This is a genomic window from Sphaerisporangium sp. NPDC005289 (assembly GCF_040607455.1).
Lineage (GTDB): Bacteria > Actinomycetota > Actinomycetes > Streptosporangiales > Streptosporangiaceae > Sphaerisporangium > Sphaerisporangium rhizosphaerae.
This window is the reverse complement of sequence record NZ_JBEXGS010000003.1, coordinates 401,905-606,163: the sequence shown is the minus strand read 5'-3', so window position 1 is coordinate 606,163 and position 204,259 is coordinate 401,905. Positions and strand designations below refer to the sequence as shown.

Annotated in this window: 197 protein-coding genes (1 of these 197 cut by a window edge); 131 read left to right on the top strand and 66 right to left on the bottom strand. The window is 71.4% G+C overall.

Going from position 1 to position 204,259, the window contains the following annotated elements; genetic code table 11:
• Positions 1 to 133: 133 nt before the first annotated feature.
• The 39 genes from ABZT47_RS08355 to truA all read left to right on the top strand — a co-directional run bounded on the left by ABZT47_RS08355 (position 134) and on the right by truA (position 29,032).
• Positions 134 to 4,009, top strand: a complete 3,876-nt coding sequence (locus ABZT47_RS08355; RefSeq protein ID WP_354837595.1) for a DNA-directed RNA polymerase subunit beta' — start codon at positions 134 to 136, stop codon at positions 4,007 to 4,009.
• Between the two features lie 539 nt (positions 4,010 to 4,548).
• A complete protein-coding gene (rpsL, locus tag ABZT47_RS08350) occupies positions 4,549 to 4,923 on the top strand; it encodes a 30S ribosomal protein S12 (protein ID WP_061253213.1) in 375 nt (124 codons plus the stop codon).
• Between the two features lies 1 nt (position 4,924).
• Positions 4,925 to 5,395, top strand: coding sequence for a 30S ribosomal protein S7 (rpsG, locus tag ABZT47_RS08345; RefSeq protein WP_248964948.1), 471 nt, complete (start codon positions 4,925 to 4,927; stop codon positions 5,393 to 5,395).
• A gap of 39 nt (positions 5,396 to 5,434) precedes the next feature.
• A complete protein-coding gene (gene fusA, locus ABZT47_RS08340; protein ID WP_354837592.1) occupies positions 5,435 to 7,534 on the top strand; it encodes an elongation factor G in 2,100 nt (699 codons plus the stop codon).
• Positions 7,535 to 7,710: 176 nt separating this feature from the next.
• Positions 7,711 to 8,904, top strand: coding sequence for an elongation factor Tu (gene tuf, locus ABZT47_RS08335; protein ID WP_354837590.1), 1,194 nt, complete (start codon positions 7,711 to 7,713; stop codon positions 8,902 to 8,904).
• A gap of 268 nt (positions 8,905 to 9,172) precedes the next feature.
• Positions 9,173 to 9,481, top strand: a complete 309-nt coding sequence (rpsJ, locus tag ABZT47_RS08330; RefSeq protein WP_012887830.1) for a 30S ribosomal protein S10 — start codon at positions 9,173 to 9,175, stop codon at positions 9,479 to 9,481.
• 14 nt (positions 9,482 to 9,495) lie between these two features.
• Positions 9,496 to 10,149 carry a 50S ribosomal protein L3 gene (gene rplC, locus ABZT47_RS08325; RefSeq protein ID WP_354837587.1) on the top strand — a complete coding sequence of 218 codons (654 nt, stop codon included), beginning with the start codon at positions 9,496 to 9,498 and terminating at the stop codon, positions 10,147 to 10,149.
• Positions 10,146 to 10,796, top strand: a complete 651-nt coding sequence (gene rplD / locus ABZT47_RS08320) for a 50S ribosomal protein L4 (RefSeq protein ID WP_354837585.1) — start codon at positions 10,146 to 10,148, stop codon at positions 10,794 to 10,796. The genes rplC and rplD overlap by 4 nt, the downstream gene beginning before the upstream one ends.
• Positions 10,796 to 11,098 carry a 50S ribosomal protein L23 gene (gene rplW / locus ABZT47_RS08315; RefSeq protein ID WP_248964952.1) on the top strand — a complete coding sequence of 101 codons (303 nt, stop codon included), beginning with the start codon at positions 10,796 to 10,798 and terminating at the stop codon, positions 11,096 to 11,098. The genes rplD and rplW overlap by 1 nt, the downstream gene beginning before the upstream one ends.
• Before the next feature lie 50 nt (positions 11,099 to 11,148).
• Positions 11,149 to 11,985, top strand: a complete 837-nt coding sequence (gene rplB / locus ABZT47_RS08310) for a 50S ribosomal protein L2 (protein WP_214414915.1) — start codon at positions 11,149 to 11,151, stop codon at positions 11,983 to 11,985.
• 11 nt (positions 11,986 to 11,996) lie between these two features.
• Positions 11,997 to 12,275 carry a 30S ribosomal protein S19 gene (rpsS, locus tag ABZT47_RS08305; protein WP_262849229.1) on the top strand — a complete coding sequence of 93 codons (279 nt, stop codon included), beginning with the start codon at positions 11,997 to 11,999 and terminating at the stop codon, positions 12,273 to 12,275.
• Between the two features lie 26 nt (positions 12,276 to 12,301).
• Entirely contained in the window at positions 12,302 to 12,670 is a 369-nt protein-coding gene (gene rplV, locus ABZT47_RS08300) for a 50S ribosomal protein L22 (protein ID WP_354837581.1), read from the top strand.
• On the top strand, positions 12,670 to 13,521 hold the full coding sequence (gene rpsC, locus ABZT47_RS08295; protein WP_354837579.1) for a 30S ribosomal protein S3: 852 nt from the start codon (positions 12,670 to 12,672) through the stop codon (positions 13,519 to 13,521). The genes rplV and rpsC overlap by 1 nt, the downstream gene beginning before the upstream one ends.
• 2 nt (positions 13,522 to 13,523) lie before the next feature.
• Positions 13,524 to 13,943 carry a 50S ribosomal protein L16 gene (gene rplP / locus ABZT47_RS08290; RefSeq protein WP_184608221.1) on the top strand — a complete coding sequence of 140 codons (420 nt, stop codon included), beginning with the start codon at positions 13,524 to 13,526 and terminating at the stop codon, positions 13,941 to 13,943.
• The gene (rpmC, locus tag ABZT47_RS08285) at positions 13,943 to 14,179 is read left to right on the top strand and encodes a 50S ribosomal protein L29 (RefSeq protein ID WP_354837577.1); all 237 of its coding nucleotides are present in this window, start codon (positions 13,943 to 13,945) and stop codon (positions 14,177 to 14,179) included. Before rplP ends, rpmC begins: the two co-directional genes overlap by 1 nt.
• The gene (gene rpsQ / locus ABZT47_RS08280) at positions 14,172 to 14,456 is read left to right on the top strand and encodes a 30S ribosomal protein S17 (RefSeq protein WP_354837575.1); all 285 of its coding nucleotides are present in this window, start codon (positions 14,172 to 14,174) and stop codon (positions 14,454 to 14,456) included. The genes rpmC and rpsQ overlap by 8 nt, the downstream gene beginning before the upstream one ends.
• Positions 14,457 to 14,605: 149 nt before the next feature.
• Positions 14,606 to 14,974: a 50S ribosomal protein L14 gene (gene rplN / locus ABZT47_RS08275; protein ID WP_189162756.1), complete on the top strand. Its 369-nt coding sequence runs from the start codon at positions 14,606 to 14,608 to the stop codon at positions 14,972 to 14,974.
• 9 nt (positions 14,975 to 14,983) lie between these two features.
• Positions 14,984 to 15,283 (top strand): 50S ribosomal protein L24, encoded by a 300-nt coding sequence (gene rplX, locus ABZT47_RS08270; RefSeq protein ID WP_354837627.1) that lies wholly within the window; start codon positions 14,984 to 14,986, stop codon positions 15,281 to 15,283.
• Positions 15,283 to 15,858: a 50S ribosomal protein L5 gene (rplE, locus tag ABZT47_RS08265; protein ID WP_354837572.1), complete on the top strand. Its 576-nt coding sequence runs from the start codon at positions 15,283 to 15,285 to the stop codon at positions 15,856 to 15,858. The genes rplX and rplE overlap by 1 nt, the downstream gene beginning before the upstream one ends.
• Entirely contained in the window at positions 15,858 to 16,043 is a 186-nt protein-coding gene (locus ABZT47_RS08260) for a type Z 30S ribosomal protein S14 (protein WP_114032742.1), read from the top strand. Before rplE ends, ABZT47_RS08260 begins: the two co-directional genes overlap by 1 nt.
• Before the next feature lie 172 nt (positions 16,044 to 16,215).
• Positions 16,216 to 16,614, top strand: a complete 399-nt coding sequence (gene rpsH / locus ABZT47_RS08255) for a 30S ribosomal protein S8 (protein WP_354837570.1) — start codon at positions 16,216 to 16,218, stop codon at positions 16,612 to 16,614.
• Positions 16,615 to 16,631: 17 nt separating this feature from the next.
• The gene (rplF, locus tag ABZT47_RS08250) at positions 16,632 to 17,174 is read left to right on the top strand and encodes a 50S ribosomal protein L6 (RefSeq protein ID WP_354837569.1); all 543 of its coding nucleotides are present in this window, start codon (positions 16,632 to 16,634) and stop codon (positions 17,172 to 17,174) included.
• 2 nt (positions 17,175 to 17,176) lie between these two features.
• Positions 17,177 to 17,557, top strand: a complete 381-nt coding sequence (rplR, locus tag ABZT47_RS08245; protein WP_354837567.1) for a 50S ribosomal protein L18 — start codon at positions 17,177 to 17,179, stop codon at positions 17,555 to 17,557.
• Between the two features lie 70 nt (positions 17,558 to 17,627).
• Entirely contained in the window at positions 17,628 to 18,260 is a 633-nt protein-coding gene (gene rpsE, locus ABZT47_RS08240; protein WP_347632437.1) for a 30S ribosomal protein S5, read from the top strand.
• Between the two features lie 3 nt (positions 18,261 to 18,263).
• On the top strand, positions 18,264 to 18,446 hold the full coding sequence (gene rpmD / locus ABZT47_RS08235; protein ID WP_030451484.1) for a 50S ribosomal protein L30: 183 nt from the start codon (positions 18,264 to 18,266) through the stop codon (positions 18,444 to 18,446).
• A 2-nt stretch (positions 18,447 to 18,448) separates the two neighbouring features.
• Positions 18,449 to 18,922, top strand: a complete 474-nt coding sequence (rplO, locus tag ABZT47_RS08230) for a 50S ribosomal protein L15 (RefSeq protein WP_354837564.1) — start codon at positions 18,449 to 18,451, stop codon at positions 18,920 to 18,922.
• A 166-nt stretch (positions 18,923 to 19,088) separates the two neighbouring features.
• On the top strand, positions 19,089 to 20,396 hold the full coding sequence (gene secY, locus ABZT47_RS08225) for a preprotein translocase subunit SecY (protein WP_354837562.1): 1,308 nt from the start codon (positions 19,089 to 19,091) through the stop codon (positions 20,394 to 20,396).
• On the top strand, positions 20,396 to 21,049 hold the full coding sequence (locus ABZT47_RS08220; RefSeq protein WP_354837560.1) for an adenylate kinase: 654 nt from the start codon (positions 20,396 to 20,398) through the stop codon (positions 21,047 to 21,049). The genes secY and ABZT47_RS08220 overlap by 1 nt, the downstream gene beginning before the upstream one ends.
• Before the next feature lie 138 nt (positions 21,050 to 21,187).
• On the top strand, positions 21,188 to 22,027 hold the full coding sequence (gene map / locus ABZT47_RS08215; RefSeq protein WP_354837558.1) for a type I methionyl aminopeptidase: 840 nt from the start codon (positions 21,188 to 21,190) through the stop codon (positions 22,025 to 22,027).
• A gap of 64 nt (positions 22,028 to 22,091) precedes the next feature.
• The gene (locus tag ABZT47_RS08210) at positions 22,092 to 22,550 is read left to right on the top strand and encodes a DUF1707 domain-containing protein (protein WP_354837556.1); all 459 of its coding nucleotides are present in this window, start codon (positions 22,092 to 22,094) and stop codon (positions 22,548 to 22,550) included.
• Between the two features lie 184 nt (positions 22,551 to 22,734).
• Complete coding sequence (locus ABZT47_RS08205) at positions 22,735 to 23,193, top strand: hypothetical protein (RefSeq protein WP_354837554.1); 459 nt, start codon at positions 22,735 to 22,737, stop codon at positions 23,191 to 23,193.
• 616 nt (positions 23,194 to 23,809) lie between these two features.
• Positions 23,810 to 24,031, top strand: coding sequence for a translation initiation factor IF-1 (gene infA, locus ABZT47_RS08200; RefSeq protein WP_012887858.1), 222 nt, complete (start codon positions 23,810 to 23,812; stop codon positions 24,029 to 24,031).
• A 112-nt stretch (positions 24,032 to 24,143) separates the two neighbouring features.
• Positions 24,144 to 24,257, top strand: coding sequence for a 50S ribosomal protein L36 (gene rpmJ / locus ABZT47_RS08195; protein WP_003956441.1), 114 nt, complete (start codon positions 24,144 to 24,146; stop codon positions 24,255 to 24,257).
• Positions 24,258 to 24,457: 200 nt separating this feature from the next.
• The gene (gene rpsM, locus ABZT47_RS08190) at positions 24,458 to 24,838 is read left to right on the top strand and encodes a 30S ribosomal protein S13 (RefSeq protein WP_354837548.1); all 381 of its coding nucleotides are present in this window, start codon (positions 24,458 to 24,460) and stop codon (positions 24,836 to 24,838) included.
• A gap of 93 nt (positions 24,839 to 24,931) precedes the next feature.
• A complete protein-coding gene (gene rpsK, locus ABZT47_RS08185) occupies positions 24,932 to 25,336 on the top strand; it encodes a 30S ribosomal protein S11 (protein WP_012887860.1) in 405 nt (134 codons plus the stop codon).
• Between the two features lie 20 nt (positions 25,337 to 25,356).
• The gene (gene rpsD / locus ABZT47_RS08180) at positions 25,357 to 25,983 is read left to right on the top strand and encodes a 30S ribosomal protein S4 (RefSeq protein ID WP_354837545.1); all 627 of its coding nucleotides are present in this window, start codon (positions 25,357 to 25,359) and stop codon (positions 25,981 to 25,983) included.
• Positions 25,984 to 26,103: 120 nt separating this feature from the next.
• Complete coding sequence (locus tag ABZT47_RS08175; RefSeq protein WP_354837543.1) at positions 26,104 to 27,120, top strand: DNA-directed RNA polymerase subunit alpha; 1,017 nt, start codon at positions 26,104 to 26,106, stop codon at positions 27,118 to 27,120.
• Positions 27,121 to 27,276: 156 nt separating this feature from the next.
• On the top strand, positions 27,277 to 27,822 hold the full coding sequence (rplQ, locus tag ABZT47_RS08170; RefSeq protein ID WP_354837541.1) for a 50S ribosomal protein L17: 546 nt from the start codon (positions 27,277 to 27,279) through the stop codon (positions 27,820 to 27,822).
• A 313-nt stretch (positions 27,823 to 28,135) separates the two neighbouring features.
• Positions 28,136 to 29,032 (top strand): tRNA pseudouridine(38-40) synthase TruA, encoded by an 897-nt coding sequence (gene truA / locus ABZT47_RS08165; protein ID WP_354837539.1) that lies wholly within the window; start codon positions 28,136 to 28,138, stop codon positions 29,030 to 29,032.
• Positions 29,033 to 29,397: 365 nt separating this feature from the next.
• On the opposite strand, the gene ABZT47_RS08160 is transcribed toward truA, so the two are convergent.
• Positions 29,398 to 30,345: a hypothetical protein gene (locus ABZT47_RS08160; RefSeq protein ID WP_354837537.1), complete on the bottom strand. Its 948-nt coding sequence runs from the start codon at positions 30,343 to 30,345 to the stop codon at positions 29,398 to 29,400.
• 1,189 nt (positions 30,346 to 31,534) lie between these two features.
• On the opposite strand from ABZT47_RS08160, the gene ABZT47_RS08155 reads away from it, so the two are divergent.
• On the top strand, positions 31,535 to 31,954 hold the full coding sequence (locus ABZT47_RS08155) for a hypothetical protein (protein ID WP_354837535.1): 420 nt from the start codon (positions 31,535 to 31,537) through the stop codon (positions 31,952 to 31,954).
• A gap of 2,305 nt (positions 31,955 to 34,259) precedes the next feature.
• Here the strand turns inward: ABZT47_RS08155 and ABZT47_RS08150 are convergent.
• Both ABZT47_RS08150 and ABZT47_RS08145 read right to left on the bottom strand, forming a co-directional pair.
• Positions 34,260 to 36,044, bottom strand: coding sequence for a hypothetical protein (locus ABZT47_RS08150; protein WP_354837533.1), 1,785 nt, complete (start codon positions 36,042 to 36,044; stop codon positions 34,260 to 34,262).
• 35 nt (positions 36,045 to 36,079) lie between these two features.
• The gene (locus tag ABZT47_RS08145) at positions 36,080 to 36,823 is read right to left on the bottom strand and encodes a CAP domain-containing protein (RefSeq protein ID WP_354837531.1); all 744 of its coding nucleotides are present in this window, start codon (positions 36,821 to 36,823) and stop codon (positions 36,080 to 36,082) included.
• A gap of 378 nt (positions 36,824 to 37,201) precedes the next feature.
• On the opposite strand from ABZT47_RS08145, the gene rplM reads away from it, so the two are divergent.
• From rplM to glmM, 3 genes are read left to right on the top strand one after another with little or no spacing between them, the layout of a single operon-like run.
• Positions 37,202 to 37,645 carry a 50S ribosomal protein L13 gene (gene rplM / locus ABZT47_RS08140; RefSeq protein WP_354837529.1) on the top strand — a complete coding sequence of 148 codons (444 nt, stop codon included), beginning with the start codon at positions 37,202 to 37,204 and terminating at the stop codon, positions 37,643 to 37,645.
• Between the two features lie 53 nt (positions 37,646 to 37,698).
• Entirely contained in the window at positions 37,699 to 38,223 is a 525-nt protein-coding gene (gene rpsI / locus ABZT47_RS08135) for a 30S ribosomal protein S9 (RefSeq protein ID WP_354837527.1), read from the top strand.
• A complete protein-coding gene (gene glmM / locus ABZT47_RS08130) occupies positions 38,220 to 39,581 on the top strand; it encodes a phosphoglucosamine mutase (protein WP_354837525.1) in 1,362 nt (453 codons plus the stop codon). Before rpsI ends, glmM begins: the two co-directional genes overlap by 4 nt.
• 188 nt (positions 39,582 to 39,769) lie before the next feature.
• Here glmM and ABZT47_RS08125 read toward each other — a convergent pair whose 3' ends face one another.
• The gene (locus ABZT47_RS08125) at positions 39,770 to 40,318 is read right to left on the bottom strand and encodes a hypothetical protein (protein WP_354837523.1); all 549 of its coding nucleotides are present in this window, start codon (positions 40,316 to 40,318) and stop codon (positions 39,770 to 39,772) included.
• A 131-nt stretch (positions 40,319 to 40,449) separates the two neighbouring features.
• Between ABZT47_RS08125 and ABZT47_RS08120 the strand changes: the two genes are divergently transcribed.
• A complete protein-coding gene (locus ABZT47_RS08120; RefSeq protein WP_354837521.1) occupies positions 40,450 to 40,824 on the top strand; it encodes a hypothetical protein in 375 nt (124 codons plus the stop codon).
• 269 nt (positions 40,825 to 41,093) lie between these two features.
• Positions 41,094 to 44,651 carry an NACHT domain-containing protein gene (locus ABZT47_RS08115; RefSeq protein WP_354837519.1) on the top strand — a complete coding sequence of 1,186 codons (3,558 nt, stop codon included), beginning with the start codon at positions 41,094 to 41,096 and terminating at the stop codon, positions 44,649 to 44,651.
• 10 nt (positions 44,652 to 44,661) lie between these two features.
• Here the strand turns inward: ABZT47_RS08115 and ABZT47_RS08110 are convergent, their stop codons facing one another.
• The 6 genes from ABZT47_RS08110 to coaA all read right to left on the bottom strand — a co-directional run bounded on the left by ABZT47_RS08110 (position 44,662) and on the right by coaA (position 50,246).
• Entirely contained in the window at positions 44,662 to 45,378 is a 717-nt protein-coding gene (locus ABZT47_RS08110; protein WP_354837517.1) for an ABC transporter permease subunit, read from the bottom strand.
• A gap of 118 nt (positions 45,379 to 45,496) precedes the next feature.
• On the bottom strand, positions 45,497 to 46,414 hold the full coding sequence (locus ABZT47_RS08105; protein ID WP_354837515.1) for an ABC transporter ATP-binding protein: 918 nt from the start codon (positions 46,412 to 46,414) through the stop codon (positions 45,497 to 45,499).
• Positions 46,411 to 47,310, bottom strand: coding sequence for an ABC transporter permease (locus tag ABZT47_RS08100; RefSeq protein ID WP_354837513.1), 900 nt, complete (start codon positions 47,308 to 47,310; stop codon positions 46,411 to 46,413). The genes ABZT47_RS08105 and ABZT47_RS08100 overlap by 4 nt, the downstream gene beginning before the upstream one ends.
• Positions 47,303 to 48,211 carry an ABC transporter ATP-binding protein gene (locus tag ABZT47_RS08095; RefSeq protein ID WP_354837511.1) on the bottom strand — a complete coding sequence of 303 codons (909 nt, stop codon included), beginning with the start codon at positions 48,209 to 48,211 and terminating at the stop codon, positions 47,303 to 47,305. Before ABZT47_RS08095 ends, ABZT47_RS08100 begins: the two co-directional genes overlap by 8 nt.
• A gap of 151 nt (positions 48,212 to 48,362) precedes the next feature.
• Positions 48,363 to 49,334, bottom strand: coding sequence for a DUF389 domain-containing protein (locus ABZT47_RS08090; protein WP_354837509.1), 972 nt, complete (start codon positions 49,332 to 49,334; stop codon positions 48,363 to 48,365).
• Positions 49,335 to 49,343: 9 nt separating this feature from the next.
• Positions 49,344 to 50,246 carry a type I pantothenate kinase gene (gene coaA / locus ABZT47_RS08085; protein ID WP_354837625.1) on the bottom strand — a complete coding sequence of 301 codons (903 nt, stop codon included), beginning with the start codon at positions 50,244 to 50,246 and terminating at the stop codon, positions 49,344 to 49,346.
• 88 nt (positions 50,247 to 50,334) lie between these two features.
• On the opposite strand from coaA, the gene ABZT47_RS08080 reads away from it, so the two are divergent.
• The 7 genes from ABZT47_RS08080 to ABZT47_RS08050 all read left to right on the top strand — a co-directional run bounded on the left by ABZT47_RS08080 (position 50,335) and on the right by ABZT47_RS08050 (position 56,786).
• A complete protein-coding gene (locus ABZT47_RS08080; protein ID WP_354837507.1) occupies positions 50,335 to 50,685 on the top strand; it encodes a holo-ACP synthase in 351 nt (116 codons plus the stop codon).
• A gap of 161 nt (positions 50,686 to 50,846) precedes the next feature.
• Positions 50,847 to 52,349: an NAD(P)H-hydrate dehydratase gene (locus tag ABZT47_RS08075; protein WP_354837505.1), complete on the top strand. Its 1,503-nt coding sequence runs from the start codon at positions 50,847 to 50,849 to the stop codon at positions 52,347 to 52,349.
• A gap of 182 nt (positions 52,350 to 52,531) precedes the next feature.
• On the top strand, positions 52,532 to 53,662 hold the full coding sequence (gene alr, locus ABZT47_RS08070; RefSeq protein ID WP_354837503.1) for an alanine racemase: 1,131 nt from the start codon (positions 52,532 to 52,534) through the stop codon (positions 53,660 to 53,662).
• Positions 53,663 to 53,675: 13 nt separating this feature from the next.
• Positions 53,676 to 54,848, top strand: a complete 1,173-nt coding sequence (locus ABZT47_RS08065) for an alpha/beta hydrolase (RefSeq protein ID WP_354837501.1) — start codon at positions 53,676 to 53,678, stop codon at positions 54,846 to 54,848.
• A 76-nt stretch (positions 54,849 to 54,924) separates the two neighbouring features.
• Positions 54,925 to 55,380, top strand: a complete 456-nt coding sequence (tsaE, locus tag ABZT47_RS08060; protein ID WP_354837499.1) for a tRNA (adenosine(37)-N6)-threonylcarbamoyltransferase complex ATPase subunit type 1 TsaE — start codon at positions 54,925 to 54,927, stop codon at positions 55,378 to 55,380.
• 184 nt (positions 55,381 to 55,564) lie between these two features.
• On the top strand, positions 55,565 to 56,212 hold the full coding sequence (locus ABZT47_RS08055) for a hypothetical protein (RefSeq protein WP_354837497.1): 648 nt from the start codon (positions 55,565 to 55,567) through the stop codon (positions 56,210 to 56,212).
• 22 nt (positions 56,213 to 56,234) lie between these two features.
• A complete protein-coding gene (locus ABZT47_RS08050) occupies positions 56,235 to 56,786 on the top strand; it encodes a class F sortase (RefSeq protein ID WP_354837495.1) in 552 nt (183 codons plus the stop codon).
• A gap of 780 nt (positions 56,787 to 57,566) precedes the next feature.
• Here the strand turns inward: ABZT47_RS08050 and ABZT47_RS08045 are convergent.
• The gene (locus ABZT47_RS08045; protein WP_354837493.1) at positions 57,567 to 58,391 is read right to left on the bottom strand and encodes a hypothetical protein; all 825 of its coding nucleotides are present in this window, start codon (positions 58,389 to 58,391) and stop codon (positions 57,567 to 57,569) included.
• Positions 58,392 to 58,551: 160 nt separating this feature from the next.
• Positions 58,552 to 58,818 carry a hypothetical protein gene (locus ABZT47_RS08040; RefSeq protein WP_354837491.1) on the bottom strand — a complete coding sequence of 89 codons (267 nt, stop codon included), beginning with the start codon at positions 58,816 to 58,818 and terminating at the stop codon, positions 58,552 to 58,554.
• 258 nt (positions 58,819 to 59,076) lie between these two features.
• On the opposite strand from ABZT47_RS08040, the gene tsaB reads away from it, so the two are divergent.
• The 3 genes from tsaB to tsaD are packed head-to-tail and all read left to right on the top strand — an operon-like array spanning position 59,077 to position 61,239.
• The gene (tsaB, locus tag ABZT47_RS08035; protein WP_354837489.1) at positions 59,077 to 59,745 is read left to right on the top strand and encodes a tRNA (adenosine(37)-N6)-threonylcarbamoyltransferase complex dimerization subunit type 1 TsaB; all 669 of its coding nucleotides are present in this window, start codon (positions 59,077 to 59,079) and stop codon (positions 59,743 to 59,745) included.
• On the top strand, positions 59,742 to 60,215 hold the full coding sequence (gene rimI, locus ABZT47_RS08030; protein WP_354837487.1) for a ribosomal protein S18-alanine N-acetyltransferase: 474 nt from the start codon (positions 59,742 to 59,744) through the stop codon (positions 60,213 to 60,215). The genes tsaB and rimI overlap by 4 nt, the downstream gene beginning before the upstream one ends.
• Positions 60,208 to 61,239, top strand: a complete 1,032-nt coding sequence (tsaD, locus tag ABZT47_RS08025) for a tRNA (adenosine(37)-N6)-threonylcarbamoyltransferase complex transferase subunit TsaD (RefSeq protein ID WP_354837485.1) — start codon at positions 60,208 to 60,210, stop codon at positions 61,237 to 61,239. Before rimI ends, tsaD begins: the two co-directional genes overlap by 8 nt.
• A 187-nt stretch (positions 61,240 to 61,426) precedes the next feature.
• On the opposite strand, the gene ABZT47_RS08020 is transcribed toward tsaD, so the two are convergent.
• Both ABZT47_RS08020 and ABZT47_RS08015 read right to left on the bottom strand, forming a co-directional pair.
• Entirely contained in the window at positions 61,427 to 63,118 is a 1,692-nt protein-coding gene (locus tag ABZT47_RS08020) for a hypothetical protein (RefSeq protein WP_354837483.1), read from the bottom strand.
• Between the two features lie 218 nt (positions 63,119 to 63,336).
• Positions 63,337 to 64,533, bottom strand: coding sequence for a class I SAM-dependent methyltransferase (locus tag ABZT47_RS08015; protein ID WP_354837481.1), 1,197 nt, complete (start codon positions 64,531 to 64,533; stop codon positions 63,337 to 63,339).
• A gap of 312 nt (positions 64,534 to 64,845) precedes the next feature.
• Here ABZT47_RS08015 and groES point away from each other — a divergent pair, with 312 nt between their 5' ends.
• From groES to ABZT47_RS07995, 4 genes are all read left to right on the top strand, one after another.
• Positions 64,846 to 65,160, top strand: a complete 315-nt coding sequence (groES, locus tag ABZT47_RS08010) for a co-chaperone GroES (protein WP_082776538.1) — start codon at positions 64,846 to 64,848, stop codon at positions 65,158 to 65,160.
• Positions 65,161 to 65,268: 108 nt separating this feature from the next.
• Positions 65,269 to 66,891: a chaperonin GroEL gene (groL, locus tag ABZT47_RS08005; RefSeq protein ID WP_354837479.1), complete on the top strand. Its 1,623-nt coding sequence runs from the start codon at positions 65,269 to 65,271 to the stop codon at positions 66,889 to 66,891.
• A 307-nt stretch (positions 66,892 to 67,198) separates the two neighbouring features.
• The gene (locus tag ABZT47_RS08000) at positions 67,199 to 67,825 is read left to right on the top strand and encodes a sigma-70 family RNA polymerase sigma factor (protein ID WP_354837622.1); all 627 of its coding nucleotides are present in this window, start codon (positions 67,199 to 67,201) and stop codon (positions 67,823 to 67,825) included.
• Positions 67,822 to 68,028, top strand: coding sequence for a hypothetical protein (locus ABZT47_RS07995; protein WP_354837477.1), 207 nt, complete (start codon positions 67,822 to 67,824; stop codon positions 68,026 to 68,028). Before ABZT47_RS08000 ends, ABZT47_RS07995 begins: the two co-directional genes overlap by 4 nt.
• Here the strand turns inward: ABZT47_RS07995 and ABZT47_RS07990 are convergent.
• Complete coding sequence (locus ABZT47_RS07990; RefSeq protein ID WP_354837475.1) at positions 67,989 to 68,366, bottom strand: DUF5319 domain-containing protein; 378 nt, start codon at positions 68,364 to 68,366, stop codon at positions 67,989 to 67,991. The two genes, ABZT47_RS07995 and ABZT47_RS07990, sit on opposite strands and share 40 nt — an antisense overlap.
• 522 nt (positions 68,367 to 68,888) lie before the next feature.
• On the opposite strand from ABZT47_RS07990, the gene guaB reads away from it, so the two are divergent.
• Positions 68,889 to 70,367: an IMP dehydrogenase gene (guaB, locus tag ABZT47_RS07985; protein ID WP_354837473.1), complete on the top strand. Its 1,479-nt coding sequence runs from the start codon at positions 68,889 to 68,891 to the stop codon at positions 70,365 to 70,367.
• A 118-nt stretch (positions 70,368 to 70,485) separates the two neighbouring features.
• Positions 70,486 to 71,604 carry a GuaB3 family IMP dehydrogenase-related protein gene (locus tag ABZT47_RS07980; RefSeq protein WP_354837471.1) on the top strand — a complete coding sequence of 373 codons (1,119 nt, stop codon included), beginning with the start codon at positions 70,486 to 70,488 and terminating at the stop codon, positions 71,602 to 71,604.
• Positions 71,605 to 71,756: 152 nt separating this feature from the next.
• On the opposite strand, the gene nagA is transcribed toward ABZT47_RS07980, so the two are convergent.
• Both nagA and ABZT47_RS07970 read right to left on the bottom strand, forming a co-directional pair.
• Positions 71,757 to 72,893, bottom strand: a complete 1,137-nt coding sequence (gene nagA / locus ABZT47_RS07975) for an N-acetylglucosamine-6-phosphate deacetylase (protein WP_354837469.1) — start codon at positions 72,891 to 72,893, stop codon at positions 71,757 to 71,759.
• Entirely contained in the window at positions 72,890 to 73,945 is a 1,056-nt protein-coding gene (locus ABZT47_RS07970) for a sugar isomerase (RefSeq protein WP_354837467.1), read from the bottom strand. The genes nagA and ABZT47_RS07970 overlap by 4 nt, the downstream gene beginning before the upstream one ends.
• A 121-nt stretch (positions 73,946 to 74,066) precedes the next feature.
• Here ABZT47_RS07970 and ABZT47_RS07965 point away from each other — a divergent pair, with 121 nt between their 5' ends.
• On the top strand, positions 74,067 to 74,837 hold the full coding sequence (locus ABZT47_RS07965) for a DeoR/GlpR family DNA-binding transcription regulator (protein WP_354837465.1): 771 nt from the start codon (positions 74,067 to 74,069) through the stop codon (positions 74,835 to 74,837).
• A 412-nt stretch (positions 74,838 to 75,249) separates the two neighbouring features.
• On the top strand, positions 75,250 to 76,986 hold the full coding sequence (locus tag ABZT47_RS07960; protein WP_354837620.1) for a glycerol-3-phosphate dehydrogenase/oxidase: 1,737 nt from the start codon (positions 75,250 to 75,252) through the stop codon (positions 76,984 to 76,986).
• A 327-nt stretch (positions 76,987 to 77,313) separates the two neighbouring features.
• Here ABZT47_RS07960 and ABZT47_RS07955 read toward each other — a convergent pair whose 3' ends face one another.
• The gene (locus ABZT47_RS07955) at positions 77,314 to 79,617 is read right to left on the bottom strand and encodes a beta-propeller domain-containing protein (RefSeq protein ID WP_354837463.1); all 2,304 of its coding nucleotides are present in this window, start codon (positions 79,615 to 79,617) and stop codon (positions 77,314 to 77,316) included.
• A gap of 157 nt (positions 79,618 to 79,774) precedes the next feature.
• On the opposite strand from ABZT47_RS07955, the gene guaA reads away from it, so the two are divergent.
• The 4 genes from guaA to ABZT47_RS07935 all read left to right on the top strand — a co-directional run bounded on the left by guaA (position 79,775) and on the right by ABZT47_RS07935 (position 84,642).
• A complete protein-coding gene (guaA, locus tag ABZT47_RS07950; protein ID WP_354837461.1) occupies positions 79,775 to 81,325 on the top strand; it encodes a glutamine-hydrolyzing GMP synthase in 1,551 nt (516 codons plus the stop codon).
• 88 nt (positions 81,326 to 81,413) lie between these two features.
• On the top strand, positions 81,414 to 82,643 hold the full coding sequence (locus tag ABZT47_RS07945) for an acyltransferase (RefSeq protein ID WP_354837459.1): 1,230 nt from the start codon (positions 81,414 to 81,416) through the stop codon (positions 82,641 to 82,643).
• Between the two features lie 32 nt (positions 82,644 to 82,675).
• Positions 82,676 to 84,154 (top strand): DUF2157 domain-containing protein, encoded by a 1,479-nt coding sequence (locus ABZT47_RS07940; RefSeq protein WP_354837457.1) that lies wholly within the window; start codon positions 82,676 to 82,678, stop codon positions 84,152 to 84,154.
• The gene (locus ABZT47_RS07935) at positions 84,151 to 84,642 is read left to right on the top strand and encodes a GDYXXLXY domain-containing protein (RefSeq protein ID WP_354837455.1); all 492 of its coding nucleotides are present in this window, start codon (positions 84,151 to 84,153) and stop codon (positions 84,640 to 84,642) included. Before ABZT47_RS07940 ends, ABZT47_RS07935 begins: the two co-directional genes overlap by 4 nt.
• Before the next feature lie 324 nt (positions 84,643 to 84,966).
• On the opposite strand, the gene ABZT47_RS07930 is transcribed toward ABZT47_RS07935, so the two are convergent.
• Positions 84,967 to 85,404, bottom strand: coding sequence for a VOC family protein (locus tag ABZT47_RS07930; RefSeq protein WP_354837453.1), 438 nt, complete (start codon positions 85,402 to 85,404; stop codon positions 84,967 to 84,969).
• 1 nt (position 85,405) lies between these two features.
• Positions 85,406 to 85,990, bottom strand: coding sequence for a DinB family protein (locus ABZT47_RS07925; RefSeq protein WP_354837451.1), 585 nt, complete (start codon positions 85,988 to 85,990; stop codon positions 85,406 to 85,408).
• A gap of 61 nt (positions 85,991 to 86,051) precedes the next feature.
• Here ABZT47_RS07925 and ABZT47_RS07920 point away from each other — a divergent pair, with 61 nt between their 5' ends.
• Complete coding sequence (locus ABZT47_RS07920) at positions 86,052 to 87,014, top strand: YafY family protein (protein ID WP_354837449.1); 963 nt, start codon at positions 86,052 to 86,054, stop codon at positions 87,012 to 87,014.
• Between the two features lie 10 nt (positions 87,015 to 87,024).
• On the opposite strand, the gene ABZT47_RS07915 is transcribed toward ABZT47_RS07920, so the two are convergent.
• Positions 87,025 to 87,255 carry a DUF397 domain-containing protein gene (locus ABZT47_RS07915; protein WP_354837447.1) on the bottom strand — a complete coding sequence of 77 codons (231 nt, stop codon included), beginning with the start codon at positions 87,253 to 87,255 and terminating at the stop codon, positions 87,025 to 87,027.
• Between the two features lie 165 nt (positions 87,256 to 87,420).
• Positions 87,421 to 88,248 (bottom strand): polysaccharide deacetylase family protein, encoded by an 828-nt coding sequence (locus tag ABZT47_RS07910; protein ID WP_354837445.1) that lies wholly within the window; start codon positions 88,246 to 88,248, stop codon positions 87,421 to 87,423.
• Between the two features lie 261 nt (positions 88,249 to 88,509).
• On the opposite strand from ABZT47_RS07910, the gene ABZT47_RS07905 reads away from it, so the two are divergent.
• Positions 88,510 to 89,817: a CDP-alcohol phosphatidyltransferase family protein gene (locus ABZT47_RS07905; protein ID WP_354837443.1), complete on the top strand. Its 1,308-nt coding sequence runs from the start codon at positions 88,510 to 88,512 to the stop codon at positions 89,815 to 89,817.
• 3 nt (positions 89,818 to 89,820) lie between these two features.
• Positions 89,821 to 91,050: a sulfotransferase gene (locus ABZT47_RS07900; RefSeq protein ID WP_354837441.1), complete on the top strand. Its 1,230-nt coding sequence runs from the start codon at positions 89,821 to 89,823 to the stop codon at positions 91,048 to 91,050.
• On the opposite strand, the gene ABZT47_RS07895 is transcribed toward ABZT47_RS07900, so the two are convergent.
• Both ABZT47_RS07895 and ABZT47_RS07890 read right to left on the bottom strand, forming a co-directional pair.
• Positions 90,991 to 92,067: a glycosyltransferase gene (locus tag ABZT47_RS07895; RefSeq protein ID WP_354837439.1), complete on the bottom strand. Its 1,077-nt coding sequence runs from the start codon at positions 92,065 to 92,067 to the stop codon at positions 90,991 to 90,993. The genes ABZT47_RS07900 and ABZT47_RS07895 overlap by 60 nt on opposite strands.
• Entirely contained in the window at positions 92,064 to 94,754 is a 2,691-nt protein-coding gene (locus ABZT47_RS07890; RefSeq protein ID WP_354837437.1) for a CDP-glycerol glycerophosphotransferase family protein, read from the bottom strand. Before ABZT47_RS07890 ends, ABZT47_RS07895 begins: the two co-directional genes overlap by 4 nt.
• A gap of 282 nt (positions 94,755 to 95,036) precedes the next feature.
• Here ABZT47_RS07890 and ABZT47_RS07885 point away from each other — a divergent pair, with 282 nt between their 5' ends.
• The 3 genes from ABZT47_RS07885 (at position 95,037) to ABZT47_RS07875 (ending at position 98,173) form a co-directional block, all read left to right on the top strand.
• Complete coding sequence (locus ABZT47_RS07885) at positions 95,037 to 96,719, top strand: alkaline phosphatase D family protein (RefSeq protein WP_354837435.1); 1,683 nt, start codon at positions 95,037 to 95,039, stop codon at positions 96,717 to 96,719.
• Between the two features lie 141 nt (positions 96,720 to 96,860).
• Positions 96,861 to 97,352: a SigE family RNA polymerase sigma factor gene (locus ABZT47_RS07880; protein ID WP_354837433.1), complete on the top strand. Its 492-nt coding sequence runs from the start codon at positions 96,861 to 96,863 to the stop codon at positions 97,350 to 97,352.
• Positions 97,349 to 98,173: a hypothetical protein gene (locus ABZT47_RS07875; RefSeq protein ID WP_354837431.1), complete on the top strand. Its 825-nt coding sequence runs from the start codon at positions 97,349 to 97,351 to the stop codon at positions 98,171 to 98,173. The genes ABZT47_RS07880 and ABZT47_RS07875 overlap by 4 nt, the downstream gene beginning before the upstream one ends.
• A gap of 75 nt (positions 98,174 to 98,248) precedes the next feature.
• Here ABZT47_RS07875 and ABZT47_RS07870 read toward each other — a convergent pair whose 3' ends face one another.
• The 4 genes from ABZT47_RS07870 to ABZT47_RS07855 form a co-directional block, all read right to left on the bottom strand.
• Positions 98,249 to 99,418 (bottom strand): SRPBCC domain-containing protein, encoded by a 1,170-nt coding sequence (locus ABZT47_RS07870; protein WP_354837428.1) that lies wholly within the window; start codon positions 99,416 to 99,418, stop codon positions 98,249 to 98,251.
• Between the two features lie 199 nt (positions 99,419 to 99,617).
• Entirely contained in the window at positions 99,618 to 100,844 is a 1,227-nt protein-coding gene (locus ABZT47_RS07865; RefSeq protein WP_354837426.1) for a DUF6596 domain-containing protein, read from the bottom strand.
• The gene (locus tag ABZT47_RS07860; protein ID WP_354837424.1) at positions 100,841 to 101,218 is read right to left on the bottom strand and encodes a YciI family protein; all 378 of its coding nucleotides are present in this window, start codon (positions 101,216 to 101,218) and stop codon (positions 100,841 to 100,843) included. Before ABZT47_RS07860 ends, ABZT47_RS07865 begins: the two co-directional genes overlap by 4 nt.
• A 17-nt stretch (positions 101,219 to 101,235) precedes the next feature.
• Positions 101,236 to 101,814, bottom strand: a complete 579-nt coding sequence (locus ABZT47_RS07855) for a dihydrofolate reductase family protein (RefSeq protein ID WP_354837422.1) — start codon at positions 101,812 to 101,814, stop codon at positions 101,236 to 101,238.
• 298 nt (positions 101,815 to 102,112) lie between these two features.
• Here ABZT47_RS07855 and ABZT47_RS07850 point away from each other — a divergent pair, with 298 nt between their 5' ends.
• Entirely contained in the window at positions 102,113 to 103,042 is a 930-nt protein-coding gene (locus ABZT47_RS07850; protein WP_354837420.1) for a hypothetical protein, read from the top strand.
• 173 nt (positions 103,043 to 103,215) lie between these two features.
• Here the strand turns inward: ABZT47_RS07850 and ABZT47_RS07845 are convergent, their stop codons facing one another.
• From ABZT47_RS07845 to ABZT47_RS07810, 8 genes are all read right to left on the bottom strand, one after another.
• Positions 103,216 to 104,190, bottom strand: a complete 975-nt coding sequence (locus ABZT47_RS07845) for a xanthine dehydrogenase family protein subunit M (protein ID WP_354837418.1) — start codon at positions 104,188 to 104,190, stop codon at positions 103,216 to 103,218.
• Complete coding sequence (locus ABZT47_RS07840; protein WP_354837618.1) at positions 104,187 to 106,538, bottom strand: xanthine dehydrogenase family protein molybdopterin-binding subunit; 2,352 nt, start codon at positions 106,536 to 106,538, stop codon at positions 104,187 to 104,189. The genes ABZT47_RS07845 and ABZT47_RS07840 overlap by 4 nt, the downstream gene beginning before the upstream one ends.
• A gap of 50 nt (positions 106,539 to 106,588) precedes the next feature.
• Entirely contained in the window at positions 106,589 to 107,077 is a 489-nt protein-coding gene (locus ABZT47_RS07835) for a (2Fe-2S)-binding protein (RefSeq protein ID WP_354837417.1), read from the bottom strand.
• A 253-nt stretch (positions 107,078 to 107,330) separates the two neighbouring features.
• Positions 107,331 to 107,783, bottom strand: coding sequence for a nuclear transport factor 2 family protein (locus ABZT47_RS07830; protein WP_354837415.1), 453 nt, complete (start codon positions 107,781 to 107,783; stop codon positions 107,331 to 107,333).
• On the bottom strand, positions 107,780 to 108,799 hold the full coding sequence (locus ABZT47_RS07825; RefSeq protein WP_354837413.1) for a pyridoxamine 5'-phosphate oxidase family protein: 1,020 nt from the start codon (positions 108,797 to 108,799) through the stop codon (positions 107,780 to 107,782). The genes ABZT47_RS07830 and ABZT47_RS07825 overlap by 4 nt, the downstream gene beginning before the upstream one ends.
• Complete coding sequence (locus tag ABZT47_RS07820; RefSeq protein ID WP_354837411.1) at positions 108,799 to 109,242, bottom strand: VOC family protein; 444 nt, start codon at positions 109,240 to 109,242, stop codon at positions 108,799 to 108,801. The genes ABZT47_RS07825 and ABZT47_RS07820 overlap by 1 nt, the downstream gene beginning before the upstream one ends.
• A gap of 130 nt (positions 109,243 to 109,372) precedes the next feature.
• Positions 109,373 to 109,549, bottom strand: coding sequence for a hypothetical protein (locus tag ABZT47_RS07815; RefSeq protein WP_354837409.1), 177 nt, complete (start codon positions 109,547 to 109,549; stop codon positions 109,373 to 109,375).
• On the bottom strand, positions 109,539 to 111,473 hold the full coding sequence (locus tag ABZT47_RS07810; protein WP_354837407.1) for a PspC domain-containing protein: 1,935 nt from the start codon (positions 111,471 to 111,473) through the stop codon (positions 109,539 to 109,541). Before ABZT47_RS07810 ends, ABZT47_RS07815 begins: the two co-directional genes overlap by 11 nt.
• A gap of 186 nt (positions 111,474 to 111,659) precedes the next feature.
• On the opposite strand from ABZT47_RS07810, the gene ABZT47_RS07805 reads away from it, so the two are divergent.
• From ABZT47_RS07805 to ABZT47_RS07790, 4 genes are all read left to right on the top strand, one after another.
• Positions 111,660 to 112,847, top strand: coding sequence for a PspC domain-containing protein (locus ABZT47_RS07805; RefSeq protein WP_354837405.1), 1,188 nt, complete (start codon positions 111,660 to 111,662; stop codon positions 112,845 to 112,847).
• A 46-nt stretch (positions 112,848 to 112,893) separates the two neighbouring features.
• Positions 112,894 to 113,526 (top strand): response regulator transcription factor, encoded by a 633-nt coding sequence (locus ABZT47_RS07800; RefSeq protein WP_354837616.1) that lies wholly within the window; start codon positions 112,894 to 112,896, stop codon positions 113,524 to 113,526.
• A gap of 154 nt (positions 113,527 to 113,680) precedes the next feature.
• A complete protein-coding gene (locus tag ABZT47_RS07795) occupies positions 113,681 to 114,376 on the top strand; it encodes a neutral zinc metallopeptidase (RefSeq protein WP_354837403.1) in 696 nt (231 codons plus the stop codon).
• 101 nt (positions 114,377 to 114,477) lie between these two features.
• Entirely contained in the window at positions 114,478 to 115,281 is an 804-nt protein-coding gene (locus ABZT47_RS07790) for a CPBP family intramembrane glutamic endopeptidase (protein WP_354837401.1), read from the top strand.
• 59 nt (positions 115,282 to 115,340) lie between these two features.
• Here the strand turns inward: ABZT47_RS07790 and ABZT47_RS07785 are convergent, their stop codons facing one another.
• Entirely contained in the window at positions 115,341 to 116,069 is a 729-nt protein-coding gene (locus tag ABZT47_RS07785; RefSeq protein ID WP_354837399.1) for a PIG-L family deacetylase, read from the bottom strand.
• A 201-nt stretch (positions 116,070 to 116,270) separates the two neighbouring features.
• On the opposite strand from ABZT47_RS07785, the gene pcrA reads away from it, so the two are divergent.
• Positions 116,271 to 118,493 carry a DNA helicase PcrA gene (gene pcrA / locus ABZT47_RS07780; protein WP_354837614.1) on the top strand — a complete coding sequence of 741 codons (2,223 nt, stop codon included), beginning with the start codon at positions 116,271 to 116,273 and terminating at the stop codon, positions 118,491 to 118,493.
• Positions 118,494 to 118,585: 92 nt separating this feature from the next.
• On the opposite strand, the gene ABZT47_RS07775 is transcribed toward pcrA, so the two are convergent.
• Positions 118,586 to 119,479: a hypothetical protein gene (locus tag ABZT47_RS07775; protein WP_354837397.1), complete on the bottom strand. Its 894-nt coding sequence runs from the start codon at positions 119,477 to 119,479 to the stop codon at positions 118,586 to 118,588.
• Between the two features lie 323 nt (positions 119,480 to 119,802).
• Here ABZT47_RS07775 and sucC point away from each other — a divergent pair, with 323 nt between their 5' ends.
• Together sucC and sucD are read left to right on the top strand one after the other, a co-directional pair.
• The gene (gene sucC, locus ABZT47_RS07770) at positions 119,803 to 120,981 is read left to right on the top strand and encodes an ADP-forming succinate--CoA ligase subunit beta (protein ID WP_354837395.1); all 1,179 of its coding nucleotides are present in this window, start codon (positions 119,803 to 119,805) and stop codon (positions 120,979 to 120,981) included.
• The gene (gene sucD, locus ABZT47_RS07765; protein ID WP_354837393.1) at positions 120,981 to 121,868 is read left to right on the top strand and encodes a succinate--CoA ligase subunit alpha; all 888 of its coding nucleotides are present in this window, start codon (positions 120,981 to 120,983) and stop codon (positions 121,866 to 121,868) included. Before sucC ends, sucD begins: the two co-directional genes overlap by 1 nt.
• A gap of 135 nt (positions 121,869 to 122,003) precedes the next feature.
• On the opposite strand, the gene ABZT47_RS07760 is transcribed toward sucD, so the two are convergent.
• Complete coding sequence (locus tag ABZT47_RS07760; RefSeq protein ID WP_354837391.1) at positions 122,004 to 122,315, bottom strand: transcriptional regulator; 312 nt, start codon at positions 122,313 to 122,315, stop codon at positions 122,004 to 122,006.
• Positions 122,312 to 123,025, bottom strand: a complete 714-nt coding sequence (locus ABZT47_RS07755; RefSeq protein WP_354837389.1) for a hypothetical protein — start codon at positions 123,023 to 123,025, stop codon at positions 122,312 to 122,314. Before ABZT47_RS07755 ends, ABZT47_RS07760 begins: the two co-directional genes overlap by 4 nt.
• Before the next feature lie 182 nt (positions 123,026 to 123,207).
• On the opposite strand from ABZT47_RS07755, the gene ABZT47_RS07750 reads away from it, so the two are divergent.
• Positions 123,208 to 124,941: a DUF6350 family protein gene (locus ABZT47_RS07750; protein WP_354837387.1), complete on the top strand. Its 1,734-nt coding sequence runs from the start codon at positions 123,208 to 123,210 to the stop codon at positions 124,939 to 124,941.
• Between the two features lie 176 nt (positions 124,942 to 125,117).
• Here the strand turns inward: ABZT47_RS07750 and ABZT47_RS07745 are convergent, their stop codons facing one another.
• Together ABZT47_RS07745 and ABZT47_RS07740 are read right to left on the bottom strand one after the other, a co-directional pair.
• Positions 125,118 to 125,429 (bottom strand): UBP-type zinc finger domain-containing protein, encoded by a 312-nt coding sequence (locus ABZT47_RS07745; RefSeq protein ID WP_354837385.1) that lies wholly within the window; start codon positions 125,427 to 125,429, stop codon positions 125,118 to 125,120.
• Between the two features lie 175 nt (positions 125,430 to 125,604).
• On the bottom strand, positions 125,605 to 126,015 hold the full coding sequence (locus tag ABZT47_RS07740; RefSeq protein ID WP_354837383.1) for a hypothetical protein: 411 nt from the start codon (positions 126,013 to 126,015) through the stop codon (positions 125,605 to 125,607).
• A gap of 81 nt (positions 126,016 to 126,096) precedes the next feature.
• Here ABZT47_RS07740 and purN point away from each other — a divergent pair, with 81 nt between their 5' ends.
• The 4 genes from purN to ABZT47_RS07720 all read left to right on the top strand — a co-directional run bounded on the left by purN (position 126,097) and on the right by ABZT47_RS07720 (position 130,579).
• A complete protein-coding gene (gene purN, locus ABZT47_RS07735) occupies positions 126,097 to 126,777 on the top strand; it encodes a phosphoribosylglycinamide formyltransferase (protein WP_354837612.1) in 681 nt (226 codons plus the stop codon).
• Positions 126,774 to 128,321, top strand: a complete 1,548-nt coding sequence (purH, locus tag ABZT47_RS07730) for a bifunctional phosphoribosylaminoimidazolecarboxamide formyltransferase/IMP cyclohydrolase (protein WP_354837381.1) — start codon at positions 126,774 to 126,776, stop codon at positions 128,319 to 128,321. Before purN ends, purH begins: the two co-directional genes overlap by 4 nt.
• A 461-nt stretch (positions 128,322 to 128,782) precedes the next feature.
• Positions 128,783 to 129,517 carry a DUF899 domain-containing protein gene (locus ABZT47_RS07725; protein WP_354837379.1) on the top strand — a complete coding sequence of 245 codons (735 nt, stop codon included), beginning with the start codon at positions 128,783 to 128,785 and terminating at the stop codon, positions 129,515 to 129,517.
• A 210-nt stretch (positions 129,518 to 129,727) separates the two neighbouring features.
• Positions 129,728 to 130,579 carry a bifunctional methylenetetrahydrofolate dehydrogenase/methenyltetrahydrofolate cyclohydrolase gene (locus ABZT47_RS07720; RefSeq protein ID WP_354837377.1) on the top strand — a complete coding sequence of 284 codons (852 nt, stop codon included), beginning with the start codon at positions 129,728 to 129,730 and terminating at the stop codon, positions 130,577 to 130,579.
• A gap of 208 nt (positions 130,580 to 130,787) precedes the next feature.
• On the opposite strand, the gene ABZT47_RS07715 is transcribed toward ABZT47_RS07720, so the two are convergent.
• Entirely contained in the window at positions 130,788 to 132,143 is a 1,356-nt protein-coding gene (locus tag ABZT47_RS07715) for a mycothione reductase (RefSeq protein ID WP_354837375.1), read from the bottom strand.
• A gap of 683 nt (positions 132,144 to 132,826) precedes the next feature.
• Between ABZT47_RS07715 and ABZT47_RS07710 the strand changes: the two genes are divergently transcribed.
• The 4 genes from ABZT47_RS07710 to ABZT47_RS07695 all read left to right on the top strand — a co-directional run bounded on the left by ABZT47_RS07710 (position 132,827) and on the right by ABZT47_RS07695 (position 136,632).
• Entirely contained in the window at positions 132,827 to 133,756 is a 930-nt protein-coding gene (locus ABZT47_RS07710; RefSeq protein ID WP_354837373.1) for an ABC transporter ATP-binding protein, read from the top strand.
• On the top strand, positions 133,753 to 134,469 hold the full coding sequence (locus ABZT47_RS07705) for an ABC transporter permease (protein WP_354837371.1): 717 nt from the start codon (positions 133,753 to 133,755) through the stop codon (positions 134,467 to 134,469). Before ABZT47_RS07710 ends, ABZT47_RS07705 begins: the two co-directional genes overlap by 4 nt.
• 413 nt (positions 134,470 to 134,882) lie before the next feature.
• Entirely contained in the window at positions 134,883 to 136,019 is a 1,137-nt protein-coding gene (locus ABZT47_RS07700) for a histidine kinase (protein WP_354837369.1), read from the top strand.
• Between the two features lie 7 nt (positions 136,020 to 136,026).
• Positions 136,027 to 136,632 (top strand): response regulator transcription factor, encoded by a 606-nt coding sequence (locus ABZT47_RS07695; RefSeq protein ID WP_354837367.1) that lies wholly within the window; start codon positions 136,027 to 136,029, stop codon positions 136,630 to 136,632.
• A gap of 156 nt (positions 136,633 to 136,788) precedes the next feature.
• On the opposite strand, the gene ABZT47_RS07690 is transcribed toward ABZT47_RS07695, so the two are convergent.
• Positions 136,789 to 137,439: an FHA domain-containing protein gene (locus ABZT47_RS07690; RefSeq protein WP_354837365.1), complete on the bottom strand. Its 651-nt coding sequence runs from the start codon at positions 137,437 to 137,439 to the stop codon at positions 136,789 to 136,791.
• 182 nt (positions 137,440 to 137,621) lie between these two features.
• Between ABZT47_RS07690 and ABZT47_RS07685 the strand changes: the two genes are divergently transcribed.
• The 4 genes from ABZT47_RS07685 to ABZT47_RS07670 all read left to right on the top strand — a co-directional run bounded on the left by ABZT47_RS07685 (position 137,622) and on the right by ABZT47_RS07670 (position 142,596).
• Positions 137,622 to 138,743, top strand: a complete 1,122-nt coding sequence (locus ABZT47_RS07685; protein WP_354837363.1) for a citrate/2-methylcitrate synthase — start codon at positions 137,622 to 137,624, stop codon at positions 138,741 to 138,743.
• Positions 138,730 to 139,011, top strand: coding sequence for a DUF3017 domain-containing protein (locus ABZT47_RS07680; protein ID WP_354837361.1), 282 nt, complete (start codon positions 138,730 to 138,732; stop codon positions 139,009 to 139,011). The genes ABZT47_RS07685 and ABZT47_RS07680 overlap by 14 nt, the downstream gene beginning before the upstream one ends.
• A 104-nt stretch (positions 139,012 to 139,115) precedes the next feature.
• On the top strand, positions 139,116 to 140,333 hold the full coding sequence (locus ABZT47_RS07675) for an NADP-dependent isocitrate dehydrogenase (protein ID WP_354837359.1): 1,218 nt from the start codon (positions 139,116 to 139,118) through the stop codon (positions 140,331 to 140,333).
• A 262-nt stretch (positions 140,334 to 140,595) separates the two neighbouring features.
• A complete protein-coding gene (locus tag ABZT47_RS07670) occupies positions 140,596 to 142,596 on the top strand; it encodes a serine/threonine-protein kinase (protein ID WP_354837357.1) in 2,001 nt (666 codons plus the stop codon).
• A gap of 475 nt (positions 142,597 to 143,071) precedes the next feature.
• On the opposite strand, the gene ABZT47_RS07665 is transcribed toward ABZT47_RS07670, so the two are convergent.
• Positions 143,072 to 143,587, bottom strand: coding sequence for a PadR family transcriptional regulator (locus ABZT47_RS07665; RefSeq protein WP_354837355.1), 516 nt, complete (start codon positions 143,585 to 143,587; stop codon positions 143,072 to 143,074).
• A 122-nt stretch (positions 143,588 to 143,709) separates the two neighbouring features.
• Between ABZT47_RS07665 and ABZT47_RS07660 the strand changes: the two genes are divergently transcribed.
• Both ABZT47_RS07660 and ABZT47_RS07655 read left to right on the top strand, forming a co-directional pair.
• Entirely contained in the window at positions 143,710 to 145,173 is a 1,464-nt protein-coding gene (locus tag ABZT47_RS07660; protein ID WP_354837353.1) for an MDR family MFS transporter, read from the top strand.
• Between the two features lie 152 nt (positions 145,174 to 145,325).
• Positions 145,326 to 146,180 carry a hypothetical protein gene (locus tag ABZT47_RS07655; RefSeq protein WP_354837351.1) on the top strand — a complete coding sequence of 285 codons (855 nt, stop codon included), beginning with the start codon at positions 145,326 to 145,328 and terminating at the stop codon, positions 146,178 to 146,180.
• Between the two features lie 83 nt (positions 146,181 to 146,263).
• Here the strand turns inward: ABZT47_RS07655 and ABZT47_RS07650 are convergent, their stop codons facing one another.
• Positions 146,264 to 146,395, bottom strand: a complete 132-nt coding sequence (locus tag ABZT47_RS07650; RefSeq protein ID WP_354837350.1) for a hypothetical protein — start codon at positions 146,393 to 146,395, stop codon at positions 146,264 to 146,266.
• Between the two features lie 113 nt (positions 146,396 to 146,508).
• Positions 146,509 to 147,471 carry a UDP-glucose 4-epimerase GalE gene (gene galE, locus ABZT47_RS07645; RefSeq protein ID WP_354837348.1) on the bottom strand — a complete coding sequence of 321 codons (963 nt, stop codon included), beginning with the start codon at positions 147,469 to 147,471 and terminating at the stop codon, positions 146,509 to 146,511.
• 147 nt (positions 147,472 to 147,618) lie between these two features.
• Between galE and ABZT47_RS07640 the strand changes: the two genes are divergently transcribed.
• The 3 genes from ABZT47_RS07640 (at position 147,619) to ABZT47_RS07630 (ending at position 151,029) form a co-directional block, all read left to right on the top strand.
• Positions 147,619 to 148,944 (top strand): hemolysin family protein, encoded by a 1,326-nt coding sequence (locus tag ABZT47_RS07640; protein ID WP_354837346.1) that lies wholly within the window; start codon positions 147,619 to 147,621, stop codon positions 148,942 to 148,944.
• 65 nt (positions 148,945 to 149,009) lie between these two features.
• On the top strand, positions 149,010 to 150,014 hold the full coding sequence (gene trpS, locus ABZT47_RS07635) for a tryptophan--tRNA ligase (protein ID WP_354837344.1): 1,005 nt from the start codon (positions 149,010 to 149,012) through the stop codon (positions 150,012 to 150,014).
• A gap of 73 nt (positions 150,015 to 150,087) precedes the next feature.
• On the top strand, positions 150,088 to 151,029 hold the full coding sequence (locus tag ABZT47_RS07630) for a YihY/virulence factor BrkB family protein (protein ID WP_354837342.1): 942 nt from the start codon (positions 150,088 to 150,090) through the stop codon (positions 151,027 to 151,029).
• Between the two features lie 70 nt (positions 151,030 to 151,099).
• Here ABZT47_RS07630 and ABZT47_RS07625 read toward each other — a convergent pair whose 3' ends face one another.
• On the bottom strand, positions 151,100 to 152,227 hold the full coding sequence (locus tag ABZT47_RS07625; protein WP_354837340.1) for a D-alanyl-D-alanine carboxypeptidase: 1,128 nt from the start codon (positions 152,225 to 152,227) through the stop codon (positions 151,100 to 151,102).
• 111 nt (positions 152,228 to 152,338) lie between these two features.
• Between ABZT47_RS07625 and ABZT47_RS07620 the strand changes: the two genes are divergently transcribed.
• From ABZT47_RS07620 to ABZT47_RS07580, 9 genes are all read left to right on the top strand, one after another.
• On the top strand, positions 152,339 to 152,548 hold the full coding sequence (locus ABZT47_RS07620) for a hypothetical protein (RefSeq protein ID WP_354837338.1): 210 nt from the start codon (positions 152,339 to 152,341) through the stop codon (positions 152,546 to 152,548).
• 215 nt (positions 152,549 to 152,763) lie between these two features.
• Entirely contained in the window at positions 152,764 to 153,945 is a 1,182-nt protein-coding gene (locus tag ABZT47_RS07615; RefSeq protein WP_354837336.1) for a glutamate--cysteine ligase, read from the top strand.
• Positions 153,932 to 155,173 carry a M20 family metallopeptidase gene (locus ABZT47_RS07610; protein WP_354837334.1) on the top strand — a complete coding sequence of 414 codons (1,242 nt, stop codon included), beginning with the start codon at positions 153,932 to 153,934 and terminating at the stop codon, positions 155,171 to 155,173. Before ABZT47_RS07615 ends, ABZT47_RS07610 begins: the two co-directional genes overlap by 14 nt.
• Before the next feature lie 224 nt (positions 155,174 to 155,397).
• Positions 155,398 to 156,471, top strand: coding sequence for a BMP family ABC transporter substrate-binding protein (locus ABZT47_RS07605; RefSeq protein WP_354837332.1), 1,074 nt, complete (start codon positions 155,398 to 155,400; stop codon positions 156,469 to 156,471).
• A gap of 227 nt (positions 156,472 to 156,698) precedes the next feature.
• Positions 156,699 to 158,333, top strand: a complete 1,635-nt coding sequence (locus tag ABZT47_RS07600; protein WP_354837330.1) for an ABC transporter ATP-binding protein — start codon at positions 156,699 to 156,701, stop codon at positions 158,331 to 158,333.
• The gene (locus ABZT47_RS07595; RefSeq protein ID WP_354837328.1) at positions 158,330 to 159,466 is read left to right on the top strand and encodes an ABC transporter permease; all 1,137 of its coding nucleotides are present in this window, start codon (positions 158,330 to 158,332) and stop codon (positions 159,464 to 159,466) included. Before ABZT47_RS07600 ends, ABZT47_RS07595 begins: the two co-directional genes overlap by 4 nt.
• On the top strand, positions 159,463 to 160,734 hold the full coding sequence (locus ABZT47_RS07590) for an ABC transporter permease (RefSeq protein ID WP_354837326.1): 1,272 nt from the start codon (positions 159,463 to 159,465) through the stop codon (positions 160,732 to 160,734). Before ABZT47_RS07595 ends, ABZT47_RS07590 begins: the two co-directional genes overlap by 4 nt.
• 118 nt (positions 160,735 to 160,852) lie before the next feature.
• The gene (locus ABZT47_RS07585; RefSeq protein WP_354837324.1) at positions 160,853 to 161,272 is read left to right on the top strand and encodes a cytidine deaminase; all 420 of its coding nucleotides are present in this window, start codon (positions 160,853 to 160,855) and stop codon (positions 161,270 to 161,272) included.
• A 128-nt stretch (positions 161,273 to 161,400) separates the two neighbouring features.
• Positions 161,401 to 162,675 (top strand): thymidine phosphorylase, encoded by a 1,275-nt coding sequence (locus ABZT47_RS07580; protein ID WP_354837322.1) that lies wholly within the window; start codon positions 161,401 to 161,403, stop codon positions 162,673 to 162,675.
• On the opposite strand, the gene ABZT47_RS07575 is transcribed toward ABZT47_RS07580, so the two are convergent.
• Positions 162,665 to 162,982, bottom strand: coding sequence for a recombinase family protein (locus tag ABZT47_RS07575; RefSeq protein WP_354837320.1), 318 nt, complete (start codon positions 162,980 to 162,982; stop codon positions 162,665 to 162,667). The two genes, ABZT47_RS07580 and ABZT47_RS07575, sit on opposite strands and share 11 nt — an antisense overlap.
• A gap of 98 nt (positions 162,983 to 163,080) precedes the next feature.
• On the bottom strand, positions 163,081 to 163,797 hold the full coding sequence (locus tag ABZT47_RS07570) for a helix-turn-helix domain-containing protein (RefSeq protein WP_354837318.1): 717 nt from the start codon (positions 163,795 to 163,797) through the stop codon (positions 163,081 to 163,083).
• A 123-nt stretch (positions 163,798 to 163,920) separates the two neighbouring features.
• Here ABZT47_RS07570 and ABZT47_RS07565 point away from each other — a divergent pair, with 123 nt between their 5' ends.
• The gene (locus ABZT47_RS07565) at positions 163,921 to 164,988 is read left to right on the top strand and encodes an amidohydrolase family protein (RefSeq protein WP_354837316.1); all 1,068 of its coding nucleotides are present in this window, start codon (positions 163,921 to 163,923) and stop codon (positions 164,986 to 164,988) included.
• Positions 164,989 to 165,114: 126 nt separating this feature from the next.
• On the opposite strand, the gene ABZT47_RS07560 is transcribed toward ABZT47_RS07565, so the two are convergent.
• Positions 165,115 to 165,498 (bottom strand): MarR family transcriptional regulator, encoded by a 384-nt coding sequence (locus ABZT47_RS07560; protein ID WP_354837314.1) that lies wholly within the window; start codon positions 165,496 to 165,498, stop codon positions 165,115 to 165,117.
• Positions 165,499 to 165,584: 86 nt separating this feature from the next.
• Here ABZT47_RS07560 and ABZT47_RS07555 point away from each other — a divergent pair, with 86 nt between their 5' ends.
• The 5 genes from ABZT47_RS07555 to ABZT47_RS07535 all read left to right on the top strand — a co-directional run bounded on the left by ABZT47_RS07555 (position 165,585) and on the right by ABZT47_RS07535 (position 170,272).
• On the top strand, positions 165,585 to 167,033 hold the full coding sequence (locus ABZT47_RS07555; RefSeq protein WP_354837312.1) for an MFS transporter: 1,449 nt from the start codon (positions 165,585 to 165,587) through the stop codon (positions 167,031 to 167,033).
• 241 nt (positions 167,034 to 167,274) lie between these two features.
• Positions 167,275 to 168,000 (top strand): hypothetical protein, encoded by a 726-nt coding sequence (locus ABZT47_RS07550; protein WP_354837310.1) that lies wholly within the window; start codon positions 167,275 to 167,277, stop codon positions 167,998 to 168,000.
• Between the two features lie 115 nt (positions 168,001 to 168,115).
• Positions 168,116 to 168,469: an AraC family ligand binding domain-containing protein gene (locus ABZT47_RS07545; RefSeq protein WP_354837308.1), complete on the top strand. Its 354-nt coding sequence runs from the start codon at positions 168,116 to 168,118 to the stop codon at positions 168,467 to 168,469.
• 37 nt (positions 168,470 to 168,506) lie between these two features.
• A complete protein-coding gene (locus ABZT47_RS07540; protein ID WP_354837307.1) occupies positions 168,507 to 169,586 on the top strand; it encodes an adenosine deaminase in 1,080 nt (359 codons plus the stop codon).
• A 65-nt stretch (positions 169,587 to 169,651) separates the two neighbouring features.
• Positions 169,652 to 170,272 carry a PH domain-containing protein gene (locus tag ABZT47_RS07535; protein WP_354837306.1) on the top strand — a complete coding sequence of 207 codons (621 nt, stop codon included), beginning with the start codon at positions 169,652 to 169,654 and terminating at the stop codon, positions 170,270 to 170,272.
• Here the strand turns inward: ABZT47_RS07535 and ABZT47_RS07530 are convergent.
• The 5 genes from ABZT47_RS07530 to ABZT47_RS07510 form a co-directional block, all read right to left on the bottom strand.
• A complete protein-coding gene (locus ABZT47_RS07530; protein WP_354837305.1) occupies positions 170,269 to 171,900 on the bottom strand; it encodes a phospho-sugar mutase in 1,632 nt (543 codons plus the stop codon). The genes ABZT47_RS07535 and ABZT47_RS07530 overlap by 4 nt on opposite strands.
• Before the next feature lie 231 nt (positions 171,901 to 172,131).
• A complete protein-coding gene (locus tag ABZT47_RS07525; protein WP_354837304.1) occupies positions 172,132 to 172,935 on the bottom strand; it encodes a purine-nucleoside phosphorylase in 804 nt (267 codons plus the stop codon).
• Between the two features lie 109 nt (positions 172,936 to 173,044).
• Positions 173,045 to 173,557: a signal peptidase I gene (gene lepB / locus ABZT47_RS07520; RefSeq protein WP_354837303.1), complete on the bottom strand. Its 513-nt coding sequence runs from the start codon at positions 173,555 to 173,557 to the stop codon at positions 173,045 to 173,047.
• Positions 173,558 to 173,708: 151 nt separating this feature from the next.
• Positions 173,709 to 174,128 (bottom strand): hypothetical protein, encoded by a 420-nt coding sequence (locus ABZT47_RS07515; RefSeq protein WP_354837301.1) that lies wholly within the window; start codon positions 174,126 to 174,128, stop codon positions 173,709 to 173,711.
• A gap of 72 nt (positions 174,129 to 174,200) precedes the next feature.
• Positions 174,201 to 174,413, bottom strand: coding sequence for a DUF397 domain-containing protein (locus ABZT47_RS07510; RefSeq protein ID WP_354837299.1), 213 nt, complete (start codon positions 174,411 to 174,413; stop codon positions 174,201 to 174,203).
• Between the two features lie 201 nt (positions 174,414 to 174,614).
• Between ABZT47_RS07510 and ABZT47_RS07505 the strand changes: the two genes are divergently transcribed.
• Positions 174,615 to 175,910 (top strand): helix-turn-helix transcriptional regulator, encoded by a 1,296-nt coding sequence (locus ABZT47_RS07505; RefSeq protein WP_354837297.1) that lies wholly within the window; start codon positions 174,615 to 174,617, stop codon positions 175,908 to 175,910.
• 94 nt (positions 175,911 to 176,004) lie between these two features.
• Here the strand turns inward: ABZT47_RS07505 and ABZT47_RS07500 are convergent, their stop codons facing one another.
• Genes ABZT47_RS07500 through ABZT47_RS07490 form a run of 3 tightly spaced genes read right to left on the bottom strand, consistent with a single transcriptional unit; the run spans position 176,005 to position 178,799 of the window.
• Positions 176,005 to 177,381 carry a cytosine permease gene (locus ABZT47_RS07500; RefSeq protein ID WP_354837295.1) on the bottom strand — a complete coding sequence of 459 codons (1,377 nt, stop codon included), beginning with the start codon at positions 177,379 to 177,381 and terminating at the stop codon, positions 176,005 to 176,007.
• Complete coding sequence (locus ABZT47_RS07495; RefSeq protein WP_354837293.1) at positions 177,378 to 178,334, bottom strand: 2-oxoglutarate and iron-dependent oxygenase domain-containing protein; 957 nt, start codon at positions 178,332 to 178,334, stop codon at positions 177,378 to 177,380. The genes ABZT47_RS07500 and ABZT47_RS07495 overlap by 4 nt, the downstream gene beginning before the upstream one ends.
• 3 nt (positions 178,335 to 178,337) lie before the next feature.
• Positions 178,338 to 178,799 carry a nucleoside deaminase gene (locus ABZT47_RS07490; RefSeq protein ID WP_354837291.1) on the bottom strand — a complete coding sequence of 154 codons (462 nt, stop codon included), beginning with the start codon at positions 178,797 to 178,799 and terminating at the stop codon, positions 178,338 to 178,340.
• A 93-nt stretch (positions 178,800 to 178,892) separates the two neighbouring features.
• Between ABZT47_RS07490 and ABZT47_RS07485 the strand changes: the two genes are divergently transcribed.
• Complete coding sequence (locus tag ABZT47_RS07485) at positions 178,893 to 180,395, top strand: PucR family transcriptional regulator (protein ID WP_354837289.1); 1,503 nt, start codon at positions 178,893 to 178,895, stop codon at positions 180,393 to 180,395.
• A 151-nt stretch (positions 180,396 to 180,546) separates the two neighbouring features.
• On the opposite strand, the gene ABZT47_RS07480 is transcribed toward ABZT47_RS07485, so the two are convergent.
• Both ABZT47_RS07480 and ABZT47_RS07475 read right to left on the bottom strand, forming a co-directional pair.
• Positions 180,547 to 181,500, bottom strand: coding sequence for a CU044_5270 family protein (locus ABZT47_RS07480; protein WP_354837287.1), 954 nt, complete (start codon positions 181,498 to 181,500; stop codon positions 180,547 to 180,549).
• Positions 181,493 to 182,092, bottom strand: coding sequence for an RNA polymerase sigma factor (locus ABZT47_RS07475; RefSeq protein WP_354837285.1), 600 nt, complete (start codon positions 182,090 to 182,092; stop codon positions 181,493 to 181,495). The genes ABZT47_RS07480 and ABZT47_RS07475 overlap by 8 nt, the downstream gene beginning before the upstream one ends.
• Before the next feature lie 158 nt (positions 182,093 to 182,250).
• On the opposite strand from ABZT47_RS07475, the gene ABZT47_RS07470 reads away from it, so the two are divergent.
• The gene (locus ABZT47_RS07470; protein WP_354837283.1) at positions 182,251 to 182,835 is read left to right on the top strand and encodes an RDD family protein; all 585 of its coding nucleotides are present in this window, start codon (positions 182,251 to 182,253) and stop codon (positions 182,833 to 182,835) included.
• 111 nt (positions 182,836 to 182,946) lie between these two features.
• Positions 182,947 to 184,131, top strand: coding sequence for a kynureninase (kynU, locus tag ABZT47_RS07465; RefSeq protein ID WP_354837281.1), 1,185 nt, complete (start codon positions 182,947 to 182,949; stop codon positions 184,129 to 184,131).
• 8 nt (positions 184,132 to 184,139) lie between these two features.
• Here kynU and ABZT47_RS07460 read toward each other — a convergent pair whose 3' ends face one another.
• Positions 184,140 to 184,592, bottom strand: coding sequence for a gamma-glutamylcyclotransferase (locus ABZT47_RS07460; RefSeq protein ID WP_354837279.1), 453 nt, complete (start codon positions 184,590 to 184,592; stop codon positions 184,140 to 184,142).
• A gap of 220 nt (positions 184,593 to 184,812) precedes the next feature.
• On the opposite strand from ABZT47_RS07460, the gene ABZT47_RS07455 reads away from it, so the two are divergent.
• On the top strand, positions 184,813 to 186,204 hold the full coding sequence (locus ABZT47_RS07455; protein WP_354837277.1) for an NAD(P)H-quinone dehydrogenase: 1,392 nt from the start codon (positions 184,813 to 184,815) through the stop codon (positions 186,202 to 186,204).
• A 32-nt stretch (positions 186,205 to 186,236) separates the two neighbouring features.
• Here ABZT47_RS07455 and ABZT47_RS07450 read toward each other — a convergent pair whose 3' ends face one another.
• The 3 genes from ABZT47_RS07450 to ABZT47_RS07440 all read right to left on the bottom strand — a co-directional run bounded on the left by ABZT47_RS07450 (position 186,237) and on the right by ABZT47_RS07440 (position 191,040).
• Positions 186,237 to 187,466 carry a pentapeptide repeat-containing protein gene (locus ABZT47_RS07450; RefSeq protein WP_354837275.1) on the bottom strand — a complete coding sequence of 410 codons (1,230 nt, stop codon included), beginning with the start codon at positions 187,464 to 187,466 and terminating at the stop codon, positions 186,237 to 186,239.
• A 141-nt stretch (positions 187,467 to 187,607) separates the two neighbouring features.
• Positions 187,608 to 188,999, bottom strand: a complete 1,392-nt coding sequence (locus tag ABZT47_RS07445) for a hypothetical protein (RefSeq protein WP_354837273.1) — start codon at positions 188,997 to 188,999, stop codon at positions 187,608 to 187,610.
• A 295-nt stretch (positions 189,000 to 189,294) separates the two neighbouring features.
• Positions 189,295 to 191,040 (bottom strand): biotin carboxylase N-terminal domain-containing protein, encoded by a 1,746-nt coding sequence (locus tag ABZT47_RS07440; protein WP_354837271.1) that lies wholly within the window; start codon positions 191,038 to 191,040, stop codon positions 189,295 to 189,297.
• Between the two features lie 229 nt (positions 191,041 to 191,269).
• On the opposite strand from ABZT47_RS07440, the gene ABZT47_RS07435 reads away from it, so the two are divergent.
• On the top strand, positions 191,270 to 191,542 hold the full coding sequence (locus tag ABZT47_RS07435) for a WXG100 family type VII secretion target (protein WP_354837269.1): 273 nt from the start codon (positions 191,270 to 191,272) through the stop codon (positions 191,540 to 191,542).
• A gap of 61 nt (positions 191,543 to 191,603) precedes the next feature.
• Positions 191,604 to 192,068 (top strand): TadE family protein, encoded by a 465-nt coding sequence (locus ABZT47_RS07430; RefSeq protein ID WP_354837267.1) that lies wholly within the window; start codon positions 191,604 to 191,606, stop codon positions 192,066 to 192,068.
• Between the two features lie 25 nt (positions 192,069 to 192,093).
• On the opposite strand, the gene ABZT47_RS07425 is transcribed toward ABZT47_RS07430, so the two are convergent.
• Positions 192,094 to 196,773, bottom strand: a complete 4,680-nt coding sequence (locus ABZT47_RS07425; protein ID WP_354837265.1) for an FtsK/SpoIIIE domain-containing protein — start codon at positions 196,771 to 196,773, stop codon at positions 192,094 to 192,096.
• 535 nt (positions 196,774 to 197,308) lie between these two features.
• Between ABZT47_RS07425 and cutA the strand changes: the two genes are divergently transcribed.
• The 10 genes from cutA to ABZT47_RS07375 form a co-directional block, all read left to right on the top strand.
• Positions 197,309 to 197,662: a divalent-cation tolerance protein CutA gene (gene cutA / locus ABZT47_RS07420; protein ID WP_354837263.1), complete on the top strand. Its 354-nt coding sequence runs from the start codon at positions 197,309 to 197,311 to the stop codon at positions 197,660 to 197,662.
• Positions 197,663 to 198,033: 371 nt separating this feature from the next.
• On the top strand, positions 198,034 to 198,735 hold the full coding sequence (locus ABZT47_RS07415; protein ID WP_354837261.1) for a hypothetical protein: 702 nt from the start codon (positions 198,034 to 198,036) through the stop codon (positions 198,733 to 198,735).
• A 1-nt stretch (position 198,736) separates the two neighbouring features.
• Entirely contained in the window at positions 198,737 to 199,528 is a 792-nt protein-coding gene (locus ABZT47_RS07410) for a hypothetical protein (RefSeq protein ID WP_354837259.1), read from the top strand.
• 94 nt (positions 199,529 to 199,622) lie between these two features.
• Positions 199,623 to 200,930 (top strand): ATPase, T2SS/T4P/T4SS family, encoded by a 1,308-nt coding sequence (locus ABZT47_RS07405; protein WP_354837257.1) that lies wholly within the window; start codon positions 199,623 to 199,625, stop codon positions 200,928 to 200,930.
• Positions 200,930 to 201,844, top strand: a complete 915-nt coding sequence (locus tag ABZT47_RS07400) for a type II secretion system F family protein (protein WP_354837610.1) — start codon at positions 200,930 to 200,932, stop codon at positions 201,842 to 201,844. Before ABZT47_RS07405 ends, ABZT47_RS07400 begins: the two co-directional genes overlap by 1 nt.
• Complete coding sequence (locus tag ABZT47_RS07395; RefSeq protein WP_354837255.1) at positions 201,837 to 202,763, top strand: type II secretion system protein; 927 nt, start codon at positions 201,837 to 201,839, stop codon at positions 202,761 to 202,763. Before ABZT47_RS07400 ends, ABZT47_RS07395 begins: the two co-directional genes overlap by 8 nt.
• Positions 202,764 to 203,000 carry a hypothetical protein gene (locus ABZT47_RS07390; protein ID WP_354837253.1) on the top strand — a complete coding sequence of 79 codons (237 nt, stop codon included), beginning with the start codon at positions 202,764 to 202,766 and terminating at the stop codon, positions 202,998 to 203,000.
• Positions 202,997 to 203,461 carry a TadE/TadG family type IV pilus assembly protein gene (locus ABZT47_RS07385; RefSeq protein ID WP_354837251.1) on the top strand — a complete coding sequence of 155 codons (465 nt, stop codon included), beginning with the start codon at positions 202,997 to 202,999 and terminating at the stop codon, positions 203,459 to 203,461. Before ABZT47_RS07390 ends, ABZT47_RS07385 begins: the two co-directional genes overlap by 4 nt.
• Complete coding sequence (locus ABZT47_RS07380) at positions 203,458 to 203,901, top strand: pilus assembly protein TadG-related protein (RefSeq protein ID WP_354837249.1); 444 nt, start codon at positions 203,458 to 203,460, stop codon at positions 203,899 to 203,901. Before ABZT47_RS07385 ends, ABZT47_RS07380 begins: the two co-directional genes overlap by 4 nt.
• 1 nt (position 203,902) lies before the next feature.
• On the top strand, positions 203,903 to 204,259 hold the 5' portion of the coding sequence (locus ABZT47_RS07375) for a BTAD domain-containing putative transcriptional regulator (RefSeq protein ID WP_354837247.1). The gene runs 2,847 nt beyond the window's last position; only the first 357 of its 3,204 coding nucleotides appear in the window; the start codon lies at positions 203,903 to 203,905; its stop codon lies off the right edge, out of view.

The window sequence follows — 204,259 nt, the reverse complement described above, 5'->3', positions numbered from 1 at the left end:
GACGGCATGTCCATCGAGATGCGCGACACCGACGAGGACGTCTTCCGCGCGGCGGAGGAGCTCGGCATCGACCTGTCCCGGCGCGAGCCGAGCAGTGTCGAAGAGGTCTGATTTTCAAGCGAGGGGATAACAAGTGCTCGACGTCAACTTCTTCGACGAGCTCCGCATCGGCCTCGCCACGGCCGACGATATCCGGCAGTGGTCCCACGGCGAGGTCAAGAAGCCCGAGACCATCAACTACCGCACCCTGAAGCCCGAGAAGGACGGACTCTTCTGCGAGAAGATCTTCGGTCCGACCCGCGACTGGGAGTGCTACTGCGGCAAGTACAAGCGCGTCCGCTTCAAGGGCATCATCTGTGAGCGCTGTGGCGTCGAGGTCACGCGTGCCAAGGTGCGCCGCGAGCGGATGGGCCACATCGAGCTGGCCGCGCCGGTCACCCACATCTGGTACTTCAAGGGCGTCCCGTCCCGCCTGGGATACCTGCTCGACCTCGCCCCGAAGGACCTGGAGAAGGTCATCTACTTCGCGGCGTACATGATCACGTATGTCGACACCGACATGCGTGCTCGTGACCTGCCCTCGCTGGAGGCCAAGATCTCCGTCGAGCGGCAGCACATCGAGCAGCGCCGCGACGCCGACATCGAGGCCCGCCAGAAGAAGCTCGAGTCCGACCTGGCCGAGCTGGAGGCCGCCGGCGCCAAGGGCGACCAGCGCCGCAAGGTCCGCGAGGGCGCCGACCGCGAGATGCGTCAGCTCCGCGACCGCACCCAGCGCGAGCTGGACCGCCTCGAGGAGGTCTGGAGCCGCTTCAAGAACCTCAAGGTTCAGGACCTCGAGGGCGACGAGCTGCTGTACCGCGAGATGCGCGACCGCTTCGGCCGCTACTTCCGCGGCGGCATGGGCGCCCAGGCGATCCAGGAGCGGCTGAACAACTTCGACCTGGCCGCCGAGGCCGAGTCGCTGCGCGAGACCATCCGCAGCGGCAAGGGTCAGAAGAAGGCCCGCGCGCTCAAGCGGCTCAAGGTCGTCTCGGCGTTCCTCACCACCCGCAACTCGCCCAACGGCATGGTGCTCGACTGCATCCCGGTGATCCCGCCGGACCTGCGGCCGATGGTGCAGCTCGACGGTGGCCGCTTCGCGACCTCCGACCTCAACGACCTGTACCGCCGGGTGATCAACCGCAACAACCGCCTCAAGCGGCTTCTCGACCTCGGCGCGCCCGAGATCATCGTCAACAACGAGAAGCGGATGCTCCAGGAGGCCGTCGACGCGCTGTTCGACAACGGCCGCCGCGGACGTCCGGTCACCGGGCCGGGCAACCGCCCGCTGAAGTCGCTGTCGGACATGCTCAAGGGCAAGCAGGGCCGTTTCCGGCAGAACCTGCTCGGCAAGCGCGTCGACTACTCCGGCCGTTCGGTCATCGTCGTCGGCCCGCAGCTCAAGCTGCACCAGTGCGGCCTGCCCAAGCAGATGGCCCTGGAGCTGTTCAAGCCGTTCGTGATGAAGCGTCTGGTCGACCTCAACCACGCGCAGAACATCAAGTCGGCCAAGCGCATGGTCGAGCGGGCCAGGCCGGTCGTGTGGGACGTGCTCGAAGAGGTCATCACCGAGCACCCGGTGCTGCTCAACCGCGCGCCGACCCTGCACCGCCTGGGCATCCAGGCCTTCGAGCCGCAGCTGGTCGAGGGCAAGGCCATCCAGATCCACCCGCTGGTCTGCACCGCCTTCAACGCCGACTTCGACGGCGACCAGATGGCGGTCCACCTGCCCCTGTCGGCGGAGGCCCAGGCCGAGGCGCGCATCCTGATGCTCTCGACCAACAACATCCTCAAGCCGGCCGACGGCAAGCCGGTGACCATGCCCACCCAGGACATGATCATCGGTCTGTACTGGCTGACCACGCATCGGGACGGCGCCGAGGGCGAGGGCCGCGTGTTCGGCTCGGTCTCCGAGGCGCTCATGGCCTTCGACCGCCGCGAGCTGGACATCCAGGCCCAGATCCAGGTCCGGGTCAAGGACGTCCCGCCGCCGCGGGGCTGGTCGGCCCCCGAGGGCTGGGAGGCCGGCGAGGCCTACCGCCTGGAGACCACGCTGGGCCGGGCGCTGTTCAACCAGACGCTGCCCGACAACTACCCGTTCGTGAACTCCCAGATCGGCAAGAAGCAGCTCTCGGCGATCGTCAACGAGCTGGCGGAGAAGTACCCGAAGGTCGAGGTCGCGGCCGCTCTGGACGCGCTCAAGGACGCGGGCTTCCACTGGGCCACGCGGTCCGGCGTCACGATCTCCATCGACGACGTCGTCGCGCCGCCGAACAAGGCCGAGATCATGGAGTCCTACGAGCGCCGGGCCGACAAGGTCCAGCGCGAGTACGAGCGCGGTCTGATCACCGACGAGGAGCGCCGTCAGGAGCTCATCGAGATCTGGACGCACGCCACGGCGGACGTCGAGACCGACATGGTGAACGCCTTCCCGGCGACCAACTCCGTCTGGATGATGGTCAACTCCGGCGCCCGAGGCAACAAGATGCAGGTGCGTCAGATCGCGGGCATCCGCGGCCTGGTGTCCAACACCAAGGGTGAGACGATCCCGCGGCCGATCAAGTCCTCCTTCCGCGAGGGCCTGTCGGTGCTGGAGTACTTCATCTCCACCCACGGACAGCGCAAGGGTCTGGCCGACACCGCGCTGCGCACCGCCGACTCGGGTTACCTGACCCGTCGTCTGGTGGACGTCGCGCAGGACGTCATCGTCCGCGAGATCGACTGCGGCACCGACCGCGGCGTCCCGCTGCACGTCGGCGAGCGCGACTCGGGTGGCAACCTGGTCAAGGCCGAGAACGCCGAGAGCAACGTGCACGGCCGCATCCTGGCCGAGGACGTCGAGGTGGACGGCAAGGTCGTCGCGACGGCCGGCGCCGACATCAACGACGCCATCGTCACGGCGGTGGTCGACGCCGGCATCGAGACGGTCCGCACGCGCAGCGCGCTGGTGTGCGAGGCCAAGATCGGTGTCTGCGCCACCTGCTACGGCCGCTCCCTGGCCACCGGCAAGCTCGTGGACGTCGGCGAGGCGGTCGGCATCATCGCCGCCCAGTCGATCGGCGAGCCCGGCACCCAGCTGACCATGCGTACCTTCCACACCGGTGGTGTGGCGGGCGCGGACATCACCCACGGTCTGCCCCGTGTCCAGGAGCTGTTCGAGGCGCGCGTCCCCAAGGGCGTCGCCCCGATCAGCGAGGCGGACGGCCGGGCGCGCATCGACGAGACCGACAAGACCCGCAAGATCGTGATCACGCCGGACGACGGTTCCGACGAGATCGCCTACCCGGTGTCCATGCGGTCGCGTCTGCTGGTCAGCGACGGTCAGCGCGTGACGGTGGGCCAGCAGCTCATCGCCGGCGCGGTCAACCCCAACGAGGTGCTGCGCATCCTCGGCCCCCGGGCCGTGCAGCTGCACCTGGTGGCCGAGGTCCAGCAGGTGTACCGCTCGCAGGGTGTGTCGATCCACGACAAGCACATCGAGATCATCGTGCGGCAGATGCTCAAGCGCGTGAACGTGCTGGAGTCCGGTGACACCGACCTGCTGCCCGGCGAGCTCGTCGAGCGGCCGCGCTTCGAGATGGTCAACCGCGAGGTCGTCGCCGAGGGCGGCACCCCCGCCTCCGGCCGTCCGGTCCTCATGGGCATCACCAAGGCGTCGCTGGCCACCGAGTCGTGGCTGTCGGCGGCGTCCTTCCAGGAGACCACGCGGGTGCTCACGGACGCGGCGATCCACGCCAAGTCCGACAGCCTGCTGGGTCTGAAGGAGAACGTCATCATCGGTAAGCTCATCCCGGCCGGTACGGGCATGTCCCAGTACCGCAACATCCGGGTCGAGCCGACCGAGGAGGCCAAGGCGGCGATGTACACCGTCGGCGGCTACGACGGCTCGGCGACCGACTACACCTTCGGCACCGGCAGCGGCGAGGCCGTGCCGCTGGAGGAGTACGACTTCGGTCAGTACAACCGCTGACGGCGGGGCCGGCGGCGCCGGTCCCACCTCGCGGCAGGGCGAACGCAGGGGCGCCCGCTCCCGGCAACGGGGGCGGGCGCCCCTCGCCGTGTTCCAGGGCCGTCCGGTGGCGTCCTGAGGGCCGCCGGGCGGCAACACGGGAAATCGTCGAGACGGGTCCGTGGGTGGCGTAAACTTGCCTGGTGCCCGATAGCGGCCGGGGGGAAACCGGCTGCGGGCCACGACACGAACCGAGCGCGCACAAGCGACTCGGCGCAGCCGTTTTGACGTGTTGCGATGGGCTGGGTAGTCTTGCCCTTCGTGCCCGTGGCTTCATGGGCTCACATGCGTGCGCTCGCCAGGCCCTTCAGGGGCCGGCCGGTCGCCGTGTGATCTCCTCCACCGGGTGCCGGCCTCTTCGCCGGGCGAAGTCGGCAAAGATCGCGACACGCCCGAGCGCGTGGGTCGGAGCCGAGGGAAAAACAGCAGGTCATGACACCGGCAGAGCCTGCGAAACGCACGACTTTTCGAATCACCGGCCAAGCACGAACGGAGACGCGGTGCCCACGATTCAGCAGCTGGTCCGCAAGGGCCGCCAGGACAAGGTCAGTAAGACCAAGACACCGGCGCTCAAGGGGAGCCCCCAGCGGCGCGGCGTCTGCACGCGCGTGTATACGACGACCCCGAAGAAGCCGAACTCGGCCCTCCGCAAGGTGGCGCGTGTCCGGCTCACCAACGGCATCGAGGTGACGGCTTACATCCCTGGTGTGGGCCACAACCTCCAGGAGCACTCCATCGTGCTCGTGCGTGGCGGTCGTGTGAAGGACCTGCCGGGTGTTCGCTACAAGATCATCCGTGGTTCGCTGGACACCCAGGGCGTCCGCAACCGCAAGCAGGCCCGCAGCCGCTACGGCGCGAAGAAGGAGAAGAGCTGACATGCCGCGCAAGGGTCCCGCTGGGCGCCGACAGCTTGTCGCAGACCCGGTGTTCAACTCGCCGCTGGTCACCGCGCTCATCAACAAGGTGCTTCTGAACGGCAAGCGCTCGCTCGCCCAGACGATCGTCTACGACGCCCTCGAGGGCTGCAGGGACAAGTCGGGCAACGACCCGGTTGTCACCCTGAAGCGCGCTCTCGACAACGTCAAGCCCACTCTTGAGGTCCGCAGCCGCCGTGTCGGTGGCGCGACCTACCAGGTGCCGGTCGAGGTGCGCGCGGCGCGCAGCACCACCCTGGCACTGCGCTGGCTGGTGCAGTACTCCCGCGCCCGCCGCGAGAAGACCATGACCGAGCGGCTGATGAACGAGCTGCTCGACGCGAGCAACGGTCTGGGCGCCAGCGTGAAGCGGCGTGAGGACACGCACAAGATGGCCGAGTCCAACAAGGCCTTCGCCCACTACCGCTGGTAACCCCAGCGGCGACGACGAGACGACGAGGACGCGAGAGAAGTGGCGACATCGACCGCTCTTGACCTGGCCAAGGTCCGCAACATCGGGATCATGGCCCATATCGACGCGGGCAAGACCACCACGACCGAGCGCATCCTGTTCTACACCGGTATCAACTACAAGATCGGTGAAGTCCACGAGGGCGCTGCCACGATGGACTGGATGGAGCAGGAGCAAGAGCGCGGCATCACGATCACCTCTGCCGCGACCACCTGCGAGTGGCTTGATCACACGATCAACATCATCGATACGCCCGGCCACGTCGACTTCACCGTCGAAGTGGAGCGCTCGCTGCGCGTCCTCGACGGCGCTGTGGCGGTTTTCGACGCCGTGGCCGGCGTCGAGCCGCAGTCCGAGACGGTGTGGCGGCAGGCGGACCGCTACGGCGTCCCGCGCATCTGCTTCGTCAACAAGATGGACCGCGTCGGCGCCGAGTTCCACCGCTGCGTCGACATGATCGTGTCGCGCCTCGGCGCGACGCCGCTGGTCATCCAGCTTCCCTGGGGCGTCGAGGCCGACTTCAAGGGCGTCATCGACCTGGTGAAGATGAAGGGCCTGATCTGGAGCGCCGAGGCGGCCAAGGGCGAGATGTACGACACCGTCGACATCCCGGCCGACCACGCCGAGGTGGCGCGCGAGTGGCGCGACCGGCTCATCGAGACGGCCGCCGAGCACGACGACCAGCTCATGGAGCTCTACCTGGAGGGCGTCGAGCCCACCGAGGAGCAGCTCGTCGCCGGCATCCGCCGCGCGACGCTGGCCAGCGCGCTCAACCCGGTCCTGTGCGGCACCGCGTTCAAGAACAAGGGCGTGCAGCCCCTGCTCGACGCGATCGTCGCCTACCTCCCCGCCCCGACCGACATCCCCGCCTTCAAGGGGCACGCGGTCGGCAAGGAGGAGGAGGAGATCGAGCGTCACGCGGACCCGAACGAGCCGTTCTCGGCACTGGCGTTCAAGATCATGAGCGACCAGCACCTGGGCAAGCTCACCTTCATCCGCATCTACTCCGGCACGCTCGAGACCGGCACCTCCGTGGTGAACTCGGTCAAGGGCAAGAAGGAGCGCATCGGCAAGATCTACCAGATGCACGCCAACAAGCGCGAAGAGCGCCCGTCGGCGCACGCTGGTCAGATCGTGGCGGTCATGGGTCTGAAGGACACCACCACCGGTGACACCCTCTCCGACCCGGCCAACCAGGTCGTCCTGGAGTCGATGACGTTCCCGGCGCCGGTCATCAACGTGGCGATCGAGCCCAAGACCAAGGGTGACCAGGAGAAGCTCAGCACCGCGATCCAGCGCCTGGCCGAGGAGGACCCCTCCTTCCAGGTCCGCCGGGACGAGGAGACCGGGCAGACGGTCATCTGGGGTATGGGCGAGCTCCACCTGGAGATCCTCGTCGACCGGATGCGCCGCGAGTTCAAGGTCGAGGCCAACGTCGGCCGCCCGCAGGTCGCCTACCGCGAGACCATCCGCCGCAAGGTGGAGAAGGTCGAGTACACGCACAAGAAGCAGACCGGTGGTTCCGGCCAGTTCGCGCGCGTGATCATCGACCTGGAGCCGCTGGGCGAGGGCAACGACGGCTACGAGTTCTCCAACAAGGTCAGCGGTGGCCGCATCCCCCGGGAGTACATCCCGTCGGTGGACGCGGGCGCCCAGGAGGCCGCGGAGTTCGGCGTGCTGGCCGGCTACCCGATGGTGGGTGTGAAGGTCACCCTCCAGGACGGTGCCTACCACGAGGTCGACTCCTCCGAAATGGCCTTCAAGATCGCCGGTTCGATGGCCTTCAAGGAGGCCGCCCGCCGCGCGGACGCCGTGATCCTGGAGCCGATGATGGCCGTCGAGGTCACCACGCCCGAGGACTACATGGGCGATGTCATCGGCGACCTGAACGGTCGGCGCGGGCAGATCCAGGCCATGGAAGACCGCTCCGGGGCGAAGGTCATCAACGCCCTGGTGCCGCTGTCAGAGATGTTCGGCTACGTGGGCGACCTTCGCAGCAAGACCCAGGGCCGGGCTGTCTACAGCATGCAGTTCAACTCCTACTCGGAGGTGCCCCCGGGCATCGCCAAGGAGATCGTCGCGAAGGCTCGGGGCGAATAAGCACCGGACCCGGACGGCCGGGGACGTCGAGCGATCGCCGTCCCCGCCGGCGGGGGACTTGGACGACAAGTCCCAGACCCAACCGGCTCGGGCGGAGACCACCGCCGCCCGGGGATCGGGCTCCGAGCCCGAGTGAGACTAGCAAGTCACGTCAGAATCTCTAAGGAGACAGAGCAGTGGCCAAGGCCAAGTTCGAGCGGACCAAGCCGCACGTGAACATCGGCACCATTGGGCACATCGACCACGGCAAGACCACTCTGACCGCGGCGATCACCAAGGTGCTCCACGACCGTTTCCCTCACCTCAATGAGGCGACCCCGTTCGACAAGATCGACAAGGCGCCCGAGGAGAAGGCCCGCGGCATCACCATCTCCATCGCGCACGTCGAGTACCAGACCGAGAAGCGCCACTACGCTCACGTGGACTGCCCCGGTCACGCCGACTACGTGAAGAACATGATCACCGGTGCGGCGCAGATGGACGGCGCGATCCTCGTGGTCGCCGCCACCGACGGCCCGATGCCGCAGACCAAGGAGCACGTCCTCCTGGCCCGCCAGGTCGGCGTCCCCTACATCGTCGTCGCCCTGAACAAGGCCGACATGGTGGACGACGAGGAGATCCTGGAGCTCGTCGAGCTCGAGGTCCGCGAGCTGCTCTCCGCCCAGGAGTTCCCGGGCGACGACCTGCCGGTCGTGCGCGTCTCGGCGCTGAAGGCGCTCGAGGGCGACGAGAAGTGGGGCGACTCGATCATCGAGCTCATGAACGCCGTGGACGACAACGTCCCCGAGCCCGTTCGTGACACCGACAAGCCCTTCCTCATGCCGATCGAGGACGTCTTCTCGATCACCGGCCGCGGCACCGTCGTGACCGGTCGTATCGAGCGCGGCATCGTCAAGGTCAACGAGACCGTCGACATCATCGGCATCAAGGAGAAGAGCACCACCACCACCGTCACCGGTGTGGAGATGTTCCGCAAGCTCCTCGACGAGGGTCGGGCCGGTGACAACGTCGGTCTGCTCCTGCGTGGCATCAAGCGCGAGGACGTCGAGCGCGGCCAGTGCATCATCAAGCCGGGCACGACCACCCCGCACACCGAGTTCGAGGCGCAGGTCTACATCCTGTCCAAGGACGAGGGCGGCCGCCACACGCCGTTCTTCAACAACTACCGCCCGCAGTTCTACTTCCGTACCACGGACGTGACGGGCGTCGTGACCCTTCCCGAGGGCACCGAGATGGTCATGCCCGGTGACAACACCGAGATGTCCGTCCAGCTCATCCAGCCCATCGCGATGGAGGACGGTCTCAAGTTCGCCATCCGTGAGGGTGGCCGCACCGTCGGTGCGGGTCGAGTCACGAAGATCATCAAGTAGCACGACCGCGGGTCGGCGGTCGGACTCCGAGAACGGGTCCGGCCGCCGCACCACGAAGGGGTCGCCTCGGCGGCCCCGGAGCCCACGGTGAGCTCCGAGCCCAGCCGGGCCCGTGATCTCGCAGTCGTCTCGGCCGCCGCGACCGAGATGACTGCAAGATCACGGAAGAGGTGGCGGGCCATGGGGCGCAAGTCACGTGGGACACCCATAGCGGCAAAAGGCCGCACGAAACTTTTGCAGGACGACAGCGAAGGACACCGAGGCCACTATGGCGGGACAGAAGATCCGCATCCGGCTTAAGGCCTATGACCACGAGGTCATCGACAGCTCGGCCAAGAAGATCGTCGAGACGGTGACGCGGACTGGCGCGAAGGTCGCGGGCCCGGTGCCGTTGCCGACCGAGAAGAACGTGTACTGCGTCATCCGCTCGCCGCACAAGTACAAGGACAGCCGTGAGCACTTCGAAATGCGCACGCACAAGCGGCTGATTGACATCATCGATCCGACGCCGAAGACCGTCGACTCGCTCATGCGTCTCGACCTTCCGGCCGGCGTCGACATCTCGATCAAGCTCTGAGGGAACGCACTGACATGGCTAAGCAGATCAAGGGCGTCCTGGGCAAGAAGCTCGGCATGACCCAGGTCTTCGACGAGGGCAACCGGATCGTCCCGGTCACCGTCATCGAGGCCGGTCCGTGCGTGGTGACCCGCGTCCGCACTGAGGACAAGGACGGCTACTCCGCTGTTCAGCTCGGCTACGGGCAGGTGGACCCGCGCAAGGTGAACAAGCCGCTTGGTGATTATCTGCGCAAGCACGACATCACCCCGCGCCGCTACTTCGTCGAGCTCCGGACCTCCGACGCCTCCGAGTACACGCTCGGCCAGGAAGTTCTGGCCGACACCTTCGAGGCCGGCCAGCACATCGACGTGACCGGCAAGAGCAAGGGCAAGGGCTTCGCGGGTGTCATGAAGCGTCACGGCTTCAAGGGCCTCAGCGCCTCGCACGGCACCCAGCGCAAGCACCGCTCGCCCGGCTCCATCGGCGGCTGCGCCACTCCGGGCCGCGTTTTCAAGGGACTGCGCATGGCGGGCCGGATGGGCAACGTCCGCACCACCGTCCAGAACCTCAAGGTTCACGCCGTGGACGCCGAGAAGAACCTCATCCTGGTCAAGGGTGCGGTCCCCGGCGCCAACGGCAGCCTGGTCCTCATTCGCACCGCTGCCAAGAAGGGGGCTGCCAAGTGAGCACCACCGTTGACGTCCTCGACGCGGCCGGGGCGAAGACCGGGAGCGTCGACCTGCCGGAGGACATCTTCGGCGCCAAGGTCAACATCCCGCTGATCCACCAGGTCGTCGTCGCCCAGCTTGCCGCGCGCCGGCAGGGCACCCATAAGACGAAGACCCGCGGTGAGGTCAGCGGCGGCGGCAAGAAGCCGTACCGCCAGAAGGGCACCGGCCGGGCCCGCCAGGGCTCGACCCGCGCGCCGCAGTTCACCGGCGGTGGCACCGTCCACGGCCCGCAGCCGCGTGACTACACCCAGAAGACGCCCAAGAAGATGAAGGCCGCCGCCCTGCGCGGGGCCCTCAGCGACCGGGCTTCCGGCGGGCGCGTGCACATCGTGGACAGCCTGGTCACCGGGGACACCCCGAAGACCAAGGCCGCCCTCGATGCGCTCCGCAACATCTCCAAGGCTCGCAGCGTCCTGGTCGTGGTCGACGCGGACGACGAGCACACCTGGCTGAGCCTGCGCAACGCCCCGGAGGTCCACCTCCTGGACGCCGGCCAGCTCAACACGTACGACGTGCTCTGCTACGACGACGTGGTCTTCACGCGTGAGGCGTACGACCAGGTCGTGGCTCGGCTGGGCGGCAGCGGGAAGGAAGACGCCTGATGCAGAAGATCGCCGACCCGCGCGACATCATCATCAAGCCGATCGTCTCTGAGAAGAGCTACGGCCTGATCGATGAGCACAACAAGTACACGTTCTTGGTGCGCAAGACGGCCAACAAGACGCAGGTGAAGATCGCTGTCGAGCAGATCTTCGGCGTCAAGGTCACCAGCGTGAACACGATCAACCGCCAGGGCAAGCGTAAGCGGACGAAGTTCGGTTACGGCCAGCGCCCGAGCACCAAGCGGGCGATCGTGAGCCTGGTGGAAGGCGATCGGATCGACATCTTCGGTCAGATCAGCTGATCTCCGCCGCCGCATTGCCAAGCAACATCGACAAGGGATGAACGAAAAAGATGGGCATCCGTAAATACAAGCCGACGACTCCGGGTCGCCGCGGCGCGAGCGTCTCGGACTTCGCCGAGATCACGCGCAGCACGCCGGAGAAGTCGCTGCTTGCTCCCCTGCACAGCAAGGGTGGTCGTAACGTCCACGGCCGGGTGACCGCGCGTCACCAGGGCGGCGGGCACAAGCGTGCGTACCGGATCATCGACTTCCGGCGCCACGACAAGGACGGCATTCCGGCCAAGGTCGCTCACATCGAGTACGACCCCAACCGGACGTCGCGCATCGCGCTCCTGCACTACGCGGACGGCGAGAAGCGCTACATCCTCGCTCCCACGGGCATCAAGCAGGGCGACCGCATCGAGAACGGCCCTGCGGCCGACATCAAGCCGGGCAACTGCCTGCCGCTGCGCAACATTCCGACCGGTACCTTCATCCACGCCGTGGAGCTGAAGCCGGGCGGCGGCGCGAAGCTGGGCCGGTCCGCCGGCGCGCAGATCCAGCTGCTGGCCAAGGAAGGGCAGTACGCCACGCTGCGTATGCCCTCCGGTGAAATGCGCCAGGTGGACGTGCGCTGCCGCGCTTCGGTCGGCCAGGTCGGCAACGCCGAGCAGGCCAACATCAACATCGGCAAGGCCGGTCGTAACCGCTGGAAGGGCAAGCGCCCGACCGTCCGCGGTGTCGCGATGAACCCGGTCGACCACCCGCACGGTGGTGGTGAGGGCAAGACCTCTGGTGGTCGCCACCCGGTGAACCCCAAGGGCAAGCCCGAGGGCCGTACCCGTCAGGCCAACAAGGCCAGCGACCGACTGATCATCCGTCGGCGGAGCAAGAGGAAGAAGCGGTAGGAGCAGCCTAAATGCCACGTAGCCTTAAGAAGGGCCCGTTCGTCGACGGCCACCTGATGAAGAAGGTGGACACGCAGAACGAAAAGGGCACCAAGAACGTCATCAAGACGTGGTCGCGGCGCTCCATGATCGTGCCGGACATGCTGGGCCACACGATCGCCGTCCACGACGGGCGCAAGCACGTCCCGGTGTTCGTCACCGAGTCGATGATCGGTCACAAGCTGGGCGAGTTCGCGCCGACGCGGACCTTCCGCAGCCACGTCAAGGAAGACCGGCGGAGCCGGCGGTAAGCGCCTTAGGAAACGAGGAGTAAGCGATGGAAGCCAGGGCTCAGGCGCGGTTCGTCCGCGTCACGCCCCAGAAGGCCCGCCGCGTGGTGGACCTCATTCGCGGGCTGCCCGCTTCGGAGGCGCAGGCCGTGCTGCAGTTCGCCCCCCAGGCGGCGAGCGAGCCGATCTTCAAAGTGCTCACGAGCGCGATGGCGAACGCCGAGCACAACTTCAAGCTCGACCGCGAGATGCTGGTCGTGAGCCGGGCGTGGGTCGATGAGGGCCCGACGCTGAAGAGGTTCCGTCCCCGTGCCCAGGGCCGTGCCTATCGGATCAACAAGCGGACGAGCCACATCACTGTGATCGTCGAAGCCCGGCCTGAAGGCCAGGGCAGGCCGAAGGGAAGGACCCGCTAGTGGGCCAGAAGGTTAACCCGCACGGGTTCCGGCTCGGCATCACGACCGACTTCAAGAGCCGGTGGTACGCCGACAAGCTGTACAAGTCCTACGTCGCCGAGGATGTCTCGATCCGCCGCATGCTGCAGAAGGGCATGGAGCGGGCCGGCATCTCCAAGGTCGAGATCGAGCGCACCACCGACCGCGTCCAGGTCGACATCCACACCGCCCGGCCGGGCATCGTCATCGGCCGCCGCGGCGCCGAGGCGGACCGCATCCGTGGCGACCTCGAGAAGCTGACCAAGAAGCAGGTCCAGCTGAACATCCTCGAGGTCAAGAACCCCGAGGTGGACGCCCAGCTCGTCGCCCAGGGCGTGGCCGAGCAGCTGTCGAGCCGGGTCTCCTTCCGGCGCGCGATGCGCAAGGCCATGCAGTCGGCGATGAAGAGCGGCGCCAAGGGCATCCGTGTCCAGTGCGCCGGTCGTCTCGGCGGCGCCGAGATGTCGCGCTCGGAGTTCTACCGCGAGGGCCGTGTGCCCCTGCACACCCTTCGCGCGGACATCGACTACGGCTTCTACGAGGCCCGCACCACCTTCGGCCGCATCGGCGTGAAGGTGTGGATTTACAAGGGCGAGGCCCCGACCAGCCGCGCCGAGCGCGAGGCGGCCGCGGCCGGCGCGCGCGCGGGCGGCCAGCGTCGCGACCGCACCGACAGGCCGCAGCGCGGCCGGGGCGCGGGCGGCGGCGGCGGTCGTGGCCGTGACGGCGGCGCCCCCCGTGGTGGCGGCCGTGGCCCGAGGACCGAAAGCACCGCGCCCGCTGGGGCGCCCGAGACCGGCCCGGCGGAGCAGCCGGGTGCTGAAGGGAGCTGACCATGCTGATCCCGCGCAGGGTCAAGCACCGCAAGCAGCACCGGCCTGACCGCAGCGGAGCCGCCAAGGGCGGCACCAGGGTCGTGTTCGGCGAGTTCGGCATCCAGGCGCTTGAGCACCACTACGTGACCAACCGCCAGATCGAAGCCGCTCGTATCGCCATGACCCGGCACATCCGCCGTGGCGGCAAGGTGTGGATCAACATCTACCCGGACCGTCCGCTGACGAAGAAGCCCGCCGAGACCCGCATGGGTTCCGGTAAGGGTTCGCCGGAGTGGTGGATCGCCAACGTCAAGCCCGGCCGCGTCATGTTCGAGCTCTCGGGCGTCTCCGAGCCGGTGGCCCGCGAGGCCCTCCGGCGTGCGATGCACAAGCTCCCGATGAAGTGCCGGTTTGTTAAGCGTGAAGTGGGTGAGGCGTGATGGCTAAGGGCCTGACCGCCGGTGAGCTGCGGACTTCTGACCAGGACGAACTGGTCACGAAGCTGAAGGAAGCCAAGGAGGAGCTGTTCAACCTCCGCTTCCAGGCGGCGACCGGTCAGTTGGAGAGCCACGGGCGGCTTCGCGCCGTCCGCCGCGAGATCGCCCGTATCTACACCGTGATGCGCGAGCGGGAGCTCGGCATCGTCACGGTCGAGAAGGAGCCGAGCGATGGCTGAGACAACTGAGAGCACCGACAAGCAGGCGCGGAACTACCGCAAGACCCGTGAGGGTCTGGTGGTCAGCGACAAGATGGACAAGACCGTCGTCGTCGCCGTCGAGGACCGCGTGAAGCACCCGCTGTACGGCAAGGTCATCCGCCGTACGACCAAGTACAAGGCCCACGACGAGGCCAACTCCTGCGGCGTCGGCGACCGCGTCCTCCTGATGGAGACCCGGCCGCTGTCCGCCACCAAGCGGTGGCGGGTCGTGGAGATCCTCGAGCGGGCCAAGTAAGTCGCCTTGCGGGAGACCCCTCTGGAAGGGGGTCTCCCGCGCGGGCGTCCCCCCTCGGCGCCGGCCATGCCGGCGCCAGGGCGCATCAGACCGAAATCTAGTTCCGCCAGGCTCACGATTGAGAACCGGCGTGACACACGGGAGTTGACGTGATCCAGCAGGAGTCGCGGCTCAAGGTCGCCGACAACACGGGTGCCAAGGAGATCTTGTGCATCCGCGTGCTCGGCGGCTCGGGTCGGCGCTACGCGGGTATCGGCGACATCATCGTCGCGACGGTGAAGGACGCCCTTCCCGCCGCCGGCGTCAAAAAGGGTGATGTGGTCAAGGCTGTCGTGGTGCGCACCACTAAGGAGCGCCGCCGCCCGGACGGCTCCTACATCCGCTTCGACGAGAACGCCGCGGTCATCATCAAGGACAGTGGCGACCCTCGGGGCACGCGTATCTTCGGTCCGGTGGGTCGCGAGCTGCGCGAGAAGAAGTTCATGCGCATCATCTCGCTCGCGCCGGAGGTGTTGTAAATGCCGAAGCTGCATGTGAAGAAGGGTGACCTCGTCCAGGTCATCGCCGGTAAGGACAAGGGTGCCAAGGGTCGTGTGATCCAGGCGATCCCGCGGGAGGACCGCGTGATCGTCGAGGGCGTCAACATGATCAAGAAGCACTCCAAGGTCACCCACCAGGGACCGCGCGGCGCCAAGGAAGGCGGCGTGCAGACCATGGAGGCCCCCATCCACGTGAGCAACGTCAAGAAGCTCAAGGATGAGGCGAAGAAGGACGACAAGCCCGCCAAGAAGGCCGAGAAGGCCGACGAATCGGGTGAGGACAACTGATGACCGCCACCACAACTGAGACCGAGCGCGCGGTTCCGCGCCTCAAGGAGCGCTACCGCGCGGAGATCGCCGACAAGCTGCGTGAGCAGTTCGGCATCGAGAACGCCATGCAGATCCCCAGGCTCACCAAGATCAAGGTGAACATGGGCGTCGGCGAGGCGGCTCGTGACTCCAAGCTCATCGAGGGCGCGGTGCGCGATCTCACCGCCATCACCGGCCAGAAGCCGGCCGTCGCCCACGCTCGCAAGTCCATCGCCCAGTTCAAGCTGCGCGAGGGCATGCCGATCGGCGCGCACGTGACGCTCCGCGGCGACCGCATGTGGGAGTTCCTCGACCGGCTGCTGTCCCTCGCGCTCCCGCGCATCAGGGACTTCCGCGGCCTGTCGCCCAAGCAGTTCGACGGCAACGGGAACTACACCTTCGGTCTCACCGAGCAGGTCATGTTCCACGAGGTGGACCCCGACCGGGTCGACCGTCAGCGTGGCATGGACATCACGGTCGTGACCACCGCCACGAACGACGACCAGGGCCGGGCGCTGCTCAAGCTTCTCGGCTTCCCCTTCAAGGAGGCCTGATGGCCAAGAAGTCTCTGATCGCGAAGGCCGAGCGCAAGCCGAAGTTCGGCGTGCGGGCGTACACTCGATGCTCGCGCTGTGGCCGGCCCCGCGCCGTCTACCGCAAGTTCGGCCTCTGCCGCGTGTGCTTCCGCGAGATGGCGCACCGGGGCGAGCTGCCCGGCATCACCAAGTCCAGCTGGTAGTTCGCGTGCGGGCTCCTCTTCGAGGGGCTCCCCGAGGGACATCCCTCCGGGAGGGGCCCGCACGGCGCCAGCCGTACATATAAGTCATATCAACCGGGCGCTGCTTCAAGCGCCCACGACCACACCGTAGGTCCCGGTCACAGGGAAACCGCGGTGAGGAGGGCCACCGGCCATGACGATGACCGACCCGATCGCAGACATGTTGACACGTCTGCGTAACGCGAACTCGGCATACCACGACACCGTGGCCATGCCGTACTCGAAGATCAAGGCGCACATCGCCGAGATCCTCCAGCAGGAGGGTTACATCCAGGCCTGGGCCGTCGAAGACGCCAAGGTCGGGAAGAACCTCGTGGTGGAGCTCAAGTTCGGGCCCACGCGTGAACGGTCAATCGCGGGCCTGCGCCGGGTTTCCAAGCCCGGTCTGCGGGTCTATGCAAAGAAGGACAACCTGCCCCGGGTCCTGGGCGGTCTGGGCGTCGCGATCATCTCGACGTCCGGCGGGCTCATGACCGACAAGCAGGCCGGCAAGCGTGGTGTGGGCGGGGAAGTCCTCGCCTACGTTTGGTAGAGGGGAGGAATCACAGCATGTCGCGAATTGGACGGCTGCCCATCCCTGTACCGAATGGTGTTGACATCACCATCGACGGCCGGGATGTCACGGTCAAGGGCCCCAAGGGCACGCTTTCGCACACGGTCGCCGAGCCGATCGTGGTCGAGAAGGGCGAGGACGGCGCGATCGCCGTCACCCGCCCCAACGATGAGCAGAAGGTCCGTGCGCTGCACGGGCTCTCCCGCACGCTGATCGCCAACATGGTGGACGGCGTGACCAAGGGATACAGCAAGACGCTGGAGATCGTCGGCGTGGGTTACCGCGTCCAGGCCAAGAGCCCGGCGCAGCTGGAGTTCTCTCTGGGCTTCAGCCACCCGGTGATCGTCGACGCCCCTGAGGGTGTCTCCTTCCGCGTCGACCGGCCGACCCTGTTCCACGTGGACGGCATCGACAAGCAGAAGGTCGGCGAGGTCGCCGCGAACATCCGCAAGCTGCGCAAGCCCGACCCCTACAAGGGCAAGGGTGTGCGGTACCAGGGCGAAGTCATCCGCCGCAAGGTCGGAAAGGCTGGTAAGTAGTCATGGCCTTCACCAAGGTTGCCAAGCACACGGCCGCGCGCGCGCTGTCGCGCTCGCGTCGTCACCGCCGCGTCCGCAAGAAGGTCGTGGGCTCTCCGGCCCGTCCCCGTCTGGTCGTCAACCGCTCCGCACGGCACCTGTTCGTGCAGATCGTCGACGACATCGCCGGCCACACGCTGGTGAGCGCGTCCACGCTGGACACCTCCCTGCGCACGGCCGAGGGCACCAAGACCGACAAGGCGAAGAAGGTCGGCGAGCTCCTCGCTCAGCGGGCCAAGGCCGCCGGGATCTCCACCGTGGTCTTCGACCGCGGTGGCAACCGCTACGCGGGCCGCATCGCGGCTCTCGCGGACAGCGCCCGTGAAGGCGGGCTGGAGTTCTGATGGGGCGAGGATCGCAACTGATGTCTCCGGCCGGCATCGCAATCAAGAGCAACGAGGAGAGGAACCACTGATGGCTGCAGCTCCGCGTCGCGGTGCCGGCGGCGGTGGTGAGCGGCGGGACCGTCGCGACGATCGCCGCGGCGGCGCTGCCGAGAAGGGCGTCTCGTACATCGAGCGCGTCGTGAAGATCAATCGAGTGGCCAAGGTCGTCAAGGGTGGTCGGCGCTTCAGCTTCACCGCCCTGGTTGTCGTCGGTGACGGCAACGGCCTGGTCGGTGTCGGATACGGCAAGGCCAAGGAGGTGCCCGCGGCGATCGCCAAGGGCGTCGAGGAGGCCAAGAAGCACTTCTTCAAGGTGCCGCGCATCCAGGGCACCATCCCGCACACCTCGCAGGGTGAGGACGCCGCCGGCGTCGTCCTGCTGCGTCCGGCCTCGCCCGGTACCGGTGTCATCGCGGGTGGCCCCGTGCGCGCCGTCCTTGAGTGCGCCGGCATCCACGACGTGCTGTCCAAGTCGCTCGGCTCGGACAACCCGATCAACATCGTCCACGCCACCGTGGCGGCTCTGAAGGGCCTCAGCAGGCCCGAGGAGATCGCCGCCCGCCGTGGGCTCCCGATCGAGCACGTCGCCCCCGTGCGCATGCTCAAGGCTCGCGCCGAGGGCATCGCCGAGGCCGCCGCGGCGGCGAAGGCGGTGAGCTAGCCGATGGCTCGTCTCAAGATCACTCAGACCCGGTCGAAGATCGGTGGCAAGCAGAACCAGCGTGACTCGCTGCGCTCGCTGGGCCTGAAGCGAATCGGCGATGTCGTCGTCAAGGAGGACCGCCCGGAGATCCGGGGCATGGTCGCCGTGGTGACGCACCTCGTCGAGGTGGAAGAGGTCGACTAGTCATGGCTAACGCTGAGAACACCAGCGGCGGCACGCCGCTGCGCCTGCACGACCTGCGGCCGGCCAAGGGCGCCAACAAGGCCAAGATCCGCAAGGGTCGCGGCGAGGCGTCCAAGGGCAAGACCTCCGGTCGTGGCACCAAGGGCACCAAGTCCCGCACGAACGTCCCTCTCGGCTTCGAGGGCGGCCAGGTTCCGCTTCAGCGGCGGCTGCCGAAGCGCAAGGGCTTCTCCAACGCCATGTTCAAGACGACCTACCAGGTCGTCAACCTGGACAGGCTCGGCGAGCTGTTCCCCGACGGCGGCGACGTCTCGGTGGACACGCTGGTCGAGCGGGGCGCGGTCCGCAAGAACCAGCCGGTCAAGGTGCTGGGAACCGGTGACATCTCGGTGGCGTTGAACGTGCAGGCGCACGCTTTCTCCGCCTCCGCGAAGGAGAAGATCGCTGCGGCCGGTGGCTCCGTCACCGAGCTGTAGTCAAGGCAGTACGAGGCGCGGGGGCTCCGTGGGAGCCGCCGCGCCCGTAGTGCGTTAGAGTGCGCTGGACAAAGGCTGTCCAGGGCTCGTTGATCAGAGACGTGCCGATGCATCACTTCCAGACCTTCGCTGACCGACACCGCCTTACAGGCGCGCAGGAGGGACCGTGCTGACCGCGATTACCCGGGCGTTCCGTACGCCCGACCTGCGCAACAAGCTGCTCTTCACACTGGCCATCATCGTGCTGTTCCGGCTGGGTTCGGTGCTGCCGACCCCAGGCGTCAACACGACGAACGTGCAGCAGTGTCTGAAAGAGGCGCAGGCGGGCGACTCCGCCAACATCTATGGCATGGTGCAGCTGTTCAGTGGCGGCGCGCTGCTGAAACTTTCAGTGTTCGCGCTCGGCATCATGCCGTACATCACCTCGAGCATCATCCTTCAGCTCCTCACGGTGGTGATCCCCCGCCTGGAGGCCCTCAAGAAGGAGGGCCAGTCCGGCACCGCGAAGATCACCCAGTACACGCGTTACCTGACCATCGGCCTGGCCGTCCTGCAGTCGACCGCGTTCGTCGCGCTCGCCCGCACCGGGCAGCTGTTCCCGAACTGCCGTCAGCCGCTCCTGGTGAACAACGACGCCTTCACCATCGTCACGATGGTGGTCGTCATGACGGCCGGCACCTCGGTCATCATGTGGCTGGGCGAGCTGGTCACCGACCGCGGCGTCGGCAACGGCATGTCGATCCTGATCTTCACCCAGGTCATCGCGGTCTTCCCCTCGGAGCTGCTGAACATCTTCCGGCAGAACGCCTTCACCTTCGTCGTGGTGATGGTGGTCGGAGTGTTCATGATCGCCGCGGTGGTGTTCGTCGAGCAGGCCCAGCGCCGCATCCCGGTCCAGTACGCCAAGCGCATGGTCGGGCGTCGCATGTACGGCGGGACCTCGACCTATATCCCGCTGAAGGTGAACCAGGCCGGCATCATCCCGGTCATCTTCGCCTCTTCGCTGCTCTACCTGCCGCAGCTGGTGGTCTCGCTGTTCGGCAACAAGGAGAACCCCGGCGCGATCGTGCAGTGGCTCGCACAGAACTTCGTCCGAGGCGACCACCCGGTCTACATGGTCACGTTCTTCGTGCTGATCATCTTCTTCACCTACTTCTACGTGTCCATCACCTTCAACCCGGTTGAGGTGGCCGACAACATGAAGAAGTACGGTGGATTCATCCCGGGCATCCGCCCGGGCCGGCCGACCGCCGAGTACCTCAATTACGTGCTCATGCGGCTGACCGCTCCGGGTTCGCTCTATCTGGGGTTGATCTCCATGGTCCCGATCATCGCGCTCGCGGTGGCCGGGGCGAGCCAGAACTTCCCGTTCGGAGGCACGAGCATTCTGATCATGGTTGGTGTTGGGCTGGACACCGTTAAGCAGATCGAGAGCCAGCTTCAGCAGCGGAACTACGAGGGCTTCCTCAAGTAGTGCGCGTCGTCCTGGTCGGGCCCCCCGGAGCGGGCAAGGGGACACAGGCCCAGTTCATCGCATCGAACCTGTCCATCCCGAAGATCTCGACAGGTGACATCTTCCGTGCCAACGTGTCGGGCGGCACGGAACTCGGCAAGCTTGCCAAGGAGTACATGGACCGCGGCGACCTCGTACCCGACGAGGTGACCGTCGCCATGGTCCGCGACCGCCTCGGGGAGCCGGACGCGCAGGAGGGTTTCCTGCTGGACGGCTTCCCGCGAAACGTGCCGCAGGCGCAGATTCTGAACAAGATGCTGGCCGAGTTCGGCACCCACCTCGACGTCGTGCTCGAACTCGTGGTCGACGACGAGGAGGTCGTGCGCCGGCTCGCCGGCCGGCGCACCTGCCGCTCCTGCGGCAAGGTGTGGCACGTGGTCTTCGACCCCCCTTCCCAGGAAGGGGTGTGCGACGCCTGCGGCGGCGATCTGTTCCAGCGTGATGACGACCGGGAAGAGACCATCCGCCACCGGCTGGAGGTGTATCAGCAGCAGACGGCTCCGCTGATCTCCTTCTATGCCGACGAGGGCATCCTGCACGGTGTGGACGCGACCGGTCCGGTCGAAGAGATCACTCAGCGGGCGATGGCCGAACTGCGCCGCTTCGCCGACTGAGAGCCGCCGAGCGCGGCGATATAGGCACCGACGCCACCTTTGGGCCCGTCCCAAGGGTGGCGTCCGGCTTGTCGGGGGACAATCGGGGGAATTGGGATGCCGGGCGGTCCGTTGATTCACCCCAGGGGGTGCCAGTAAGTGTTCAAGAAGAACAAGCACGGAATTCAGATCAAGACACCTGAGCAGCTGGAGAAGATGCGGGCCGCCGGTCTGGTGGTCGGGCGCACGCTCCAGCTCCTGCGCGATTCCGTGCGACCCGGGATGACGCCGCTCGACCTGGACGCCATCGCCGAGAAGGCCATCCGCGACGAGGGCGCGATCCCCTCGTTCAAGGGCTACCAGGGATACCCGGCGACCATCTGCGCCTCGGTGAACGACGAGGTCGTCCACGGCATCCCGAGCGACCGCCGTCCCCTGCGCGACGGCGACGTCATCTCCATCGACTGCGGCGCCATCCTGGACGGCTGGCACGGCGACTCGGCGATCACCGTCGCCATCGGCGAGGTGGACCCGAAGCTCGCCGAGCTGATGCGGGTGACCGAGGAGGCCATGTGGCGCGGCATCGCCGCGCTGACCGTGGGGCGGCACCTGTCCGACGTCGGGTTCGAGGTCGAGCGTTACGTGCGCTCTCAGGGGCGCTACGGCATCCCGCAGGAGTACGGCGGCCACGGCATCGGCACCGAGATGCACATGGAGCCGTGGGTGGCCAACCACGGGCGGCCCGGCCGGGGCCCGCGCTTCGAGACCGGCATGTGCTTCGCCGTCGAGCCGATGGTCAATCTCGGCACCGACCGCACCCGCGTCCTGGCCGACGACTGGACGGTCGTCACCATCGACGGAAAACCCTCCGCGCACTTCGAGCACAGCGTCGCGGTGACCGATAATGGTCCTTGGGTGCTCACCGCCCTTGACGGGGGGAAGGCACGCCTTGGCGAGCTTCTGGGAGAGAAGGCCGGCACCGACGGCAAGACGGAGTGAGGCACTCCTTTGACCCGCTCGTGGAACGGCTCGTTGGCTGACGTCTGCGCGGGAGTTGATGGTGATGGCGGCGACACCGGACATGAGGGCGTCCGACGGCGACAGAGACAGGGTCGCGGCCGCGCTACGTGAGCACTGCGCCCAGGGCCGGCTCACCATGGAGGAGTTCAACGAGCGCCTGGAGCTGGTCTACGCCGGGCGCACCTATGGGGATCTGCGGAAGCTCACCGCCGACCTGCCGGACATCGACCTGAACAACCTGCCCGCGGCGCAGGCGCCGGAGCGGCGCCGGCCCGCGGGGATGCATCCCGGGTTGAAGGCGGCCTGGACCTCGTGGGCCAGCGTGTTCGGCATCTGCGTGCTCGTTTACGCCATGACCGACCTCGGCGGATATTTCTGGCCGATGTGGGTCGGCGGTCCCTGGGCGGTGATCCTGCTGATCAGCACCCTGTCCGGCTCGGACCCCAACGAGATCGGCAAGAGCAAGAAGGACAGGAAGGACAGGAAGCGCAGGGAGCGCTGAGGCTCCGGTCTCGGCCCGCTCTGTGTAGTAATACACGCTCGGCGTTCTGTGCGTATTCGTACGCAGAAGGGAACGGCGAGCCTCCATAACGTGAGCGTCGTCCGGAACGAGCGGCACACAGAAAGCTCGGCCGGCACGGGGAATCCGTCCTCATCTCGAGGACGCTCGCTCACAGGAGGAAACCGTGCGCAAGATCCGCAACCTGCTCGTCGGCACCGCCCTCGCCGGTGCTCTGGCGGCGGGCGTCGCCGCCGCCCCCGCCGCCTCGGCGTCGACGGCGAGCGCCACCGCCGCCACCTCGGCCTCCCAGGCCCTGTCCCGCCACAGCTTCGGCCCGTACTTCTCCGACTTCGGCGGGCGCGAGGACCGGGGCGACCGCTCCTACGTCCGGGGCTTCTGGGGCCGGTCGGGCGGCCGCTACTACCTCGACTTCGACCTGTTCGACCGCGACCGCGACCGCCAGTACAGCTGGCTGGACGTCTACTACCACAACGGCAGCGGCTGGCACTTCTACAACCGCTACCGCACCTTCGGCCACAGCGCCAGCAAGATCTTCTTCAACCGCGGCGTCGACGGCTTCCGCTTCCGCGTGGGCGAGGGTTCCACCCGTGACTACGACTGGAGCGGCTGGCACCGGTTCTGATCCGGTCTCCTGGAAGCGGTGATCAGACCTCCCGGTCTCAGTGAGGGGGACCGGAGGCGGGGGAAACAGAGCGGGCGCTCCTGGGGGAGCGCCCGCTCTCGTCGTGTCCGGCGACATCGGACCGGGCCGTCCGTGGGGACGCTGGACCGCCGCGAGGCGTCGAAGCGTCCTGGGACCACGGCATCGGCCGGCCGGGGCGCACCCGGAGGTATCGGATGTCCTGTCCGGCGGTATCGGACTGTTCACGGGCATTGGACGCAGGCTTTACCGCTGATGGCAGTTTCCCGGGTTGTCGCCGGGTAGGTGATCTTTTGCGGGCACATCCCCTGCGCGCACGAGCACGCGCCCACCCAGGCCCGGTATCGGCGGTACCGTGCGGCCGGGTGGGCGCGTCCATCCCCTTTCTCGCTCCGCTGAGGTACGCTGGTGGTCGGTTGTGTCCGGACAAACGTCAGGCGTTTCGCATTTCCACGCCGGTTGTCGTACACTCCTTTGTCGGCTCACTATGACCAGACGCGTCGGCGGTCAGCTATCGCCGCTCTCTCACGCGCGTTCTAGGTCGCGGCTGCTTAGTGATCCGATACCTCAGACGACCGATCAGTGAAACGCGAGGGACATGGCCAAGAAGGACGGCGCCATCGAGATCGAGGGCACTGTGGTTGAGTCGCTCCCGAACGCGATGTTCCGGGTGCAACTCGACAACGGCCATAAGGTCCTGGCCCACATCAGCGGACGGATGCGGATGCACTACATCCGGATCCTCCCCGACGACAGGGTCGTCGTGGAACTGAGCCCCTACGACCTCAGTCGTGGGCGGATCGTCTACCGATACAAGTAAGCCCCCCGTCCCGGCGGCGAGGAAGAACCGCGTCCACCGTGCGCTTCGCACGGCGCGCGCGGATCGACCCGGCCGGACCGGCGGGCGGGCCGTCTGAGGAACGACAGGGACTATGAAGGTCAAGCCGAGCGTCAAGAAGATCTGCGACAAGTGCAAGGTGATCCGCCGGCACGGTCGCGTCATGGTGATCTGCGACAACCTGCGCCACAAGCAGCGCCAGGGCTGATCGCGGCCCGGACGGGAGGGCGGCCCCAGCGGGCGGCCGGCCCGGCCGGAACAACGTAATCGCGCACCACACCCGCGCAGGCGGCCGCGAGGCCGAACCGCGCGGGCGACCCCCGGTCGGAGGCCGGGGCCCTCACCCCGGGCATGGGGAGGGGTAGTGGGGCGCAGGACCTCCGCCACATCGAAGGAGAATGCCCGACCATGGCTCGCCTGGTTGGCGTCGACCTCCCCCGCGACAAGCGGCTGGAGATCGCTCTCACCTACATCTACGGAATCGGCCGCAGCCGCGCCCTGGAGATCCTGAACGCCACCGGCGTGAACGGTGACCTGCGGGTGCACCAGCTCAGCGACACCGAGCTCGTTCCGCTGCGTGACTACATCGAGGCCACCTTCAAGATCGAAGGTGACCTCCGCCGCGAGGTTCAGGCCGACATCCGTCGCAAGATCGAAATCGGCTGCTACCAGGGCATCCGTCACCGCCGCGGCCTTCCGGTCCACGGGCAGCGCACGCAGACCAACGCGCGCACCCGCAAGGGCAAGAAGAAGACCGTGGCCGGCAAGAAGAAGCCCGGCAAGAAGTAGTCCGCGACGGGGCGCCGAGCCGGGTCAGTCACTGGCCCGATGCCGCGCCCCTGTCCACGCAGCAGGACCGACCACCTCAGGAGATAGCGCTACATGCCTCCGAAGAGCCGCCAGGGTGCACCGAAGAAGGTGCGCCGCAAGGAAAAGAAGAACGTCGCTCACGGGCACGCCCACATCAAGAGCACGTTCAACAACACGATCGTTTCGATCACCGACCCGAGCGGGAACGTGATCTCCTGGGCCAGCGCCGGCCACGTCGGCTTCAAGGGCTCTCGCAAGTCCACGCCGTTCGCGGCGCAGATGGCCGCCGAGAACGCCGCCCGCCGGGCCATGGAGCACGGCATGCGCAAGGTCGACGTCTTCGTGAAGGGCCCCGGTTCCGGTCGCGAGACCGCCATCCGGTCCCTCCAGGCCACCGGCCTTGAGGTGGGGTCCATCCAGGACGTGACCCCGGTTCCGCACAACGGCTGCCGTCCGCCCAAGCGCCGCCGCGTCTGAGGCCCAGGAGAAATAGAGAAATGGCTCGTTACACCGGAGCGGACTGCAAGCTCTGCCGCCGTGAGAAGACCAAGCTCTTCCTCAAGGGCAGCAAGTGTGAGTCCCCCAAGTGCCCCATCGAGATCCGTCCTTACCCGCCGGGTGAGCACGGCCGCGGCCGTCCCAAGGAGTCGGAGTACCAGCTCCAGCTCCGCGAGAAGCAGAAGACCCGCCGCATCTACGGCATCCTCGAGAAGCAGTTCCGCAACTACTACGAGGAAGCCAACCGCAAGTCCGGCAAGACGGGTGAGAACCTCCTCCAGATCCTGGAGAGCCGTCTCGACAACGTCGTCTTCCGCGCCGGCCTCGCCGTGTCCCGTGACGCCGCCCGCCAGCAGGTGCGCCACGGCCACATCCTGGTGAACGGCAAGAAGGTCGACATCCCGTCGTACCGCGTGCGCGAGCACGACATCATCGAGGTCCGCGAGAAGGCTCGCAACCTCATGCCGTACGAGGTGGCCCGCGCCACCGTCGGCGACAGGACCGTCCCGGCCTGGCTCGGCGTCGTTCCGGACAAGCTGCGCATCCTGGTGCACCAGCTCCCGGTCCGTCAGCAGATCGACACCCAGGTCCAGGAGCAGTTGATCGTCGAGCTCTACTCCAAGTAAGGCTCGAGTTAGTCTGCCGCAGAGCTGTACGGCATCCTGGTGGAGGCCGTACAGCTTCGGCAGTGAAGAACCCAATCGCGGTGGTCAAATAGCGGGCCCCGCGGAACCAGGGGAGAACCCATGCTGATCGCACAGCGCCCATCCCTTCTCGAGGAGTCCATCGAGGAGACCAGGTCGCGGTTCGTCATCGAGCCGCTGGAGCCGGGTTTCGGCTACACCATCGGCAACTCGCTGCGCCGCACGCTGCTGTCCTCCATTCCGGGGGCGGCGGTCACCAGCATCCGCATCGAGGGCGTCCTGCACGAGTTCTCGACCGTGCCCGGGGTCAAGGAAGACGTCACCGACATCATCCTGAACCTCAAGGCGCTGGTCGTGTCCTCCGAGCACGACGAGCCCGTCGTCATGTACCTGCGCAAGCAGGGCCCCGGTGAGGTCACGGCCGCCGACATCGCGCCGCCCGCCGGTGTCGAGGTGCACAACCCCGACCTGCACATCGCCACGCTGAACGGCAAGGCCAAGCTCGAGATGGAGCTGACCGTCGAGCGCGGTCGCGGCTACGTCTCGGCCGCCCAGAACAAGCAGCCCGGCCAGGAGATCGGCCGCGTGCCGGTCGACTCGATCTACTCGCCGGTCCTGAAGGTGACCTACAAGGTCGAGGCCACCCGAGTCGAGCAGCGCACCGACTTCGACCGTCTGATCCTGGACGTCGAGACCAAGCCGTCGATGAAGCCCCGCGACGCGGTGGCCTCCGCCGGCAAGACCCTGGTCGAGCTGTTCGGCCTGGCCCGCGAGCTCAACGTCGAGGCCGAGGGCATCGACATCGGCCCGTCGCCGACGGACGCGGCGCTCGCCGCCGACCTGGCGCTGCCGATCGAGGAGCTGAACCTCACGGTCCGCTCCTACAACTGCCTCAAGCGCGAGGGCATCCACACCGTGGGTGAGCTCGTCGCGCGCAGCGAGCAGGACCTTCTCGACATAAGGAACTTCGGTGCCAAGTCGATCGAAGAGGTCAAGCAGAAGCTGCACGAGATGACGCTGTCCCTCAAGGACTCCCCGCCCGGGTTCGACCCGACGGCCGTCGCCGGCGGCGACTACGACGACGACGACGCCCGTTACGTCGAGACCGAGCAGTACTGACCTGACCGGCTCGCGCCGGAGGCGAGCGCCTTCGGCGCGGCGGCACGCGTCACCGCATCACCTCATCAACGGGAGCCCTGTCCGAACGACCAGGGCTCCCGGCCCGACCCCGGTACCTGACACGGCCGGAGCGGGTTATCCCAAAGGAGAAGGACCATGCCCAAGCCTGCCAAGGGCGCACGTCTCGGCGGCAGCCCGGCTCACGAGCGGCTGATCCTGGCGAACCTCGCCACCCAGCTGTTCCAGCACGGCCGCATCCGCACCACCGAGACCAAGGCCAAGCGCCTCCGGCCGCTGGCCGAGCGTCTGATCACCAAGGCCAAGAAGGGCGACATCCACAACCGTCGCCAGGTTCTGACGGTGGTCAAGGACAAGGGCGTCATCCACCACCTGTTCACCGAGATCGCGCCGACCTTCGCCGAGCGTCCCGGTGGCTACACCCGCATCACCAAGCTCGGCCCGCGTAAGGGCGACAACGCCCCGATGGCGCTGATCGAGCTGGTGTCGGAGCCGCTGAACGCGGTCACCACGACCCGCACCGCGCCGGCCGCCGTCGCTCCGGCCGAGGAGATCGTCGAGCTCCCCGAGAACGACGCTCCCGCCGACGCGACCCCGGCCGACGAGGCCCCCGCCGACGCGGCTCCGGCCGACGAGAGCGCGGAGGCCGGCGAGAAGACCGAGTCCAAGAAGGACGAGGCCTGATCGCCTAGCGGCCATCCCGGGGGCGCCGCCGTCCCCGGGCACGGCCGGAGCCATCCGGCCGCCGATCGCGAAGACGGGCCCAGCACACCACCTCGGTGCGCTGGGCCCGTCCGCGTTCACCCCGCACCTCCAGCCCGTCCTCGACCGATACCTTCGCTCCACCGAACGCCCCAACGGCGATCCCGGCACGCAGGGGGACGCAGTGCCCACACCACCGCCCGCAGAGTCCGCACCCACCGTCTCGCCCCGTCCCGGGAACTCCTCGACGGCCCCCCAGGACGCTCCGCCACCGGCGGCGGAGGCGCCGTCCGCGATGCTGCGGTTGCGGATGGATCTCGGGTACGACGGCACGGCGTTCTCCGGCTGGGCCCGCCAGCCCGGACAGCGGACCGTGCAGGGCGAGCTGGAGACGGCGCTCGGCCGCATCCTGCGTCTCGAACCGCCCCCCTCCCTCACGGTCGCCGGCCGTACCGACGCGGGGGTCCACGCGCGGGGCCAGGTAGCCCATGTCGACCTTCCCTCCGAGGCGCTCCGCGCCGTCGAGGGACGCCGCAAGGACGCCGCCCCGATGAGCGGCGCTCAGCGCCTCTCCGCGCTCACCCGGCGGCTGGCCGGGGTTCTACCGCCCGATGTACGGGTCCATGCCCTCAGACAGGCCCCTGAGGGCTTCGACGCCCGGTTCTCGGCGCTGTCGCGACGCTACGCCTACCGTGTCTGCGACGCCCCCGGTGGCGGCGACCCGCTGCGCCGTAACGAGGTCCTGTGGTACCCGCGCCCCCTGGACGTCGGCCGCATGAACGACGCGGCCGTCCATCTCCTCGGGGAGCACGACTTCGCCGCCTTCTGCAAGAGGAGGGACGGCGCGACCACCATCCGCGAGCTCCAGCACCTCTCGTGGACGCGCGACGCGGAGGGCCTGCTCGTCGCCACCGTCGTCGCCGACGCCTTCTGCCACTCGATGGTGCGCGCCCTGGTCGGATGCCTGCTCGCCGTCGGCGAAGGCCACAGGCCCGTGGAATGGCCCGCCGACGTGCTCCTGAAGGCCGTGCGCGACTCGGGGGTGAACGTCGCCCCCGCCCGCGGCCTGTGCCTGGAAGAGGTCCGCTACCCCGCCGACCCCGACCTCGCCCCCCGAGCCCGCCAAACCCGCCACCTCCGCACCCTCACCCCTGAGCCCGCGAGCTCCCCACCTCCGCGCTCTCACCCCTGAGTCTGCGAGCTCCCGTCTCCGCACCTTCACCCCTGAGTCCGCGAGCTCCCCATCTCCGCACCCTCACCGCCTGAGCCCGCGAGCTCCCCATCTCCGCACCCTCACCGCCTGAGCCCGCGAGCTCCCCACCTCTGAGCTGTGCGATGGGGTGTGCTGGTGTCCCCGCTCCACAGGCGACCACCGCATGGTCGAGTGTGGTCGCCTGGCCGCGCCCGCCGGCGCTTTCCACGCGGGCGGGCCGGCGTGGTCAGGCCCCGGCCGGCCTGTCGTGGCGGATCCGATCGAGGAGCCGGGCTCAGTCGGTCGGTGGGTCGGACCCGGGCGGGAGGTGCTCGCCCGGGTCGTCTCCGTCGGTCGGTGACGTGTCAGTCGGTGACGCGCTTTTCGATCACTTGGGCGGTGTGGTCGCGGAAGGCGCCGCTGACCGGGCCGAGGTCCTTCTCCTGGCCGGTGGGGGTGTGACCGTCGCTGTAGGTGGCGAAGCTGAAGACGATGTAGTGCCCCCAGACCAGCCCCGCCGCGTAACCGCCGGAGATGTCGGCCTTGTCGGTGCCGGTTCCCGCGCCGCCGGCCAGTCCGCGGAACCAGACGGTCTTCGCGAGGTTCTTCTTCTTGTCCGCCGCGACGGCCGCCTGCTTGGTGGGGAACACGGCGATGCCCGTCGTCACCGCGTAGCGGCGCTTGTTGTCCACGTACGTCGCCCGCAGGACCCGGCTGCACTTCTGGCGCTTCAGCGCCGTGGCGAAGCCGCCCACGGCCACCTTGTCGCACCGCGGCGTGATGTCCACCTTGGCGCGGGTGTAGGCGCGTCCGCCGACGATCACCCGCCGCTGGGCGAACGCCTCCTTGAGGGTGAGCTTCTTCGGGTCGGTCTTCACCGAGTCAAGGATGGTGGTGGCCGCCGTGCTCGGCTCCGGGGAGGCGGTCTCGGTCGGCTCCTCCTCGGGCAGGCGCACGTCCACCGACGGCAACGGGTCGGGCATGGTCACCGGCTTGCCGCCCCCGTTGTAGGCCTGGTACCCGAAGTACGCGGCCGTGCCGATCGCCGCGATCGCCACGGCGACTCCGGCGGCCAGCACCACCCGCTTCCCTGAGCGGGGAGCCGGCTCGGCCGCGCCCGTACCTGCGGGCGGCTCGGGCGGCGTGGCGCCGGGTGGTACGAACGGCGGCCGTTCGACCGCGACCTCCGACGCCGTCGGACGATCGCCTGCCGCGAACCCTCCGGTGACCCCGATGCCGGTGCCCGGCCCGGATGTCACCGTGGAGGCGAGCCCGCCGGCCGCCACAGCGCCCGCCGCTGCTCCCGATGCCATTGTCGCCGCCGGTCCAGACGGAGCTCCGCCGGGTGCTGCCGATCCTGCCGGTCCCGAGAGCGCGTTTGGTGCATTCGATCCATGCGGTGCTACAGGTGCGTTCGGTGCCATTGATGGCGCCGGTGCTGCCAGTCCCGTCGACGGCGCGTCCGGACGTGTCGTCGTGGGCCCCGACAAGGGAGACCTCGAGGCGACCGGTGTCCCGCCGTCTGCCGGTGTGACGCCGGTGCCGGCGCTGGGTGGCGAACCTGCGGCACCTCCGGTGGCGGGCGGCGTGCCGGTGGCGCCGCCGGTGGTGGGCGGCGCGCTCGCGATGCCGTTCACGGCCATCTGCGTGCCCGTGAGGCCGGTGATGGCGGACGGCGTGCCGCCGGTGCCAGGTGGTGTGCCGGCGATGCCGCTGGTGGGGGACTGCGTGCCGGTGGCAGGTGGCGGGCCCGTGAGGCCGCCGATCGCGGACGGGGCGCCGGCGTCGGCCGTGGACAGGGGGCCGGCGGGCGTGGACGGGATGCCGGCGGGTGTGGACGGGGTGCCACCGGTGGTGGGCTGGTCGTCGCCCGCCGCGGTGCCGCCTCGGCCTCGGGAAAGGCCGGTCGCGGGCGCGGTGCTCTCGCCGGTCCTGGCGCCCTCGGCGGGCGATGCGGTGCCGCCGGCAGGGAGGGGGAGCGGCGAGAGGGTACGAGGAGCGGGCGGAAGCGGTGTGCCCGGCGCGGGCGCGGGCGGAAGACCTCGTGCTCCTGGACCGGAAGCGGGCGCGCCTGGAGCGGAGCCCTGTGCGCCCGTGGGCTGGTACGGCCTGCTCGAGGTCAGGCCCCGCGTTCCAGGGGCCGGGTCGGTGGCGCCCGGAGCCGGCTGCTGGGCCGACCCCTCGGCGGCATCGCGTGCGAGCGGGTTGCGGGAACGCAGCGTCAGCGCGTCGCTGGTCAGCGGAGCCGGTGGCAGAGGCGTGCCGGGCAGACGGGCCGGTGCGGTGGGGCCCTCAGGCTTGTGAGCCCCCTGCGACGGCGTGTGCGTCCCCTGCGAGGGGCCGTCCAGCGGGGGGAGCGACATCGGCGCGGGCGGCAGCGGAGTGCCCGGCCGATGCGGGGGAGGAAGGGCCGCGCGCGGCGGAGGACCGGCCTGCGAACGCGGAATGGCCGGCAGGCCCTTCGCCTCGCTCCGCTTCGCCGCGTCGGAGGTGCCCGACGATATGCCGGAGTCGCTGAACCTGCCCGTCCCCTCCGACGTACCAGACATCGTGGACGCACCGGTTCCCGGAGACGTGGAGGGACCGGATCCCGGAGACGCGGAGGCACCGGATCCCGGAGACGTGGAGGGATCGGACGGTGGTGGCGTGGCGGGCGCGGCGGGACGCGGCGCAGGGATGGACGGCGCCGGGATCGGGGGCGGTGACGGGGCCGGAGGCGGTGACGGCGCCGGGATGGACGGCGTCGGCCTCGGATCGGGTGACGGTGTCGGTCCAGGTGTGGGTGAAGGCTGTGACGGCGGCACGGACCCGGGTGAGGTCTCGGCCTGTTCGGTGCCTGGTGGGGTCTCGGACCGCTCCGCGCTTGGCGACGTCTCGGGTCGACCGGCGTTCGACGACATGCCGGACGACCCGCTGACGTAGGACGAGGCGCCATCGGTGTGCCTGCCGCCCTTGGCATCGGGGATGTGTCCCACGTCCGGCACCTTGGAGCGCTCGCCGTCCGCCGATCCGGCCGAGTGCTTACCGTCCTTGGCATCTGTAGTGCGCGGCGTGCCGTCCTGGATGCCGCCGGGGTTCGTCGCGCCGAGACGATCGTCGTCCAGCATGTCCGGCGGCGGCCAGACCGGGATGTCAGGGTATTGCGGTGTCTGAGGACGCCACGCGCCGTCGCCCGAGCGGTAACCGCCGTCCTTCCGGCCGCCCTGAGAGGACCGAGCGGCGTTCTGCCCGGTCAGAGGCGCATCCTGCGGCGAGGTGGCCGGCCCGTCCTGCGGCTTGGGGGACGCCGATGACGCGTCCTGCGGCGTGGGACGCCCCGACAGAGGGTCGTGTGGCATGGGTGGCACCGATGAGACGTTCTGTGGCGTGGGGCCGTTGGACGGCAGGTCTTGTGGTGCGGGTGGCGCGTCGTGTGGCGCGGACCGGCCGAACAGGATGTCCTGTGGGGTGGGCGGCGCGTCCTGTGGCGCCGAACGACTGGACAGTGGTGCCGGGGGCGCCCAGGAGGCACCTTGCGGTGCTGAAGGCGTCCAGGGGCCGTCCTGCGGTGCCGGGGGCGTCCAGGAGGCATCTTGCGGCGCCGGAGGCGTCCAGGACCCGTCCTGAGGTGTCGGCGGAGTCCACGGCGCATCTTGCGGCGCCGGGGGCGTCCAGGGGCCGTCCTGAGCCGATGGCGGTGTCCAGGGGCCGCTCTGCGACGCCGGAGGCGTTCCCTGTGATCCCGGCGGCGTTCCCTGTGACCCGGGTGGTGTCCACGGGGTGCCCTGCGGGGCCGGCGGCGCCCATGGGCGGTCCTGCGGGGTGGGCGACGCCCACGGCGCCTGCTGCGGCGCCGAACCGGCCTGCGGTCCGGGGAGGGGAGGAGCCGGCGCGTCCTGGGGAGGCGCCGCCCAGTGTGGAGCGGGCCGGAGGGCGTCCAGCGGCGACGATGACCAGTTCTGCCCAGGAGACGTTGACGGGTTCTGCGCAGGAGACGTTAATGGGTTCTGCGCAGGAGAGGGCGCGTCCTGAGGTGCCGGAGTCGACGGGACGGGGGGGACGGCCCAGGAACTCGGCGGGCTGAGCGCCGGCATCGAGACCTGCGGCTCGGCGGGCGCGGTCTCCTGAGGAAGGAGCACCGGTGCGGCCCACATCTGGTGCACACCTGACGCGGCGGACGACTGGTCACCTGACGGGGGGCGCGTCCCGTCGCCGGTACCACCGTATGGCCCGTTCTCAGGGGTGCCGATGGGGCTGTTGCGGGTGGCGCCCTGGGACCCATCCTGTGGCGAGCCGTATGGCCGGCCGGTGGTCGTGTCGTAGGGCGCGGGGGACTGCCATGCCTCCGGGCCGATCCGAGGGGTGCTGCCCGGCGAAGCACCGCTCGCCATGCCGCCGGGCGGACCCGCCATGCCGCCGGGAGGATTCGCCAAGCCACCGGTAGGACTCGCCATGCCGCCAGGAGGACTCATCGCATCACCGGGCGGACTCGCCGCGCCACCGGGGGGCGTGCCGGCCGGGCCGCCATGGGAGGCGGCGAGGCCTTGATGCGGGCTCGCGGGAAAGCCGGTCTGGGACGGTGCGGGTTGAGCGGCGGGAGTGGGGCTGCCGGAGGAGCCGACGGAGCGGTAGTTGTGCTGGGGAGGCTGGTCGGGATCGAACCACTCGTAGTCCAGGGGGAACCGGTCGGCCGGCCGGGCGTCGCCGGGGCGGTGGGACACGGTGTCGCTGGGGTGGGCGGTCGGGGTGTCGCCGGGGCGGCGGGACACGGTGTCGCCGGAGTGGCGGGACGTGGTGTCGCTGGGGTGGGCGGTCGGGGTGTCGCCGGGGCGGTGGGACACGGTGTCGCCTGGGTGAGCGGTCGGGGTGTCGCCGGGGTGGCCGGACACGGTGTCGCCGGGGTGGGCGGGCGGAGTGTCACCGGGGGTGGGAGTGGGTGTCCCCTGGGAGGAGGACGGGCCCCGCGCCTCTCTGAGGGCGGGGGATCTCACGTCCTGGGTCGAGTCGGGGTCCGTCACGCTCTGGTCGGTCCCTGGCACGTGCGGGCGTACCTGCCCGAAGCTCGGGGGTGGCATCGAAGGAGCCCCCGAGCTCTCGGTCCCGCGTTCGTGCTCGGATCCGGAATCCTGGCCACGCATACGCGGAAGCGTATCCACAGTCAGAGATCGGCATACCGCTATGGGCGTTTCCTGGTCTAGCTCGACAGGTGATTTGTCCGCTTAAGTTCCTATAAAGGGTGGTTTGACGGTCAGTTGCTCCGGGCCCCGGTGAGCGCTCGGGTGTCCAGCGCGGAGAAGACGGTCGTCTCGGTGATGTCCATCGCCGCCCGGTTGAGCCGCTTCAGCTCATCCTTGGACGGCTTGTGCCCGTCCTTGTACTGGAACCACAGCAACACCAGGTAGTGCCCCTGGGGCCACGCGGTGGCGTACGACTCGCCGCCGCTGCCGAGCAGCTTGGTGGCGGAGTCCTTGCCCTGGAGCGGGCTGACGTAGTCCTCCAGCTCGCCGCCGGTGCCGGTCTTGGCGGCCTTCTTCGCCCCGGCGGCGGTGTTCAGGTTGGCCACGCCGACCGTGCCGATGAGCTTGCCGTGCGCGTCGCGGAAGCTGGCCCGCAGGAACTGCGTGCACTTGCCGGCCGTCAAAACCTTCTGCATCTTGGTGCCGTGTACGGCGTCCTTGCACTTTTTGTCCAGCCGCCGCACCGTCATGGAGTAGGAGCGCCCGTGGGTGGTGACCTTCTTGCGCCCGAACACCTCGCCGAGGGTGAGCGGCTGGGGATCGCTCTTGCGCGAGGCCGCGAAGCCGTACTTGCCGCCTCCGACGCGGCCCACCACGGGCGCCTGCGCCGTCGCACCGCTCGGCGAGGGAGCGGCCGTGCCGGTGGGCTGGTCGCTGCCGCTCATGATGGCGATGCCCACGACGATCACGGCGACCAGCGCCAGGACGCCTCCGATCATGAAGAGCGGAGCGCGCGACGTGCGGGGCACCAGGTCCGGCTCGCTCCTCCTGGCCTCCTTGGGCGGCGGCGGCACCGCCCCCGCCGACCCGGCCTCGGACGGCTCCGCCTGCGCCCGCGTCCTGTCGAAGGACCCGGTCTGTGCACGGCGGCTCTCGAAGGATCCGGTCTGCGCGCGGGGGCTCTCGAAGGCCCCTGTCTGTGCGCGGGTGTTCTCGAACGAGGACGTGGGCTGGGACGGGGTGGCGGAGAAGGGGCCCGTCTGGGACGTGGCTCGGGTGAACGGGTCGTTCTGCGCCGGCGCGGGCGGCTCGAACGGCCGCCGGCCGAGGTCTTCGAAGGGACGCGGTCGCGCCTGCCGTCCGGAGAGCGGCCCGCTCTCGCGCGGCTCGAACGAACCGCCGCGGGGCTCGAAGGAGCCTGCACGCGTCTCGGGGGAACCGCCGCGGGGATCGAACGTACCGCCGCGGGGCTCGCCGGACGACCTGCCTCCCTGAGTGTCGCCGTACGCCGCGCCGCTCTGCGTCCCGCCGAAGGAGCCGCCGGGGCCTTCCGCGCCGTACGCCCGCGTCCGGCCGTAGGCGCCGTCCCCGCCCGTGTCGCCACGGGTCTCGCCGTACGCCGGCCGGCCGGACGCCGCCCCCGCGCCCGTGTTCCCGAACGCCGACCCCTCGCCGGTGCTTCCGAACGCCGAGCCCGCTTCCGTGTTGCCGAACGCCGAGCCCGGTGCCGTGTGCCCGTACGTGGCGCCGTCGCCCGCCCGTGGGGTCTCGAAGGGGCGGACGTGGCCCGGCTGCTCGGGGAAGGCGGAGGTGCGGGGCGTGCCGTACGTGCGGCCGACGCCGAAAGTGGGATCGCCGGAGGCGCCGGAGGGGTCGCCATATGGGTGTGGACGACGCTCGTCGGCGCGGGCCCAGGAGGGCGGGTCAGGGTCGGGTTCCGGCGTGGCCGTCCATGACGCCGGCCCGCCCGCCTCCTCCTGCGGCTCGGTCTCCGGCCGGAGGTCGCCGGGCTGCCGAGGTGTCTCGTACGGCTGGTAAGGCTGGCGGCGTGGCTGTCGATCCCCGGGGTAACCCATGCGCCGAGACTAGCCGGGCACGACGACACGACAAGTCAGGAATAGCCGAAGTCCTGTGTCCACCATGTGTCTCCCGAACCGTGTGCGACGCCCACCCCGACGGTGGTGATCCGGCAGTTCAGGATGTTGCGGCGGTGCCCGGTGTTGGCCATCCAGCCCTGCACGGCCTCCTCGGCCGATTCGTAGCCGCGGGCGATGTTCTCGGCAGCGCTGTTGCTGTATCCCGCGCGGGCCATGCGGTCCCACGGGCTGAGCCCGCCGGGCGAGGTGTGGCCGAAGTAGTTCTTCGCGGCCATGTCCAGGCTGTGGGCGCGCGCGGACCGGGTGAGCCGCGGGTCGACGCGCAACGGAGCGCATCCCCGCGCGGTGCGCTCCTGGTTGGTGAGGCGGACGGCCGCGGCCTCGAGCCGGGCGACCGGAGGTGCTCCGTCGGGGGGCGCCTGCGCCGTGTCGTCTCTGCCGCTCGCGGTGCCGACGCTCGTGCCGGGCGGCATCTCCGACCCCGAGCCGTCGATGGTGTGGCGCCGCCTGGTGGCCGTGGGAGTGGGCTGCGAGCGCGCGCCGGCGGTGGGTGAGACGAGCGGGCGCGTGACGTGGCCGAGGGGCGCGCGGTCGACCGAGGACGTCGCGGTGGGCCGGGGCGCCGCGAGGAGCCGGGTGCGGGTCGGCGCGGGAGGGCCGGTCTGGAGGTAGATCTCGTCGGGCCGTTCGGCGCCGTTCAGCCGCACCACCACGAAACAGGCGACCAGGGCCAGTGTCAGGCATGCCAGCAGACCCACGTGGGTCCGCCGACGGGGGAACCGCTGGGTGTGCCGAAGGTGAGGGCGCTGACACATACCGCTGCCAATATAGAGAGGTCAGCTCATGTTAAAGAAGAGACGCGAGGGACTGGTTTTCGTTGAGGCATTGGTCCGATCACGGAGTAGACTCGCCGGGCGGACCCGTTGTGACGGTCCAGGTTCCGGCGTCGCCGTTTTGACCCGAGCCCGTCACCGGCGGTAGTCTGCACATTTGTTGTGTGCGAACTGGTCCCTCGTGACCGGTGCGCGGCGCGGTCCGGCGTCATCTCCCTGCTCGTGGAGACGGAAGGTCTGGGCTGTCGTGCGCCCGCCCACGACCTCCGCCAGACACGCCAACCCGACAGAAGGCTTACCACCGTGCGCACGTTCACCCCTAAGGCCACCGACGTACAGCGTCAGTGGTACGTCATCGACGCCACCGACGTCGTGCTGGGTCGGCTGGCCACCCAGGTCGCGACGCTGCTCCGCGGTAAGCACAAGCCGATCTTCGCGCCGCACGTCGACACCGGTGACTTCGTCATCGTCATCAACGCCGACAAGGTGGCCCTGACCGGCAAGAAGCTGGAGCAGAAGAAGGCGTACCGTCACTCGGGCTACCCGGGCGGTCTGCGCTCGGTCTCCTACAGCGAGCTGCTCGAGAAGCGTCCCGACCGGGCCGTGGAGAAGGCCGTGAAGGGCATGCTCCCCAAGAACTCTCTCGGCCGGAAGATGGCCAAGAAGCTCAAGGTCTACGCCGGTTCCGAGCACCCGCACCTGGCGCAGCGGCCGGTGCAGTTCGAGATCACCCAGGTCGCCCAGTAGTCGCACACCGTTGGCCGACGGCTGACGCCGAGATCGAAAGTTAGAGGAGAACCGTGGCCGAGCCCACCGGTGTCGAGACGCCCCTCGAGGGCGAGCTGGACATTGCGGACAACTCCGAGGAGTTCCCGTCCGAGTACACCAGCGAGTCCGCTCCCAGCAGCGAGGTCGCCGCACGTAAGCCCATCACCACGGGCAACTCTTACGGCACCGGCCGCCGCAAGGAGGCGATCGCCCGGGTTCGCATCATGCCGGGCACCGGCAAGTGGACCATCGAGGGTCGCTCGCTGGAGAACTACTTCCCGAACAAGGTCCACCAGCAGATCGTCAACGAGCCCTTCGTGACGCTCGGCGCCGAGGACCAGTTCGACGTCTTCGTCCGCATCGACGGCGGCGGCGTGACCGGTCAGGCCGGCGCCGTCCGCATGGGCCTCGCCCGCGCGCTCACCGCGCTGGACACCGAGGTCAACCGTCCGCCGCTGAAGAAGGCCGGCTTCCTCACCCGCGACGCCCGTGAGACGGAGCGGAAGAAGGCCGGTCTGAAGAAGGCCCGTAAGGCTCCTCAGTACAGCAAGCGTTGACGGGTCGGCTGTTCGGCACCGACGGGGTTCGTGGGGTCGCGGGTCGCGACCTCACGGCCGAGCTCGCCATGGACCTCTCGGTCGCGGCGGCTCACGTCCTCGGCGATGCCGGCGCGTTCGAGTCGAGCGTCGGGCGGCGTGGCCGCCCGGTCGCCGTCGTGGGCCGGGACCCGCGCGCCTCGGGGGAGTTCCTCGAGGCCGCCGTGGTCGCCGGCCTCGCGTCGTCCGGTGTGGACGTGCTGCGCCTCGGCGTGCTGCCCACCCCGGCCGTCGCCTATCTGACCTCCGCCCTCGGGGCCGACCTCGGGGTCATGATCTCCGCTTCGCACAACCCGGCGCCCGACAACGGCATCAAGTTCTTCGCCCGTGGCGGGTACAAGCTGCCCGACGCGGTCGAGAACGACATCGAGCAGCGGCTCGGCGAGAAGTGGAGCCGTCCGGTGGGCGCGGCCGTCGGGCGGGTGCGCGAGGCGTACGGCGAGGCCGACCGGTACGTCTCCCACCTGCTGGAGACGCTGCCGGGACGCCTGGACGGCCTGCGGGTGATCATCGACTGCGCGCACGGCGCCGCGCACATGGTGGCGCCTGAGGCGCTGCTGCGCGCGGGGGCCGTCGTCGAGACGATCGGTGCCTCGCCCGACGGCCTGAACATCAACGAGGGCGTCGGCTCCACCCACCTCGATGCCTTGCGCGAGGCGGTCGTGGAGCGCGGGGCCGACGCGGGCATCGCCTACGACGGCGACGCCGACCGCTGCCTGGCCGTGACGGCGTCCGGCGAGGTCGTGGACGGCGACCAGATCATGGTGGTGCTGGCCATGGCCATGCACTCCGCCGGCACGCTCACCAAGGACACCGTCGTCGCCACCATCATGTCCAACCTCGGCTTCAAGCACGCCTTGACCAAGGCCGGGCTGACCATGGTGGAGACCGCCGTCGGTGACCGTTACGTCCTTGCGGCCATGAAGGCGGGCGGCTACAACCTGGGCGGCGAGCAGTCGGGTCATGTGGTCATGCTCGACCACGCCACCACCGGCGACGGCCTGCTCACCTCGCTGCACCTGCTGGCCGAGGTCAACCGGTCCGGCCGCTCGTTGTCGGAGCTGGCCTCGGTCATGACGCGGCTGCCGCAGGTGCTGGTGAACGTCCGGGACGTCTCCAAGGCCAAGGCGGCCGCCTCGCAGGAGCTGGCGGCGGCCGTGGCCGCCGCCGAGGAGTCGCTCGGCGACGGCGGCCGGGTGCTCATCCGGCCGAGCGGCACCGAGCCGATGGTCCGGGTGATGGTGGAGGCGGAGTCCCAGGACGAGGCCGAGTCCATCGCCCGCAAGCTCGCCGACGTCGTCCGCGCCACCTGCGCCTGACCGGCCGCGACGCCCGCACGGGCGCCGGCGGCCCCGGTACGGCCGCGGCGCGGAGCGGACGGTCGTGGCCTTGACGCCGATGTCCCCCGTACGACCTCGTCGTGCGGGGGACGTTCGCGTCCAGGGGCGGACACGGGCGCGAGACGCAGGCCGGTGCCCGTGGCGCGGGCGCGGATTCGGAGCGCGGGTCAGGCGTGGGCGCGCAGTGCCGCGATGACCCATTCGAAGGACGGCACGCCCGAGGGGTACGGCGGGCGGCCGTTGAGCACGGACATCAGCTCCCAGTAGCGCTCCACCCGGCGATCGGTGAAGGTCTCCAGCCGGTCGGCCAGCGCGGCCCGTTCGGCGGCGGGCGTCTCCGGCGCGACGATGCGGTCCAGCACCTGCCGGCCCTCCGGCGACTCCGGGGCGACGCCCGCCGCGACGGCCGCCCCGGCGTGCTCGATCACCGTCTGCGCGTCGTAGGGCTCCGCCTGCCCGCCGCTCTCGACGCCCGCGAGCACCATCTGGCGCACGCGCCGCTGGAACGCCTCGTCCGACAGCAGCCCGACCAGCTCGGACCACGCTTCGCCCAGTTCCTCGGCGGGGGCGTCCGGCAGCTCGTCGGGCAACCGGCGCATGGCCTGCCCGATGCCCGCTCCGGGAGCGTCGGGGGCGATGCCGGCGAAGGCCTGGTCGACGAAGCCGTCGACGATCCGCTGCCGTTCCGGTGCGGAGAGCTTGGCCAAATCGTGCATGATTTCTCGTCTCCTCAGTCATGTCCGCGAAGCATCGGTCAGGGCGATGCTTCGAGGGTCAAGACTTCACCTTCCAGTCGGTGGAGACTCAACCGCTTTTCCGCATCTAGGGTGATCTAAGGTGGCTGCTCGTGGTCGGTAGGCGCAGGCACCAGGTGATGGCCGTCATCTCCCTTGCCGGAGGTGTGGCCCTGACATGGACGCTGGCGGCCACCGGCACCGACGGCGACTTCTTCCGTTCGCTGCTGTATCCGTGGACGTGCGCCGGGGTGCTGCTGGTCGCGGTCATCCTGGGCGCCGTCGTCCGCGTGGGGAGCGCCCTCGCCGTCCTGGTGCCCTTCTCGCTGCCCCAGCCGCTGCTGGCCGTGTGGAACGGCATGACGCCCCGGCCCGACGGTGAGGGAGGCCTGTGGGTGCTCGGCTTCACCGTCTCGACGCTGCTGCTGGTCTTCTCGGTCGGTTGTGTCGCCATCGGAGTGTGCATCCGCCTGATGTTCCGCCGCTGAGTTCGCTTGGCCTCGCTTCGCTCGGCGGGCTCGGGGCGCCTTTGAGGCGGCGCTCTTCGTCGTCATCCGGGCTCGTTCCTCACCCTCCTTCCTCCTCAGAGCACCGCCGCGCCCCGAGCGGGTTCTTGGGCCGATCCGTTGGAATCGCTTGGCTGTGTTCGCTTGGCCTCGCTTCGCTCGGCGGAGATCTCGGATCGGCGAAACGCCCCGTCCGCCGGGGGCGATTCCGGTTCAGTGGTGTCCGTGGGCCGGCGAGGAGGAGGGCATCGGTGCGGGGTCTGAAGGTCCTGGCGCGGGTGGTCGCCGGCGCGGCCGGCGTCGTCGCGGCGGGGGTGGCCACCAACCAGGTGCTCGACAACGGCGCGCTGAGCTGGAACTGGGCGTACGCCGCGTTCGCCCTCGCCCTGATCGCCGAACTGTCCCGGGAGTTGCTGGTCTCCCCGCCGTCGCCCGTCCCGGGTGCCCGGCCGCCGCGCGGAAGCCTCGGCGTCTACCTGCGCCAGGTGCGCGCCAGCGTGAGCTACATGGAGACCCTCGGGGTGGCCACGCAGAGCGAGTTCATGCTGCGCACGCGGCAGGTGTACGTCGATGTCAGCCTGATGCCCAAGCCGACGCACGACACCGCCCGCGAGCCGTACGTCGGCGCCGTCCCCGCCCGGCCACACGCGGTGCCTGGCGAGCGGCGGACGCTGGAGTCGTTCCTCGCGGCGGGGCACGACGGCGGCCGGGTGCTCGCGGTCATCGGCGGCCCCGGTTCGGGCAAGACGACCCTCGTCCGCACCACCACGCTCAACCTGAGCACGCGTACGTGGCGGTTCTGGAGGCGCGGCCCGCTGCCCGTCCTGCTCTATCTCCGCGACCACGCGGGAGCGCTGCCGGCGGCGCAGCCCCCAGGGCTCGCCGACGTGGCGACGTCGGCCGGCTGGCTGGCCGGGAGGATCCCCGCCGCGTGGCTGGAGCGGCGGCTCGACCGGGGCGGCTGCGTCGTGCTGCTGGACGGCCTGGACGAGGTCGCCGACGAGGAAGACCGCGTCCGCGTGGTGGCGTGGATCCGGCGGCAGATCGAGCGGCATCCCCGCAACCGGTACGTCGTCACCTCCCGGCCGCACGGCTACCTGTCCAACCCGCTGCCGAGCGCCGAGGTGCTCCAGGTGCGGCGCTTCACCCACGAGCAGATCACCCGCTACCTGCACGGCTGGTACCACGCCATCGAGAGCCGCGCCGCCGGCGCCACGGGCCCGGCCGTCAAGGAGATCGCCGCCGGCAAGGCCGACGAACTGCTCGCCCGCCTCCGCGCGGCTCCCGGCCTGTACGATCTGGCGGCTAACCCGCTGCTGCTCACCATGATCGCGAACGTGCACCGCTACCGCGGTCAGCTCCCGGCCGGCCGCGCCGCGCTGTACGCCGAGATGTGCGACGTCCTGCTGCACCGCCGCCAGGAGGCCCGCAACCTGACCGACGCCACCGGCCTGCGCGGCCCGCAGAAGGAGCGCGTCGTCCGGCACCTGGCGCTGGCCATGATGCGGGGCAGGGTCCGCGACATGGCCGCCATGGACGCCGGCAGGGCGATCAGGGGGGCGCTGCGCCAGGTGTCGGGGACCGTGACCCCCGAGGTGTTCCTGGAGGAGGCCCGCAAGAGCGGCCTGCTCGTGGAGCGCGAGCACGGCAGGTACGCCTTCGCCCACCTCACCCTGCAGGAGTACCTGGCCGCCGCCCAGATCGGCCAGCACGACCCGGGCCCGCTCGCCGGCCACGTGGACGACCCGTGGTGGCGGGAGACCATCCTGCTGTGGTCGGCCAACGCCGACGCCACCCCGGTCATCGAGGCGTGCCTGGCCTCGGGCACCGTCCGGGCCCTGGCGCTGGCCTTCGACTGCGCCGAGCAGGCCCTCCAGGTGGACCCCGGCGTCCGGGAGCGGCTGGAGGCCCTGCTGCACGCGGGCGACGCCGAGCAGGACCAGGACCGCCGGCGCCTGCTCGCCGGGGTGAAGGCCGCGCGGAGCCTGCGCGAGGTCATCTGGCTCGACGAGAACACCGCCGTCTGCGCCCGCCCGGTCTCCCGCGACCTGTACGACATGTTCCTCCGCGACACGGGCGTTCGCGGCGACACCTGGTACGGCGCACGTGGCCAGGCGCCGTCCGGTGACGCCTCACCCTCGGGCGGCGGGGACGCGCCGCCCCGGAACGGTCGGGACATGCCGTCCGCCGGCCGCCAGGACGCGCCGCCCGGGGCGGCCGGAGACGGGCCGGCGATGGGAGTCCTCGCCGGTCACACTCACCTGTTCGTCGGCTGGTTGAACGATCTGCTCGACGGCGACGTCACCTACCGGTTGCCGACCTTGGAAGAGATGGGCGACCCCGCCCTGAGCCTGGTGGCCGGTGTGTCGGGGCACACCGTCTGGGCGCGCGGCCCGGGCGACGCCGGGGCCGCCGGTGATCCCGAGCCATCGGAGGTCACCGTCACCGCCGACGGCGTCGTCCTGCACCAGCCGGTCGGCGTCGCCTCCCCGTACGCGCCCGACGTCTCGCGGCTCGTCGGCTACCTGGCGCGCGACGTCGCCCTCTGTGGCGACCACCTCGCCCTGGCGCTGGGTGCGGAGCCTCCCGCCGAGGTGTGGTCGCACACGCGCGTTTTCGCCGCCGCGCTGAGATACGTCGAGACGCCGTCGCCGGGACCTGTCCGGGACGACTTCGCCCGCGTCCTGGTCCTGGCGTTGCGCCTAGAGCTCGAACGCCTCGGAAACCTCGTCTTGGACCGCGCGCCGCACGTCCGCCGCGCCGTTGTGCTCTCCCGTGTCATGCGACTGGGACAGGCTCTCGGCCTGGATCTGGCGTCCCATGTCGGCCTCACCAGGTTCCTCACGTTGGACGAACTGATCGGCTCCAACCTGCCAGGCAGGGCATCCCTGGACTCCAGGGAACTCTCCCCGTTGTTCTCGTCGGCCACCCTGCTCGCGCCGTTCATGGAGCAGATCGACGAGGTTCTGGGCGCCTTGGGGCAAGTCGATGACTTGCTGGATTACCTGAGCCTGGAGCAGTGGGGGGTCATCGTGTCGCACCTGGAGGAGGCGCTCCAGCATGCCGCCGATCTAGCTCATGCGCGCCGGCTCGGCCTCATGGGCGGTGATCCGGCGGGGGAGTTCGACCGCGCCGGCGCTCTGGGCCGGCTGTCCGGCCTCGCCGGCGACCCGGCTCACCCCCCGGACGCGCTCCTCGACTACTACGACGGCTCGGACACCTCTGGCGGGGCACACGACCTCAGGCGCGCGCTCGGCCTGGCCCTGGTGATGCATGACGAGCGATTCGAGGGCACGATGGTCGCGCTGCGCGCCCTGCGGACCTTGTGGCGGCCGGCGCGGATCACGGCCGGGGGCGGCCGGGGGCGGACGCCCCAGGGAGGACCCCCGCTCACGACCTTCAACCGCACCGCCTTCGATCGTGCGCTCACCGAGTTCAGCGCAGGGTTGTCCTTCACACTGCGACACCGCGGAAACCCCGTCGCGACCCTGCGAGCAGGCATTGCCGTCCTGTCGGTGAACACCTCTCCGGCCTCGCCCGGCCATGCCGAGAGCCTCTACGGGCGCGCCCTGCGTCTGGCCGAGGAGGCCGAACAACTGATCGCCCCGGTGCTGTGCGGTGGCGCCCTCTACAACGTGATCGACTTCGCTCACGCGCGCATGCGTCTGCTCGCAGCCGTGACGCTGCTGATGCGCTCTGACGAGGCAGCCGAACGGCTCACCGAGGCCATGGCCGGGCTCGCGGGCCTTCAGGAACGTTTCGAGGGCCGCCTGCCGGCGAACGAACTCATCGTGCTGGTGCGGAGCTGAAACCGGCGGGTCACTCGTCGCCGGTGAGGGAGAGGGAGCGCAGGCGGTTTCCGGCCCACAGGACGGCGCCGATGGTGACGATCAGGACGGCGGGGACGGCGAAGCCCATGGTGACGGTGGGCTTGAAGAAGTCGGTGGAGGTGAGCTGCCCGGCGAAGGTCTGCGCCCACTGCTGGATGGAGAAGTTGCGCGCCCCCGGCACCAGGCCGCCGACCAGGCTCTCCCAGACCACGGCGTAGATGATGCCGACCGTCACCGCGTGCCGGGTGATCACGCCGAGCAGCAGGAACACCGCCGAGTAGGCGATGCCGCCGATCAGCGCGCCCAGCGCGAACCCGGCGGCGATGCCGGCCTCGTCGCGCAGCAGGAGGTACCCGGCCACGAACGTCGGGACGGCGGCGAACAGCGCGAGCAGCGAGGCGGCGACCGCGAACTTCGTCACGGCGATCACCGGGCGCGAGATCGGCTTGGACAGCAGGTGGATGATCGTCCCGTCGTCGATCTCGGGCGAGATGGTGCCCGTGCCGGCGATCAGGCCGAGCAGCGGCAGCATCGTGCCGATGGCGTAGACCTGCATGAGGGTGACCGTGGCCCGCTCGTCGGTGCTGCCCACCAGGCGCAGCACCACGGCCAGGCCGATAAGGACGAGCGGCAGCAGGATCAGCAGCAGCACCCGGCGGCGCCCGAGCACGGCGCGGTAGGTGATGCCGGCGACGACGGAGTTCATCGGACGCTCCGGAGGGTCAGGTGTGCGGGGGTCGGGCGGCCGGGTCGGCGCGGGCCGGTCACCGAGCGGCCCAGGAGGTGGGGACCGGTGACCGGGTGCTCTGCGGAGTGGGGACCGGTCATCGGGTGCTCCGGGAGATCAGGTAGGAGAAGACGCTCTCCAGGTCCTCGTCGGCGGGTGAGAGCTGCCAGACGCTGACGCCGGCGTCGCGCGCGACGCGGGGGAGCAGCCAGGTGAACCTGCGGAAGTCCACGGCCTGCACCTCGAGGCCGGCCTCGCTCAGCGAGACCGCGCCGGAGGAGGCGTCGGCGATCAGCGCGGCGGCCAGTTTCCGGTCGTCGCTGGAGCGCACGCGGAACAGGTGGGGCCGGTCGGTCATGCGCCGCCGGATCTCGCGGAAGTCGCCCGAGGCGGCGTGCCGGCCGGCGACCAGCACCTCGATCTGCTGGGCGACCCGCTCGACCTCCTCCAGGATGTGCGAGCTGAACAAGATCGTGCGCCCGGCGGATCCGAGCTCTCTGACCAGGTCCATCAGGTGCAGGCGCTGGCGCGGGTCCATGCCGTTGAACGGCTCGTCCAGCAGCAGGACCTGCGGGTCGTGGACCAGGGCGGCGGCGACCTTGACCCGCTGGCGCATGCCCTTGGAGTAGGTCTCGACGCGGCGGTCCTTGGCGTCCTCCATCTCGACCATGGCCAGCGCCTTGGCCGCGGCGTCCTCGGGGGACGGCAGGCGGTGCAGGCGGGCGCTGGACAGCACGAACTGCCAGCCGGTGAGGAAGCCGTAGACGGCCTCGCGCTCGGGGACCAGGCCGATCGAACGGTAGATCTGGTGGTTGCGCCAGATCGGCCGCCCGTCGAGGGTCGCGGTGCCGGTGGACGGGGCGAGGAACCCGGCCATCATGTGCAGCAACGTGGACTTGCCGGCGCCGTTCGGGCCGAGCAGCCCGGTCACGCCGGGCCCGACGGTCATGGTGACGTCGTTGACGGCCACGACGTTGCCGTACCAGCGGGAGACCTGTGCCAGTTCGATGTTCACGATGAGGCCGCCTTGCGGTAGCGGAGGACGAGCGCGGTCACCGACACGGCGATGATCGCGAGCACGACCGCGGCGGCGAACGGGCCGCCCGCCCCGGCCGGGTAGCCGTCGCCGTTGTTGGGCGCGGTGCCGAACAGCCACACCTGCACGGCGTCCACCAGGAAGAACGGATTGATCAGCCAGGCCCACTGGGCGGCGCTGTCGCGGCTGACCGACATCAGCACGCCGACCAGCACCCCGGAGATGGCCGAGGAGAGCAGGTAGACCGCGATGACCGAGGCCACGCCGAGCCCGCGCCGCGGGGTGAACGACGCGAGCGCCACGCCGACCGAGGCCAGCAGCACCGCGTAGACGACCGAGGTGCCCAGCGCGGCGAAGTAGTCGTGGGTGTGGGGGGGACCGGGCAGGTCGATGAGCAGCTCGCCGATGTAGAGGGTGGTCAGCGGCACCGCGACCAGCAGGAACAGCGCCGCGGCCATGGCCGTGAGCTTGGCCGCCACGTAGTCGCCGGTCTTGACCGGCCTCGACAGGTACAGCGGCAGCACGCGGAAGCGCAGGTCGGGGGCCACCAGGTAGGGCGCCTGGGCGGCGAGGAAGACCGCCAGCACCGCCTGCATCGTCACGGCGTAGGACGGGTACGTCAGTCCTTCGCGCTTGATCAGCGCCATGATCGCGATCGAGACGGCGGCCGGCAGCATCATGACCGCGCCCAGCCCGAACGGCATGATCTTGGCGCGGGCGGTGCGGCCGAGGCCGAAGACGCCGCGCAGGCTGTGCACCGCGAGGGCGGCGAAGGCGTGGCCCCGCCCGTGCCTCGGGCCCTCGTAGTGCCGGTAGCCGATGTCGTGGATCACGCCGGTGGGGGCGCCGACCGGCGCGGGGATGGTCTCAGACATGGGAGGCCTCCTCCCTGAAGACGTCCTCGATGCGGTGGCGGCCCTGCTCAAGGCGGACCAGGCTGAGATCCAGGTCGCACACGGCGTCCCGGACGACGTCGAAGGTGTCGGGGGAGCCGGCCTCGACGCTCAGCATGCGGCCGAGCGGAGTGACCTGCCGCCCGATCTCGCCGAGCCGCGCGGCCAGGCGGTCGGCGCCCTCCTCGACCTCGACGAGGATCGAGTGGGTGGCCTGGGTGAACTCCCCGATGGCCGAGGAGCGCAGCAGGCGCCCCCCGTCGATGACGATGACGTGGTCGCACACCCGTTCGAGCTCGCCGAGCAGGTGGGAGGTGACCACGACGCTGATGCCGAACTCGGTGCCGATGCGCCGGATCAGCGCCAGCATGTCGTCGCGGCCCTGCGGGTCCAGGCCGTTGGTCGGCTCGTCCAGGAAGACCAGCTTGGGGTCGTGCACGAGGGCCTGGGCCAGCTTGACCCGTTGCCGCATGCCGGTGGAGTAGCCGCCGATGGGCCGGTAGCGCTCCTCGTACAGGCCGACGTGGCGCAGGGTGTCGGCGGCGCGTTCACGCGCGGCGGTGCGCGGCAGGCCGGACATCTGCGCCATGTGCACCGTGAACTCGGTGGCGGACACGTCGGGCGGCAGGCAGTCGTGCTCGGGCATGTAGCCCACGACGTGCCGGATGTCGAGGGACTGGGTGCCGGGATCGAAGCCGAGGACGGTGGCGCGGCCCTCCGTCGGGGGAAGCAGGCCGAGCAGGATCTTGATGAGCGTGGACTTCCCCGCTCCGTTGGCGCCGACCAGGCCGGTGACACCCGACCCCGCGGTGACGGTGAGGCGGTCGAGCGCCGTCACCCGGGGAAAGCGTTTGGTGAGTCCCTCGGTCGCGAGGATGGTCATGACCTGGACACTATCCAAGCCCGCGCGGCCGGGCCTCCCTCACACGGAGGAACCCCGCCTCATCCGGGGGACGGGCTCGGCGACGGTTCCCCCTAAGGGCTTCTTCAGGGCTCCGCGGACGCCGAGCGCCGTGAACGCGCCCGGGAGGGGTTCAGGAGCGCCGCGAACCCGCCCGCGCGTGCTGGACGGGGGCGCGCGTGATGCGCACGCCGTACTTCGACCAGAAGAAACGCTGGACCAGCAGGGTGAGCGTGCCCGCGATCACCATGCCCGCGATGTTGACCGCGAGCTGGACGACCGAGCCGCCGACGTCCCCCCAGCGGCCGAGCGCGAGGGCCACGGCGGCGTACCCGGCGGCCGGCACCGTGGTGACCGAGATGAACACGCCCACCAGCGCCGAGGACTTGCCGGCCGTGACCGACAGCACCCCGGCCCCTCCGGCGAGCAGCGCGACGATGAACGACCACTTGTCCGGCTTGACGATGAACTCCACCTCGGCGTGCCCGTCCAGGCTGTGCGGGGTGATCCAGCCGACGGCGGAGTACAGCAGCGCGCACACGCAGGTGACGGCGATGGCCACGGCGAACCCGATGACGAGAGCCCGGGCGGCGCTGCCGATGAGCCGCGCGTCGCGGCGCAGCAGTCCGAACGAGATGCCGGCCACCGCGCCGAACTCGGGCCCGAGGACCATCGCGCCGACGATCAGGATGAGGGACGGGAGGAGCACGCCGATCGCCGCGAGCTGCGTGGCGATGGTGAGGAAGGCGAGGAACGCCCAGGTGACGCGGCAGTCGCCCGCCACCTGGCGGGAGAACTCCTCCCACACGACGGCGTCGTCGGGGGCGCCGGGCGCCTCGGCCTCGGCGGCGTCGGCGACCTGCGACAGCGACAGATCGACCCGTTCGACGGCGATCGAGCCGTCCTCGGGCAGGCGCAGCTCCTTCAGCCGTTCGATGATCTCGTTGGTGGCCTCCCGCGCGGCGTCGAAGAGCAGCACGTCCCCCTTGGGACGGTGGCCGGCGCCGGGCATCACGACGATGTTGGTGACGCCGGTGGCGCCGTCCAGCAGGCTCAGAACGTCGGCGGTGCGGTCGGACGGGGAGATCACCCGTAAGTGCAACACGGGCGAAGCCTATGTGCGGCGGAGCTGGATGCGGCGCACCGAGTGGTCGGCCCCCTTGTGCAGGACCAGGCCCGCGCGCCCGCGCGTGGGGGCGATGTTCTCGATCAGGTTGCGCTCGTTGACGTCGCGCCAGACGTCTTTGGCGAAGCGGGTCGCGTCCTGCTCCGACAGGTCGGCCAGGTAGGCGAAGTAGGACTTGGGGTCGGCGAAGGCCGTGCGGCGCAGCTGGTGGAACCGGTCGACGTACCAGGACCGGATGTCCTCGACCCTGGCGTCCACGTAGATCGAGAAGTCGAAGAAGTCGTTGACGGCGAGCGCGGTCGGCGGGGCGGGCTGCAGCACGTTGAGGCCCTCGACGATCAGGATGTCCGGCCGGCGCACGGCCTGCACGGCGCCCGGGACGATGTCGTACGCCAGGTGGCTGTAGACCGGGGCGTGGACCTCGGGCACCCCCGCCTTGACGTCGGCGACGAAACGCACCAGCGCCCGGCGGTCGTAGCTCTCGGGGAAGCCCTTGCGGTGCGGGATGCCGCGCTCTTCCAGCACCGCGTTCGGGTACAGGAAGGAGTCGGTGGTGATCAGGTCCACCCGGGGGTGCTCGGGCCAGCGGGCGAGCAGGGTGTGCAGCAGCCGCGCCGTGGTGGACTTGCCGACGGCGACGCTGCCCGCGATGCCGAGGATGTACGGCGGCGGTTCGCGGTCGTCGCCGAGGAAGGTGTTGACGGCCGCGCTGCGCTGCCGCGCCCCGGTGAAGTGGAGGTTGAGCAGGCGGGTCAGCGGCAGGTAGATGTCGGTGACCTCGGCCAGGTCGATCGGGTCGTCGACGCCGCGCAGCTCTTCGAGCTCCGCGGCCGTGAGGGTGAGAGGCGTGTTCTCTCGCAGGTCCCGCCAGTGCTCGCGGCTCAGCTCCACGTACGGGTTGGGTGCCTCCATGGCGGCAAACTCTACTGACGGCCCGGCCTTCGATCTCGGCGGGGCCGCGTTGCGGCAGAATGGTGCGGTGATCGTGGGGATCGGCGTGGACATCGTGGACATCGCGCGCCTGGGCGCCGCCCTCGAGCGCACGCCGACCCTGCGCGACCGCGTCTTCACCGACGCCGAGAAGGGGCTTCCCGTCGCGTCGCTGGCCGCCCGCTTCGCCGCCAAGGAGGCCGTCGCCAAGGCGCTGGGCGCGCCGCCCGGCCTCGGCCACCGCGAGGCCGAGATCACCGTCGCCGAGCACGGCCGGCCGGTGCTCGGGGTGTCCGGCCGGGTCGCCGAGGTGGCCGCGCGGCTCGGCGTCCGGCGCTGGCACGTCTCCCTCAGCCACGACGGCGGCCTCGCCATCGCCTACGTGATCGCCGAAGGCTGACCCCGCACCGCTGGACGATCGCGATGACACGACGGCGGTCGGGCGAGGACGGTCGGACGAGGACGGCCGGGCGATGGCGGCCGGGTGCGTGGCCCGGCGGCCGGTGACCGCGCGGCGGGTGCCCTTCGCGATGGTGATCGGTGCGGGCTACATTCGGTGAGATGCTGACCGCGTACACCTCCGACCAGATCAGGGCGGCCGAACGGGCGCTCATGGCACTGCTCCCCGAGGGCACGCTCATGCGCCGTGCCGCCTCCGCCCTGGCCGTGGCCTGCGTGAACGTCCTGCCCCGCGTATACGGCTCCCGCGTCGTGCTGCTGGTCGGCAGCGGCGACAACGGCGGCGACGCGCTGTACGCCGGAGCCCTGCTGGCCCGCCGCGGCGCCCGGGTGCACGCCGTCCTGGCCGGGCGCAGGACGCACGAGGGCGGCCTCGCCGAGCTGCGCCGCGCCGGCGGCAGGACCGTGGAGGCGAAGGACGGCGACCCCGGGGCCGACCGCGAGCTCGCCGGGCTGGTCGAGCGGGCGGACGTCGTCGTGGACGGCCTGGTCGGCATCGGCGGCACCGGCGCGCTGCGCGAGCCGTACGCGGCGCTGGCCCGCATGACGGCGCGGGCGCCCGGCGTCGTCGTCGCCGTGGACGTGCCGAGCGGCGTCGACGCGAGCACCGGCGAGGTCGCGGGCGAGGCGGTCGCCGCGCACCTCACGGTGACCTTCGGCGGGGTCAAGGCCGGCCTGCTGATCGACCCGGGGGCGAGCCGCGTGGGCACCCTGCACCCGGTGGACATCGGCCTCGGGCCGCACCTTCCAGCCCCCGAGGTCGTCGCGCTCACGGGCGCGGACGTCGCCGCCCGGCTGCCCCGGCCGGGTGCCGAGTCCGACAAGTACCGCAGGGGCGTTGTCGGCGTCGTCGCGGGCAGCGACCGGTTCACCGGGGCCGCCGTGCTGACGGTCGGCGGCGCCGTGCGGGCCGGCGCCGGGCTGGTGCGCTTCGCAAGCGCCGCCGAGCCGGTCGCCCAGGTGCGCGCCCGGTGGCCCGAGGCGGTGACGAAGGTCATCACCCCTGAGGAGGGGGTGGGCGACGTCGGCCGGGTGCAGGCGTGGGTGCTCGGGCCGGGCATGGGCACCGGTGACGAGGCGCACGCGCTGGCACGGTCGGTCCTGGCGAGCGACGTCCCGGTGCTGGTCGACGCCGACGGGCTGACCGTCGTCTCCCGCGACCGGACGCTGCTGCGCCGCGACGCGCCGACGCTGATCACGCCGCACACGGGCGAGCTCGGCCGCCTTCTCGGCGTCGCGCCCGCCGACATCGAGGCCCGGCGCCTGCACTACGCGGAGCATGCGGCGCGGGAGCTCGGAGTGACCGTTCTCCTCAAGGGGTCGACTACCCTGGTCGCCGAGGAGGGCAGGCCGGTCCGCGTGAACGTCACGGGCACCCCATGGCTGGCCACCGGCGGTACGGGCGACGTGCTCGCCGGCATCGCGGGAGCCTTCCTCGCCGGGGGGCTGAGCTGCTATGACGCCGCTTCCTGCGCGGCCTACCTGCACGGCCTGGCCGGGCGGCTCGCGGCCGGGGATCCGCGGGACGGCGAGGCGCCGATCGCGGCGCTCGACGTCGCGCTGGAGATCCCCGCCGCCGTCCGCGCGCTCACCGCGCGCGCCTGACCCCCGCCTCCCTCCAGGGCGACCCGCCCGGCGTCCGGCCGCCCGCTGAGGGGCGGCGTCCAAGGCCGTGACCCGACCCATCCCGACAAACCACACCACTGTGGCGAGCGCCACCGGCTCCCGTGCCGCCGACCGGCACGGGCACGGCCCGTCACTGCCAAACTGAGAAGGTGAGCTTCCCCATGGACGGTTCTCTCGTGACGCCGGCTCAGGCCCGGGTGGACCTCTCCGCCATCGCGCACAACCTCGCCGTGGTCCGCCGGCACGCGCCGGCCGCCGAGATCATGGCGGTGGTGAAGGCCGACGCCTACGGCCACGGCCTGGTGCCCTGCGCGCGCGCCGCCCTGGACGCCGGCGCCTCGCGTCTCGGCACGGCCTACATCCAGGAGGCGCTGGACCTGCGCGCCGCGGGCGTGACCGCGCCCATCCTGACGTGGATCATCACCCCGGGCGAGCCCATCGACGACGCCGTGGCCGCCGCGGTGGACCTGTCGGCGGGCGCCGTCTGGGTGCTGGACGACATCGCGGCCTCGGCCCGCCGCGCCGGCCGCACGGCGCGCGTCCACCTCAAGATCGACACCGGCATGACCCGTGGAGGCGCCACCGCCGGCGACTGGCCGGCGCTGCTCGAGCGGGCGCTGGCCGCCCAGGCCGACGGCCTGGTCGAGATCGTCGGCCTGTGGTCCCACCTGGCCTGCGCGGACATCCCCGGTCACCCCGCGATCGAGGGCCAGCTCGCCGCGTTCGACGACGCCCTCGCGGTCGCCGAGAAGGCCGGGGTGGCCGGGCCGCGCGTCCTGCGCCACATCGCCAACTCGGCCGCCGCGCTGAACATCCCGGGGGCCCACTACGACATGGTGCGGCCCGGCCTCGCGATGTACGGGCTGAGCCCCATCCCCGAGATGGGCGACTTCGGGCTGCGCCCGGCGATGACGCTCACCGCCCGGCTGGCGATGGTCAAGCGGGTGCCGGCCGGGTCCGGGGTGTCCTACGGGCACCTCTACGTCACCGAGCGCGAGACCACCATGGCGCTGGTGCCCCTCGGCTACGCCGACGGCGTCAGGCGTGCGGCGACCAATCGCGGGCAGGTGTGGGCCGCGGGCCGGCGGCGCACGATCGCCGGCCGGGTGTGCATGGACCAGTTCATGATCGACCTGGGCGACGACGAGGTGAGCGAGGGCGATGAGGTGATCCTGTTCGGACCGGGGACGGCGGGCGAGCCGACCGCCCAAGACTGGGCCGATTCCCTCGGCACGATCACTCATGAGATCGTGACCAGCATCGGTTCACGCGTGCCGCGCGTTCACCGCTGATAGGAGGTCGTGAATGTCGAGACGGCGCAGGGTCGGAATCGCCGGGGCGGTCGTCGGGACGGCGTCGGCGGGGCTCGCGGCCACGGCCCTGGCCAAACGGTACGTCGTGGGCCGCATCCGCCTGCGGCCCGACCTGGAGGCGAGCGAGCCGTTCGGCGAGCTGCGCGGGCGGCGCACGACCGTCAAGACCTCCGACGGCGTCGAGCTGTACGCCGAGGTCGACGGGCCCGAGGACGCCCCCCTCACCGTCGTGTTCTGCCACGGGTACACGCTGAACCTCGACTCCTGGCACTACCAGCGGCGCGACCTGCGCGACCGCTACCGCCTGGTCTTCTGGGACCAGCGCTGCCACGGGCGCTCGGCGCGCACTCCGGCCGACGACTGCACCATCGACCGCCTCGGGGACGATCTCGCCGAGATCCTCAGGCAGTTGGTGCCCGGTCCGTGTGTGCTGGTCGGCCACTCCATGGGCGGCATGACGGTCATGGCGCTGGCCGACAGCCGGCCCGAGCTGTTCGGCGACAAGGTGCGCGGCGTCGCGCTGATCTCCACCTCGGCCGGCAAGCTGGCCGAGATCACCCTGGGCCTGCCGGCGCTGGTGTCCAAGGTCGTCCACTGGGCGGCGCCGCCGGCGGTGTCGGTGCTCGGCCGCCGCGCCGCGCTCATCGACCGGGGCAGGCAGGCCGGCAACGACGTGTCGTTCCTCGCCCTGCGCTACCTGGCGTTCGGCGACCCGTCCAACGTCAGCCCCACGGTGGTCGACTTCGCCGAGTCGATGATCCGCTCCACGCCCACCGATGTCATCGCCGACTTCTACCCGGCGCTGATGTCGCACGACAAGCTGGCCGCGCTGGACATCGTGGGCAAGGTGCCGGTCGAGGTCGTCGTGGGCGACAAAGACTGGCTGACCCCGCCCGACCACAGCAAGGCCATCAACGCCGGCGTGCCCTCCTCGCGGCTCACCGAGGTCCCGGGCACCTCGCACCTGGTGCTGCTGGAGAAGCCGGCGGTCGTCAACGAGGTGATCGCCGAACTGCTCGAGAGGGTCGCCGCGGCCGGGCGGCCCGCCGAGGCCGCGGACGAGGCGGGAACGACCATGTCCGCCGTCGCCGCCGGCGGCTCGGGGAAGGCCGACGGGGCCGCGCCACAGCAGGACGAGGGTCCCGGCGAGGAGGAAGCCTCGTGAGCGGGGCCCGCGAGTAGGGGGTACGGGGGAAGAGTTCGATGCACGGTTCGACCAGGCACGCGGTGGAGGGACCACGATGAGGCGCGCGGCGACGACCGAGGAGATGTGGGCGCTGGGCGAGGAGGTCGCCCGTCTGCTGCGCCCCGGCGATCTCGTGGTGCTGTCCGGCCCGCTGGGCGCCGGCAAGACCACGCTGGTGCAGGGCATCGCCGAAGGGCTGAAGGTCCGCGGCCCGATCACCTCGCCGACGTTCGTGATCTCCAGGGTCCACCCGTCACTGGCCGGCGGCCCGGCCCTGGTCCACGCGGACGCCTACCGGCTCGGGGGCGCGCTGGAGGTCGACGACCTCGACCTCGACGCCTCCCTGGAGGACTCCGTCACCGTGGTCGAGTGGGGGGAGGGCCTGGTGGAGGGCCTGGCCGACGACCGGCTCGAGATCACCATCGAGCGCGGCGACGCGGGCGACGAGCGGCTGATGCGGCTGCGCGGCGTCGGGCCGCGGTGGAAGGACATGCCCGGCTCCTTCGATTGACCGCCTTTCCGCGATCTAGACCGGTAATCTAGCCAGCCTTGACGCGCGCCCCTGTTGCTATGGATCATCGGAATGAAGATCGTTCCAATGGATTGCCCTTATTTTTCTGGGTATGCAGGTGGGGTAGCGCCTAAGCGTGGTCGTGTCGGGCGGGGTCGTATCGCAGGCGAAGTGGAGTGCGACGGTGCACAGGGTCGGGCAGGTCGCGGTTGCTGGAGCATTCCTACTCACGGGAGGCGTCGCCTGCACGGCGGAGGCGCAGAGCGGCGCCCCGACGCCCACCCCGAGCCCGTCGGTGAGCAGGCAGGACATCCGTGTCCAGCTCATTCCCGACCGGGTGCAGGGCGGGGCGACGCGGTCCATCAGGGTCCGGGCGTACTGCCCGCTGCCGCAGGGCGGCACCGCCTACCGCGCCACCGCGCGGTCCGACGCGTTCACCGGCCTGGTCACCCTGACCCAGCCGCCCCCGGCCAGCCCGGCCGCGACCTCCACCCCGGTGACCGCGGCCGCGCCGCCGCCGGAGGTGCACGGCTTCGCCCTCGTCGACGAGGACTCCAACCCCGGCCGCTACCAGGTCGAGGTCAAGTGCGAGGCCACCAACGACATCGGCAAGGCCACCCTCACCGTGGTCGCCCGGCCCAAGGCCACGGCCACCCCCACCCGCAACCGCGTCGTGCCCACCCGGGCGCCGCGCGCGGGCGGCGGCGGCACGGCGGCCGGCGGACCGGCCGAGGAGCCCTCCGGCATCCCTGGCGGGGTGGTCGCGGCGGCCCTCGCCGCGGCCCTGGCCGGCGGCGTCGCGGTGGCCCGCCGCAGGTCCAAGACCGGCTGAGCTTCGCGCCCCCGCACCACCCATGGCTGACTCCCCCAAGTGGCTGAAGGTCGTGGCGATCGGGTTCGTCACCGGGACGATCATGTTCGCCATGACCGACCGGGACAAGGACGCCGCCGCGCCCCGGCAGGCCGCCACCGTCCCCAAGCGCATCGACATCCCCTCGCTGGACCTCAAGGCGCCCCTGATGAAGCTCGGGCTCTCCGACGACGGAGAGGTCGAGCTGCCGCCGTTCGAGAAGCCCGCGACGGCCGGATGGTTCGACCAGAGCGTCGTGCCCGGCGACGAGGGCGCCTCGGTGATCATCGGGCACGTGGACACCAAGACGGCCCCCGCGGTCTTCTACCGCCTCCGCGACGTCAAGAAGGGCGCCCTGGTCAAGATCCTGCGCAGCGACGGCAAGACGGCCACCTACAAGGTCGACGCCATCGAGCAGATCGCCAAGGACCACTTCCCCGCCCAGCGCGTCTACGTGGACGACGGCCTCCGCCTCATCACCTGCGGCGGCGTCTTCGACCGCAAAACCCACGAATACCTGGACAACATCATCGTCTACGCCTCCCGCACCACCTGATCTCCGAACCCCAGCCGCCCCGCTGGCACCCAATAATCCCCATCCGGCCCCGTAGAGCATTCGGAACGTGCCGGATGGGGACGCGTAATACCGCCTAGATGTGTTTCGGCCGGTCAACTGCCCATGTGCGTGTTGGGTCGTGCCGGAAGAACCGCCGGAAACCAGCCTCGTACGAAGCTTCCGGTCCCCCTACGGTCTCCCCGGATTCCTGCGGCCGTCCAATCGCGTCCAGCTCGCGGGCCGTTCTCCTCGCGGCCTCGCCGGACGTTCACCGCCACTGCGCGCGGGCCAGGGTGAGCCCGTACACCTTCGTCGCGCCGCTCGCCTTGCGTGCACGCTGAGCATACGAACGATGTGTTCGGTGGCCCCCTATTACGCGCCTAGCCGATGTGACCGAGGCAAGCTCTGAAGGCAACCACCGCCCTGCTAATTCGCTCGTGGCAGTCAGGCGCGCGCCCAGTTGCCGCACTCGCGGCTCATGAACCCCTCGCCCTTGAGGACCGTCACGGTCACACCCTGCGGAGCGTTGGTGACGAAGGCGTTGGCGATAATGTCCCCACAACGCCTATGAGATTCGCCTGCAGATGGACGACCAGTGGCGAGACGCATACGAGATCGCCAAGAGCGCGGTTGACGCGCGCGCACTGGCGGGGTTCGAAGGTGTCAGCCCCATCCCAGTGGGACGTGTGCGCGGTGTTGGCGGCGGGCGCCGACATTGAGGTACGACACCGACCGTGAGTGGCTGATGCGACGCCTGACCACGGGCACCTCGCCCCGTGGTCAGGGGCTGCTCGCCGAACGAGAGCCGAGCAGCTCGGCGATGTTCTCGGCCAGCTCGTCATAGATCATGTGAGGGTCGATCTTCGCGGGTTCGTTGATGTTCAGCGCCTGCATGCGGCGCGACCCCGTGAAGCTGGCATCGTTGTCGTGCGGGACCCCCATCTTCCGCTTGAGCAGCGAGGCGTACCGTCCCGGGATGGCAGGCAGGCGCGTGAGCAGGCGCTGTCGGGCGATCGCTTGCCGGTCGGTGTCTTGGCTGGCCACGGTCTGGGCGTAGAGGTCGCCGGCCTCCTGGATCTGGGCGATCAGGAAGTGCGTCCGCTCGCGCTCGCGCTGGTCGCCGAGCTGCAGCTGTAGCCGCTCGTCGGCCGCCTGCCGTTCTTCGTGGAGCCGCCGCTCTGCGTCGGCTCGCTCCGCCGCGCGTTGCCGTTCGGCCTCGGCCTGGTCCTCTGTCCTCTGCCTCTGAGCTTCCTCACGATCCGCGGCGCGCTGCTGCTCGGCGTGCGCGCGGTCTTCCGCACGCTGACGTTCAGCCTCGGCCCGATCCTGCGCCCGCTGGTCCTCGGCGTACTGCCGATCCTTTTCCCGCTGCGCCTCTCCCTCGCTTCGATCCTTCTCGCGCCGGTGGGCGTCGACCCACCATCCGATCAGCGCGATGAGCAACGCGGCGACCACGGCGGCGACGGTGCCCCATCCCTGGAGTTGATCGGTGAGTGACGGGTCGTACGGCTGTGCGTCGATGAGAGCCGGCCCGGTCACCGAGATGACCGGCTCCGTCGGGATGAGGCTCAGTGATGAGCTGGGGGTGGGAGTCGGCGCGTTCATGCCGGAATTCTGTCGCTACCGGAGACCCGCGAGGTTAACCTTCGGAATGCCCGCGCAGGCGGCCCACGTGTTCGAGAGGTGCCGCCAGGGACCGGCCTCCCCTTCGGTCCCTGGCGTACGCCCTACCCGGTCGACTGCTACGGCAGTCGGTGCAGTGCGGTCACCACCTGGAGGCGCGGTTTATAGCGGCCTGGTTGACGATGAGCGGTGGGCGAGGGCGCACCACGTATTCGTCGGGAATCTCGCACTCGGCCAGAGTGCTCGTCCCGTTTAGCAGCGCGTTTGACGAGCGCTGGATGAGCGGCCGGTCGTCGTCGCCGGAAACGGCGATGCTGTTGGCGATGAGCCCGTTCCGCAGCAGTGCCTCGGCCGCGGTGTCCGCCGCAGCGGCCTGGTGGCCGTTCTCGGTCCTCAGGTAGGGCTCCACCTGGTCCTCACCGGCCTCAGGGGGAGTGGTGGGGCGTCCGGTGGGCTGGACATCGGCGCCGGGCGGCTCCTTTTCCTCAAAGGATCGGGCGGTGTTCGTAAGGGGCGGACGGGCCCTGGACGCCTTACGAACAGCGGCCGGACAAGATCCATGGCTTGGCCCCCCATGCCGTGCTCGGGCGCCGGCTCAAAGGCGCCTGAGCACCGCGCGACCGAAGGGGGCGCCATAGGCACAGCCAAACACCACTAGGCTTGATTCGTGCTGGTCTTGGCCTTCGATACCGCGACTCCGGCCGTCACGGCGGCGCTTCACGACGGCGAGCGGGTGCTCGCCGAGTCGACGACGATCGACGCGCGCCGTCACGGTGAGCTGCTCGTTCCGTCCGTGCGCGAGGTTCTGCGCGAGGCGGGGGCCTCGCTGCGCGATGTGACGGCGATCGTGGCGGGGGCGGGTCCTGGGCCGTACACGGGGCTGCGCGTGGGGCTGGTGACGGCGCAGGCGTTCGCCTTGACGGCCGGTGTCCCGGCGTACGGGGTGTGCACGCTGGATGTGCTGGCGTACGCGAGCGGCCTGGACGAGCCGTTCGTGGTGGCGACCGACGCGCGCCGCAAGGAGGTCTTCTGGGCGCGATACGCGGACATGCGCACGCGCGTGGAGGGCCCGTCGGTGGACCGTCCGCAGGATGTGCCGGGCGGGTTGCCGGTGCTCGGGGCGGGCGCGCGCATGTACGCCGAGATCGTGGGCGAGGACCGGCTGGTGCCGGGCGCCGCCGACTATCCGGCCGCGGGCGCGCTGGCCGGGCTGGCCGCCGAGCGCCTGGCCGCGGGCGCCCCTGGGGACGACGGGGTGCTGACGGCGCCGCATCCGATCTACCTGCGCCGTCCGGACGCCCGGGTGCCCGGTCCGCCGAAGAAGGTCACCGTATGACCGGCGCCACGCTGCGCCAGATGACCGAGAACGACCTGCCGGCGGTTCTGGCGATCGAGCGTTCGACGTTTCCGTTCGACGCCTGGAGCGAGGGCATGCTGCGGGGCGAGCTGGCCGACCAGCCGCGCACCCGGCACTACATCGTGGCCGTGGCCGGCGGAGAGGTGGTCGGGTACGCCGGGCTGGCGGCGGCGGGCGACCAGGCGGACGTGCAGACGATCGCCGTGAACGCGGGCCACCAGCGGGCGGGCATCGGCAGCGCGATGTTGCGGGCGCTGCTGGAGGAGGCCGGGCGCCGGGGCGCGACGGCGGTGTTCCTGGAGGTCCGGGCGGACAATCCGCCCGCGCAGGGGATGTACGAGCGTTTCGGGTTCGAGCGCATCGGGTTGCGGCGCGAGTACTACGACGACGGAACCGACGCGATCATGATGATGAGAAAGCTGGAGGAGGCGGGGAGCGCGAATGGCTGAGGAACCTTTGGTCCTGGGCATCGAGACCTCCTGCGACGAGACGGGCGTCGGCATCGTCCGCGGGAACACGCTGCTGGCCAACGCGGTCGCCTCGAGCGTCGAGGAGCACGCGCGGTTCGGTGGCGTCGTGCCCGAGGTCGCGTCGCGGGCGCACCTGGAGGCCATGACGCCGACCGTCGAGCGCGCCTTGGAGCAGGCGGGCCTGCGCTTCTCCGACATCGACGCCGTGGCCGTCACCGCGGGCCCCGGGCTCGCCGGGGCGCTGCTGGTGGGGGTCGCGGCGGCCAAGGCGTACGCGCTGGGGCTCGGGGTGCCGCTGTACGGGGTGAACCACCTGGCGGCGCACGTGGCGGTGGACCAGTTGGAGCACGGTCCGCTGCCCAAGCCGTCGATCGCGATGCTGGTGTCGGGCGGTCACTCGTCTCTGCTGCTGGTCCCGGACGTCGCCAAGGACGTGATCTCCCTCGGCTCGACGGTGGACGACGCGGCGGGCGAGGCGTTCGACAAGGTGGCCAGGGTGCTCGGCCTGCCCTTCCCGGGCGGCCCGTACATCGACCGCGCGGCGGCCGAGGGGTCGGGGACGGCGGTCGCGTTCCCGCGTGGCAAGTACGACGACGGCACGCTGGACTTCTCGTTCTCGGGGCTCAAGACGGCCGTCGCGCGCTGGGTGGAGGCCAAGGAGCGCGCGGGCGAGCCGGTGCCCGTGGCGGACGTGGCGGCGTCCTTCCAGGAGGCCGTGGTGGACGTGCTGACGCGCAAGGCGTTGCAGGCGTGCCGGCGCTACGAGGTGGACGATCTGCTGATCGGGGGCGGCGTGGCCGCCAACTCGCGGCTGCGCGCGCTGGCGCAGGAGCGGTGCGACGCCGCGGGGGTGCGTCTGCGCGTGCCGCGTCCGGGGTTGTGCACCGACAACGGCGCGATGATCGCCGCTCTCGGGTCGGAGCTGGTGGCGGCCGGGGTGGCCCCCTCGCCGCTGGACATTCCCGCCGACTCCTCCATGCCCGTGACCACCGTCCACGTCTGACGGCTCGCCACCCGATGCCCGTCGGGTGGGGCGGCGCCGGGGTGGTCCGTCGTGAGGCGGCGCCGGGGTGGTCCGTCGTGAGGCGGCGCCGGGGTGGTCCGTCGTGAGGTGCCGCCGGGGTGGTCCGTCGTGAGGTGCCGCCGGAGTGGTCCCGTTGGAGGGGCGGCGCCGGGCGGTCGGGAGGCGGTCAGTCCTTGGGGGAGCGGGCGGGGCGCAGAAGGGCCTCGGCGAGCGCCAGCATGGTCTCCTCCAGGGCTCCGAGCCTGCGGGTGAGGTCGCGGTGCGTCGGCTGGACGATCTGGTCGACGGTTTCCGAGAGCTGGTCGCGGTCGGGGCGGGCGCGGACCAGCTCCACCAGCTCGCCCAGGGGCGGCAGGGCCGCCGCGGCCTCGGTGAGCCGCTCGTCGAGCGTGTCGAACCGCCTGCCCTGGTCGTCGGCCTGGGCGCGGATCAGCTCGCCGACGCGTTTGTGCACCTCGCCGACCTCCAGCAGCGCGGGCAGCTGCCCCACCCGCTGGTTGACCGCCTCGACGCGGTCGTCCACCATCTCCAGCCGCTCGTTGACGTCCTCGAACCCGGCGTCGATGGCGCCGAGGCGTTCGTCCTGCTTGGACAGGCGGCCGTCGACGCCGGTGAGGTGCTGGGCCAGGTCGGTGAGGCGGCCGTCGGCGTCGGCGATCTGCTGTTTGACGCCGGCGAGGTTGCCGTCGACCCCGGCGAGGCACGACTGGACCGTCTCGATGCGGCCGTCGAGCCCGGTGAGACAGGACTGGGCCGTGTCGACGCGGGCGTCGAGCCCGGTGAGACACGATTGGGCGGTCTCGATGCGGCCGTCGATGCTCTGCAGGCGGACGTCGACCGTCTCCAGCCGTCCTTCGACCGCCCCGACGTGGCTGTCGACCGTGTCGAAGCGGCCCGACAGGTCGCTCACCCGCCCGTCGGTGGTGTCCACCCGTCCCGCGATGGTCTCGAGCCGCCCGTCGAAGCCGGCCAGCCGGTCGCTCACCGCCGCGAGCCGACCGTCGACGCCGTCGAGCCGCCCGTCGACGCTCCCGAGGCGCTGGTCCACGCTCTCGAGCCGCCCGTCCAGCGCCTCCAGCGGCTTCAGGCGGCCTTCGACGCCCTCCAGGCGGGCGGCCAGGCACGTCTCGGTCTCGGCGAGCTTGGCGGTCATGCCGTCGACCTTGCCGGCGAGCTGCTCGATGGAGCCGGTGAGGCGCTGGACGGCCGGCGAGAGGGTCTCGTCCAGGCCCTCGCCGAGGTCCAGGACGCCGCCCTCGACGCGCTCCGTGCGCTGGGTGAGGTCGAGCAGGGCCTTGTCGACCCGCGTGAAGCGGCCTCCCGCGGCTTCCATGCTCGCGCCGAGCTGGGCAAGGCGCCTGGTCAGCTCGGGCATGCCCTGGGTGCCCTCCAGGACCGCCTGGAGGCGCTTGAGGGCCTCGGCGACGCCTTCGCGCACGGTGCCGAGGTCGGTCCACAGGCCGGGCAGCTCGGCGATGGGCTTGACGCGGTCGCCGACGGCCTCGATGCGGTCGCCGAGCCCGGCGACGCGGTTGCCCACCCCGTCGACGCGGTCGCGCACGATCTCGACGTGCTGCGCCAGGCCCTCCGCCCAGGCCGGGGGACGGCTGACCAGCTCGCCGAGCCGGCCGCTGACCCCTTCCAGCGCGCCGTTCAACCCGCCGAGCTCGCGTTCGCGGACCTCCCGCAGCAACCACTCCATGCCTTCCAGCCGCTGCCGGATCTCGTCGAGCACGGCGCCCTGGGTGCGCTGCTCGTAGACGTGGTCCTGCGCCGCCCTGGCGAGCAGTTCGCGCATGCGGTCGGAGATGGCGGTCTGGCTTCCAGCCTGGAGGAGGGTGTGGTTGGAGTGATCCACCGAAAGCTCCTTCACTCGCGGGCGGTCGGCCGCACGGCGGTGGGGTCGGTACGGTCGTTCTCTGTGGCGAATCGGGCGGGTGCACCATGGATCAGGCAGAATCCCGCGCGTTGGCCAACTGTAGTGGCTCGGCCGGTGACTTTCGGGTCCGACTTTAAAACATCGTGATTATCGCTGGATTGCCCCTATTTGTTGGCGACGAAAGGCATCGTGGCAGGTCAGGATGGGTCGCAGATGATGGCGAAGGGACGTTCGCCGATGCGGGTCAGCACCACGACACACGAATTATCCCCGGAAAGATGTAAATCTCGCCGTAGGCGCTCCAGGTCGAGCGCCGAACCGCGTTTCTTCAGCGTCACCGTGCCGACGCGGCGTTCCCGGAGTGCGGCGCGCAGGCGTTTGAGGGAGAAAGGCAGGGTTTCCCGGACTTCGTACCGCGACGCCCACGGAGTCGTGGCCGGGTCGTCCCCGGTGATGTAGGCGATGTGCGGGTCGAGCAGGTGGCCGGACACCTGGGCGGCGACCTCGGCCACGAGATGCGCCCTGATGGCCGCGCCGTCCGGTTCGTACAGATAGCGCGCCACCGGCCCGTGGCCGGGCGCGCCGAGGGACGGGTCGGCCGGCAACGTGTGACCGGAGGGCAGCAGGGTCGCCCTGCGCAGGATCGTCTCGGCGGAGCCGGGGTCCCCGCCCGCGGCGAAGGCGCCCGTCCACAGGACGGCCTCCTTGACCTCGCCGCGGTAGGACACCCATTCGGCCTCGGCGCCCTGCGGGATGAACTCGTAGGGGATGCCCGGCGCGACCTTCAGGCAGGCGGCGCGCGCCCGGGCCACCATCGCGAGCACGGCGGGCCACGGCGGCGAGTACCCCATCGGGTCGAAGACCCGCCTGCCGGTGGATCGCCGCGCCGGGTCGGCGAACAGCACGTCGTAGGCCGCCGGGTCCACCTCCGCGGCGTCCGCGGCGCGGACGGTGACGCGGTCGCCGAGGTCGAGCGCGAGGACGTTCGCCCGCGCGACCTCGACGGTGAGCGGGTCGAGGTCCACGGCGTCGACCTCGCATCCGGCGCGGGCCAGGGCGATGAGGTCGCCGCCGATGCCGCAGCAGGCGTCGGCCACGCGCGCGCCGGCGGCGAAGCGGCGGGCGCGGTGGGCGGCCACCTCGGCGCGGGTGGCCTGCTCCAGCCCGTCGGGGGTGAAGTACATGCGGGCGGCGTCGTGCCCGAACTTGACCGCGCCGCGCGCCCGGAGCCGTGCCTGGGTGAGGGCGGCCGCGGCGAGAGGGGCGTCGTAGGTCTTCCTCAGCCGGCTGGCGGCCGTCACCGGATCTGTGCCGTCCGTCACAGAGCCCACGGCCTCGCCGAGGGCTTTCTGCCCGCGGGGGGTCAGCAATTCGCGGAAGGCGTAGAGGTCCACGTCTCCCGACGCTATCGCGCTGCTCCCGCCTGCGTGGCAGGACCTCGTGAGCGCGCGGGGTCACCGCGACCGTGCGCCGAGGCCGCCCCCATAGGCGGACAATTCGGGCGAGTCGTACGGCGGCTCATGACCGGACTGACCTGGGGCGGCCTGTCCGTGTTGACTGTGTCGGCGGCCTTGCATACTGTTCAGTGTTGGCACTCGGCTAGTGAGAGTGCCAATCAATAATGCGACGAGGCAGGTCTGACACCCGCGACGGCAGGCCGCTGGTCGCCTCTTCAGCTCATCACCACAATCTGAAGGGGAGGTCCGATCGTGACGACCGCCACCAAGGTTCCCGTTAAGCCGCTCGGCGACCGCATCGTGGTCCAGCCGCTTGAGGCCGAGCAGACGACCGCTTCCGGACTGGTCATCCCGGACACCGCCAAGGAGAAGCCCCAGGAGGGCAAGGTCCTCGCGGTGGGCCCGGGCAACTGGGACGAGGACGGCGAGAAGCGCATCCCGCTCGACGTCAAGGAAGGGGACGTGGTCCTCTACAGCAAGTACGGCGGTACCGAGGTCAAGTACGGCGGCGAGGAGTACCTCGTGCTCTCCGCCCGCGACGTTCTCGCGATCATCGAGAAGTAAGCCCCGGGGCGCGTAAGCGACCACCTGTACGGAGCCTTACCCGAATACGCGTGTCAAGCCCCGGGCCCTTTCACGAGGCCCGGGGCCTGACGCTGGGAGGACCTTTTAATGCCCAAGATCCTGGAGTTCGAGGAGGACGCGCGGCGCGCTCTTGAGCGCGGCGTCAACGCCCTCGCGGACGCCGTCAAGGTGACCCTCGGGCCGCGCGGCCGCAACGTCGTCATCGACAAGAAGTTCGGTGCGCCGACCATCACCAACGACGGCGTCACCATCGCCCGCGAGGTCGAGCTCGACAAGCCTTACGAGAACCTCGGCGCTCAGCTCGCCAAGGAAGTGGCGACCAAGACCAACGACGTCGCCGGTGACGGCACCACCACCGCCACCGTGCTCGCCCAGGCGATGGTCCGCGAGGGCCTGCGCAACGTCGCCGCCGGCGCGTCGCCGCTGTCACTCAAGCGCGGCATCGACCTGGCCGCCCGCGCGGTCAGCGACCGCCTCCTCGAGCGGGCCCGCCCCGTCGAGGACAAGAAGGAGATCGCCAATGTGGCGACCATCTCCGCGCAGGACGCCAAGATCGGCGAGCTGATCGCCGAGGCGTTCGACAAGGTCGGCAAGGACGGTGTGATCACCGTCGAAGAGTCCAACACCATGGGCCTGGAGCTCGAGTTCACCGAGGGCCTCCAGTTCGACAAGGGGTACCTGTCGCCGTACATGGTGACCGACCCCGAGCGCATGGAGGCCGTCCTCGAGGACGCCTACGTCCTGCTCCAGCAGGGCAAGATCTCCTCGATCGCCGAGTTCCTGCCGCTGCTCGAGAAGGTCGCCCAGACCAAGAAGCCGCTGTTCGTGGTCGCCGAGGACGTCGAGGGCGAGGCCCTGGCCGTCCTGGTCACCAACAAGATCCGCGGCACGTTCACCTCGGTCGCCGTCAAGGCGCCCGGCTTCGGCGACCGCCGCAAGGCGATGCTGCAGGACATGGCGATCCTGACCGGCGGCCAGCTGATCTCCGAGGAGCTCGGCCTCACGCTGGCCAACGCCGGCACCGAGGTGCTCGGCACGGCCCGCCGCATCGTGGTCACCAAGGACACCGCGACCGTCGTCGACGGCGCCGGCGACCCCCAGGCCATCCAGGACCGCGTCCGCGAGATCCAGCACGCCATCGAGCAGACCGACTCCGACTGGGACCGCGAGAAGCTCCAGGAGCGCCTCGCCAAGCTGTCGGGCGGCATCTGCATCCTGCGCGTCGGCGCGGCCACCGAGGTGGAGCTCAAGGAGAAGAAGCACCGCCTCGAGGACGCCATCTCCGCGACCCGCGCCGCGATCGAGGAGGGCATCGTCTCCGGCGGTGGCTCCGCGCTCGTGCACCTGGCCAAGGAGCTGGACGACCTCGGCCTGACCGGCGACGAGGCGACCGGCGTCTCCATCGTCCGCCGCTCGCTGGTCGAGCCGGCCCGCTGGATCGCCGAGAACGCCGGCCTGGAGGGCTACGTCGTCACGGCCAAGGTCGGCGAGCTGCCGGCCGGCCACGGCCTCAACGCCGCCACCGGCTCCTACGGCGACCTCATCTCCGAGGGCGTCATCGACCCGGTCAAGGTCACCCGCTCGGCCGTGCAGAACGCCGCGTCCATCGCCGGCATGCTGCTCACGACCGAGGTCCTCGTGGTCGACAAGCCCGAGGAGGAGGCTCCGGCCGCCGGGGGTCAGGGGCACGGCCACGGTCACGGCCACTGATCCGATCAATCGATCGAAGCACGGCTCCCGCCGCAGGGCGGGGGCCGTGCTTTTTTGCGTCGAATCGATTTTGCCGCCCCTCGATTTGACGGGACGGTAAACCGACCGGTGCAGCAGTGCGTCGGCCAGGGCGCTCCGCGCCGCCTGCGAGCTGGTGCGACATCTAACGAATATCCAGCGAATTCGGGTCGCGAGTGAAATATGCAAACACTACTGTGTTCGCTCGATTACCCTGCGTTATCGTCGCGTCAATGTGACCAATCCGTATCCGTTCACTATGACGACATGCGCGATCGTGGCGGGCATCATGCCTAACGTGACCGAGGGATGCGTCGCCGACGCCAAAGCTGGGGTAAGGCTTGCGACGAGATCGGACGAGTCCGACCTCAGGGATCTGACGAGCCTCGCCGTGCAAGGAGATCGCACCGCGATCGAGTCACTGCTCGGGCAACTGCGCCCGATGGTGGTGCGCTATTGCCGTGCCCGTCTGGGCCGGGTGTCCGGCCATTACCACATAGCCGACGACGTGGCCCAGGAAGTCTGCATCGCCGTGCTGGCCGCGCTGCCGCGCTACCGCGACATGGGGCGCCCGTTCGCCTCGTTCGTCTTCGGCATCGCCTCGCACAAGGTCGCCGACGCGCTGCGCAGCTCGGTGCGCTCCGCCGTGCCCACCCAGGACCTGCCGGACGGTCCCGACCAGGGGCCGGGGCCGGAGGAGACCGTGGTGCGCTACATCGAGGCCGAACACGCCCGCGCGCTGCTGTCGCGTCTTCCGGAGAACCAGCGCGAGCTGATCATTCTGCGGGTGGTGTCGGGACTGTCGGCCGAGGAGACCGGTAACGTACTGGGTATGTCACCAGGTGCGGTTCGCGTCGCCCAGCATCGGGCGCTGGCAAGGCTGCGGGCGATGGCCGACATGGAGTCGATAGCTTGACCGCCCTCCACCCGGCCCGTTCACTGCGAAAACGGGGGTCCGACGCCGACGCCGACGTGGTCAGGACGGACGCGATCATCGACGCGCTCGCCGGGCGGCGGCCTCTCGACCAGGACGCCGACCCTGTGGTGGGCCTGCTCCAGGCGCTCGCCAGGGACGTCGATCAGCGGCTCTCCTCGGTGTCGATCACCCCGTCGACGTAGCCTCTGGCGTACTCCCAGCTCACGTAGTCGGCAGGGTCGGGGGCGAAGGCCGGCTCGTGCACCTGGGGGCGGCCGTGGTCGATCATCTGCCGCAGGTTGCCGCGCAGCAGGTCCCAGTCGAAGTAGTGCCGTTCACCGCACTCGGGGCAGTCGAGGACCAGCCCGAGAACCCCCTGGGGCTCAAGGAGCGAGCGGAAGACCTCTACATCGGCGAGGTCGGTCAGCGCCTCCTCGCGTTCGGTCGTGGTGAGCGGCTCGGAGTCGTCGAGATCACCGAGCACGGAGGCAGGGTCGTTGGGGTCTTCCGCGAAGGGGTCGCGGGGGACGTCTTCCAGCACGCATTCCACCTTATGACCCCCACCTACCCTGATGAGGGCAAGTGGCGGGGATGCCCAGGACGCCCGCCACCTCGCCTTCGCCTCCCGTGGCACAGCGGTCACGGCGGTCACACGCCGCCTGACGGCGTGAGAAGCGCCGGCCCGGCGAGCAGGAGACCCCGCTTCTCCAGGGAAGGGACGGTCTGCGCCGATGGGGCAGGGGTTCGCGGGCCGAGGGAAGCGTGACGCCTCGCCGTGCGTTGTCCACACCGGGCGCCAGGACTGAGATCTCCGCTCTCTGGTGCCGAAAAGATGACAGGACCTGAAATTTCTCTGTCCGCTGTGCCACATCGACCGGCCGCCCACCGAACCGGCAGATCATCGGATCTCTCGACCCGTTCATCCACAGGTGCGGACGGCCGCCGGATCGTCGGGCCGGTTGTCCACAGGGTCGCCGAGCCGGTGATGAGCGGACCACTAAACTGACCGCAGGGGGCCGGCGCCTTTCCCCATCTTGAGAGCGCCATGGCAGGAGGGTTGCAGATGGCCAAGTTCACCGAGCCGGGGCTCACGTTCGACGACGTGCTCCTGGTGCCCGCGTACTCCGATCTGCAGCCGGGTGACGCCGACACCACCACCCGCCTGTCGCGGTCGATCACGCTGCGCATCCCCCTGGTCTCCGCCGCGATGGACACCGTCACCGAGGCGCGCATGGCCGTGGCGATGGCACGTCAGGGCGGCATCGGCATCCTGCACCGCAACCTCTCCATCGAAGAGCAGGCGCAGCAGGCCGATCTGGTCAAGCGCTCCGAGGCCGGCATGGTCACCAACCCGGTGACCTGCTCGCCCGACGACACCCTCGCCGACGTCGAGCAGCTCTGCGCCCGTTACCGCATCTCCGGCGTCCCGGTCACCGACCGCGGCGGCGTCCTGGTCGGCATCGTCACCAACCGCGACATGCGCTTCGAGACCGACCAGAGCCGGGTCGTGCGCGAGGTCATGACCCCCATGCCGCTGGTCACCGCGCCCGTCGGGGTCTCCCGCGACCAGGCGTTCCACCTGCTGCGCCAGAACAAGGTCGAGAAGCTCCCCCTCGTCGACGCCGAGGGCAGGCTGCGCGGCCTCATCACGGTCAAAGACTTCACCAAGAGCGAGCAATATCCTCTCGCCACCAAGGATTCCGACGGCCGCCTGGTCGTCGGCGCGGCGGTGGGCGTCGCCGGTGACGCCGAGCAGCGCGCCATGGCGCTGATCGAGGCGGGCGTCGACGTGATCGTGGTCGACACCGCCCACGGCCACTCCCACGGGGTGTGCGACATGATCGCCAAGATCAAGGCCAACGGCAGGGTCGACGTCATCGGCGGCAACGTCGCCACGCGCGCCGGCGCCCAGGCGCTCATCGACGCCGGCGCCGACGCCGTCAAGGTCGGGGTGGGCCCGGGCTCCATCTGCACCACCCGCGTCGTGGCCGGGGTGGGCGCCCCGCAGGTCACGGCCATCTACGAGGCGTCGCTCGCCTGCGGTCCCGCCGGGGTGCCGATGATCGGCGACGGCGGCCTGCAGTATTCCGGCGACATCGTCAAGGCGCTGACCGCCGGCGCCAACACCGTCATGCTCGGCTCCCTGCTCGCCGGCTGCGAAGAGTCGCCCGGCGAGCTGATCTTCATCAACGGCAAGCAGTTCAAGTCCTACCGCGGCATGGGGTCGCTGGGCGCCGTCCGCAACCGCGAGCGCGGCGGCTCCTTCAGCAAAGACCGCTACTCCCAGGAGAACGTCGCCAGCGAGGACAAGTTCATCCCCGAGGGCATCGAGGGCCAGGTGCCCTACCGCGGCCCGGTGGCGGCGGTCGCCCACCAGCTCGTCGGCGGCCTGCGCCAGGGCATGTGGTACACCGGCTCGCGCACCATCGACGACCTCCACGAGAACGGCCAGCTGATGCCCATCACCTCGGCCGGCCTCAACGAGAGCCACCCCCACGACATCCAGATGACCGTAGAGGCCCCCAACTACCACGGCCGCTGACCCCGCGCGCCAGATGGGATGACGCGCCCCGTGGACGAACGGGGCGCGCGAGGGTAATGACGTACGAGGACGCGCGAGTACAGCGGCGGCTTCACCGAGGGACGGGAACGACAAGAGCATGACTCAGGTAGAGATCGGGCGTGGCAAGAGCGGACGCCGCGGGTATGCGCTGGACGAGATCGGCATCGTGCCGTCGCGGCGCACCCGCGACCCCGAAGAGGTCTCCATCGCCTGGCAGATCGACGCCTACCGCTTCGACCTGCCGGTCGTGGTGAGCCCCATGGACAGCGTCGTCTCGCCCAGGACGGCCATCCAGATCGGGCGGCTCGGCGGGCTCGCCGTCCTCGACCTCGAAGGTCTGTGGACCCGCTACGAGGACCCGGCGTCGCTGCTGTCCGAGGTCGCCGAGATGCACGGCGAGGCCGCGACCAAGCGCCTTCAGGAGATCTATTCCGCCCCGATCAGCGACGAGCTCATCGGCCGCCGCATCGAGGAGATCAGGTCCGCGGGCGTCACCACCGCGGCGCGGCTGTCGCCCCAGCGCACCGCCCAGCACTACAAGGCCGTCATCGACGCCGGCGCCGACATCTTCGTCATCCGGGGCACCACGGTCTCCGCCGAGCACGTCTCCGGCCGCGCCGAGCCGCTCAACCTCAAGCAGTTCATCTACGAGCTCGACGTCCCGGTCATCGTGGGCGGCTGTGCCACCTACACCGCGGCCCTGCACCTGATGCGCACCGGCGCCGCCGGCGTGCTGGTCGGGTTCGGCGGCGGCTCGGGCCACACCACCCACACCGTGCTCGGCGTGGCCGTGCCGATGGCGACCGCGATCGGCGACGTCGCCGCGGCCCGCCGCGACTACCTCGACGAGTCGGGCGGCCGGTACGTCCACGTCATCGCCGACGGCGGGATGACCAGCTCCGGTGACATCGCCAAGGCCATCGCCTGCGGCTCCGACGCCGTCATGGTCGGTTCACCCCTCGCCCGGGCCGCCGAGGCCCCCGGTCGCGGCCACCACTGGGGCTCCGAGGCCCACCACGGCGAGCTCCCGCGCGGCGCCCGCGTCGAGGTCGGCACCATCGGCACCCTCGAACAGATCCTGCACGGCCCGTCCACCGTCGCCGACGGCTCCATGAACCTCATGGGCGCCCTCCGCCGCACCATGGCCACCGCCGGCTACTCCGACCTCAAAGAGTTCCAGCGCGTAGAGGTAGTGGTAGCCCCCCACGTCCCCTGACCCACCCCGCCACCCCGCCCCCTCCGGCGGGGTGGCGATCCCCTCCCTCCACCAGATCCCGTGAGAACGAGGCGTCGGACATCATCGAGCCGATGCCGAGCTCGGCCGTGTCCTCGGGGGAGTGGGGGAGGTGCGCGGGGGGAGGGCTCGGGTCATGGGGTGGTGATCCAGGTGCCGTGTCTCATGACGCGGTGGACGGAGAGGTCCTCGTCCAGGACGACCAGGTCGGCGTCCTTGCCGACGGCGATGGAGCCGACGCGGTCGTCCAGCCCCAGCACGCGGGCGGGGGTGAGCGAGGCCATCACGGCGGCGTCGGCGACCGACAGGCCGACCTCCCGCACCGTGCGGCGGAAGGCGACGTCCATGGTCAGCGTGCTGCCGGCGATGGCGCCGCCCTCGACCAGCCGCGCGGCGCCGCCGGACACCTCGACCTCCATCGGTCCGAGCCGGTAGGTGCCGTCGCCCATGCCGGCGGCGGCCATCGCGTCGGTGATCAGTACCGCGCGGCCGGTGCCCGCGGCGCGGGCGGCCAGGCGGAGCATGGCCGGGTGGACGTGCAACCCGTCGTTGATCAGCTCGACGGTGACGCGCTCGTCCTCCAGCAGCGCGGCGACGGGACCGGGCTCGCGGTGGTGCAGCGACGGCAGGGCGTTGTAGAGGTGGGTGGCGACCGTGCAGCCGGCCTCGATGCCGGCGATCGCCTGGTCGTAGGTGGCGTCACTGTGCCCCAGGGCGGCGATCACACCGTCCGACACGGCCGCGCGGATGGTGTCGAGCCCGCCGGGCAGCTCAGGGGCGATGGTGAGCATGCGGACGTGCCCCCGTCCGGCCTTGAGCAGGCCGGCGAGCTCGCCGGGGGACGGGTCGCGCAGCAGAGCCGGGTCGTGCGCGCCGCAGCGAGATCGCGCGATGTAGGGCCCCTCGAAGTGGATGCCGGCCAGCACGCCGTCCTCGCACAGTTCCGCCAGGGCGGTGGTGGCGCGGGCGATGTCGGCGAGCGAGGCCGTCACCAGGCTCGCCATGATCGTCGTGGTGCCGTGCGCGGCGTGGAAGGCGGCGATGCGCCGCGCTTCCTCCTGGTCGCCGGACGGGAACGACCCGCCGGCGCCGCCATGAGTGTGGACGTCGACGAACCCGGGGACGACGTACCGCCCGTCCAGGCCGTGCCCGTCGCCGTGAGGGGCGCGTCCGCGGCCGATATGGGTGATGCGCCCGTCCTCGATGGTGATCCAGCCGTCGTGCACACCTGCGGGGGTCACGACGCGGGCGTCGGCCAGTGTGATGCTCATGAGGACAGGATCACAGATCGGGTCAGGTGAAGTGGCTGGTCGGGGTCCAGGCCGAGGGCCTTGGCGCGGGCCACCGCGACCCGCTGGACACGGACCAGCTCGGCCATCGGATCGGCGTTCCCACCGACGAAGGCGCCCCCCGCCGCGCGCACGTCCTCGGCGATCCCTTCGGGGGCGGTGCCGAGCATCCAGGTCACGCGGCCGGGGCCGGCGATGCTGATCGGCCCATGGCGGTACTCCATCGCCGGGTACGCCTCGGTCCAGGAACGGGACGCCTCGCGCATCTTGAGCGCGGCCTCCTGCGCCAGCCCGCACGTCCATCCCCGGCCGAGAAAGGTGAACTGCTCGGCCGTGACGAAGGCCTCGGGAACCGACTCGGCGATGGCACGTTCGGCGTCGGCGATCGCCTGGCCGAGGTCCTCGCCGAGGTGGGCGCGCAGCAGGGCGAGCTGCGTGGTGGCGAAGCGCGTCTGGACGACCGACCGCTCGTCGGCGAAGTCGAGGACCACGACCTCGTCGGCGAGGGACATCACGGGGGTGCGCGGGTCGGCGGTGACGACGGTCACCGGGGTGCCGTCGAGGCGGCGCAGCAGGTCGAGCACCTCGGTGGTGGTGCCGGACCGGGTCAGGGCGAGCACCCGGTCGTAGGCCCGGCCGTAGGCGGCCCCGGCGCTGGGCGGGGCCGCGGCCATCGGTACGGCGAGCGGGGCTTCGGCGGCCGGGGAACCCGCGGAGGTCGGTGTGGCGAGTGGGGCTTCGGCGGCGTGGGTACCGGCGGAGGTCGGTGTGGCGAGTGGGGCTTCGCGGGTGTGGGGGCTCGCGGAGGCCGGCACGGCGATGGGCGCTTCGGAGGCGGCGAAGGCGTCGGTCTCGCCGTGGCCGGCGCGTTCGCGCAGGACGGCGTACGCCTGGGCGATGAACCAGGAGGTGCCGCAGCCGACGACGGCCACGCGCTCGCCGGGCCGCGGGAGGGCCGCGGTGGCGGCCATCTCGGCTCCGCGGCGCCAGCAGGCCGGTTGCGAGGCGATCTCCATCTCGGTGTGCGTTGTCACGGGCCCTCCTCCACGCGTTTGCTCTCTTCTGCGGGTTTTATCACAGTAATGAGCATGATTGCGCAGACGAGGTCGGGCGGACAGGTGAATGTGGCGGTGTGGTGTGCGACGCTTTCGGACCATGAGCCGGTATGAACGCTGGAACTCCCTGCTGGAGCTCCTCGCCCAGCAGGGGCGCCTCACGGTGGAGGAGGCCGCGGGCATCCTCGGGGTGTCGACCGCGACGATCCGGCGCGACTTCGACGAGCTCTCACAGCAGCAGATGCTCATGCGCACGCGCGGCGGCGCCGTCGCCCAGAGCGTCAGCTACGACCTGCCGCTCCGCTACAAGACGGCCCGGCACGCCGGCGAGAAGCAGCGCATCGCCGAGGCGGCGGCCGCCCTGGTCCAGCCCGGGGCCGTGGTCGGCATGAACGGCGGCACGACGACGTCGGAGGTCGCGCGGACGCTCGCCGTGCGGACTCCGGCCGGCGCCCAGATCACCGTCGTGACCAACGCGCTCAACATCGCCGCCGAGCTGACCGTGCGGCGGAACGTCAAGCTCGTCGTCACCGGCGGGGTCGCCCGGCCGCAGTCGTACGAGCTGATCGGCCCGCTGGCCACCGGGGTGCTCCAGCAGGTCACCCTGGACATCGCCTTTCTCGGGGTCGACGGCATCGACGCCGGGGCGGGCGCGTCAGCCCACCACGAGGGTGAGGCGAGCGTGAACAACCTGCTGATCGGCAGGGCTTCTCGCGTCGTCGCCGTGGCGGACGCCTCCAAGGTGGGCCGGCGCGCGTTCGCGAAGATCTGCGACATCGGCCAGATCGACACCCTGATCACCGACGCGAGCCTGACCGACGCCGACGCCGACGCCTTCACCGACGCCGGCCTGCGGGTGGTGCGGGTCTGAGCGACGGAAAGATCTACCGGTGGGAGGTGGGGTGCACGGGGTTCAGTGGGGTGGTTGATGGAGCACGGCACGCGTGAGCCGGTCCATCGGCGATCCGCGCCGACCCCGGTGGAGCACGCCTATCGCATGCTGGTATCTACTCACGGGTAGAAATTGGACACGACGCGACAAGCCGCACCCCAGGGGGTCGCAGATGACAGCGCACACAGCCGGCGGGGCCGATGCGGGCACAGAAGCGAAGGCCGCGCATAACGGCGACCCGGCGGCGCGAACGGGCGGGGACGCGCGGCAGCGGGCCCGACGGCGCGTAGGTCCGCGCGGGCACGAGGTGCCCGAAAGTGGCGTAGGCGTGGAGCGCGTCGACTCATCGGTTCAGTGGGAGGGTGCTGAGGTGGAGATCCGCGACGGCGGCATGCATTCGGCGCGCATGGGCCCGGCCGAGCGGTCGGCGGCGCTGACCCGGATGGCCGATCCCGACTACGAGCTGGACGTCTTCGTGGTGGGCGGCGGCGTGGTCGGCTCGGGCGTGGCGCTGGACGCCGTGACGCGCGGGCTCACCGTCGGCCTGGCCGAGGCGCGCGACTTCTCCTCCGGCACATCCTCCCGTTCCTCCAAGCTGATCCACGGTGGCGTGCGATACCTGGAGCAGCTCAACTTCGACCTGGTGCGCGAGGCGTTGCAGGAGCGGGCGCTGCTCCTGCAACGCATCGCCCCCCATCTGGTCCGTCCGGTGCCCTTCCTGTTCCCCCTGACCCACCATGTGTGGGAGCGGCCCTACGTCGCCGCCGGGCTGACCCTGTACGACACGCTCGGCTTCTCCACCGGGCTCACCCGGGGCATGCCGGGGCACCGGCACCTGTCGCGGCGCCGGGCGCTGCGGCTCGCTCCGGCGCTGCGCAAGTCGGCGCTCACCGGCGCGGTGCAATATTGGGACGCCCAGGTGGACGACGCCCGGTACGTCACGACGATGCTGCGCACGGCCGCCTCGTACGGGGCCCACGTGGCCTCGCGCACCAAGGTGATCGGTTTCCTGCGCGAGGGCGAGCGGGTCACCGGCGTCCGGGTGCGCGATCTCGAGGGCGGGGCGGAGCTGAGCATCCGCGCCCGGCAGGTGGTCAACGCGACCGGTGTGTGGACCGACGAGATCCAGGAGATGGTCGGCGGACGCGGCCAGATCCACGTCCGCGCGTCCAAGGGCGTGCACCTGGTGGTGCCGCGCGACCGCATCCACTCCCTGACCGGGATCATCCTGCGCACCGAGAAGTCCGTGCTGTTCGTGATCCCGTGGGGACGCCACTGGATCGTGGGCACCACCGACACCCAGTGGTCGCTGGACAGGGTGCACCCGGCCGCCTCCCGGCAGGACATCGACTACGTGCTCGACCACGTCAACGAGGTGCTGTCGGTGCCGCTGACCCGCGACGACGTCGAAGGCGTGTACGCGGGGCTGCGCCCCCTGCTGGCCGGGGAGTCGGAGGAGACCTCCAAGCTGTCCCGCGAGCACGTCGTGACCCACCCCGTGCCCGGCCTGGTGATGATCGCCGGCGGCAAGTACACGACGTACCGGGTGATGGCCAGGGACGCGGTCGACGCGGTGGTCCACGGACTGGACCAGCGGGTGCCGGCGTCGTGCACCGACAAGATCCCACTCGTCGGGGCCGAGGGCTACCAGGCGCTGTGGAACGCCCGTCACCGGCTGGCGCGGTCGTCGCGGCTGCACGTGGCCCGCATCGAGCACCTGCTCCAGCGGTACGGCACGATGATCGACGAGGTGCTGGCCCTGATCGAGCGGGATCCGTCGCTGGCCCGGCCGCTGTCGGGCGCCGACGACTACCTGCGCGCCGAGATCGTGTACGCGGCGACGCACGAGGGCGCCCGCCATCTGAACGACGTGCTGGCGCGGCGTACGCGGATCTCGATCGAGACCTTCCACCGGGGCACGGCCGTCGCCCAGGAGGCGGCCGAGCTGCTCGCCGGGCCGCTGGGCTGGGACGCCGAGCAGGTCAAGCGCGAGGTGGAGTACTACGCCAAGCGCGTCGAGGCCGAGCGCGCCTCGCAGGAGCAGGACACCGACCAGGAGGCCGACGCCATCCGCCTCGGCGCCCCCGACATCGTCCCGGTCCCCGAACCCGACACCAAACCGGTCTGATCCGTCCGCGCTCCGGAGATCGAACCTGCCTGATCGTCTGGTCTTCGGTCTGGAGATCGGGCCGGTCTGATCGTCTGGTCTTCGGTCCGGAGGCCGAGCCGGTCTGACCGGCGCGGTCTTCGGTTCCGGCGTCGAGCCGGTCGGTCGGGGCTGCCGTTGGCCGCACGTTCCGGTCCCTCGCGAGCCCGGAGCCGTGCGGCCCGGCACTCCGGGGCGTATTGCGCGATACGACCCGGAAGCTCCCCGACCTTCACCGGCGACCGGCCGCCTCGCCGGAGGCCTGGCCGTCCGCGCCGGCGGCCCGGCCCTCCCTGCGGGGCGGCGCGGTCAGCCGGTGAAGGGAATCCAGGACCGGTCGGCCAAGGTGGTGGCGTCGCTGGCCTTCAGGCCGCTGTCCGACAGGGTCCACAGGGTGTCGCCGACGATCAGGCAGCGCTGGATCGTCGGCGTGGCCGGCGCGAAGCCCTTGGGGCTCTTCTCCTTCGGGTGGGTGATCGTGCCGCGGCTGGTGATCGAGTCGTCGGTGACCTTCAGGACCAGGGCGGCGGTGCGGTAGTCGTCGGTGTGGCCGCCCCAGCTGCCGAGCGGCAGCATGGCGAGCCCGGTCGCCGGCCAGTACAGGAAGGCGTGCGGGTCCCACTCGGCTTCCGAGCCGGACTTCTCCTGGTGGAAGCGCGCCAGCCTGGCCGGCTTGGACGGGTCGCTGACGTCGAACAGGGAGATCTGGGTGCCCAGCGTCCTGCCCTCCCCGCTCGCCTCCTGCCCGACGCCGATCAGCCGCCCGTCGCCGGCGGGGTGGAGGTAGGCCGAGAAGCCGGTGATCTTCAGCTCGCCGGTGACCTTCGGCGCCGCGGGGTCACGCAGGTCCAGGGTGTACAGCGGGTCCACCTGGCGGAAGGTCACCACGTAGCCGACCGGGCCGATGAAGCGCACCGAGTAGATGCGCTCGCCGTCGCCGAGGCCGGTGACCTCGCCCACCTTGGACAGGGTGGCGGCGTCGAGCACGTACACCGCGCTGGTGCTCTGCTCGGTGGCCACGCCCGGCCGGTCGAACGTGGTGGTGGCGATGCGCAGCTTCCCCTCGTACTCCGACAGGGCGTACTGGTTGAGCAGGCGACCGGGCACCGCGCCGGAGGCGACGTACTCGGGCACTCCCGCGCCGCTGATGTCGAAGCGGTGCACCTCGGTCTGCTCGGGCGGCTCCGGGGCGGCCGTCGCGTTCGGCGCGCCACTCGGCGTCCAGGTGGGCGAGGCCGGCGCCGTGGGCGAGGCCGGTGCGGTGGGCGCGGGCGTCGAGGTGAGGGTGGGCGAGGGGCTCGCGTCCGGCGGGGCGTCGGTCACCCTCATCCTCAGCGAGGGCATGGGCGTCAACGAGAGCATCGACGGGTCGCCGCTCGGCCCGACCTTCTCGGCGGGCGGGGTGCTCGGCGGGTCCTTGGGTGCGACCGTCGAGCCGCCCCCACCGGGCGTCACGGCCGAACCGCCGCCACCGGGCGTCACGGCCGGGCCGCTCGCGACGGGCGACGGAGGCAGGCCGGTCTCGGCCGGCGTGACGGGCGTGGCCGGGGTGAGCGTCGCGGGCGGCGGGGGCGTGTCGTCGATCATGGCGTTCCGGAACCCCCAGCGGGGGTTGCTGGTGACGTACATGCTGGTCGGAGTGGCGTACACGGTGTCGCCGTCGGCGGCGACGCTGATCGGCTCGTCGCCGTCGAACCCGGCCTCCAACTTCACCGTGTGGACGGTCAGCATCGAGGTCCCGGAGTACTGCCGGGGGTGGCTGACCCGTTCACAGGCCACCTTGTGCTTGGTGGTCGCGCGCCTGGGCCCGGTGATCTCGTAGGTGGGCAGCCAGGCGTCGACCGGCGCCGCCCGGACGATCTCCTGGTTGCGCCGGATCAGCTCGGCCTCGGGCTCGTCCGGACCGGGCTGGTGGGTGAAGGTGATCTCCGGCTGGGACCGGACGACGATGCGCACGGTCGAGCCGATCATGCGGGCGTCCACATGGGACCCGGCGGTGGCCATCGACGCGAGGATCTTCATCTCTTTCAGGTCGACCAGCGTGTACTGAGGGCCAGGGGGTGCCGCGGGGCGCATGGCCCTGTCCCCGAACGGCACCGTCCCGCCCTCGGTGAACAGCACGAGGGCGCGGTCGCCGTGGACCAGGAGGTTCGCGGGGGCGTAGCCCTTGTCGGGCGGGACGAGCCGCAGGCTGCCGGCGACCTTCCTGGAGGCGGCGTCCACGACGCGCAGCACGCCCCGCGCGTAGGTGATGATGCGCTCGCCGTCGGTCTTCACCAGGTCGGGCTCGTCGACGCCCGCCTCGTGCACGTTGGTGGTGGAGTAACCGGGGACGGCGGACTTCGCGTCGGCGGTCATCCGCCCGTCGGCCGACCTGCCGGTGGCGGTGAAGATCTGGCCGGGGCCGATGCCCCAGGGGCCGACGTTCTTGACCGTCGCCTCGCGCAGCCCGGCCAGCATGTCGTCGCAGCCGGTGTAGGCGACCAGGCGGATGGCGCCCAGCGTCGCCGGCGGCACATCCGGGGAGGCCGTGCGGCTCCCGGCGTCCGTGCACGCCACCACCAGCAGCGCGGTGGCGAGCGCCGCGGCGGCCGTGCCGATCGAAGTCCTCATGCCCCTACGACGCACCGGAACGTGGCGCGGTTCAGGATCAGGGACGGGCGGGCGCCGGACGGCCGGTGGGAGCGGGCCGTCGGCGGGCGCGTTCCGGCGGGTAGAGGCGCCGATAGACTGTGGGGACCGCGGCGTCTTTCCTTTGGGGGTCCTTCCGGTGTCTGAGTTCGACACGGTCCTGGTCGTCGACTTCGGCGCGCAGTACGCGCAGCTGATCGCGCGGCGGGTCCGTGAGTGCCACGTGTACTCCGAGATCGTGCCCTCGACGATGCCGGTGAGCGAGATGCTCGCGAAGAACCCGAAGGCGATCATCCTGTCCGGCGGCCCGGCGTCGGTGTACGCCGAGGGCGCGCCCGCGGCGCCGGAGGGCCTGTTCGACACCGGGGTGCCGACGTTCGGCATCTGCTACGGCTTCCAGGAGATGGCCCGGGTCCTCGGCGGTGAGGTGGCGCACACCGGCATCGCCGAGTACGGCGGCACGCCGCTGACCGTGGGCAGCGAGGGCGTGCTGTTCGCCGGGCTGCCCGCCGTCCAGTCGGTCTGGATGTCGCACGGCGACAGCGTCTCCTCCGCCCCCGAGGGCTTCACGGTCACCGCGTGGACGCCCGACACCCCGGTCGCGGCCATGGAGTGCCCGGAGCGGGGCCTGTACGGGGTCCAGTTCCACCCCGAGGTGCTGCACTCCGATCACGGTCAGGCGGTGATGAAGCACTTCCTGGACGCCGCGGGCTGCCGCCCCTCCTGGACCATGCTCAACATCGTCGAGGACGCCGTCGAGGCCGTCCGGCGGCAGGTCGGCCCCGAGGGGCGGGCCATCTGCGGCCTGTCGGGCGGGGTCGACTCCGCGGTGGCCGCCGCGATCGTCCAGCGGGCTATCGGCGACCGCCTGACCTGCGTGTTCGTCGACCACGGCCTGCTGCGCAAGGGCGAGGCCGAGCAGGTCGAGCGCGACTTCGTGGCCGCCACCGGGGTGCGGCTGCGGGTGGTGGAGGCCGCCGAGCGGTTCCTGAAGGCGCTGTCCGGGGTGTCCGACCCCGAGGAGAAGCGCAAGATCATCGGTCGTGAGTTCATCCGGGTCTTCGAGGACGAGCAGCGCGCCATCCTCGCCGACGGGCCGGTCGACTTCCTGGTCCAGGGCACGCTGTACCCGGACGTGGTCGAGTCGGGCGGCGGCACCGGCACGGCGAACATCAAGTCGCACCACAACGTGGGCGGTCTGCCCGACGACCTGCGGTTCAGCCTGGTCGAGCCGCTGCGCACCCTGTTCAAGGACGAGGTGCGCCGGGCGGGCGAAGAGCTCGGGCTGCCGCCGGCGATGGTGTGGCGCCAGCCTTTCCCGGGCCCCGGGCTGGGCATCCGCATCGTCGGCGAGGTGACCGAGGACCGCCTGGCGATCCTCCGCGAGGCCGACTCCATCGCCCGCGAGGAGCTGTCGCGAGCGGGTCTCGACCGCGAGATCTGGCAGTGCCCGGTGGTGCTGCTCGCCGACGTGCGCTCGGTCGGCGTCCAGGGCGACGGGCGCACGTACGGGCACCCGGTCGTGCTGCGGCCGGTGACCAGCGAGGACGCCATGACGGCCGACTGGTCGCGCGTGCCGTACGACGTGCTGGCGCGCATCTCCACCCGCATCACCAACGAGGTGCGCGAGGTCAACCGCGTGGTCCTCGACGTGACCAGCAAGCCCCCGGGCACCATCGAGTGGGAGTGACCGGCTACTCGGTCGACATATCGGACAAAGCGGAATGAGTGCCGGAGTTCAGGGTTTGGACGGTCGCTGACCGAGTAAATTCTGGCAAATGCTTACGGCTCAGCCGCGCACCGCGCCGTCCCCCGCCGGTCCGGGTTCCGGGCCGCGCCTGGCATGGCTGGACGCGATCAGAGGCGTGGGCGCGACGGCCGTGCTCCTGGAGCACATGTTCTACCGCTTCCTGCCAGGGCTGCGGCCTGGCTGGTTCAACCTCGGCATGTACGGCGTGCTGGTGTTCTTCCTGGTCAGCGGCTACATCATCCCGGCCTCGCTGGAGCACAGGGGCGATGTCCGGGCGTTCTGGGTCGGCAGGTTCTTCCGGCTCTACCCGCTGTACCTGCTGGTCACCGGGCTGGTGCTGGCGTCGCTGCCCCTGGTGCCGCTGCGGCCGGCCGTGGTGCCCGACGCGGCCACGGCGGCCGCGCACGCCACCATGCTGCTGGACGTGGTCGGCTCGGGCGGCGTCGCCGACACGATGTGGACGCTCTCCTACGAGATGGTCTTCTACCTGCTGGTGACGGTGCTGTTCGTCGCGGGGGTCCACCGCCGCAGCGGCCTGTGCGCCGTGGGGTTCGCCCTCGCCGCGCTGGTCGTCGGGCTGCTGCTGGCCGCTCCCGTCCTCGACCGCGGCCCGGCGGCGTTCGCCGCGCTCGGCGCCTTCGTGGCGGGCCTGGCCTGCGTGCTCGCCCCGTCCGGGTGGGCGCGCCGGGCCGGCGCGGTGATCCTCGGCGGTCTGGCCGTGACGCTGGTGCTGCTCGGCAGCCGAACCCCGTGGCTCGGGCCGGCGATCCTCGCGGTGATGTTCACCGGCACGGTGATCCACCGCTGGGAGCGCGGGCAGACCGGCGGCCTGCGCGCGGTCGCCGTCGTGACGGCCGTGCTGGCGGCGGTCCCCTTCTTCGCCTTCCCCTCCGGCGGGTGGGCCTACCCGAGGGTGTGGATCACCACGCTCGCGCTGGTCGCGCTGACCTTCGCGGGCGGCATGGCCCTGCGCCGCCGCACGGTGCCGCGCGCGCTGGTCTGGCTCGGGGTGATCAGCTACTCGGTGTACCTGCTGCACCATCCCCTGCTGAAGCTGTTCCTCGCCGTGTTCGGCGATCCCCGCGAGCGTCCCGCCGGCGTGCAGGCGCTGCTGGCCCTCGCCTTCCTCGTCGTGGTGCTGGCGCTGAGCCGGCTGACCTACCGCTTCGTCGAGCGCCCCATGCAGCGCGCCGGCCGGCGGCTGGCGCGGGCGTGGACGGGCCCGCGCCCGGGCGAAGCGCCCCGTTCCGGGGCATGACGGACTACGGGGGCGAAGGAAAGGAACGCGGCATGGAACCGACGCGGGTTCGCGTCCCGGCCCGGCGGCTGGCGTGGCTGCGCGGTGAGCTGGCTCGCTGGCAGGCGGAGGGCGTCATCGACGCGACCGCCGCCGAGCGCATCGCCGGCCGGTACGTCCCCGGACGGAGGCTGAGCCTGGAGCGCGTCGTCCTGCTGCTCGGCGGCGGCTTCCTCGGCGTCGGGCTCATCTGGGTCGTGGCGGCCAACCTCGATCAGCTGTCGCCGCTGGTCCGTTTCGCCGGCATCACCGTGGTCTGGCTGGCCGCCGCGGTCCTCGGCGAGGCGCTCGCCGGGCCGGCGGTGAGATCGGCGGCCCGGCTGGTGGCGGTTCTGGCGGCAGGAGGAGTGGTCTTCCAGGCCGCTCAAAGCTTGCAGGTCCCGGCGTACGGCTCCGGCCTGCTGGGCGTCTGGGCGGCGGGCGCGCTGGCGTACGCGTACGCGACCCGCGCCGCCGGGCCGCTGCTCGCGGCCCTCGTCCTCGGGGCGTCCTGGTACGGCTGGTGGGCCGGCGAACAGACCGACTCCGCCGGAGGCGTCGCGGTCTGCCTGGTGGCCGCAGGAACAGCCGCCATCTCCCTGGCCGTCCTCCACGAACGCCTCCGAACGCGCGCCGGGGCCATCGCCGGACCAGACGGCGCCGGCGAAACGCAGGACGGCCCCGTCCGTGCCGGCGGGGTCGTGACGGGCGGCCCCGTCCCCGCCGGGATCGTGAGGGACGTCGTCGCGCCGAGTCCCTGGTCCGGGCGGTTCGCGGCGGTCTGGCGGGCGGCCGGGTTCCTGCTGGCGCTGGGCGGACTGTTCGTCGCGGCCTTCCCCGGCGTCTCACAAGGCGAGATGTACGGCGCGCCGGCGCTGTGGGCGGGGCTCACCGCAGCGGCCGTGGCAGCGGGTGCGGCGCTCGTCCTCGGCGGCGCGGGGGATCGGCGCGAGGCGGCCGCGGCGCAGGTCTTCGGTGGCGCCGGGGATCGGCGCGAGCCGGCCGGGGCGCAGGTCCTCGGTGGCGCGGGGGATGGACGCGAGCCGGCCGCGGCGCAGGTCCTCGGTGGCCCGCAGGACCGGCGCGAGATGCTCGCGAGGCGCGTCCTCGGCGGGGCGGGCGACCGGTACGAAGTGCTCGCGGCGCTGGTCATGGTCGTCGCCGCGGTGGGCCTGGTCGCGTGGGCCCCTGGCGACGTCGATCCGGCGATGGGCGGGTTCACCGCCGCGCAGACGGCGCGGGCCGTGGCGGGCACGCTGCTGTACATTCTCGCGGCGAGCTGGTTCGCGGTCGCGGCGGCCCGGCGGGATGAGACCCACCTCGTGCTGATCGCCACTGTGGCCCTGGTGGTGTTCGTCACGGCGCAGAGCTTCGCGGTGTTCCAGCCGCTGCTGTCCGGTGCGGCGCTGTTCCTGGCGCTCGGCGTGATCTTTATCGTCACCGGGGCGCTGGTCGAGTACGGGCGCCGGCGGCTGATGGAGGCGACCCGATGAGCGGCTCTTCCTCGCGCGTCTCCCGGCGCACCGCGATCATGGTGGCCGCCGCGCTGCTGCTCCAGATGGCGCTGCTGGTCGTCGTGCTGCGACCGCAGCTGTCGGCCCGGCTGTCGGGCGCCGAGTACCGTCTCGCCGCGGGGCCGGTGGACCCGGTCGACCCGTTCAGGGGCGCCTACGTGATGCTGACCTACCCCGGCCTGCCGTCCGCCGAGGGGCAGGCGGCGGGCCGGGTGTACGTGCCACTGGTTCGCGACGGCGCGCTGTGGAAGGGCGCCGGCGTCGAGCGGCGGCGCCCGGCCGCCGGCCCGTACCTGGCATGCCGCACCGGCGGCTACGGGGACCTGCGGTGCGGCATCGACAGCCTGTTCCTGCCCGAGGACAAGGCCCGACGCGTCGGCTCCGAACTCGCGGCCGACCGCGCCGCGGCCGTGGTGAAGATCGACGACGACGGCAACGCCGCCCTCATCGACGTGGTCCCCCGCTGACGCCGACGCACCCTCCACGACCGTCCACCCGGTCACCCACCGTAAAACGGCGCCGTCGTCGCCGTCCCACGTCCCGCCGACGCGGCGCCTCTGACGACATCCTAGAGAGCGGGACAGGCGTGAGCCGACGGGCGTGGGTCGAGGGGCGTGTGCCGAGCTCCGCGCCGTACGGGGCGCCGTCATCGGCGTTTCACGTCCCGCTGACGCGGCGCCGAGCACGCCCAGCCGACACCGGAGTGAGAGCGTCGTGCCGAGTGCTCGGGGCCGACTGGGATTGCCGGGCCGACCGGGCGTGCCGGGGGTCGGTGGTCGCCGGGGGGTTGGTCAGTCGAGGCAGAATTCGTTGCCTTCGGGGTCGGCCATCACGATGTGGCCGGCGCCGAGTGGGGGAGTGGGGTCGTGGCGCTGGAGGCGGGTGGCGCCGTGGGAGACCAGCCGCTCGGCCTCCGCCTCCAGGGCCGCCATCCGCGCTTCGCCCTCAAGCCCGGGGGCCGCCCGCACATCGAGGTGCACGCGGTTCTTGGCCTGCTTGCCCTCGGGAACCCGCTGGAAGAACAGCCGCGGCCCGGCGTCGTCGGGATCGACCACCGCCGAGGCGTCGTTGCGGTTCTCGGGCGGCACGCCCATCGCTTCCAGGGCCTGCTCCCATGAGTCGAAGCCCTTGGGCGGGTCCTGCGTCCGGTAGCCCAGGGCCTCGGCCCAGAACGCCGCCAGCGCGGCCGGGTCGGCGCAGTCGAAGGTGATCTGTACGTCGCGGGCCATCTCAGCTCGCCTCCCGGCCGGTCAACTGGTGGGTGTGCAGGTGGAGGTCGCGGAGCAGGGACACCTCGGACAGATGGTGGATCAGCTCGCGGTTGATGTGCAGCACCAGCGTAGCCAGGGACCGGTCGGCGTAGGGCCCCTCCGCCTCGCCGCACGGGCGGGCGAGGCCGGTCTCGCCGAGGGACTCGACCCCGGCCAGCCAGGTGGCGTACTCCGCGTCGAGCTGGGCCAGCGCCGCGGCCGCGGTCGGGGCGTACTCGAAGGACTGGTAGTCGGTGCTCGCCCGGCCGAAGTGCGCGGCGTTGCGCACGGCCAGCACGCCGACGATCACGTGCCCGAGTCGCCAGGCGATCGTCGTGAACGGCGGCGGCTCGGGCATCGGCATCGCGAAGTCGATGGTCATCGCGCCCGACCCCGCCTGGATCGGTGCGGTGCCGGTGCCGCGCGGGCGGACGTTCCAGCAGCCGGGCGCCGGCTCCCAGAAGTACTCGTCATCGGTGAGCCCCTCGAGGCGATCGCGCAGCTGCTCGGTCCAGTGCCAGGCGAACTGCTCGCGGAGCAGGGAGTTCCATGTCTGGTCGGTCATGGGTCCAACCTGGCGCATATAGCGGACAGGATCGTTCCGCGATCTGTGGAACGATGAACGCGTGACCGTGGAGGCGACGACCGAGCGGGTGCTGCGGCTGCTGGGGCTGCTGCAGCGCCGGCCGTCCTGGACCGCGTCCGAGCTCGCCGCCGAGCTGGAGGTCACCGACCGCTCGGTGCGCCGCGACGTGGAACGGCTGCGCGCGCTCGGCTACCCCGTGCACGCGACGGCGGGCGTCGGCGGCGGCTACCGGCTCGGCGCGGGCACCCGGCTGCCGCCGCTGCTCCTGGACGACGAGGAGGCGATCGCGACGGCGGTGTGCCTGCGGCTGGAGTCGGGGGGCACGGTCGCCGGGGCGGGCGAGGCGGCGCTGCGGGCGCTGGCGAAGCTCGACCAGGTGATGCCGCCCCGGCTGCGCGCCGAGGTGCGGGCGGTGTACGGCGCCACCGCGACCATGGCCGTCCCCGAGGTCGCGATCGACGCCGAGCTGCTGGTGACGCTCGCGCGGGCCTGCCGCGACGCCGTGCGGGTGCGGTTCGGGTACACCGGGCGCGACGGCGGTGAGCGCGAGCGCACGGTCGAGCCGGTGCGCATGGTGTCCACCGGCCGCCGCTGGTACCTGATGGCCTGGGACGTCGACCGCGACGACTGGCGCACCTTCCGGCTGGACCGCATGCGCGAGGTGGCGGCGACGACCTGGCGCTTCCGGCCGCGGGAGCATCCGGACCCGGTCGCCTACGTGCAGCGGTCGGTGACCGGGGCGCCGTACCGGTATGTGGCCCGGGTGCGGGTGCACGCCATGCCCGACCAGGTGCGGCGGCTGGTGCCGCCCCAGGTGGGGCGGGTCGAGGACGACCGTGACGGGTGGTGCCTGCTCGTCACCGGCGGGGACGACCTCGACCGGCTCGCCCTGCACGTGGCGTGGCTGGGCTTCGAGGTGGAGGTGCTGGAGCCCGTCGAGTTGCGGGAGGCCGCCGCGGCGCTCGCCCGCCGCCTCACGGCGATGGCCGAGGCGGGCGGCTAGGAGTCAGCCCCTAGTCGTCGAACTCGCCGTCGCGGACGCCGAGGACGAAGGCGTTCCACTCGCCCGGTGTGAAGCGCAGCACCGTGCCGTTGGGGTCGGCGGGGTTGCGGAGCGCGACCGCGCCGCCCGGCAGATAGGCGATCTCGATGCGGTCGTCGGACGTGCTGCCGGGGGCGCTGAGCCAGGTGACGTCCGAGATGTCCATCGCGTACAGCTCGGCCTTCTCGTGCCCGTCGTTCATCGCCGGCCTGCCTGGGTCGTTGCGGGAGGGGTCACGCGGGCAACGTTAGCAGCCGCCCGCCCCGACGGCCGGTCGGTTGCGACGGCCGCTCGATCGCCGCGACCGGTCGGTTGTGGTGACGGGGCGGTCGCGGCGGTTCGCCGGTCGGCGCGGCGGGCCGGCCGGTCAGTTCCAGCCGCCCACGGGGTAGACCTCGCCGGCGGCCAGCGACCTGCCGCGCAGCAGGGCGGTCACCGGGACGACGTGGTACCCCTTCTTCTCCAGTGAGGTGAGGATCTTCGGCATGGCCTTCACCGTCTCGGGCCACACGTCGTGCATGAGGACGACGCGGTCGCGCTTGGCCAGGCCGAGCACCTTCCTGGTGATGGCGGCGGTGTCGCGGAGCTCCCAGTCGCGACTGGTGCCGTTCCACAGGATCTGCGCCATGCCGAGCTCGGCCGCGATGCCGCCCACCCGTTCGTCGGTGTCGCCGTAGGGCGGGCGCATGAGATCGGGCGCCCTGCCGGTGAGCTTCTTGATCGCGTCCCGTGGGCGGGTCAGCTCGTCCCTGATGTCGCCGTCGGGCAGGGTGGTCAGGTGCGGGTGGTCGTAGGTGTGGTCGCCGATCTCGTGGCCCTCGCGGGCCATCCTGCGCACGATCGAGGGGTACTTGCCGATCTGGGCGCCGACCAGGAAGAAGGTGACCTTGGTGTGGTGCCGCCTGAGCAGGTCCAGCAGCGTGGAGGTGTAGCGGCCGGGGCCGTCGTCGAAGGTCAGCGCGATGCACTTCACCTTGGCGCAGTTCACCTTGCCGGCGGCCGTGGAAGAGGCGGCGGCCGTGGAGGAGAAGGCGCCCGTGGAGGAGACGGTGGCGGTGGCCGTGGAGGAGGCGGCGGCTCTCGCCTGGCCGGTCCGCGCCGGGCCGGAGGCGGCTTGGCCGGTGGACGCCACGGCGGCGGGCGTGGCCGCCAGTGCCATCGTGGTCGCGATCACGGTGGGAACCCATCGCCGCATCGAAAATCCTCCTTGGCTCGGCGCCGCGTCACCTTATCCCAGCCGTACTAATAACCGGATAAGTGGCTCAATATCGGTATGGGTCCGGCACCAGGGGCGGAGCGCCGGGAGAGACGCGATCCGGCTTCGCGCGGCGGACGGCGGAGGGGAAGGTCAAGCCCTCGGAGGCGGTCGCCGGTGGCGGTCAAGAAACCATCTAGAGATCTCATGTTAGTTACAGACGGTGATTTTCGGTGGCTTCGCGTGGCCATGCTGGCAGTCATGAGGCCATATTCGCTCGATGACGTCCTCGCGACGCGCAAACGCAGAGACTCATGGTGGACGGTGTTCATGGTCGACCCGGTGGCCTGCCGGGTGGCACTGTTCGTAGCGAATCACACCGAGATCACCCCGAACGCCCTCACGCGCTTCTCGCTGGTCCTCGGCATGGTCTCCGCGGGCTGCTTCGCCATGGGTCACCTGGTGCTCGGCGCGGTGCTGTTCTATGTGAGCTTCATGATCGACTGCGTTGACGGCAAGATCGCCCGGCTCAAGGGCACCGGGACCCCGTTCGGGCTGTGGCTGGACTACGTCGGCGACCGCATCCGGGTGGTCTGCTGTGCGGCGGGCCTTGCCTACGGGCAGTACGCCGCGACCGGCCGGCTCGCGTTCGTGCTGCTCGGGGCGGGCATCGCCATCTTGGACCTGTTCCGCTACGTCAACGCCCCCCAGATGAAGCGGGTGCGCCAGACGGTGAAGGCGCGCAGGCGCGCCGCCCGCCGCGAGGAGCTGGACGCGGTCCGCGACGCGATGGCCGTGGAGTCGCTGGCGCAGGATCCCGAGTACGACATGCCCTACGCCGCCGCGGCGGCCGCGAACGAGCCGCCGGATCCGTCTGGCTACGACCTCTGTGATCCTTACGACCCGTATGACCAGATGGCCGACCCGGGGTACCGGTTCGAGGACGCGCCGCCCGGTCCGCGCGCGCCCGGACGGTCACCGGGCGAGCACATCGACAACGCGGACAACGCGGACAACGCGGACAACGCCGACCAGCCCACCGAGACCTACAACGGGCCGCTGATCCCCCGCCAGGCGTCCCCGTCCAGCGAGTACGGGCATACCTACCCCTACGACCGCGCGGCCCCCTTCGACCAGGCGTCCTCGCACGACTGGACGGGCCCGCACGGCCACGCGGCCTCCTTCGGGCAGGCGGCGCCCGACGGCGCGACCGCCTCCTGGCACGCGGTGGACGCCCGGCAGGTCCCCTCGCCGCCGGAGGGGGAGGAGCCGCCGGCCGGCCTGCGCCAGCGCGTCGGCCTGTGCCTGGCCCGGCACCGCGTGCGCACGCACCTGATGAGCGGCATCGAGTTCCACGCGGCCGTGTTCATCGTCGGCCCGGTGCTCGGGTCCGCGGCGCTGCTGCCCGTCACCACCGGCGCGGGCGCGCTCCTCGTCCTCAACGAGATCTTCCTGGTCTACCGCATGTGGCAGTCCACCCGGGCCCTCGCGGCGGGGGCCGCGCACCCGCCCGCCGGTCCGGACGACGAACCGCACGTGCGCACCGACCCCTTCTTCACGGGGGTGTAGCCGATGCGGACGGACCGGCCGGTCTTCGTGATCGGCTGCCCGCGCTCCGGCACCACGATGCTGCAGCTCATGCTGCACTCGCACCCGCGCATCGCGGTGCCGCCGGAGAACCGCTTCCTGCTCCAGGCGTACTTCCGCCGGCGCCTGCACGGGGACATGCGCGAGGCGGAGAACCGCCGCGGGCTCGCCGAGTGGATCGCCACCGACCGAAGCACCAGGTTCGGCGAGCTGGGTCTGGACCGCGCGGCCTACGTCCGCAGGGCGGTCGAGGGACCCGGGTCGCTGGGTTCGGTGATCGGCGAGGCGTTCCGCGCGTACGCCGAGCGGTTCGGCAAGCCGCGCTGGGGCGACAAGCGGCCCTGCTACATCCGGCATGTGGGCGCGCTGCTGCGCCTGTTCCCCGATGCCCAGTTCGTCCACCTGGTCAGGGACGGACGCGACTGCGTCGCCTCGCTCAAGGAGATGACCTGGTACAAACTGGATATCCTTCACGCGATCGCCACCTGGGCGGAGGCCGTCGACCTCGGGCGCCGCTACGCCGAAACGCTGCCGGCCGGCACCTTCCACGAGCTGCGGTACGAGGACCTGACCGCCGACCCGCACGGCGAGCTGGCCAAGGTGTGCCGCTTCCTCGGCGAGGAGTTCGACCCCGCGATGTGCGAGCCCCGGCGCATGGCGACGGCGGCGGTGCCCTCCCACAAGGTGTGGCACAGCAACACCCACCAGGAGATCACCCAGGCCAGGGTGGGAAGCTGGATCACCCGGCTGGAGCCGTGGGAGATCGCGCTGTGCGACAGCGTCCTGGGCGGACGCCTGCGCGCCAGGGGCTACGAGCCGGCGGGCGGCCCGCGGCCCTCCGTCCCGCGGCTTCTCGCCTACCGCAGGACGGCGGCCCGGCGGTGGCTGTCGCTGCGCAAGCAGCGCCTCCGCGACCAGGTGAACAGCCGCCGCGAGCCCGGCCCGGTGGCCGCCATGCTCACCTCCGGCCAGCTCTCCCTCCTCACCGTCCCCGCCCCCCGCGCCCCCTTCCAGGAGTCCACCCCTGTTCCGCGGCTCCCCTTCCAGGAGTCCACCCCTGTTCCGCGGCTCCCCTTCCAGGAGTCCGCCCCCGTTCCGCGGGTCCCCTTCCAGGACTCCGCGCCCGTTCCGCGGGTCCCCTTCCAGGACGGCCGGTCAGCGGCGGATGTGCGCGAACAGGGTCTCCCAGCGGTCCAGGACGTTCTCCGGCCGTAACGCCGCGGCCCGTGCCCTGGCTGCGGCGCCCAGGCGCCCGCGCCGGGCGGGGTCGGCCATCAGCGCGCTCAGCGCGGCGGTGAACGCCTCGACGTCCGCGGGCGGCACCAGCGTCCCGGTCGTGCCGTCGAGCACGAGCGAGCGCACCCCTCCCGAGACGTCGAAGGCCACCGACGGCATGCCGTACGAGGCGGCCTCGGCCACGGCCGGGGGAAGCCCTTCATGCTCACTGGACAGCCCTAAGATCGCCGCGTCGAGGAACTCCTGCCCCATCCGCGCGGCCGGCACCCGGCCGCGGAACACCACGCGGTCGCCGATCCCGAGCGAGGAGGCGTGCGCCCGCAGCCGGGTCAGCTCCGGCCCGTCCCCGATCAGGTGCAACTCCCAGTGTCCGCGCGTGCGGCCGGCGCGCGCGAAGGCGGTGATGAGCCGGTCGAGCCGCTTGACCGGGGCCAGCCGGCCCACCCCGAGCACGCGCGGCACGTCCAGAGGGGACGTTCTGTCCGGCCAGGCGCGCAGCGGGTTGGGCAGGTGGGCGGCGTTGGGCAGCAGCGCCTCCTCGGCGAACCGGCGGGCGTCCTCGGGGCTGAGGAAGACGGCCTGGTCCAGGGCGCCGTAGTCGCGCCGTACCGAGGCCAGGTGCGTGGTGCCGCGGGCGCGCTCGTACGACCCGTGGTACTGCCCGATGGCGCGCAGCCGCGGCGGCAGCAGGTCGGCCAGCCAGGACACCGCTCCGGGCGAGGTCAGCACCGCGTACCCGGGGCCGATGGAGGCCAGCAGCCGGGCCACCCGGCCGCGCGCCACCCACCGGACGCCCTCGCCGAGCGGCCGCCGTTGCACGACGTGGCGCTCGTACAGCGGCCGCTCGACGTACCGGAACGGCTCGGGCGCCTGGTGCAGGCCGATGACGTGCACCTCGTGCCCGCGCAGGGCCAGGCCCTGGGCGACCGTGTGGGTCACCTGCTGCACGCCGCCGAGCGTGTCGGCGTCCATGCAGGCGAACACGACCGCGTTCATGTGCCCTTTTCGCCGGGCAGGCCGGAGAAGAACGCCTCCACCACGCGCGCCGCCGCCTTGCCGGTCTCCTCCGCGCAGAACAGGGCGGCGAAGTCGGCGTACCGCTCGGCGTGCTCGGCGCTGACGGCCGGCAGGTCGCGCAGCGCGGCGACCAGTTCGGCCGTGGTCGTCAGGACGGGCCCGGGGGCGATCTCGCGCAGGTCGTAGTTGAGTCCGCGGTCCATCCGCACGTAGTCGTCGTGGTCGTCGGCGTACAGCAGGATGGGCCGCCCGGTGCAGGCGTAGTCGCAGATGATGGAGGAGTAGTCGCTGACCAGCGCGTCGGAGGCGAGGATGAGGTCGTTGACCTCGGGGTACGGTCCGGCCGCCCGGACGAGGTGGCGCACCCGCTCGGGCACGGTGAAGCGTTCTGCCGGATGGGTGCGCAGCACCACCACCCAGTGGTCGGCGAGCGCGCGGGCCAGGGCGTCCAGGTCGACGCGCACCGACGTGCCGCCGCGCCTGTCCAGGTCGCGGTAGGTCGGCGCGTAGAGCAGGATGCGGCGGTCCTCGGGGATCTCCAGGGCCTCGCGCACGCGCGGCCCCGCGCCGGGGTCCCCGTTCACCAGCACGTCGCACCGCGGCGAGCCGAACCCGAGGACGGCGCCGGTGTACTCGTTCGACGGCACGAAGACGCGCTCGAACTCCGGCCCGGGGGAGACCAGCGCGTCCCAGCGGGCCACGGCGGAGCGCCACCGCTCGCGCGGGCCGGGGAAGTCCCCGCGCAGGTCCGGCGACTCGAACCCGACCGTCTTCAGCGCCTGGCCGTGCCAGGTCTGCAGGTAGCGGGTGCCCTTGGGCTTGGGGAAGTCCAGCGGGAACCCGTGGCTGTCCACCCAGTAGCCCGCCCGGGCCATGGTCCAGACGTACCGCCAGCTCATCCGCCGCACGAGCGGCACATCGGCGGGGAACCCGGCCGCCTTCGCCCGGGCCGACCAGCGCACCCGCAGCGGCAGGTCACGCCGCCGGATCTCCTCGTAGATGTAGCGGGGGTTGCCGGTGTAGGAGGCGCCGAGGTCGGACTCGAACAGCGCCAGGTCGCGGCGGCGCGGCACCACCTTGATCAGTCCCCGGTACACCCACAGCTTCAGCTCGGTGCGCCCGGCCAGGTCGCGCAGCGAGCGCAGCCGCGCCGCCCGGCGCAGCGCCCGCGACGGCCGCCAGGAGACGCGCAGGACGGCGCCGTCGCCGCTCGGGGCGACGGTGACCTCGTGCCGCCCCGCGGTCAGGGTCAGGGGAGGGGTGGCCGGGTCGACCAGCAGGCGGTCACTGGTGCGATGGCCGTCCGGGCGGACGTGGGAGACGCGAACGTCCCGGCCGCCGTCGAACCCCAGGCGGCCGAGCCTGGCCCGCGCCAGGTCCACCTCCACCTGCGTGAGGTAACTGCCGTCCGGCTGCCGCCGCGGCGCCAGCGGCACGCGCAGCCCCTTGACCGTCAGCTCGGCGGTGGTCTTCCAGCGGCGCAGCACGGCGAAGGGGTCGTAGGTGCGGACCGTCATCGACACGACCGTCCCCTGACAGGAGATCTCGCCCACCTCGTGCCTGATCCGGGACGCGGCGAAGGGCAGCTCGGCCAGCCGCAACGGCGTGATGTCCAGCGCGGGGTGAGCGCGCGTGCCCCAGTACGTCCGGCCGTCCACCCGCAGGGCGTGGCGGGGGGCGGCCTTGGGACCGGTCAGCGACCGCGCCGCCACCAGCAGGTCCTCGGCCTGGTCGGCGGCGATCAGGTGGCAGCACACCCTGATCATCGGATCGGCCCGCTGGAGCACGCCCGGCTCCAGTTCCGCGAGGTAGGGGCGTACGACCGAGGCGAACTCCTTGATCCACACCTTGGTGTGGCGGGGCAGCTTGTTGAGATGGACGCGCAGGTCCTGCGCGAGGAAGCGCTGCTGCCGGTGTCCGACGAGGTCGGAGCACCCGTTGTCGCGCAGCACCGCGTCGCTGATCTGCGCGGCGCGCACCCGGTCGCGCACGCCGTCCAGGTCCCCGGCGGACGGCGGCGGGGAGGCCGGGGCGGCGGCCGGGTGCGACAGGCACACCGTCCACGGCACGATCGCGAAGCGGCGGGCGGCGCAGAAGAGCGCGGCGGTGAAGACGTGGTCCTCGTGGTGCAGGTTCTCGGCGAAGCGCAGGCCCTGCTCGCGCAGGAACGCGGTGCGGTACAGCTTGTTGGTGGCGAACCCGTCCAGGAACAGGCGCGGTTCGGCGCGGATGCCGTCGACCACCCGGCGCGGGCGGAACAGTTCGGGGCGGTAGCGCTGCGTGCGCCCGGTGGCCCCGGCCGGCCGGGCGATCTGCCCGGCGGCGAAGTCGGCGCCGGTGCGCTCGACCTCCAGCAGCAGGCTCTTGCAGGCGTGCCGGGTCAGCTCGTCGCCGCCGTCGAGGAACATGACGTGCGGCGCGCGCGCCGCGTCCAGCCCGGCGTTGCGCGGCGCTCCGCGGTGGCCGCTCGGGGCGTCGCGGCGGACGTACCTGACCCGCGGGTCGTCCAGCCGGGACACCAGGGCGGCGGTGTCGTCGGCGCCGGCGTCGTCGACGATGATCAGTTCGAGGTTGCGCAACGACTGGCCGAGCACGGACGCGATGGCGCGCGGCAGGCGGGCGGAGTCGTTGACGGTGATGAGCACAACGCTGACGTCCGGCTGCATGCGTGGTCTCTCCCGAGTCGGCATTGCCCTGACCGGGGTATTCCCGGGCGGATGCCCGTGCCGCCGGGCACGGCGGAGTGCTGACCGGCGCTTGCCGCGACCTTTGACGCGACGGGGCGCGGCGCGGGGCGGCCGTGGCGATGCTGGGATATCGCCTTCCTTACGCCTGCGGGGGTTTCAGTGGTATATGTCGCCCTTTCTATGACAGTTGCCGTTAACGGGGCGGTCATGATCCTCGGCAAGGCTGCGGATGTCGCATCTTGATCCCATGGGGAGCCCCGCATGCCGCACCTCGACCGACGCTCCTTCCTCGTGACCGGCCTCGCCGCGGGCGCGATCGCCACCATCCCGGCGTCCGCCGCGCTGGCCGACCCCGACCCCGCCGCCGAGACCGCGCAGAGCCTCGCGAGCCGGGGCCTGCGCTCCGACCCGTTCACCCTCGGCGTGGCCTCCGGCGACCCCGACCACAGCGGCTTCGTCCTGTGGACCCGCCTGGCCACCCAGCCGCTGGCCGAGGACGGCATGGGCGGCATGCCCGCGCGGCCCTTCCCCGTGCTGTGGCAGGTGTACTCCGACGAGCGGTGCCGTCGCGTCGTGCGCTCGGGCGTCGCCGTGGCCGCCCCCGAATGGGGACACAGCGTCCACGTCGAGGTGGACGCCCTGCCCTCCGGGCGCGAGTACTGGTACCGCTTCCGCGTCGGCCCGTACCTGTCACCCGTCGGACGCGCGCTCACCGCGCCGCACCTGCTGTCCTACGGCTCGCCGCTGTCGATGGCGTTCGTCTCCTGCGCCCAGTACGAGCACGGCTACTTCACCTCCTACCGGCGGCTGGCCGAGGATCACCCGGACCTGATCCTGCACCTCGGCGACTACCAGTACGAGTACACCAAGAACACCTACACCATCCCCGGCGGCAACGTCCGCGACCACGAGGGCCCCGAGACCGAAACGCTCGCCGACTACCGGCAGCGGCACGCCCAGTACAAGACCGACCTGGACCTGCAGGCCGCCCACGCCGCCGCCCCCTGGCTGGTGGTGTTCGACGACCACGAGGTCGACAACAACTGGGCCGACGAGGTGCCCGAGAAGCCCGAGGTGCCGCAGCCGAACTTCCTGGCCCGCCGCGAGGCCGCGTTCCGCGCGTACTACGAGAACATGCCGCTGCGCCGCACCTCCGTCCCGCGCGGCATCGACATGCAGCTCTACCGGCGCGTCCGCTGGGGGCGCATGGCCACCTTCCACATGCTCGACACCCGGCAGTACCGCGACGACCAGGGCTGCGGCGACGGCTACCGCGACTGCCCCGCCGCCGTCGACCCGGCCCGCTCCATCACCGGCGCCGCCCAGGAGAGGTGGCTGCTGGACGGCTTCCGCCACTCCCGCGCCCAGTGGGACATCATCGGCCAGCAGGTCTTCTTCGCCCAGCGCGACAACAACGCCGGACCCGCCAAGGTCACCAGCATGGACGCCTGGGACGGGTACGTCGCCTCCCGGCAGCGCATCACCCAGGGATGGGTGGACGCCAAGGTGCGCAACCCCGTCGTGCTCACCGGCGACGTGCACGCGCACTGGGCCTCGGACCTCAAGCTCGACTACGACGACCCCACCGGCCCGTCGGTCGGCTCGGAGCTGGTCGCCACGTCGATCACGACCGGCGGCGACGGAGCGGACTCCGACCCCGCCACCCACCCCTACCTGGCCATCAACCCGCACCTGAAGTTCTACAACAACCAGCGGGGGTACGTCCTGACGAAGATCGAGCGCGACCTCATGAGCGCCGACTTCAAGGTGGTGCCCCACGTGCAGGTCGCCGGGGACCCGGCCTACACCCGCGCGACGTTCGTCATCGAGGACCAGGTGCCCGGCGTCCAGCAGACCTACCTGCGCCCGCTGGACACCACCCTCATGCGCACCCGCCCGATGACCGTCGAGGACACCGTCACCTGGGAGACCGAGCGCCCCTGACCCCTCCCCTCGACCCTGGTGATCGCCGGGCACCGCCGTGCGGCGGCGTCCCGGCATCCCCGGGGCTCTTGGCCCGCGTGTCAACCGGATCCGGTCCCCGTCGTGTAGGTCACTGTGAGACCTTCCGGACGGAGACCATGGATGGACGACGGGTTCGACGACTACGTGGCGGCGCGCTACGAGCGGCTGCGGCATGCGGCCTATCTGCTCACGGGGAACCGGGCCACCGCCGAGGACCTCGTCCAGACGGCGCTCGCCAAGGCGTGGGTGGCCTGGCGCCGCATCGACGGCGACCCCGACCGGTACGTGCACCGCATCATCGTCAACACCCACGCATCCTGGTGGCGCAGGAAGTGGCGCGGCGAGGTGCCCGCCGAGCACCTGCCCGACCTGCCCGACCAGCGGGACCTCGCGGCCGAGGTCGGCCGCAGGCACGTCCTCAGACAGGCGATCGGCGACCTGCCCCGGCAGCAGCGGGCGGTCATCGTCCTGCACTACTTCGAGGACCTGACCCTGGTGCAGTGCGCCGACGTGCTCGGCTGCTCGGTCGGCTCGGTCAAGGCCCAGCTCAGCCGGGCCCTGCGACGCCTCCGCGTCGACTCCGAGACTCACCTGACGGGAGCTGAGCGATGACCTTCACCGAAGCCGACCTCCGCGCGGCACTGGCCGACGACCTGCACGCCGGCCTTCCTGACGTGCCCGGCATCGTGGAGCGCGGACGCCGTATCAGACGGCGTAGGACCGCCTCGGCGCTGACCCTCGCTGGCGTCGTGACGGCCACCGCGGCCGTACTGATCGCCAGGCCGGAACTGGTTCCGGCGGCGGTGGACAGGACGCCGGTGACGGCGGTGAGCATCGCGCCGCCTGACGGCCTGCCGGCGACGAACGATCTGGACGGCCCGTTGATCACGGCGGCCGTCTCCACCACCATGGTCACCGGCAGGGAGATCACCTTCCGGCCGCTGAGTACTTCCACCTCATTCAAGATCGTCTGCGACGATCCGATGGCATGGGTGGCGATCCGCACGTCCGACTCCGGGATGATGACCGGCAGATGCGGTAGGGACGGGATCGGCGACTTCTTCAGCAGCGATTCGGTCCCTTCCGACTGGCTGGACCGGCCCCAGCGGCTGACCGTCTGGGTGTTCCCCGCCGACACGCCGATCATCGACCACCGTCTGCGAATGAACCAGAGCGAGATGTACGCCGGCTGCAAGGTGGTGGACGACTCCGTGGGCCGGTGCGACGGCGGGTACCTCGCGCAGGTGCTGATCCTGCCAGGTCGCGTCGAGAAACTCGCCACCCAGATCGCTCCCCGACCAGGCCGCTGGGCCATCGGCGTCTACGACCGCCCCATCCCCATCCCGACCCCCTTCGCCAATCGGACCCACACCGTCTTCCCCACGGCCTCCCCTAACCCACCCACATCGCCGTCCCCGCCTCCCGCTGACTAGTGCGCTAGTCGGGGTACGGCGATGCCGGCGCCCTTGTACGGTGCGCGCGCCTGGCAGGAGCGTGCGCAGGTAGGGTCAGCGCCGGGCGAGTACCCGGCGTACGAGCCAGGCGAGGAAGATCACGGCTGCCAGGGCGGCGACGGCCGGGGCGACGCGCTTGAGCACGGGGACTCCGGCGATCTCCAGCAGGTCGAGCGCCTCCTCCTCGGCGGTGCGGGACGTGCGGGCCGTCCCGGCGGGGTGCACCTCGCGGCCCGCCGCCGCCTCCTTGGCGTACGGCGGCTCGTAGGAGTCGGGCACGGCGGTGAGATGCCGCGCGGGCGGTTGCTCCCCTCCGCCCGGCCCAGCGGCCTCCGCCGGCGCGGTGGTCTGGACGGGCGGCTCCGCGGCGGCTTGGGCGGACGGCTCCTCGACGGCCTTGCCGGTCCCCTCCTCGGCGGCCTGGCCGGATGGCTCCGCGGTGGCCGGCTGCTGGACGTCCTGGTCGCCGGTGCCCCTCAACGGCACCACGTCGGCCGGTGCGCCGATCGCCGTCACCGTGGCCGGCTCCTGGTCACCCACCGGGACGATCTCCGGAATCTCTTGCTCTTCGGCGTCCGGCAAAGACGTTCCCGGCTGGTTGAACGGGGTCGTGGCGGGCGCGCTGGACAGCGGCGGAGCGGTCACCTCGGCTGCGGCCTCGGCAGGGGTCTCCGGCGCGGCGGCGACTGTCGAGTCAGCGGGGGTCTCGGGGGTCGCGGCGTCCGTCGTGTCAGCGAGAGTCTCGGGGGTCGCGGCGTCGAGGGGCTCGGCGGGGCTCTCGTGGAGGAGGGCCGCCAGGTTGGCTGCGAAGCGGTCGAGCAGCTTGGCGCCGACCTCGGCCATCACCCCGCGTCCGAACTGCGCGGGACGGCCGGTCACGTTGAAGGAGGTCTCGACCTTGACCCGGGTCTGGGCGCCCTCCCCGGCCAGCGCCGCGCTCACCGTCGCGGTCGCGGTGCCCGTGCCACGCGCCTCCTTGCCCGACGCCTTGAGGGTGAGAGTGTGGGCGTCCTTGTCGACCGCCTCGAAGCTCGCCCGGCCCCGATAGGTGACGGTGATCGGCCCGACCTTCACCTTCATCCGCCCGGTGAAGTCGTCGCCCTCCGCGCTGTCCAGTGCAGCGCCCGGCAGGCACGGAGCCACCCGCTCGACGTCGAGGAGCACCGCCCACGCCTGCTCAAGCGGCACCGGGACCGTGAACTCGTGCTCGAACCGCATCGTCATCGACCCGCTCCTCATCCAGGTGCCGCCCAGCCGGTGGACGCGGGACGGCCCTCGTCGCTCTTGCGCCATTATGACCGTCCTCACCTACCTTGCTACCCCAGTGATTGGCCAGGCATCATCCGTCCCACCCCGTACACGGTCCACCGCGCCGCCCTGCCTTCTCCGCGCCGTACAGGTATCCGCCCTGGTGGAGGAGCGGTCAGCGGGACGTTTCCTTGGCACGTCGTTCGAGGAAGGCCCGAACGGTCGGGTCCGTACTGAGGGTGGACGCCTGGGTGTAGGCCGCGACCGCGTCCTTGTGCCGGCCGAGCCGGGCGAGCAGGTCGCCGCGTACCGCGTGATAGGGCTGGAAGCGCTCCCGTTCGACGGGCAATGCCGCCAGCAGCGACAGCCCCGTCTGGGGTGAGCGGGTCCGGCCGATGACGGCGGCGTGGGCGACCCGGCTCCCCAGGCTTGGCGCGATCGCCACCAGAGCGGTGTACAGCGTGCACAGTGCGTCCCAATCGGTGGCGCCACTGCGGGCCCGATCGCAGTGGACCGCCTGGATCGCCGCCTCCAGTTGGAAGCGCCCGGGGGCCTGGCCGGGCCGCTCGGCCCGGCGGAGGTAGGCCTCGCCCTCGGCGATGAGACGGCGGTCCCACCCGTCCGGGTCCTGGTCCTGTAACGGCAGATAGCGGTCGCCGGGAGTCGTGGCACGCGCCGAGGCCAGGGTGAGCAGCGCCGCCAGCGCCCACGCCTCGGGCTGGTCGCCGAGCAGCTTCGCGGTCGTGACGGCCAGGTACCGGGCCTCTCCCGCGGGCGACGTCCCCTCGCCCCGCTCCGCGAAGGTCAGCGCGTAGCAGGCGTACACCGCCTCCAGCACCGACGGCAGCCGTTCGGGCATCGCCTGCCGCCCGGGAACGGCGAAGGGAATCCGGGCGTCCTTGATCCGCCGCTTGGCCCGCACCAGTCGTTGCGACATCGCCCCGGCGGGCACGGCGAAGGCCCGCGCGATCTGGGCGGAGTCGAACCCGAGCACGGCCTGCAGCATCAGCGGGGTACGGACGCCGGCGGCGATGGCCGGGTGCGCGCACACGAACAGCAGGGCCAGTCGCCGGTCGGGGATCCGGCCCGGGTCGAGATCGTCCAGCTGCCGGACGGCGTCGGCACCGATGTCCGTGGCCGCCTCCAGCGGCTGGTTGCGGCGGTGCGCGGCGGACCTCCACAGATCTCGCTGCCGGTTGCGTGCGACCGTCAGCAGCCAGCCTTCGGGGTTGTCCGGCACACCGTCGCGCGGCCAGGTGATCAGAGCCTGCTCGAAGGCCTGCGCCAAGGTGTCCTCGGCGAGTTGGAGGTCGCCGGTCGGAGCGGCCAGCAGGGCGACCAGCCGGCCATAAGACGCCCGTGCGGTGCGCTCGGCGACGTGCGCGGCCGTCTCACCGGTCACGACGACGCGACCCACGTCCCGGCGTCGATGTGCACCGCACCGGGCCGGACCTCGACGGTGCCCCACGACAGCGGCGGCGCCTGCCGCGCCCACTCCAGGGCGGCGTCCAGATCCGGCACGTCGATGACGATCACGCCACCGAGTTGCTCCTTGGTGTCGGCGAACGGCCCGTCCTGGATCCGCGGCTCCCCGTCGACGAGCGTGAGCGTGGTCGAACCGGTCGACGGCCGCAGCACCTGGCCGCTCACCAGGATGCCGGCCTGCTCCAGTGTCGCGGCGTAAGCGGCCATGGCCCGCATCCCCGCGGCCATCGCCTCGGCCCCGATCGTCTCCTCGCTCGCCTCGCTGTAATGGAACAGCAGCATGTACCGCATATCCCGATCCTCCCTCGTCACTTGACCCGGTAGCGTGCGATGACCACTCCGGTCGTGGAGGTCGTCGCCTCCTGAAGTATCAGGTCGGTCCGTTCCCCCTCGCCGAACAGGCGCGTCCCCGAACCGAGCACGATCGGGTGGATCAGCAGGACGTACTCCTCGACCAGGCCGGCCGCATGCAGTGAGCGCACCAGTTCACCGCTGCCCAGCACCCTGATCACGCCGTCGGTACGGCCCTTGAGCCGTGCGACGGTGTCGGCCGCATCCCCCGCCAGCAGCGTGGAGTTGGGATAGGCGAGTTCGGTGCGCGCCTGGCGGGAGGCGACGTACTTGGGCGAGTTCACCAGCACCTCGGTGAACGGGTTGGGGTCGGTCACCGAGGTCCAGTATCCCAGCAGGTCGTCGTACGAACGGCGCCCGAAGAGCATCGCCGTGGCCCTGTCCATCCGCCCGACGAACCTCCCGATCACCTCGTCGGTGTACCCGGTGCCCCAGCCGCCGTGCCGGAATCCACCCCTGGTGTCCTCCTCCGCCCGGCCCGGCCCCTGCATGACGCCGTCCGCACAGACGTTCGCGAAAACGCTGATCGTGCCCACCTCGAACTCCTCATCTCGTGATCGTCCAGGCCGCGGCCATGCGCGACATGGTGATGACGAGGTCGGGAGGGCAGGACAGACAGTGCGCGAACGCGCCTTCGGGCTCAGGCGGCCGACCAGGAAAGCAGGGTTCCGAGGACGGCGAGGGCGGCGTTGACGGAGATGGTCACCCCGTGGCGCCTGCTTTGCTGCCCTCGATAACGCGATAAATGCTATTCGGGATATTGGTCGAGCGGGTTATGTCCAGTATTGATGCAAAGTTTTGGTCAGGCTTTGGTGGGGATGTAATGTCGCTGCCGTGCCTTCTCAAGAACACGAGGCGCTGATCCTGCTTTTCCGAAATCGTCCGGCATTGGTAGCCGAGCTGCTGGGCGATGGATTCGGTATGGAAATGCCGGAATACAGCGAGGTAAGAATTGAGTCGGGTGACCTCACCGAGTGCCCGCCGGTGGAGTACCAGGCGGACGCCGTCGTGGTGCTCTCGTCAGGTGCGTCGCCGGTGCTGGCGGTGGTGGTGGAGGTCCAGCGTGGCCGTGATCCGCACAAGCGGTGGAGCTGGCCGGTGTACCTGGCGTCGGTGCGGGCTCGGGCGCGCTGCCCGGCGATTCTCCTGGTGGTGTGCACCGAAGCCCCGATCGCGCAGTGGTGCGCGGCACCGATCGACATGGGCCATCCCGGCTGGCGGCTCACCCCCATGGTCGCCGGTCCGGCGACCGTTCCGGTGGTGACCGATCCGTCCGAGGCGGTTCGCGCACCGGAGCTGGCGGTGTTGTCGGCGGTCGCCCACGGGGGTGACATCGAAGCGCAGCCGATCATGGATGCGTTGTTCGCGGCCTTGGCCACCATCGACGCGGATCAGGCACGGCTGTACGCTGATTTCGTCCTGATGATGCTCCCCGAGGTGGCTCGCAAACATATGGAGGAATTAATGGCTACCGGGACTTACGAGTACCAAAGCGACTTCGCGCGGCAATACGTCGCCGAAGGTCGGGCTGAGGGTAGGGCTGAGGGCCGTGCGGAGGGGAAAGCCGAGGGCCGGGCCGAAGGGAAGATCGAGGGCCGGGCCGAAGGGAAGGCCGAGGCGGTCCTGATTCTGCTCGGTACGCGGGGGGTCGCGGTCTCCGAGGAGGCCCGGGGACGCATCCTCGGTTGTACGGAGGCGGCCCGGCTCGATGTATGGATCCAGCGTGCGGCCACCGCCGATGCCATCGACGACCTGTTCGCCTGATGGTCGTCCTTCAGCGTCTGCCTTCCTGACCGCTCTTCCGCGTCTGGTCTCCTGGTGGTTCCCCGCTTCGTCAACGCTGCTCCCCGAAGAGATGGAGGACGTCCGTGAGGGGGGCTGAGGCGGCCCAGGGCGCCGCATCGTGGGGGTGGGATGCGGCGCCCGTGGTGCCGAGGTCAGACGGTGGCGGCGGCTGTCAGGAGGGCTCTGTGGGTGAGGACGCCGGCCAGGTGCCTGCGGTAGTCGGGGGTGGCGTGGAGGTCGGTGGGCGGTGAGGTGCCGTCGGCCGCCGCCGAGGCGGCCTGGCGGAGGGCGTCGCCGGCGTGGGCGCCGTCAGCACCGTAGGCGCCGGGCCGGCCGGAGCCGTTGGTTCGGTTGGAGCCGTTGCCGTTCGCTGTGGGACCGTAGGAGGAGCCGTTCAGTTCGAGGCCCGGGACGGCCGTCTCGACGGCGGTGGCGCGGACCGGGGTCGGGCCCATGTTGGTCAGGCCGATCCTGGCCTCCTCGACCCGGCGGGGCTCGCCGCCCGTGCCGCCGGAGACGCGCACGGCCGCCGCGACGCCGACGATGGCCCACGACTGGGCGGTGCGGTGGAACTTCTCGTAGTGGAAGCCCCAGCCCTCGCCCAGCTTGGGCACCCGCACCGCGGCCAGGATGTCGCCGGGCTCAAGAGCCGTCTCCAGGTAGTCGAGGAAGAAGTCGCGGGCCGCCACCACCCGCTCGCCGGACGCGGAGTGGATCAGGAACTCCATGTCCAGGGCCAGGGCCACCGCGGGCAGGTCGCCGGCCGGGTCCCCGTGGGCGAGCGAGCCGCCGAACGTGCCGCGGTGACGCACCGCCGGGTCGGCGACGGTGGCGGCGGCGAGTGCCAGCAGCGGGCATTCGGCGTTGACGATGGGCGAGCGGACCACCTCGTCATGGGTGGTCGTGGCGCCGATCAGCACGTGGCCGTCCTCGTCGCGGACGCCGTGCAGTTCGGCGAGGCGTCCGACGTCGACCAGCACGCTCGGATAGGCCAGCCGGAGCCGGAGCAGCGGCAGCAGCGACTGCCCGCCGGACAGCACCTTGGCGTCCTCTCCGGCGTCGGCGAGCACCGAGACGGCCTCGTCGAGCGAGGAGGGACGGACGTAGTCGAACGGCGCTGGAATCATGAGGTGCCTCCCTGGAGGGCGCGCCAGACTCGTTCGGGGGTGCAGGGCATGGGGACGTCGTTCACGCCGTACGGGCGGAGCGCGTCGACGATCGCGTTCACCACGGCCGGCGTCGAGGCGATCGTTCCCGCCTCGCCGACGCCCTTGACGCCGAGCGGGTTGCTCGTGGCCGGCGTCTCGGTGCGTTCGGTGATGAAGTCGGGCAGGTCGGCCGCCGACGGCACCAGGTAGTCGGCCATGGTCGTGGTGAGCAGGTTCCCCTCGGCGTCGTAGACGGCCTCCTCGAACAGCGCCTGCGCGATGCCCTGGGCGAGGCCGCCGTGCACCTGTCCCTCGACGATCAGCGGGTTCACGACCTTGCCCACGTCGTCCACCGCGACGTACGACCGGATCTTCGTGGCGCCGGTCTCGGTGTCGACCTCGATGGCGCACAGGTGCGTCCCGTGCGGGAAGGAGAAGTTCTCCGGGTCGAACGTCGCGTCGGAGTCCAGGCTGGGCTCGACCCCGTCAGGCAGGTCGTGCGCGGCGAAGGCCGCCAGCGCGATCTCCTGGATGGTCTTGCCCGCGTCGGTGCCGCGCACCTTGAACCTCCCGCCGTCGAACTCGACGTCGTCGGCGGAGGCCTCCAGCAGGTGGGCGGCGATGTGCCGGGCCTTCTCCTTGACCTTCTCGCACGCCTGGACGACGGCGACGCCGCCGACGGCCAGCGAGCGCGAGCCGTAGGTGTCCATGCCCTTGTGCGAGATCGCCGTGTCCCCGTGCAGGACCGAGACGTCCTCGAACGGCACGCCGAGCGCGTCGGCGACGATCTGGCTCCAGGCCGTCTCGTGTCCCTGCCCGTGCGGGCTGGCGCCCGTGACGACCTCCACCCTGCCGGTCGGCAGCATGCGGACGGAGGCGTGTTCCCACCCGCCGGCGCCGTAGCTCAGCGAGCCGAGGACCCGGCTCGGGGCCAGGCCGCACATCTCGGTGAAGGTGGAGACGCCGATGCCGAGCTGGACCGGGTCGCCGCGGTCGCGCCGGTCGACCTGTTCGGCTCGCAGCTTGTCGTAGCCGAACAGGGCGAGCGCCCTGTCGGTGGCCGCCTCGTAGTTCCCGGAGTCGTAGGTGAGCCCGGCGACCGTGGTGTACGGGAACTCCTCGTGGGTGATCCAGTTGCGTCGCCGCACCTCGATCGGGTCGAGGGACAGTTCGGCGGCCAGCTCGTCCATGAGCCGTTCGACGGCGAACGTCGCCTCCGGCCGGCCCGCGCCGCGGTAGGCGTCGGTCGGCATCTTGGTGGTGAACACGCCCGTGCAGGTGAAGTCGTAGGCGTCCATCTTGTAGATGCCGTTGTACATGAACGCGCCGAGGATCGGGATTCCCGGCGTGACCAGCATCAGGTACGCGCCCATGTCGGCCAGCAGGTCCACCCGCATGCCGCGCAGCCGCCCGTCGGCGTCGGCGGCGAGGGAGACCCGCTGGAGCTGGTCGCGGCCGTGGTGCACGGTCAGGTTGCCCTCCGAGCGCGACTCGGTCCACTTGACCGGCTTGCCGAGGCGCCTGGTGAGCAGCAGGAGCAGGACCTCCTCGGCGGTGACCTGCAGCTTGGAGCCGAAGCCGCCGCCCACGTCCGGCGCGACCACGCGGAGCTTGTGCTCGGGGATGCCGGTGACCTGGGCCAGCATGATGCGCAGGATGTGCGGGATCTGGGTGGCCGAGTGGAGGGTGAAGTGGTCGCCGTCGGTCTGGGCGACGACGGCCCGCGGTTCCATGGCCGTCGGGATGAGCCGCTGCTGGACGAAGGTCCGCTCGATCACCACGGGCGCGTCGCGGAAGGCCGCGTCGATGTCGCCCTCGGCGTACTTCCAGGTGTAGGCGCGGTTGCCGGCCTCGTGGACCTTGGGGCCGCCGTCCTTGAGCGCCTCGGTCATGTCCAGCACCGGGGGCAGCGGCTCGTAGTCGATCTCGATGGCCTCCAGCGCGTCGCTGGCCTTGTACCGGTCGGTGGCGACGACGCAGGCGACCGCCTCGCCCGCGTACCGCACCTCGTCCACGGCCATCGGCGGGTGGTCGGGGATGACGATGTCCTCGGTGACCGGCCAGGCGCACGGCAGGGTGCCCTGCTCGCCCGCGAAGTCGCGCCCGCTGAAGGCGGCGATCACCCCGGGCATGCTCCGCGCGGCCGAGGTGTCGACGCCGGTGATGCGCGCGTGCGCCATCGGGCTGCGCAGGAACGCCACGTGCAGCATGCCGGGGAGCTGGATGTTGTCGGTCCACTGGGTGCGGCCGGTGACCAGCCGCGCGTCCTCCTTGCGCCTGCGGGCGGCGCCCACCTCGTGCCGGTCGGGGGCGGGCTCGCCGAGCATGTCGCTTTCGGCGATCTTCTGGGCGACGAGGCCGGCGTCGAGCTCCTCGGTCATCTGCCGCTCACCGCTTCCTGGTCGCTCATGCTCTGCGCGCCCCGCCGTACGGCGCGGACGATGTTGCAGTAGCCGGTGCAGCGGCACAGGTTGCCCTCCAGGCCGTCGCGGATGGCCTCGTCGGAGGGGTCGGGGTCGTCCTTCAGCAGGTCGATGGCCGCCATGATCATGCCGGGTGTGCAGTAGCCGCACTGGAGGGCGTGCTCCTCGTGGAAGGCCCGCTGCATGGGGTGCCACCGCTCGCCCTCGGCCAGGCCCTCGACGGTCAGCACGTCGCATCCGTCGGACTGGACGGCGAGCACCGAGCAGCTCTTGGCGCTCCTGCCGTCGAGCATGACGGTGCAGGCGCCGCAGTTGCCGGTGTCGCAGCCGATCGGTGTCCCGGTCTTCCCCAGCCGGTCGCGAAGGAGGTGGACCAGGAGCAGGCGTGGCTCGACATCCTCCTCGTACTTGACGCCGTCGACGGTGAGGTTGATACGGGTCATTGGTCCTCCAAGCGCGCTGGCTGCTTGAACTATTGCCGTGCGCCGACCTGTGCGAACATCGCCGGACCTCGCGGGAGGTGCCGTCCCCGGCCGGCGGCCGGAGGCGCCCCCCTGCGGGGGAGGCGGTGGGTGGCGAGCGCACTAACGGTGAGAGGAGTGGATGGAGTGAGAACCGACAAATGCGAACGTACGCCCCTGATGTGGCCGGTCAACCCCTCGGGCGTCGAAACACCGCTCCCGGCGGTCGCGACGGTCAGGCGAGGGGGAACGGGCGGCCGTGCTCCTCCGCGGGACGGGGGCCGAAGATACGGCGCTCCTCCTCGCCGATCGGCAGATCGTTGATGCTCGCCTCGCGGCGGCGCATCAGGCCCTCGGCGTCGAACTCCCACAGCTCGTTGCCGTAGGAACGCCACCACTGGCCGGCGGCGTCGCGGCACTCGTACTGGAACCGCACGGCGATGCGGTCGCCGGTGAATGCCCACAGTTCCTTGCGCAGGGCGTAGTCCAGTTCGCCGGACCACTTCCGGGTGAGGAATTCTACGATCTCCTCCCGGCCGGTCACGAACTCCGACCGGTTGCGCCAGACCGAGTCCTCGGTGTAGGCGAGGGCCACCTTCCGCGGGTCACGGGTGTTCCACGCGTCCTCCGCGGCCTGAACCTTGATGCGCGCGCTCTCCTCGTCGAAGGGCGGTACAGGAGGTTTCATCGCGACGGTCCTTCCTCGTGCCGGACGGGGAGCGGAGGGTTGAACGGAGAGGCCTCGACGAACCGCCACGGCGCGGGCACCTCCCCCGCCATCTCCACGACCTCCTCCACCTCGAAGGCGATCTCTCCGGCCTCGCCGCCGCCGGGCGTGGCCCGGCCGGTGATCCGGAGCCCTCCTCCACTCTCCCAGTCGGGGAACAGCAGGCCGCAGGCAGGGTTGAGCCGCAGGTTCCCGAGCGTCATGAACATGAAGTTGCCCGGGTACTCCCGCCATGCCAGCCGCCGCTCGTCCAGCACGCGGACGAACCCGGGCGCGCCGCCCCGGTGGGAGGCGTCGGAGCCCAGCCCGTCGACGTGGGTGGCGATGAAGAAGGTGTCGGCCGTGCCGATCCACCGGCGCTGCGCGGCCGTGAGCGCCCGGCCGGCACCGAGCAGGCGGGACGGCCCGGACGGAGCGGGCGGCCCGGTCACCCCGGACGGCCTCGACGGCTCGTACGGCTCGGTCACCCCGGACGGCTCGGATCGCTCGACCGGCTCGGAGGGCTCGGATACCCCGGACGGCTCGGACGGCCGCGCCGGGCCGAAGGCGGGCTCGCGGCGCTGGATGTACTTGGGGCAGTTGGAGTACACCTGCTCGGTACGGACGACCAGGTGGTCTCCTTCGCGCCGGGCTCGGCCGTTCACGCGCATGCGGCGGCGCGTGGCGGGCTCGATGGCGATGACGCCGATGTCGCGCCCGTCCTGTCCGGCCTCGTCGAACAGCCCGGCCAGGGGCCCGGTGGGCAGCGCGCCGATGAGGAGGTGCCGCTCGTCCGGCGCGTCGGCGAATCCCTCGGGCCCGGTGAGCGCGCTCGCCCAGACCCGTCCCTGGTCGTCCGGGGTCGCGATCACGAGCATGCGCTGGTCGCGGAGGAAGGCGGCCGCCACGTCGGGGATCTCCGGACGCGCCCGGGCCGACCCCAGGGGCCTGGTCACGCCGGCCCGGCGCTGGAGCAGCAGCTCCCCCGGGTGCTCCATTAGAAGAATCCGCAGGTGGGAGCGTCGGCGACCGGGGCTTTGAGGTCCTCGGCGCCGGTGGGGGAGGAGATCTCCACGCGGATGCCGTCGGGGTCTTCGAAGAACACGCCGCCGGACGGCCTTCCCTCGCCGTGCGGGACGGGCCCGTCGTAGGCGAACCGCACGCCGATCTCCTTGAGGGTGGCCTCCGCCCGGCGCACCGCGTCCATGTCGGGCACCTGGAAGGCCAGGTGGTGCAGGCCCGGCGAGGTGGTCGGGAAGCGGCCCTCGCTCTGCTGCCAGAGCGTCAGCGCCGTCCGGCCGTCGCGGCCCAGGGAGGCGTACCGCCGGTCGCCCTCGGTCGACTCCTTGAGCAGTTCGAAACCGAGGAGGCGCAGGTAGAACCGCTTGCTGCGCTCGAGGTCCGTCACGTTGAGCCCCACATGCCCGATCTGGAAGGTCATGCGCCCTCTCCCTTCGCCCATCCTTGTCAACGGTAAAAACAGATGCATCCGTTAGAGGACGGGGCAGAGCCTACCTAACGGATAAACTCGATTCAATCCGTTAGGTAGCGAGGTGAGGGGGGACCCGGCGTCAGCGCTTGCGGAAGGCCTTGCTGAGGACGCCGACGAAGCCCGCCAGGCCGAGGCCGAAGATGACGATGGGCGCCATGACCATCACGTCGGGCACGGGCGCGATCACGAAGCGGATGCCGACGCCGACGAACAGCAGCCCCGCGAGCAGTGACAACCAGTCGGTCCTATGCCGCACGGCTGACCTCCACATCTCCGATGCCGGCCTTGACGTGCAGTTCGATGACCGGCACCGTCCCCGCGGAGGTGACGTCCGGCTCGATCACCTTGTCATGGTGGACGTCGGCGCCGCCCTGCACCACGTGCTCGATCTTGACGTCGCCGAGCCGGGTGTAGCCGAAGACCTTCACGCGCGCGGTGCGGGGCACGATGACCTTGAGCTCGCCGACGGACACCGAGGCGTCGAAGCGGGTGCTCGAGCCGGGCGGGAACTTGGTGTCCCGCAGGTCGAGCGTCCCGTCGCCGATGCCCACCGAGTAGGTGCGCACGGCCTGCGAGCTGTCGACCGGCTCCCAGGTGTAGCTGCCGATCTTCTTCGGGATCCCGTTCACGGTCGATCCGGCCACGAGGAGGAAAGCGACGATCGTTCCGGTCGCCACCAGGCCCGCTCCCCGGCCGAACCAGGTCGCGACCAGCAGCCCGGCGCCGATGGTGATGAGCACCGCGCCGCCGATGACCGGCGCGTTGAGCGAACTGGAGGATGACTGCGTGGCAACCATGATCCCTCCGACCATGAAGGCGATGAACACGGTGACCGCGCCGATGAACGACTTCGGCCGGTCGCGCCGCGCCGTGCGGGCGGGCGGCGTGTTGCCGTAGACCCAGGCGGGCGGCTCGTACTGGCGCTGCGAGTCGTACGGGCGGTAGGGGCCGCGCGGCGCGAACGGCTCACCCGAGCTGTCGAACCCGCCGCCCGTGGGCCGCCGGTCCCCATAGCGGGAGCCGGCCGAGCCCGCCGGGGAGCCGTACCGGGCCGATCGGCCGGTGGAGGAGCCGTACCGGGCCGATTCGTGGCCGGCCGGGGAACCGGAGGCGGCGCGCGCCTCCTCGGCCAGATCGGCGAGGCGCCGGTACGGGCCGTGCGCGTCAGGGGCCGGTGCGGGACCGGAGTCCGCGGGCGCGCCGGAGGCCGGAGGGGTGAACGCGGCGGAGGCCGGGGGAGGGGCGTCCGCCGGCGACGCCTGGACCCGCGTCACGTCGGCGGACCCACCCGCGGGAAGGGTCTCGCTGAGCCGCGGCCCGGAGCCGTCCGCGGGAAGGGTTTCGCCGAGCCGCGTTCCGGAGGACCCGTCCGCGGGGAGCGTCTCGGCCGGGGACGCGTCCGAACGGCCGTCCGTGGGAAGCGTCTCGCCGGGAGAGGCGCCGGAGAGCGAGGTGTCCGCGGGCATGGCGGACGCGGCGCGCGCCGCACCCGGAGCGGGCGGAGCGGGCGGCGCCCCCGGAGCCGGCGGAGCGTATGAGGCATACCGGTCATCGGTCGGCGGACCGTACGGGTCGCGCGCGGACGCGCCGTACGGGTCGTACGGGTCGCCGGTGGCGGCGGTGCGCTGAGCGTACGGGTCGCCGGCGGGCGGGGCCGCCGCGCCGGGGCCGCCGGCGAACGGGGTGGGCGGGAAGGGCGGGGGGCCGCCGAACGGGTGGCCGAGCCAGCTGTCGGGCGCCGGCCGGGTGCCCTTCTTGCCCCTGACCCGCTCGGGCAGGCTGCGCGCCATCGCCAGCAGGTCGACCCCGCGGGCGTGCGCCGCGAGCAGGGTGATGGCCAGCAGGGTGCCGACCACGACGGTGGCGGTGCTGATGCCGCCGGCCGCCAGGTTGATGATCAGGCCGAGCGCGAAGATCGCCGCGAGCAGCGCCATCACCGTCTCGGTGTCGAAGACCCTGCGGCTCCACTGCTCGACGTACCCCGGCCCGCCGTTCGTGCTCCTCATCAGCAGGAACGCCGCGACGTACAGCATGATGCCGATGCCGGAGCCGATGACCAGCGCGGCGAAGCCCACGCGGAAGATCACCGGGTCCATGCCGGTGTAGCGGCCCAGGCCGGCGCACACGCCCGTGAGCATGCGTCCCTCGTCGCTACGCTGGAGTACGCGCTCCTCGTTCACAGGTGCGAAGCTACCTGGCTCCATCGTCGTATCGGGACCGCGTGCGTCGTTCATGGCTCCATCGTGGCCGCGCGCCCGCGTCGCCCACCATCGGGGAGACCCCTGACTCGTCCCGGAGCACTCAGGGCAGGAGTCAGGGAGCGCCCTGATGCGTTCCTTCCCTTCACGTGTGACGATGCTCGAGAGATGTCTGAGACCCCCACCATTCCCGAGGCCTACCCCCGCCTGGTCCGTCCGCTCCGCGGCCGGCTCGTCGCGGGCGTCGCCCAGGGTGCCGCCGCCCAGTTGAAGCTCGACCCGGTCGTGCTGAGGCTCGCCTTCGTGCTGCTCAGCGTCCTGGACGGGCTCGGCGTCCTGGCGTACGCCGCGCTTTGGATGTTCACCCCGCACGAGCCCCACGAAGGAGAAGCGCCCAGCCGCGACTGGGGCCAGATCGCCGCCTACGCCGTGCTGGGCATGGCGCTGACGGCCTTCGGCTGGCTCACCGGCGCCTCCACCGGCGGCGTCGGCACCTGGTCGATCGCGGTGGGCGGCATCGGCACGCTCATCTTGTTCCAGCAGGCCGAGCCCGGCCGCCGCCAGCGCTGGATGACCGACGCGGTCCGCCAGGTGCGCCGCTCGTGGATCCGCACCGGCATCGGGCTGCTGCTGGTGGTCAGCGGCGCGATCGGCTTCCTGGCCGCCCAGGGCAAGCTCGCCGAGGCGCGTCCCGGCCTGGTCTTCACCGCCGTCGTGGTGGGCGGCATCGCGCTCATCGCGGCCCCCTGGCTGACCGCGCTGTGGAAGGAACTGCAGAAGGAGCGCCGCGAGCGCATCCGGCAGGAGGAGCGCGCCGAGATGGCCGCGCACGTCCACGACTCGGTGCTGCACACGCTGACGCTCATCCAGCGCAACGCGGGCGACCCGTTCGAGGTGACCCGCCTGGCCCGCTCGCAGGAGCGCGAGCTGCGCAACTGGCTGTACCAGCCCAAGGCCGACGCCGACGCCACCATGGCCGCCGCCGTGCGCCGCGTGGCGGCCGAGATCGAGGACGAGCACGGCGTGCCCATCGAGATCGTCTGCGTCGGCGACTGCGACCTGGACAACGGGCTGCGCGCGATGCTCCAGGCCGTGCGGCAGGCGATGGTGAACGCCGCCAAGTACTCCGAGGCGTCGGTGATCTCCGTGTACACCGAGGTCGAGCCCGGCGAGGTCACCGTGTTCGTCAGGGACCGCGGCAAGGGTTTCAATATGGACGACGTGCCCGACGACCGCATGGGCATCCGCCAGTCGATCATCGGCCGGATGGAACGCCACGGCGGCGGCGCCCGGGTCAAGACCGAGCCGGGCGAGGGCACCGAGGTGATGTTGACGATGAAACGGGAGCAGTCGTGATCCGCCACCTGCCCCGAAGGGTGAGGAAGCCGTGAATGCCGTGAATATGGTCAAGGTTCTGATCGTTGACGATCACCGGCTCTTCCGGTCGGGGGTGCGCGCCGAGCTCGGCCCCCAGATCGAGGTGATCGGCGAGGCCGAGGACGTCGAGTCCGCGGTCGCCGCCATCGAGTCGCTCAAGCCCGACGTCGTCCTGCTCGACGTGCACATGCCCGGGGGCGGCGGCCAGGAGGTCCTGCGCCGGGTCCTCGGCTCGGGGGCGCCGGTCCGCTTCCTGGCGCTGTCGGTCTCCGACGCCGCCGAGGACGTCATCGGCGTCATCCGCGGCGGGGCCCGCGGATACGTCACCAAGACCATCAGCGGCCGCGAGCTGACCGACGCGATCGTCCGGGTGTCGGAGGGCGACGCGGTGTTCTCGCCGCGTCTGGCCGGGTTCGTCCTGGACGCCTTCGCCTCCACCGAGGCGCCCTCCATCGATCCCGAGCTGGACTCGCTGACCACGCGCGAGCGCGAGGTGCTGCGGCTCATCGCGCGCGGGTACGCCTACAAGGAGATCGCCAAAGAGCTGTTCATCTCGGTGAAGACGGTCGAGACCCACGTCTCCTCGGTGCTGCGCAAGCTCCAGCTGTCCAACCGGCACGAGCTGTCTCGCTGGGCCACCGCCCGCCGCCTGGTCTGACCCGCCCGCGTGGCCGTGTGGCCGTGTGGCCGTGTGGCCGTGTGGCCGTATGGCCGTATGGCCGTGTGGCTGCGTGGCCGGGTGGCCGGGTGGCCGCCCGTCCCGCGACGGGGAACCGTTCGCGGCGCGGGGGCCGGTCGGCCAGGATGGGCGTGTGACCCCTCGCGCACTTTCGACGCTCGTGCTCGCGGCCGTGCTGACGGCGAGCTGCTCCCTCGTGGCGTCGCCGAAAGACCGGCACTCCGCGCCCGACCCCGCCACGGGCCCCGCCTCCGGGTCCGCGAGCCCGTCCGCGCTCGGCCAGACGTTCGAGGAGGACGTCGAGCTCGCGCGCACCCTCACCGAGCGCTATTGGCAGCAGACCTTCCAGGCCGCCGGGCGCACCTACCGCCCGCTGAGCAAATTCGAGGCGTACTCCGGCCAGGACGGTCCCGACTGCGGCGGCCAGCCGGCGGTGCCCGAGAACGCCTTCTACTGCCCGGTCGGGCACTTCGTCGCCTATGACGCGCAGTGGATGCGTTCCCTGTACGAGGAGAAGGGCGACGGGGCCGTGTACGTGATCATTCCGCACGAGCTCGGCCACGCCGTGCAGGCCCAGCTCATGAGCGACTTCAGCCTCAACATCAACCGCGAGCTGCAGGCCGACTGCTACGCCGGTGGCGCGCTCAAAGGCTTGATCGACGCCGGGCAGCTGGAGGCCGAGAGCGGCGACGACGAGGAGCTGCTCGCCAACCTGGCGGCCGCCGGCGACCCGACCGACGCCTGGTGGCGTGAGGACGCGCACGGCACCCCGGCCGAGCGCCAGCAGTCCTTCGCCAAGGGATACAACAACGGCGTCAACACCTGCTGAGCCAGGGTAGACGTTCCGGGTCGTCGGGGCCCCGTAGCGTGGGCCGCGTCGGCGTCGGCGTCGGCGATCAGGCCGGCAGGTCAGAAGCCAGGAGGTGGGTCATGAGCACGCGAGCCGTCCAAGCAGCCCCGCGCGGGAGCGGAACACCGGCGCGGGACGAGGGCGTCATGCCCGCGACGCGGCTGCTGCTGCCGGCGGTGGGCGTCCTGGCGGCGGCCAACGTCCTCAACAACCGCGCGGCCCGGCGGCTGGCGCCCCTGACCTCGGCCGCGGCCACCGGCGCACTGGTGCTCCTGGGCCGGCGCGGCGGGCTGTCGTGGCCGGAGATGGGCTTCACGGACGCGCGCAGGGGTGCGCGCATCGGCGGATGCCTGGCGGCGGCGGTGGCGGCGGTGTACACGGCGGGGGTGCTGCTGCCGCCGACGCGGCGCTACTTCCGCGACCAGCGGGCGCTCGGGCTGTCCCGCGCCCGCCTGGCCGAGGAGATCCTGCTTCAGGTGCCGTTCGGCACCGTGCTGCTGGAGGAGGTCGCCTTCAGGGGCGTGCTGCCCGCCGCGCTGCGCCGTTCGCACGGGCCGTCGGCCGCCGTCGCGGGCTCGTCGGCGTTGTTCGGCCTCTGGCACATCCTGCCGTCCCTGGACATGGCGGCCGCCAACCCCGCCCTCGGCCACCTCGTCCAGGCCGCCGACCCGCCCGCGACCCGCCCCGCGAAGGACGGGGCGGCCGCGACGGTGGCGGGGTCGGTGGCGGTCACCGGGCTGGCCGGGGCGTTCTTCCTGGAGCTGCGGCGTCGTGGGGGCCTGCTCGCGCCGTCGCTGCTGCACCTGGCGACCAACTCGCTGGGATTCCTCGCCGCCCGCGTCACCCGCCGGCTCGACCGTGGCGGCCGGGGGACGGCGGACTGAGCCGGACGGGGCCACGGCCGCCGGCGGACCCGGTGGCTCGCGTCAGGCGGTGGCTCGCGTCAGGCGGTGGGCACCACCTGGAAGGCTTCGGCGTAGGTGCCCTCCGGCTGGCCGGCGGCCTGGGCGTTGGTCGCCAGCCAGCCCTTGACGAAGGTCTCGAGCCGGTCGTCCATGTGCGCGGTCTGGCTGGCGTGCGCCCGCAGCGCCGCGAACTTGCGGTCGAGCGTGGCGGTGACGTCGATGTAGTGGTTGTTGGCCTGCCCGCCGGTCAGCCACACCTCGCGCGCCGTCCACGCCTCAAGGCCCTCCTCGGCGAGCAGCTCGGGGAAGGCGTACGGGTTGCGCGCGTCGGGGTAGACCGCGTCGAGCGTCGCGCCGCCGACGGCGCGGTGGTCGGGGTGGCTCGGCCCCATGCGCAGGTAGTTGCGCTCGGGATGAGAGGTGATCACCCGGTCGGGGCGCACCTGGCGGATCACCCGGGCGATGTCGCGGCGCAAGGGGAGGGTCTGCTCCACCGTGCCGTCCTTGTAGCCGAGGAAGCGCACGTCCTCCACGCCGACCACCTTGGCCGCCGCGATCTGCTCGCCGCGCCGCAGCTCGGCCATCCCGCCGTTGTCGAGCTCGCGGTCGAACCCTCCGGCGTCGCCGTCGGTGACGATGCAGTACACCACGCGAATACCCTTGTCGGTAAGGGCCGCGATGGTGCCTGCGGCGCCGAAGTCGACATCGTCGGGGTGCGCGGTCACCACCAGGGTCGTGCCGATCTCGGTGTCGTCAAGTGCCGTCACGGTCGTCCTCCTTGGTCCACTGGGCGCTGAACAAGCGGCACGGTCGCGATATTTCCGCGACCGGCGCCGGGCGTGCGAGCTCGTGCGGCGCGAAGCCTATCCGGCGGCCCGAGAGGAGCCGAAGGGGCGCCCATTGTCGGTGGGCGGCCATAATCTAGGGGCGTGTCGACCCGAGCCGTGAACCCCATTGTTGATCACCCTTTGCTCGACGGGCTCAACCCGCAGCAGCGGGACGCCGTCGTCCACGCGGGCAGCCCGCTCTTGATCGTCGCCGGGGCGGGGTCGGGGAAGACGCGCGTGCTCACCCACCGCATCGCCTACTTGCTGGCCGAGCGCGATGCGCAGCCGCAGGAGATCCTGGCGATCACCTTCACCAACAAGGCCGCCCGCGAGATGAAGGAAAGGGTCGACCGGCTCATCGGCCCGCGATCCAAGGCCATGTGGGTGATGACCTTCCACAGCGCCTGCGTGCGCATCCTGCGCCGTGAGGCCAAGCGGCTGGGCTTCACCTCCAGCTTCTCCATCTACGACCAGGCCGACTCCCAGCGGCTGATGGCGATGGTCTGCCGCGAGCTCGACCTGGACCCCAAGCGCTATCCGCCGCGCTCGTTCTCCGCGCAGGTCAGCAACCTCAAGAACGAGCTGATCGACTACGAGACGGCGGCGGGCAAGGCGCAGACCCATCTCGAGCGCACGCTCGCCGAGGCCTACGCCGCCTACCAGCGCAGGCTGACCGAGGCCGGCGCGATGGACTTCGACGACATCATCATGCTCACGGTCACCCTGTTCCAGCTCTTCCCCGACGTGGCCGAGCACTACCGGCGCCGCTTCCGCCACGTGATGGTCGACGAGTACCAGGACACCAACCACGCGCAGTACATCCTGATCAGAGAGCTGGTCGGCCACCCCGAGATCCGCACCGCCGACGGCGACGTGGTGCGCGAGGGCGCGGTCGAGCCGGCCGAGCTGTGCGTGGTCGGCGACGCCGACCAGTCGATCTACGCCTTCCGCGGCGCGACCATCCGCAACATCCTCGAGTTCGAGCGCGACTACCCCAACGCCCGCACGATCCTGCTCGAGCAGAACTACCGCTCGACGCAGACCATCCTGTCGGCCGCGAACGCCGTGATCTCGCGCAACGAGAGCCGCAAGCCCAAGAACCTCTGGTCCGACCAGGGCGCCGGGCCCAAGATCGTCGGCTATGTGGCCGACAACGAGCACGACGAGGCCATGTTCGTCGCCCAGGAGGTCGACCGGCTCGCCGACGAGGATGACGTGACCCCCGGCCAGGTGGCGGTCTTCTACCGCACCAACGCCGCCTCCCGCGTGTTCGAAGAGATCTTCATCCGCACCGGCCTGCCGTACAAGGTCGTCGGCGGCGTGCGGTTTTACGAGCGCAGGGAGGTCCGCGACCTGCTGGCCTACCTCCGCGTGCTCGCCAACCCCACCGACACCGTCTCGCTGCGCCGCGTGCTGAACGTCCCCAAGCGCGGCATCGGCGACCGCGCCGAGGCGATGGTGGACGCCTTCTCCGTCCGCGAGCGCGTCCCGTTCTACGAGGCGCTGCGCCGCGCCGACGAGGCGCCGGGGCTCGCCACGCGCTCGCTCAACGCCATCAAGGAGTTCGTCGCCCTGCTCGAGGAGCTGCGGGGCAAGGAGCTGCCGATCTCCGAGCTGGCCGAGGAGGTCCTGACCGCCACCGGCTACCGCACCGAGCTGGAGACCTCGGGCGACCCGCAGGACGAGAGCCGGCTGGAGAACCTCAACGAGCTGATCTCGGTGGCGCAGGAGTTCGAGGAGGCCAATCCCGACGGCACGCTGGTCGACTTCCTCGAGCAGGTCTCGCTGGTCGCCGACGCCGACCAGATCCCCGAGGGTGAAGATCACCAGGGCGTCGTCACGCTGATGACCCTGCACACCGCCAAGGGGCTGGAGTTCCCGGTCGTCTTCCTCACCGGCCTGGAGGACGGCGTCTTCCCGCACACCCGCTCCCTGGGCGAGCCCCGCGAGCTGGAGGAGGAGCGCCGGCTCGCCTACGTCGGCATCACCCGCGCCCAGCAGCGGCTCTACGTCTCGCGGGCCGCCGTCCGCAGCTCGTGGGGGTCGCCGGCGTTCAACCCGGCCTCGCGGTTCCTGGCCGAGGTGCCCGCCGACCTGGTCGACTGGCGCGGCGATCCGGCCAAGAGCGCCTGGGGCGCGGCCACCAAACGTGAGACGCGGGCCCAGGCGGCGCCCGCGCGTAAGGCCGGCGGCCGCGCCGTTCCGAACCTCAGCCCGGGCGACCGCGTCACCCACGACCAGTTCGGGCTCGGCACCGTGGTGTCCGTGGACGGCATGGCCGAGAAGACCAAGGTGAAGGTCGACTTCGGCTCCGGCGGCGAGAAGACCCTCCTGCTCGCCTACGCCCCCCTCGAGAAACTCTGACCCACCGGCCGGCCCTGAGACCGGTCCCGGCCGTGTCCGTCGGCCCCTGAACGGGTGAGGCCCGGTGAGCACGCTCACCGGGCCTCACTGCGTCAGTGCTCGCGGGTGGGAAGGCCGGGGATCTTGGTGGTGAGGTCGGGGATCACCGGAAGCTCGTCGGTGAGGTCCTTCTCGTCGACGACCAGGTCCGCCGGGGGCGCCGTGATGACGATCTTGGCGCCCCAGGAGGTGTAGCGGTTGTCGGCGGCGATGTACACGTCGCCGAGGGAGGAGCCGGTGGACGGGCTGACGGGCACCTTGACGGTCGTCTGGAAGCGGCGGGGAAGCTGGTCGGCGCCGATCCACATCCGCCACGGCACCGTGATCTTCTTGCCGTTCTTCGACTTGGCGATCGACGACAGCATCGGCGAGACCTTGCCGAGCGAGGACAGCGGGATCGAACCGCGCACCAGCGTGGTCCTGGCGCCGCCGACCGTGCCGCCGGGGCTCTTGGCCTTCGCGGTGGCGAGGATGGCCTTGAGGACGTTCGGCTTCAGCAGGTCGATCGGGCCGTTGCTGTAGGTCGAGGGCTTGCCGGAGGTGCGCACCCAGGTGCGGCCGGCGGGCAGCAGCTCGTCGTAAAGCGCGCTCTTGAGGTACATCTTGCCGCCGACCACGATGGCGCGGACGGTGCTGTCGCCGTCCTTGTCGAAGCCCTTGAGGGTGATCTTCGCGTCGTAGGCGTCGACGCCCGATCGGCCGAAACGCAGGCTTCCGGTCTCCCGGAACGCGAAAATGTCCTGCTTGCCGATGCCCATTCTCGTGTTCTCGTCGACCCGCACGCCGCTCTTCTTCGCGAACTGCAGGCGCAGGGCGTCGACCGGGTTGCCGGGCTTGGCGGTGGCGGGCGCCGCGGTGGTGGTCGCCGACTGCGCGGTGGCCGGGGCGGCCAGCGCGAGCGCAGGTACGGCCGCGGTGACCGCGGCCAGGGCGATGAGTCGCCTCATTTGGGGGGTTCCTCCCGTTATAGTCCCTCGCCCCGTCGTCGAGGGGTTTCGCATTCTCTCCAGTCAAGATCACGGTGAAATCACGACTTGTGGAAATGTAGCGGTAAGCGGGGTGGTAGGGGATCGTCGCGGGATTTGCGGGATTCTTGGGAAAGACGGCGTATCCGATTACCGCCGGCGTGCGGGTAATGGACCCCCGGCGAGCGCCGCACGTCCTGGTGGCGGCTAGGCTTCTCAGGCCAGGCTTCCGGCGATCGCGGGTGCTCTGAGGTCTGGTCTCAACGTAGAGAAGAAGACAGCCGGACAAGCAAGGACGGACCCTCGTGGACCTGTTCGAACATCAGGCGAAGGAGCTCTTCGCGGAGTATGGCATCCCGGTGCCGCGCGGCGTCGTCGCGCACACCGTGGAGGAGGCGCGCGCGGCGGCAGAGCAGCTGACCGGTCGCGTCGTCGTCAAGGCCCAGGTCAAGACCGGGGGCCGCGGCAAGGCGGGCGGCGTCAAGGTCGCCGCCGACGCCGCCGACGCCGAGAGCAAGGCCACCGGCATCCTCGGCATGGACATCAAGGGGCACACGGTCCACAAGGTCCTCGTCGAGGAGGCCAGCGCGATCGCCGAGGAGTACTACTTCTCCTTCCTACTCGACCGCGCGAACCGCACCTTCCTCGCCATCTGCTCCGCCGCGGGCGGCATGGAGATCGAGGAGGTCGCGCACACCTCGCCCGAGAAGGTCGCCCAGATCCCGGTCTCCCCGCTGACCGGCGTCGACCGCGCGCGCGCCCGCGAGATCGCCCAGGCGGGCGGTCTGCCGGAGGCCGCGCTGGACGGCGCCGCCGAGATCATCGAGAAGCTCTGGGCCGTCTTCGTGGACGAGGACGCCACGCTGGTCGAGGTCAACCCGATGATCCTGACCGAGGACGGCCAGGTCAAGGCGCTCGACGGCAAGGTCACCCTGGACGACAACGCCACCTTCCGCCAGGCCGAGCACGAGTCCTACGCCGACAAGGCCGCCGAGGACCCGCTGGAGGCCCGCGCCAAGGAGAAGGACCTCAACTACGTCAAGCTCGAAGGTGCGGTGGGCATCATCGGCAACGGCGCGGGCCTGGTGATGTCGACCCTCGACGTCGTCGCCTACGCCGGCGAGCAGTACGGCGGCCAGCGGCCGGCCAACTTCCTCGACATCGGCGGCGGCGCCTCGGCCGAGGTCATGGCCAACGGCCTTGAGATCGTGCTGTCCGACCCGAGCGTGAAGTCCGTCTTCGTCAACGTCTTCGGCGGCATCACCGCCTGCGACGCCGTCGCCAACGGCATCGTCTCGGCGTTCAAGCTGCTGTCCGACCGCGGTGAGGCGGTCACCCACCCGCTGGTCGTCCGGCTGGACGGCAACAACGCCACCCTCGGGCGGCAGATCCTCAAGGACGCGGGCCTGCCCCGCGTCGAACTCGTCGACACTATGGACGAAGCGGCCAAGCGCGCCGCCGAGCTCGCTGCGGTAGGTGCGTAATGGCAATCTGGCTGACCGAGAACAGCAAGATCATCGTTCAGGGCATCACGGGTTCCGAGGGCTCCAAGCACACCCGTCGCATGCTCAAGTCCGGTGCGAAGGTCGTCGGCGGTACCAACCCTCGCAAGGCGGGCACCACGGTCGACTTCGACGGGGTCGAGCTGCCGGTCTTCGCGACCGTGGCCGAGGCCATGGCCGCCACCGGCGCCGACGTCACCGTCATCTTCGTGCCGCCGGCCGGCACCAAGGCCGCCGTCAAGGAGGCGATCGACGCCGAGATCCCGCTCGCCGTCGTCATCACCGAGGGCATCCCGGTCCACGACTCCACCGAGTTCTGGGCCTACGCCATCGCCAAGGGCGCCAAGACCCGCATCATCGGCCCGAACTGCCCCGGCATCGCCTCGCCCGGCGCCTCCAACGCCGGCATCATCCCGGCCGACATCACCTCCAAGGGCCGCATCGGCCTGGTGAGCAAGTCGGGCACGCTGACCTACCAGCTCATGTACGAGCTGCGTGACGTCGGGTTCTCCACGGCGGTGGGCATCGGCGGCGACCCGGTGATCGGCACGACGCACATCGACGCTCTGGAGGCCTTCCAGGCCGACCCGGAGACCGAGGCGATCGTGATGATCGGCGAGATCGGCGGCGACGCCGAGGAGCGCGCGGCGGCCTACATCGAGCAGCACGTGACCAAGCCCGTCGTGGCCTACGTGGCGGGGTTCACCGCGCCCGAGGGCAAGACGATGGGGCACGCCGGCGCCATCGTGTCGGGTTCGGCGGGCACCGCGCAGGCCAAGAAGGAAGCGCTGGAGAAGGTCGGCGTGCGGGTCGGCAAGACCCCCAGCGAGACCGCCCGCCTCATGCGCGAGATCATGCGCACCCGCTGACGCGGCCGCGTAGAAACGACAGCGCGAAAACGCAAGACAGAGGGACGCCCGGCCGCGAAGGCCGGGCGTCCCTCTCAGGAAGCAGCCGGCCCGGCCCCATGCCCGGACCGTCTCGTGCGTACCAGATTCGCCGCTCTACGGTTGCTGGGCGCGGTGACGCCGGACCAGCGCCTCCAGGGCGGCGATCTCGGCGGCCAGCGCCCCACGGCCGGCTTTGGTGATGACCACCCAGGTCTTTGGGCGCCTGCCCTCGATCGCCTTCTCCAGGGTGACCATTCCGGCGTCCTCCAGTACCGCCAGATGGCGGTTGAGGTTGCCCCCGGTCAGCTCCAGCGCGTTCTTCAGGTAGGTGAACTCGACGCGCGTGGCCTCCGCGGCGATCGTCAGGATGCCGAGGCGGTGGCGCTGGTGGACGACATCGGAAAGGCCGCCGGTCGGGTGGGTCATGCGCGGCTTTCCTTTCTCGCGGCGAGCCCGCCCACGAGCAGGATGAGGCCCGGGAGCAGCACGGGGCTGCCCTGGAGCGGACCGTAGGGCATGGTCTCAGGGGTGAAGCCGAACAGATGGAACAGCCGGTAGTACATGTTCTGCATGTCGTACACGACGGCGGGCACCGCGGCGGCCGTGTAGAGCAGGGTGACGATCCACAGGTGGCGGCTGCGTTCGGTCCGTGCCAGCGCGATGAGGCCGAAGGCCAGGGCCAGCAGGCCGAAGGTGTTGCGGACGAACAGCGGCCACAGGAACCAGACGAACAGGCTGACGAGCGGGGCCAGGAACCAGATCAACGGCGCGACGCCCGCGACGGCCCACGTGGTGGCCGGGCCTCTCGCGGAAGTCTGGATGCCGGCGCTGTCGCCGTGGCGGCGATACCACCAGACGGTCAGCACGGCTCCGGCGGCCAGCCCAGCCAGCCAGACCAGATCGAGCCAGGTCTCACCAGCGAGCAGCCAGGACGTGAAGCCGGTGGTGACGCCATCGGCGGACCCGTCCTCCGGAGGCGTGTGGGCCGCGTAGGCCAGCGCATACAGGGGCGCGGTGCCCAGGGTGAAGGCGCCGAAGTACAGCAGCGGTAACCGGAAGGCGTGCCGGTCGGATCGGGCGCGCCGCCGCAGGGCCTCCACGTCGCGCAGTAACCCGTCCGGCTCGAACTCCGTCATGGCGGCCTCCAGAGTCATATGTCTGCGTCACAGACAGGTTTGCAATGCAGACATCGGGCCGTCAAGCCTTCGGCCGGCGGAGCACGCCTTACGTAGTCTCTTGACCGTCCGGGGACAAAGGGGGCGACACGCGGGGCGCGGTACGCCCACTACGGCTGGGCATGCTGAGAACATCGACTACTGTGACGGCCCTTTTCGACCAGCTCCGGGCGGCCCCCCGCACCGTCCTCAGTCGCATCCCCCTCGCGGGGAGCGGCGACGACGACGAGGCGCGCCGTCCGCTGCCCGTGTCCGGCATGCTCGCCGCGGCCTGGACCCTCGGCGTCGGCCTCGCCGTCCTGACCACGCTCACCCTCATCGGGTGGATCGCCGCGCCCCGCGGCGCGTTCGGGCAGGGGCTCCCCGGGGTGTTCCGCGCCGCCTGCCAGGTCTGGCTGGCCGCCCACCACGCCGGCTTCGCCATCCCCGGCGGGCGCGTCGGCCTGTTGCCGATCGGCCTCACGGTGCTGCCCGCCGCGCTGCTGTACCGCGCGGCGATGTGGATGGCGCGCGACGCCGACCTGCGGCTCCGGCTGCCCGCCCGGCTGCCCAAGGGCAGCACCAAGGACCTCGCCAACGCCCGCCGCCGCGCCCAGCTCGTGCTCATCGCCCAGGCCGGCATCTCGCTGGCCGCGCCGTACGCGCTGCTGGCCGGGGCCATCGCGCTGGCCGCGCAGAACAACCTCACCCAGCCGTCCGTCGGCGAGGCGCTGGTCAGCCACCTCGTCCTGGCGTTCGTCGCCGGCTCGCTGGCCACCGCCCGCACGATCGGACCGTGGCGCTCGATGCTGCGGCTGCTGCCCGAGCGTGCGCGCTCGGTGGCGGTCGGCACGGCCGTCGCGCTGTCGATCCTGCTGGTGGCCGGGCTCATTCTGGTGCTCGTGGCCGTCGTCGCCGACTTCGGCCAGGTCAGGCGGCTGTCGGAGCTGCTGGCCCCCGGCTTCGTCGGCGGGGCGCTGCTGCTGCTGGTCGAAGTGCTCTACCTGTTCAACTTCGTCATCTGGGGCCTGGCCTACATCAGCGGGCCGGGGTTCGCCCTCGGCACGGGCACGCTGGTCGCGCCCACCGGCGTGCAACTGGGCGCGCTTCCCGCCCTGCCGATCCTCGGCGCCCTGCCCGACTCGGGCTCCATGCCGCCGTGGATCATGGGCGTGCTCGCGGTGCCGTTCATCGCCGGCGCGGTGGCCGGGGTGGTGGTGGCGCGCGTCTCGCCGACCCCGCACTTCGAGTCGGCGCCGCTGTGGGGCTTCGTCTGCGGTCTGGCCACCGGCCTGGCGTCGGGGCTGCTCGCGGCGCTGGCCGGCGGCCCGCTCGGCGGCGCGCGCCTCGCGGCCGTCGGGCCCTCGGCGTGGGAGGTGGCGCTGTCGGTCACCCTGGAGGTCGGCGTGGCCGCGGGCATCTCCGCGGGGCTGGCCAACTGGTGGCTGGTGTTCCACGGCGCCACGGTCGAGGCGACGCCGGTCCGCAGGGCGGGGGACGCGCTGGTCAAGGTGGCCAGCAAGGTCAAGCTGGCCGCGCCGGCCCACACCGGTGAGCTGCCGGGCCACTGGATGGACGCCACCGAGGCCGACACCCAGCCGATCCCGGTGATCAGGGCCGACTGGGCGGACGAGCACGCCTCGGCGGCCGTGGAGACCTTCGACCCGGCCCCGGTGGACGGCCCCTCGGCCAAGGCGCCACGCGCGGGCAAGGGGCCGGCGGGCAGGCGTCCCACGGGGAAGGGGCTCGCCGGGACGGGGGCCGCGGCCGGCGCGGGCCGCGGCACGGCCAGGCGCGAGGAGCCACGCCCGCCGCGCCGCGACATCGTCGACGAGTCCGACGACCGCGGCGGCCACATCATCTACGTCGACCCCTACGCCTGGGACCGCGACTCCTGACCCCGTGCCGGGACGCGGGTTCCGGCGCTCACGGTGTGACGGCGTACGCGGTGTGACAGTGCTCGCGGTGTGACGGCCGCTCGCCGAGGGCCGTTCCTGAGCAGCGGCCGAGTCGCGCCGCCGTCGTCCGGCTCGCGCCGTCGTCGGGCCGTCGTCCGGCCGTGCCGCGGGGACGGCTAGAGGTGGAAGCGCGTGGCGTGGGAGCGCTCGCCCTTGCCGCTCGGGGACGGCTCGAACAGCTGTTCGTCGGCGTAGCACCACGCCCAGTCTTCGCCGGGCTCGAACGACTCGGCGACCGGGTGGCCTTCGCTCGCGTAGTGGTGGCTGGCGTGGCGGTTGGGAGAGGAATCGCAGCAGCCGACGTGACCGCAGGTGAGGCAGGTGCGCAGGTGGACCCAGCGCGACCCCATGGCAAGGCACTCCGCACAGCCCTCCTGCGGGGTGGGCTCGACGTCGTGGATGGCCGCGATGTGCTCGCAGTGGTTCATGGTTCTCCTCGGTTCGGCGGCGACGCGCCCGGCGGCGTCCTGGTCACCGGGGTGTCAGCGAGGCAGGCCCTGGTGTCCTTGTCTCTCTACGCCACCATAAGCGGCGGCACACCCCGCGGGGTCAGGCCGGTCCCACGGTCCGAGGGTCGAGCCCAGGCCACGGTGAGGTCGGGGCTCACGGAGGGAAGGGAAGCTTCACGCTGCCCTTGGGCATGAACGGCAGCCGGTGCTCCACGGCGCGTTCCAGGTCGCCGACGCACACCTGTTGCGAGGTCGCCGTGCCCGCCCCCTTCATGCACTCGGTGTAGGCCGTCAGCTCTCCGCTGAAGTACGTCTGGACCCACATCACCAGCGTGGCCAGGCACAGGGACGCCAGCGACAGCAGCATCCCGAGGACGGCGAGCACGACCGGCCGATGCCGGGCCGACAACGCCCGCCACGCCCGGTAGCACACGACGGCCGAGAAGACGGCGAGGGCCAGGCCGAACACCGGCACCAGGAAGGTGAGCGCCAGCGCGCCGATGGAGAGCAGCAGCGCCCGGCGCCCGATCTCGCTCCCCGTTGATGTCTCCGCGGGTGGTTGCACCTGACCTCCTCTGCGTCGTGGAGCGGGCGGGCCGATACGCTGACGCCATACCGTCAACCGTCGCCCCGAAGGAGTGCAGCCCTGTCGGCTCGGCTCGTGGTCCTCGTCTCCGGTTCCGGGACCAACCTACAGGCCCTCATGGACGCCGCCGCTGATGACGCATATGGAGCCCGTATCGTCGCGGTCGGCGCCGACCGCGACGACATCGAGGGGCTCGCCCGCGCCCGGCGCGCCGGCTTGCCCACCTTCGTCGTCAAGCTGGCCGATCACCCGGCCCGTTCGGCCTGGGACCAGGCTCTGCGCGCGGCGATCGCCGCCCACGAGCCCGACCTCGTGGTCTCCGCGGGATTCATGAAGATCCTCGGCCCGGAGGTCCTCGGCGCGTTCCCGGTGGTCAACACCCATCCCGCCCTGCTGCCGTCCTTTCCCGGCGCGCACGCCGTGCCCGACGCCCTCGCCTACGGCGTGCGGGTGACCGGCTGCACCGTCCATCTCGTCGACGCCGGCGTGGACACCGGCCCGGTGATCGCCCAGGAGGCGGTGCCCGTCCTCGACGGCGACGACGAGGACGCGCTCCACGAGCGCATCAAGACCGTGGAGCGCCGCCTGCTCGTCGAGATCGTGGGCCGCATGGCCCGGGAGGGCTGGACGGTCGCCGGCCGCCACGTCCGCCTGGGCGAGCGGGACCATCTGAGCCAGTCGCAATCTCCGGGCGGTCCGGGTGGTCCGGCCCGTCTGGACACAGGGAGGAGCACCAAGTGACCCGCATCGCCATCCGGCGCGCGCTGATCACGGTTTACGACAAGACCGGGCTGGAGGAGCTCGCCCGGGCCTTGGACGCCGCCGGCGTCGAGATCGTGTCCACGGGGGGCACGGCTTCCAAGATCGCCTCGTTCGGCGTGCCGGTGACTCCGGTGGAGTCGCTGACCGGCTTCCCCGAGTGCCTGGGCGGCCGGGTGAAGACCCTGCACCCGCGCGTGCACGCCGGCCTGCTGGCCGACGGCTCCAACCCCTCCCACGTCAAGCAGCTCGAAGAGCTGGAGATCGAGCCGTTCCAGCTCGTCGTGGTCAACCTGTACCCCTTCCAGCAGACGGTGGCCTCGGGCGCCTCGCCGGAGGAGTGCGTGGAGCAGATCGACATCGGCGGCCCGGCCATGATCCGCGCGGCGGCGAAGAACCACGGCACGGTCGCCGTGGTGACCGACCCGGCCCGCTACGACGACGTGCGCAGGGCCGTGGAGGAGGGCGGCTTCGCCGAGCCCGAGCGCCGTCGCCTCGCCGCCGTCGCCTACGCCCACACCGCCGCGTACGACACGATGGTGGCCTCGTGGTTCGCCAGTGTCTACGCCCCCGAGGAGGACACCGCCTGGCCGTCCTTCATGGGCGCGGCCTGGAAGCGCCGGGCCGTGCTGAGGTACGGCGAGAACCCCCACCAGGGGGCCGCGCTCTACTCCGGCGGGCAGGACGGCCTGGCCAACGCCGAGCAGTTGCACGGCAAGGAGATGTCCTACAACAACTACGTCGACGCCGACGCGGCCTGGCGTGCCGCGTGGGACTTCGCCGAGCCGGCCGTGGCGATCATCAAGCACGCCAACCCGTGCGGCCTGGCCGTCGGCGCGGACGTGGCCGAGGCGCACCGCAAGGCGCACGCCTGCGACCCGGTGTCGGCGTACGGCGGAGTGATCGCGGTGAACGGCGAGGTGACCGAGGAGCTCGCCGAGCAGATCGCGCCGATCTTCACCGAGGTCGTCGTGGCGCCGTCGTTCACCGGCGAGGCCCTGGCCGTGCTGACGAAGAAGAAGAACCTCCGGCTGCTGCGCTGCCCGGCCGGCCCGGCCAACCCGGCCGAGTTCCGCCGCATCGACGGCGGCCTGCTCGTCCAGAGCGTCGACCGGGTGGACGCCCCCGGCGACGACCCGGCCGGCTGGGAGCTCAAGACCGGGTCGGCGGCCTCGCCCGAGGTCCTCGCCGACCTGGCGTTCGCGTGGAAGGCCTGCCGCTCGGTCAAGTCCAACGCCATCCTGCTCACCTCCGGCGGCGCCACCGTCGGCGTCGGCATGGGTCAGGTCAACCGGGTCGACTCCGCCCGCCTGGCGGTGTCGCGGGCCGGTGACCGGGCGGAGGGCTCGGTGGCCGCCTCCGACGCCTTCTTCCCCTTCGCCGACGGGCTCCAAGTGCTCATCGACGCCGGGGTGAAGGCCGTCGTCGAGCCCGGAGGGTCCGTCCGCGACGAGGAGGTCGTCGAGGCCGCCGCCAAGGCCGGCATCACGCTCTACTTCACCGGCACGCGCCACTTCTTCCACTGATCGCCACTGGTGGTCACTGCTAGTGCGCTGTCCACGAACGTTCACCGGCTCGGGCGCCGTAGCAAGGCGCCGGCATCGCCGTACCACGACCCGCCGACGCGGCGCCGATCACTGCGGCACGTGGCCCGGGATGGAGAGCCGCGCCCGGTGAGCGTATGTGTCACCGCACTAGTCGCTAGTGGAGAGCCGCGCCCGGTGAACGTACGTGGTCACCGCACTAGTCGCTAGTGGTCACTGATCGCGCGGCGGCCCGGCGAGCGGGCCGGGCCGCCACCACACCACCACCCCTGACCTCCCCCTATCAGGGCGACCGCCGGGCACGCCCGGTCTACCGTGGACACGGGTCCGGCGGCCCGGCCGCGTGCCGCCCGCCGGGCCCCCGCCCGTACCGTGCCCCCTGCGGGTGGCACGGTCGCGCGGCGGCGCTGGGCAAGGCAGTCGTCGCATCTCAGGGAGGACCGGTGGAGACACCCGCGATCGTGTCGCGCGAGGAGTGGCTGAAGGCTCGCACCGAGCTGCTGGAGAAGGAGAAGGAACTCACCCGGGCCCGGGACGCGCTCAACGCCGAGCGCCGCGCGTTACCCATGGTCGAGGTCACCAAGCCGTACGTCTTTCGCGGACCGGGCGGCGAGGCCGGCCTGGCCGACCTGTTCGAGGGGCGGCGCCAGCTCATCGTGTACCACTTCATGTGGGTGCGCGAGGCCGACGAGGGCTGTACGAGCTGCTCGTTCCTGGTGGACCACGTCGGCGACCTGCGCCACCTGAACGACTCCGAGACGACCCTGGCCCTGGTGTCGCGGGCGCCGCTGGACTCCATCGAGCGGTTCCGGCGGCGCATGGGCTGGCAGGTGCCGTGGTACTCCTCCGACGGCGGCGACTTCAACTACGACTTCCACGCCAGCAACGACGAGGCCGTCGCGCCGGTCGAGTACAACTACATGGACAAGGCGACCCTGGAGGCCAAGGGCCTGCACTTCTTCGCCCAGAACGGGCAGGACGGGCACGGCCTCAGCGTCTTCCTGCGCGACGGCGACCGCGTCTTCCACACCTACTCGACCTTCGGCCGGGGCCCCGAGGTGCTGCTGAACACCTACAACTACCTCGACTTCACCTTCCTCGGCCGGCAGAGGCACGTGAGCGAGTTCCCCCACCACGACCGCTACGGCGGCGCCGGCGCGGGCGCCTGCTGCCACTGACCCCACCGATCCCCGGCCCCGGGCGCCCGGCGGCCGGGGGCGGCCGTTCTCCCGGCGGCGGTTCGCCGGGGCCGGGCGTGCCATGTCGAGGGGAGCGGCGGGCCGTTCCCCGGCGAGGGAAGGCGGCCTCCCACCTCGCCCGGGCGGCAGGGCGGGGAGCGGCACCCTCGTATCCTCGGGCGGCGGGGCGGCGTGGGAGGATGGCGAGCTGTGAGCGCGCGGATTCTCGATGGCAAGGCCACAGCGGCGAAGATCAAGACCGACCTGGCGCAGCGGGTCGGCAGGCTCGCCGAGCGGGGCGTCACCCCCGGCCTCGGCACGATCCTGGTCGGCGACGACCCGGGCAGCCAGATCTACGTCGCCGGCAAGCACCGCGACTGCGCCGAGGTCGGCATCGCCTCGATCCGCAAGGACCTTCCCGAGACGGCCTCGCAGGCCGAGGTGGAGGCCGCGATCGACGAGCTGAACGCCGACCCGGCCTGCACGGGCTACATCGTCCAGCTTCCGCTGCCCCGCCACCTCGACACCCAGGCGCTGATCGAGCGCATGGACCCGGGCAAGGACGCCGACGGCCTGCACCCGGTCAACCTCGGTCGGCTCGTCCACATGGTGGACGCGCCGCTGCCCTGCACGCCGCGCGGCATCGTGGTGCTGCTGCAGGAGTACGGGGTGCCGATCAAGGGCGCCGACGTCACCGTCATCGGCCGCGGCATCACCGTGGGCCGCCCGCTCGGCCTGCTGCTGACCCGCCGCACCGAGAACGCCACCGTGACCCTGTGCCACACCGGCACCCAGAATCTCCCGGCGCGGGTGCGCGAGGCCGACATCGTCGTGGCCGCCGCGGGCGTGCCCGGCCTGATCACCGGTGACATGGTCAAGCCCGGCGCGGCCGTGCTCGACGTCGGCGTCTCCCGGGTGGACGGCAAGCTCGCGGGCGACGTCGCGGCGGACGTCCGCGAGGTCGCCGGGTTCGTCGCGCCCAACCCGGGCGGCGTCGGCCCGATGACCCGCGCGATGCTCCTCACCAACGTCGTCGAGGCCGCCGAACACCGCACCCGCTGACCCGGCCGGGCACCGGGCTGTTGGCCCCGCCCAATCGGGTCCGCTGACCGGCCGGCCACCGGCACACTGGCCGTGGCCGAACCGGGTCCGCGACCCGGCCGGACATCGCCCGCTGACCGTGGCCGGTACCGGCGGAAGGCGCCGCCGGGTCCTGCGTTCGCGTGGCCCCGGCTTCGCCCCGGTCCCGCGCTCGGGCCGGGGGACCGGGTCAGAGGGCCAGCAGCGCCTGCTCGACGACCTCGGTCGGCGCGGGGTGGATGTACAGCACGTCCTGCGCGATGCGGTCCGCGGTCTGCCCGAGCGTCATCGCCTGGATCAGCGGCTGGATGAGCGTGGCGGCCTGGGGACCGATGATGTGCGCGCCGAGGAGCGTGCGGTCGGCCGGGTCAGCCAGGATCTTGACGAAGCTGGTGGTGTCCTCCAGCGCCCACCCCCACGCGGTGTCGGCGTAGTCGCGCACGCTGACCAGGTGGGGGATGCCGCGGGCGCGGGCGTCCTGCTCGGTCAGCCCGATGGAGGCGACCTGCGGGTCGGTGAAGACCGCGTGCGGCGCGACCGTCGTGCGCAGGTCGCGCACGTCCTGCGGGTGCAGCATGTTGTGCCGTACGACCCGAACCTCGGCATTGGCCATGTGCTTGAGCTGGTAGTGGTTGGCGGCGTCGCCGACCGCCCAGACGCCGGGCACCGACGTGCGGCACGCGGCGTCGATGCGGATGTGGCCGTGCTCGTCGAGGTCGATCCCGCCGGCGGCGCAGTCCAGCCGGTCGGTGTTGGGACGTCGGCCAACCGACACCAGCATCATCGCGGCGCGCACGACCTGCTCGCCCTCGGACCCCACCACGCGGACCTCGACGCCGTCGGCGTCCCCCGTCACCGCGGTGGCGTGGGCGTTCAGCAGGACGCGGTGCCGGCGTGCGGTGAGCTCGGTGAACCGCGCCGACACCTGCTCGTCCTCCGCCGTCAGCAGCCGCGGACCGCGCTGCACGATCGTGATCTCAGAACCCAGGGCGCCGAAGATGTGGCCGAACTCGGCGGCGATGAACCCGCCGCCGACGATGACCAGCGAGGCCGGCATCTCGTCGATGCGCATGATCGTGTCCGAGGTGTGGTACGGAACGCCGTCGAGCCCGGCGATGTCCGGGACGACCGGCCGGGACCCGACCGCGACCAAGATCGTGTCCGCGCTGATCCGCTCGGAGCCGACCTGGAGGACCTTAGGCGCGACGAACCGGGCTTCCTCGGCGTACACGTCGACGCCGTGCCGGCGGCGGTACCGCTGCGCGCTGTCGTGCAGCGGATCGATCCTGTCGAACACCCGCTCGCGGATGGCCTTCCAGTCGACCTTCTCGACCGTGGCCGTGACGCCGAGCCGCGCCGCCGCGCGGGCGCCGGTCGCCGCGTCGGCGGCGGCGACCAGCATCTTGGTCGGGATGCATCCGCGGTTGAGGCAGGTGCCGCCGAACCGGTCGGGCTCGACGACGGCGGTGCGCAGGTGCGCGAGGTCGTCGTTCAGCAGCATGTTGCCGCTGCCCGCCCCCAGGACCACAAGGTCGTAGTGCCGCACGTCCGTCTCCGTTTCCGCCAACCGGCGCCGTCGGCCGGTTCGCCAGATCTGCGCCCCTCGGCGGCCCGTGGACGACGATGCCGTTCGCTGTCGTGGTCATGCCGATCCGGCACCAGGACGCGATGCCGCCGCGGCGACCGGGCCCCGAGGCCGGGATCCCGCCTACGACTATGGGTCATGATCCGACCGCGCGACACGCATCGCCCCGGATTCGCGCAGACTGCGGCAGGTCGCGACGGCCGCCAATGACCTCCGCTCCGCGCGAGCCCCCGCCCGTTCGTGCAGCCGCCGCCGTCCATCCGCACATCAGGCCGGGCGGCGCTCGGCCCACGGCCCCGACGCCCGTCCTCGGCCGCCGCCCTGTAGCGAAAAGTATATTTCCTGCCGGCACCGGTCATCCGGCCCGGTCGGCGGGCAGCTCACACAGACCTGTCTCACCAAGGCTTGGTGGATTCAAGGGAATCGTCGCGCCTGCCGGAAGTGATCGCCGGAACCGGTCTCGAATGACGCGCTGAGCCACCGGCGCGGACGGCAACTTAGAGGCGCTCGGCCTCGGCCAGGTCGATGTCGATCTCGAAAGGCACGGTGAGCCGCAGCACGCGGTGGAGGCCGTGACATCTGTCGTGGGGTGGTCGTGACAAACGGCGGGGGAGTGGCGGGGCGGGGAGCCGGATGCTGGCTGCATGACGACGACACAGGCCGCACGGACGGCCCAGGGGTATGCGGTGGAGCTCCGCGGACTCCGCAAGCATTACGGCGAGGTCCGCGCCGTGGAGGAGGTCGATCTGCTGATCGGGCGCGGCGAGGTCGTGGCCCTGCTCGGTCCCAACGGCGCCGGCAAGTCCACCACGGTCGACATGCTGCTGGGGTTGACCCGGCCGGACGCGGGCGAGGTGCGGCTGTTCGGCGCCCCGCCGAGGCGGGCCGTCGCCGGTGGCGCGGTGGGCGCGATGCTCCAGGAGGCCGGTCTGCTCGATGACGTCACCGTCAGGGAGACCGTGGCGCTGGCCGCCGCGCTGCACCGCGCTCCGCTGCCGGTGGAGGAGGCGCTGCGCAAGGCCGGCGTCGAGGATCTCGGCCCGCGCCGGGCCGCGCGGCTGTCCGGCGGCCAGAAGCAGCGGGTGCGCTTCGCCATGGCGCTGGTCTGCGACCCCGCCCTGCTGGTGCTGGACGAGCCGACGGCGGCGATGGACGTGGGCGGGCGCCGGGACTTCTGGCGGTCGATGCACGCCTTCGCCGACTCGGGACGGACGGTGATCTTCGCCACCCACTACCTGGAGGAGGCGGAGGACTACGCCGACCGGGTGGTGCTCATGCGCGACGGGAGGATCGCGGCCGACGGCCCGGTCGCCGCGGTCATGGCCGGGGTGTCCGGCCGTACCGTCCGGGCCTGCGTCCCCGGCGTGGACGCCGAGGAACTGCGGCGGCTGCCCGGGGTGGTCGAGGCGCGGGTGCGCGGCGACCGCGCCGAGTTGCGCTGCGCGGACGCGGACGCGGTGGTGCGGGAGCTGCTGGCCCGCTTCCCGGCCGCCCGCGACATCGAGGTGGTCGCGCAGGGCCTGGAAGAGGCGTTCCTGCGGCTGACCGAGGACCCTGAGGAGGAGCGGCGATGAGGATCGCGTATGTGCTGTTCGAGGTCAGGCGGGTGGTTCGCGACTCCAGGTTCCTGGCGTTCGCCGTCGCGCTGCCGGTGGGCCTGTTCCTGCTGCAGGCCGGAATGTTCGGCGGCGCGAACGGGGCCGCCTCCATCATGGGCGGCCTGGCCGCCTTCGGCGCGTTCAGGGCGGCGCTCGACACCGGGGCTCGAGCGGCCGTCGAACGGGGCGCCGGGTGGCAGCGCCAGCTCCGGCTGACCCCGCTCACGGGAGCCGGATACCTGGCGGCGAAGGCCACGGTGGCGATGCTGGTGGCCGTCCTGCCGATCGCGGGGGTGACGCTGGCCGCGGCGCTGCTGTCGGGCGTGCACCTGTCCGCGGGCGGCTGGGCCGGGGCGGTGCTCGGCGTGTGGGCGGGCACCGTGCCGTTCGCCCTGCTCGGCCTGCTCGTCGGCCAGGTGGCCACGCCGCAGAACGTCCAGACCTACCAGGGTGCGCTCCTGCTGCTCCTGGGCTTCGCCGGTGGCCTGCTCATCCCGGTGAGCGTCTTCCCGCGGGCGCTGGCCTCCGTCGCCCAGGCGCTGCCGACCTACTGGCTGGCCGACATCGCGCACGCCGCCGCCGCGGGGGGCGGCCGGGTGGGTCAGGCGGCCCTGGTGCTGGGGCTGTACACGCTCGCACTCGGCGCGGCGGTCATCATCCGCTACCGCCACGACGGCGCCCGCACCTGATCGGGACAACGGTGAGAACGCGACCACCGATCCGGCGGATGAGTAGGTGGTGGTCGCTCTGGTGGGACGGCCGGGTGAGCACCGTGCCCATCGCCGGTGGGCAGGTGCTGGTGGGGATGGGAAGACTGAGTATGTGGTGGCCGCCCTGGTGAACCGGCCGGTTGAGCACCGTGCCGATCGCCGGGCGGCAGGTGCTGGTGCGGAGGTCGCCCACCTTGACCGGGCGCAGCATATCCCCGCCCCAGGGGATGCGTTCTTCGGCGCCGAAGCGGCCGGTCATAGGTACGGCGAAACCGGCGCCCTCGTACGGCGGCCGACCGGCCGAACGTTCAGGGATACCGCACCAGGCGGGTCAATGGAGATGGGCCTTCGGGCGATGGGGCGGCGTCATCGGCCGGGATTAAGGTGAATCCATGCACGAGCAGGGCCTCTTCGGTGCCACGGCGTGGCCGGTGTGGAACCTCACCCCGGTGAGCGACGGCCGGTGGCGGAGGGCGCGGGGCGTCGTCGTGCTGGCGCTGTTCCTGGTCTGGCCGCTGCGGGACGCCATCACCGCCGTCGTCCGGCCGGGCGCCGGGCCGGCGCAGGTCCTCGTCGCCGCCCTGGTTCTCCTCTACGGAGCGGTGTGGGTCTTCGCGATGATGTACGGCGTCACCCGGCCGCCCCGCGACCGGCTGGTGATCGTCGGCCTGCTGTTCGCCCTGGGGACGGGGGTGGCGCTGCTGCGCGGGCACCCGGCCGACCTCGGCCACCTGGCCTACGCGCTGACGGCGGCGGTGTGGCTGCTGCCCGCGCGCTGGGGCCTGCTGCTGGCTCTGGCCGTCGGCACGGCGGAACTGGCCGCCACCTGGGCGCTGAACGGCGGGGTCGGCTGGAGCGACGCGCAGGAGCTCATCTCGCAGACGGTGACCCCGGTGGCCATCGGCCTGCTGGTCCGGCTGGTCATCCAGCTCAGCCGGGCCAGGCGGGAGATCGAGACGCTGGCCGCCGCCGCCGAGCGCGCCCGCCTGGCCAGGGATCTGCACGACGTGCTCGGCCACAGCCTCACGACGATCACCGCCAAGACGGGCCTGGCGCGGCGCCTGCTGGAGAGCGGCGCGGACCCCGAACGGGCGCTTGCCGAACTGCGTGACGTCGAACGGCTGTCGCGGCAGGCGCACGGGGAGATCCGCGCCACCGTGTCCGGCCGGCGCCGGCCGTCGCTGACGGTGGAGCTGCTCGGGGCGCGCGAGGCGTTGCGGGCGGCGGGCATCGCCGCCACCCTGCCGGCCTCGGTGGACCACGTGCCCGCCGAGCTGGTCGAGCCGTTCGCGTACGTGCTGCGCGAGGGCGTCACGAACGTGATCAGGCACAGCGGCGCGACGCGGTGCGAGGTGCGGCTCGGCGAGGCCACGCTGGAGGTCCGCGACAACGGCCGCTCGCCGGCCCGCGTCCGCCCGGCCGGCAACGGCCTCACCGGCCTGGCCGAACGGCTGTGCGCCGTCGAGGGCCGCCTGGAGGCCGGCCCGCTGCCCCAGGGCGGCTACCGCCTCCGGGCGAGCCGGACGTGAGGCGGTCATGATCAGGGTGCTGCTGGCGGACGATCAGGCGCTGGTCCGGGGGGCCTTGGCCGCGATGCTCGCCCTGGAGGCCGACATCGAGGTGGTAGCTCAGGCCGGGTCGGGCGCCGAGGCGGTGGAGGCGGCGCGGCGCACCCGCCCCGACGTGGCGCTGCTCGATGTGCAGATGCCGGGCGGCGGCGGGCTGGCCGCCGCCGCGGAGCTGCGCGCGGCCGTCCCCTCCTGCCGGGTGGTGATCTGCACGACCTTCGGACGGCCCGGCTACTTCGCGCGGGCGATGGAGAACGGCGCCGCGGGGTTCGTCGTGAAGGACTCCTCGCCGGAGCATCTGGTCGAGACCGTCCGCAGGGTGCACGCCGGGCTGCGCGTCGTGGACCCCGCCCTGGCGGCCGAGTCGCTGGCCAGCGGGACGAGCCCGCTCACGGCGCGCGAGCGGGACGTGCTGCGCGAGGCCCGGCACGGCGGCACCGTCGCCGAGATCGCCAGGGCGCTGCGCCTGTCGAACGGCACCGTGCGCAACCACCTGTCGGCGGCCATCGGCAAGACCGGCGCCGCCACCCGCGCCGAGGCGGCCCTGATCGCCGACGAACACGGCTGGCTCTGACCGCCGGCGGACACGGCTGGCTCTTGGGCGCCGATGGCCGACCGTGCCCTCGCTCCGCCGCCGAAACACGTCCAGGGACGTCGATGTCTCGGCGTCCCTGGGGCGTTCAGGGCCGGGGGCCGCCAGGCGGACGCGGAAGCGCCGGTGGCGTGGACGTCATGAGGCCCTGCGGCCGGCCGTCTGTGGGGGCGGGGACTCGCCCGGCCCGGAGGTGCGCTGTGGGGGCACCACGGGCGTGGGACGCACCAGGCCGAGGGCGACGACCTCGTTCGCCAGCCTCGTGCGCCGGTTGATGCCCTCGGGGATGCGGAACTTCTGGTACAGGCGCAGCAGGTGCTGCTTGACCGCGGCCTCCGTCACCACCAGGTCGTCGGCGATCTCGCGGGCGGTCGCCGGCGCGACGAACGCCTCGTCCGACAGCGCGGGCCTGCACAGGGAGGTCAGCACGTCGACCTCCCGCCTGGTCAGCTCGGGCGCGGCCGCGCGGCGCAGCTCGACCTCCGGCGCGAAGTCCTCCCTCGGGATGCCGCCCACACGGCAGCGCGCCGCGCCGAAGGAGACGACGTCGCCGTCGTCCAGCACCCTCCGGGCGATCGGCCTGCCGTTCACCCGGGTGCCGTTGCGGGACAGGCCCAGGTCAACGACATACAGGTAGGGTCCACGGCGGACGAACTCGGCGTGCAGCCGTGACACGCTCGGATCGGCCAGCCTCACGTCGACGCCTCGGCCTCGGCCGATCGTCGTGATCTCGGGGCGCAACGGGACCACCTCACCGGTGTCCTCGACGCGTATGAACGGCCCCTCCACGGCAGTTCCTCCCCAGGTAGCCCGCCGTTACTTCCGCTACAGCTCCGGCTTACCCAAACGAGGGGTTGGGGAATCTCCTTTGCCATAACGAGAATCAATGCAGAAATTGGTCTGGACCTCCTCGGCCGGTTTTACCAGCTCACAGGTAGACTGCGGACGAAGATAAGCGGAGGAAACAACACATGGCGGACAACCCCACCAAAGGCCTCGCCGATGTCGTCGCCGCGTCCACAGCGCTGAGCGACATCGACGGCAAAGCCGGTCGCCTCTTCTACCGCGGCTACGACATTCACGACCTGGCCGGCCGCACGAGCTTCGAAGAGACCGCGCACCTGCTGCAGCATGGCACGCTCCCCACGCGACAGCAGCTGGCCGATTACGGAGCCGAGCTGGTCAGGGGCCGCACCCTCGGCGCCCTCGTCGAAGCCAACGTCGCCGAGATCGCCGAGAAACAGGGCCCCATGGAGGCGCTACGGACGCTGGTCTCCCTCGCCGGCGCCGAAGACCCCGACAAGGACTCCAACGAGGCCGAGGCCAACTGCCGCAAGGCCGCGCGCCTGACCGCGCAGCAGCCCATCCTCGTCGCCCGGTACCACGCGGCCCGCACCGGCGCCCCGCTGCGCGAGCCCGACCCCGAGCTGAGCGTCGCGGCGAACTTCCTGCTGCAGATCACCGGCCGCGTCCCCGACCAGCACGCCGTCGACGTCTTCGACGCCTGCCTGGTGCTGCACGCCGACCACACCATGAACGCCTCCACCTTCGCCGCCCGCGTGTGCGCGGCGACATTGTCGGACATGCACTCGGCGATCGTGGCCGCCATCGGCACGCTGAAGGGCCCGCTGCACGGCGGCGCGAACGAGCAGGTCATGCGCACGCTGGAGAGCATCCCCGCGGACGGCGTGGCGCAGGCCGTACGCGACAAGCTGGCCCGCGGCGAGAAGATCATGGGCTTCGGGCACCGCGTCTACAAGACCGAGGACCCGCGCGCGACCCACCTTCGCAAGATGTCGCGCGAGTTGGGCGAGGCCGGCGGAGATGACACCTACTATCGGATGTCGAAGGAGATGGAGGAGGTCGTCTTCGCCGAGAAGGGCCTCTATCCGAACGTCGACTTCTACGCCGCGACGGTCTACCACTATCTCGGTATCCCGACGGACCTGTTCACCCCCGTCTTCTCGGTGAGCCGGATGTCCGGCTGGACCGCTCACGTGATCGAGCAGCACGCCGACAACCGGTTGATCCGTCCCGACAGCGAGTACATCGGGCAGCGCGACCAGAAGTGGGTACCGATTGACGAACGGTAAGGGCTGGGGGTCGTACCTGCTGGTCCTGGCGGGTGCGGCCATCGGCCTTGGGGCGATCGCGGTGGGCCTGCCCGCATGGGCGGGCTCATTGGTCGTGGCGGGCTCGCTGCTGCTGGGCGCCGTGCTGCGACTGATCGTCCCGGACGGCGGCGAGAGCCTTCTCGCGGTGCGCAAGCGGCGCACCGACGCCGTCACCTATGGCGTCCTCGGCTGCGTGCTCGCCGTGGTCGCCGCCAGCGTCGCCGTGCAGTGGATGACGGGCAGATAGCGGCCCGGCATACCCGGTCGGGTAGCCTCACGACGATTGCGTGCGTAGAAAGACCGGTTTGGTCAGCCTAGTCGTAAGAAGTTGTAAGAAGGGGAACCCCAAGCATGCCCAAGATCAAGGTAGCGGGTCCCGTCGTCGAACTCGACGGCGACGAGATGACCCGGATCATCTGGAAGTTCATCAAGGACCAGCTGATCCTGCCCTACCTCGACGTCGACCTCAAGTACTACGACCTGGGGATCGAGCACCGCGACGCGACCGACGACCAGGTGACGATCGACGCCGCCAACGCCATCAAGCAGTACGGCGTCGGAGTCAAGTGCGCCACCATCACCCCCGACGAGGCGAGGGTCGAGGAGTTCGGCCTGAAGAAGATGTGGAAGTCGCCGAACGGCACGATCCGCAACATCCTCGGCGGCGTCATCTTCCGCGAGCCGATCATCATGTCCAACGTGCCGAGGCTCGTCCCGGGCTGGACCAAGCCGATCGTCGTCGGCCGTCACGCGTTCGGTGACCAGTACCGCGCCACCGACCTGAAGATCCCGGGCGAGGGCACGCTCACCCTGACCTTCACCCCCAAGGACGGCTCGGAGCCGATCGAGCTCGACGTCTACGACTTCCCGGGTTCCGGCGTCGCGCTGGCCATGTACAACCTGGACGAGTCGATCCGCGACTTCGCTCGCGCCTCGATGCGCTACGGCCTGACCCGCAACTACCCGGTCTACCTGTCGACGAAGAACACCATCCTCAAGGCGTACGACGGCCGGTTCAAGGACCTGTTCGCCGAGATCTACGAGACCGAGTTCAAGGCCGACTTCGAGGCCGCCGGCATCACCTACGAGCACCGGCTGATCGACGACATGGTCGCCGCCGCGATGAAGTGGGAGGGCGGCTACGTCTGGGCGGCCAAGAACTACGACGGCGACGTGCAGTCCGACACCGTCGCCCAGGGGTTCGGCTCCCTCGGCCTGATGACCTCGGTCCTGATGACCCCCGACGGCCGCACGGTCGAGGCCGAGGCCGCGCACGGCACGGTCACGCGCCACTACCGGGAGCACCAGAAGGGCAACCCGACCTCGACCAACCCGATCGCCTCGATCTTCGCCTGGACCCGTGGGCTCGCCCACCGCGGCAAGCTCGACAACACCCCTGAGGTGACCGCGTTCGCCGAGGCGCTGGAGCAGGTCTGCATCGAGACCGTCGAGGGCGGCCAGATGACCAAGGACCTGGCCCTCATCGTCGGCGCCGACGCCAAGTGGCTGACCACCCAGGACTTCCTGGCGGCGCTGGACGAGAACCTCAAGAAGAAGATGGCCGGCTGACGCCTGCGAGCAGACGTGGGGCCCTCCGCCGGGAGTCCGGCGGACGGGCCCTTCGCCGTTCCGGCGAGAGCCCGCGCCCGGCGAGAGCCCGCGCCCGGCGAAAGCCCGCGCCCGGCGGGGTCCCGTGCCGCCCGGATCCTGGGACCCGCCCGGGTCATGACGCCCGCCGGAGGAGGTCACGTCGTGGTCTCGGGCACCGGCAATACTCCCAAGGGGCCGTAAAGTTCTCATGGTCGGAACCTGACACGACCAGAGGACGGGAATGCCGGAGCTCGGGCCGCTCGGACGAGGAGATCCCGAGCAGATAGGCCCCTTCAGACTGACCGGCCGCCTCGGAGAGGGCGGCCAGGGGGTCGTGTACCTCGGCCAGGACGACACCGGCGAACGCGCGGCGGTCAAGCTGCTGCACGTGAAGTTCAGCGGCGACCACACGGCCAGGTCGCGCTTCGCGCGTGAGCTCAAGGCCGCCCAGCGCGTCGCCTCGTTCTGCACCGCGCGGGTGATCGCCGCCGACCTCGACGGGGACACGCCGTACATCGCCAGCGAGTACATCGAGGGCAGGCCGCTGCGCGAGGCCGTCGAGACCGGGGGGCCGCTCAAGGCGGGCGCGCTGGAGCGGCTGGCGGTCGGCACGGCCACCGCGCTCACCGCCATCCACCGCGCGGGCATCGTGCACCGCGACTTCAAGCCCGACAACGTGCTCATGGCCGTCGACGGGCCGCGCGTGGTCGACTTCGGCATCGCGCGCATCCTGGACTCGACGGGCACGATCACCAGCAGGGCCGTCGGCACGCCCGCGTACATGGCGCCCGAGCAGATCTCCGGGGGAGAGGTGGGTCCGGCCGCGGACGTGTTCGCGTGGGGCTCGACCATGGCCTTCGCCGCCACCGGGTCGGCGCCCTTCGGCGGCACCTCCATCGCCGTGGTGCTCAACCGCGTGCTCAACCACGAGCCCGATCTGAGCGCCATGCCCGACCCGCTGCGCGCCGTGGTGCGCGCCTGCCTGGCCAAGGATCCGCGGTCCCGCCCGACGGCCGACCGGGTGCTGCTGCGGCTGCTCGGCCACGCCGACGCCGACGGCGCCTCCACCGCGGTCCTGAGCGAGGGCGCCGAGCTGGCGGGCCGCGAGACGGGCGGCACCGGCGGCACCCGCGACACCGCCTGGGCGGCCGGCCCCGGCGGCACGCCCACGGCCTGGCCGGACGCCCAAGGCGGCGTTCCGGCCGGTCAGAACGCCCGGTTCGCGATGGTGGGCCCGGACGCCGCCGGCGGCCCGCCCGGGTCGCCGGAGGCGGCGCCCACGAGCGGCATGGCCCCCTCCCGGCGCCCGCGCAGGGGACGCTGGGCGGCGGCCGCGGCGGCGGTCCTGGTCCTGGCCGGGGGCGGCGCGCTGGCCGTACGGCAGTGGGGGCCGAGCCTCGGCCTCGGCGGCCCCGGGCCGTCGTCCCACATGGGCACCGCGCCGCCGAAGACCGCGAGCGCGCCCTCGCCGAGCCCGTCCGCCACCCTGGCGACCTTCCGCTCGATCGTCGACAAGGCCGCCATGACCGGCCGGCTGACCATCGCCGTACGCGACCTGGTGCCGGGCATCGCCCTGCACGGCCAGGGCGGGTGGCACGGGTTCGAGGTGGAGGTCGGCTCCTACATCGCCAGGCAGCTCGGGGTACCGGAGAGCGGCGTCTCCTTCCGTGCCGTGCCTCTGAGCGAGCGGGCGTCGGTGCTGGCCTCCGGCGAGGCCGACCTGGTCATCGCCAGTTACTCGATGTCCGCCGGCCGCAAGGACGCGGTGACGTTCGCCGGGCCCTACTACACCGGCCACGTGGACGTGCTCGTACGCGACGGAGATCCGTTCGAGAAGCTGTCCGACCTGGAAGGGCACAAGATGTGCGCTCCGGGGGCCAGCGTGACCACCGGGCTCGTCCAGGATGCCGTGCGCGTCCAGCTTGAGTCGGCCTCGACCTACGCCGCGTGCATGGACCTGCTGCGCCAGGGCAAGGTGGACGCCGTTCCCGGTGACGACCTGCTCCTCGCCGGGTTCGCCGACCGCGAGAGCATCCGCTACAAGGTGCTGGGAGCGCGGCTGACCGACGAGCGCTACGCCGTGGCGGTGAAGAAGGGCGATGTGCGGGCGTGCCAGGCGGTGCGCGCCGCGATCTCCCAGATGTACGCCGACCGCACGGCGCAGGCGCTGCTGAGGAAGTACTTCGCCAAGGTCGACTTCACCCCCGAGACCACCAGACCCGCCCCGGCCCCCTGCGACTAGCGCGGGCCCCGCGAGCCTTCGCCGGTCGAACTCCGCACACCGGCGCCGCCGTCGCTAGTGCGCCGTCCACGAACGTTCACCGGCTCGGGCGCCGTAGCAGGCGCCGGCATCGCCGTACCACGACCCGCCGACCCGGCGCCGATCACTACAGCCCGTGGCCGGGGATGGAGAGCCGCGCCCAGCGAACGCATGTGGACACCGCACCAGGTGCGGCCCGGGGTGGAGTGCCGCGCCCAGCGAACGCATGTGGACACCGCACCAGGTGCAGCCGGGGGTGGAGTGCCGCGCCCGGTGAACGTATGTGGTCACCACCAGGTGCAGCCGGGGGTGGAGTGCCGCGCCCGGTGAACGTATGTGGTCACTGCTCCGTATGCGGCCGGGGGTGGAGTGCCGTGCTCGGTGAACGCATGTGGTCACCGCGCTAGGTGCGGCCGGGGTGGAGAGCCGTACTCGGTGAACGTATGTGGTCACCGCGCTAGGCGTCGTGGCGGAGGGCGTCGATGGTGGTGGCGGCCCAGGTGAGGAAGCTTTCGGTCTGCATGATGCCGAGTTCGAGGGCGTGGACGCCGAGGCGGCCGGACGCCGGCGGGTTGGCGACCTTCAGTTCGTAGAGGTGGCGGAGCCTGGCCCGGCTGACGGCCGACATCCTTTCGAGCACGGCGACGGCCTCGGGGGTGTCCAGGAGCGGCAGCAGGAACGCCTGCAGGGCGTTCTCGCTGCGTGCGGGCTCGGCCGGTACGTGTTCCAGCATCCAGCGGTGGACCTCGGCCCTGCCCTCGGGCGTGACCGCGTAGGTCTTGCGTCCGCGCGCGCCCTCGGCCTCCACGGTGACCAGGCCGTCGGCGGCCAGTTTGGCCAGCTCCGGATAGATCTGGCTGTGCCCGGCCTGCCACACGTGGTTGATCGACACCTCGAACTTCTTGGTGAGGTCGTACCCGCTCGCCGGGCCGGAGGAGGACAGCAGGCCCAGCAGGGCGATGCGCAGGGACATGGCGTCATGATATCCAAGGATTGACATGTCATTCCAGACATGTCACCTTCTACATGTTCGGCCGGACAGGACGCGGCGCTCGCCGCGGTCCGGCCATGCCACGAAGGGCGAAGGGACGACAGATGGCGGCCACCACCACGGCTCCGGCGAGGACGGAGCCGTCCACCAAGGGGAACGGGCTCCTGCTGCTCGGCGTGCTCGGCGGGATGTTCCTCGCGATGCTCGACCAGACGATCGTCGGCACCGCCCTGCCCCGCATCACCGCCGAGTTCGGCGGCGCGGGCCTGTACACCTGGGTCGTGACGGCCTACCTGCTCACCTCGACGGTGACGGTCCCGCTGTACGGCCGGCTGTCGGACGCCTACGGGCGCAGGCCGCTGCTGCTGGTCGGCGTCACGCTGTTCCTGCTCGGGTCGGCGCTGTGCGGCCTGGCGCAGGACATGGGGCAGCTCATCGCCTTCCGCGGCTTGCAGGGGCTCGGCGCGGGCGCGCTCATCCCGCTGTCGCTCGCGCTGGTGGCCGACCTGTTCCCGCCGGACAGGAGCGGCAGGGTGCAGGGCGCGCTGGGCGGGGTCATGGCCGCCAGCTACATCGCCGGGCCGTTCCTCGGCGGGTTCTTCACCGACCACGCGAGCTGGCGGTGGGCCTTCTTCGTGAACCTCCCGGTCGGCGCGGTGCTGCTGGGCATCATCGCGCTGCGGCTGCCCCGAGCCGGCGGCACCGGCCGGGCCAGGCCCGACCATCTCGGCATCGCCGTCTTCACCGTCGGCATCAGCGCGCTGCTCGTCGGCCTCACCGAGAAGGGCCTGGACGGCCACTCCTGGACCAGCCCGGCGGTCGCGGGCCCGCTGGCCGCCGCCGTCGTGCTGCTGGCGGTCTTCGTGCCGGTGGAACTGCGCGCCGAGCAGCCGATCGTGCCGATGCACCTGTTCCGCAACCGCTCCTACACCATCGCCAACCTGGCCTCCTTCTTCACCGCGGCCTGCCTGTACGCCGGAGCGGTGTTCCTGCCGCGCTACTTCCAGCAGGCGCAGGGCATGAGCGCCACCGAGTCCGGCCTGCGCATCTACCCGTTCATGCTGGGCATGCTGGCCGGAAGTGTGCTGACCGGCGGCCTGATCGGCAGGACGCGCCGGTACAAGCCCTGGCTGGTGGCCGCGCCCTTCCTCATCGCCGCCGGAGGGCTGCTGTGCTCGGGCCTGGCCGTCGACACCCCGGCGTGGGCGCTGGTGGCGTGGATGGCGCTCATGGGCCTCGGCGTCGGGCCGATGCTGTCGGGGCTGACGGTGGCCGTCCAGTACGCCGTCCCGGCCGGCTACATCGGCACGGCCACCGCCAAGCTCACCTTCTTCCGCCAGATCGGCGGGTCGGTGGCCCTGGCCGTCGCCGGCACGGCCTACGCCTCGGTCGTCCGCGACCATGCGGCCACCCGCGTGCCCGCGGAGGCGCACGCGGCGGCCGCTGCCGCGGTCATCCCCTGGCTGGCCGTGACCGGCGCGGTCATCGCGCTCGCCGCGCTGGTGTTCCTGCCCCGGCACGTGATCGAGCGGGGCGCGGCGCCGGGCGCCCCCGCCCTCGCGGAATAGGACACATCAGCCCAGGTCGGGTGCCGGCGGGACGTCGTGACCAGGTTTTGCGGTCGCGTGGGGTTCGCCTGCACCAGGGGTCGCGTGTCGGGCGGGCGGCGCGCGACCCCGGCGGCGTTCAATTGAGCCGAACGCTTGGGGGTCGCACATCAATGGGTCTGTTCACGGCTGGAATCGCCGCCGGTCTGGTCTTCTTCGTCGTCTCCGCCGCGCCGCTGGTGGTGAACGCCTCGTCCGGGTCCGCCCCCGGGCGGTGGGGCGGGGCCGACCTGTCGGTGCGTGTCGCCGCGTCGCCGCGGGTCGCGCAGCCGGGTCAGTGGCTGTCGTACCAGGTGAAGGTGCGCAACGCCGGACCGGGCGACGCGGTGCTCCCGGTGCTGAAGATCCACCTGCCCGACCAGGTGGACATCGCCGCGGTGAACGTGGCGACCTGCCGTCCTGGGGCCGCGAAGAACGAGGTGGTGTGCCCGTCGCCGGACGACATCGCGGCCGGCGGCTCCGGGGCCGTGACGGTGCTCGGGCTGGTGCGGGCGGGCGCCCGCGGCCCGCTGCGCGCCACGGCCGGTCTGTCGTCGGAGGTCGTCGACGACAACGAGGCCGACAACAGCGCCGAGGTGGTCACCCGGGTCGACGAGGGGGCGGACCTCGCGGTCCGGCTGTCGCCCGCCGCCACCAGCGCCAAGCCGGGGGAGCGGTTCCCGGTCAGGGCGACGGTGCGCAACAGCGGGCCGCGGGTGGTGCGCGACGCGCGGGTCCACTTCACCGAGAACGGGGCGCGGTTCCTGTCGGCCAAGGGCGCCCGCTGCGCGGAACGGCACGGACGGCTGGGCTGCGCGCTCGGGCCGATCAGGTCAGGGGCGCGGGGGACGTTCGACCTGGTCTTCCGGGTGCCCCGCGGCCGGGCGCGCGACGTCGGCGCCAGGGCCACGGTGTACTCCGCGCGCGTGGGCGACCGGCGGCCGGCCAACAACCAGGCCCGCGTGCACGTCTCGCTGCGCCACGGCTGACCCCCGGCGCCGTGCGCGCCCGTCCTGCGCCCGCGCGCCGCCGAGCCCGCGCCGGCGCCCGCCCGCGCGGGCCGGCGTCCGTCTCACCCGGCATGGGTGGGACAGGTGGCGCCGGCCGGGCCTCCGCGGGGGTAGGTCGTCGCGAAGACGGCGCCGGCCGCGGCCATGCTCGCGCAGAGCATGATGAGACCGGCGAACGCCATCCTCAGCGTCAAAGGTGAAAAGCTTCCAGCTTTCCTCACGAAGGAGATCTCACCACACGATGACGGAATGAGACTCGGTTTTCGCGGAACGTGATTCCAGTCGGGGCCGCGCGGACCGGCCGGGGTCAGCGCGCGATCGCCGCCCAGGCGTCGGCGACGATGGAGCGCAGGTCGGCGCGCTCGGGCTTCCAGCCCAGCTCACGCTGGATGCGCTCGGAGGAGGCCACCAGCACCGCCGGGTCGCCGGGGCGCCGCTCGCCGGTCACCGTGGGGATGGGGTGGCCGGTGACCTCCCGGCACACCGAGATGACCTCCTGCACGGAGAAACCCGTGCCGCTGCCCAGGTTGTAGACCGTGTGCTCCCCGGGCCGGCAGGCGTCCAGGGCGAGCAGGTGGGCCCGCGCGAGGTCGGCGATGTGGATGTAGTCGCGCACGCAGGTGCCGTCGGGGGTGGGGTAGTCGGTGCCGAAGACGCTCACCGCCTCCCGCCGGCCGAGCGCGACGGCCAGCACGTTCGGGATGAGGTGGGTCTCCACGGCGTGCCGCTCGGCGTACACGCGCCCGTCCGCCGCGGTGTAGGCGCCGGCCACGTTGAAGTAGCGCAGGCTGACGGCGCCGAGGCCGTGCAGTCCGGCGAAGGCGGTCAGCGCCGTGTCCACCGCCAGCTTGGAGGCGCCGTAGGGGTTGGTCGGGCGGGTCGGGGCGGTCTCGGTGATCGGGGTCCCCTCGGGCTCGCCGTAGGTCGCCGCGGTCGAGGAGAACACGATGCGCCGCACGCCGTGACCGCGCATGGCCTCCAGCAGCGCGAGGGTGCCGCCGAGGTTGTTGGACCAGTACAGCGACGGCTTCTCCACCGACTCGCCGACGAGCGAGCGGGCCGCGAAGTGCAGCACGCCGTCGAACGACGGGTCAAGGACGTCGGCCGCCTCGGCGATCGGGACCTCGGCGAACGAAGCGCCGGCGGGCACCGCGTCGGCGTGCCCCGTGGACAGGTCGTCCAGGACGGTGACCTGGTGGCCCGCCTCGACGAGCTGTGCGGCCACGGCGCTCCCGATGTAGCCCGCGCCCCCGGTTACCAGCAGCTTCACTTGCCCGGCCTCCGTTCGATCGTGTGTGATCGTGTTTGATTTTGTAGGTCTATCGTCTAGCTTACGCGCCTCCGGCGGCGAGCGGACAAGGGGCAGCGGGTACGCTGACCAGATCATCCTGAGCGCCTCACCCGAACGGACATCGACGTGCACAACGTCGCGGCCAACATCGTCCTGGTCCTCGTCTTCGTCCTGATCGGCGGGTTCTTCGCCGCGGCCGAGATGGCCCTGGTCTCCCTGCGTGAGAGCCAGATCCGGCGGCTGGCCGAGGAGGGCCGGCGTGGCGCGCGCGTGGCACGGCTGGCCCGCGACCCCAACCGCTTCCTGTCGGCCGTGCAGATCGGGGTGACCGTCGCCACCGTGCTGTCGGCCGCCGTCGGCGCCGACACGCTGGCCGGCCAGCTCCAGCCCGTCATCGCCCGCTCCGGGCTGCCCGCGGCCTCCGCCCGGCCGCTGGCGCTGGTGGTGGTCACCCTCGCGATCTCCTACGTGACGCTGGTCCTCGGTGAGCTGGCGCCCAAACGCCTGGCCCTGCAGCGGGCCGAAGGGCTGTCCATGGTGGTCGCCCCGTTCCTGGACCGGCTGGCCGCGCTGTCGCGCCCGGTGATCTGGCTGCTGTCGAAGTCCACCGACGGGGTGGTCAAGCTGCTCGGCGGCAACCCCCAGGCCGACCGCGCCGAGATGACCACCGAGGAACTGCGGGACATGGTCGTCGGCCACCAGGAGCTCACCAAGGACGAGCGCGACCTGATCGACGAGGTCTTCACCGCCGGAAAGCGCCACCTGCGCGAGGTGATGCTGCCGCGCACCGAGGTGGAGTTCATGGCGCTTGACACGCCTCTGGCCGAGGCGGCGATCCTGGCGGCGGCGATGCCGCACTCCCGGTTCCCCGTCTACCGCGACTCCTACGATGACATCGTCGGGTTCGTCCACGTCCGTGACCTGCTCGACCCGGTGCTCACCGGGCGCATCGAGCCGATCGGCGAGCTGGTGCCCATCAGGCCGGTCAAGCTGCTGCCGGCCACCAAGCGGGTTCTGCCCACGCTGAGCGAGATGCGCGACGACGGCCAGCACCTGGCGATCGTCGTCGACGAGTACGGCGGCACGGCCGGCATCGTCACCATGGAGGACCTGGTCGAGCAGCTCACCGGCGACATCCGCGACGAGTACGACGCCGACGGCGAGTCCGTGCGCCTGGTCGCCGGCGAGATGGAGATCGACGGCCTGGTCAACCTTCCCGACTTCGCCGCCGAGACCGGCATCGAGCTCGAGGCGGGCCCGTACGAGACGCTCGGCGGCTACGTCATGGCCGCGCTCGGCCACCTGCCCGAGATGGGCGAGCAGGTCGAGCGGCCCGCCTGCACCCTGATCGTCACCGAGATGGACGGCCGCCGCATCGCCCGCGTCCGCGTCATCAGGAAGGTCGTCGCGCCCCCTGCCGAGGACCCTGAGGAGGCCCGGGACCCCTCCTGATCCACGGGGACATGCCCCGTGCGCGAGTCGCGGACGGTCCCCGACTCCTGACACAATTGAGTGCTATGGCCAGACCTCGCGTGCTCTCCGGCATCCAGCCCACCGCCGAGTCCTTCCACCTCGGCAACTTCCTCGGCGCCGTGCGCCAGTGGGTCGACATGCAGGAGACCCACGACGCGTTCTACTTCATCGCCGACCTGCACGCGATCACCGTGAACCCGTCGGCCGCCGACCTGCGCCGCCGCACGCGCGTGTCCGCCGCCCAGCTCTTCGGCGCCGGTCTGGACCCCGAGCGCAGCACGCTGTTCGTGCAGAGCCAGGTGCGCGAGCACAGCGAGCTCGCCTGGATCCTCATGTGCAACACCGGCATGGGCGAGGCCGCCCGCATGACCCAGTTCAAGGACAAGTCGGCCAAATACGGCGAGAGCTCGGCCGGGGTGGGCCTGTTCACCTATCCCATCCTCCAGGCCGCCGACATCCTGATGTACCAGGCCGACTTCGTGCCGGTCGGCGCCGACCAGAAGCAGCACCTGGAGCTCACCCGCGACCTGGCCCAGCGCTTCAACAGCAGGTACGGCCAGACCTTCAACCTCCCCGCGCCGTTCATCCCCAAGGAGGTCGAGAAGATCACCGACCTCCAGGATCCGCTGGCGAAGATGTCCAAGTCCTCCTCCAGCCCGCAGGGCCTCCTGGAGGTCCTGGAGGAGCCGGGGCCGCTGCGCAAGAAGGTCATGCGCGCGGTGACCGACACCGGCTCCGAGGTCGTCGCCGACCCCGAGAACAAGCCCGGCGTCACCAACCTGCTGCGCATCCAGTCGGTGCTCAGCGGCACGCCGATCCCCGAGCTGGAGGCCCGCTACGCCGGCCTCGGCTACGGCGCCTTCAAAAAGGACGTCGCCGAGGTGGTCGTCGAGGCCTTCGCGCCGATCCGCGAGCGCACCGAGAAGCTCCTGGCCGACGAGGCCGAGCTCGACCGCCTGCTCGCCGTCGGCGCCGCCCGCGCCTCGGCCGTGGCCCGCGAGACCATGGAGGCCGTCCGCGACCGGGTCGGCTTCCTGCCCAAGCTCTGACCACACCGGCCCGGTGCCCGAAGGCCCCGCGGGCGGGCTCGCATACCGTACACCTGTGGGGTAGATGGCCTGCATGGGAAGCACGTGGGCCGCGATCCTGCGCACGATCGAGGCCGTCAAGCGGTGGGGGCGGGTCAGGACCGAACGCTCCCGCGTGCGCTGGCCGTGGCTGGACCACCTGATCCGCACCTTCCACCGCTACCAGAGCCAGCGGGGCGACAGGCTGGCGGGCGCGGTGACCTACTTCGCCTTCCTGTCGTTCTTCCCCCTGCTGGCGCTGGCGTTCGCCCTGTTCGGGTACGTGCTCACGCTGCGGCCGGACGCGCTGACCACGCTGGTGAAGGCCATCGACCAGCAGCTCCCCGGCCTGGCCGACCAGTTGCGCGTCCAGGACCTCGCCACGGCCCGGGGCAGCGCGGGCGTCATCGGCCTGCTCGGCCTGCTGTACGCGGGTCTCGGCGTCGTGGACGCGCTGCGCGACGCCGTCCACGAGATCTGCGTGAGCTGCGAGCCGCCGATGAACTGGTTCGTCGGCAAGCTGCGCGACCTGGTCGCCCTGGTTTTGATGGGCCTGACGCTCGTGGTGTCGGTCCTGGTCGGCGGGTTCGCCGTGCAGGCCACCGGCACGATCGTCGGCTGGCTCGGGCTGGCCGACTCGGTCGTGGCCGCGGCGCTCGTGCGGACGGCCGGCGTGCTGATCAGCGTCGCCGCCGACATGCTCGTCTTCCTGGTCATCCTCGGCTGGATGGGCAAGGTGGGCGAACCCCTGTTCACCACGCTGAAGGGCGCGCTGCTCGGCGCCGTCGGCTTCGGCGCGCTCAAGCAGGCGGCCACGCTGCTCCTCTCGCACACCCTCAGCAACCCGATCTACGGCACGTTCGCGGTGATCGTCGGCCTGCTGGTGTGGCTCAACCTGTCCAGCCGCTGGGTGTTGTACGTCGCCGCCTGGACCTCCACCGCCAACGGCGCCCCGCCTCCCGAGCCGACCCCCGCGCCCGCCGGCGGGTACGAGTGAGGGCCCGCCGCGCACACATCTATACAGCGCTGAGCACGCCTCGATACAGAGTGAGGGGCCCGCTGAGCGGTCACACCTCGGACGGCTCCTCGCGCCGGGTGCGGGAGCGGCGGCGCACGCCGTAGACGACCCACACCACGCCGCCGAGCAGGCCCGCGGCCACGACGCCGGCGCCGATGCCGACCAGGGGGGAGTCCTGCGCCGCGACGACGGGCCGGGGCGAGACGGCGGGGACGGCGCCGGGCGGGCCGCCGACCGGCTTGGTCGGCTTGACGTCGGGGACGGGGGAGACCAGGGTGCCGACGGCGGCCACGTGGCCCCGGGAGGCGAACCCCCAGTCGAGCAGCTCCTTGACCTCCTCCCAGAACCCGCCCTCGTGGTGCATGATCGAGACGATGATGGTGTGCCCGTCGCGCCGGGCCGCGCCGGCGAAGCTGCCGAGCGCCTTGGTCGTCCAGCCGTTCTTGACGCCCATCATGCCGGGGTAGCGGCCCAGCAGCCGGTTGTGGTTGGCCATCTCGTAGTGCTTGCCGCCGGGGGCGGGGAAGTTCGCCACCTTGGTGCCGACGTACTCCCGGAAGTCGGCGTTGGCCAGCCCGGCGCGGGCGATGAGCGCCAGGTCGTAGGCCGAGCTGCTCTGGCCGGGCTTGTCGAGGCCGTTCGGCGTCTTGGCGACGGTGTCCAGCGCCTGCAGCCGCTTGGCCTCGGCGTTCATGTCGGCCAGGGTGCGGGGCAGGCCGCCGTTGGCCTCGGCGAGCGCGACGGCCGCGTCGTTGCCGGAGACCATCATCAGCGCGCGGAGCAGGTCGCGCACCCGATAGATCTTGTGCTGGGTGAGCCCGACGGCGCTGCCCTCGACGTTGCACGCCTCGGCGCTGGGCTTGATCAGCTTGGTCTTGTCGAGCTTGGGGATGAGCGTGACGGCCGTGAGCATCTTCAGGGTGCTGGCCGGCAGGTAGCGCCCGTGCGGGTCCTTGGCGGCCAGCACCTCGCCGGTGTCGCCGTCGGCCACCACGAAGGCCGACGCCCCGGTCTTCGGCAGGGCCGCGGCCGCCGGGTCGACCACCACGCCGTGGCGGCCGAGCATCCCGCCGCCGACGGGCGCGGTGTCGTCGGTCGCCGAACGCGCCTGGGCGGGGGTGACGAGCGTGAGCCCCCCGGCGAGCGCGAGCGCGCTGACTGCTGATACGTGCTTCATCCCCATAGGGAATTCAGAGTAGCTTTGTCGCTTTTCACGTGGGGCAAGACACGACAAAGATCGCGAGTGTGCCTGGTCAGTAACCGTGGAGGTACCATGGAGGCGGTGAAGATGACACGACGTATGGCCGGCTTTCTGCTGGTCCTGGCCGCTTTCATGGTCGTCGAGTGGGTCATGCTCGGGTTCAACCTCGCCGACGGGCATCCCACGGCCTTCTACGTGGTGCACGGCATCCTGATCGTCGTCAACGTGGTGCTCGCCGTCGTGGTCGGGGTCATCGGCTGGCGCGCCTGGCGTCCGCGGCGCCCCGCCGATCGCTGAGCCTGGCCTCCGTCCGCATATAAGCCCTCCTGCGCGGGCAGAGACGGTTAACGACCGTTTTGCGGTTGACCATGCATGAGTGGGTACCTCCTCCGGTCTGGTGGCCAAAGTGCGGAAAGCCGTAAGTCGGGACGTACTGGGGTGACCGTAGGGTTGGCCGATGCCGTCGCGAAGGCGGAGACTCGGCCTTGGGACCTTTCGCATGGAGGCGTGCTGTGCCAATCGAGTTCAATCCTTCGCGCGGCCCGACACTGGGCGTCGAATGGGAACTCCAGCTTGTCGACAAGCGCACCCGCCGTCTGCGCCAGGACGCGCGCCTGGTGCTGGACGCGGTCCCCGAGTTGAGCGAGACCCCGCGTCCGAAGGTCATGCACGAGCTGATGCAGTCCCAGCTCGAGGTGATCACCGACGTGTGCCACACGGTGTCGGAGGCCGTGCGCGACCTGCGCACCACCATCGACCGCCTGCGGCAGGTGGTCGACCCGCAGGGGATGGCCCTGGCCTGCACCGGCACCCACGCCATCAGCGACTGGCGCGAGGCCGTCTACGCCCCCGTCCAGCGGTACACCGAGCTGGTCGAGGAGATGCAGTGGCTGGCATGGAGGATCCAAACATTTGGCGTACATGTCCACGTGGGGGTGCGGGAAAGGGATAAAGTCATCCCCATCGTCAACGCACTTGCGGCCTACCTGCCGCATTTCCTCGCGCTGACGGCCTCCAGCCCTTACTGGGGCGGCCAAGACACCGGGCTCGCCTCCAGCAGGGCCATCGTCTTCGGTTCTCTGCCGACAGCGGGACCGCCGCAGATGCTGGCCGACTGGGCCGAGTTCGAAGAGTACATGGACACCCTGAAGCGCGCGGGGACCATCAAGAGCATCAAGGAAGTGTGGTGGGACATCCGGCCACACCCCGACTTCGGCACGATTGAGATTCGAATGTTCGACGGTATACCGACCCTTCGGGAGGTCGGGATGGTGACGGCGTTGTCGCAGTGCCTCGTGCAGCAGTTCGACCAGCAGCTCGATCGCGGGTATCGCCTTCCGCACCCCGCGCCCTGGGTCGTGCGCGACAACAAGTGGCGGGCCACCCGCTACGGGCTGGACGCCTTCGTCATCACCGACGACCACGGATCGACCGCGCCGATGCGCGACATGCTCTATGAGCTGACGCGCGAGCTCGCCCCGGTGGCCGAACGCCTCGGCTGCCCCGAAGAGCTCGCCACCATCACCGACGTGGTGGAGCAGGGCAACTCCTGCGAGCGCCAGCGCGCGATTCTCACCGGAGGCGGCACCCTGGACGACATCGTCGACGCGACGATCGTCGAACTCGCGGAGGACCGCTTCGTCACCACCAACCTGCGAACGTCGAACGGGGCGATGGGCCATGCCGGCAAGTGATCTAAGGGGCGAGCTCGACGCGTTCCTGGGCGCTCACAACGACTCCCTGATCGGGTTCCGGCGTGACCTGCACGCCCACCCCGAACTCGGTTTCGTCGAGCACAGGACCACCGAGCGAATCGCCGAGCGGCTCGCCGCCGCCGGGCTCGTCCCGACCCCCCTGCCCCGCGGCACCGGCCTGATCTGCGACATCGGCAGCGGAGGCGGCCACACCGTCGCCCTGCGCGCCGACATCGACGCCCTTCCGCTGCCCGACGAGAAGGACGTGTCCTACCGCTCGACCGTCCCGGGCGTGTGCCACGCCTGCGGCCACGACGTGCACACCGCGATCGTCCTCGGCACCGGATTGTTCCTGGCCGAGCAGGCGGCGGCCGGCCTGCTGCCCGGGCGGGTGCGCCTGATCTTCCAGCCCGCCGAGGAGGTCATGCCCGGCGGCGCGCTGAAGGTGCTGGAGGCCGGCGGCATCAGCGGCGTCGACCGCATCTTCGGCCTGCACTGCGACCCCCGCGTGGAGGTCGGCAAGCTCGGCCTGCGCGTCGGCCCGATCACCGGCGCCTGCGACAAGGTCAGCGTCCGCGTCGCCGGCCCCGGCGGCCACACCGCCCGCCCTCACCTGACCGCCGACCTCGTCTTCGCCCTCGCCAAGATCGTCACCGAGCTGCCGGCCGCCCTGAGCCGCCGCGTCGACCCCCGCTCGTCGCTGTCGCTGGTGTGGGGCCGGGTCCAGGCGGGCTCGGTCGCCAACGCCATCCCCGACGACGGCGTCGCCGAGGGCACCATCCGCTGCCTGGACGAGCAGGCATGGCACGAGGCCCCCGACCTGTTCAAGTCGCTGCTGGACTCGGTCGCCATCGCCTACGGCGTCGAGGCCGAGATGAACTACCTGCGCGGCGTCCCGCCGACCATCAACGAGGCCACCAGCGTGCACATGCTCCGCGAGGCGGCCCACCAGGTGCTCGGCCTGGAGTCCACCGTCCCCACGCCGCAGTCCCTCGGCGGCGAGGACTTCGGGTGGTACCTGGAGTCGGTGCCCGGCGCCTACGCCAGGCTCGGGGTGCGCGCCCCGGGGGAGACCCGGCAGATGGACATCCACCAGGGCACCTTCGACGTGGACGAGAGCTGCATCGGCGTCGGCGTGCGTGTGATGGCCGCCACAGCCCTGACCTCTCTGTGGGACGGATGCACCGTCTCCGCCGAGAGGTCCGACGCGCAGCCCGTCACCGCCTGACGGCGCCAGGCCCGACGGGGACGTCCGAAAGGCGGCTCCCCGTCCCCCCATCTCGCGGTTCCGCAGGTCACAGGGTGGCGTGAGCTGCATAACGGACCTATTTCGGAGCCGGGCGGCGGTTTGGCCAACACCGGTCAAACAACTATCTTCCGTGCAGGGTTGCCGTGCGGTCTGCTTCGCGCGTGCACACGAGTTGGACGGCGAAGAACACGGAAGGAGTCACCTTGCTCCGCATTCACGCAGGCAAGTTGGCCGCCACGACCGCGGTGAGCGCCATGCTCATGGCCGTAGCGGCATGTGGTGGCAGCGGATCGGAAGGCACCGACGCGGCGTCCCCGGGCGCGTCGAGCGCGGCCTCCGCGCCGGCGGCCGCAGGGCCCAAGGTCGGCCTGGCGTACGACATCGGCGGGCGCGGTGACCAGTCGTTCAACGACGCCGCCGCCGCGGGCCTGGAGAAGGCCAAGACCGATCTGAAGATCACCGACGCCAAGGAGCTCGAGGCGGGGGCCGGCGAGACCGGCGCGCAGAAGGAGCAGCGGCTCCGCCTGCTCGCCCAGAGCGGCTACAACCCGGTCATCGCGGTCGGCTTCGCCTACTCCGAGGCGATCAAGAAGGTCGCGGGCGAGTTCCCCGACACCAAGTTCGCGATCATCGACGACGCCGCCCAGGGGCCGAACATCTCCAACCTGGTGTTCGCCGAGAACGAGGGCTCCTTCCTGGTCGGCGCCGCCGCGGCGATGAAGACCAAGAAGGACCACATCGGCTTCGTCGGCGGCGTGCAGGTGCCGCTGATCAAGAAGTTCGAGGTCGGCTTCACCAAGGGCGCCCAGTCCGTCAAGCCGGACATCAAGGTCGACGTCAAGTACCTCACCCAGCCGCCGGACTTCGGCGGGTTCAACGACCCGGCCAAGGGCAAGACCGCCGCGCAGGGCATGTACGACGCCGGCGCCGACATCGTCTACCAGGCCGCGGGCGGCTCGGGCGGCGGCGTCTTCGAGGCGGCCAAGGAGTCCAAGGCGCTGGCCATCGGGGTGGACTCCGACCAGGCCCTCACGGCCGACGAGAGTGTGCGCGGCGTCATCATGACCTCCATGCTCAAGAAGGTCGACGTCGCGGTGTTCGACTTCCTCAAGAGCTACGTGGACGGCACCGTCAAGGCGGGCCCGACGACCTACGACCTCAAGGCCGGCGGCGTCGACTTCTCCACCACCGGCGGCCAGGTCGACGACATCAAGAACAAGCTCGACGAGTACAAGCAGAAGATCATCAGCGGCGAGATCAAGGTTCCCTCCGAGTGATCCGCTGACGGTCCAGGGGCCCGGGTCCGCATCACCGGGCCCCTTGGGCTACTGTCGGTTCACCGCTCAGCCACGCAAGGCCGCGGCACCCGCCCGCGGCCGGCCCGCGTGCCGGTTACGGCTCCGCCCGCGGGCGCGGGCCGCGATTCCAGAGCCCCGTCAGATCCGCCGACACGGCCGGCCGCCGTGCCCCACCGGGCGCCGGCCGCGCCACCGAGGCCGTCCGCATGGAGGAGGCCGCCATCAGCACTTCGACTTCTTCGGCTCCCGCCCCGGAGCCCGCCGTCGAGCTCGAGGGGATCACCAAACGATTCCCCGGCGTCGTCGCCAACCGTGACATCCGTCTCACCGTGCTGCGCGGGCACGTGCACGCCATCGTCGGCGAGAACGGCGCGGGCAAGTCCACGCTCATGAAGATCCTATACGGCATGCAGCGGCCGGACGAAGGCGTGATCCGCGTCAACGGGTCGCCCGTCTCCTTCCGCACGCCGGGGGACGCCATCGCGGCCGGCATCGGCATGGTGCACCAGCACTTCATGCTCGCCGACAACCTCACCGTCCTGGAGAACATCATCCTGGGCAGCGAGCCGCGCAAGGGCGGCATCGGCATCGACTTCGCCGCCGCCCGCCGGAAGATCAAGGAGATCTCCGACGCCTACGGCCTCGGCGTCTCGCCCGACGTCCTGGTCGAGGACCTCGGCGTGGGCGCCCGGCAGCGCGTCGAGATCCTCAAGGTCCTCTACCGCGGCGCGCGCATCCTGATCCTGGACGAGCCGACCGCCGTGCTGGTGCCCCAGGAGGTCGACGAGCTGTTCGACAACCTGCGCGGACTGGTCCGCGAGGGCCTCACCATCATCTTCATCTCCCACAAGCTGGACGAGGTGCTGCGCGTCGCCGACGCCATCACGGTCATCCGGCGCGGCACCACCGTGGCGAGCGTCGACCCGAGGGACGTTACGGCCCGGCGGCTCGCCGAGCTGATGGTGGGCAGCGAGCTGCCCAGCCCCGAGACGCGCGAGTCGACGGTCACCGACCAGGTGGCCCTCGCCGTGCGCGGCCTGACCGTGCGCGCCGGCGACGGACGGGCGGTCGTGGAGGACGTCTCGTTCGACATCCGCAAGGGCGAGGTGCTCGGCATCGCCGGCGTCGAGGGCAACGGGCAGGCCGAACTGGTCGAGGCCATCATGGGCATGCGCCCCGCCGAGGGGACGATCACCCTGGACGGCGCCGACATCTCCGCCTGGGCGACGTTGCGCAGGCGCGAGGGCGGCATCGGCTACATCCCCGAGGACCGCCACCGGCACGGCCTGCTGCTCGGCGCCCCCCTCTGGGAGAACCGCGTTCTCGGCCACCAGACCCGCAGGCCCAACGTCAAGGGGCCGTGGATCGACCGGGCCGGCGCCCGCGCCGACACCGAGCGCATCGTCCGCGAGTACGACGTGCGCACCCCCGGCATCGACGTGGACGCCATGGCGCTGTCCGGCGGCAACCAGCAGAAGCTCATCGTCGGCCGCGAGATGAGCAGCGAGCCGGTCGTCCTGATCGCCTCCCACCCCACGCGCGGCGTGGACGTGGGCGCGCAGGCCGCCATCTGGGACCACCTGCGGGCCGCGCGCGCCAGTGGGCTGGCCGTCCTGCTGATCTCGGCCGACCTGGACGAGCTGATCGGCCTGTCGGACTCCCTGAAGGTCATCCTGCGCGGCCGCATGGTCGCCGACGTGGACCCGGCGACCGTGACCCCCGAACAGCTCGGCTCCGCCATGACCGGCGCCACGGCCGAGCCCGCGGACCAGCTACCGGCCGCCTCCGACGGCCCTGAGCGACTCGGCTCGGCGGCGGCCGAGGCCGGGGAGGAAGCATGAGTTCGTCCTTCACCGACCGGCTGCTCGGCAGGGTCAGGCTCGGCGGCGTCCTCGCGCTGGCCGCCCCCGTCCTGGCCGTCGTCTTCGCCGGCGTCGTCACCTCGATCATCCTGCTGCTCAACGGCAACCAGCCGTTCCAGACGCTCGGGCTGCTGCTGGACTTCAGCGCCACCTCCTCCATCCAGGTGCTGATCCTCAACACCGCCACCACCTACTACATCTCCGCCCTCGCCGTGGCGATCGGGTTCCGGATGAACCTGTTCAACATCGGCGTGGACGGCCAGTACCGCCTGGCCGTGCTGGTCGCCGCCGCGGTCGGCGGCGCGGTCACCCTGCCCGGCCCCCTGCACGTCGGCGTCATCATGCTGGTCGCCGTGCTCGTCGGCGGCCTGTGGGCGTCGATCGCCGCGGTGCTGAAGACCGCGCGCGGGGTCAGCGAGGTCATCTCCACGATCATGCTGAACGCCATCGCCACCGGCTTCGGCGCCTGGCTGCTCACTCCCGGCCGGCTGGCCGTCCTGAACGGCAACAACGTCGGCACCAAGCCCATCGGCCCGTCCGGGCACTTCCCCGGCATCGCGCTCGTCTCCGGCACCCAGGCCAAGGTGTTCGGGATGATCATCGTGGCGGCCGTGCTCGGCGTGGCCTACCACGTCGTGCTGAACCGCACCCGCTTCGGCTTCGACCTGCGGGCCACCGGCCGGTCGGAGACTGCGGCCGTCGCCAGCGGCATCAACGTCAAGAAGATGGTGCTGTACACGATGATCCTGTCCGGCGCGGTCGCCGGGCTCGTCGGCCTGCCGCAGCTGCTCGGCGCGTCGTACTCCTACAGCCTGGACTTCCCGGCGGGCCTGGGCTTCACCGGCATCGCGATCGCCCTGATGGGACGCAACAACCCGATCGGCATCGCCGTGGGCGCCCTGCTGTGGAGCTTCCTGGACAACTCCAACGACATCCTGGACTTCAACGGCATCCCCAAGGAGATCGTGATCATCATGCAGGGCACCATCGTGCTCTCGGTCATCATCGCCTACGAGCTGGTCCACCGGTACCGCGCGGTGGCCGAGCAGCGCCGGGTCAGCCGCCAGCTGTCCACCGCGGCCCCCACCGAGCCCCAGGGAGCGGCCGTATGACGGTCACCGGCCTGTCCGCCAAGGCGCCGGCCGCGCCCCCGGCCGCCCGGCGTCTCACGCTCAACTGGCAGGTGGCCCTGCTGGGCGTCCTGGCGCTGCTGGTCATGATGTCGCTCGCCCGGGTCGTCACCGGCGCCAACGACATCACCTCCGGTGGCACCATCGGCGCGGCCATCGGGCTCGCGGTCCCCATCGGCCTGGCCGCCCTGGGCGGACTGTGGTCCGAACGGTCGGGCGTGGTCAACATCGGCCTCGAAGGCATGATGATCGTCGGCACCTGGTGCGGCGCCTGGGGCGCGCTGACCTTCGGCACCCCGTGGGCCGGCGTCATCGCCGGGGCCATCGGCGGGGCGCTGGGCGGTCTGCTGCACGCCGTCGCGACCGTCACCTTCGGCGTCGACCACATCATCTCCGGCGTCGCGATCACCCTGCTCGGCCAGGGTGTCACCCAGTACCTGTCCAAGCTGGTGTTCGTCGGCATGAAGGGCGGCGGCGAGACCCAGTCGCCGCGCATCCCGCCCATCGAGACCGTCAGCGTCCCCGGCATCGGCACGCCGCTGCGCGACCTGGCCGGCACGCACGTGTTCCTGCTCTCGGACCTCGCCGGCGTGCTCTACGGCGTGACGCAGAACGTGTCGCTGTTCGTCATCCTCGCCATCCTGCTCGTCCCGCTCAGCTTCTACCTGCTGTGGCGCACGGCCTTCGGGCTGCGCCTGCGCTCGTGCGGCGAGAGCCCGGTGGCCGCCGAGTCGCTCGGCGTCAACGTGTACCTCTACAAGTACCTCGCCGTCGTGGTCTCCGGAGCCCTGGCCGGGCTCGGCGGCGCGTTCCTGTCGATCGTGGCCGCCGGCATCTACCGGGAGGGCCAGACCGGCGGGCGCGGCTTCATCGGCCTCGCCGCCATGATCTTCGGCAACTGGCGGCCGGGCGGCCTGGCCGGCGGCGCGCTGCTGTTCGGGTACACCGACGCCCTGCAACTGCGCCAGGGCGGCACCTCGGTCCACGCGCTGCTGCTGGTCGTCGCGATGCTGCTCGCCGCGTTCGCCGTCTACCAGCTCGTACGGCAGCAGCGTGGCCGCGCGGCGCTGTTCACCGGGATCTTCGCGGTCCTGGTCTTCGCGGTGTTCGCCACCACCGACACCGTGCCCGAGCAGTTCACCTCCTTCACGCCGCACCTCACGACGTTGCTGGTGCTGTCGCTGGCCTCCCAGCGGCTGCGCATGCCGGCGACCGACGGCCTGCCGTACCGCAAGGGCCAGGCCACGTGAGACGGCCGTACCGCCACACAGGCCAGGCCACGGGACGGCCGCGCCACGACAGCAGGCGGGCCGGCGCGAGCCGGCCGTGCCACGACCGACGCCATCGGAACAACGGGGGAACCAGCACGTGAGCGACACCGGCACCACCGACGTCCCCATCGACTGGGACGCGCTGCGCGAGGCCGCGACCGACGCGATGGCCAACGCCTACGCGCCCTACTCCAAGTTCCCGGTGGGCGCCGCCGCGCTCGTGGACGACGGCCGCGTCGTCACCGGGTGCAACGTCGAGAACGCCTCCTACGGGCTCGGGCTGTGCGCCGAGTGCGGGCTGGTGTCGGCGCTGCACGCCTCCGGCGGCGGGCGGCTGGTGGCCTTCACGTGCGTGGACGGCCACGGCGAGCTGCTCATGCCGTGCGGCCGGTGCCGCCAGCTCCTGTTCGAGCACGGCGGTCCCGAGCTGCTCGTGGAGACCCCCGACGGCGCGTGGCGGATGGCCGAGGTCCTGCCGCACGCCTTCGGCCCCGACGACCTCTCCCGCGGCGCCTGACGCGCGACGCCGACGTCCGGCGCGTGATGCCTGACGCGTGACGCCTGACGTGCGACGGCGTCCCTGGCTCGCGAGCGCCGGGACCGTACCTTTCATGCCCGACCACCGTTCCGGGGGATCCTGAGTTCATGGACGTGATCGACGTCATCGTCACCAAGCGGGAGGGCCGCGAGCTCTCCTCCGAGCAGATCGCCTGGGTGGTGGACGCCTACACCCGCGGCGAGGTCGCCGACGAGCAGATGTCGGCCCTGGCCATGGCGATCCTGCTCAACGGCATGGGCCGGCGCGAGATCGGCCGGTGGACCGAGGCCATGATCCGGTCCGGGGCGCGCATGGACTGGTCCGGGCTCGACCGGCCCACCACGGACAAGCACTCGACCGGCGGCGTGGGCGACAAGATCACGCTGCCGCTCGCTCCGCTCGTGGCCGCCTGCGGCGCCTACGTCCCGCAGCTGTCCGGGCGCGGCCTCGGCCACACCGGCGGCACCCTGGACAAGCTGGAGTCGATCCCCGGCTGGCGTGCCTCCTTGTCCAACGACGAGATGCTCGCGGTGCTGCGGCAGGCCGGCGCGGTGGTGTGCGCCGCCGGCGACGGGCTCGCCCCCGCCGACAAGAAGCTCTACGCGCTGCGCGACGTCACCGGCACCGTCGAGTCGATCCCGCTGATCGCCTCGTCGATCATGTCGAAGAAGATCGCCGAGGGCACGGGCGCGCTGGTGCTCGACGTCAAGGTCGGCTCGGGCGCGTTCATGAAGAACGTCGAGACGGCCCGCGAGCTCGCCCGCACCATGGTCGACCTCGGCACCGACCACGGGGTCACCACGGTGGCCCTGCTGACCGCCATGGACCGCCCGCTGGGCCTCACGGTCGGCAACGCCCTGGAGGTGGCCGAGGCCGTCGAGGTGCTCGCCGGCGGCGGTCCGTCCGACGTCGTGGAGCTCACCGTGCTCCTCGCCCGTGAGATGCTGGCCGCGGCCGGGATGAGCGGCAAGGACCCCGCGGACGCGCTGAAGGACGGCTCGGCCATGGACGCCTGGCGTCGCATGATCAGCGCGCAGGGCGGCGACCCGGACGCCGGACTGCCCGCCGCCGCCGAGACCACGCAGGTGACGGCGCCGTCCTCGGGCGTCCTCGCCACCCTGGACGCCTATCAGGTGGGGCTGGCCGCCTGGCGCCTCGGCGCGGGCAGGGCCCGCAAGGAGGACGCGGTGTCCTTCGGCGCGGGCATCACCCTGCACGCCAAGCCCGGCGACGTCGTCCGCGAAGGTCAGCCCCTGCTGACCCTCCACGCCGACGACCCGTCCCGCTTCGACCGGGCCCTCCAAGCCCTCACCGGCGCCTACGCCATCACCGAGGGCCCCGTTGAACTGCTTCCACTGGTCATCGACCGCGTCACCGCCTGACCCACCGACGGTCGCGCATCCCGCAACGACCCCTGAGGACCGTGTGCGGCCTCCCAGGTCCTGCCCGGTCGGCGCGAGCTTGAGCGACGGCGTCGAGTCCTTCCAGGGTGGCTTCGCGCTCGGTCTCGGCCATGGCGGTGAAGAAGCGGAAGAGCGTGCGGCCGGGACCGCTGGGGGCGTAGATGCCAGGCAGCGGGCCGGTCGGCATCTCCAGGATCAGGCCGTGGGCGGTCAGATGGCCGGCCAGGGCGGTGAGTTCGGCGGCGTCTCGGCTCAGCCGCTTCAGCTCATGGACGGTGAACGGCACGCGGCAGTGCGGGGCGTGGGCCTTGATCTCGCGGGCCAGGGTGAGGGGACACGGTCCCGTTGATCTGACGCGTCCGAAGATCGTCCTGTTGGGGTGTCTCAGGCATCGGCGGCGAGGCGGTCGAGCCATTCCTTCAGCAGATGCTGTTCCGCGCTGCTGAGGGTCGTCTGTTCGGGCAGCGCGGCGCGTAGGGCGCGGGCCGCGCCGGCCGGGCCCGAGTCCTGCACGGCGGGCTCCTGGTTGGTCACGGCGGCGATCATGGATTCCCGGAGAGTGGTCAGCAGGGCCGGGTCGCGCCGGCTTTCAGGCAGGGTCAGCCAGGTGAGCACGGCACCGCGCGCCGTTGCGTGGATGAGGGTGACCGCGAGTTCTTCGTCGACGCGGAGCCAGCCGCCGACGGCGAGGCGTCGGATACGGCTCATCAGGATCTCCATGCCGACCTTGAAGGCGGCCGACGTCTCTTTCGCGGGCTCGCTGTACATCAGCGTGTACAGCGCGGGATTGGCCAGGCCGAACTCGACCGCCAGGTCCCAGCCGGCCCTCAGGTCCTCGACGGGATGCCGCGAATCGGGGGCGGTGTGCTTGGTCTCGAGAAACCTGGCGAAGCCGTGCTCGGCCACCGCGTCGAGCAACCCGTCCTTGTCGCCGAAGAGGCGGTAGATGGCTGGTGGTTGCACTCCTGCCGCGACCGCGACCGCGCGAGTGGTGACCGCGTCGCGACCCTCGCGCGCCAGCAGGCCGGCGGCGGCCTCAATGATCCGCTGCCGGAGCTGTTCGCGGCCCAGGGCCGCGGTGTCGGATTCGACGGCGGTCACGCCGTCCCCGCCGTGTGAACTCGGTGCCATTTTCCAACGATACCGCGCGTGTGTTTCCGTTGATAGTTCCAGTGATACGGTGTCGTTGGTTCCAATGGAAACAACAGGGCGAAGGAGCGCGGAATGCCAGACAAGATCAAGATCGTGGCACTCGAGGAACACATCGCTCCACCCGCGCTGCTCGACGCGTGGGCCAAGGCGGGTGTGCCGCGATTCCCGCAGCTCGGCTTCGGCGACGAGCCCTTCGCGCGGCGGTTACGGGACTTCGGGGAGGCGCGTCTGGCCGACATGGACGACCAGGGCATCGACGTCGCGGTTCTGTCCCTGGCCTCACCGGGCGTGCAGAACCTCGCGCCCGAAGACGCCGTCAGCGTGGCCCGCGAGGTCAACGACACGCTGGCCGAGATCGTCGCCGGGCGGCCCGACCGGTTCCAGGCCTTCGCCGCCATCCCCACCGCGGCTCCCGAAGCCGCCGCGGCCGAACTGGAACGCGCGGTCACCCGGCTCGGCCTCCCCGGTGCGATGCTGTACGGACGAACGGGGGACAAGCCGGCCGACGCCCCGGAGTTCGACGACCTGTACGTCACGGCCGAGCGCCTCCAGGTGCCGCTGCACTTCCATCCCCAGACTCCGGTCCCCGAGGTTCTCAAGGCCTACTACTCGGGCTTCGATGACGGAGCCGGGCTGGCGCGCAGTACCGGGATGACGCTCGCGACGGCGGGCCTGGGGTGGTACTACGACCTGGGTGTCCAGTATCTACGGATGATCTTCTCCGGCGTTTTCGACCGGCACCCCGGATTGCAGGTGATCGCAGGACACTGGGGCGAGGTCGTCCTGTTCTACCTCGACCACATCGGGGTCATGGCGCACAACGCCAAGCTGGAGCGCCCGCTCACCGACTACTTCACGCAGAACTTCTGGGTGTGCGGCAGCGGCACGGTCAGCGAGCGCTACATGAGGTGGACCTCGGAGGTCGTCGGAACCGGGCGCATGATGTACTCGACCGACTACCCCTACACCTTCGGGACCCGACCTGGCGGATTCCCCTTCCTCGACACCGCCGACGGGGTCGCCCGCTCGTTCCTCGAACAGGCACCCTTCACCCACGAGGAGAAGGTCGCGATCGGGTCCGGCAACTGGGAGAAACTGACCGAGCGCATCAGGGTGCGCCGCGAACACGACTCGGCTTGACGCTCCGCCTCGGCCAACCGTCAACCCCCGCGCTTGTCCCCGAACCAGCGCGAACCGTAGTGGCGAAGATCCACCCCGTCTGAGAAACCCGAGTAATAGGAGGTCAGACCCAGGTTCTCCCGGGGGTCAGTGGGGGAGGTCGGTGAGGGAGGTGTTGAGGACGGCGCGGTGGGTGGGCAGGGCCTGGCGGTGGCGTTCGATGCCGGCCTCGGTGATCTGAACGAACACCCCGCGCCGGTCGACCTCGCACATGTTGCGGCACACCAGGCCGGCCTTCTCCAGGCGGGAGATCAGGCGCGAGAGGGCGCTCTGGCTGAGGTGGACGGCGTCGGCGAGCTCCTGGACGCGGTACTTGCCGTGGTCGGACTCGACCATGCGGTCGAGGACCTCGAAGTCGCTGACACCGAGCCCATGCTTGTCGCCGAGCTCGCGCTCGAGCGCGCACCAGGTCGTGGCATGACAGGCGAGGATCTCCCGCCATGAGCTCACAACATCGACATCGTCGTCCATGACCTGACTGTAGCATGCGTCGTCAATAAATGCACGGGAATTAAATGCTTGTGCATTGAATGCATGCGCATGTAGTGTCCTCTCCCATGTCCCTCACCTCACATGACCAGCGTTGGGATGCGCGCCTCTGGGGGGCGCTGACCGTGCTCAGCGCCGTGATCTTCCTCGATGCGCTCGATGTCTCGATGGTGGGAGTGGCCCTACCGTCCATCCAGGCCGACCTCGGCCTGTCCACCTCCACCCTGCAGTGGGTCGTCAGCGGGTATGTCCTGGGCTACGGCGGGCTGCTCCTGCTCGGTGGGCGCACCGCCGACCTGCTCGGCCGCCGCAGGGTCTTCCTGACCGCCCTCGCGGTCTTCGCCGTGGCCTCGCTGCTCGGCGGCCTGGTCGACAACGGCAGCCTGCTCATCGTCGCCCGGTTCATCAAGGGCATCAGCGCGGCCTTCACCGCGCCCGCCGCACTGTCGATCATCACCACGACCTTCGCCGAAGGCCCGGCCCGCAACCGGGCGCTCAGCATCTTCACCGCCTGCGGCGCCAGCGGCTTCTCCCTCGGCCTCGTCCTGTCCGGTTTCCTCACCGAGCTGGGCTGGCGCTGGACCTTCCTGAGCCCGGTGCCGGTCGCGATCATCGCGCTCGTGGCGGGCTTCAGGCTCCTGCCGCGCCACTCCGGCGAGGAGCGCACCCACGGAGGCCACGACCTGGTCGGCGCCGCCACCATCACCTTCTCGATGCTGCTGTTCGTGTTCGCCGTCGTGCAGGCCCCCGAGGCCGGCTGGGGCTCGGTGCGCACGCTGGCGAGCCTCGCGGGCGCCGTGGCCCTGCTCGCCCTGTTCGTCGTGACCGAACTGCGGGTCAAGCACCCGCTCGTCCGCCTGGCCATCCTGCGCTCGGGCCCGCTCGTGCGGGCCAACCTCGGACTGGTGGTCCTGTTCGGCTCCTACGTCAGCTTCCAGTTCGTCGCCATGCAGTACTTCCAGAACCTCCTGGGCTGGACCGCGCTGCACACCGCGCTGGCGTTCCTCCCCGCGGGTCTGCTCGTCGCCCTGACCTCCACCAAGATGGGCGACTTCGCCGACCGGTTCGGCACCGCCCGGCTGATCGCCATCGGCTCGGTGTCCCTGGTCGCCGGGTACGCCGTGTTCCTCGGCGCGGGGGAGCACCCGAGCCTGGCCACGATGGTCATCCCCGGCATGCTGCTGCTCGGCATCTCCTTCGCCCTCATGTTCCCCTCGCTGAACATCCAGGCCACCGCGGGGGTGGCCGACGACGAGCAGGGTCTGGCCTCCGGGCTGCTCAACACCTCCGGCCAGGTCGGCGGCGCGCTGATGCTCGCGGTCGTGACCGCCGTGGTGACCGCTCACGGGGGCGCGGTCACCATGCCGGCGATCAGGTCCTCGTTCGCGGTCTGCGCGGTGATCGCCGTCATCGGGCTCGGCATCGCCCTGACCGGCCTGTTCGCCCGCCGCGCGACCTCCCCGGCGGCGAAGGCGAAGCAGGAGAACGACGACCTGCCCGTTCTGGAGAACGCCTGATCCACGGCCGGCTCCGATCCAGGCCGGTCCGGATCGCCTCCCCCTCGCTCCGCCCTCATGACGTCCCCTCGTTCAGGCCCTCGGCGCGCACTCGCGCCGGGGGCCTGGCGCGTGCGGTGGCGTCCGTCCGGAGGTCAAGGGGCACATCGGACACATTTTCGGGTTACGGAGTTTCTTCGCGAACCTGTGAGGCATTCTCGGGGTCAAAGGAGTAGGCGCATTCAGTGGAGGAGCCGAGGCCATGAACAGGATCGCCGTCGCAGCCGCCCTCCTGCCTGTGGCCCTGGCCACCGCCGCCTGCGGCGCGGCGCCCGGCTCCGACACCTCCGCGAGCAGCACGCCCGCCGCGTCTTCGCCGGGCCCCGCTCCGGCGTCCCCGGACCCGTCCGTCTCCTCACCGACCGTGACACCGGCCGTGACACCAGCGGTGACGCCCGTCGTGACGCCGTCCGGGCAAGCCGTCCCGACGCCGGGCGAGACGGGCGGCGTCCCGCCGGTCACCCGGACGCCGACCGCCGGCGCGAGCGAACCGCCCGCGCCCACGAGCACCAGGCGGGTCGCCGTCACGCGCTCTCCCGAGCGGCCGCCCGTGGTCACAGGGGCGCGGTTCGCCGCGCATCCCGGGTTCGACCGGGTCGTCATCGACCTGCGGGGCGCCAAGACCGGCTACAGCGTCGACTGGGTGCGCAAACTGTACGAGGACGGCTCGGGCAAGCTCGTGGACATCAAGGGCGGGGCGTACCTGCAGGTGACGCTCAAGCCCGCCAACGCCCACACCGAGAACGGCAGGCCGACCTTCCCCCGGACGCCCGTCCTGCGGCCCGGGCTGCCGAACCTCCTCGGCGTCGTGCGCACCGGCGACTACGAGGGCGTCGTCACCGTGGCGCTCGTGCTGCGCGAGCGCGCCGGGTTCCGCGTCTTCGAGCAGTCCGACCCCGCCCGCCTGGTCATCGACGTCGCCCACTGACGCCCGGCGTCCGCCCGCCGATCCGCGGCCGGCCGGCGCGGACGGCGGAGCCGGTCGCGCACCCCCTTGGACGGAATTGGACATAGTTCTCATGTGCGCCTCCTAGACTGGCCGCGTGGTACGCAGAATCGCGGGCGCGACCCGCATCCCGGTCCCGGGTGGGAAGGTCATCGACGAGTACGTCGGACGGGTCAACACCGGCGACGACCAGGTGTCCATCGCCCACATGGTGGCTCCGGCGGGATGGGAGGAGCCCGCCCAGACGCCCGAGTTCACCGAGTACACCCTCGTGCTGCGCGGCACCGTCGTGGTCGAGCACGAAGGGGGCACGACAGAGGTGCACGCCGGTGAGGCGATCACGACCCTGCCGGGCGAGAAGATCCGCTACGCCGCCGGCCCCGAGGGCGCCGAGTACGTCGCGGTCTGCCTGCCCGCGTTCTCGCCCGACACCGTGAACCGCGACGAATGAGCCGGGGCTCCGGCAGACCACTCTCTAGGATGTTGCGATGACTCAGCAGCCCACACGTGACGGCATCCGCAAGGCCCCGAAGGTCCTCCTGCACGACCATCTCGACGGCGGCCTGCGGCCCCAGACGATCATCGACCTGGCCCGCGAGACCGGATACGACAGGCTGCCGAGCAAGGACGCCGACAACCTGCGCGAATGGTTCCGCGAGGCGTCCGACTCGGGGTCCCTCGAACGCTATCTGGAGACCTTCGACCACACCGTCGGGGTCATGCAGACGCGCGAGTCGCTGATCCGCGTCGCCGCCGAGTGCGCCGAGGACCTCGCCGACGACGGTGTCGTCTACGCCGAGGTCCGTTACGCCCCGGAACAGCACACCTCCGGCGGACTCAGCCTCGATCAGGTGGTCGAGGCCGTTCTGGAGGGCTTCCGGGTCGGGTCGGAGGGGCGCGGCATCCGGGTCGGCACGCTGCTGACCGCGATGCGCCACCAGGCGCGGTCCATGGAGATCGCCGAACTGGCCGTGCGCTACCGCGACGTGGGCGTCGCCGGGTTCGACATCGCCGGCGCCGAGGCCGGGTACCCGCCCACCCGCCACCTGGACGCTTTCGAGTACCTCCAGCGGGAGAACGCCCACTTCACCATCCACGCGGGCGAGGCGTTCGGGCTGCCGTCCATCTGGCAGGCCATCCAGTGGTGCGGCGCCGACCGGCTCGGGCACGGCGTACGCATCATCGACGACATCCAGGTCGCCGAGGACGGCACCGCCAAGCTCGGCCGGCTCGCGGCCTACGTGCGCGACAAGCGCATTCCGCTGGAGATGGCCCCCACGTCGAACCTGCAGACCGGCGCGGCCTCGTCGCTCGCCGAGCACCCGATCGGCCTGCTGCGCCGCCTGTACTTCCGGGTCACCGTCAACACCGACAACAGGTTGATGAGTGACACCAGTGTGTCCCAGGAATTCGCCAACCTCGTCGAAACCTTCGACTACGGGTGGGACGATCTGCAGTGGTTCACGGTCAACGCCATGAAGTCGGCGTTCATCCCGTTCGACGAGCGGCTGGCGCTGATCAACGGTGTCATCAAGCCGGGCTTCGCGCAGCTCAAATGGCAGGCGTGAGCAGTGCGCGGGAGGCGTTAGCGTGGTGACCGCCTGCTGAACGGAAAGGTAGCGGTGAGCGAGCGGTGAAGCCACAGGTCTTCCGGTCCAAGATCGCATGGGTGCTCGGCTGGGTGTGGATGGTGTTCGCCGCGCTGAACACGGCCGACCTGATCGCCCACGGCAGCATCCCGTCGGCGCTGGTCGCGGGCGCGGTGCTCGCGGTGCTCACCGCCGCCGTCTTCGTCGGCTGTCTGCGCCCGGCCGTCCTCGCCCGCGAGGACGGCATCTTCGTGCGCAACCCGCTGCGCAACTACTTCGTGCCGTGGAAGGCCATCGACGGCATCCACGTCTCGCACGCGATCATCATCGAGTCGGGCGACGACAGCGTGCGCTGCTGGACGCCGCAGGCGAGCGCCCGCGAGCGGGCCAAGGCCGTACGGCGCGGCACCGCCGGCGTCCCCGCCAAGGCCGGGCGCTACCCCAGCACCCAGCCCCAGCTCTCCAAGGCCGAGCACGCGGCGGCGCAGGCCATGGCCGGTCGCACGCATGCCGACTGGGTAGCCCAGCAGCTCACCGAACTGGTCGAGAAGAAGTCCCGCACCGCCGGCGAGAGGGCGCCCCTCACCGCCACCTGGTCCCCCTCGGCCCTCGGCGCCCTGGCCGCCGCCCTCATCCTCGTCATAGCCGCCCTCATCACCTCCTAGAGGCCGAGGGCGGCCGTGAGGTCGGTCTTCAGGGCGTCCAGGTCGCTCGCCGCCACCGTCCTGGCGTCGGAGACCGTGCCGGTCACCGGGACGACGACCTCCAGGTAGCACTTCAGCTTCGGCTCGGTGCCCGACGGGCGGACCACCACGCGGGCGTCGCCGTCCAGCCGGTAGCGCAGCCCGTCCGTCGGCGGCAGGCCGTCCACGCCCGCGCTCAGGTCCTCCGCCGAACCGACCGCCCGCCCGCCGAGCGCCTGAGGCGGCCGGGAGCGCAGCCGTTCCATCGCGGCGGCGATCAGCGACAGGTCGGCGACCCTGAACGAGAGCTGCGCGGTCGCGTGCAGGCCGTACCGCTGCGCCTGTTCGTCCAGCAGGTCCAGAAGCGTCTTGCCGTCCCGCTTGGCGCGCGCCGCCATCCCCGCGACGGTGAGGGCCGCGCCGATGCCGTCCTTGTCGCGCACGGGCAGCCCCTGGTCGGACCCGACGCTGTGGCCGAGCGCCTCCTCGTACCCGTAGACCAGCCCGTCGCCGGCCTTGACGATCCACTTGAAGCCGGTGAGCGTCTCGGCGTGGCGCACCCCGTGCGCTTTGGCGATCTTGCCGAGCAGGGACGAGGACACGATCGACTCGGCGACCAGGCGGTCCGGCGCGGTGGTGTGCTCGATGACGTACTCGCCGAGCAGCCCGCCGACCTCGTCGCCGGTCAGCATGCGAAAGCCGCCGTCCCGCGTGGGCACGCCCACGGAGCAGCGGTCGGCGTCCGGGTCGTTGGCGATGACCACGTCGGCGCCGGCCTTCTCGGCCAGCCGCAGCGCCAGGTCCATCGCGCCCGGCTCCTCCGGGTTCGGGAAGGCCACCGTCGGGAAGTCGGGGTCGGGGGCGAACTGGGCCTCGACCACCGCGGGCGGCTCGAACCCGGCGACGGCGAAGGCTTGCAGCAGAAGCTCCCCGCCCACCCCGTGCATCGGGGTGTAGACGGTGCGCAGGTCGCGATCGTCCCCGATCGGCAGCGTGGTGATCGCGGCCAGGTACGGCTCGACGATGTCCGCCTCGCTCAGCGTCCACCACTCCTGGCCCAGCGGCAGCCGGTCCACCGGGCCGACGGCGTCGATCGCCGCCGAGATCTCCACGTCGAGCGGCGGGACGATCTGGGCGCCGTCCCCCCAGTAGACCTTGTAGCCGTTGTCGCGCGGCGGGTTGTGCGAGGCGGTGACCATGACCCCCGCGTCGGCCCCAAGGTGCCGCACGGCGAAGGCAAGCACAGGGGTGGGCCAGTGGTGGCCCATCAGCGAGACGCGCAACCCCGCCCCGTTCAGCACCGCCGCCGAGTCGCGGGCGAACACGTCGGAGTTGTGCCGGGCGTCGTACCCGATCACGACGTGCCCGCCCGGCCCCAGCCGCGCGGCCAGCCCGGCGGCCGCCCGCATGACGGTCACGCGGTTCATCCGGTTCGGCCCCGCGCCCAGCTCGCCGCGCAGCCCGGCCGTGCCGAACTCCAGCTTGGCCCCGAACCGGTCCTGGAGCGCCGCGGTGTCGCCGCCGTCGAGGATCCGCCTGAGCTCCTCCCGGGTCTCAGGGTCGGGATCCTGCGCCAGCCACTCCTCCGCCCGCCGCACAAAATCGGACATCGAACCCCTTCGTTCGCATTTCTCACAGAAACTATCCGGGGTCAGGCGTGGCCTCGCCGCGTCCGTGACACCGCTGGATCCGGTGTCACGGGGCGACCGGGCCGCCGCCCCGTGACAAGGTGCCTCGGCGACCCGGGGCCCCCGGGCGTGTCGAGCGCGCCCGCGGCCTTGAGCGCCCGCAGCCTTGGGCGCTGCGGCCTTGGGCGGCCCGGACGCCTGGCCCAAGGTGCCCTACAGCTTGTTGACGACCTTGGCCAGCAGGACGCCCATGCGGGCCGCCGTGGCCCTGCCGACCTCCAGGACCTCCTCGTGCTTCAGCGGCTCGCCGGCCAGCCCGGCGCCCGGGTTGGTCACCAGCGAGATGCCCAGCACCTCGGCCCCCGCCTCGCGCGCGGCGACGGCCTCCAGGACGGTGGACATGCCGACCAGGTCCCCGCCCAGCGTCCGCAGCATGCGGATCTCCGCCGGGGTCTCGTAGGTCGGCCCGCGGAAGGCGACGTACACGCCCTCGGCCAGCGACGGGTCGGCCTCGCGCGCGAGCTCGCGCAGCCGCCGCGAGTAGACCTCGGTCAGGTCGATGAAGGTCGCGCCCGTGATCGGGTTGGCGCCGGTCAGGTTGATGTGGTCGCTGATCAGCACCGGGTCGCCGACGTCCTGCGTCTCGGGCCGCAGCCCGCCGGCCGCGTTGGTCAGCACGACCGTGCCCGCCCCGGCCGCGACGGCCGTCCGCACGCCGTGGACCACCGGCTCCACGCCCCGGCCCTCGTACAGGTGGGTGCGGCCCAGGAAGATGAGCGCCTTCCTGCCCGACTCGGTCTCGACCGCCCTGACCTTCCCGGCGTGGCCGGCCACCGACGGCGCGGCGAACCCCGGCACCTCGGTCACGTCGTGCTCGGCGATCGTCGTCCCGATGGCGTCGGCGGCCGGGACCCACCCTGACCCCATGACCAGCGCGACATCGAAGGACTCAACCCCGGTGAGTGCTTTCAGCACCCCCGCCGCCTCCGCGGCCAGTGAATAAGCGTCTTTGCTCACGCTCACCGAGGCTACAACCGGATGCCTCCCACCGACACACGCCGGTACCCGCGCACCCGCACACGTGGCCCGGCCCGCCGAGGCGAATCGGCGGAAGCCAGGGGTGGTGTCAGTTCGAGGAGATGATCGCCACGACGTTCTCCGCGGGGATGGTGCCGTCGCCCAGAGACCTCTGGAAGGAACGGGAGTCGATGGACGCGTCGCGGTTGTCGCCCATGGTCCAGATGCGCCCTGGTGGCACCGTGACGGGACCGAAGCTCCGGTAGCCGGACGAGCGAGCGATGTAAGGCTCGTCCAGGAACTTCCCGTTCAGCTGTACCCGGCCGTCGTCATCGCAGCACCTCAGCGTGCTTCCCGGGACGCCGATGACCCGTGTGAGGACCACCCCTCCGCCGAAGGACCAGTTGTCCGGCGTCCGGACCGCCACGACGTCGCCCATCTTGGGGGCGTAGCCGTCGACCGTCTTCGCCGTGACAGTCGTCCCCACCTTGAGCGTCGGCAGCATCGCCTCACTGGTGACGTCGTAGACATGGTGTCCTGTCAGGCCCGGCACCAGGCCACAGCCAGTGGAGGGGCCGGCGACCAACAGCAAAGGCGGCCAGACCGGATGAAGGCGCGTCATGCCGCTCATCATGACGGATCACCCAGCAGCCATGCGCTCGCTTGTACCCGGTGGGGACGGTGAAGATATCGTCGGCCGATTCCGTTATCGGCTGTGTTCTGAGTGGTGTGGTCGTTGATGGCACCGCTCATCGTTCGATGCCGGGTGAACATCAGGCTTCAGGACAGGCGTACGGGGCGTGGCGGTTGGGGGTGCAGCAGGTGGTGTTGAGGGTGAGGAATCTGCCGGCTGTGAGCCAGATGCCCCATTGGACGTCCACGCCGCCCCTCAGTGATTCCTCGGCGTTGGCCAGGCGGGTGTCCAGGCCGATGCGGGCTTCGCCGGCCGGGTGGAGGAAGGACGGCTCGGCGGCCCTGTAGCGTTCGGCCAGCCAGGTCAGTGCCTCGGCGACGGTCTCGGGGGAGGCGTCGATCATGCTGGCGGGTTTGAGCAGCCAGTCGCAGGTGCGCATGGGAGGCAGCGGCGAGGCGCGGAACGCGGCGAGGTCGCCGGGAGGCAGCGGCGGGCGGCGTTCGCCTTCCCGGCGCTGGTCGTCGCCGATTCCCGTCCACGAGTAGCAGTGAAAGTGCATGAACGCCCCGTACGGTGAGGGTGGCTCCCGCCTGTCTGCGGCGGGCGGGAGCCACCCGGGGTGATGGTCTCGCTAGATGGTGGTCATGCCGGCGGTGCGCAGCTCGGAACCGCTGAAGCGGAGCGTCCCGGCATCCGGGTTCTTGCTGTCACGCAGGGCGAACGCGTCGTCCACGCCGGGAATCGGGGCCAACTCGACGCACGCCTCGCCCTCCTCGCCGGTGTTTCCGCCGCACATCCGGGTGAACGCGATGCCGGTGAGGTCGCGGGCGTACAAGTCGTTCATGTGCTGGTCTTCCTTTCTGATCGAGGTGGAGACCGTTCGGCGGGTCCGCCGGACGACCGGGGCCGGTGCCCCGGTCACCCGAGGCGCTTTTACGCAGCTGTTTTCGCGTGGCTGATGTCATAGTGGAGGAGCTTTGGGAGCGGTCCGACGAGAACGTTGATGGGGTGCGCATTCCCATCGATCCATCACGGGGAGTTGTTCATGCCGCGCGCGTGCGAGCCGGTCGTCCTCGACGAGTCGCCATGGCATCTACTGGGTGCTTATATGCGCCATTGGCGGGAGGAAGTGCGCAGTATTTCGCAGCGTGAGCTGGCCAAGGCCGCCTTCGTCGATCAGGGCGAGCTGTCCAGGTGGGAACGTGGGCTCGCGCGCCCGCACGCCGATCACGTCAAAGGGATTGATGATGCTCTGGGGGCTGAGGGGCGACTTGTAACGCTTTATGGGTTGGTTGTGGAAATCGACCGGCTACGTACACTCGCAACAAAGGAGAATTCCGACGAGGAGGCCGCCACGGAACGCCGACAGCTTCTGCGATTCGCTGCCACGAGCGCTGCCTTCGGAGCGTTCGGCATGCCAGGCGAACCCGTTCGCCGGCTTCTCAGCCTGTCTCTGAACCACGATTTCCGCGGCGTGGCAGAGTGGGAGGTGAGCTGCGCCGATCATCTGCACGCGCTGCGCACCCGGCCGCCCGCGCAGGTGGCCGCGGACCTGGCGATCGACCTGATGGCGGTGCGCAGGCAGTTGGATGCCTGCGCTCCCGCCGAGCTGGCCGGGTTGCACCGCGTCACGGCCACGCTCTCGGCCATCCTCGCGAACGCGCTGACCCGCCGGGGTGATCACGGCGCCGCGATCCGCTGGTGGCGCACCGCCCGCCGGTCGGCCGACCTCTCCGGTGACTTCGGGCTCCGCCTGCTCGTACGTGGCGAGGAGGCCGGGCACGGACTGTACGGTCAGCGCGCACCCGAGACCGTCCTCCGCCTGGTCGAGTCCGCAGAACAGATCGCCGGGAAGCCGAGCGTCGACTTCATGACCACGCGGGCGAAGGCGCTGTCCATGCTCGGCCGGCATGACGAGGCGAAGCAGACCTTGCACGCCCTCCTCCGGCTCGCCGAGACCGACGCCCGCTCGGACCCGTGGGGCTTCTGGAAGCCGGATCAGATCCATTTCGCGGAGAGCTGGGTCCATGCCGGCGCCGGCGAGGAGGCCGCGGCGGCCGAAGCTCGCGATGAGGTGCTCCGACAGACAGGGGACTACCAGTACAAGGCGAACATCGCCCTGCATGGAGCGCTGTGCACGGTCGTTCAGGGCGGTACGGACGAAGGGGTGCGGCAGGCGGCGGGGACGATCGGCGGCATGTCTCCGGCGTACCGCAGCACCCACATCCTGGAGACAGGACGCATGGTGCTCCGCGCCGTTCCCATCGCCCAGCAAGCCCGGCCGGCGGTCATGGAGTTCCGTGAGGTCCTCGCCACCACCGAAGCCTCGAAGCACGCCTGAACTCGACCACGATGACGCTTCGCCGACGGGTTCGGCCCGGGCGGCGCGACGTGCAGGAAGAGGCCCCGTGACGCCGGGCGCCACGGGGCCGGGGTCAGCGGCGCAGGGGTTTGAGCGCGACGTAGACGACGCCCGCGATGAGGAAGCCCGCCTCGAACGTGATGTCGCCCACCGCGGGGAACCGGCTCGGGACCAGGCCCACGTACAACTCCTGGTTGCAGAAGAGCCACACCGACAGCACCACGCCGGCGAGCATGGCGATCGGCCCCGCGGGGCTGCGGTGCGACCGGTCGTACAGGCGGGCCAGGGGCACCTCCCCGCGGCTGAGGTACTGGTCGGCCAGCACGACGGCCAGCCACGGGCCGATCCAGTACGAGATGACGAGCAGGAACGACTCGTACTTGTGGCCCGCGTCCTCAAGTCCGGTGAGAGCCACGACGAAGCCCACGACGCCGCACGCGACGGCGGTGAGCGCGCGGCGCATCGTGAGCGGGAGGCGCACGCCCATGGTGAGCAGGGACATCGCGCCAGAGTAGACGTTCAGCGCGTTCGCCGAGACGGCGCCGAGCGCGATGGCCAGCAGGGTCAGGCCGGCGATCAGGCCGGGCAAGTGCGAAGTGAAGGCGGTGGTGGGCTGCCCGAGGGCGTCGCCGCCGATGGTGACCGACGCCGCGCCCACCACCTCCAGCAGCACGCACGGGACGAACACGCCGAGCCCGGCCGCGAGCCCCACGGCCCGCTTGCCGGCGTCCGGCGGCAGGTAGCGGGTGTAGTCGGCGGCGTAGGGGTTCCAGCCGGCGGCGTACCCGAAGGTGGCGCCGACGGTGAGCAGGAACCCACCGAGTCCGCCGCCGCTGCCCGCGAACCCTGGGTCCGCCTTGGTCAGGATGATCGCCGACGCGACCAGGAAGATCACGGCGAGCATCGGGAAGGCGTACCGCTCGAACGCCTGCACCAGGTTGTGCCCGAAGAAGCCGAGCACCACCATCGCCGCGACCACGACCACCAGGCACAGCCACGCCGGCAGCCCGGTCAGCGTGTTGAGCGCCAGCGCCCCGCTGACGCTGTTCACCGCGAACCAGCCGATGCCGGCCGCCACCGTGTTGAACGCCGAGGGCAGCAGGTTGCCCCAGTACCCGAACGGCAGCCGCCCGAGCACCATCTGCGGCACTCCGGCCGCCGGGCCGCGCGCCGACAGCACGCCGTGCGACAGCGCGCCGAGCCCGGTGCCCACGGTGACCGCCAGCACGGCCTGCCAGAAGCTCAGCCCGAACGCGGCGACCGCCAGCACGCCGAGGAAGATGGTCGCGAATTCGAGGTTGGGGGACATCCACGTCCACAGCAGTTGCCGTGGCGTGCCGTGCCGGTCGGCCAGGGGGATGAACTCGACACCGCCGGGTTCCACCGCGGTGACCTTCGCGCCATAGTCGCCTTCGCGTACTGCGACGCCGGGGGGTTCCAGAACCGTCATACCGTGATCGCCTTCAGTTTCTCCATGAGGTATTCGTGCGCGATGACCGGAGGATGCGCGACCGTGCCGATCGGTGACCCCAGGGACTCCACCTCCGCCAGGGGGTCGCACTCGTAGAAGTAGATGAGGGACACCAGTTCCTCGTCCGGGGCGCTCGGGTCGGGCGGCAGCACCCGGTGCCGCGTGGAGCGCCAGCGGTCGCCGGTCCAGCGGGCCAGCAGGTCGCCGATGTTGATGGTGAAGGAGTCCTCGGCGTACGGCGCGTCGATCCACTCGCCGTCCAGGGTGAACACCTGCAGGCCGCCGACGCCCTGCTGCCGGTCCAGGACGGTCACCGTGCCGAAGTCGGTGTGCGGGCCGATGCGGAACTGGCCGGGCTCGGGCGGGCCGACCTGCGACAGCGGCGGGTATCTGTTGATGTTCATCGTGTACGACGGGTGGCCGGCCCGCGAGGTGAAGAAGCCGTCCGGCAGGCCGAGCGCCGCCGCGCAGACGACCAGCAGCTCATCGGCCAGGGCGCGCATGCGGGCCAGATACTCGGTGACCAGGCTCCGAAGCTCGGGCACCTCCGGCGGCCACACGTTCCGCAGGAACCACTCAGCGTCGATCACCGGGTCGCCGATCGGGTCGTCGGCGCCCACCGCGAACGTCTCCTTCAGGTCCGGCGGGGTGGGAGTGCCCTCGGCGTACCCGTTGGCCTCCACGCCGGGCGGCAGCCAGCCCCGGCCGCCGACGGTGACGGCGTAGCGCCGCTTCGCCTCCTCGGGCAGCGCGAAGAACCGTTTGGCCGCGGCCCGCACCCCGGCGCGCAGCTCCGGCGGCACCCCGTGGCCGGTGACGAGCAGGAAGCCGATTTCGCGCAGCGCCTGGTCGACCTGCCCCGCCACCTGGGCGCGATCGGCGGCGCCGCCCTGGAACCATGGGGTCAGATCGATGATCGGGACCGTCTTCATGGGTCATGAATCCTCTCCGATGTCCTCGTTCCACAGCGCCGGGTCGGCGGCGATGAACGCGGTCATCAGCTCGACGCATTCGGGGGAGTCCAGCACCGTGACGGACACGCCGTTCTCCGCGAGCCACTCGTGCTGCCCGGTGAAGGTGCGGCTCTCGCCGACGACGAGGCCGGTGATGCCGAACTGGCGGATAAGCCCGCTGCAGTACCAGCACGGGGACAGGGTGGTCACCATGGTGGTGCCCCGGTACGTCCGCTGGCGTCCCGCGTTCCGGAACGCCGCGGTCTCCCCGTGCACCGAGGGGTCGCCGTCCTGGACGCGGCGGTTGCGTCCCCGGCCGAGCAGGCGCCCGTCCGGGCCGAACAGGGCCGCGCCGATGGGAATGCCGCCCTCGGCGAGCCCCTTTCTGGCCTCCTCCAGCGCGATGGCGAGCATCGTGGCCGGGTCGGCGGCTTCGCTGGTCATGGGGCAACTATCTCCCGGGAGGCGCCCGGCGAGAACGGGCAGATCGTCCGTATTATGGCCACCTTCACCGGACAATCCGTAAAGCGGGTAGGTATGCCGCTCACGCTTCGCGAACTGCTGGCCTTCGACGTACTGCGCGAGGCCCGGCCGCGCATACTCGCGGGCGATGCATCGCTGGACCGCGTGGTGCGCTGGGTGCACTCCAGCGAGATCTACGAGATCGGGCCGCTGCTCACCGGGGGCGAGCTGCTGCTCACCACCGGACTCGGGCTCGCGGGCACCGACGCGGGCGCCCGGCGGCACTACCTGCGCGAGATCGCGCAGCGAGGGGTTGCGGGGGTCGCGCTGGAACTCGGCCGCACCTTCCCCGAGACGCCGCGTGAGCTGGTGGAGGAGGCGCGGCGGCAGGAGCTGCCGTTCATCGCGCTGCACGCGGTGGTGCCGTTCATCCGGATCACCGAGCACGCCAACACGCTGATCGTCGACTACGCCAGCCGGCGGCTGCGCCTCGGGGACCGGGCCACCCGGGCGCTCAACGAGACGCTCATCGCGGGGGCCGGGGTGGCCGGGGTGCTCGCCACCGGGGCCGAGGTGATCGGGGCGCCGCTGGTGCTGGTGGCGGCGAGCGGGGCGCTGGTCGCCGCGCACGGTGTGGCGGGCGACCGGGAGGCGTGGCGGGCCGTGGAGCACGCCGCGTGCGAGACGCCGGTCACCCTCCACGGGGGGCCCTGGGGACGGCTGGTGGCGGGGCCCGGGTCGGCGCTGCCCGGCGAGGACCTGATGATCGCGCTGGAGCGGACGGCTGTCGCGCTGGCCCTGGCGATGCTACGCACCGGCAGCCCGCCGAGCGAGCGGGACCGGCAGGTGTCCGCGCTGCTGCGCGACCTGATCGAGGGCACCGCCGAGGCGGACGCGGCGGTGCGGGCCATGATGGCGGGGTTCCAGCTGCCGCCCGGCCACGTGCTGGTCGGGGTGGCCGCCGAAGCGGTGGAGACCGCGGCGGCGCTGGCCGTCGTCGACCGGGCCGCGCACATCCTGCACACCTCCGCGATCCGCGGCCGGGTGTCACGCCTGGTACTCGGCGCCTTGGCCGTCCCCCCTTCCCTGACGGACACGGTGGGCGCCGCCGCCCAGGCTTTGGAGGAGGCCTTGCGCCGGCTCAGCGCCACCCAGCTCCACGTCGCCGTGGGGCACCCCGTCGCGGACCTGACCGATCTCGGCCCCTCACTCCGCGACGCCCGGGCCGCCCTGGGCCTGCGCCGCGTCACTCCCGTCGTCACTACCCGCGCCCTGGCCCTGGACCTGGAACTCACCCGCCACTTCGACCCCTCCCACGCGGCGGACCTGGTCCGCCGCGCCATCAGACCCCTGGTCGACTGGGACCGCACCCACCGCACCGACCTGGTGACAACCCTGGAAACCTTCCTTCTCCACGGCTGCAGCCCCACCCGCACCGCCGCCGCCCTCCACCTGGGCCGCCAATCCTTCTACCAACGCCTCCACCGCATAGAAACCCTCCTGGGACACCCGGTCACCGACCCCACCGTCCACACCGCCCTTCTACTGGCCACCACCGCCCACCGCCTCCTTCGCTGACCATCCAGCAGACCCCGCCGGGCGCGTCGGCCGTGTGAGCGGTACGCGCAGGGAACGCAGGCCCGGCGAACCCGTCACTGAGAACGTTCAGGGTGGTACGGACGAAGGCTCGCGTCAGCCCGTCCCGTGTCCGCCGGCTCGGCCGTATGGGCTACGGGACCTGGCCCGGCTTGTCGACGATGCCCGAGGCGAGTTCCGCGTCGGCGAAGACGGCGCCCTTGCGGAAGGCGACCTCGCCGTTGATCAGTTCGTCGCGCAGCCAGATCGTCTGGTCGGCCATCGCCCGGTAGGTGCGGGGATCGAGGATGAGGTAGCGGCGTCTGCCTTCCTCGCCCTTGGTGGGCCGGAACAGGCCGAGCCCGGTTCGTCCGGCCGCGTCCCTGACGCCCTGCTCGATCCCCACTCCCGGGATCTTCGCCATCGCGCGGAAGATGGCCGCCTCCAGCTTGGGCGGCATGACCGCCTGCTGGCCCAGGTACAGCGACAGAATGCGGTAGGCCCGCGAGTCCGGGTCCTCCCCGGACTGCGCCTCCTCCTTGGGGTAGTCGATCCAGTGCCGGTCGCCCTGGACGTGGGCGAGCAGCTTGTCCGGGTCGGTCGGGAGCTTGAGCAGCTTCTCGCGGTACTGCTGGGGTGAGAGGTCGTCGTCGTTCGGATCGGGCGGAACGTCGCTGATCCGGAACACGCCCTCCCGGTCGCGTCCGGCGGTCTGCTTGCCGTCGTAACGCGTCCAGCCCTCCTGCACCGTGGTCTTGCCGTCGGAGGGTTGCCTGTCGAGGCTCTTGGTGTACACCCACTGGTCGGCCCGGGGTTCGGGCGCGAGAGATCGCTTCTCGACGGTCTTCGCCGCCTTCTCCAGCACCGTCTCGGAGTTCAGCAGAACGGTCCGAACGGGGGGAGTGCTCGGAACCTCCGGCGTGCTCCGCGACATCGGCAGGGCGATAGCGACGACCAGCACGGCGGCCACCGCCGCGATCAGCATGGACGGCATGAGCGCGAACCTCCGCCCGTCCCGGATCACCCGGCGGCGGACGCCGCCCAGCCGGTCGGCGTCCGGCGTCGGCGCGTCGGCGCGCATCTCGCCGAGGATCTTCAGGTCATCCATGGTCGGCGTCCTCCTCGTCGGTGGCGACGGCGGACGGATCGAGGCCGCCCAACGCCGCGCGGGTCTTCTTCCTGGCGCGATGCAGCCGCGAGCGAACGGTTCCGATGGGTATGCCGAGGGAGAGGGCCACCTCCTCGTAGCTCAGATCGGCCCAGGCGATCAACAGCAGGACCTCGCGGTCCTCCGGCGACAGCAGCGCGAGCGCCCCCGCGAGATCGCGCTGCGCCGCCGATGCGGAGACGCGGGCCTCGACCCGGTCGGCGTAGCTCTCCGCCACCTCATCGACGCCGGTCCTGGCCAAGGCGAGATAGAACCGCACCTCCGTGCGGCGGTGCTTGCCGATCAGGTTGGCGGCGATGCCGTACAGCCAGGGGCGGGCATTGGGGTGGCGGGCGTCGTAACGGTCGCGGCGCCTGAAAGCGGCCAGGAACGTGTCCGCCACGACGTCGTCGGCCAGTGAATCGCCCAGCCGCCGGGTTACATAACGGTGCAAAGCGGGCGCGTGCCGGTCGAACAGGACCCCGAAGGCCGCGGGATCGCGTCTGGACCGCTGGATCAGCTCCGCGTCCTCCAGAATCGCTTCGGCTGTCAAGCCTGTGCTCCGTTCCTCGGTGTGGTCACCCTCTTTCACCCGAACCCCCGGCGGCGGTTCTCGCCCCGCCGCCGGCGCATCCCCCACCTGTGGCGGGAGGTAAGGAGCGCTGCCACACTTCCCCGGTGACCTCACTCCCCCTCGCTCCGCCGAGAGCGGTGATCGCCGCGCGGCGTCACCGGTTCGGCGCGAGCCTCATCGATACGCTGATCCTGACCGTGCCCGGGGTCGCCATCCGCGCCGTGGCCTTGAGCGGTCCCGCGCCGGACGGCGGCGAGCAGGCCGCCGGGTCCGGTTGGCTCGACCTCTGGTTCGCCAACCCCTATGCCGGAAACCCGTTCTGGTACCTCGACGTCGCGGTGGCCGTCATGTGGTTGCTGTACTTGTGGATCTGTCACGCCTACTGGGGACAGACCATCGGAAAGCGGTTGTGCCGGCTGCGGGTCGTCCGTGCTGATGGCAACCCTCTGACGCCGTCCCAAGCCGGAGTGCGGTCTGTCGTCTCCGCGGCGGGGACCGCGATGCCCTACGTGGGGCTTCTCTTCTCGCTGGTGGACGGCCTGTGGATCTTCGGTCCGAGTAAGAGGTGCCTGCATGACGTCGTGGCGGGCACCGTCGTGGTCGATCTGAAGGCCGTGGCGGGGGAGACCGGCGGTCGCTCGGGTCGCCCCCTCGTCCTCACCATCGGGTTGCTGGTGATCGCCTTGCCCTTCGCGTGGTTCCTCTGGATCGCCTGGGGCTGAGGTCCTGGGCAGGAGGTCAGGGCCCCGTGGTACCGGGCGAAACGCGTATTGCGTAACGTTCGTCAGGAAATGGGATTTCGGTGGTGAGGCAGGCGGCCGGAGGGCGCGGGCATGGGTGAGCTGGTCGAGCGGGCGGCGAAACTGGACGCCGAGGACCCCCTGCGGCGGGTCCGGGACGAGTTCGACCTGGACCCCGAGGTCGTCTACCTGGACGGGAACTCGCTGGGAGCGCCGCTGCGCCGGGTGGCCGAGCGGGTCGAGCAGGTCGTCCGGGAGCAGTGGGGCCGCAGGCTGATCAGGTCGTGGCCGGAGGGCTGGTGGACGGCGCCGGAACGGGTGGGGGAGAAGATCGCCCCGCTGGTCGGCGCCGCGCCGGGCCAGGTGGTCGTGGCCGACTCGACCAGCGTGAACCTCTTCAAGGCGCTCGTCGCGGCCGTGCGCATGGCCCCGGGACGGCGCGAGATCGTCGTGGACGCCGCGACGTTCCCGACCGACGGGTACATCGCCGAGTCGGTGGCCGAGCTGACCGGCACGGTGCTGCGTCCCGTCCTGCCCGACGCCCTCGACGAGGCGCTCGGCGACCGGACGGCGGTGGTCCTGCTCAACCACGTGGACTACAGGACCGGGCGGCTGTACGACATGGCGGCCGCCACGGCGAAGGTCCACGCGGCCGGTGCGAGGATCGTGTGGGACCTGTGCCACAGCGTCGGCGTGCTGCCCATCGCGCTGGACGCGCTGCGGGTCGACCTCGCGGTCGGCTGCACCTACAAGTTCCTCAACGGCGGTCCCGGGTCGCCCGCCTTCATCTACGTGCCGAGCCACCTGCAGGCGGAGTTCCGCCAGCCGCTGTCCGGCTGGGGCGGGCACCGCGACCCCTTCGCGATGGACGCCCGGTACGAGCCCGCGCCCGGCATCGCCCGCGCCCGCGCCGGCACTCCCGACATCCTCTCGCTGCTGGCCCTGGACGCCGCGCTGGACGTCTGGCGGGAGGTCGACCTGGCGGACGTGCGCGCCAAGGGGCTCGCGCTGACCGAGTTCTTCATGGACTGCGCGGACGAGCTGCTCGGCGGCGCCGTCGAGGTGGTGACGCCGCGCGACGACCGGCGCGGCCACCAGGTGTCCCTGCGCCACCCGGACGCCGAGACGCTGGTCGCCGAGCTGACCGCCCGTGACGTCATCGGCGACTACCGCACCCCCGACATCCTGCGCCTCGGCTTCGCCCCCCTGTATGTCCGCTACCAGGACGCCCTGGAAGCCGCGACATCCCTCGCGGCCCTCCTCGCCCGGTCAGGCTGAGCGACGGCTCAGCCCCCGATGGAGGTGCAGGGGCGGGTGCGGAGGTCGGCGACGTAGTCGTCGGGGGCGCCGGCCTTCTCGGCGGCGTCCGCCAGGATGCCGAGGTAGCGGGCCGAGGGCAGGCCGCCCTCGTAGTCGTTGAGCACGTAGAACCAGGCGACGACCTCGCCGTCCAGGGTGGCGACGCGCAGGCGGACCTTGTGGTAGAGGCCGAGCACGGCGCCCTCCCACTGGTCCAGGGAGGTCTCATCCCACTCGGGCACGTCGTAGAGGACGACGAAGACGTGCTCGTCGGGGTCCTCGGCGATCGTGGCGAGCGCGCCCTCCCAGCCGACGTCCTCTCCACCGAAGGTCAGGCGCCAGCCTTGCAGCCAGCCCGTCCCGCGCATGGGCGAGTGAGGAGCCCGCTGAGCCATCTGCTTCGGGTCCATGTTGCTGCCATAGGCGGCGTAAACCGGCACGGCACACAAGACTAATCCAAGATCGGCGCGCGGATCCGTCCTCGCGGTTTCAACACGCGCGGAACCGTGGCCGACCAGCGCCGTTCTTCCGGTGATCGACACCACGACCGTGGATTCATAGGGGTTTTCCGGGGCTAATCAACCTTTTTTACTGGTCTTCGAGGGTTTAGGCCGGGTATTGCATGCCTCGCACTGCTCGTCATGCGGGACAATGGGGTACGTGACGAGGATTGTGATCATTGGTGGCGGGCCCGGCGGTTACGAGGCGGCGCTGGTCGGCGCCCAGCTCGGAGCCGAGGTCACCGTGGTCGAACGCGACGGTCCCGGCGGAGCCTGCGTGCTCACCGACTGCGTGCCGTCCAAGACCATGATCGCCACATCCGTCCGCAAGCAGGCCCTGCTGGACGCTTCCTCCCTCGGCGTGAACTTCACCGGCGGCCCCGACGGCGACGTCGGCGGCGTGCGGGCCGACATGCCGCTGGTCAACAAGCGCGTCAAGGAGCTGGCCGCCCACCAGTCGGCCGACATCGCCGCCCGCCTCGCCGCCGAGGGCGTCCAGGTCGTCCAGGGCGCGGGACGGCTGGTCGACCCGCAGGTCGTCCGGGTCGGCGACCAGACCATCAGGGCGGACGTCGTCATCGTCGCCACCGGCGCCACCCCGCGCGTCCTGCCGGGAGCCGAACCGGACGGGGAGCGGGTGCTCAACTGGCGCCAGCTCTACGACCTTCCCGAGCTGCCCGAGCACCTCATCGTCGTCGGGTCGGGCGTCACCGGCGCCGAGTTCGCCGGCGCCTACCGCTCGCTCGGCTCGGAGGTCACGCTCGTCTCCTCCCGCGACCGGATGATGCCGAACGAGGACGCCGACGCGGCCGAGGTGCTGGAGGAGGTCTACCGGCGCCGCGGCATGAACGTCATGGGCAAGTCCCGCGCCTCGTCGGTCAAGCGCACCGAGGACGGCGTGGTCGTCACCCTGGAGGACGGCCGGACGGCGGAGGGCAGCCACTGCCTGATGACCGTCGGCATGGTGCCGAACACCTCGGGCATCGGCCTCGAGGGAGCCGGCGTCACGCTGGACCGCAACGGCTTCGTGCAGGTCGACAAGGTCTCGCGCACTTCCGCCCCCGGCGTCTACGCCGCCGGCGACTGCACCGGCGTGCTGATGCTGGCCTCGGTGGCGGCCATGCAGGGCCGCATCGCCGTGTGGCACGCGCTCGGCGAGGCCGTGCAGCCGCTGCGCCTGGCCACCGTCGCTTCGACGATCTTCACCGATCCCGAGATCGCCGCCGTCGGCATCGCCGAACGGCAGATCCAGGCCGGCGAGGTCGAGGCGAACATCGTCAAGCTGCCCCTGGCCACCAACGCCCGGGCCAAGATGCAGGGCTTCAACGACGGTTTCGTGAAGCTCTTCTGCCGGCCGAACACCGGCATCGTGCTCGGCGGGGTCGTCGTCGCCCCGCGCGCCTCGGAGCTGATCCTCGCGGTGTCGCTCGCCGTCCAGCACCGGCTCACCGTGGACCAGATCGCCCACACCTTCGCGGTCTACCCCTCGCTCGCCGGCTCGATCACCGAGGCCGCCCGCCGCCTGATGCTCCCCGGCGCGACCATCATCTGATCCCGCCCCGCCGTCGCCCGGTCCCGGCCAGGTCAGGTGAGGCGGGAGCGGACGCGGGTGAGGGCCTCGTGGCCGTGGTGGAGGGCCGCCGCGACCCCGGCCAGCTCGGGCTCGGAGCGGGCGTTGGTCAGGGAGTGCTTGGCGGCCTCGTAGGCGTCCAGCGCGCGCCGCCAGTCCTGGTCCACGCTGCCGGTGTTCATGTGGTTGATCTTGTAGTCGAAGTCGAGCGCGTCGATCTCCTCGCCCAGCCTGATCACGTTCTCCTCCGCGGCGCGCCGGGCGCCGGCGAACCGCGCCGCCCGCTCGACCCTGCGCCGGTGCGACAGGCCCCAGAAGATCAGCGTCAGGCTCAGCCCCACGCCGCTGAGGATCACCAGGACCAGGCCCAGCCCGCCCTTGCCCCGGGAGGCCGCCGGCTGCCCGAAGTCGGACGTGGTGTCACCGGCGTCCTCGGGCAGGTCCTCGGTGCTGCCCTTCGCGTCGCTGGGGACGTCCTTGGGCTCGCCGAGCGCCCCGGTCAGGTCGAGGTCGTCGGCCTGGGTGAAGGACGCCTGCTCGACCGTCGCCCCGTGCAGGTCGGCGCCGTCCATCTCGGCCTGGGTGAACTCGGCCTCGCTGAGGTTGGCCCCCTTGAACACCGCGAACTGGAGCTTGGCCTGCCCCAGCTTCGCCTCGTGCATCTTGGCCTTGGTGAAGTCGGCGTTCCTGGCCTGCAACTGGCCGAGGGTGGCCTCGTTGAGGTCGGCGCCGGAGAGCTTGGCGTCGGTCAGGTTGGCCTGGGTCATCTCGGCCCGTGCCATGACCGCGCCGGTGAGGTCGGCGTGCGGCAGCTCGGCCTGGCCGGCGTCGGCGTCGGTGAGCACGGCGTTCCTGAGGGTCGCGTGCTTGGCGTGGAGCTGACCGAGGTCGGCGTTGGACAGGTCGGCGCCGGTGAGGTCGGCGTACTCCAGGTGCGCCTGGGTGAAGTCGGCCTCCTTCATGGAGGCGTTGCGCAGGATCGCCCCGGACAGGTCCTTCTGGGTGAAGTCCACCTCGTCCAGCTTGGCGTTCGTCAGGTCCGCGCAGCGCAGGTTCTCCGGAAGGGCGGCCCCGTCGGTGAAGTCCTTGCCGCGGAGCTTCACCCCGGACCCGGGCTTGCAGGGCGCCGCCAGCGCTGTGTGCGCCGCCGTGGCGGCGGCCGGGGACGCCGCCGACGCCGGCACGGCGGGGACGGCGAGAACGAACAGCCCGGACATCAGGGCCAGGGGGATGGAACGACGCAACGCAAGCCTCCTCGACAACTGGGCCGAGTGTGGCAGGTGATCATATACGGCGGGTTGCACCCACCTTGCAGATCGCTTTCGGGCAAAGGGGAGAGCCCCGGCGCTGGACGCCAGGGCTCTCAGGAGTGAGGGGTCGGGGTGCTACCAGTCGCCGCCGCCGCCGAAGTCGCCGCCGCCGAAGTCGCCACCGCCACCCCAGTCGCCGCCACCTCCGAAGTCGCCGCCGCCGCCGCCCCAGTCGCCGCCGCCGGACTCGGCGCCCTGGGCGAAGCCGGCGTCGTACCCGGCCCCGTAACCGCCGCCGCCCCAGCCGCCGAAGGATCCGCCGAGCATGGTGCCGATGAGCATGCCGGTCATCAGGTCGCCGCCGAAGCCGCCGTAGTAGCCGGAGGCGTAGGGGGCGTACGCGGGGCCCGCGTCCCAGTAGGGACGGCGCTGGCCGTCGACCATGACTTCGCGCATGTGCGGGTCGAAGCCCTGCTCCACGCGCTGCGCGTCGGCGGCGCAGGCGGGGACGTCGCGCGGGGCGCCGCCGGGCGGGGCCCACAGGACGTCGCGCGCGGACGGGCCGTGCTGCGGGTTGAAGAAGCAGGGGGCGCGCCGCTCGGGGAGCGGCTCGTTGTTCACCCTGGCCTTGACGCACGCGAGGGCGTAGCGGCCCTCTTCGAGGGCGGTGGTCACGCCGCGCAGGTCGTCCGCGCGCTTGACCGCGGCCAGCTCGTTCTTGGCCCGCTCGTAGGCGTCCAGGGCCTGCTGCCAGTCGCCGCTGGTCTTGGCCTGGTTGTCCGACACCTTGACGTCGAGGTCCAGCGCGGTGATCTCCTCGCCGAACTTGGTGACGTCCTCCTCGACGGTCTGCTTGACCTGGGCGAGCTCGGCGGCCTCGCGGGCCTCGCGCTTGCGCTTCTTGCTGCGGGAGATGAAGAAGATGCCGAGGCCGCCCACGACGGCCAGGACGAGGATGCCGATGAGCACCCCGCCGCCGCCACCGCCGCCCGCGGCGCTGCCGGCCTTGAGCGCGCCCTTGGTGTCGCCGCTCGCCGCCTTGTCGACCCGGTGGACGAAGTCCTCCATGCCCGAGACGACGTCCTTGTTGTTGCTGGTGGCCGCGGTGGCGAGCTGGCCCGCCAGGCCCGTCTTGCGGATCGCGCTCGACCCGGCGAACAGCGTGGTGCCGTCCAGGACGGCGACCGTGGCGCGCGGACGGCCCTCGGCGGCGAGGGCCCGGCCGAGCGCGGTGATCAGCGGGCCTGCCGAGGCGCTGTCGGTGACGGTGCCGTCGGCCAGCGCGGCTACGTAGATCTTGCTGTCGGCGCCCTTGAGGGTCTTGCGCATGTCCGAGAGCTGGCTGGAGCTGAGCGAGACGCCGGGGGCGACGTAGAGGGGGTCGCCCGTCTTCCAGGCGGCGATGATCGTGTTGGGATCCGGGGGGGCCGCGGCCTGTGCCGCGTGCGGCAAGGCGAACAGCGTCAGCAGTCCGGCCAGCACGGCCACGAACGTGGCAGTGGCGCGGCGCATCGTATGAGTGGTCACGGCTTTATGCCTCCTTCGTCCTACAGGACGAATGGCGGGTCGTCTGAGTTCCTCGGTACGCCACCGTATCTCCACGCGTACGCGAAGTCGCGACAGACGCGTACGCGAATGATCTCCTCGCGCATGCGACATCGCGACGGGCGCGTACGTGAGACACCTTCTCGCCCATGCGGTGGCACATTCTCCTCGCGCGCGATGGCACGTCTCCTCGCGCAGGCGACATCGCTTGCGCCGTCGCGGGAGACGCGTACGAGCCGTCACCGGAGACGCGTGTCCAGACCGCCGGGGCGCGGGGTCAGGCGTCCTTGATCTCGCAGATGGCCGCGCCCGCCGTGACCGTCTGGCCGACGGCCGCCACCAGGCCGGTGACCACGCCGGCCTTGTGCGCGGTGAGGGGCTGCTCCATCTTCATGGCCTCCAGCACCACGACCGTGTCTCCGGCCTGCACGACGTCGCCGTCGGAGGCCGCCACCTTCACGATCGTGCCCTGCATCGGACTGACCAGCGAGTCGCCGGTGGTGGCGGCGGCCGCCGCGCCCTTGCCGCCGACGCGGCGGGACGGCTTCTTCGGCGCGGCCTGGCGCGTCATCGCCGAGGCGGCGGGCAGCACGACCTCCAGCCGCTTGCCGCCGACCTCCACGACCACCCGCTCGCGCTCGACCGGCTCCTCGGCGGCGCTCTCCCCGGCGTACGGCTCGATCGTGCCGGTGAACTCGGTCTCGATCCACCGGGTGTGCACCGAGAACGGCTCGCCGGTGAAGGCGGGGTCGGACACGACGGCCCGGTGGAACGGCAGGACGGTGGGCATGCCCTCGACGACGAACTCCTCCAGCGCGCGGCGCGAGCGGGCCAGGGCCTCCTCGCGGGTGCGGCCGGTGACGATCAGCTTGGCGACCAGCGAGTCGAACGACTGAGGCACCGTCATGCCGGCCTCGTAGCCGGCGTCCAGGCGCACGCCGGGGCCGGCGGGGGCGCGCAGCGTGGTCAGCGTGCCCGGCGCCGGGAGGAAGTTGCGGCCGGCGTCCTCGGCGTTGATGCGGAACTCGATGGAGTGGCCGCGCACCTCGGGGTCGCCGTACCCGAGGGGCTCGCCGTCGGCGACGCGGAACATCTCGCGCACCAGGTCGATGCCGGTGACCTCTTCGCTGACCGGGTGCTCGACCTGCAGCCGGGTGTTGACCTCCAGGAAGGAGATCGTGCCGTCCTGGCCGACCAGGAACTCGCAGGTGCCCGCCCCGACGTAGCCGGCCTCCTTCAGGATCGCCTTGGAGGAGGAGTACAGCAGGTCGAGCTGCTCGCCGGACAGGAACGGGGCCGGGGCCTCCTCGACGAGCTTCTGGTGGCGCCGCTGCAGCGAGCAGTCGCGCGTGGAGACCACCACGACGTTGCCGTGCCGGTCGGCGATGCACTGGGTCTCGACGTGCCGGGGCCGGTCGAGGTAGCGCTCGACGAAGCACTCGCCACGCCCGAACGCCGTGACGGCCTCGCGCACGGCCGACTCGTACAGGTCGGGGATCTCCTCCATCGTGCGGGCGACCTTCAGGCCGCGCCCGCCGCCGCCGAAGGCGGCCTTGATCGCGATGGGCAGGCCGTGTTCGGAGGCGAAGGCGACGACCTCCTCCACGCCCGACACCGGGTCGGGGGTGCCGGCCACCAGGGGGGCGCCGACGGCCTGGGCGATGTGCCGGGCCGCGACCTTGTCGCCGAGCGCGGTGATCGCGGACGGCGGCGGCCCGATCCAGGTGAGGCCGGCGTCGATCACGGCCTGGGCGAACTCGGCGTTCTCCGCGAGGAAGCCGTAACCGGGGTGGACGGCGTCGGCTCCGGAGTCGGCGGCGACGCGCAGCAGCTTGCCGATGTCGAGGTAGGTCTCGGCGGGCGACTGCCCGCCCAGCGCGTACGCCTCGTCGGTCATGCGCACGTGCAGCGCGTCGAGGTCTTGGTCGGCGTAGACCGCGACGCCGGTGAGGCCCGCGTCCTTGCACGCCCTGGCAATCCGCACTGCTATCTCGCCACGATTGGCGATCAGGACCTTCCGCACCGAGGTCGTCCCTTTCCTCCAGAGGCCTTGCGCGCCTTCAACGGAGTGTAAGCGGGCTTTGATCCGCCGTGAGCCCCTACCCCCCCGCTTACATGCGCGTCCTACGATCGTTTGTACGGCGCGGAGCCGATAATCACTAGGTATAACCGGTGCGTCTGAGGGGTTGGCCGTCTAAAGTAGGGGCGTTTGGCTACCCACTGTGTGCGACCGATCCCGAAGGAGACCGGCCATGAGCCAGAGCTTGCTCGGCGGCGACCCCGCGGAAATGCAGAACATGGCAGCCCAGTTCACACAGCAGGCCGAGCAGGTGCGCCAGACGATGGCCGCGCTCGACCGTGAGGCGGCCAAGGTCGGCACCGCCTGGACCGGCCCGGGCGCGGTGCGTTTCGGCGGCGCCTGGCAGAACTACCGCCAGGCCTTCCAGCGGATGTCGGAGGAGCTGGCCGAGGCGTCCCGCATCATCACGACCTACCGGGGCAACATCGAGTCCGCCACCCGTTAGCCCCGTGCGCCGGGCGTGCTCGCGCGCGGCCGCCCGGGTGGCGGCCATGGCGCGAGAGAGCGTGAGGACACCGCGGCAGGACACGGCGACGGCGGACGGCGGCGGGCGGGGGCGAGCGGGCGACCGCGGCGCCTCGGTCATCGAGCTGGCGCTGATCATGCCGGTCGTGCTCGCGGTGATCCTGCTCGTCGTGCAGTTCGCGCTGGTCTTCCACGGGCGTCAGGTGGCCGACGCCGCGGCCCGTGAGGGCGCGCGCGTCGCCCGGGGCGCCGGCGCCTCCGCGGGCGGCTGGCAGTCCTCCGCCGAGGCCCGGGCGCGCGGCATCGTGCGCGCCATCGGGCCCAAGATGCTCCAGGGAGTCCAGGTGCGCGCCTGGGAGAAGGGCGACCAGCGCGGCGTGGTCGTCGAAGGCGACGCCGTCGCCGTGGTCCCCCTGTTCCCCGGAATGACCTTCAAGATCACCTCGACGTTCGGCGGGCCCATCGAGTGCTTCCGCCCCGACGACGGCGACACCGGCTGCCAGTGACCCCCTCCCGGAGCCCGGAGGGGCGTCAGGGGGCGGTGAGGGCGGCCTGGACGGGCACGGGCGTGCCTGAGGTCACCAGCAGCCCGCGGCCGGGCGGGCCGCCGACGGCGCCGCGCGGCAGGCGGACGTTGAACAGGTCGCCGTCCGCCGGGCTCTGCACCGACAGCAGCAGCCCCGTCCGCGCCTTGCGCGCCTCGGCCACGAACCCCCGGTAGGCGGTCGCCAGGTCTCCCGTGGTGCCGGCGATCAGCAGGGCGTGCTCGCCGTCCCTGCCGCTGCGCAGCGTCTCCTCCAGCGCCTGTCCCAGCGGGGAGTCCGGCGAGACCAGCTCGGCGTCGTCCACGACGACGACGTACCGCTCCTGGCCGGCCACCAGCGCGGCGAGGTCCTGGACGTCGCTGGTGAGCACCCCGAGCACCCCGGGCTCGCCGGACAGCTCGCGCAGCGGGCTGCGGCGGGGGGCCACCAGGGCGACCGGGGTGTCCTGCCCGAGCAGGAACCGCACGGCCGTGACCAGCGCGGACGAGCGCCCCGATCGCGACGGCCCGGCGACCACGGCGGCCGGACCCTGCGCCAGCAGGTCGACGCCGAGCGGGGCCAGCGCGTCGCCGCCGGCGCCGAGCAGCGCCCACAGCGGCGAGGGCGGCTTGAAGCCGGGGGCCAGGTCCAGCGCCTGCGCGGCGGTGACGCGCAGGGGCAGCGCGTCCACCCGCAGCGGCGCGGCCGGCTCGGGGAAGGCCTCGGCGGCGGCGCGGGCCAGGTCCTGCAGTGCGGCGACCTGCGCCGGCCCGGACGGGTCATCGCACAGAAGGGCGATCTGGCTCTCGACGACGCCCTGTTCGCCGAGGGACATCGCCCGCCCGGGGGGCAGGAAGGACGGGATGCCGCGCGGGGGCAGGCCGGCCAGGCCGTAGTCGGCGGGGTCGGCCAGCCGCATGATCAGGCGGTCCTCGAACAGCGTCGAGATCTGGCCGAGCAGCCCCGAGCGGTCGGAGGTGACCACGGCGCGCAGTCCGACGGCCGGGCCCTCGCGCAGGAGCTGCATGAACGCCTCGAGCAGCCGTCCGTAGTCGTAGCCCTCGAACGCGGCGGTGAAGCCCTCCCAGCGGTCCAGCATCAGCACCAGCCACGGCAGCCGCGGCGCCGCCTCGCCGTCCGGGCCGCGCCGCTGGGCGGCCCTGGCCTCGGCGAGGGAGGCGTACCCGGCCTCGGCGAGGAGCTGCTGCCTGCGGCCGACCTCCTCGCGCAGCCGGGTGAGCAGCCGCTCCACCCGGTCGAGCTGGTCGCGGGTGACCACCGCGCCGCAGTGCGGCAGCGCGACCAGGGGGAGCAGGGAGCCCGACCCGCAGTCGACGGCGTGCAGGTGCAGGTCGTGCGGGGAGGCGTGGGCGGCGATGGCGCCGGCCAGGGTGCGCAGGGCCGTGGAGCGCCCGGTGCGGGCCGTCCCGGCGATCAGCAGGTGCCCGCCGTGGGCGGGGTCGAGCACGAGCGGCCTGCGGTCCTGCGCCCAGGGCATGTCGGTGACGCCGAAGGCGAGCGGCGGCACTTCGCCCTGCTCGGCCGCGCCGCCGGATTCCGCACGGCCGTCCGATGGCAGCAGGAACGTGTCGGGAAGCGGCGGCAGCCAGGGGCTGGGCTGCTCTTTCACGCCCAGCATGCGGGCGGCGTCGGCGACGGCGTCCACCAGGAGGGCCAGGTCGGCGGCGGGCCCGGCGTCGGCGGCGGACGGAGCGCCCGCCTCGGGCCCGGTGCGCAACGGATGTCCGAGGTCGCGCCAGCCCACCTCGACGACCTTCGGCCCGCCGCCGCGGCGTGCGGCCGTCGGCGCCCTTCCGCCGATGCGGGCGGTCTGCACGGCTTGGGCCGGTCCGGCGCCGGAGCGCACGTAGCACCGTCCGGGGGTCGCCTTGGAGATGTGCGCGGCCTCGGGCCCCGCGATCACGTCGGCCGACTCCGACGGCTCGGTGACGCGCAGCGCGATGCGCAGGGAGGTGTTGGCCTGGATGTCGGCGGTGACCACGCCGCCCGGCCGCTGTGTGGCGAGGATCAGGTGGATGCCGAGGGACCGGCCGCGCCGGGCGATGTCGACCAGGCCGTCCATGAAGTCCGGCAACTCGGACACCATGGCCGCGAACTCGTCGATGATCAGCAGCAGGCGGGGCAGGGGCGTCGCGGCGGAGCCCCGGACGCCGTGGTCGCGCAGCTCGTGGTAGTCGTCGATGTCCTTGGCCCCGGCGGCCAGCAGCAGGCGCTCGCGCCGGCGGATCTCGGCGGCCAGGGAGGCCAGCGCCCGCTGGGTCAGATGCTCGTCGAGGTCGCTGACCATGCCGACCGTGTGCGGCAGGCGCACGCACTCCTTGAACGCCGCGCCGCCCTTGTAGTCGATCAGCACGAACGTCATCTCGTCGGGCCGGTTGGCGACGGCGAGCGAGCAGATCAGCGTCTGGAGCAGCTCGGACTTGCCCGCGCCCGTGGTGCCGGCGACGAGCGCGTGCGGGCCGTCCGCGCGCAGGTCGACGCTGAACGGCCCGTCGGGCCCGACGCCGATCGGCACCTCGGTGGTGCGGCCCCCCGCCCGCCACCGCGCCGCGACGGCCCGGCCGGAAGGGGACAGCTCCAGCAGGTCGAGCAGGCGGACCGAGCCGGGCAGCACGGCCGCCGCGTCGTCCCTGCTGACGTCCCGCAGCGGCGCCAGCGACCGGGCGAGGCGGTCGCACCACGCGGGCGAGACCTGGTCGGCGAGGATCTCGCCGATGGCCTCGAGCCCTCCGCCGCGCAGCCGGACGAAGCCGTCGCCCCCGCACTCGACGACCGTCGCGCACTCTTCCGGCAGCAGCCGCCGGTCCTCGTCGATGGCGATCGTGTACACCCCGGCGCGCGGCCCCTGGCGCAGGACCTGCGGCATGCCGGGCAGGGTGCGCAGCACCTGGGCGCCGTCCAGGATCAGCAGCACGTCGTAGGGCCGGTCGTCGTAGGAGGCGTACAGCGGCTCCTCGTCCGGCGTGAAGGACCGGCCCCATCCCTTGGCGGAGGTCAGCGCGCCGAGGCCGTGCGCGTCGTCGTCGCCGAGGCGCTCGGCGATCAGCGCCGACAGCTCGGCGACCCGCTGCGCCGCCGCTTCGGGGTCGGCGCCGACCAGGGCGACGCACTCGGCGTCCCTGGGCGCGCAGTGCGGCAGCCAGCGCGTCCATCCCCACTGGGCCGCGCCGTCGGCGTTGGCCGACAGCACGACCACCGCCAGGTCGCGGGGGCTGTGCAGGGTGGCGGCCGCGCCGGCCAGGGACCGGGTGAGGCCGAGCGCGACCTCGCGCGACCCGGTGACGCCCGCCACGCCGAGGCGCCGCATGGCCAGCGAGACCGGCACGGCCCCCGACAGCGGCGGCTCGGGCATCGGCGTGTCGGGCGAAGCGCCCCGTTCGGGGACGAACTCGATCTCGGCCGGCAGGTCGGCCAGGCCGATGCGCAGGCGCAGGGCGTCGGGATCGTGGCTCCTGCGCTCCCACAGGCGCCCGCGCGGCCCGGTGGCGGTGAGCAGCAGCTCGGCGGGGTCGGGGGAGGCGGCGCGGCGCTCCACCTCGTTGACGGCCCTGGCCTTGTCGATCGCGGCCTCGAAGGCGGCCAGCCGCTCGCGGTAGGCCTTCATGGCCTGGCGGTACTTCTTGCGGCCGTGCCGGCGGTCGCTGATCCACTGGCCGATCATGATCGCGGGAGTCATGAAGGCGATCAGCAGGTAGAACCAGACGTGGAAGACCGCGACCAGGGTGATGCCGAGGACGGCGGGCAGGAGGGCGGCGAGCAGTTGCAGGCGCGCCCCCTCGCCGCGGCTCGGCTCGGCCGGCACCTCGAAGCGGCGGCGCCGCTCGGCCGGGCGCAGGCGCGGCGGACGGTTGTAGGCCAGGCCGCCGTCCGGCAGGGCGTCGAGGTGCGCGTCGGCGGGCTCGGTGGCCCGCAGCACCAGCACGGAGTTCCCGCAGGCCAGCGGCGTGCCCTCCGGCCAGGGGCGGGGCGCTCCCACGGGCTCGCCCGCGAGCCTCGGGACGGTGTGCGCGGCGCCGCGCGTCAGGTCGCCGATGACCTCGGCGCCCGCGGCCACGGCGACCGGTCCCTTGCCGTGGGGGGCCCGGCCCCGCGCGCGCCGGCGGGCGGCGCGGCGGGCTCGGCGCGATGGCTTGGCGGCCCTGCCGCCGGAGGAGTACATGGACCTGACCAGCACGTCCTCCGGGGTCACCCGCACCTCGGCGGCCTCCGGCGCCAGGTGGTGATCATCGACGTGGACGGCGCAGGACGGGTCGGACCCGATGACGTGGACGCCGAGGCCCAGCCGGTGGACCGAGCCGGCGGCGGGACCGCCCACCACCCTGACCTCGACCACGCCGCCCGGCTCGGCCAGGAGGGTGGACCCCGCGGCGCGCTGGTCGAGCGTGACCAGGTCGCCGTCGCGCAGCGCGGCGGTGACCGGCGCGTCCGGGGCGAGCCGCCTGCCGTCCACCCACAGCGACGGCGCCTCGGGCGCCGTCCGCGGGCGCGGCTGCCCGCCGAGCCCGTACGGGGCGCGGGCGCGCGGCAGGCGCACGACGTTGCCGTGGCGCTCGGCGGGCGAGCCGTCCAGCGCGGCGGCGAGCCCGGCGACCGTGGTCTCCTCGTCGCCGTCGACGACGACCTCACGGTGGCCGTGCTCTGAGACCACGGTAAGCATGATCCGCATGCGACGTCTCCTCCGGGTCCGGGCTCCCGCGCTTCAACGTAGCGACGGGAGTTCGGCCGGTCCGGAGGTTTACGTCAACCAGACCTGCGGGTGCCCGTCTTCGTGCTCGTCCACTTTGTTGCCGTCAGGCCCAATGACGTACCACTCGCCGCCCGACATGTTCCGTCCGATGCCGAGTGATTCTCCATCACTCGCGGTCCGCGGCAAGGCCGGTCGAGCTGCGGATTACGGGAGCTTCATGCATATTTGATGCGATATGTGGTTGATAGGGCGATTTGTACTGAGCGGCCAGCGGGGCTGCCGTTCGATGTCGCGGGACGGTTGCCCACATGGGCTGTGGGTGGAGCTGTGGATAACTGCTCGCCCTGTGGATAACTCGATGACCTTGTGGCGGGATTTCTGGCCTTGAATCGGATATCTGGCGATGATTCGGGCGGATGTGGGCCGGGGGATAACGTCGTGGTGCTGTGGATAACGCGGTGTGCATCGCCTATGTGGCGGTCCGGGCGGTCCGGGCGATCGGGAGGGAGTCTTCATGTCGGAGTACGTCCAGGTGCAGGTCGCGGTGGACGAGCGCGCCAAGGCCGCCGAGCTGGCCGCTTCGGCGGTGCGCGCCCGGCTGGCCGCCTGCGTCCAGATAGTGGGGCCGGTCACCAGCGTCTTCCGGTGGAAGGGCGAGGTGGAGACGGCCGAGGAGTACCTGCTGCTCATCAAGACCACCCGGGAGCGCTCCGGCGAGCTGTCCGAGCACATACGGCGGGCGCACCCCTACGAGACCCCCGAGATCATCCTTCTGCCCGTCGAGGGCGGCCTCCCGGCGTATCTGCGCTGGATCGACGAGGAGACCTCGCCGGACCCCGAAGGTCAAGAACGGGCAACGGGCGGTTAAGGCGGCGGCCCGCCGGGGAAAGAGCAGTGGTAAGTGTGACGCGCGTTACCGGCGATACAAAGGAGAATATCCACCGATATATCCGCGCCATCGGTGTCGCGGGGGCAGTTCGATTCTTGACCCTCCCGTTGACAGTCGATCCATAGTGGATAAGCATGGGTCCGGTTTCTGTCCCTGCACGTGGTGCAAGCTGCACACAATGAGATGACATTTCCGGAAAGATAAGTCAGCGACCCCCCGTCCTCCATATCCGTGACCATGCCGTTCCGCACCGTGGTCATGCGGTTCATCTCGATCGGCCCCGGCGCTGGTCGGTGTCAGCGCATGGTCGAGGCTGCCGGCCCGGTCCCCGATCCGGGAGCCCCCCACCCATGAGGATCAGCGAGAAATCCGACCGCGACGGCCGCGCGCCGTCGAACGCGGAGCGCCCGGGGTCGCCTGGCGCGCTGTCCGGGCCGGCCTCCCGCAAGCTCCCCGTGCCGCCCCGCGAGCGCAAACCCGCACTCGCGGCTCTGGCGCTGCTCCTGGTCCTCGGCGGAGCGCTGGCCACCACGCTGCTGGTCATGCGCAGCGGCGACCGCGTCTCGGCCATCCAGATCAGCCGGCAGATCGGCCCCGGCCAGCCGATCGCCACCGACGCGATGGAAGAGGTCCAGATCGCCGACACCGGCGTCGCCTACGTCCCCTGGGTCTACCGCGACCAGGTCGCCGCGACCTTCGCCCGGGTCACGCTCCTGCCCGGCACCCTGCTGACCGAGCCGATGACCAGCAGGACGAGCGAGCAGGTCGGCCCCGGCAAGGTCGTCGTCGGTCTCGCCCTCAAGGCGGGGCAGGTCCCGCTCGGCCTGCGGGCGGGCGACCACGTCCAGGTGGTGTACGTCCCGGGGTCGGGCCGGGGCGCCGCGCAGAGCAAGGTGCTGGCCCCGAGCGCGCTGGTCGAGAGCGTCGGCGACAGCGAGCGCAGCGGCTCGGGCCTGGTGTCGGTCATCGTCGACGCCACGGTCTCCCCGACGATCGCCATGTACTCCTCCAGCGGCGAGATCGCCCTGGGCAAGCTCGCCGGAGCGGGCTGAGGTGGCCCTCATCGCGCTCGCCGCCGACAAGGGGGCGCCCGGCGTCACCACCGCCGCGACGGCGCTCGGCGCCGTCTGGCCGAGGCCGGTGCTGCTGGCCGAATGCGACCCCTCCGGCGGCGACCTGGTCTACCGCCTGCCCGGCGCGGACGGCGGCGTGCTGAACCCCTCGCGCGGCCTGCTCAGCCTGGGCGCGACCGCCCGCCGGGGCCTGCGCCCCGAGCAGGTGCACGAGCACACCCAGAAGCTCGTCGGCGGGCTCGACGTCCTGACCGGCCTCACCCACGGCGAGCAGGCCGCCGGGCTCACCTGGCTGTGGGGGCCGCTCGGCCGGGCCCTCGCCGCGCTGCCCGGCGCCGACGTCCTGGCCGACTGCGGCCGGCTCGGCGCCCACCCGCAGATGGCCGACCTCATCGCCGAGGCCGAGGTGACGCTGCTGTTCACCCGGCCGAGCCTGGACCACGTGGCCCACCTGCGCGAGCGGCTCATGCTCATCGGCGGGCAGATCGGCGTGGTCGTCATCTCCGATCCCCGTTCCTACCGCGCGTCCATCGACGAGGTGCGCCGCATCGTCGCCGCCACGAGCAGGGACGTCGCGTTCGTGGCGGGCCTGGCCTACGACCCCAAGGGCGCCGAACTGCTGCGGGGCCAGTGGGGCGGCCGCCTGGACCGCTCCCTGCTGATCCGCACGGCCCGCGAGCTCGCCGGCCGCCTGGCCGCCCGCGTCGCCCCCGTCCGCGCCGCCGACCCCCTCACCGACCTGCCCCGCCCGAGAACGGGGGACCGAGCATGAGCTTCCCGACGACGCCCCGGCCCCACCGGCGGAGGGAGCCGACGAGCAGGACGCGGGCTCAGGCACGTCCCCGCCTCGGATGTGGAGCGGGCCGATGAGCATCGACCACACGCTGGTCAAGCGGTTCCGGCAGGAGGTCGGCGACCGGCTGGCGCACCAGCGGCGGCTGGACCAGGCCAGCGGCCTGACCCCCATGTCCGGCGAGGACGAGCGCCAGTTCGCGCGGGCGCTGATCTCCCAGGTGCTCGAGGAGCACGCGCGCAACGAGATCGGCTCAGGACGCACCCCGCCGACGGCCGAGGAGGAGGAGGCCCTGGCGGCGGGCATCCACGCCGCGCTGTTCGGCGTGGGCCGGCTCCAGCCCCTGCTGGACGACCCCGAGGTCGAGAACATCGACGTCAATGGCTGCGACCGGGTGTTCGTCGGATACGCCGACGGCCAGGAGCTCGTCCACGACCCGGTGGCCGACTCCGACGAGGAGCTCATCGAGCTGATCCAGATCCTCGCCGCCTACAGCGGCCTGTCGAGCCGCGCGTTCGACACCGCCAACCCGCAGCTCGACCTGCGCCTGCCCGACGGCTCCCGGCTGTCGGCCGTCATGGACGTCACGGTGCGGCCCGCGGTGTCGATCCGCCGCGCGCGGCTGGGCAAGGTCTTCCTCAGCGACCTGGTGGGCAACGGCACCCTGACCCCCGAGCTCGGCCGTTTCCTGTCGTCGGCCGTCGCGGCGAGGAAGAACATCATGATCGCCGGCTCGACGAACGCCGGGAAGACCACGCTGCTGCGGGCGCTGGCCAACGAGATCCCGCCGCACGAGCGCCTGATCACCGTCGAGCGCGCGCTGGAGCTCGGCCTCGACCAGTTCCCCGAGCTGCACCCCAACGTCGTGGCCTTCGAGCACCGCCTGCCCAACTCCGAGGGCCAGGGCGAGATCACGATGGCCGAGCTGGTGCGGCGCTCGCTCCGCATGAACCCGAGCCGGGTGATCGTCGGCGAGGTGCTCGGCGACGAGATCGTCACGATGCTGAACGCCATGACGCAGGGCAACGACGGGTCGCTGTCCACCATCCACGCCAACTCCTCGATGGAGGTCTTCAACCGCATCGCCACCTACGCGCTGCAGGCCGAGGAGCGCCTGCCGATCGAGGCGACGCACATGCTGATCGCCGGCGCCATCGACTTCGTCGTCTTCATCCAGAAGCGCAACGACTACCACCAGGGCGGCCGGCTGCGGCGGTACGTCGGCAGCGTCCGCGAGGTCGCCGGCGTGGACGGGCGGGTGCTGTCCTCGGAGGTCTTCGCCCCGGGGCCGGACGGGCACGCCGTCCCGCACGCGCCCATCGCCTGCGTCGACGACCTGGCCGAGCACGGCTACGACCCGACCATGGGAGCGTGGTCGTGATGCCGATGCCGGCCGGGCTGTTCGACCCTCTGGCGGTCCTCGCGGGAGCGGCGGCCGGCGGCGGCCTGTTCCTGCTCGGCCTGGCACTGTACGGGGTGCGCCCGGGCCCGGCGACACCCGACCGGAGGGCCCGGCGGCGCGAGCTGGTGCGCCGGCTGTCCACCCGCTCGGCGATCGCGACCGTCACCGGCGCCCTGGTGCTGGTCGTCACCCGCTGGCCGGTCATGGCGGCGGGCGCGGTCCTGCTCGTGCTGGCCTGGCGCGGCCTGACCGGCGGGGCCGCCGAGGAACGCGCGGCCATGACCCGCCTGGAAGGGTTGGCGGCCTGGACCGAGTCGCTCAGGGACACCATCGCGGGCGCGGCCGGTCTGGAGCAGGCGATCCCGTCGTCGATCAGGGCCGCGGCGCCGACGCTGCGGCCCCACCTGCGGGCCATGGTCGACCGCCTGCACACCCGCATGCCGCTGCCCGACGCGCTTCGCATGTTCGCCGACGAGCTGGACGACCCCTCCGCCGACCTGGTCATCGCCGCCCTCATCCTCAACGCCAAACTGCGCGGCCCCGGCCTTCGCGAGGTGCTGGGCGCGCTGGCGGTCTCGGCGCGCGAGGAGCTCGACATGCGCCGCCGCGTCGAGGCCGAGCGCCGCTCGACGCGGCGCAGCGTCCAGATCGTCGTGGGCACGGCCGTCGCCTTCGCCGCCGCCCTGGTGATCTTCAACCCGTCCTACGTCGTGGAGTACGACTCCCTGCTCGGACAGGCCGTCCTGGTCGTCGTCGCGGGCCTGTTCGGCGCGGGCTTCGCGTGGATGCGGCGGCTCGCCCGCTTCGACAAGCCCGCCCGGCTCCTCGGGCCGGTCTCCGGCGCCCCGCTGGAACGCGAACCGGTGACGGGAGGGGTGAGCGTCCATGGTTGAGAACGTGCTCGCGGGAGCGGTGTTCGGCCTCGGGGTGTTCCTGCTCGTCCGGGCGCTGTTCCCGCCCCGGCCAGGGCTGGTCGCGCGGTTGCTCGCGCTGGACTCGGCCCGCGAGGTCGACGACGCGGCGCGGCTGCGGCTGATCAACCCCGACGAGGAGGTCAGCGCCCTGCGCCGCGAAGTCGGCGTGCGGCTCGCGCAGCTGTACGCCGCGCGGGGCTGGGAGGTGCGCTCCACCCGCGCCGACCTGGCGCTGCTGGGCAAGTCGTTCGAGGGCTATCTGGCCACCAAGGTGCTGCTCGCGGTGTCCGGCCTGCTGGCGTTCCCGATCCTGGCCGGCTGGCTCACCCTGATGGAGGCGGGGGTCCCGCTCCAGGTGCCGCTGTGGGCGGCGCTGATCGTCGCCCTGGTCTTCTTCTTCCTCCCCGACCTGCAGATCCGCAGGGACGCCGCCGTCCGCCGCCGCGACTTCCGGCACGCCGTGGGCGCCTTCCTCGACCTGGTCGCCATGAACCTCGCGGGCGGCCGGGGCGTGCCGGAGGCGCTGCTGATGGCGGTGTCGGTCGGCGAGGGCGGCGACTCGCGCAACTGGGCGATGGCCCGCATCCGCGAGGCCCTGGCCAACGCCCGGATCATCGGCATCACCCCCTGGCAGGCGCTCGGCCGGCTCGGCGACGAGATCAACGTCGACGAGCTGCGCGACCTGTCGGCGGCGCTCGGCCTGGTCGCCGACGACGGCGCCAAGGTCCGGGCCTCGCTCACCGCCCGGGCCGCGACCATGCGCCGGCGCGAGCTGGCCGAGGTCGAGGGCCAGGCGGGGGAGCGTTCACAGTCCATGCTGGTCGCCCAGCTCCTGCTCTGCGCCGGCTTCGTGATCTTCCTGAGTTTTCCGGCAGCGATGAAGATGTTGGGGTCCTAGATGTTCACACCACCATGGTTCACCTACCTGATCGCCGTACTCCACGTGCGTCTCGACCGAGCCAGGAACGCCCCCTCGCGCGGCGCCTCCGCCGTCGAATGGGTGATCATCACCGCCATCATCGCGGGCGTGGCCCTCGGCCTGGCCACGCTGATCAAAACGCTGGTCACGCAGAAGCAGGCCGAGATCCAGAGCAACTTCGGCGGCGGGGGTGGCGGTACCGGCGGAAAGCCGTGACCGCGCGCCCCGCGCCCGGCCAGGGCGCCACCGCGGCCGCCGCATCGCGCGGCGTCCCGGCGCCCGCCGGGCGGCGCGGGCGCGACCAGGGGTCGATGGCCGTCGAGACGGTGATGCTGGCCCCGGTCTTCCTGCTGTTCCTGCTGTTCCTGGTCGGCGCGGGACGCGTCGTCGAGGCGCAGGGCGAGGTCAACGGCGCCGCCAGGGACGCCGCCCGCGCCGCGTCCGTCCAGCGCACGCTGAACGCGGCGGAGGGCGCCGCCCGCGACGCCGCCCGCTCGGCGCTGGACGCGCAGTGCGCGCCGGCGGTGAGCCTCAGCGGCAGCGACTGGCGCGAGGGCGGCACCGTGCGCGCGAGCGTCACCTGCGAGTTGAAGCTCGACTTCCTCGGGTTCGGCGCGGCCAGGCGGATGAAGGGCGACTCGGTGGTGCCCTTGGAGCAGTTCCGGAGGGTCGAATGACCGCCCGGCGGCCCTCGGAGGACCGCGGGTCCATGTCGGTGTTCGTGGTGATCTTCTCGGTGGTGGTCTTCCTGCTCGCCGGCCTGCTCGTGGACGGCGGCGCGGCGATCAACGCCCGGCTGCGGGCGTCCGACGTCGCCGAGCAGGCCGCGCGGGCGGCCGCCGACCAGATCGACGTGGAGAACCTGCGCGGCACCGGGCAGGTGCGCCTGCTCGGCGACGAGCGGGTCGTCTGCGGCCGGGCCCGCGAGATCGTCGACGCGCACGACGGCGACGACGTCAAGCTCACCCGGTGCGGCGTCGCCGCCGGGCAGGTCGCGGTGACCGTCGCGGTGAGCGCCCACTGGGACGCCATGTTCCTCGCAGCGTTCGGGTTCGCGGGCTCCGACATGTCCGGCACCGCCACCGCGGGCCCCGACCCCGGCGACCAGGAGGGATAGCATGACCGCGTCGCGCAGACCCCCCGCGCGCCCGCCGTACCGGGCGGCGCCGCCGGTGCAGCGCATCCGGCCGCGGCGGACCGCAGGCGACGTGATCGCCGGCATCGCGGCGCTCGTGGCGCTGGCCGCGCTCATGGGCGGCGTCCCCTACGCCCTGCTGCGCCTGACCGGCCCCCCGCTGCCCGCCGCCCTGCTCAACGGCGACCTGCTGACCCGGCAGATCAGCACCACCACGGCCGTCGCCATCCTGGTGCTGCTGGTGTGGCTCACCTGGTTCCAGCTCGTCATCTGCGTGATCGTGGAGGTCTACTCCGGGATCCGCCGCATCGGCATGCCCGCGCGCGTGCCGTTGTCGGGC

Bases quoted from the DNA above. Each gene is read 5' to 3' on its own strand.
- ABZT47_RS07835 (WP_354837417.1), bottom strand. From the start codon at position 107,077: ATGACCCGTATCAACCTCACCGTCGACGGCGTCAAGTACGAGGAGGAT.
- ABZT47_RS07745 (WP_354837385.1), bottom strand. From the start codon at position 125,429: ATGAACCACTGCGAGCACATCGCGGCCATCCACGACGTCGAGCCCACC.
- ABZT47_RS07800 (WP_354837616.1), top strand. From the start codon at position 112,894: ATGGTCAAGGTTCTGATCGTTGACGATCACCGGCTCTTCCGGTCGGGG.
- alr (WP_354837503.1), top strand. From the start codon at position 52,532: ATGGACGGTTCTCTCGTGACGCCGGCTCAGGCCCGGGTGGACCTCTCC.
- ABZT47_RS07530 (WP_354837305.1), bottom strand. From the start codon at position 171,900: ATGTCCGATTTTGTGCGGCGGGCGGAGGAGTGGCTGGCGCAGGATCCC.
- ABZT47_RS07480 (WP_354837287.1), bottom strand. From the start codon at position 181,500: ATGGATGACCTGAAGATCCTCGGCGAGATGCGCGCCGACGCGCCGACG.
- ABZT47_RS08155 (WP_354837535.1), top strand. From the start codon at position 31,535: ATGCCGGAGTCGCTGAACCTGCCCGTCCCCTCCGACGTACCAGACATC.
- ABZT47_RS07550 (WP_354837310.1), top strand. From the start codon at position 167,275: ATGAACAGGATCGCCGTCGCAGCCGCCCTCCTGCCTGTGGCCCTGGCC.
- ABZT47_RS07425 (WP_354837265.1), bottom strand. From the start codon at position 196,773: ATGCGGATCATGCTTACCGTGGTCTCAGAGCACGGCCACCGTGAGGTC.
- rplE (WP_354837572.1), top strand. From the start codon at position 15,283: ATGACCGCCACCACAACTGAGACCGAGCGCGCGGTTCCGCGCCTCAAG.
- ABZT47_RS07925 (WP_354837451.1), bottom strand. From the start codon at position 85,990: ATGACCGACCAGACATGGAACTCCCTGCTCCGCGAGCAGTTCGCCTGG.
- kynU (WP_354837281.1), top strand. From the start codon at position 182,947: ATGGGTGAGCTGGTCGAGCGGGCGGCGAAACTGGACGCCGAGGACCCC.
- ABZT47_RS07400 (WP_354837610.1), top strand. From the start codon at position 200,930: ATGCCGATGCCGGCCGGGCTGTTCGACCCTCTGGCGGTCCTCGCGGGA.
- ABZT47_RS07820 (WP_354837411.1), bottom strand. From the start codon at position 109,242: ATGACCTTCCAGATCGGGCATGTGGGGCTCAACGTGACGGACCTCGAG.
- cutA (WP_354837263.1), top strand. From the start codon at position 197,309: ATGTCGGAGTACGTCCAGGTGCAGGTCGCGGTGGACGAGCGCGCCAAG.
- rplV (WP_354837581.1), top strand. From the start codon at position 12,302: ATGGAAGCCAGGGCTCAGGCGCGGTTCGTCCGCGTCACGCCCCAGAAG.
- rpmD (WP_030451484.1), top strand. From the start codon at position 18,264: ATGGCTCGTCTCAAGATCACTCAGACCCGGTCGAAGATCGGTGGCAAG.
- rplF (WP_354837569.1), top strand. From the start codon at position 16,632: ATGTCGCGAATTGGACGGCTGCCCATCCCTGTACCGAATGGTGTTGAC.
- ABZT47_RS07560 (WP_354837314.1), bottom strand. From the start codon at position 165,498: ATGGACGACGATGTCGATGTTGTGAGCTCATGGCGGGAGATCCTCGCC.
- ABZT47_RS07880 (WP_354837433.1), top strand. From the start codon at position 96,861: ATGGACGACGGGTTCGACGACTACGTGGCGGCGCGCTACGAGCGGCTG.
- rpsH (WP_354837570.1), top strand. From the start codon at position 16,216: ATGACGATGACCGACCCGATCGCAGACATGTTGACACGTCTGCGTAAC.
- ABZT47_RS07960 (WP_354837620.1), top strand. From the start codon at position 75,250: ATGCATTCGGCGCGCATGGGCCCGGCCGAGCGGTCGGCGGCGCTGACC.
- ABZT47_RS08000 (WP_354837622.1), top strand. From the start codon at position 67,199: ATGCCTAACGTGACCGAGGGATGCGTCGCCGACGCCAAAGCTGGGGTA.
- rplQ (WP_354837541.1), top strand. From the start codon at position 27,277: ATGCCCAAGCCTGCCAAGGGCGCACGTCTCGGCGGCAGCCCGGCTCAC.
- ABZT47_RS07840 (WP_354837618.1), bottom strand. From the start codon at position 106,538: ATGCTCGGCGAGCCCGCCCCCGACCGGCACGAGGTGGGCGCCGCCCGC.
- rpmJ (WP_003956441.1), top strand. From the start codon at position 24,144: ATGAAGGTCAAGCCGAGCGTCAAGAAGATCTGCGACAAGTGCAAGGTG.
- ABZT47_RS07505 (WP_354837297.1), top strand. From the start codon at position 174,615: ATGCCGCGCGCGTGCGAGCCGGTCGTCCTCGACGAGTCGCCATGGCAT.
- ABZT47_RS07495 (WP_354837293.1), bottom strand. From the start codon at position 178,334: ATGAAGACGGTCCCGATCATCGATCTGACCCCATGGTTCCAGGGCGGC.
- ABZT47_RS07980 (WP_354837471.1), top strand. From the start codon at position 70,486: ATGACTCAGGTAGAGATCGGGCGTGGCAAGAGCGGACGCCGCGGGTAT.
- rplR (WP_354837567.1), top strand. From the start codon at position 17,177: ATGGCCTTCACCAAGGTTGCCAAGCACACGGCCGCGCGCGCGCTGTCG.
- ABZT47_RS07890 (WP_354837437.1), bottom strand. From the start codon at position 94,754: ATGCAGCCGGACGTCAGCGTTGTGCTCATCACCGTCAACGACTCCGCC.
- ABZT47_RS07655 (WP_354837351.1), top strand. From the start codon at position 145,326: ATGGGTCTGTTCACGGCTGGAATCGCCGCCGGTCTGGTCTTCTTCGTC.
- rplP (WP_184608221.1), top strand. From the start codon at position 13,524: ATGCTGATCCCGCGCAGGGTCAAGCACCGCAAGCAGCACCGGCCTGAC.
- ABZT47_RS07490 (WP_354837291.1), bottom strand. From the start codon at position 178,799: ATGACCAGCGAAGCCGCCGACCCGGCCACGATGCTCGCCATCGCGCTG.
- ABZT47_RS07695 (WP_354837367.1), top strand. From the start codon at position 136,027: ATGATCAGGGTGCTGCTGGCGGACGATCAGGCGCTGGTCCGGGGGGCC.
- ABZT47_RS07755 (WP_354837389.1), bottom strand. From the start codon at position 123,025: ATGACGGAGTTCGAGCCGGACGGGTTACTGCGCGACGTGGAGGCCCTG.
- ABZT47_RS07620 (WP_354837338.1), top strand. From the start codon at position 152,339: ATGACACGACGTATGGCCGGCTTTCTGCTGGTCCTGGCCGCTTTCATG.
- ABZT47_RS08260 (WP_114032742.1), top strand. From the start codon at position 15,858: ATGGCCAAGAAGTCTCTGATCGCGAAGGCCGAGCGCAAGCCGAAGTTC.
- ABZT47_RS07685 (WP_354837363.1), top strand. From the start codon at position 137,622: ATGGCGGACAACCCCACCAAAGGCCTCGCCGATGTCGTCGCCGCGTCC.
- ABZT47_RS07510 (WP_354837299.1), bottom strand. From the start codon at position 174,413: ATGAACGACTTGTACGCCCGCGACCTCACCGGCATCGCGTTCACCCGG.
- ABZT47_RS07630 (WP_354837342.1), top strand. From the start codon at position 150,088: ATGGGAAGCACGTGGGCCGCGATCCTGCGCACGATCGAGGCCGTCAAG.
- ABZT47_RS07845 (WP_354837418.1), bottom strand. From the start codon at position 104,190: ATGATTCCAGCGCCGTTCGACTACGTCCGTCCCTCCTCGCTCGACGAG.
- ABZT47_RS08095 (WP_354837511.1), bottom strand. From the start codon at position 48,211: ATGACCATCCTCGCGACCGAGGGACTCACCAAACGCTTTCCCCGGGTG.
- ABZT47_RS07700 (WP_354837369.1), top strand. From the start codon at position 134,883: ATGCACGAGCAGGGCCTCTTCGGTGCCACGGCGTGGCCGGTGTGGAAC.
- ABZT47_RS07875 (WP_354837431.1), top strand. From the start codon at position 97,349: ATGACCTTCACCGAAGCCGACCTCCGCGCGGCACTGGCCGACGACCTG.
- ABZT47_RS07940 (WP_354837457.1), top strand. From the start codon at position 82,676: ATGGAACCGACGCGGGTTCGCGTCCCGGCCCGGCGGCTGGCGTGGCTG.
- ABZT47_RS08050 (WP_354837495.1), top strand. From the start codon at position 56,235: ATGGCTGACTCCCCCAAGTGGCTGAAGGTCGTGGCGATCGGGTTCGTC.
- ABZT47_RS07895 (WP_354837439.1), bottom strand. From the start codon at position 92,067: ATGAACGCGGTCGTGTTCGCCTGCATGGACGCCGACACGCTCGGCGGC.
- ABZT47_RS07860 (WP_354837424.1), bottom strand. From the start codon at position 101,218: ATGCGGTACATGCTGCTGTTCCATTACAGCGAGGCGAGCGAGGAGACG.
- trpS (WP_354837344.1), top strand. From the start codon at position 149,010: ATGGCCAGACCTCGCGTGCTCTCCGGCATCCAGCCCACCGCCGAGTCC.
- ABZT47_RS08175 (WP_354837543.1), top strand. From the start codon at position 26,104: ATGCTGATCGCACAGCGCCCATCCCTTCTCGAGGAGTCCATCGAGGAG.
- ABZT47_RS07380 (WP_354837249.1), top strand. From the start codon at position 203,458: ATGACCGCCCGGCGGCCCTCGGAGGACCGCGGGTCCATGTCGGTGTTC.
- rimI (WP_354837487.1), top strand. From the start codon at position 59,742: ATGACCGGCGCCACGCTGCGCCAGATGACCGAGAACGACCTGCCGGCG.
- ABZT47_RS07555 (WP_354837312.1), top strand. From the start codon at position 165,585: ATGTCCCTCACCTCACATGACCAGCGTTGGGATGCGCGCCTCTGGGGG.
- ABZT47_RS07390 (WP_354837253.1), top strand. From the start codon at position 202,764: ATGTTCACACCACCATGGTTCACCTACCTGATCGCCGTACTCCACGTG.
- rpsE (WP_347632437.1), top strand. From the start codon at position 17,628: ATGGCTGCAGCTCCGCGTCGCGGTGCCGGCGGCGGTGGTGAGCGGCGG.
- ABZT47_RS07610 (WP_354837334.1), top strand. From the start codon at position 153,932: ATGCCGGCAAGTGATCTAAGGGGCGAGCTCGACGCGTTCCTGGGCGCT.
- ABZT47_RS07935 (WP_354837455.1), top strand. From the start codon at position 84,151: ATGAGCGGCTCTTCCTCGCGCGTCTCCCGGCGCACCGCGATCATGGTG.
- lepB (WP_354837303.1), bottom strand. From the start codon at position 173,557: ATGACGCGCCTTCATCCGGTCTGGCCGCCTTTGCTGTTGGTCGCCGGC.
- ABZT47_RS07705 (WP_354837371.1), top strand. From the start codon at position 133,753: ATGAGGATCGCGTATGTGCTGTTCGAGGTCAGGCGGGTGGTTCGCGAC.
- rpsS (WP_262849229.1), top strand. From the start codon at position 11,997: ATGCCACGTAGCCTTAAGAAGGGCCCGTTCGTCGACGGCCACCTGATG.
- ABZT47_RS07870 (WP_354837428.1), bottom strand. From the start codon at position 99,418: ATGACGATGCGGTTCGAGCACGAGTTCACGGTCCCGGTGCCGCTTGAG.
- ABZT47_RS08045 (WP_354837493.1), bottom strand. From the start codon at position 58,391: ATGAACGCGCCGACTCCCACCCCCAGCTCATCACTGAGCCTCATCCCG.
- ABZT47_RS07930 (WP_354837453.1), bottom strand. From the start codon at position 85,404: ATGGCCCGCGACGTACAGATCACCTTCGACTGCGCCGACCCGGCCGCG.
- ABZT47_RS07660 (WP_354837353.1), top strand. From the start codon at position 143,710: ATGGCGGCCACCACCACGGCTCCGGCGAGGACGGAGCCGTCCACCAAG.
- ABZT47_RS08100 (WP_354837513.1), bottom strand. From the start codon at position 47,310: ATGTCTGAGACCATCCCCGCGCCGGTCGGCGCCCCCACCGGCGTGATC.
- ABZT47_RS08065 (WP_354837501.1), top strand. From the start codon at position 53,676: ATGTCGAGACGGCGCAGGGTCGGAATCGCCGGGGCGGTCGTCGGGACG.
- rpsK (WP_012887860.1), top strand. From the start codon at position 24,932: ATGCCTCCGAAGAGCCGCCAGGGTGCACCGAAGAAGGTGCGCCGCAAG.
- ABZT47_RS07830 (WP_354837415.1), bottom strand. From the start codon at position 107,783: ATGAAACCTCCTGTACCGCCCTTCGACGAGGAGAGCGCGCGCATCAAG.
- ABZT47_RS07665 (WP_354837355.1), bottom strand. From the start codon at position 143,587: ATGTCCCTGCGCATCGCCCTGCTGGGCCTGCTGTCCTCCTCCGGCCCG.
- ABZT47_RS07965 (WP_354837465.1), top strand. From the start codon at position 74,067: ATGAGCCGGTATGAACGCTGGAACTCCCTGCTGGAGCTCCTCGCCCAG.
- ABZT47_RS07540 (WP_354837307.1), top strand. From the start codon at position 168,507: ATGACTCAGCAGCCCACACGTGACGGCATCCGCAAGGCCCCGAAGGTC.
- ABZT47_RS07825 (WP_354837413.1), bottom strand. From the start codon at position 108,799: ATGGAGCACCCGGGGGAGCTGCTGCTCCAGCGCCGGGCCGGCGTGACC.
- ABZT47_RS07580 (WP_354837322.1), top strand. From the start codon at position 161,401: ATGGACGTGATCGACGTCATCGTCACCAAGCGGGAGGGCCGCGAGCTC.
- ABZT47_RS07945 (WP_354837459.1), top strand. From the start codon at position 81,414: ATGCTTACGGCTCAGCCGCGCACCGCGCCGTCCCCCGCCGGTCCGGGT.
- rpsD (WP_354837545.1), top strand. From the start codon at position 25,357: ATGGCTCGTTACACCGGAGCGGACTGCAAGCTCTGCCGCCGTGAGAAG.
- ABZT47_RS08150 (WP_354837533.1), bottom strand. From the start codon at position 36,044: ATGGGTTACCCCGGGGATCGACAGCCACGCCGCCAGCCTTACCAGCCG.
- ABZT47_RS07760 (WP_354837391.1), bottom strand. From the start codon at position 122,315: ATGACCCACCCGACCGGCGGCCTTTCCGATGTCGTCCACCAGCGCCAC.
- rplW (WP_248964952.1), top strand. From the start codon at position 10,796: ATGCAGAAGATCGCCGACCCGCGCGACATCATCATCAAGCCGATCGTC.
- ABZT47_RS07565 (WP_354837316.1), top strand. From the start codon at position 163,921: ATGCCAGACAAGATCAAGATCGTGGCACTCGAGGAACACATCGCTCCA.
- tsaD (WP_354837485.1), top strand. From the start codon at position 60,208: ATGGCTGAGGAACCTTTGGTCCTGGGCATCGAGACCTCCTGCGACGAG.
- ABZT47_RS07595 (WP_354837328.1), top strand. From the start codon at position 158,330: ATGAGTTCGTCCTTCACCGACCGGCTGCTCGGCAGGGTCAGGCTCGGC.
- groL (WP_354837479.1), top strand. From the start codon at position 65,269: ATGCCCAAGATCCTGGAGTTCGAGGAGGACGCGCGGCGCGCTCTTGAG.
- ABZT47_RS07485 (WP_354837289.1), top strand. From the start codon at position 178,893: ATGCCGCTCACGCTTCGCGAACTGCTGGCCTTCGACGTACTGCGCGAG.
- ABZT47_RS07885 (WP_354837435.1), top strand. From the start codon at position 95,037: ATGCCGCACCTCGACCGACGCTCCTTCCTCGTGACCGGCCTCGCCGCG.
- ABZT47_RS07805 (WP_354837405.1), top strand. From the start codon at position 111,660: ATGTCTGAGACCCCCACCATTCCCGAGGCCTACCCCCGCCTGGTCCGT.
- rpsM (WP_354837548.1), top strand. From the start codon at position 24,458: ATGGCTCGCCTGGTTGGCGTCGACCTCCCCCGCGACAAGCGGCTGGAG.
- ABZT47_RS07710 (WP_354837373.1), top strand. From the start codon at position 132,827: ATGACGACGACACAGGCCGCACGGACGGCCCAGGGGTATGCGGTGGAG.
- rpsQ (WP_354837575.1), top strand. From the start codon at position 14,172: ATGGCTGAGACAACTGAGAGCACCGACAAGCAGGCGCGGAACTACCGC.
- guaB (WP_354837473.1), top strand. From the start codon at position 68,889: ATGGCCAAGTTCACCGAGCCGGGGCTCACGTTCGACGACGTGCTCCTG.
- ABZT47_RS08075 (WP_354837505.1), top strand. From the start codon at position 50,847: ATGCTGACCGCGTACACCTCCGACCAGATCAGGGCGGCCGAACGGGCG.
- rpsJ (WP_012887830.1), top strand. From the start codon at position 9,173: ATGGCGGGACAGAAGATCCGCATCCGGCTTAAGGCCTATGACCACGAG.
- ABZT47_RS07500 (WP_354837295.1), bottom strand. From the start codon at position 177,381: ATGACGGTTCTGGAACCCCCCGGCGTCGCAGTACGCGAAGGCGACTAT.
- ABZT47_RS07395 (WP_354837255.1), top strand. From the start codon at position 201,837: ATGGTTGAGAACGTGCTCGCGGGAGCGGTGTTCGGCCTCGGGGTGTTC.
- ABZT47_RS07405 (WP_354837257.1), top strand. From the start codon at position 199,623: ATGAGCATCGACCACACGCTGGTCAAGCGGTTCCGGCAGGAGGTCGGC.
- ABZT47_RS07910 (WP_354837445.1), bottom strand. From the start codon at position 88,248: ATGCGGCGATGGGTTCCCACCGTGATCGCGACCACGATGGCACTGGCG.
- ABZT47_RS07435 (WP_354837269.1), top strand. From the start codon at position 191,270: ATGAGCCAGAGCTTGCTCGGCGGCGACCCCGCGGAAATGCAGAACATG.
- ABZT47_RS07900 (WP_354837441.1), top strand. From the start codon at position 89,821: ATGCGGACGGACCGGCCGGTCTTCGTGATCGGCTGCCCGCGCTCCGGC.
- rpmC (WP_354837577.1), top strand. From the start codon at position 13,943: ATGGCTAAGGGCCTGACCGCCGGTGAGCTGCGGACTTCTGACCAGGAC.
- rplO (WP_354837564.1), top strand. From the start codon at position 18,449: ATGGCTAACGCTGAGAACACCAGCGGCGGCACGCCGCTGCGCCTGCAC.
- truA (WP_354837539.1), top strand. From the start codon at position 28,136: ATGCTGCGGTTGCGGATGGATCTCGGGTACGACGGCACGGCGTTCTCC.
- ABZT47_RS07515 (WP_354837301.1), bottom strand. From the start codon at position 174,128: ATGCACTTTCACTGCTACTCGTGGACGGGAATCGGCGACGACCAGCGC.
- nagA (WP_354837469.1), bottom strand. From the start codon at position 72,893: ATGAGCATCACACTGGCCGACGCCCGCGTCGTGACCCCCGCAGGTGTG.
- ABZT47_RS07600 (WP_354837330.1), top strand. From the start codon at position 156,699: ATGGAGGAGGCCGCCATCAGCACTTCGACTTCTTCGGCTCCCGCCCCG.
- sucD (WP_354837393.1), top strand. From the start codon at position 120,981: ATGGCAATCTGGCTGACCGAGAACAGCAAGATCATCGTTCAGGGCATC.
- ABZT47_RS08160 (WP_354837537.1), bottom strand. From the start codon at position 30,345: ATGGCATCGGGAGCAGCGGCGGGCGCTGTGGCGGCCGGCGGGCTCGCC.
- rplB (WP_214414915.1), top strand. From the start codon at position 11,149: ATGGGCATCCGTAAATACAAGCCGACGACTCCGGGTCGCCGCGGCGCG.
- infA (WP_012887858.1), top strand. From the start codon at position 23,810: ATGGCCAAGAAGGACGGCGCCATCGAGATCGAGGGCACTGTGGTTGAG.
- ABZT47_RS08210 (WP_354837556.1), top strand. From the start codon at position 22,092: ATGGCGGCGACACCGGACATGAGGGCGTCCGACGGCGACAGAGACAGG.
- ABZT47_RS07625 (WP_354837340.1), bottom strand. From the start codon at position 152,227: ATGAAGCACGTATCAGCAGTCAGCGCGCTCGCGCTCGCCGGGGGGCTC.
- tsaE (WP_354837499.1), top strand. From the start codon at position 54,925: ATGAGGCGCGCGGCGACGACCGAGGAGATGTGGGCGCTGGGCGAGGAG.
- ABZT47_RS07905 (WP_354837443.1), top strand. From the start codon at position 88,510: ATGAGGCCATATTCGCTCGATGACGTCCTCGCGACGCGCAAACGCAGA.
- ABZT47_RS07590 (WP_354837326.1), top strand. From the start codon at position 159,463: ATGACGGTCACCGGCCTGTCCGCCAAGGCGCCGGCCGCGCCCCCGGCC.
- ABZT47_RS07775 (WP_354837397.1), bottom strand. From the start codon at position 119,479: ATGAGGCGACTCATCGCCCTGGCCGCGGTCACCGCGGCCGTACCTGCG.
- ABZT47_RS07675 (WP_354837359.1), top strand. From the start codon at position 139,116: ATGCCCAAGATCAAGGTAGCGGGTCCCGTCGTCGAACTCGACGGCGAC.
- rpsG (WP_248964948.1), top strand. From the start codon at position 4,925: ATGCCGCGCAAGGGTCCCGCTGGGCGCCGACAGCTTGTCGCAGACCCG.
- ABZT47_RS07415 (WP_354837261.1), top strand. From the start codon at position 198,034: ATGAGGATCAGCGAGAAATCCGACCGCGACGGCCGCGCGCCGTCGAAC.
- ABZT47_RS08125 (WP_354837523.1), bottom strand. From the start codon at position 40,318: ATGCACGATTTGGCCAAGCTCTCCGCACCGGAACGGCAGCGGATCGTC.
- ABZT47_RS08110 (WP_354837517.1), bottom strand. From the start codon at position 45,378: ATGAACTCCGTCGTCGCCGGCATCACCTACCGCGCCGTGCTCGGGCGC.
- rplC (WP_354837587.1), top strand. From the start codon at position 9,496: ATGGCTAAGCAGATCAAGGGCGTCCTGGGCAAGAAGCTCGGCATGACC.
- ABZT47_RS07915 (WP_354837447.1), bottom strand. From the start codon at position 87,255: ATGAACGACGGGCACGAGAAGGCCGAGCTGTACGCGATGGACATCTCG.
- ABZT47_RS07955 (WP_354837463.1), bottom strand. From the start codon at position 79,617: ATGAGGACTTCGATCGGCACGGCCGCCGCGGCGCTCGCCACCGCGCTG.
- ABZT47_RS07790 (WP_354837401.1), top strand. From the start codon at position 114,478: ATGAGCACGCGAGCCGTCCAAGCAGCCCCGCGCGGGAGCGGAACACCG.
- ABZT47_RS07670 (WP_354837357.1), top strand. From the start codon at position 140,596: ATGCCGGAGCTCGGGCCGCTCGGACGAGGAGATCCCGAGCAGATAGGC.